Source organism: Ruegeria sp. BB6 (assembly GCF_056539385.1).
On sequence record NZ_JBQFUW010000006.1, the window covers coordinates 113,397 to 280,972 of the forward strand.

At 54.2% G+C, this 167,576-nt stretch carries 158 protein-coding genes and 3 tRNA genes (1 of these 161 only partly in view); 91 read left to right on the plus strand and 70 right to left on the minus strand.

Annotated features, from left to right (window positions below):
• The 3 genes from lptB to ACR0B7_RS14780 form a co-directional block, all read left to right on the plus strand.
• A protein-coding gene (gene lptB, locus ACR0B7_RS14770) for an LPS export ABC transporter ATP-binding protein (RefSeq protein WP_170486115.1) crosses the window boundary here: on the plus strand, window positions 1-415 show its 3' portion. It extends 344 nt beyond the left edge of the window; only the last 415 of its 759 coding nucleotides appear in the window; its start codon lies beyond the left edge, outside the window; its stop codon occupies window positions 413-415.
• A gap of 252 nt (window positions 416-667) precedes the next feature.
• Entirely contained in the window at window positions 668-1,231 is a 564-nt protein-coding gene (gene hpf / locus ACR0B7_RS14775) for a ribosome hibernation-promoting factor, HPF/YfiA family (RefSeq protein WP_170388706.1), read from the plus strand.
• Between the two features lie 60 nt (window positions 1,232-1,291).
• Complete coding sequence (locus ACR0B7_RS14780; RefSeq protein WP_170388707.1) at window positions 1,292-1,756, plus strand: PTS sugar transporter subunit IIA; 465 nt, start codon at window positions 1,292-1,294, stop codon at window positions 1,754-1,756.
• A 64-nt stretch (window positions 1,757-1,820) separates the two neighbouring features.
• Here ACR0B7_RS14780 and dalA read toward each other — a convergent pair whose 3' ends face one another.
• Entirely contained in the window at window positions 1,821-2,336 is a 516-nt protein-coding gene (gene dalA, locus ACR0B7_RS14785; RefSeq protein ID WP_170416258.1) for a divisome-associated lipoprotein DalA, read from the minus strand.
• A gap of 169 nt (window positions 2,337-2,505) precedes the next feature.
• Between dalA and ACR0B7_RS14790 the strand changes: the two genes are divergently transcribed.
• A complete protein-coding gene (locus ACR0B7_RS14790) occupies window positions 2,506-3,105 on the plus strand; it encodes a L,D-transpeptidase (protein ID WP_170388709.1) in 600 nt (199 codons plus the stop codon).
• Between the two features lie 139 nt (window positions 3,106-3,244).
• On the plus strand, window positions 3,245-3,427 hold the full coding sequence (locus ACR0B7_RS14795; protein WP_108861641.1) for a hypothetical protein: 183 nt from the start codon (window positions 3,245-3,247) through the stop codon (window positions 3,425-3,427).
• A gap of 74 nt (window positions 3,428-3,501) precedes the next feature.
• Here the strand turns inward: ACR0B7_RS14795 and hemH are convergent, their stop codons facing one another.
• Together hemH and ACR0B7_RS14805 are read right to left on the minus strand one after the other, a co-directional pair.
• Window positions 3,502-4,551: a ferrochelatase gene (gene hemH, locus ACR0B7_RS14800; RefSeq protein WP_170486114.1), complete on the minus strand. Its 1,050-nt coding sequence runs from the start codon at window positions 4,549-4,551 to the stop codon at window positions 3,502-3,504.
• A gap of 57 nt (window positions 4,552-4,608) precedes the next feature.
• Window positions 4,609-5,439, minus strand: a complete 831-nt coding sequence (locus ACR0B7_RS14805) for a methyltransferase domain-containing protein (protein ID WP_170486113.1) — start codon at window positions 5,437-5,439, stop codon at window positions 4,609-4,611.
• Between the two features lie 40 nt (window positions 5,440-5,479).
• Here ACR0B7_RS14805 and ACR0B7_RS14810 point away from each other — a divergent pair, with 40 nt between their 5' ends.
• Genes ACR0B7_RS14810 through ACR0B7_RS14825 form a run of 4 tightly spaced genes read left to right on the plus strand, consistent with a single transcriptional unit; the run spans window position 5,480 to window position 7,766 of the window.
• Window positions 5,480-6,184 (plus strand): double zinc ribbon domain-containing protein, encoded by a 705-nt coding sequence (locus ACR0B7_RS14810; RefSeq protein ID WP_480681829.1) that lies wholly within the window; start codon window positions 5,480-5,482, stop codon window positions 6,182-6,184.
• A gap of 37 nt (window positions 6,185-6,221) precedes the next feature.
• Window positions 6,222-6,479 carry a glutaredoxin 3 gene (grxC, locus tag ACR0B7_RS14815; RefSeq protein WP_170388712.1) on the plus strand — a complete coding sequence of 86 codons (258 nt, stop codon included), beginning with the start codon at window positions 6,222-6,224 and terminating at the stop codon, window positions 6,477-6,479.
• Window positions 6,479-7,309, plus strand: a complete 831-nt coding sequence (locus ACR0B7_RS14820; RefSeq protein WP_170576856.1) for a carbon-nitrogen hydrolase family protein — start codon at window positions 6,479-6,481, stop codon at window positions 7,307-7,309. Before grxC ends, ACR0B7_RS14820 begins: the two co-directional genes overlap by 1 nt.
• Before the next feature lie 16 nt (window positions 7,310-7,325).
• Entirely contained in the window at window positions 7,326-7,766 is a 441-nt protein-coding gene (locus ACR0B7_RS14825) for a MarR family winged helix-turn-helix transcriptional regulator (protein WP_170353764.1), read from the plus strand.
• 2 nt (window positions 7,767-7,768) lie between these two features.
• Here ACR0B7_RS14825 and ubiG read toward each other — a convergent pair whose 3' ends face one another.
• Window positions 7,769-8,515: a bifunctional 2-polyprenyl-6-hydroxyphenol methylase/3-demethylubiquinol 3-O-methyltransferase UbiG gene (ubiG, locus tag ACR0B7_RS14830; RefSeq protein ID WP_170388714.1), complete on the minus strand. Its 747-nt coding sequence runs from the start codon at window positions 8,513-8,515 to the stop codon at window positions 7,769-7,771.
• Between the two features lie 48 nt (window positions 8,516-8,563).
• On the opposite strand from ubiG, the gene pip reads away from it, so the two are divergent.
• The 6 genes from pip to infB all read left to right on the plus strand — a co-directional run bounded on the left by pip (window position 8,564) and on the right by infB (window position 15,844).
• Complete coding sequence (gene pip, locus ACR0B7_RS14835; protein WP_170567550.1) at window positions 8,564-9,541, plus strand: prolyl aminopeptidase; 978 nt, start codon at window positions 8,564-8,566, stop codon at window positions 9,539-9,541.
• A complete protein-coding gene (locus ACR0B7_RS14840; protein WP_170486110.1) occupies window positions 9,538-10,359 on the plus strand; it encodes an ABC transporter substrate-binding protein in 822 nt (273 codons plus the stop codon). The genes pip and ACR0B7_RS14840 overlap by 4 nt, the downstream gene beginning before the upstream one ends.
• Before the next feature lie 148 nt (window positions 10,360-10,507).
• Window positions 10,508-11,098: a ribosome maturation factor RimP gene (gene rimP, locus ACR0B7_RS14845; RefSeq protein WP_170486109.1), complete on the plus strand. Its 591-nt coding sequence runs from the start codon at window positions 10,508-10,510 to the stop codon at window positions 11,096-11,098.
• Window positions 11,098-12,714, plus strand: a complete 1,617-nt coding sequence (nusA, locus tag ACR0B7_RS14850) for a transcription termination factor NusA (protein WP_480681834.1) — start codon at window positions 11,098-11,100, stop codon at window positions 12,712-12,714. Before rimP ends, nusA begins: the two co-directional genes overlap by 1 nt.
• Window positions 12,715-12,737: 23 nt before the next feature.
• Window positions 12,738-13,361 (plus strand): RNA-binding protein, encoded by a 624-nt coding sequence (locus tag ACR0B7_RS14855; protein ID WP_170486108.1) that lies wholly within the window; start codon window positions 12,738-12,740, stop codon window positions 13,359-13,361.
• An 8-nt stretch (window positions 13,362-13,369) separates the two neighbouring features.
• Window positions 13,370-15,844, plus strand: coding sequence for a translation initiation factor IF-2 (infB, locus tag ACR0B7_RS14860; protein ID WP_170416240.1), 2,475 nt, complete (start codon window positions 13,370-13,372; stop codon window positions 15,842-15,844).
• A 60-nt stretch (window positions 15,845-15,904) separates the two neighbouring features.
• Here the strand turns inward: infB and ACR0B7_RS14865 are convergent, their stop codons facing one another.
• The 5 genes from ACR0B7_RS14865 to ACR0B7_RS14885 form a co-directional block, all read right to left on the minus strand.
• A complete protein-coding gene (locus ACR0B7_RS14865; RefSeq protein ID WP_170576855.1) occupies window positions 15,905-16,732 on the minus strand; it encodes an alpha/beta hydrolase in 828 nt (275 codons plus the stop codon).
• 3 nt (window positions 16,733-16,735) lie between these two features.
• Complete coding sequence (locus ACR0B7_RS14870) at window positions 16,736-17,617, minus strand: tryptophan 2,3-dioxygenase (protein ID WP_170486106.1); 882 nt, start codon at window positions 17,615-17,617, stop codon at window positions 16,736-16,738.
• Window positions 17,618-17,680: 63 nt separating this feature from the next.
• The gene (gene tdh, locus ACR0B7_RS14875; protein ID WP_170486179.1) at window positions 17,681-18,709 is read right to left on the minus strand and encodes an L-threonine 3-dehydrogenase; all 1,029 of its coding nucleotides are present in this window, start codon (window positions 18,707-18,709) and stop codon (window positions 17,681-17,683) included.
• A gap of 14 nt (window positions 18,710-18,723) precedes the next feature.
• On the minus strand, window positions 18,724-19,908 hold the full coding sequence (locus tag ACR0B7_RS14880) for a glycine C-acetyltransferase (RefSeq protein WP_170576854.1): 1,185 nt from the start codon (window positions 19,906-19,908) through the stop codon (window positions 18,724-18,726).
• Between the two features lie 108 nt (window positions 19,909-20,016).
• The gene (locus ACR0B7_RS14885; protein ID WP_170486104.1) at window positions 20,017-20,580 is read right to left on the minus strand and encodes an XRE family transcriptional regulator; all 564 of its coding nucleotides are present in this window, start codon (window positions 20,578-20,580) and stop codon (window positions 20,017-20,019) included.
• A gap of 118 nt (window positions 20,581-20,698) precedes the next feature.
• Here ACR0B7_RS14885 and ACR0B7_RS14890 point away from each other — a divergent pair, with 118 nt between their 5' ends.
• Window positions 20,699-21,874, plus strand: a complete 1,176-nt coding sequence (locus ACR0B7_RS14890; RefSeq protein WP_170486103.1) for an acetyl-CoA C-acyltransferase family protein — start codon at window positions 20,699-20,701, stop codon at window positions 21,872-21,874.
• Window positions 21,875-21,969: 95 nt separating this feature from the next.
• Here the strand turns inward: ACR0B7_RS14890 and ubiB are convergent, their stop codons facing one another.
• A complete protein-coding gene (gene ubiB, locus ACR0B7_RS14895; protein WP_170486102.1) occupies window positions 21,970-23,499 on the minus strand; it encodes a 2-polyprenylphenol 6-hydroxylase in 1,530 nt (509 codons plus the stop codon).
• Window positions 23,499-24,251 carry a bifunctional demethylmenaquinone methyltransferase/2-methoxy-6-polyprenyl-1,4-benzoquinol methylase UbiE gene (gene ubiE, locus ACR0B7_RS14900; RefSeq protein ID WP_170486101.1) on the minus strand — a complete coding sequence of 251 codons (753 nt, stop codon included), beginning with the start codon at window positions 24,249-24,251 and terminating at the stop codon, window positions 23,499-23,501. Before ubiE ends, ubiB begins: the two co-directional genes overlap by 1 nt.
• Window positions 24,252-24,337: 86 nt before the next feature.
• On the opposite strand from ubiE, the gene mutM reads away from it, so the two are divergent.
• The 6 genes from mutM to recF all read left to right on the plus strand — a co-directional run bounded on the left by mutM (window position 24,338) and on the right by recF (window position 30,965).
• On the plus strand, window positions 24,338-25,189 hold the full coding sequence (mutM, locus tag ACR0B7_RS14905; RefSeq protein WP_170486100.1) for a bifunctional DNA-formamidopyrimidine glycosylase/DNA-(apurinic or apyrimidinic site) lyase: 852 nt from the start codon (window positions 24,338-24,340) through the stop codon (window positions 25,187-25,189).
• A 66-nt stretch (window positions 25,190-25,255) separates the two neighbouring features.
• Window positions 25,256-26,032 carry an enoyl-CoA hydratase gene (locus ACR0B7_RS14910; protein ID WP_170388728.1) on the plus strand — a complete coding sequence of 259 codons (777 nt, stop codon included), beginning with the start codon at window positions 25,256-25,258 and terminating at the stop codon, window positions 26,030-26,032.
• Between the two features lie 233 nt (window positions 26,033-26,265).
• Window positions 26,266-26,529, plus strand: a complete 264-nt coding sequence (rpsT, locus tag ACR0B7_RS14915) for a 30S ribosomal protein S20 (RefSeq protein WP_170388729.1) — start codon at window positions 26,266-26,268, stop codon at window positions 26,527-26,529.
• Between the two features lie 549 nt (window positions 26,530-27,078).
• A complete protein-coding gene (dnaA, locus tag ACR0B7_RS14920) occupies window positions 27,079-28,464 on the plus strand; it encodes a chromosomal replication initiator protein DnaA (protein ID WP_170416223.1) in 1,386 nt (461 codons plus the stop codon).
• 222 nt (window positions 28,465-28,686) lie between these two features.
• Window positions 28,687-29,808 (plus strand): DNA polymerase III subunit beta, encoded by a 1,122-nt coding sequence (dnaN, locus tag ACR0B7_RS14925; RefSeq protein ID WP_170388731.1) that lies wholly within the window; start codon window positions 28,687-28,689, stop codon window positions 29,806-29,808.
• Between the two features lie 59 nt (window positions 29,809-29,867).
• The gene (gene recF / locus ACR0B7_RS14930) at window positions 29,868-30,965 is read left to right on the plus strand and encodes a DNA replication/repair protein RecF (RefSeq protein ID WP_170486099.1); all 1,098 of its coding nucleotides are present in this window, start codon (window positions 29,868-29,870) and stop codon (window positions 30,963-30,965) included.
• Here recF and ACR0B7_RS14935 read toward each other — a convergent pair.
• The gene (locus ACR0B7_RS14935) at window positions 30,962-31,528 is read right to left on the minus strand and encodes a carboxymuconolactone decarboxylase family protein (protein WP_170486098.1); all 567 of its coding nucleotides are present in this window, start codon (window positions 31,526-31,528) and stop codon (window positions 30,962-30,964) included. The two genes, recF and ACR0B7_RS14935, sit on opposite strands and share 4 nt — an antisense overlap.
• Window positions 31,529-31,628: 100 nt before the next feature.
• Between ACR0B7_RS14935 and ACR0B7_RS14940 the strand changes: the two genes are divergently transcribed.
• Window positions 31,629-32,201, plus strand: a complete 573-nt coding sequence (locus tag ACR0B7_RS14940; RefSeq protein ID WP_170486097.1) for a TetR/AcrR family transcriptional regulator — start codon at window positions 31,629-31,631, stop codon at window positions 32,199-32,201.
• Window positions 32,202-32,303: 102 nt separating this feature from the next.
• A complete protein-coding gene (gyrB, locus tag ACR0B7_RS14945) occupies window positions 32,304-34,721 on the plus strand; it encodes a DNA topoisomerase (ATP-hydrolyzing) subunit B (RefSeq protein ID WP_170576853.1) in 2,418 nt (805 codons plus the stop codon).
• 144 nt (window positions 34,722-34,865) lie between these two features.
• Here the strand turns inward: gyrB and ACR0B7_RS14950 are convergent, their stop codons facing one another.
• Genes ACR0B7_RS14950 through ACR0B7_RS14980 form a run of 7 tightly spaced genes read right to left on the minus strand, consistent with a single transcriptional unit; the run spans window position 34,866 to window position 48,792 of the window.
• Window positions 34,866-35,627, minus strand: a complete 762-nt coding sequence (locus ACR0B7_RS14950) for an HNH endonuclease (RefSeq protein WP_480681841.1) — start codon at window positions 35,625-35,627, stop codon at window positions 34,866-34,868.
• A 9-nt stretch (window positions 35,628-35,636) separates the two neighbouring features.
• Window positions 35,637-36,341: a hypothetical protein gene (locus ACR0B7_RS14955; RefSeq protein WP_480681842.1), complete on the minus strand. Its 705-nt coding sequence runs from the start codon at window positions 36,339-36,341 to the stop codon at window positions 35,637-35,639.
• A 3-nt stretch (window positions 36,342-36,344) separates the two neighbouring features.
• Complete coding sequence (locus ACR0B7_RS14960) at window positions 36,345-36,608, minus strand: hypothetical protein (RefSeq protein WP_480681844.1); 264 nt, start codon at window positions 36,606-36,608, stop codon at window positions 36,345-36,347.
• A 14-nt stretch (window positions 36,609-36,622) separates the two neighbouring features.
• The gene (locus ACR0B7_RS14965; protein ID WP_480681846.1) at window positions 36,623-39,976 is read right to left on the minus strand and encodes an Eco57I restriction-modification methylase domain-containing protein; all 3,354 of its coding nucleotides are present in this window, start codon (window positions 39,974-39,976) and stop codon (window positions 36,623-36,625) included.
• Complete coding sequence (locus tag ACR0B7_RS14970; protein ID WP_480681848.1) at window positions 39,976-42,747, minus strand: helicase-related protein; 2,772 nt, start codon at window positions 42,745-42,747, stop codon at window positions 39,976-39,978. Before ACR0B7_RS14970 ends, ACR0B7_RS14965 begins: the two co-directional genes overlap by 1 nt.
• Window positions 42,740-47,923, minus strand: a complete 5,184-nt coding sequence (locus tag ACR0B7_RS14975) for a DEAD/DEAH box helicase (protein ID WP_480681850.1) — start codon at window positions 47,921-47,923, stop codon at window positions 42,740-42,742. Before ACR0B7_RS14975 ends, ACR0B7_RS14970 begins: the two co-directional genes overlap by 8 nt.
• 26 nt (window positions 47,924-47,949) lie before the next feature.
• Entirely contained in the window at window positions 47,950-48,792 is an 843-nt protein-coding gene (locus ACR0B7_RS14980; RefSeq protein ID WP_480681852.1) for a hypothetical protein, read from the minus strand.
• Window positions 48,793-48,851: 59 nt separating this feature from the next.
• Here ACR0B7_RS14980 and ACR0B7_RS14985 point away from each other — a divergent pair, with 59 nt between their 5' ends.
• The 19 genes from ACR0B7_RS14985 to ACR0B7_RS15075 all read left to right on the plus strand — a co-directional run bounded on the left by ACR0B7_RS14985 (window position 48,852) and on the right by ACR0B7_RS15075 (window position 74,647).
• Window positions 48,852-49,562, plus strand: coding sequence for a hypothetical protein (locus ACR0B7_RS14985; RefSeq protein WP_480602615.1), 711 nt, complete (start codon window positions 48,852-48,854; stop codon window positions 49,560-49,562).
• On the plus strand, window positions 49,559-51,511 hold the full coding sequence (locus ACR0B7_RS14990) for a Mu transposase C-terminal domain-containing protein (protein WP_480681854.1): 1,953 nt from the start codon (window positions 49,559-49,561) through the stop codon (window positions 51,509-51,511). The genes ACR0B7_RS14985 and ACR0B7_RS14990 overlap by 4 nt, the downstream gene beginning before the upstream one ends.
• Before the next feature lie 47 nt (window positions 51,512-51,558).
• Window positions 51,559-52,482 carry a TniB family NTP-binding protein gene (locus ACR0B7_RS14995; RefSeq protein WP_480681941.1) on the plus strand — a complete coding sequence of 308 codons (924 nt, stop codon included), beginning with the start codon at window positions 51,559-51,561 and terminating at the stop codon, window positions 52,480-52,482.
• Window positions 52,482-54,344: a TniQ family protein gene (locus tag ACR0B7_RS15000; protein WP_480681856.1), complete on the plus strand. Its 1,863-nt coding sequence runs from the start codon at window positions 52,482-52,484 to the stop codon at window positions 54,342-54,344. The genes ACR0B7_RS14995 and ACR0B7_RS15000 overlap by 1 nt, the downstream gene beginning before the upstream one ends.
• 44 nt (window positions 54,345-54,388) lie before the next feature.
• Complete coding sequence (locus ACR0B7_RS15005; protein WP_480681858.1) at window positions 54,389-54,874, plus strand: hypothetical protein; 486 nt, start codon at window positions 54,389-54,391, stop codon at window positions 54,872-54,874.
• Between the two features lie 227 nt (window positions 54,875-55,101).
• Window positions 55,102-55,680 carry a hypothetical protein gene (locus tag ACR0B7_RS15010; RefSeq protein ID WP_170798966.1) on the plus strand — a complete coding sequence of 193 codons (579 nt, stop codon included), beginning with the start codon at window positions 55,102-55,104 and terminating at the stop codon, window positions 55,678-55,680.
• A 426-nt stretch (window positions 55,681-56,106) separates the two neighbouring features.
• Window positions 56,107-56,457, plus strand: a complete 351-nt coding sequence (locus ACR0B7_RS15015; protein ID WP_480681860.1) for a hypothetical protein — start codon at window positions 56,107-56,109, stop codon at window positions 56,455-56,457.
• Between the two features lie 180 nt (window positions 56,458-56,637).
• The gene (locus tag ACR0B7_RS15020) at window positions 56,638-59,781 is read left to right on the plus strand and encodes an AAA domain-containing protein (RefSeq protein ID WP_480681862.1); all 3,144 of its coding nucleotides are present in this window, start codon (window positions 56,638-56,640) and stop codon (window positions 59,779-59,781) included.
• Entirely contained in the window at window positions 59,750-61,288 is a 1,539-nt protein-coding gene (locus tag ACR0B7_RS15025) for a hypothetical protein (protein ID WP_480681864.1), read from the plus strand. Before ACR0B7_RS15020 ends, ACR0B7_RS15025 begins: the two co-directional genes overlap by 32 nt.
• Entirely contained in the window at window positions 61,288-63,288 is a 2,001-nt protein-coding gene (locus tag ACR0B7_RS15030; RefSeq protein ID WP_170486087.1) for a chromosome segregation ATPase-like protein, read from the plus strand. The genes ACR0B7_RS15025 and ACR0B7_RS15030 overlap by 1 nt, the downstream gene beginning before the upstream one ends.
• The gene (locus ACR0B7_RS15035; RefSeq protein ID WP_480681867.1) at window positions 63,285-64,784 is read left to right on the plus strand and encodes a DUF2357 domain-containing protein; all 1,500 of its coding nucleotides are present in this window, start codon (window positions 63,285-63,287) and stop codon (window positions 64,782-64,784) included. Before ACR0B7_RS15030 ends, ACR0B7_RS15035 begins: the two co-directional genes overlap by 4 nt.
• Window positions 64,781-67,135, plus strand: a complete 2,355-nt coding sequence (locus ACR0B7_RS15040) for a hypothetical protein (RefSeq protein WP_480681869.1) — start codon at window positions 64,781-64,783, stop codon at window positions 67,133-67,135. The genes ACR0B7_RS15035 and ACR0B7_RS15040 overlap by 4 nt, the downstream gene beginning before the upstream one ends.
• Window positions 67,136-67,479: 344 nt before the next feature.
• Window positions 67,480-67,878 carry a hypothetical protein gene (locus ACR0B7_RS15045; protein ID WP_170798958.1) on the plus strand — a complete coding sequence of 133 codons (399 nt, stop codon included), beginning with the start codon at window positions 67,480-67,482 and terminating at the stop codon, window positions 67,876-67,878.
• A 165-nt stretch (window positions 67,879-68,043) separates the two neighbouring features.
• Window positions 68,044-69,045 (plus strand): AraC family transcriptional regulator, encoded by a 1,002-nt coding sequence (locus ACR0B7_RS15050; RefSeq protein ID WP_170679166.1) that lies wholly within the window; start codon window positions 68,044-68,046, stop codon window positions 69,043-69,045.
• Window positions 69,046-69,457: 412 nt separating this feature from the next.
• Entirely contained in the window at window positions 69,458-69,850 is a 393-nt protein-coding gene (locus ACR0B7_RS15055; RefSeq protein WP_170494867.1) for a thermonuclease family protein, read from the plus strand.
• A gap of 92 nt (window positions 69,851-69,942) precedes the next feature.
• On the plus strand, window positions 69,943-71,460 hold the full coding sequence (locus ACR0B7_RS15060; RefSeq protein ID WP_480681871.1) for a hypothetical protein: 1,518 nt from the start codon (window positions 69,943-69,945) through the stop codon (window positions 71,458-71,460).
• Window positions 71,444-72,583: a Clp protease/crotonase-like domain-containing protein gene (locus ACR0B7_RS15065; protein ID WP_170679170.1), complete on the plus strand. Its 1,140-nt coding sequence runs from the start codon at window positions 71,444-71,446 to the stop codon at window positions 72,581-72,583. The genes ACR0B7_RS15060 and ACR0B7_RS15065 overlap by 17 nt, the downstream gene beginning before the upstream one ends.
• Window positions 72,580-73,332, plus strand: a complete 753-nt coding sequence (locus tag ACR0B7_RS15070; RefSeq protein WP_170679172.1) for a helix-turn-helix domain-containing protein — start codon at window positions 72,580-72,582, stop codon at window positions 73,330-73,332. The genes ACR0B7_RS15065 and ACR0B7_RS15070 overlap by 4 nt, the downstream gene beginning before the upstream one ends.
• Entirely contained in the window at window positions 73,325-74,647 is a 1,323-nt protein-coding gene (locus ACR0B7_RS15075) for a vWA domain-containing protein (RefSeq protein ID WP_170679174.1), read from the plus strand. Before ACR0B7_RS15070 ends, ACR0B7_RS15075 begins: the two co-directional genes overlap by 8 nt.
• 236 nt (window positions 74,648-74,883) lie before the next feature.
• On the opposite strand, the gene ACR0B7_RS15080 is transcribed toward ACR0B7_RS15075, so the two are convergent.
• The 9 genes from ACR0B7_RS15080 to ACR0B7_RS15120 all read right to left on the minus strand — a co-directional run bounded on the left by ACR0B7_RS15080 (window position 74,884) and on the right by ACR0B7_RS15120 (window position 78,149).
• The gene (locus ACR0B7_RS15080; RefSeq protein ID WP_170798955.1) at window positions 74,884-75,480 is read right to left on the minus strand and encodes a hypothetical protein; all 597 of its coding nucleotides are present in this window, start codon (window positions 75,478-75,480) and stop codon (window positions 74,884-74,886) included.
• Window positions 75,481-75,484: 4 nt separating this feature from the next.
• On the minus strand, window positions 75,485-75,673 hold the full coding sequence (locus ACR0B7_RS15085; RefSeq protein ID WP_480681874.1) for a hypothetical protein: 189 nt from the start codon (window positions 75,671-75,673) through the stop codon (window positions 75,485-75,487).
• Window positions 75,673-75,987, minus strand: a complete 315-nt coding sequence (locus tag ACR0B7_RS15090) for a hypothetical protein (RefSeq protein WP_170679181.1) — start codon at window positions 75,985-75,987, stop codon at window positions 75,673-75,675. Before ACR0B7_RS15090 ends, ACR0B7_RS15085 begins: the two co-directional genes overlap by 1 nt.
• On the minus strand, window positions 75,987-76,139 hold the full coding sequence (locus ACR0B7_RS15095; RefSeq protein ID WP_480681876.1) for a hypothetical protein: 153 nt from the start codon (window positions 76,137-76,139) through the stop codon (window positions 75,987-75,989). The genes ACR0B7_RS15090 and ACR0B7_RS15095 overlap by 1 nt, the downstream gene beginning before the upstream one ends.
• Window positions 76,132-76,296 carry a hypothetical protein gene (locus tag ACR0B7_RS15100; protein ID WP_170334772.1) on the minus strand — a complete coding sequence of 55 codons (165 nt, stop codon included), beginning with the start codon at window positions 76,294-76,296 and terminating at the stop codon, window positions 76,132-76,134. The genes ACR0B7_RS15095 and ACR0B7_RS15100 overlap by 8 nt, the downstream gene beginning before the upstream one ends.
• Window positions 76,289-77,347, minus strand: a complete 1,059-nt coding sequence (locus tag ACR0B7_RS15105) for a hypothetical protein (RefSeq protein WP_480681878.1) — start codon at window positions 77,345-77,347, stop codon at window positions 76,289-76,291. The genes ACR0B7_RS15100 and ACR0B7_RS15105 overlap by 8 nt, the downstream gene beginning before the upstream one ends.
• Before the next feature lie 3 nt (window positions 77,348-77,350).
• Window positions 77,351-77,530: a hypothetical protein gene (locus tag ACR0B7_RS15110; RefSeq protein WP_170428335.1), complete on the minus strand. Its 180-nt coding sequence runs from the start codon at window positions 77,528-77,530 to the stop codon at window positions 77,351-77,353.
• The gene (locus ACR0B7_RS15115; RefSeq protein WP_171649018.1) at window positions 77,530-78,036 is read right to left on the minus strand and encodes a hypothetical protein; all 507 of its coding nucleotides are present in this window, start codon (window positions 78,034-78,036) and stop codon (window positions 77,530-77,532) included. Before ACR0B7_RS15115 ends, ACR0B7_RS15110 begins: the two co-directional genes overlap by 1 nt.
• A 19-nt stretch (window positions 78,037-78,055) precedes the next feature.
• Window positions 78,056-78,149 (minus strand) — tRNA-OTHER (locus ACR0B7_RS15120).
• Between the two features lie 465 nt (window positions 78,150-78,614).
• Here ACR0B7_RS15120 and ACR0B7_RS15125 point away from each other — a divergent pair.
• Window positions 78,615-78,989: a nuclear transport factor 2 family protein gene (locus ACR0B7_RS15125; RefSeq protein ID WP_480681881.1), complete on the plus strand. Its 375-nt coding sequence runs from the start codon at window positions 78,615-78,617 to the stop codon at window positions 78,987-78,989.
• Between the two features lie 24 nt (window positions 78,990-79,013).
• The gene (locus ACR0B7_RS15130) at window positions 79,014-79,589 is read left to right on the plus strand and encodes an adenylate/guanylate cyclase domain-containing protein (RefSeq protein WP_480681883.1); all 576 of its coding nucleotides are present in this window, start codon (window positions 79,014-79,016) and stop codon (window positions 79,587-79,589) included.
• Between the two features lie 85 nt (window positions 79,590-79,674).
• Here ACR0B7_RS15130 and ACR0B7_RS15135 read toward each other — a convergent pair whose 3' ends face one another.
• Window positions 79,675-81,150, minus strand: coding sequence for a DUF2779 domain-containing protein (locus tag ACR0B7_RS15135; RefSeq protein ID WP_480681885.1), 1,476 nt, complete (start codon window positions 81,148-81,150; stop codon window positions 79,675-79,677).
• Window positions 81,151-81,342: 192 nt separating this feature from the next.
• On the opposite strand from ACR0B7_RS15135, the gene ACR0B7_RS15140 reads away from it, so the two are divergent.
• The 3 genes from ACR0B7_RS15140 to ACR0B7_RS15150 are packed head-to-tail and all read left to right on the plus strand — an operon-like array spanning window position 81,343 to window position 87,072.
• A complete protein-coding gene (locus ACR0B7_RS15140) occupies window positions 81,343-83,820 on the plus strand; it encodes a phospholipase D-like domain-containing protein (RefSeq protein ID WP_480681887.1) in 2,478 nt (825 codons plus the stop codon).
• Window positions 83,817-85,442, plus strand: a complete 1,626-nt coding sequence (locus ACR0B7_RS15145; RefSeq protein WP_480681889.1) for a hypothetical protein — start codon at window positions 83,817-83,819, stop codon at window positions 85,440-85,442. The genes ACR0B7_RS15140 and ACR0B7_RS15145 overlap by 4 nt, the downstream gene beginning before the upstream one ends.
• A gap of 52 nt (window positions 85,443-85,494) precedes the next feature.
• Window positions 85,495-87,072, plus strand: a complete 1,578-nt coding sequence (locus tag ACR0B7_RS15150) for a DUF2062 domain-containing protein (protein WP_480681891.1) — start codon at window positions 85,495-85,497, stop codon at window positions 87,070-87,072.
• 572 nt (window positions 87,073-87,644) lie between these two features.
• On the opposite strand, the gene ACR0B7_RS15155 is transcribed toward ACR0B7_RS15150, so the two are convergent.
• Entirely contained in the window at window positions 87,645-88,172 is a 528-nt protein-coding gene (locus ACR0B7_RS15155; protein ID WP_170576852.1) for a hypothetical protein, read from the minus strand.
• Between the two features lie 813 nt (window positions 88,173-88,985).
• Between ACR0B7_RS15155 and ACR0B7_RS15160 the strand changes: the two genes are divergently transcribed.
• From ACR0B7_RS15160 to ACR0B7_RS15170, 3 genes are all read left to right on the plus strand, one after another.
• Window positions 88,986-89,774, plus strand: a complete 789-nt coding sequence (locus ACR0B7_RS15160) for a hypothetical protein (protein ID WP_170486079.1) — start codon at window positions 88,986-88,988, stop codon at window positions 89,772-89,774.
• A gap of 183 nt (window positions 89,775-89,957) precedes the next feature.
• Window positions 89,958-90,647, plus strand: a complete 690-nt coding sequence (locus ACR0B7_RS15165; protein WP_170576851.1) for a hypothetical protein — start codon at window positions 89,958-89,960, stop codon at window positions 90,645-90,647.
• A 74-nt stretch (window positions 90,648-90,721) separates the two neighbouring features.
• Complete coding sequence (locus tag ACR0B7_RS15170) at window positions 90,722-90,970, plus strand: ParB N-terminal domain-containing protein (RefSeq protein WP_170353732.1); 249 nt, start codon at window positions 90,722-90,724, stop codon at window positions 90,968-90,970.
• Here the strand turns inward: ACR0B7_RS15170 and ACR0B7_RS15175 are convergent.
• The 3 genes from ACR0B7_RS15175 to ACR0B7_RS15185 form a co-directional block, all read right to left on the minus strand.
• The gene (locus ACR0B7_RS15175) at window positions 90,962-91,975 is read right to left on the minus strand and encodes a fatty acid desaturase (RefSeq protein ID WP_174819312.1); all 1,014 of its coding nucleotides are present in this window, start codon (window positions 91,973-91,975) and stop codon (window positions 90,962-90,964) included. The genes ACR0B7_RS15170 and ACR0B7_RS15175 overlap by 9 nt on opposite strands.
• Before the next feature lie 72 nt (window positions 91,976-92,047).
• Window positions 92,048-92,254, minus strand: a complete 207-nt coding sequence (locus ACR0B7_RS15180; RefSeq protein WP_480681895.1) for a cold-shock protein — start codon at window positions 92,252-92,254, stop codon at window positions 92,048-92,050.
• Window positions 92,255-92,680: 426 nt separating this feature from the next.
• Window positions 92,681-93,505, minus strand: coding sequence for a hypothetical protein (locus ACR0B7_RS15185; protein WP_170408651.1), 825 nt, complete (start codon window positions 93,503-93,505; stop codon window positions 92,681-92,683).
• A 121-nt stretch (window positions 93,506-93,626) separates the two neighbouring features.
• Here ACR0B7_RS15185 and ACR0B7_RS15190 point away from each other — a divergent pair, with 121 nt between their 5' ends.
• Entirely contained in the window at window positions 93,627-94,202 is a 576-nt protein-coding gene (locus tag ACR0B7_RS15190; protein WP_170576850.1) for a hypothetical protein, read from the plus strand.
• Window positions 94,203-94,355: 153 nt separating this feature from the next.
• On the opposite strand, the gene ACR0B7_RS15195 is transcribed toward ACR0B7_RS15190, so the two are convergent.
• Window positions 94,356-95,288 carry an SdiA-regulated domain-containing protein gene (locus tag ACR0B7_RS15195; RefSeq protein WP_170486450.1) on the minus strand — a complete coding sequence of 311 codons (933 nt, stop codon included), beginning with the start codon at window positions 95,286-95,288 and terminating at the stop codon, window positions 94,356-94,358.
• A gap of 181 nt (window positions 95,289-95,469) precedes the next feature.
• On the opposite strand from ACR0B7_RS15195, the gene ACR0B7_RS15200 reads away from it, so the two are divergent.
• Window positions 95,470-96,228 carry a hypothetical protein gene (locus ACR0B7_RS15200; protein WP_170486449.1) on the plus strand — a complete coding sequence of 253 codons (759 nt, stop codon included), beginning with the start codon at window positions 95,470-95,472 and terminating at the stop codon, window positions 96,226-96,228.
• Here the strand turns inward: ACR0B7_RS15200 and ACR0B7_RS15205 are convergent, their stop codons facing one another.
• The 9 genes from ACR0B7_RS15205 to ACR0B7_RS15245 all read right to left on the minus strand — a co-directional run bounded on the left by ACR0B7_RS15205 (window position 96,229) and on the right by ACR0B7_RS15245 (window position 101,587).
• Window positions 96,229-97,098, minus strand: a complete 870-nt coding sequence (locus ACR0B7_RS15205) for a metallophosphoesterase (protein ID WP_170576849.1) — start codon at window positions 97,096-97,098, stop codon at window positions 96,229-96,231.
• 61 nt (window positions 97,099-97,159) lie between these two features.
• Entirely contained in the window at window positions 97,160-98,593 is a 1,434-nt protein-coding gene (locus tag ACR0B7_RS15210) for a hypothetical protein (RefSeq protein ID WP_170576848.1), read from the minus strand.
• A 19-nt stretch (window positions 98,594-98,612) separates the two neighbouring features.
• Complete coding sequence (locus tag ACR0B7_RS15215) at window positions 98,613-99,257, minus strand: protein-tyrosine phosphatase family protein (RefSeq protein ID WP_170486446.1); 645 nt, start codon at window positions 99,255-99,257, stop codon at window positions 98,613-98,615.
• Between the two features lie 120 nt (window positions 99,258-99,377).
• Window positions 99,378-99,551 (minus strand): hypothetical protein, encoded by a 174-nt coding sequence (locus ACR0B7_RS15220; RefSeq protein WP_480681899.1) that lies wholly within the window; start codon window positions 99,549-99,551, stop codon window positions 99,378-99,380.
• A 42-nt stretch (window positions 99,552-99,593) separates the two neighbouring features.
• Window positions 99,594-99,899, minus strand: coding sequence for a hypothetical protein (locus ACR0B7_RS15225; protein ID WP_480681901.1), 306 nt, complete (start codon window positions 99,897-99,899; stop codon window positions 99,594-99,596).
• Between the two features lie 55 nt (window positions 99,900-99,954).
• Window positions 99,955-100,569 carry a hypothetical protein gene (locus ACR0B7_RS15230; protein ID WP_170576847.1) on the minus strand — a complete coding sequence of 205 codons (615 nt, stop codon included), beginning with the start codon at window positions 100,567-100,569 and terminating at the stop codon, window positions 99,955-99,957.
• A gap of 55 nt (window positions 100,570-100,624) precedes the next feature.
• Window positions 100,625-100,924, minus strand: coding sequence for a hypothetical protein (locus ACR0B7_RS15235; RefSeq protein WP_170481623.1), 300 nt, complete (start codon window positions 100,922-100,924; stop codon window positions 100,625-100,627).
• Entirely contained in the window at window positions 100,912-101,043 is a 132-nt protein-coding gene (locus tag ACR0B7_RS15240) for a hypothetical protein (protein WP_480681903.1), read from the minus strand. The genes ACR0B7_RS15235 and ACR0B7_RS15240 overlap by 13 nt, the downstream gene beginning before the upstream one ends.
• 244 nt (window positions 101,044-101,287) lie before the next feature.
• Entirely contained in the window at window positions 101,288-101,587 is a 300-nt protein-coding gene (locus tag ACR0B7_RS15245) for a hypothetical protein (RefSeq protein ID WP_170486443.1), read from the minus strand.
• A gap of 559 nt (window positions 101,588-102,146) precedes the next feature.
• Here ACR0B7_RS15245 and ACR0B7_RS15250 point away from each other — a divergent pair.
• From ACR0B7_RS15250 to ACR0B7_RS15260, 3 genes are all read left to right on the plus strand, one after another.
• The gene (locus ACR0B7_RS15250) at window positions 102,147-102,662 is read left to right on the plus strand and encodes a DUF805 domain-containing protein (RefSeq protein ID WP_170486442.1); all 516 of its coding nucleotides are present in this window, start codon (window positions 102,147-102,149) and stop codon (window positions 102,660-102,662) included.
• Window positions 102,663-102,734: 72 nt separating this feature from the next.
• The gene (locus ACR0B7_RS15255) at window positions 102,735-103,505 is read left to right on the plus strand and encodes a hypothetical protein (protein ID WP_170486441.1); all 771 of its coding nucleotides are present in this window, start codon (window positions 102,735-102,737) and stop codon (window positions 103,503-103,505) included.
• Between the two features lie 882 nt (window positions 103,506-104,387).
• Window positions 104,388-105,116 (plus strand): SDR family oxidoreductase, encoded by a 729-nt coding sequence (locus ACR0B7_RS15260; protein ID WP_170486440.1) that lies wholly within the window; start codon window positions 104,388-104,390, stop codon window positions 105,114-105,116.
• 48 nt (window positions 105,117-105,164) lie between these two features.
• Here ACR0B7_RS15260 and ACR0B7_RS15265 read toward each other — a convergent pair whose 3' ends face one another.
• Window positions 105,165-105,920: an N-acyl homoserine lactonase family protein gene (locus ACR0B7_RS15265; protein ID WP_170389738.1), complete on the minus strand. Its 756-nt coding sequence runs from the start codon at window positions 105,918-105,920 to the stop codon at window positions 105,165-105,167.
• Window positions 105,921-105,961: 41 nt separating this feature from the next.
• Between ACR0B7_RS15265 and ACR0B7_RS15270 the strand changes: the two genes are divergently transcribed.
• The 3 genes from ACR0B7_RS15270 (at window position 105,962) to ACR0B7_RS15280 (ending at window position 109,068) form a co-directional block, all read left to right on the plus strand.
• The gene (locus tag ACR0B7_RS15270) at window positions 105,962-107,080 is read left to right on the plus strand and encodes a pyridoxal phosphate-dependent aminotransferase (RefSeq protein ID WP_170576846.1); all 1,119 of its coding nucleotides are present in this window, start codon (window positions 105,962-105,964) and stop codon (window positions 107,078-107,080) included.
• Between the two features lie 188 nt (window positions 107,081-107,268).
• Complete coding sequence (locus ACR0B7_RS15275) at window positions 107,269-107,742, plus strand: DUF427 domain-containing protein (RefSeq protein ID WP_170418715.1); 474 nt, start codon at window positions 107,269-107,271, stop codon at window positions 107,740-107,742.
• Window positions 107,743-107,799: 57 nt separating this feature from the next.
• Entirely contained in the window at window positions 107,800-109,068 is a 1,269-nt protein-coding gene (locus ACR0B7_RS15280) for an ABC1 kinase family protein (protein ID WP_480681907.1), read from the plus strand.
• A gap of 174 nt (window positions 109,069-109,242) precedes the next feature.
• Here the strand turns inward: ACR0B7_RS15280 and ACR0B7_RS15285 are convergent, their stop codons facing one another.
• Window positions 109,243-109,689, minus strand: a complete 447-nt coding sequence (locus tag ACR0B7_RS15285) for a thiol-disulfide oxidoreductase DCC family protein (protein WP_170418709.1) — start codon at window positions 109,687-109,689, stop codon at window positions 109,243-109,245.
• A 722-nt stretch (window positions 109,690-110,411) separates the two neighbouring features.
• On the opposite strand from ACR0B7_RS15285, the gene ACR0B7_RS15290 reads away from it, so the two are divergent.
• From ACR0B7_RS15290 to ACR0B7_RS15320, 7 genes are all read left to right on the plus strand, one after another.
• Window positions 110,412-110,543 (plus strand): DUF2256 domain-containing protein, encoded by a 132-nt coding sequence (locus ACR0B7_RS15290; RefSeq protein WP_480681943.1) that lies wholly within the window; start codon window positions 110,412-110,414, stop codon window positions 110,541-110,543.
• Window positions 110,540-111,784: an FAD-binding domain-containing protein gene (locus ACR0B7_RS15295; RefSeq protein ID WP_170486437.1), complete on the plus strand. Its 1,245-nt coding sequence runs from the start codon at window positions 110,540-110,542 to the stop codon at window positions 111,782-111,784. The genes ACR0B7_RS15290 and ACR0B7_RS15295 overlap by 4 nt, the downstream gene beginning before the upstream one ends.
• A 3-nt stretch (window positions 111,785-111,787) precedes the next feature.
• Window positions 111,788-113,281 carry a cryptochrome/photolyase family protein gene (locus ACR0B7_RS15300; protein ID WP_170486436.1) on the plus strand — a complete coding sequence of 498 codons (1,494 nt, stop codon included), beginning with the start codon at window positions 111,788-111,790 and terminating at the stop codon, window positions 113,279-113,281.
• A 228-nt stretch (window positions 113,282-113,509) separates the two neighbouring features.
• Window positions 113,510-113,743 carry a nuclear transport factor 2 family protein gene (locus tag ACR0B7_RS15305; RefSeq protein ID WP_480681945.1) on the plus strand — a complete coding sequence of 78 codons (234 nt, stop codon included), beginning with the start codon at window positions 113,510-113,512 and terminating at the stop codon, window positions 113,741-113,743.
• A gap of 61 nt (window positions 113,744-113,804) precedes the next feature.
• Window positions 113,805-114,383, plus strand: a complete 579-nt coding sequence (locus ACR0B7_RS15310) for an aggregation factor core (RefSeq protein WP_480681909.1) — start codon at window positions 113,805-113,807, stop codon at window positions 114,381-114,383.
• A gap of 13 nt (window positions 114,384-114,396) precedes the next feature.
• Window positions 114,397-114,849 carry a TspO/MBR family protein gene (locus ACR0B7_RS15315; protein ID WP_170389757.1) on the plus strand — a complete coding sequence of 151 codons (453 nt, stop codon included), beginning with the start codon at window positions 114,397-114,399 and terminating at the stop codon, window positions 114,847-114,849.
• Window positions 114,850-114,914: 65 nt separating this feature from the next.
• Entirely contained in the window at window positions 114,915-115,415 is a 501-nt protein-coding gene (locus tag ACR0B7_RS15320) for a CIA30 family protein (protein ID WP_480681912.1), read from the plus strand.
• Between the two features lie 195 nt (window positions 115,416-115,610).
• Here ACR0B7_RS15320 and ACR0B7_RS15325 read toward each other — a convergent pair.
• Window positions 115,611-115,704 (minus strand) — tRNA-OTHER (locus ACR0B7_RS15325).
• 465 nt (window positions 115,705-116,169) lie between these two features.
• Between ACR0B7_RS15325 and ACR0B7_RS15330 the strand changes: the two genes are divergently transcribed.
• From ACR0B7_RS15330 to ACR0B7_RS15340, 3 genes are all read left to right on the plus strand, one after another.
• Window positions 116,170-117,144, plus strand: a complete 975-nt coding sequence (locus ACR0B7_RS15330) for an adenylate/guanylate cyclase domain-containing protein (RefSeq protein WP_170571465.1) — start codon at window positions 116,170-116,172, stop codon at window positions 117,142-117,144.
• A 264-nt stretch (window positions 117,145-117,408) separates the two neighbouring features.
• Window positions 117,409-118,644, plus strand: a complete 1,236-nt coding sequence (locus ACR0B7_RS15335) for an adenylate/guanylate cyclase domain-containing protein (RefSeq protein WP_170571468.1) — start codon at window positions 117,409-117,411, stop codon at window positions 118,642-118,644.
• A 437-nt stretch (window positions 118,645-119,081) separates the two neighbouring features.
• Window positions 119,082-119,531, plus strand: coding sequence for a DUF411 domain-containing protein (locus tag ACR0B7_RS15340; protein ID WP_170576844.1), 450 nt, complete (start codon window positions 119,082-119,084; stop codon window positions 119,529-119,531).
• A gap of 72 nt (window positions 119,532-119,603) precedes the next feature.
• Here ACR0B7_RS15340 and ACR0B7_RS15345 read toward each other — a convergent pair whose 3' ends face one another.
• Window positions 119,604-119,978, minus strand: a complete 375-nt coding sequence (locus ACR0B7_RS15345) for a hypothetical protein (RefSeq protein ID WP_480681915.1) — start codon at window positions 119,976-119,978, stop codon at window positions 119,604-119,606.
• Between the two features lie 280 nt (window positions 119,979-120,258).
• On the minus strand, window positions 120,259-120,900 hold the full coding sequence (locus tag ACR0B7_RS15350; RefSeq protein WP_170576843.1) for a TetR family transcriptional regulator C-terminal domain-containing protein: 642 nt from the start codon (window positions 120,898-120,900) through the stop codon (window positions 120,259-120,261).
• A 191-nt stretch (window positions 120,901-121,091) separates the two neighbouring features.
• Between ACR0B7_RS15350 and ACR0B7_RS15355 the strand changes: the two genes are divergently transcribed.
• The 7 genes from ACR0B7_RS15355 (at window position 121,092) to ACR0B7_RS15385 (ending at window position 129,897) form a co-directional block, all read left to right on the plus strand.
• Window positions 121,092-121,955 (plus strand): ABC transporter permease, encoded by an 864-nt coding sequence (locus tag ACR0B7_RS15355; protein ID WP_170576842.1) that lies wholly within the window; start codon window positions 121,092-121,094, stop codon window positions 121,953-121,955.
• On the plus strand, window positions 121,952-122,746 hold the full coding sequence (locus ACR0B7_RS15360) for an ABC transporter permease (RefSeq protein WP_170568088.1): 795 nt from the start codon (window positions 121,952-121,954) through the stop codon (window positions 122,744-122,746). The genes ACR0B7_RS15355 and ACR0B7_RS15360 overlap by 4 nt, the downstream gene beginning before the upstream one ends.
• Window positions 122,747-122,766: 20 nt before the next feature.
• On the plus strand, window positions 122,767-123,882 hold the full coding sequence (locus ACR0B7_RS15365; RefSeq protein ID WP_170576841.1) for an ABC transporter ATP-binding protein: 1,116 nt from the start codon (window positions 122,767-122,769) through the stop codon (window positions 123,880-123,882).
• Entirely contained in the window at window positions 123,879-124,934 is a 1,056-nt protein-coding gene (locus tag ACR0B7_RS15370; protein WP_170576840.1) for an extracellular solute-binding protein, read from the plus strand. The genes ACR0B7_RS15365 and ACR0B7_RS15370 overlap by 4 nt, the downstream gene beginning before the upstream one ends.
• A 94-nt stretch (window positions 124,935-125,028) precedes the next feature.
• Entirely contained in the window at window positions 125,029-127,095 is a 2,067-nt protein-coding gene (locus ACR0B7_RS15375; protein ID WP_170576839.1) for an oxidoreductase, read from the plus strand.
• Window positions 127,096-127,103: 8 nt separating this feature from the next.
• On the plus strand, window positions 127,104-128,303 hold the full coding sequence (locus ACR0B7_RS15380; protein WP_170576838.1) for an aromatic ring-hydroxylating dioxygenase subunit alpha: 1,200 nt from the start codon (window positions 127,104-127,106) through the stop codon (window positions 128,301-128,303).
• 25 nt (window positions 128,304-128,328) lie between these two features.
• Window positions 128,329-129,897, plus strand: a complete 1,569-nt coding sequence (locus ACR0B7_RS15385; protein WP_170576837.1) for a trimethylamine methyltransferase family protein — start codon at window positions 128,329-128,331, stop codon at window positions 129,895-129,897.
• A gap of 64 nt (window positions 129,898-129,961) precedes the next feature.
• Here the strand turns inward: ACR0B7_RS15385 and ACR0B7_RS15390 are convergent, their stop codons facing one another.
• Complete coding sequence (locus ACR0B7_RS15390) at window positions 129,962-131,356, minus strand: aminotransferase (RefSeq protein WP_170570777.1); 1,395 nt, start codon at window positions 131,354-131,356, stop codon at window positions 129,962-129,964.
• A gap of 171 nt (window positions 131,357-131,527) precedes the next feature.
• On the opposite strand from ACR0B7_RS15390, the gene ACR0B7_RS15395 reads away from it, so the two are divergent.
• Window positions 131,528-132,148 carry a TetR/AcrR family transcriptional regulator gene (locus ACR0B7_RS15395; RefSeq protein ID WP_170570780.1) on the plus strand — a complete coding sequence of 207 codons (621 nt, stop codon included), beginning with the start codon at window positions 131,528-131,530 and terminating at the stop codon, window positions 132,146-132,148.
• A gap of 259 nt (window positions 132,149-132,407) precedes the next feature.
• Here ACR0B7_RS15395 and ACR0B7_RS15400 read toward each other — a convergent pair whose 3' ends face one another.
• Entirely contained in the window at window positions 132,408-133,259 is an 852-nt protein-coding gene (locus ACR0B7_RS15400; RefSeq protein ID WP_170570783.1) for an SDR family oxidoreductase, read from the minus strand.
• 581 nt (window positions 133,260-133,840) lie between these two features.
• On the minus strand, window positions 133,841-135,193 hold the full coding sequence (locus ACR0B7_RS15405; RefSeq protein ID WP_170576836.1) for an amidohydrolase family protein: 1,353 nt from the start codon (window positions 135,191-135,193) through the stop codon (window positions 133,841-133,843).
• A gap of 324 nt (window positions 135,194-135,517) precedes the next feature.
• Here ACR0B7_RS15405 and ACR0B7_RS15410 point away from each other — a divergent pair, with 324 nt between their 5' ends.
• Complete coding sequence (locus tag ACR0B7_RS15410; RefSeq protein WP_480681920.1) at window positions 135,518-135,982, plus strand: phosphate-starvation-inducible PsiE family protein; 465 nt, start codon at window positions 135,518-135,520, stop codon at window positions 135,980-135,982.
• Window positions 135,983-136,187: 205 nt separating this feature from the next.
• On the opposite strand, the gene ACR0B7_RS15415 is transcribed toward ACR0B7_RS15410, so the two are convergent.
• Both ACR0B7_RS15415 and ACR0B7_RS15420 read right to left on the minus strand, forming a co-directional pair.
• Entirely contained in the window at window positions 136,188-136,952 is a 765-nt protein-coding gene (locus ACR0B7_RS15415; RefSeq protein WP_170576835.1) for a hypothetical protein, read from the minus strand.
• 280 nt (window positions 136,953-137,232) lie between these two features.
• The gene (locus ACR0B7_RS15420; RefSeq protein ID WP_170486431.1) at window positions 137,233-138,561 is read right to left on the minus strand and encodes a hypothetical protein; all 1,329 of its coding nucleotides are present in this window, start codon (window positions 138,559-138,561) and stop codon (window positions 137,233-137,235) included.
• Window positions 138,562-138,904: 343 nt separating this feature from the next.
• Here ACR0B7_RS15420 and gntH point away from each other — a divergent pair, with 343 nt between their 5' ends.
• From gntH to ACR0B7_RS15435, 3 genes are all read left to right on the plus strand, one after another.
• Window positions 138,905-140,377: a guanitoxin biosynthesis MBL fold metallo-hydrolase GntH gene (gene gntH, locus ACR0B7_RS15425; protein WP_170486430.1), complete on the plus strand. Its 1,473-nt coding sequence runs from the start codon at window positions 138,905-138,907 to the stop codon at window positions 140,375-140,377.
• A 4-nt stretch (window positions 140,378-140,381) separates the two neighbouring features.
• The gene (locus tag ACR0B7_RS15430; RefSeq protein WP_170486429.1) at window positions 140,382-141,362 is read left to right on the plus strand and encodes a CobW family GTP-binding protein; all 981 of its coding nucleotides are present in this window, start codon (window positions 140,382-140,384) and stop codon (window positions 141,360-141,362) included.
• Between the two features lie 61 nt (window positions 141,363-141,423).
• Entirely contained in the window at window positions 141,424-142,320 is an 897-nt protein-coding gene (locus ACR0B7_RS15435) for a hypothetical protein (protein ID WP_170576834.1), read from the plus strand.
• A gap of 87 nt (window positions 142,321-142,407) precedes the next feature.
• Here the strand turns inward: ACR0B7_RS15435 and ACR0B7_RS15440 are convergent, their stop codons facing one another.
• The 3 genes from ACR0B7_RS15440 to ACR0B7_RS15450 are packed head-to-tail and all read right to left on the minus strand — an operon-like array spanning window position 142,408 to window position 144,416.
• A complete protein-coding gene (locus ACR0B7_RS15440; RefSeq protein ID WP_170486427.1) occupies window positions 142,408-143,466 on the minus strand; it encodes an adenylate/guanylate cyclase domain-containing protein in 1,059 nt (352 codons plus the stop codon).
• On the minus strand, window positions 143,463-143,852 hold the full coding sequence (locus ACR0B7_RS15445; protein ID WP_170486426.1) for a DUF1987 domain-containing protein: 390 nt from the start codon (window positions 143,850-143,852) through the stop codon (window positions 143,463-143,465). The genes ACR0B7_RS15440 and ACR0B7_RS15445 overlap by 4 nt, the downstream gene beginning before the upstream one ends.
• A 9-nt stretch (window positions 143,853-143,861) precedes the next feature.
• Window positions 143,862-144,416 carry a SiaB family protein kinase gene (locus ACR0B7_RS15450; RefSeq protein WP_170570795.1) on the minus strand — a complete coding sequence of 185 codons (555 nt, stop codon included), beginning with the start codon at window positions 144,414-144,416 and terminating at the stop codon, window positions 143,862-143,864.
• A gap of 117 nt (window positions 144,417-144,533) precedes the next feature.
• Between ACR0B7_RS15450 and ACR0B7_RS15455 the strand changes: the two genes are divergently transcribed.
• The 3 genes from ACR0B7_RS15455 (at window position 144,534) to ACR0B7_RS15465 (ending at window position 147,422) form a co-directional block, all read left to right on the plus strand.
• Window positions 144,534-144,911 carry a hypothetical protein gene (locus tag ACR0B7_RS15455; protein ID WP_170486424.1) on the plus strand — a complete coding sequence of 126 codons (378 nt, stop codon included), beginning with the start codon at window positions 144,534-144,536 and terminating at the stop codon, window positions 144,909-144,911.
• Between the two features lie 88 nt (window positions 144,912-144,999).
• Window positions 145,000-146,391, plus strand: coding sequence for a SpoIIE family protein phosphatase (locus ACR0B7_RS15460; RefSeq protein WP_170576833.1), 1,392 nt, complete (start codon window positions 145,000-145,002; stop codon window positions 146,389-146,391).
• 44 nt (window positions 146,392-146,435) lie between these two features.
• Entirely contained in the window at window positions 146,436-147,422 is a 987-nt protein-coding gene (locus ACR0B7_RS15465; protein ID WP_170576832.1) for a DMT family transporter, read from the plus strand.
• 133 nt (window positions 147,423-147,555) lie between these two features.
• Here the strand turns inward: ACR0B7_RS15465 and ACR0B7_RS15470 are convergent, their stop codons facing one another.
• Window positions 147,556-148,065, minus strand: coding sequence for a winged helix-turn-helix transcriptional regulator (locus ACR0B7_RS15470; protein ID WP_170486421.1), 510 nt, complete (start codon window positions 148,063-148,065; stop codon window positions 147,556-147,558).
• 122 nt (window positions 148,066-148,187) lie between these two features.
• Here ACR0B7_RS15470 and ACR0B7_RS15475 point away from each other — a divergent pair, with 122 nt between their 5' ends.
• A complete protein-coding gene (locus ACR0B7_RS15475; RefSeq protein ID WP_170486420.1) occupies window positions 148,188-148,826 on the plus strand; it encodes a cysteine hydrolase family protein in 639 nt (212 codons plus the stop codon).
• A gap of 44 nt (window positions 148,827-148,870) precedes the next feature.
• On the opposite strand, the gene ACR0B7_RS15480 is transcribed toward ACR0B7_RS15475, so the two are convergent.
• The 7 genes from ACR0B7_RS15480 to ACR0B7_RS15510 form a co-directional block, all read right to left on the minus strand.
• Window positions 148,871-150,712, minus strand: coding sequence for an amidohydrolase (locus ACR0B7_RS15480; RefSeq protein WP_170570804.1), 1,842 nt, complete (start codon window positions 150,710-150,712; stop codon window positions 148,871-148,873).
• Between the two features lie 135 nt (window positions 150,713-150,847).
• Window positions 150,848-151,279 carry a hypothetical protein gene (locus tag ACR0B7_RS15485; RefSeq protein WP_170486418.1) on the minus strand — a complete coding sequence of 144 codons (432 nt, stop codon included), beginning with the start codon at window positions 151,277-151,279 and terminating at the stop codon, window positions 150,848-150,850.
• A gap of 178 nt (window positions 151,280-151,457) precedes the next feature.
• Complete coding sequence (locus ACR0B7_RS15490) at window positions 151,458-152,870, minus strand: alpha/beta fold hydrolase (protein WP_170486417.1); 1,413 nt, start codon at window positions 152,868-152,870, stop codon at window positions 151,458-151,460.
• A gap of 192 nt (window positions 152,871-153,062) precedes the next feature.
• Window positions 153,063-154,595, minus strand: coding sequence for a phospholipase D family protein (locus ACR0B7_RS15495; protein WP_170486416.1), 1,533 nt, complete (start codon window positions 154,593-154,595; stop codon window positions 153,063-153,065).
• Between the two features lie 186 nt (window positions 154,596-154,781).
• The gene (locus ACR0B7_RS15500; protein WP_170486415.1) at window positions 154,782-155,300 is read right to left on the minus strand and encodes a GNAT family N-acetyltransferase; all 519 of its coding nucleotides are present in this window, start codon (window positions 155,298-155,300) and stop codon (window positions 154,782-154,784) included.
• A complete protein-coding gene (locus ACR0B7_RS15505; RefSeq protein ID WP_170486414.1) occupies window positions 155,297-155,851 on the minus strand; it encodes a helix-turn-helix transcriptional regulator in 555 nt (184 codons plus the stop codon). Before ACR0B7_RS15505 ends, ACR0B7_RS15500 begins: the two co-directional genes overlap by 4 nt.
• A gap of 116 nt (window positions 155,852-155,967) precedes the next feature.
• On the minus strand, window positions 155,968-156,984 hold the full coding sequence (locus ACR0B7_RS15510; RefSeq protein WP_170576831.1) for an extracellular solute-binding protein: 1,017 nt from the start codon (window positions 156,982-156,984) through the stop codon (window positions 155,968-155,970).
• A 247-nt stretch (window positions 156,985-157,231) separates the two neighbouring features.
• Between ACR0B7_RS15510 and ACR0B7_RS15515 the strand changes: the two genes are divergently transcribed.
• Window positions 157,232-157,555 carry a SemiSWEET transporter gene (locus tag ACR0B7_RS15515; protein ID WP_170390074.1) on the plus strand — a complete coding sequence of 108 codons (324 nt, stop codon included), beginning with the start codon at window positions 157,232-157,234 and terminating at the stop codon, window positions 157,553-157,555.
• Window positions 157,556-157,611: 56 nt separating this feature from the next.
• Here the strand turns inward: ACR0B7_RS15515 and ykgO are convergent, their stop codons facing one another.
• Complete coding sequence (gene ykgO, locus ACR0B7_RS15520) at window positions 157,612-157,737, minus strand: type B 50S ribosomal protein L36 (RefSeq protein WP_008755722.1); 126 nt, start codon at window positions 157,735-157,737, stop codon at window positions 157,612-157,614.
• Between the two features lie 90 nt (window positions 157,738-157,827).
• A tRNA-Val gene (locus tag ACR0B7_RS15525) sits at window positions 157,828-157,902 on the minus strand.
• Between the two features lie 147 nt (window positions 157,903-158,049).
• Here ACR0B7_RS15525 and ACR0B7_RS15530 point away from each other — a divergent pair.
• Window positions 158,050-158,910 (plus strand): N-formylglutamate amidohydrolase, encoded by an 861-nt coding sequence (locus ACR0B7_RS15530; protein ID WP_170486412.1) that lies wholly within the window; start codon window positions 158,050-158,052, stop codon window positions 158,908-158,910.
• Between the two features lie 2 nt (window positions 158,911-158,912).
• Here ACR0B7_RS15530 and ACR0B7_RS15535 read toward each other — a convergent pair whose 3' ends face one another.
• Entirely contained in the window at window positions 158,913-160,166 is a 1,254-nt protein-coding gene (locus ACR0B7_RS15535) for a DNA polymerase IV (RefSeq protein WP_170486411.1), read from the minus strand.
• Window positions 160,167-160,525: 359 nt separating this feature from the next.
• Window positions 160,526-161,230, minus strand: a complete 705-nt coding sequence (gene pyrF / locus ACR0B7_RS15540; RefSeq protein WP_170568058.1) for an orotidine-5'-phosphate decarboxylase — start codon at window positions 161,228-161,230, stop codon at window positions 160,526-160,528.
• Between the two features lie 141 nt (window positions 161,231-161,371).
• Here pyrF and ACR0B7_RS15545 point away from each other — a divergent pair, with 141 nt between their 5' ends.
• Window positions 161,372-161,704 carry a hypothetical protein gene (locus tag ACR0B7_RS15545; protein ID WP_480681929.1) on the plus strand — a complete coding sequence of 111 codons (333 nt, stop codon included), beginning with the start codon at window positions 161,372-161,374 and terminating at the stop codon, window positions 161,702-161,704.
• Window positions 161,705-161,831: 127 nt separating this feature from the next.
• Window positions 161,832-164,450 (plus strand): ATP-dependent chaperone ClpB, encoded by a 2,619-nt coding sequence (clpB, locus tag ACR0B7_RS15550; protein ID WP_170486409.1) that lies wholly within the window; start codon window positions 161,832-161,834, stop codon window positions 164,448-164,450.
• Window positions 164,451-164,492: 42 nt separating this feature from the next.
• Here clpB and ACR0B7_RS15555 read toward each other — a convergent pair whose 3' ends face one another.
• On the minus strand, window positions 164,493-165,026 hold the full coding sequence (locus ACR0B7_RS15555; protein WP_170486408.1) for a hypothetical protein: 534 nt from the start codon (window positions 165,024-165,026) through the stop codon (window positions 164,493-164,495).
• 288 nt (window positions 165,027-165,314) lie between these two features.
• Complete coding sequence (locus ACR0B7_RS15560) at window positions 165,315-165,506, minus strand: hypothetical protein (protein WP_170390062.1); 192 nt, start codon at window positions 165,504-165,506, stop codon at window positions 165,315-165,317.
• A 305-nt stretch (window positions 165,507-165,811) separates the two neighbouring features.
• On the opposite strand from ACR0B7_RS15560, the gene msrP reads away from it, so the two are divergent.
• The gene (gene msrP / locus ACR0B7_RS15565) at window positions 165,812-166,714 is read left to right on the plus strand and encodes a protein-methionine-sulfoxide reductase catalytic subunit MsrP (protein ID WP_170570812.1); all 903 of its coding nucleotides are present in this window, start codon (window positions 165,812-165,814) and stop codon (window positions 166,712-166,714) included.
• Window positions 166,715-166,718: 4 nt separating this feature from the next.
• Window positions 166,719-167,333 carry a protein-methionine-sulfoxide reductase heme-binding subunit MsrQ gene (gene msrQ / locus ACR0B7_RS15570; RefSeq protein WP_170486406.1) on the plus strand — a complete coding sequence of 205 codons (615 nt, stop codon included), beginning with the start codon at window positions 166,719-166,721 and terminating at the stop codon, window positions 167,331-167,333.
• Window positions 167,334-167,576: the final 243 nt, after the last annotated feature.

A 167,576-nucleotide genomic window follows, 5' to 3' on the forward strand; every position in this document is an offset into this window, starting at 1 on the left:
CATCACCGTTGATCATGCGCACCGCCGCAAGGAACGTCTGGAAGAACTGCTGTCCGATTTCTCGATCGAACATCTGCGCCGTGCGCCCGCGCTGGCCTTGTCGGGTGGTGAGCGTCGTCGTGTCGAAATTGCCCGCTGTCTTGCGGCGGACCCCAAATATCTGCTGCTGGATGAACCTTTTGCCGGTGTGGACCCAATCAGCGTGGGGGATATCCGCCATCTGGTCGCTGACCTGAAGAAACGCGGAATCGGCGTGTTGATTACCGATCACAACGTCCGCGAAACGCTCGAGATCGTGGATCGGGCCTATATTCTGCATGACGGTCAGGTGCTTATGTCCGGCACGCCGGACGAGGTGGTCGAAAACGAAAACGTTCGCCGGGTCTATTTGGGCGAAAACTTCCGAATTTCATAGGTTTGCGCTGTTTTGCGCCGAAGGCCTGGCGGAAATCGCGTATATACACACCTGTTTTGATTGACTCTTACGACTTCTCTTGCCTCAATTGGCACATGGCATTTCTAGGGTTCCAGTCTGGATCACGGTGCCCCTTCCCTGAAGGGCGCTCGGTTCGATTAATGCCCGAAGTGCCGATATCCACCACCCGATAAAAACAAGCACGCTGCGATTTGCGGCGTTAGAAAGGGTGTGAATTGTGAAGGAGATCACATGCGTTACCAAATCAGCGGAAAACAGATCGACATCGGTGAAGCACTTCAAACTCACGTGCAGACCGAGCTTGGCGACGTTGTTGGGAAATATGCTCAGCGACCCACTGACGCCAATGTTGTCTTTTCGCGTTCTGCGCATGAATATGTATGCGAAACCACGGTACATCTTTCCACCGGCCTGACGGCGCAGGCCAAAGCCCATGCAACGGAAATCTACGCAGCATTCGAGGCATGTTGCGACAAGATGGAAACACAGTTGCGCCGGTATAAGCGCCGTCTCAAAGACCACCACAAGGATCGGGCTGAGCCGGTTGAACTCTTTGGGGCATCCTCTTATATCCTCGCCTCTGACGAATCGGATTCGGCGAGTGAGCCTGAGTCTCTGCAGCCGATGATCGTGGCTGAGATGGAAACCAAGATCCCATCGCTGAGTGTTGGTGAAGCCGTTATGCAGATGGAACTTGCCGGTGCCCCGGTGCTGGTGTTCCGGAATGAAAACAAGGACGGATTGAATGTCGTGTACCGTAGGGATGACGGTAATATTGGCTGGATTGATCCGTAACAGGCAAGAATAGCAAGGCAGGTCCCTGCATAGGCGGGGACATTGCCATGGAGCATGATCATGGAGCTTTCGAGCATACTGAAGCCCGAAGCGGTGCGTGTTTTTTCCGCCGCTTCCAGCAAGAAGCGGCTGTTTCAAGAGATCGGCGATATTGCTGCGGGGACTTTGGGTCTGGACGCGCAGGTCGTTGTGGACAGTCTGCTGGAGCGCGAAAGCCTCGGGCCTACGGGTGTCGGCCACGGCGTGGCTCTGCCGCACGCGCGTCTCGCCGACGTCGAAGATGTGTCCGGCGCGTTTGTTCTGCTGGAAAAGCCGATTGATTTCGGGTCTGTCGATCGGCAGCCGGTAGACATCGCCTTCGCACTTTTCGCGCCGGAAGAAGCTGGCGTCGATCACCTGAAAGCTCTTGCGCTAGTGTCGCGGACTTTGCGCGATACCTCGGTCTGCGCCAAGCTGCGTGCCAATCCTGATCCGGTCAAGCTATACGCAATATTGACCGAGGCCCAGTCCATGCAGGCGGCATAACCAACTGTCAGGAAAGAAAAAAGCCCCCGGATTCAGGGGGCTTTTGTTTTGGTGCGGTGGCCTGTTAGCCGCCCGCCCCCATTTCCAGCGTCCACCAGATTTTGCCGCCATTTTCCTGATGCCAGGCAAAACCCATCTGAGTGGCCTTCGGGTCCATGATCACAGAGCGCGGACCCGGTTCCTGCATCCACGCGGCCAGTGTCTCGGTTTCGGTTTCGTAAGTCTCCGAGATCGCTTCGCCAAGGAAAGTTCCAAAATACCCAACGCGCGCAGCGCGGTCGATTGGCGACGAACCGTCTGATCCGAAATGCCACGGCCGGTTTTGGCGCGCCATGTCCTTGGAATGAGTCGCCGCAGCAGCATTGAGCTGTGAATTCAACTGTACCGCCTGTAGTCCCGACGCCTGACGCAGCGCGTTCACCGAATCAAGCATACGGAATTGCAGCTTTTCGGGATTGCCGCGAATCTTGTAAACAGTGGGCAGAGGGCGGCCATCCGACCCGTATGTCGGGGTGCTGCTTGGGGTACACGCTGCCAGTGCAACGAGGCAAACGAACAATAAGGAAATAATACGCGTCATGACCGACCTGATGTTTATGGTGCTCTAGGGCATAACGCGCCCGGCTGATTTCGGCAAACCTGCAAAAGCTGATTTTCGCGTGATTCTGCCGGTTTGATTTGCGAATGAGGTATTCTGGCAATAAAATGCCTCTGATTTTCATCTTTGGTTTAGCAAAGGACCGCCTGCGATGGTCAAGAAACTCATTACGCCTACGACACGCCGCGGATTTCTGGCCAGCGCTTCGGCATTTCTGGCCTCGCCCGCGATTGCTCAGTACATCCCCGGTGATCCGCTCCGCCCTGCGCCGGAACCAGAGCCAGAGGTCAGACGGAACATCTCGGGTTTTCGTGCGCTGGACTGGCAGCCCTATTTTTCCAACACGCGAAATGGCGCCATTCTGGTGGATACCGTCTCGCGCGCGTTGCATTACTGGTCAGATGATCAGCGCATATACAAACTCTATCCGTCTTCGGTGCCGCTGACCGAAGAACTCACCCGCCGGGGTCGGACAAGCGTGATCCGCAAGGTCGAAGGACCAAGCTGGTCGCCGACGCCGTCCATGAAGAAAAGAAACCCAGAGTGGCCGGATTATATCCCTCCGGGGCCGGATAACCCGTTGGGAACCCACGCTTTGTACCTGAGCTGGAAGTATTATCGCATTCACGGCACGCACGACACGCGCAAAATAGGGCGCAGATCGTCCAACGGGTGCATTGGCCTGTTCAACGAAGATATCGCCGAGTTGTTTTCGATGGCCAAGGTCGGCACGCAAGTGTTGCTAATTTGACGACATTTTCGCAGCCGAACTTGATTAAAACGCAAGTTCCATTTGCATTCCAGTTGGATAGCTGGTTAGAAAAAAACACGAGGTAAGTCTTGGGTGTGCGGTTTCAGTATTTGAAACCGTACCTATTCTGGAGGTTAATATGAAGAAACTCGTTCTCGCCGCTGCACTGACCGCTGCTGCATCGACCGCTTATGCTGGCAACCTGGAAGAGCCGGTTGTTGAAGCACCTGTTGTTGTCGAAGAAACTCAGGGTTCGTCGCAGGGCATCATCCTGCCGCTGGTCCTGCTGGTTGTGGTTGCCGCAGCTGTTGCAGCAAGCTAATTCGACGAGCGTAATACAAAGAAAAGGCGGTGGAGCTTTCCACCGCCTTTTTTTGTGCCTGATGGCTGGGGGGACTAGTCCAGCCAGCCTTTGAGATTGTCCTCGATCACCTTGCCCAGAGCCGCGATGTGCGAATCGTCATCGTTCAGGCAGGGGATGTAGGTAAAGCTTTCGCCACCGGCATCCTCAAAGCTTTCCTTGATCTCTTCGTTGATCTCTTCCAGCGTTTCGATGCAATCGGCGGAAAATGCCGGGGCGATGACGGCAATATTCTTCTTACCCTGCCGCGCCAGCTCAGCCACATGCTCAACGGTGTAGGGTTTCAGCCATTCTTCCGGCCCGAACCGGGATTGGAAGGTCGAGACAAGCTGATCATCCTGCCATCCCAGCCGTTCTTTCAAAAGCCGGGTCGTTTTCGCGCATTGGCAGTGATACGGATCGCCCTGCTGCAAATAGCGTTCCGGCATCCCGTGGTAGGAACAGACCAGAATGTCCGGTTTGGTCTCCATCGCGGCATAGGCGGCTTCGACGGATCCGGCCAATGCGTCGATATAGGCGGGTTCGTCGAAATAGGCCGGGACGGTGCGCGACGCAGGCTGCCACGCTTCTTCCATCAGCGCGCGAAAGAACTGATCGTTTGCCGTGGCGGTCGTCGCGCCCGCGTATTGCGGGTAGAGCGGGAAGAACAGGATGCGGTCACACCCTGCCGCTACCATCTCGCGCACTTTCGATTTGGTCGAGGGGTTGCCGTAGCGCATGCAGAACTCCACCATCACCTGATCGCCATAGCGTTCCTGCATCGCATCGCGCAGCTTGGCGGTTTGATCCTTGGTGATCGTCATCAGCGGGCTCTCGCCCTTGTCGTGGTTCCAGATCGACTTATACGCCTCGCCCGAGCTGAAAGGCCGTTTGGTCAGTATGATGCCTTGCAGGATCGGCTGCCATTTCCACTTGGGATAGTCGATGACGCGCTGATCCGACAGGAACTCGTTCAGATAACGGCGCATCGGCCAATAACTGTAGTCATCTGGCGTGCCCAGATTGGCCACAAGAATACCGACTCGGCCCATTTTGACCTTGGGATGGTCTGCGGGTGCGTGCGATGGGCGCGTGGCGTCAAACATGGATGTGTTCCTGAGCTTCTAGTGTTCCGGGCTGAGATAAATGGAATTGGCTCTGCGTCAATCGGGCAGTTTACCTTCCTTGGTTCCCAATGCGTCGGCAAGGCGTATTTGTGCTGACCCCGGGCGTAGAGGTTTTTGCTGACTTTCGTCCGGTGACCAGCCGGTCAGACAGATCAGTTCAAACGTCGCCTTGAGCCGGCCCGCACCTGTCGCGAAATGATCGGTGTAAATCTGTTGAGCCATTTCAAAAACGGACCGACGGGTTGGCTGTTTCATGCGATTCGCAAGGCTGTTGGTTTCACCCATTGCGCGCAAGTCATGCATCAGGTGCGACAGGTCGCGGTATTCTGCGGTTAGACGAGCCGTATCTGCCACAGGAAGGGCAAAACCCGCGCGTTGCAGCAATCCGCCCAGATCGCGCAGTTCTGCCATTGGCGAGATGCGGGGGCTGAGGCCACCGGTCACCTCAATCTCGGCCTGCCCCAGCGCCGCGCGCAATTCGTGCAGGGTTTCACCGCCCAGGCAAATGACCAGCAACAGCCCGTCGGGATTCAGCGCACGACGGCATTGGATCAGTTGTCCAACCGGATCGTTTGCCCAATGCAGCGCCATTGCGTGCACGATCAGATCATGCGTGCCCGGTGTCAGCCGAAGAACATCGTCATCGGTAACAATATGCGCTTTGGGCAGCACACCCCTCCAAATATGCGCAAAGGGCGTCACGATCGCCGGGGCAGTAAAGCTTTTGTTAACCATGGTGAGCCGATCCTGCACTTCGTCCACAGCGGCGCGGTGCAGAAATAGCGCTTCGTCGCGTGCGCGGGCGCGATGCCTGGCAAGGGCAGGCTGGTCAAACAAAGAGGGTGCATTGGAGTCAGGCAGCTTCATAAGGCGCAATTATCGCATCTGGCCGCGGATTCAAACCGCCGTGCAGTTGATCTATCCGCCCCGCTGCATGGGGTGCGGAAACCTGACCGACTCGGACTTTGCCCTGTGCGGACGTTGCTGGAGCGACACGCCATTTGTCGGAGGTGTGGTCTGCGAAAGCTGTGGAGTTCCCCTGCCCGGAGAGGCAGATGGACACCGAATCGAATGTGACGATTGCATGAGGACACCCCGACCGTGGCGCGATGGGCGCGCGGCGCTTTTGTACGATGGTCGAGCGCGTTCCCTGATTCTGGGTCTGAAACATGGAGACCGGCCAGAGCTTGCGCGTCCTGCCGCGCGTTGGATGGCTCGGGCCGGGCGTGACCTGTTTCGTGAGGATATGCTGATTGCACCCGTGCCGTTGCATTGGTCGCGATTGCTAAAACGGCGGTATAATCAATCCGCATTGTTGGCGCAGCATCTCGGGCGGGAAACCGGGTTGGAAAGTTGCCCTGACCTGCTGACCCGGCGGGTTCGCACCCCGGTTCTGGATGGGAAAACTGCGGCAGAACGCGCTCAGGTGTTGGAAAATGCGATCACCGCGCATCCCAAACGGGCCTGCAGGATGCAAGGGCGCGATATCTTGTTGGTGGACGACGTGATGACCTCGGGCGCGACACTGGCGGCCTGTGCGCGTGTCTGCATTGCATCCGGTGCAAATCATATTTTCGTGTTGACCCTAGCGCGCGTTGCCAAGGATGCCTAATTCGCCCAAGAATACGCGAAACCCCAAGGGACGAATTATGAAACCGGTAGAAATCTACACTTCGCCGCTATGCGGCTTTTGCCACGCGGCCAAACGTCTGCTGAAACAGAAAGGCGTCGAATTCAGTGAGGTCGACGTGCTGATGCATCCCAAGCGCAAACCCGAAATGATCGAGCGCGCCGGCGGCAAACGCACTGTACCGCAGATATTTATCGGATCGCAGCATGTAGGCGGCTGCGACGATCTTTATGAGCTGGAGCGTCAGGGCAAGCTGGACCGCCTGCTGGCAGCGTAATGAAGACTGCTCTGCTGCAGATCACTTCGTCGGACGATCCGGCCGCGAATCTGGGTATGGTGCGCGCCCTAATGACCGAGGCGGCGGAACGGGGCGCGCAGTTCATCCTCACCCCCGAGGTGACGAACTGCGTGTCGACCTCGACAACGCGGCAGCGCGAAGTTTTGCAGCATGAAGAAGAAGACCTGACGCTTGCCGGGCTGCGCAATCACGCGAAAGCGTTGAATGTGTGGCTGCTGATCGGCTCGCTGGCGATCAAAACCCAAGACGCGGACGGTCGTTTTGCCAATCGCTCGTTCATGATCGACCCGCAAGGACAGATCGTGACGCGGTATGACAAGATTCATATGTTTGACGTGCAGGTCACGGAAGCCGAGTCCTTTCGGGAATCCAAGAATTACCGCCCCGGCGACCGGGCCGTGATTGCCGAGACAGAATTCGGCAAAGTTGGCCTGACCGTGTGTTATGATGTCCGCTTTCCCCATCTCTATGCAGCGCTGGCTCAGGCCGGTGCGCGTATCCTGACGGTTCCGGCGGCGTTTTCCCCGGTTACCGGGGCTGCGCACTGGGAATCGCTGTTGCGTGCCCGGGCGATTGAGAACGGCGCTTGGGTGCTGGCTCCGGCGCAAACCGGAGAACACCCCACAACCCGTGGCAGAACGCGGTACACCTACGGTCACAGCATGGTCGTGGCCCCGTGGGGAGAGGTCGTCATCGACGCAGGCACCGATCCGGGCATTCACATTTTCGATCTGGATGATAGTTCTGTGTCAGAGGCGCGCCGCCGCGTGCCCTCATTGACGCACCTGCGGGCTTTTGACGGCCCCTGATCCAGAGCCGGACCCAATGACGGACGATACCAATGCCCTTGCGGTCACGCTGTTCAGCGAGATCCTGACCGCCGACCAGCTATTGCGCAACCGGCTCAGCCGGGTGCTGCCCAAGGGCATGGAAATCTCACACTTCTCGGTTCTGAATCATCTGGTGTTCGTGGGGGATGAACGCACGCCAGCGCAACTGGCCAGCACTTTTCACGTGACCCGAGGCGCAATGACCAACACGTTGGCCAAGCTGGAATGGGCCGGATACATCCACATCCGACCCGACTGGGACGACGCCCGCCGCAAGATGGTCGCCATCAGCCCCGCTGGACGCCGCGCGCGCGATCAGGCGATTTCCTCGATTGCCCCGCTGATCAACCGCGTTGTCGGAGAGTTGGGTTTGGAGCGCGTCCGCAGCACGCTGCCCGTACTGCGGGATTTGCGCTTGCAGTTGGAGGGGGAGTAGCCTCACCCCGGCTTCACACTCGCCGTCACGTAATTCACGCTCAGGTCTCGGTCTGAGATCGACCAGCTCCACAGCACGGGGTTGAACACAAATCCCTTCCGGTCCACGGGGTCCAGCCCGGCCTGGCGCAGCAGGTCGAACAGTTCGTCGGGGGTGATGAACTTGTTCCACTCATGCGTGCCGCGTGGCAGCCAGCGCATGACGACCTCGGCCCCGAAAATGGCCATCGCATAGGACTTAGGGTTGCGGTTGATGGTCGAGCAGATCAGCAACCCGCCCGGTTTCAGCAGTTGTTGCGAGGCGGTCAGGAACCCCAACGGGTCGGCCACGTGTTCGACCACCTCCATGTTCAGCACCACGTCGAATTGTTCGCCCGCGGCGGCCATGGCCTCGGCTGTGGTGTGGCGGTAGTCGATGTCCAGCCCCGATTGCTCGGCATGGATGCGGGCGACGGGCAGGTTGCCCTCGGCGGCGTCGGCCCCCACGACCGTCGCGCCCAATCGCGCCATCGGTTCGCTCAGTAGTCCGCCGCCGCAGCCGATATCCAGCAGGCGCAGGCCGTCGAACGGTTTTGCAGCCTTCAGATCGCGGTCGAATTCGCCCGCGATCTGCTGTGTGATATAGTCCAGACGGCACGGATTCAGCATGTGCAGGGGTTTGAATTTCCCATGGGGATCCCACCATTCCGCAGCCATCGCCTCGAATTTTGCGATCTCTGACGGGTCCACCGTGTTCGGATGCGCTTGCATTCCTGTCTCCGTGTGCTCTTTTACGTTTAAAGACTATATAGGGCCCTAATGGATAAGTACCCGGACCAAAAGCGCGCAGTTCAATATCTGTACCCGCCGATTGACCCGTTCGATCAGCGCATGGTCGATGTGGGTGACGGGCACCGTATTTACATGGAACAATGCGGTAATCCCGACGGGTTGCCTGTTGTGGTTCTGCATGGCGGCCCGGGCGGAGGATGCAGCCCGGCCATGCGGCGTTATTTCGATCCGCGTGTATTCCGGGTGATTCTGTTTGATCAGCGCGGGTGTGGGCGGTCGCGGCCTCATGCCTCGGTGGTGGATAACACGACGTGGGATCTGGTGGACGACATCGAACGCCTGCGGACCCTGCTGGATATCGACGACTGGACGGTGTTTGGCGGTAGCTGGGGCGCGACCTTGGCGCTGGTCTATGCGCAGGCGCATCCCGATCGGGTGAACCGGCTGGTGCTGCGCGGCGTGTTTCTGGCGACGCAGGCCGAGCTGGACTGGTTCTATGGCGGCGGCGCGGGCAAGTTCTGGCCCGAGCAATGGGCGAAGTTTACGGCACTGCTGGCTGAGGACGAGCTGTCGGACACGATCGGCGCCTATCACAAACGCCTTTTCTCGGGTGATCGGGCGACGGAAATCCTGTATGCCCGCGCTTGGTCCAGTTGGGAGAACGCTCTGGCGTCTATACATTCGCATGGTTCCACGGGCGAAAGCCCCGGCGAATATGCACGTGCGTTTGCGCGGCTTGAGAATCACTATTTTTCCCACGGTGCGTTTCTTGAAAAGGACGGGCAGATTCTGGACCAGATGGAGCGGATTGCCCATATCCCCGGCCATATCGTGCAGGGGCGCTATGACATGATCTGCCCGCCGCAGGCCGCGTGGTCTTTGGCCGAACGCTGGCCAAACGCCGAGTTGAAGATGGTCCGGCAGGCCGGGCACGCCTTGTCCGAGCCGGGCATCAGCGCCGAGCTGGTCCGTATCATGGACCGCGTCGCGGAGGGTGTGGCATGACCCGGCTCGACCGTCGTGCTTTGTTCGCTTCGGGTGCCGCCGCCGCATTGCTGGCGGCCACGGGCGCATCATTGGCCAACACGCCAAAAACCGGTGGAACGCTGCGGTTGGCCGTGCCTCGGGACGAAAGCCTTGAACAGGTGGCGCGTGGTGCGGTGTTCGACACGCTGACCGAGATTGCGCCGGATGGCACGTTGCGCCCCGAGTTGGCGACAGGCTGGAAAACCGATGCGGACGCGCGGGTCTGGCATTTCGATCTGCGCCCCGGTGTTCTGTTCCATGATGAGGCTCCGTTGGACGTTACCGACGTTCTTGCTGTGCTGGAGCAGGCTGGGCGCGTTGAGGCCACCTCGCCCTCGTCCTTGCGGCTGGAGCTGGCAGACGCCAATCCGGGCCTGCCGTTTCTGCTGGCAGACAGTCGATTTGTCATTACGCGCAATGGTCAGGACGTAACGCCATTGCACGCGGCCAACGGCACCGGATGTTATCGGGTCGAACGCGCCGAAGATGGGCGTCATTTTTTGGGACGCAAAGTCGTGGGTCACTACAAAAGCGGCCAGGCGGGTTGGGTTGATGCGCTGGAGGTCATCGTGATCCCCGACGCGCGCGTCCGGGCTGAGGCTTTGCGAGACGGCTATGTGGACGTTGCCGCACTGCCCGCGCAAGACGATCTGCGGGGGCAACGCGGTTTGCGCTTTTTCCCAAGTGAGACGGATATGGCGCTGGCCGTGGCCGCTCGTGTCGGAATGCCGGTTCAGGTCGGACAAGCGCGTGCGCTGGACGATGGCCGCATCGCCGAACGGTGGTGGCTGGCTTAATTCCTGCTGGGGGTTGCAGACTCGGGAAACCCTGCGTATATGCATCTCCAACAGCGGCGCGTTGGACTTCTGGTTCAAAGCTCCACCGGAAAATTCGACGGGCCGCGCGCCCGTTTTTTTGTGCCCGGATGAAGGGTAGAGAACCTAAATGACAAACGACCTGATAGCCAAGGCAGCCATTGACCGGCGACTGGCCGAGATCATTACCCCCGTGATCGAGGATCTGGGGTATGAGCTGGTCCGCATTCGCCTGATGAGCGGCAAGCAGACCACGCTGCAGATCATGGCAGACAAGCCCGATGGCGGCATCGAAGTGGATGACTGCGCCGAGATTTCCAACGCGGTCAGCGCAACGCTGGATGTCGAGGATCCGATCCTTGACGCCTATACGCTTGAGGTTTCCAGCCCCGGCATCGACCGCCCTCTGACCCGTCTCAAGGACTTTGAGGCCTTTGAAGGGTATGAGGCCAAGATCGAGACCGCCGAACTGATCGACGGTCGCCGCCGCTTTAAGGGTGAGCTGGCGGGGATCGAAGGGGACGAGGTTCTGATCAACATCCCCGAAGGGTCCGAGACGATCACCATCGGTCTGCAATTCGATTGGCTGAGCGATGCCAAGCTGGTTCTGACCGACGACCTGATCAAGGAAATGCTGCGCCAGCGTAAAGACGCCGGTGCCCTGAACGAAAACGCTTTCGACGAGATTGAGACCGAAGGGTCCGAAGAGGAGACGAACTGATGGCAATCACCTCAGCCAACCAGCTGGAGCTGCTGCAGACCGCCGAGGCCGTGGCCCGCGAAAAGATGATCGACCCCGGTCTGGTTGTCGAAGCGATGGAAGAATCGCTCGCCCGTGCCGCCAAGAGCCGCTACGGAGCCGAGATGGACATTCGTGTTTCCATCGACCGCAAGACTGGTAAGGCGACCTTTACCCGCGTGCGCACCGTGGTCGAGGATGAGGAGCTTGAGAACTATCAGGCTGAGTTCACCGTCGAGCAGGCCAAGCAGTATATGGAAAACCCTGAGGTCGGCGACGTCTTCGTTGAAGAAGTCCCGCCGGTTGAAATGGGTCGTATTGCTGCACAATCGGCCAAGCAGGTGATCCTGCAGAAGGTCCGCGAGGCCGAGCGCGATCGTCAGTACGAAGAATTCAAGGATCGCGCAGGCACCATCATCAACGGTGCGGTCAAGCGCGAGGAATTCGGCAATGTCATCGTCGACCTGGGCGGTGCCGAAGCCGTTCTGCGCCGCAACGACAAGATCGGCCGCGAAAGCTATCGCCCGAATGACCGTGTGCGTGCGTACATCAAGGAAGTCCGCCGCGAGGTTCGTGGTCACCAGATTTTCCTGTCGCGCACCGCGCCGGAATTCATGGCCGAACTGTTCAAGATGGAAGTGCCGGAAATCTATGACGGCATCATCGAGGTCAAGGCTGTGGCCCGCGACCCCGGTTCGCGCGCCAAGATCGCTGTAATCTCGTATGACGGCTCGATTGATCCGGTCGGTGCCTGTGTTGGTATGCGCGGCAGCCGCGTGCAGGCCGTTGTGAACGAGCTGCAGGGCGAGAAAATCGACATCATCCCGTGGAACGAAGATCAGCCGACCTTCCTTGTGAACGCCTTGCAACCTGCCGAGGTCTCCAAGGTGGTTCTGGACGAAGAAGCTGGCAAGATCGAAGTGGTTGTGCCCGAGGAGCAGTTGAGCCTCGCCATCGGTCGCCGCGGTCAGAACGTGCGTCTGGCCAGCCAGCTGACCGGTCTGGACATCGACATCATGACCGAAGCCGAAGAATCGGCGCGTCGTCAGAAAGAATTTGAAGCCCGTACCCAGCTGTTCATGGACAGCTTGGATCTGGACGAATTCTTTGCACAGTTGCTGGTGTCCGAAGGATTCACCAACCTCGAAGAAGTCGCCTATGTCGAGATCGACGAGCTGCTGGTGATCGACGGTGTTGACGAAGGCACTGCGCAAGAGTTGCAAACCCGTGCGCGTGAATTCCTGGAAGCACAGGCCAAGGCTGCGCTGGATAGTGCCCGTGCCCTGGGTGCCGAGGACAGCCTTATTGAATTCGAGGGTCTGACACACCAGATGGTAGAGGCGCTGGCCAAGGATGACGTGAAGACTCTGGAAGACTTCGCCACCTGCGCCGACTGGGAACTGGCCGGTGGCTGGACCACGGTCGACGGCGAGCGCATCAAGGATGACGGTGTGCTTGAGCCTTTCGGCGTGTCTCTGGAAGAGGCGCAGGATCTGGTCATGACCGCCCGCATCATGTTGGGCTGGGTTGATCCGGCAGAACTTGAGCAGGCCGAAGAAGAGATCGAAGGCGAAACTGATGAGGAGGCCGAGGCCTGATCTCAGGGCCTCGGGAGACTTGAATGGGTCGCGGTGGCGTCCATAAGGATCGGTCGGACGGACCCGAACGCAAGTGCATCGCCACGGGCGAGGTTCAGCCCAAATACGGGCTGATCCGCTTTGTGATGGGGCCGGACGCTCAGGTCTTTCCCGATGTTGCGGCGAAATTGCCGGGGCGCGGGGTCTATGTGGCGGCGGATCGGGCCGCGCTGAATAAGGCCGTTGGCAAAAAGCTGTTCTCGCGCGGGTTCAAGGCGCAAGTAACGGCGCAGGCGGACCTGGCCGATGAGGTCGAAAAGCAAGTCGCGCGGCGGGTGATCGAGCTGATCAGCCTGGCGCGCAAGTCCGGCGACGCAGTCGCGGGATATGAAAAGGTCAAGACGTGGCTGGACCGGGAAGAGGCTCAGGTGCTGATTCAGGCCTCTGATGGATCGGGGCGCGGCAAGTCGAAACTCAGCACGCCGCACTTCGGAAAATACATCGGTTGGCTGACTGCAGATGAGTTGGGGGCGGCATTTGGGCGCCAAACCGTGATTCATGCGGCGCTGGCCTCTGGCGGACTCGCCAAACGTGTTGTAGAGGAAGCGCAGCGCCTGCGTGGCTTGCGCGAAACGGATGACGGCGGCAAGGGCCGCTCGGAAGGGTAAGAAGCTTTATGAGCGATAGTGACGGCAAAAAGACATTGGGTCTTCGTGGCGGGGCACGCCCCGGAAATGTGAAACAAAGTTTCAGCCACGGACGCACCAAGAATGTCGTGGTGGAAACCAAACGCAAACGCGTGGTGGTCCCCAAGCCGGGTGCCGGAAAGCCGGGTGGCGGTGCAACGCCTTCGGGTGATCCATCGCGTCGCCCTGCCGGGATTTCCGACGCGGAAATGGCACGCCGGATGAAGGCGCTGCAGGCAGCCAAGGCACGTGAGGCCGAAGAAGCCGCTGCCCGTGAAGCACAGGAAAAGGCGCGTGAAGAAGAACGCGCCCGCCGCCGTGCCGAGCAGGAAGCCAAGGAACGCGAACAGCGTGAGGCCGAAGAACGCGCCCGCGCCAAGGCCGAGGCTGAAGAACGCAAGCGCAAAGAGGCTGAAGAAGCTGCCAAACGCGCTGCTGCTGCCCCCGCGCCCGAAGAACCCAAAGCCGCGCGCAGCCCGGCCAGCAAGCCCGCGCCTGCTGCCGCTCCGCGCAAGCAGGACCGCGAGCGCGAACAGCGTGGTCGCGGCAAGGGTCGTGATGACAACCGTCGCTCTGGCAAGCTGACACTGGGTCAGGCCACAGGCGGTGAAGGCAACCGTCAACGCTCGATGGCGTCGATGAAGCGCAAGCAGGAGCGGGCGCGCCAGAAAGCCATGGGTGCACCGGTCGAGCGGGAAAAGGTGATCCGCGACGTACAGTTGCCCGAGGCGATCATGGTCTCGGAATTGGCCAACCGTATGGCCGAGCGTGTGGCAGATGTTGTCAAATCGCTGATGCAGATGGGCATGATGGTCACGCAGAACCAGACCATCGACGCCGACACTGCCGAGCTGATCATCGAAGAATTTGGCCACAAGGTCACCCGTGTCTCTGATTCGGATGTTGAAGACGTCATCAAAGAGGTCGAAGACAGCGATGACGATCTGCAGCCGCGTCCGCCGGTCATCACCATCATGGGTCACGTTGACCACGGTAAAACCTCGCTGCTGGATGCGATTCGCGATGCGCGCGTTGTCGCGGGTGAGGCCGGTGGCATCACGCAGCATATCGGTGCCTATCAGGTGAAAACCGATGGCGGTACCACGCTGACTTTCCTGGATACACCGGGCCACGCGGCCTTTACCTCGATGCGTTCGCGCGGGGCTCAGGTCACGGATATCGTGGTTCTGGTTGTGGCCGCTGACGACGCGGTGATGCCGCAGACGATCGAAGCCATCAACCACGCCAAGGCCGCCGAAGTGCCGATGATCGTGGCGATCAACAAGATCGACAAGCCCGAAGCCAACCCCGACAAGGTGCGCACCGACCTGCTGCAGCATGAAGTGATCGTCGAGAAGATGTCGGGTGAGGTTCAGGACGTTGAGGTCTCGGCCGTCACTGGTCAGGGTCTGGACGAACTGCTGGAAGCCATCGCGCTGCAGGCCGAGATTCTGGAACTGAAAGCTAACCCCGACCGCGCCGCCCAAGGTGCCGTGATCGAGGCGCAGCTGGACGTGGGCCGCGGTCCCGTGGCCACCGTTCTGGTTCAGAACGGCACGCTGCGCCAAGGTGATATCTTCGTTGTGGGTGAGCAATACGGTAAGGTCCGTGCGCTGATCAACGACAAGGGCGACCGCGTCAAAGAGGCTGGACCCTCGGTTCCGGTCGAGGTTCTTGGTCTGAATGGCACGCCCGAAGCGGGTGACGTTCTGAACGTGACCGAGACCGAAGCGCAAGCCCGTGAGATCGCCGCCTATCGTGAGCAAGCCGCCAAGGATAAACGCGCCGCCGCCGGTGCCGCGACCACCCTTGAGCAGTTGATGCAGAAGGCCAAGGAAGACGAGAACGTGGCTGAGCTGCCGATCCTCGTCAAAGCCGACGTGCAGGGGTCTGCCGAAGCTATCGTTCAGGCGATGGAAAAGATCGGCAACGACGAAGTGCGCGTGCGCGTGCTGCACTCGGGCGTGGGCGCGATCACCGAGACGGATATCGGCCTTGCCGAAGCCTCAGGCGCACCGGTCATGGGCTTTAACGTCCGTGCCAACGCATCGGCGCGGAACACCGCGAACCAGAAGGGTGTCGAGATCCGCTATTACTCGGTGATCTATGACCTCGTGGATGACGTGAAAGCCGCCGCATCCGGCCTGCTGAGCGCCGAGATCCGCGAGAAGTTCATCGGTTACGCCGAGATCCGCGAAGTCTTTAAGGTCACAGGCGTCGGCAAGGTTGCGGGCTGTCTGGTCACCGAAGGCGTGGCGCGTCGTTCCGCAGGTGTCCGCCTGCTGCGCGACAACGTGGTGATCCACGAAGGCACGCTGAAGACGCTGAAGCGCTTCAAGGACGAAGTGGCCGAGGTTCAATCGGGTCAGGAATGCGGTATGGCGTTCGAGAACTACGACGATATCCGCGCGGGCGACGTGATCGAAATCTTCGAGCGCGAGGAAGTCACCCGCACGCTGGATTGATCCGGTATTGCATTGAATCAGAAAACGGCGGCCCTTTGGGTCGCCGTTTTTCATTGAGGGCTAGTGCCCGGCGGGAAAGAACGTCCCGGGGTGCATGACGATGTCGAAATGATGCACCCCCTTCTGCAGATCGAAACTTACCGAATGCCCACCCTTGCGCAATAACTCCGCGTAGTCGCGGCTCTGACGGATGAACTCGGGCGTGTCGCGCTCACCTACGGTCACGCGATAGCGCGGGCCGGGGGCGGGCAGATGCAGGATCGGCGACAGGTCATGCACTTCGACCGGAGTCAGTTGCAGCGGATCGTTCACCGGCGTCAGGCTGATCGGTTCCATATCAAAAATCCCGCTGATCAGGATGACGTCTCGAACACGCAGCCCCGCACGGGCCAACGCATCCGCCGAAGTCGCCATGACCATACTGGCCAGATGCCCCCCCGCGCTGTGCCCGGACAGCGTTATGCGCGACGGATCAAAACCAAGCTCGGACGCCTGAGACGCGAGCCAGAGCAAGGCGTTTCGGCACTCGGCGATCATGTCGCCAATCCGCGCGTCCGGCGCCAGCGTGTAGTTCAGGGTCGCGAAAGAGTGCTCGGCCTCGATCATCGCCGGGGCCATCATCGCAGATTCGCGCTGACTGATGGCCTGCCAATAACCGCCGTGAATGAACACATGCAGCGGTGCGCCAGCCCCTTTCGACGGAAAGAAATCAAGAACCTGCGTCGGGCTGTCACCGTATGAGAGGTTCTCATGGCATTCCATCCGCGCCCGGTTCTGCGCGCTGAGCGCGGCCCAGCTTTGGACATAGGGCGTAAGATCGCCGCCGATCATCGACCGGGGAGAGTATTCCTGATCCAGTTCTTCCTGAGTGAAACCTCGGTACAGCATTATCTACTCCTGCTCGGAATACATCAGTTCGGTTCGCAGATCGTAAAGATCATGAAAAAACCGTAAATCCAAGGCTTTGCGCAGGAACGACACGCCGCTGGAGCCTCCGGTGCCGGGTTGGTTGCCGATCACTCGCTCCACCGCCGTGACGTGATCGAACCGCCAGCGCTGGAACAGCGATTCCACGTCCATCAGCTTTTCCGCCAGGGCATAGAGATCCCAATACCTGTCTGTGTCGCGATAAACCTGCGCCCAGACTTTCACCACGCGCGCATCGCCGGAATAGGGCTGCGCAAAGTCCCGTTCCAGCAGGTCCTGCGGTACGTCGAACCCCTGACGCGCCAGCATGAACAGCACCTCGTCATAGAGCGAAGGCTTTGTCAGCGCGGCGTTCAGCATCTCCATGACCTTTGGGTCATGTTCATGAACTTTCAGGGTCGAGGCATCCTTATTGCCCAGAATGAACTCGACTTGGCGGTAGCCATAGCTTTGAAACCCCGACGAGCTGCCCAGAGCCTGCCGAAAGGTCATGTAGTCGGCGGGTGTCATGGTCAGCAATGTTTCCCACGCCGCTATCAGCTGCCGCTGGATCGCTTTCACCCGGTCGAGGTTCTTCATTGCCGGGCCGAAGTCGTCCTGTTGCAGAAACCGCCGCACCTCGACCAGTTGGTGGTGCATCAGCTTCAGCCACAACTCACTGACCTGATGGATGATAATGAACAGCATCTCATCGGGTTGGGCGGGGTCCTGAAAGGTTTTCTGAAGGTTCAGAAGGGTATTGAGCTGTAGGAAATCGCCGTAGCTCTTGCGATGCGTTTCGGCAAAATCGGTAACCAGCGAGTCTTCGATACCCCGCTCTAGAAACCTGCCGTCCTTGTCACCCATTTGCCCCTCCAAACGCCTGATTCTGACCCTGTTTAGGGGCTAAACCCGCTCAGTTCCAGAGCGTTAGGTCCAATCCAGAACAACCTTTCCTGACAGGCCGGATTTCATCGCGGTAAATCCCTTGGCGAATTCGTCAACGCCAAACCGATGCGTAATGACCCTGGAAACGTCCAGCCCGTTTTGCAGCATTGCGATCATCTTGTACCACGTCTCGAACATTTCGCGGCCATAGACCCCTTTGATGGTGATGGCTTTGAACACGATGCGGGACCAGTCAACCGGAGATTTCCCCGGGGGAATTCCCAGCAGGGCAATCTTGCCACCCATGACCAGAGCTTCAACCATCTGGTCCAGCGCGGCCTGCGAGCCGGACATCTCCAACCCGACGTCGAACCCTTCTTTCATACCGAGTTCCGCTGTCACGTCCTGCAAGTCTTCCTTGCTGACATCGACAGGACGTACCGTCGGCACGACATATTCGGCCAGTTTCAGACGGTCAGGGTTAATGTCGGTGACAACGACATGTCGTGCCCCCGCATGGCGAGCGACCGCCGCAGCCATAATGCCGATGGGACCAGCGCCGGTGATCAATACGTCCTCACCCAACAGGTCAAAGCTGAGTGCGGTGTGCACGGCGTTGCCCAGCGGATCGAGGATGGCCCCGATCTCGTCCGGGACATCATCGGGCAGGGGGACAACGTTGAAGGCGGGCAATTTCAGATATTCGGCAAACGCGCCCTGTTCATTCACCCCGATCCCGCGCGTGCCGGGGTCCAGATGGAACTTACCGGCGCGGCTCTGACGGCTGTCGGTGGTGATCAGGTGACCTTCGCCCGAGCAGCGCTGACCAACTTTCAACCCGGTCACATTGCGCCCCAGCTCGACAATTTCTCCGGCAAATTCATGGCCGGTGATCATGGGCACCGGAACAGTATGCGAGGCCCATTCATCCCAATTCCAGATGTGAATGTCGGTCCCGCAGATGCCGGTCTTGTGAATACGGATCAAAACCTCGTCCGGGCCGATTTCCGGCACCGGAGCCCGTACCATCCAAAGACCTTCCTCGGGTCGGGATTTTTCAAGCGCCTTCATCGTATTGGGTCGCATCAGATCACTCCCAGCTCTTTGCCAACCTTGCCAAAAGCCGCCAGAGCGCGATCCAGTTCTTCCCGTGTTAGGGCCGCATTCATCTGCGTTCTGATCCGTGCTTGTCCACGCGGGACGACCGGGAAGAAAAAGCCCGAGACGTAAACGCTCTCATCAAACAGCCGCGCTGCCATTTCCTGCGCCAGCGTCGCCTCGCCCAGCATCACAGGGATGATCGGGTGTTCGCCGGGAAGAAGGTCGAAGCCCAACTTCTCTAACCCTGCACGCCAGTATTTTGCGTTTCCGAACAGTTGGGCGCGCAGCATGTCCCCTTCTTCGACCAGACGGATCGCTTCGAGACCAGCAGCAACAATGGAAGGCGGCAGCGAGTTCGAGAACAGATAGGGCCGCGCCCGCTGCCGCAGCAGGTCGATCACTGGCTGCGGCCCGGCGATATAACCGCCGATTGCCCCCCCAAGTGCCTTGCCCAAAGTTCCCGTCAAAATGTCTACGTCTACGCCGAAGTGATCCGGCGTACCTGCCCCGTTCGGTCCCATGAAGCCGGTGGCATGGCAGTCATCGACCATGACAATGGCGTCGTATTTGTCAGCCAGTTCGCGGATTTTCGGCAGGTTCGCCAGATATCCATCCATCGAGAACACGCCATCGGTTGCGATCATGATATGCCGCGCCCCGTCCTCGCGCGCCTGTTTCAGCCAGGCTTCAAGGTCGGCCATGTCGTTGTTCAGATACCGGTAACGCTTGGCCTTGCACAGCCGCACCCCGTCGATGATCGAAGCGTGGTTCAAGCTGTCCGAGATAATGGCGTCCTCTGGCCCTAATAAGGGTTCAAACAGCCCTCCGTTGGCATCAAAGCAGGCCGCGAACAGGATCGCGTCGTCCTTGTTCAGAAACTGCGCCAGCCTTTGTTCCAACTCGCGGTGTATGTCCTGTGTGCCACAGATGAAACGCACAGAGGCCATGCCAAAGCCCTTGGGTTCCATCGCGTCCTTGGCCGCTTTGATCAGCGCAGGGTGATCGGCCAGGCCAAGATAGTTGTTGGCGCACAGGTTTATGACCTGTTTGCCGCCTACCGTGATCTCTCCGCCCTGAGGCGAGGTGATCATGCGCTCGCGCTTATACAGACCTTCCGCTTCGATCTGCGCGAGGGTGTCCGTGATGTGGGACAGGAACGTATCAGCCATGGCGATCTCCTTGCTCTGAGTCGCGCTTCTAACATAGCGGAATAAATTCCCAAATAGGGGATTTTCAAAATGACGGAAAAAATTCCGTGAAGGCGGATTTTTGCCGGCTCAGGCGTTTTTGACGATCAGAAAAACCCTTGCAGCGCCTTCGGCCGTGATCGAATGGGCAACGTCAGCGGCGTATCGCGCCGTATCACCCTGTTTCAGATCGCGGATGGCGGAACCGGATGTCACGCGAACAGAGCCTTCGAGCACGGTCAGTTGTTCACGCGCGCCCCGCGCGTGGGGTGGGCTGGTCAATCCGCCGTTTTGCTCAAAGTGGATGTCATAGACTTCGTGACCGCCTGCTTCTTCGGGCGGGGAAAGAATCCGAATTCGGCAGTTCTGGCCCATATTGTCGATGCTGGGCACTTCTGCGCTGCGTAGAACCTCGATCTGATCAGCGCTGTCGGCTTCCTCTAGAAGACCTGCAAAATCCACTTGAAGGGCGCGGGTCAGGTTCCACAGGGTCGAGATGGTGGGGCTGCTTTCGCCCCGCTCGATCTGGCTGACCATGGACCGGGACACACCGCTGAGATTGGCCACGGCTTCGAGGGACAGCCCCTTGGCGCGGCGCGCTTCTTTCAGGCGGGCGGGCAGGCGTGTCAGGATATCGTCTGATCTTTCCGTCATGACGGAATCTCATGCGCCTTTCGGGATGTGATGTCAATTCCGCTTGTGACGGTACGTCCCATGGGACAGCTTAACCTGACGAATGCATAGTGCCGCCAAATCCAAGAGGAGAAGAGACATGAAAGATATCGTCATTCTTGATGGCGCCCGCACTGCGGTTGGAACCTTTGGCGGGGCATTGGCCTCGACCGCGCCGATTGATCTGGCGACTGTTGTGACCGAGGCCGCGATGGAAAGATCCGGGGTCGAGGCCGCGCAGATCGGCAACGTGGTTTTTGGGCATGTGATCAACACCGAACCGCGCGATATGTACCTGTCTCGTGCCGCCGCAAAACAAGCGGGTATTCCGGTTGAAACACCTGCGATGAACGTGAACCGCCTGTGCGGGTCCGGTGCCCAGGCGATTGTGTCGGCAGTGCAGTCGCTGATGTTGGGGGATGCAGAATTTGCCGTCGCCGGTGGTGCAGAGAGCATGTCGCGCAGCCCGTACATCGTTCCGCAGGCGCGTTGGGGCGCGAAAATGGGCGACGTCACATCGCTGGACATGATGCTGGGCGCGCTGAACTGCCCCTTTGGAACCGGGCACATGGGTGTTACGGCCGAAAACGTCGCCGACGAACATCAGGTGACGCGCGAACAGATGGATGCGTTTGCACTGACCAGCCAGACCCGTGCCGCTGCTGCGATTGAGGCCGGGTATTTCCAAAGCCAGATCACGCCGGTTCAGGTCAAGGTCAAGCGCGACATGGTGGATTTTATGGTCGACGAACACCCGAAACAGACCTCGGCAGAGGCGCTGGCAGGGTTGCGTCCAGCGTTCAAGAAAGATGGCCGGGTGACGGCGGGGAATGCCTCGGGCATTAATGACGGTGCGGCTGCGATGGTTCTGGCGACGGCGGACGCGGCTGAGAAAGCGGGCCTGAAGCCGAAAGCGCGAATTCTGGGCTATGGCCACGCGGGTGTGCGGCCCGAAGTGATGGGAATCGGTCCGGTGCCTGCGGTACAGAACCTGCTGGCGCGCACCGGTTTGTCGGTTGAGGACTTCGACGTAATCGAAAGCAACGAAGCCTTCGCGTCGCAGGCAATCGCCGTCAATAACAAACTGGGGCTGGACACCGCCAAGGTCAACCCGAATGGCGGTGCGATTGCGTTGGGTCACCCTGTGGGGGCGACCGGTGCGATCATCACGCTGAAAGCACTGTATGAGCTGGAGCGGATCGGTGGGTCCAAAGGTCTGGTGACGATGTGCATCGGCGGCGGTCAGGGGATCGCCATTGCCTTTGAGCTGCTCTGATTTGAGATGTTGCTGGGGGGCTGTCTGCCCCCCATCGCGCCGTGGCGCGATTCCCCCCGAGGATATTTTTGGCCAGATGAAGGGACGGATCGATTTTAGCTGAGCGCCGTCACGATCAGAACAAGAGCTGCGCCTGCGGCTGCGCCGATGGTTGCGGGAAGGGCCGTTGACCAGAAGCGGGTGTTTTTGGGCTCGTCCTTCTGGGTTTGTGCGATCAGCGCGTTTTCCACCAGAGCGGGCAGGCGAGGGCCGAAGCGGGCCAGAACCATGGCCGTTTTTCCGAAGTCGCGCACTGCCGCGCGCGGGCCGATAGATTGCTTGATGTAATCCTCGACCACGGGCCGGGCGACTTCCCAGATGTTGATATGTGGGTCCAGTGAGCGTGCAACACCTTCGACCACAACCATTGTGCGTTGCAGCAGGATCAGCTCGGTCCGGGTTTCCATGCCGAAGCGTTCGGTGACTTCAAACAGGTAATTCAGCAGGCGGCCCATCGAGATGTGGGTGGCGTCCATCCCGAAGATCGGTTCACCCACAGCGCGCAGGGCGCGGGCGAATTCGTCGACGTCCTGATTGGCGGGGACGTAGCCGGCCTCGAAATGGACCTCGGCCACGCGTTTGTAGTCGCGACGGATGAAGCCAAAGAGGATTTCCGCGTAAACCCGGCGAGTGTATTCATCGATATGGCCCATGATGCCGTAGTCATAGGCGATGATATCGCCATTGGCGGCGACCTTGAGGTTGCCCTGGTGCATATCGGCGTGGAAATAGCCGTCGCGCAGGGCGTGCATGAGGAACAGGCGTAGGACACGTTCGCCCAGATCGCGGCGATTGTGATTGGCGGCATCCAGCGCGTCATTGTCGCCCAGCGGGATGCCGTCTGCCCAACTGAGGGTCATGACGCGGCGAGCCGATAGGGACCAAACCACTGGGGGCAGCCAGAAGCCGGTGTCGTTCTTGGTGTTGGCGGCATATTCCGAGGCGGCGGCACTTTCGAGTCGCAGATCCAGCTCACCGCGCACGACGCCGTCGAAATGTTCGATTACTTCCATCGGGCGCAGTCTCCGCGCACCGGGGGCAAATAGTTGCACGATACGCGCGGCGAAGTAGAAGGCGTCGACATCCTTGCGGAAGGCGCGCTCGATTCCGGGGCGCAGGACTTTGACGGCGACATCCTCGCCCGTGCTGGACAGTTTCGCCTTGTGGACTTGGGCAATCGACGCCGCGGCGATCGGTTCACTGAACTCGTCGAATATGTCGGCCACGGGTTGGCCAAGTTCTTTTTCGACCTCGGCCATAGCCTCGGCCTTGGAAAAGGGGGGCAGCTTGTCCTGCAGGACGCGCAGTTGTTCTGCCAGTTCGTTGCCCACGACATCGGGCCGCGTCGAGAGAACCTGACCAAACTTGATATACGCCGGACCCAGTGCCGTGAGTGCTCGGGTGGCGGGGGGCATCGACGGGTCGCCCTTATACCCCAGCCATTGGAACGGTTTCCCCAATGTATGAGCGAGGACGCGTAGCGCTTTTGGTGCCTCGAATGCGTCAAGCACCACGTTCATGGCGCCTGTGCGCTCGAATGTGGCGCCTGTGCGGATCAGGCGGATGATATTGTGTGGACCGCGCATCAGATTTTCCAGCCGGAATGCAAGGCGGCAATGCCCATACTCAGATTGCGGTACTTGGCGTTATCAAACCCGGCGGCGCAGACCATGTCGAGGAAGGTTTCCTGATCGGGGAATTTGCGGATCGATTCAACCAGATACTGATAGCTGTCATAGTCATTGGCGATCAGCTTGCCCATGCGTGGGATGACGTTGAAACTGTAGAGATCATAGAGCTTTTGCAGCCCGTCATTGGGCAACTGGCTGAATTCCAGCACCATCAGGCGGCCGCCGGGCTTCAGCACGCGGTAAGCTTCGTTCAGCGCCTCTTGCGGGCGCGTCACGTTCCGGATGCCGAAGGAAATGGTGTAGACGTCGAACGTGTTGTCCTCGAACGGCAGGGACATGGCGTCGCCCACCACCCAGTTCAGGCTGTCCGACATCTGATCGGCTTCGGCGCGTTGGCGGCCTTCGACCAGCATCGGCTCGGTCAGGTCCAGAACGGTGGCGTGACCATGGCCCGCGCGTTTGAGGAAGCGGAAGGAAATGTCTCCGGTCCCGCCTGCCACGTCCAGCAGTCGCTGACCGGGGCGCGGGGCCAGCCAGTCCATCATCGCGTCTTTCCAGACCCGGTGGATACCCATCGACATGACATCGTTCATCACGTCATATTTCGAGGCGACCGAGTTGAACACACCCTGCACACGCCCGGCCTTTTCAGCCTCGCGCACGGTTTCAAACCCGAAATGAGTGGTCTTGTCGTTGCTGTCGGACATTTGCCTTGCCGTTTGTCGAATTTCGTCTCTGTTATAGGGCCATTGGTATCGGGCACAATGCGGCCCTTTGGATTAGGAGCCATGTAATGCCCGAATTGCCCGAGGTCGAGACAGTAAGACGCGGCTTGTCCCCGGCGATGGAGGGCGTGGTGATCGAACGCGCTGATGTGAATCGGCCTGACCTGCGCTGGCCATTCCCCGAGCGGATGGCGGAACGGTTGACCGGGCAAAGGGTGGATCGGCTGCGACGACGCTCGAAATACATACTGGCTGACCTCAGCAGCGGAGAGACTTTGCTGATTCATCTGGGTATGTCGGGGCGGATGACAGTGTCGGGTGACCCGTTGGGGCAGTTCGTGCATGACCACCCGATGCCGGAAAAACATGATCATGTTGTGTTCCATATGGCCAATGGCGCACGTGTCACATTCAACGACCCACGCCGGTTCGGAGCGATGGATTTGCTGCCGACAAAGACGGCAGAGACGCACAAGCTGCTATCGGTCCTTGGACCCGAACCCCTGGGCAATGATTTTCATGAACAACACCTGATCGAAGCTTTCCGAGGAAAGAACACTCCGGTCAAGTCTGCACTTTTGGATCAGGGAATCGTTGCCGGATTGGGAAATATCTACGTCTGTGAAGCGCTTTATCGCGCCAGAGTGTCGCCACGTCGCAAAGCCGGACAGATTTCTGCTCAGCGCGTCGCGGCCATGGTTCCGATCATCCGGCAGGTGCTTGCGGATGCTATCGAAGCCGGCGGTTCTTCGCTGCGGGATTTCCGCCAAGCCGATGGAGAACTTGGATATTTTCAGCATCGCTTTGATGTTTACGGGCGCGAGGGGGAACCCTGCCGAACGGACGGTTGTGGAAGTGCCATAAAAAGAGTCACGCAGTCCGGTCGTTCATCCTTCTATTGCGGCAAATGCCAAAGATAACTTGATCCAGCTTTTTCGCGTGATAAGGAATCGTATCTGAACGGAACAACCGGAAGCTTACACCTCATGGCTTTTGAGACGATCATCGTCGAAATCGAAGACCACGTCGCTCTTATCAAACTTGATAGACCAGACGCGCTGAATGCACTGAACTCGCAACTGACGCAGGAACTGTGTACCGCGCTGGAAGAAGCGGATCAAAACGACAAGGTGCGCTGCATCATCATCACAGGCTCAGACAAGGCTTTTGCCGCCGGCGCGGATATCAAAGAGATGTCCGAGATGAACTTTGTCGACGTTTATACAAAGAACCTGTTTGCCGATGTGAATGATCGGATCAGCGCAATTCGCAAACCTGTAATTGCGGCTGTTGCCGGCTATGCGCTGGGCGGTGGATGTGAACTGGCGATGTTGTGCGATTTCATTATTGCGGCGGACACGGCCAAGTTCGGGCAGCCAGAAATTAACCTCGGCGTTATTGCAGGTCTGGGCGGAAGCCAGCGCCTGACGCGGTTTGTCGGCAAATCTAAATCCATGGACATGAACCTGACCGGTCGCTTCATGGATGCCGAAGAAGCGGAACGCGCAGGGCTGGTCAGCCGAGTTGTTCCCGCCAAGAAACTTCTGGAAGAAGCGACGAGCGCGGCGCAGAAGATTGCAGAAAAGTCCCAGTTGAGCACGATGGCCGCGAAAGAAGCCGTCAATCGCAGCTATGAGCTGCCGCTGAGCGAGGGGATGCTGTTCGAGCGTCGGGTATTCCATTCGATGTTCGCGACCGAAGATCAAAAGGAAGGCATGGCCGCCTTTCTGGAAAAGCGCGCTGCGCAGTTCCGCGACAAATAATCGGCGCCTCTGCTGGATCGGAACAGGCGGGCGATGTCCCGCCTTTTTCATGTCCGAATATGGCCACGCAGAATCTGCTTGGCAAACCCCTGCAACTTGGATAGTAAACGCCGCTATACATGCGCGTGCGGCCCGCTTTGGCCAGAATCACACTCGTGATCCCTGATCCGGTGCGGAGATTTCCGTGACGCGCGACCCCAGATAACCGCACCGTACAAAGGTCAGAGATACACATGGCTAATTCGCCCCAGGCAAAAAAGCGCGCTCGTCAGAACGAGAAGCGTTTCGCAATCAACAAAGCACGTCGTTCGCGCATCCGCACCTACCTGCGTAAAGTAGAAGAAGCGATCGCATCCGGCGACAAAGACGCTGCAACCGCAGCTCTGCGCGCAGCTCAGCCCGAGCTGATGCGCGGCGTCACCAAAGGCGTTTATCACAAGAACACAGCTTCGCGGAAAATGTCGCGTCTGTCGGCTCGCGTCAAAGCGCTGGGCTGAGTCTTTCGCTGACTTTAGGTCACGTAAGAAAGGCTGAACTAATTTGAAGGGCGTCGCGCAGTGCGGCGCCCTTTTTGCTGTTGCCAGAATACCGCGCTTGGCGAAGCCAAGAGATTCTTTCGCGCTCAGACACGAGTCAATATCAGAGTTTCGTTGCCGGGAACCTCACCCTCTTGTTACCACTGATTCATCGATTCACTCGCTTGGGGGGACAGGCTGTTCCAGCGATCAAACTGACGGGCATCAGGATGATCAGGAACGAATGTTGGCAACCGGTAAAGTCGGTTTGCTGATCTGCTGTGGGACTTGGTACATCCAGGCGTCCCAGCCCTGTCTAAAAAAGAGATTGCGACGCGCAACCCGGATGTTGGGGTGTGCCCTTTAGGGACGCCAGAACGCCGGCAAGTGCCGACTTTCTATGGAGTAATCGCCAGATCATTACGATTTGGCGGATGGGTGCTCTGTTGCGTGTGAACACGTCAACCGGGCAACCGGAACATAGTAATAAGGCCGACAGGCCAATAAAGAATGGGATGCGTGAGGCGCTTAATGACACAAGAAAAATGGGGACTACTGCGTAACAAACTGCTCAAGGCGATCGGAAAGAACAACTACACAACCTGGATTGAACCTCTTGAATTCCAAGAGCTGCAGGATGGCGTGGCTGTATTTTCGGTGCCGACCAATTTTATGGGCAATTATGTTAGCCAGAACTTTGCAGATCTCATCTTGTATGAGTTGAATACGGCGGGCGAGCCTGTTCAGCGTCTGGCGTTCCGGGTCGCGGCAAATTCTCCGGCCCGACCGTCCGTCGAAGCGGAAACCGCGCCGGTTGCGTTGCATGAGGCACCCGCGCCGCAGGTGGCCGAGGTTGCCAATGATGCGCTCGAATCGCTGCAGGCGGCGCCTTTGGATGCACGCTTTACCTTTGACACTTTTGTTGTCGGCAAACCAAACGAACTGGCCCACGCCGCTGCGCGTCGCGTCTCTGAAGGTGGTCCCGTGACCTTCAATCCGCTTGTTCTTTATGGTGGCGTCGGCTTGGGTAAGACCCACCTGATGCACGCCATCGCGTGGGAGCTGAAAACAAAACGCCCCGATCTGAACGTGCTTTACCTGTCGGCGGAACAGTTCATGTATCGCTTTGTGCAGGCTCTGCGCGAACGCCGCATGATGGACTTCAAGCACCTGTTCCGTTCGGTCGATGTCCTGATGGTGGACGATGTGCAGTTCATCGCCGGCAAGGATTCGACGCAAGAGGAGTTCTTTCACACCTTCAACGCGCTGGTGGACCAGAACAAACAGATCATCATCTCAGCCGACCGCGCGCCCGGCGAGATCAAGGATCTGGAAGACCGCGTGAAGTCGCGTTTGCAATGTGGCTTGGTGGTCGATCTTCACCCGACCGACTATGAACTGCGGCTGGGAATCCTGCAAAACAAGGTGCAGCAATACAGCAGCACCTATCCCGACCTGACCATAACGGATGGTGTTCTGGAGTTTCTGGCCCATCGCATCTCGACCAATGTGCGTGTTCTCGAAGGTGCGTTGACTCGACTGTTCGCTTTTGCGTCGCTGGTGGGTCGTGAAATCGATATGGAGCTGACGCAGGACTGCTTGGCCGATGTGCTGCGCGCGTCCGAGCGCAAGATCACCGTCGAGGAAATCCAGCGAAAAGTTTCGGAATACTACAACATCCGCCTGTCCGACATCATCGGCCCCAAGCGTTTGCGGTCTTATGCGCGCCCACGTCAGGTGGCGATGTATCTGTGCAAGCAACTCACCAGCCGGTCCCTGCCCGAGATTGGCCGTCGTTTTGGCGGGCGCGACCACACCACGGTCATGCACGGTGTCAAACGGATTGAAGAACTGAAGACGACCGACGGCCAGATCGCCGAAGACGTAGAGATGCTGCGCCGCTCTCTGGAAGCCTGAATTCGGTTCATCCAGAAAACGCCCCGGCCCCTCACGCGCGGGGCGTTTTCTTGTGCGCTATAATCCACGGTCGCGCAGGAACTGTGCCCGCTTGGTCACGCGCCTCTTGACCCTTTGGGCAATCCGACTCAGTAATCCATAAAAAATCCTTGTGCCTCAGGGTGGAAACGGTAACGTGCCAGTCCCGCCCATTTCGGCACGCAAGTCAAAGGAATTGAGGGTATGAAGATCAGCATCGAACGCGGCACCCTTCTCAAGGCCGTTTCACAGGCCCAATCTGTTGTCGAACGGCGTAACACCATTCCCATACTTGCGAACGTGCTGATCGAGGCCGAAGGCGATCAGGCCATGTTCCGCGCCACCGATCTGGATATCGAGGTTGTCGACAAGGCGTCTGCGCAGGTGGAAAAGGCCGGTGCGACAACTGTCGCGGCCACGACCCTGCATGAGATCGTGCGAAAACTGCCGGATGGGGCGTTGGTGACGCTCACGGCCGACAGCGCGGCCGGGCGTCTGACGGTTGAGGCTGGACGGTCCAACTTCTCGCTGGCGACCCTGCCGAAAGAAGACTTCCCGGTCATGGCATCGTCTGAGTACCAATCGAATTTCACGGCGTCGGCGGCGTTGCTGCGGCGGTTATTCGATAAATCGAAATTTGCCATCTCGACGGAAGAAACACGCTACTACCTGAATGGTGTGTACATGCACGTTGCCGATGGCTCAGAAGGCGGCAAGGTTCTGCGCTGTGTCGCCACCGACGGTCACCGCCTTGCGCGTATTGATGCAGACCTGCCGGATGGTGCTGCGAACATGCCGGGCGTCATCGTGCCGCGTAAGACCGTGGGTGAGCTGCGTAAGCTGCTGGATGATGATGAGATGGATATCGCGGTCTCGGTCAGCGAAACCAAGGTTCGATTTGCCACACCCGACATCACCCTGACATCCAAGGTGATCGACGGTACTTTCCCCGATTACACGCGCGTCATCCCGCAGGGCAACACGCGCCAACTGGAAGTCGATGCAGCTGAATTCGCGCAGGCCGTGGATCGCGTTGCGACCGTTTCATCCGAGCGGTCACGCGCTGTGAAGTTGCAACTGGACGCAGACAAGCTGGTTCTGTCGGTCAATGCGCCTGACAGCGGTGCCGCCGAGGAAGAGCTGGCAGTGGCCTATGGTGACGAACGGCTTGAGATTGGGTTCAACGCGAAATACCTGCTCGAGATTGCCTCTCAGGTCGATCGTGAGAATGCGGTGTTCCTGTTCAACTCGGCTGGTGACCCGACCCTGATGCGCGAAGGCAATGACCAGAGCGCGGTCTATGTGGTCATGCCGATGCGTGTCTGATCGCGCTGGCGCGCGATGCCTCCGGCGGAAGTATTTTTGAACAGAAGAAGGGTGGGGTCATGGGATTGGCCCTGACCGAGCTTACGGTCTCGCATTTTCGGTCGCACAAGCTGGCGCGGTTGTCGCTGGACGGGCGACCGGTTGCGATCCATGGTCCCAACGGGGCCGGTAAAACCAACATCCTTGAAGCGGTTTCGTTGTTCTCACCCGGTCGTGGGATGCGGCGGGCGAGTGCGGCTGAGATGACCCGGCGGCCCGAGGCGCTGGGGTGGAAGCTGTCCGGGCTGTTGGAGGCGCAGGGGCAGAACTACGAGATCGAGACATGGTCCGAAGGTGGCGCTGCGCGGCAGGTTCGGATTGATGGCAAGGCGGCCAGTCAGGTTGACTTGGGAAAGCTGGCGCGGGTTGTCTGGCTGATCCCCTCAATGGACCGGCTGTGGATCGAAGGGGCCGAGGGGCGGCGGCGGTTTCTGGATCGTATCGCGCTGAGTTTTGATCCCTCTCACGCCGAGGCTTCGTTGACTTATGAGAAATCCATGCGCGAAAGGAACCGCTTGCTGAAAGAGCAGGTGCGCGATGCCCATTGGTATGCTGCGCTAGAAGGGCAAATGGCCGAGACCGGGTATCGTATCCACTCCGCGCGTCTGGCTGCGCTGGATCATCTGCGCGCGGCGCAGGGCCAGGCGGAAACTGCTTTTCCTTCGGCTGATCTGGAGCTGGTGCAATCCGAAGGTGCAATGCCGGAAACGGTGGAGGACCTGCGCGAAGCGCTGAACGAAAGCCGGTTCCGCGATCTGGCGGCAGGGCGAACTTTGGTGGGGCCGCACCGGTCGGATCTGTATGGTGTGTTCGCGGCCAAGGGCGTTCCGGCCAAGGATTGTTCAACCGGGGAACAAAAAGCGCTGTTGGTCTCGCTGATTCTGTCCAATGCGCGGGCATTGGCGGGGATGGTGGGCGCGCCTCCGATCGTATTGCTGGATGAGGTTGCCGCCCATCTGGATGCGGGGCGGCGGGCGGCGCTGTATGATGAGATTTGCGCACTGGGTGCTCAGGCCTGGATGACGGGCACCGGGCCTGAGCTGTTTGCTGAATTGGCGGACCGGGCCCAGACGCTGATCGTGAACGAAGGCGACGAGGGCTCGGTCGTTAGCGGTTAGGCGGGCTCGGCGACTTTGCGTTCCCACAGGAAGCCGCGCATGACCTGATCAACAGGTGTTTGGGCCATGTGGTTGACGTAGTTCGACATGGTTTTCTGCGCCAGACCCAGAACAACATCCAGAATTGCTCGGTGCGAATAACCTGCGTCAAAGAACGCCTGAAGCTGTGCCTCGGACGGGTTGCCACGGGTTTCCATCATTTGCAGCGTAAAGGTCCGCAGCGCCTCGAGCTTGGCGGACGGCAGCGGAGTCTCGTTGCGCAGGGCTTCGATGATCTCGTCCGAGACCTTCATCATCTTGGCAATACCGGTATGGGCTGGCACGCAGTAGTGGCATTCGTTTTCGACATTGATGGTCTGCCAGACAACGGTTTTCTCGTCATTGTCAAAATCGGTCTGCAGGAACAGGTGGTGCAGAACCTGATAGCCTTCCAGGTGCTGGGGGCTTTCGGCCATCACTTTATGCAGGCCGGGCAGGCGGCCAAACGCGGCCTGCGATTTCTCAAGCAGCGGTTTGGACCCTTCTGGGGCGGTTTCAAGGTCATGAGAGGGGAAGTTTGCCATGTCAAAGCTCCTGTTTCTGGTGCGGTGAGTCGTATTTAGGCTTTCTTGAGTGATCACTCAAGTATATATTTGAGTGAACGTTCAAGAATTGGTGAAGTCAATGCCGCGCAAACCTTCATATGACCGTGACGCGCTGATTGCGCAGGCAAGGGATATCTTTTGGCGGCAGGGGTGGGCTGGAACATCCCTGAAGGATCTTGAGCGTGAACTGAATCTCAAGCCCGGCAGTTTCTACGCTGCGTTCGGGTCGAAGGATGCGCTCTACGCTCTGAGTCTGGAGCGTTACGCGCAGGATGGCGTGTCGCGGTTGATGGCGATGGCGGATGAAATGGGGCCATTGCAGGCGTTAAAAGCGCAGCCGCAAGTCGTGATAGACGCAAGTGAAATGCCTGCGCGTGCTTGTATGTTGGCCAAGACCTTTGCCGAGCTACAGGCCAGAGGGCACGATCTGGCAGATCAGGCCAGCAGCCACATGTCGGCGATGAAGGACTGTTTTGCGACTCTGTTTCGGCGCGCGCAAGAGGCCGGAGAAATCGGTGCGCATCATAACCCTGACCGGTTGGCCGCGCGGTATCAATCCGATCTTTTGGGCTTACGTTTGTCGGCCGAAAGACAGGACGTGAACGCAGCGGAAATTGCCTCGGATATCGCGGCGGACCTGGATCAGCTTTGATCTGCCGAAAAAGCCACTCGGCAACACAAAATCTGGTGGGATCGCGTGACATTCCCCACCAGAAAACGTATAAGTTACCAAAATAATATAGGTACTAACGGCATGTCCGAAGACGCACAGGCACCGCAAGAATACGGCGCGGATTCCATTAAAGTTCTCAAGGGCTTGGAGGCGGTCCGCAAGCGCCCCGGTATGTATATCGGGGACACGGATGACGGTTCCGGTCTGCACCATATGGTGTATGAGGTCGTGGACAACGGAATTGACGAAGCTCTGGCAGGTCACGCAGACCATGTGACGGTGAAAATTCACGCCGATTCCAGTGTCTCGGTCAGCGACAATGGTCGTGGAATTCCGGTGGATATTCACCCCGAAGAAGGCGTGTCAGCCGCCGAGGTCATCATGACCCAGCTACACGCGGGCGGTAAGTTCGACAGCAACTCGTACAAGGTGTCGGGCGGTCTGCACGGCGTGGGTGTTTCGGTTGTGAACGCCTTGTCCGACTGGCTGGAGCTGCGCATCTGGCGTAACGGTAAAGAACACGTGGCGCGGTTTGAAGGCGGCGAGACGGCGGAACACCTGAAGGTCGTTGGCGAATGTGGCGACCGGACGGGAACCGAGGTGCGGTTTCTGGCCTCGACCAATACATTCTCGAACCTCGAATATTCATTTGAGACGCTTGAAAAGCGCCTGCGCGAGCTGGCCTTCTTGAATTCCGGTGTGCGGATTATCCTGATCGACGAACGCCCCGCTGAAAGGCTTGAGACCGAGCTGTTCTATGAGGGCGGCGTTAAAGAGTTCGTCAAATATCTCGATCGGTCCAAGACACCTGCGATGCCCGAGCCGATCTATATCACGGGCGAGCGCGACGATATCGGGGTCGAGATCGCGATGTGGTGGAATGACAGCTATCACGAGACGGTGCTGCCTTTTACCAACAACATCCCGCAGCGCGATGGCGGGACGCATGTGGCCGGTTTCAGGGGCGCCCTGACCCGGACGATCAACAACTATGCGCAGTCCAGCGGGATCGCGAAGAAGGAAAAGGTCAGCTTTACCGGTGATGACGCGCGCGAAGGTCTGACCTGTGTGCTGTCGGTGAAAGTGCCGGACCCGAAATTCTCATCCCAGACCAAGGATAAACTGGTCAGCTCCGAGGTGCGCCCGGCAGTCGAAGGTCTGATGAATGAAAAGCTGGCCGAGTGGTTCGAGGAAAACCCGAATGAGGCCAAGGGGATTGTCGGCAAGATCATCGAGGCGGCGCTGGCCCGTGAAGCTGCGCGCAAGGCGCGCGAACTGACCCGCCGTAAAACGGCGATGGATGTGAACTATCTGGCCGGGAAGTTGAAGGACTGTTCTGAAAAAGACCCGTCCAAGACCGAAGTCTTTCTGGTTGAGGGTGACTCGGCCGGTGGTTCAGCCCAGACGGGCCGGGACCGTTTGACACAGGCTGTGCTGCCCCTGCGCGGGAAAATCCTGAACGTGGAACGTGCGCGGTTTGACCGGATGTTGTCATCTCAGGAAATCGGCAATCTGGTCATGGCGCTGGGCACCGGTATTGGCCGCGATGAGTTCAACATCGAAAAGCTGCGCTACCACAAGATTGTCATCATGACCGATGCGGATGTGGACGGCGCGCATATTCGGACGCTGTTGCTGACCTTCTTCTACCGGCAAATGCCCGAGCTGATCGAGGGTGGATACCTTTATATCGCGCAGCCGCCGCTTTATAAGGTTTCGCGTGGCAAGTCAGAGGTTTACCTGAAAGATCAGGCCGCTCTGGACGATTACCTGATCAATCAGGGCGTCGAGGGCGCGGTGCTGAAACTTGGCTCGGGCGAGGAGATTGTCGGGCAGGACTTGACCCGCGTTGTGGACGAAGCGCGTCAGTTGAAACGTGTACTGGACGCCTTTCCGACGCACTATCCACGTCACATTCTGGAACAGGCCGCCGTCGCCGGAGCCTTTGTTCCCGGCGCGGTGGATGCTGACCTGCAGGGTGTGGCCGACAAAGTTGCGGTCCGTCTGGACCTGATCGCGCTGGAATACGAACGTGGCTGGCAGGGCCGTATCACCCAGGATCACGGCATCCGTCTGGCCCGCATCCTGCGCGGCGTTGAGGAGGTGCGTACGCTGGACGGCCCGATGCTGCGCTCGGGCGAGGCGCGCAAGACCGGCAGCTTTACCCAAAGCCTGCAAGAGGTTTACAACACCCCGGCCACTCTGATCCGCCGCGATCGGATGCAAGCCATCCACGGCCCGCTGGACCTGCTGCGCGCCATTCTGGAAGAAGGCGAAAAGGGTCTGTCGCTACAACGCTACAAGGGTCTGGGTGAGATGAACCCCGATCAGCTATGGGAAACCACGCTGGACCCGGATGCCCGCACGCTGTTGCAGGTGCGCGTGGATGACATGGTCGAGGCCGACGACCTGTTTACCAAGCTGATGGGCGATGTGGTGGAGCCCCGCCGTGAGTTCATCCAGAAAAACGCACTGAGCGTTGAGAACTTGGATTTCTGATCTGATGTAGGGACGCGCACAAACCTTCATGCACCCCATAAGTTTGCAAGATTTGCCCATAAGTTTGCATTGTTTCGCGATAATGGTGCAGAGAAGAGCAAGTAAATCGCCTTATGCGGGTGCCGATGGATATATTTCAGTTTCTCAAGGATTGAACACCTGATCGCGATGCCAGATCAGGTTCTCCTTGTGCCCAGCAGTTAGACCAGAGATCCGCTTGGAATGTCCGGACAACGAGCTCATTGCCGGCGCGGACAGTTTACTCGAAAACCAAGGTGTCCCGTCGTCTTTGAAAGTCACCAGACCCTTGTCGAATGCTGCGTCCCATAATGCTGACAGCAAAATTCCGTTGTGGACGTCCAACCGTTCAGCATCAGTTTCGCAGTCTTTCCATGGCTTAATGTGTGAAGCTCTAAGGAGCTCAGTGTCACAAATGTCCGAAATCGGGCAGCGACCCTGCCAATAGGAGATCAAACGATTTCTGAAAATATCCTGACCAATGCGCTGCTTGACCAACCGCTCTGCTTCGGTTTTCTCCGGCAAACCATCGGTTGCAGCCTGAAACTCCTCCAGAGGGCCGTCTGGTAGGCTCACGGACAGCTCGTAGATGCGTGTTAGCACCGGATACAGCTCAGACATCTGTGCGGCGCTGTAGGCGGCGATTCCGGGGTGTGTGACGTAAGCTTTTGGAAACGGAAGCTCCGCGGCAACACCTGGGTGGTCGATTGCGACATACCAAGATCCGTTAATACTGTCCGACGCCAGAAAAATAGTTCCTTTCGCCGTTGTCGATCTGAAAGCCGCCCACCCATCTTCTTGGCCGAGTTTCTTGCGGAAGCCGTTCTGCCACGCCGCTTGTTCGCTGGCGGAATAAGTTACAAAGGATTGGGGAAACTCAATTGCCATAACTATTCTTCACCAGTAACGCCGTGGAGGGTGGCGCTGCAACAATCCGGCCAGTTCGCGGTACTCGCGCAGAAACCAGTCACGGTCTTCTTCCCAATCTGCGACAGCAAACCTTTGGTTGTTTCGACCGCGCCGCAAGTCTGCCAGCATCTTTAAATGCTTCTCGATTGATCGGAACCGCTGGTACGTCGCGGGTGCGCCCCATCCCTGGTATTTAGGATCAAGGTCCGATGGGATCTCGATCCGGAAACAGACATCCAGCCGCCTTTGCCTTTCACGACTGGCGAGACCTCGGGTCTTTCCGACCCTGTATCCGACATAGGCCAAGGGCGAGCGGTCTTCACCGACGAACGAGCCATCCAGAAAGGCGCGCATATCTCGCTTGATATCCGGGGGGATTGGCCGTTCGACCAGCGCATCATGTTTCTTTTGGGCCTTGTCGCGCTCTGCACGCGCGCGGGCTTCGGCCTCGGCTTCTTTGCGTTGCGCTTCCTCCTCGCGCCGTTCCCGTTCGACCTTTCTTTCGGCATAGAACCGCAGGATCGGTGAAAGGCCTGGCACATTGCTCTGCCCGATGAAGCGTCCTGCGCGATCAAACGAGATATTGGTGTCCCAACCGACCAGGCGCCCCCCACGGAGGATTAGCGCCAGTAAGAGCCAGAGCAAAAAGACCAACAAAGCGAGGACGAACAACGCGGCCAGCAAGAATTCCATCCTCTAAATCCCCATCGCGTTGAAATCGCCGTTGGCCTCGATCCGGCCCCAGGCTTCTAGCACCAGGCGGCTGGTGCGGTATTTGCCGTGTTGCCGGATTTTCTTTTCCTCAAAAAGCAAAACGCGAAAAGTCTCTGGGGGGTTATCCATGTGGGACGGGTGAGGGTAATTGCGTTGGTTGCAGTAGAGTAACTGCAAGCCGAATTCGTCTGTAACCACGGATTTGAGCGGATCAATTTCCGTTCTAGAAACCAGAAGCACCTTCACTGGAAGTCTAGGTTTCATGTACTCAATACATTCTCAACAAGTTGATCCAGAGATGCTTTGCAATCCTCACCACTGTTTAATCGATCATAGGCGCGTACCACGTCAACATGATGTTTGTTGTCGGGATCAAACTTCGGAACGGGCCAATCCCGAATCTGTGGACTCTGGTATTGAAGATAGCCCCCGCTCATCGCCAGAGCGCCAAACAGCTGGCGATAAACCCAGGATCCAACATCTGAGTTGACGTATGAAGTAAGGAATTTTCCCTCATCTTCACTTACGAAGGCGAAATTGATGTTGAGACCCGCGTATTCACCGAATTCGTCGAAGAAGGCTTCTGTCATATTTCCGATCTTGGCAAAAACGATCTTCGGACTACTGTACTGAGACTTTCTTCTATCTGAAATAATCATACTGGATTTAGGAAAAACTGGGTGCAAGAATTCTTTCTTAGCGTGCCTCATTGCACGGGTTCCCCAAAGAGGCTCAAAAGGATCGATTGTGCCAGTATTTACGACCTTCCAGTAATCGCTATCAACTTCGCCCAGTTCAAATAGATTACTAGTGTATTCATCGGCCTCCGCAGCCGTGGTCGATGCATTCACCTCCGCGACTTTGGAAAAAGGAACGCACTTCTCAATAATCGAGAACAGCCGGTCTATTTCATCTGAGAGCAACGGACCAAGGTTATGACTCGGAAGCGAATTTGCGAGCTTTGCCTGTACCTCAAATCTCTGCACCTCGCCGTCGATGTGCCGACGTATGGCGATTGTGCGATCTGTCGCGACTTCGCTTCGTTTTAGTGTGGTTACTACCGGATACACGCTTGCGTCTGAAAAATGCGTACCTCTTGAGAAATCGTCCACAGAGCAAAGAAGGTTTGCGGTAGAAATATACTTTCTGAGGGCCTCACCATATGGAGCGGACAAAAACTTATTTGGTGTCAGAAGGCAAGAAACACCGCCTGGTGCCAGCTTTGTTCCTCTCTCAATAAAGGGAACATAAATGTCGAACGCCCCTTTTGCGCTGACAAAATGCTCTTGAACGAAGATACGGCTACGTGGGTCTTCTGTTTTTTTTTGTTCGATAGCACTTAAGTATGGGGGGTTGCCGAAGACGACATCGAAACCGCCACGTTGCATTACGTCTGGGAATTCCAGTGGCCAATGAAATGCCTTTGCTCGTCGCGCAGCTTTCGGCGCATCCACCAGTGACTGACGCTCCTTACCCTGATTCAAAGCCATCCAGAGCTCTTCGGTGGTCGGCACTAAGCGGGTCGACGCCCCCGCCGGGGCGCCGCCCACCTTGGGCAGCAGGAACGCTGCAACATACATGTCCGACGCCGCCTTGGCGCGGATGAAGGTCTGCCCTTTGCGCAGCTGCTTGAATCGTTTGGCCTTTGCGCCAATCTGTTCGACGGTATCTTCTGGCAGGTCACGGAAACCGGAGAAATCCAATGCCAGTGGCTTAACTTCAGGCATTGCGAACGTTCCGGTCCCAAAATCGAAACCGCTCGCCCCCGCTTTTGTATCGCGATTGGCCTTTAAGTAACTCTTTGCTGTATCCTTGTCGTCGCTGGCCAGTGGTTTGTAAGCAGCATCGGGGATGCCGTCCTCCAGGACCTTCAGGTCGAGTATCCCGAGCAGCGCATCGCCACAGCGGATCTGCGCGTCGAAGAAGCCGAGGGGAAGGCCCGGGTCCACCGTCTCGATCCAGAGCGCGACCTTTGTCAGCTCCACCGCCATCGGGTTGCGGTCCACCCCGTGGATGCAACAACGCGCGACATCGCGCAGCGCATGGCGGAAATCAGCGAGTGAGGGCGTGCCCTCGGCCCGGATGCGCGCCAGCCGCGTGGCGATGCGGCGGGCGGCGGCCAGCAGGAAGTGGCCCGAGCCACAGGCGGGGTCAATGACCGAAAGCTTCAGCAGCGCTTTGGCTGGGTCGTCCGCTTCGGCCTCTGTCATGTCGAGCACGGGATCGAGCGCGGTGTCCAGGAGCGCCTGAACGAGGCTGTCAGGCGTGTAGTAGGAGCCGGTGGTCTTGCGCTGGTTGCCCTTCTGTTCGGCGGCTTCCGACGCAAAACGCAGCTCTCTGCCGTCATCGGATAATTGAGGCTGGAGTTCCAAGAGAGACTCGTAAACGGACCCCAGTTCTTCGGTCTCCATAGCACGCCAGTTCACTGGTACTATGCCGGATTTATCGCTGAGCCACGCAAGTCGGTACAGAGCTTCCATAAAGGCCTTGTTGCAGAGTTTCGCGGTGTCGAGGCGAGAAATCTTATTCTGTGCGAACAGGCCACCTAGTGCTGGTAGAGCCAGCTTGGGCTCACCTTGCGTCAAGGCGCCGAAAACCACCTTGAGACCTTCGTAGCGGTCGTGATGCCGATCCCAACTGGAACGTCGAACGCACTGTGACCGCAGATGTCCCAGGCTATAGCCGTCCACGTAGAGTTTACGTGCGTCCTTCTTGGCATCGGGCGCATGAAGCAAGCTGCGGTCTTCAGCCACCATCAGGAAAATAAGCCGATAAACCAGTCGGAGCAGTTCGTTGAACCAGTCGGTCAGAGGCACCTCGCCGGATTTCAGCTGGTTCTGGAGATCCGGGTTTGCTTCCAGAAACCCTGACCCTAGTGATTTCAGAGCCAACTGAACTTGGTCCGCCAATCGGTCTCGAGCAGCTTCACCCTCTTTTGACCCGGCTTCGCGCCACCGCTCCAATGCGCAATCCGTCGCCGGGGTCTCAGCTTTACCAAAGCGGGATCTATGGATGAGCAGCCAGAGTACCGCGAAGGAGGCTATGTCCTCGTTTGAAAAGATCTGCTCCAGATTTGCTTCTACGTAAGCAGGACGAGTCAGAGAAGCATTGTCGCGCATAAGCCTTAGCGACTTACCGTTCGTGACGAGACCCCAAAGGGCGTCTTCATGTTGGTTAAGGTAGTCTTGCAGCGCAAACGCAGGTGAGAGAGACCGTTCGACTGAAAGCGTCGGGCTCCGCTTATCGAGTTCTTCTTCTGGCGGAACGATCACGACTGGAGCGCGCCCTCCAGCGATCTGCGAAACTGGCGCCAGCGCCGCAGCCATGTCGTCAAATCCGAAGGCTTCTTTCAACAAACCCTGCACAAACCGACGCGTTGCTTCAGTTGATGGAGTTTCAGATTTTTGGAAATCGTCGAAATGCGATTGCCCCACTCGGAAAGCCAATGAAATCTCTTCCCGAATGCTCAGACCTTTTCTGACGCCATAGTCTTCTTCGGCTTGCTCAGAGGCTCCGCGCTGGTCGACCTTGGCGACCATTGCTGGTGCAATGATGTTGCCTTCCAGAGTGAGGGATGGCCAAGACGAAAGATCAACAACCTGTTTTCTAGCCATTATTCTTCCTCGCTTGGCATCAAAACAAACAGTCCGATGACATCAGGCGGGAGCAGCGGCTCCACTGTAACTTTCGATCCGGAACCGGTTGCAGCACGGATTCTTGCATGGTCGCCGACAAGCTCATCTGCGCGCTCGGCAACGTATTTCGCGATTGGACCCTCTAGCAATCCGGGCAGTTGCGCTTGTGCCTGTTTGACGAATCTCTCACGCGCAACCGGGGCAAGGTTTCCGGAAGCTGTTGCGCTCAAAAGCTGGCGCGCATCATCCCCGCTGCAAACCAACTGTTCGCCTTCTAGGGCCACCAGGGCGGCCTCTTCGGCAAGCAGTAACCGCTCTCTTCGTGCGTGAACCCGAAGTTTGTAGCGAATTCTCAATAAGGCGAGTCTTGTGACCTTTTCGACCTTGTTAGTAGGCCAAGCGCCCAGTCTGCCAATGCCGAGGTCGTGCAATGAGGCTGGATCCAGTGACGCCTCGACCAATGTTTCCGCAAGCGTTGCAGTAAGCGGGTGCGTTCGCGTCAATAGAGCTGTACCAGATGGAGCCGGTTCAGACAGGGCCAGCTTTATTGTTCCAGTCAGAGCCTTTTGTTCCAAACGCTCCTTCAGTGGAAGATCAAGCGCATGAACGTGAGCGCGTACGAGCGATTTCTTTTCTTCGAGCGGTACACCAAACCGAGACATGGAGCGTTCGAGAAAGGTTTTCGCGTCTTCTGGAGATCCAAGCAGGTTTGCGACTTTTTCCCATTCCGGAGCCACTTCGTTTGGTTTCATTGCATTTTGGGCGAAGCGTGCACGTGACGCCTTTTCTTTCTCGGACGCATCTCTCCAAACTGCTTCCATTATTTGGGTTCCGTCATCGAGGCGCAGATCAAAAGCTAGTTGTCGGGTTCCACCCTTTTTGAGCATCATCGCGGCCATGAGCGCGTCGGTAACGGGAGCCCGGTCGTCGGGCAGTGGAACAGTTACCCCGGTCGCTTTACGGATATCTTCCGCTTTTCGGAGAATTACGTCTAGCACGGCGCCATCAATGGCGCTGTCGGGAGAGAACATCATGATGGACCGCACCAATTCGGCCGGCTGGCCAAAACGATCTACACGACCTTCTCGTTGTTGATGTCGAGTTGGGTTCCAACTGAGATCGTAGTGAACAACCGCATCAAAAATTTGCTGGAGGTTGATCCCCTCAGAGAGGCAGTCCGTCGCAACTAGAATGCGTTGAGGTGGATTTTCCTCGTCATCGTCAGGGGCCATGTCTGCAACCCGATCACGCCGTTCATCAGGGGTCAGCACTCCGGTGACAGCCTCAACCGTCAATTTGGGGAAGGCTTTTCTCAATCCATCCCTGACATGTTCCGCCGTTGCCAGGTATCGACAGAACACAACTGGATTGGCTCCATCCTTTATCATCGGTTTCAGAATGCCAATTAGCGCTTCTAGCTTTGGGTCTTTGGCCGCCACCAAGTCTTCCGCGCTCTGAATGAGATCGGCTAATGCTTCATCCACGGAGAAAGATGCGCTGGGCTCAACATCCACCGCGTCTTCATCATCGCCGTCCTCATCAAAAACCTGTGGTTCCAACCGATCTGCCTCGGTGGACATCCGGTTTCTCAGAGCGCTTAATGCCGCCGCTGGAGACGAGCCGACACAACGCATCAGCGCAAGCGTGCCCCAAAATGCCAATCGCCTGTCTCGTTGGGCTTCTCCAGCTCTTTCGACAACACCGAGGCAATAGTCCAAGACCTGTTCTTGGAAGTCCAAATGCTCTTGGGTCAGCCGATAGGGTGCTTCCGTCGTTTCATGTTTTGGAAACGCGCGATCTTCTCCCCAGTCCTTTGAAACAAGATCGATTCTGCGGCGTTGAACAAAGTGGCGTGCCAGTCTTTCACGATATCGAGCATCATCAAATGCCAACGAGGCAAAGGCAGGATCGATGAGTGAAAGCAACCGTGAGAACGCTTCCTCGTCTCCCGAATGCGGGGTTGCAGTCAGCATAATGATCCGTCGCTCAGGATCCTTTGCGAGACCAGACAATAGTTCAAAGCGCTGCTGCTTGCCTTTGTGCGTCCCAACACATGCGTGCGCTTCATCAACAATCACGAAATCCGGGCAAGCCTTGGCAAATCCGTCTCGGCGTTTGTCGGCTTTGATATAGTCCAAGCTGACGACCGTGAACGGATATGCGTCGAAGAGAGATTGCGCTAGCGGCAGACCACGTTCAAGCCGCGCGGCAGAGCTAGATGTGACGGCGACGGCTTCGATCCCAAACCTGGAGTTCAATTCCATGATCCATTGATCAACTAGATGGGGAGGGCATAGGACCGAAAAAGTGTCAACTTCTCCACGATCCATCAGTTCCCGAAGAATAAGTCCGGCTTCGACCGTCTTTCCGATACCAACATCATCAGCAATCAATAGCCTTGGCACTGGCATGCGCATTGCCATGAGCAGAGGAACTAGCTGATAAATCCGGGGTTCGAAGGCGAGATTTGCCGCTGAACGAAAGGGTCCAGCGCCGCGCCTCAGAGTAAGCCGAAGTGCGTCCGACAACAGAGCGGCTTTCGATTGTACCGTTAGAGCAGCGTCATCAGGCAAATCAAAGCGCGCGGCTTCAACGCTTTCCAACTCCAGGGTTGGATCAAGAACGACAGTATCTTTCTCGTTTCCAGTGAGTGGTCTGAGCGCGAGAAGACCTTCTTTTGGGGGAGGTAATGCGACCCATTCACGACCGCGGGCCCGTACCAAGTCTCCGGGTGAGAATGCTTCAGTCATGATATGCTCCGCCAAGTAATTCGATCAGTTCCGCGGGAACACCTTCATTCGGCTCAGCAGGCAGTGACACAATTGTCCAACCTTTCTCGGCGGCAATATCATTTGCTTGCTCTGAAGCTTGCCCGATTGCTGCTGCAACGTAGTGATCCCGCCAGGCGAATTGCACCTGCTGCTCGCCAAACATGATCGGTTTTGCATCTGGAGATGGCAATTCTGCTTGAGTAAATGCACTAATCCAAGCTTCGGCAGAAGAATTTGTCTCTGAAGCCGTGGAAGTGGTCAGTTCACCCCTAGCAAGGTCCACCAAGAGTTGCTTGGCCTCGTCGCTTACTCTGTCAATCAACTCATGATCTGGCTGGTTAAAGTAAGACAGCAAGCATCGGTAACAGCCGCGGACACATGCATCTTCTGCATCTTTTAGTAACGATGCGTCACCGTCCGCGACAGCCGCATCTACTTCCTTGAAGTGCATCAGATTCAGAGCTGCTAGCGCAACTCGGCGCAGCGCGTTCTCGTCTTCAACAAGGCGGCTTAGGACACCGGCGCCCCCTTCTGTTGCTTCATACGCCAGAATCGTGCGCCGATCATCGCGTTTTGGTAACGGCTCACCAAGTATCTCCCCTTCTTCAAGCTGAAACACGACTTCGATGCCTCGCATTAGTGCATGTTGAACGGTCGCCAAGGTCTCTGGTTCATAGAGATCTGGGCGATGAAACCTGAACAGGAGAGCGTTCTTATGATCGCGTACGATTGGCACGATCCGGACTGGTTGCACAGCGTCTGGTGGGGGATCTGTATCCGCATCTTCGTCTGGTGTTTTCGCCCAGTACCCCGTCCGCGGGTCGATCAGGAAGCCAAGAACAGTCTGGTCCCTACGACGTCGTAACCCTTTGTTAATTCGACTGATCTCCGCGCTGTTCGCGTATTGAAGGTCGAGCAGGCGCTTACCTCCGGCAAGGTACTGCACTTCAGTGATGTTGGATTTTCCAGCCTTTTGCGGCCATGAGAAAACGGTTTGAATTTCGAAACCTTGCCGGACACGCTCTTCGTCATTTGCGGTGATGCGCTCCGCAGGGGCCGCCTCAACGTTGTCGATTCTGAGGGTTCTCTTTACGGGCAGCTCACCAGCCATCGAGTGATCGCAGGCATGGCAACGTTCGACTTCCTCTTCATGCGAGGCGCCACAGTTAGGGCAGATCGTGATTTCTTTCGTTGCCAGTTCTTGTCCATCGGCAGTCCGTGTTTCCGGCGGCAGTTTTGCTTTCATTACCCGGAACGCGCGGCCCTCATGGTATATGAGGCTTCTTGGTCCAAACTCTGCGATTGCAAGAAATCTTGCGCGCTGTAAGTAAGCCCCGCTTTTCCCCTCACCGGGCACAAATGCATAGAGAGGAAGACGCGGGAAATTGTATCCCGGCAGGAAACCTTCCGTGGCAAGATAGCGGTAAGAATAAAAGTCGGAGCCGTTTGACGCCTTTCCTTGCTCAAGGATTGTGATTTGGTCGTTTGCTTGGGCTTGCGCGGCCCTGATTTTACGCCGGTCAGACGCGGATAAGCCAGCCTGCTGGGACTTCTTGTTGGCTTCAATCAGTTGTGTTCTCGCAGAATTGTAGAGTTCTCTCCAGCGGTTGAATGCTTTGTCGAACTCGCGCGGTGCTTCCGCTGCAACCTCTGCCACAAACTCTTCTGGGGACGTCAGCCATTTCGGCATTTCCCCACCCAGAGAATGGAGAATTTGTGCTAGCACACGACCCATCGGCACCTTGGACCGCTCCACGAGGCTTGATGCCTGAACAACGGTTAAGATCTCTGGTTTGAGTGGATAGTCTTCATTCTCAAGATCCAGGATCAGCGGAATATCCGGTGATAGTGCGAGTTTCGCTTCTGCTAACCACACAGCGTGTAGGTGGGAAGTGACCAAATCACGATTGGTGATATCGAGTGCCGGTGGTTTGACGATACCAGAGACCATGTCGTTCCGACGTTCGAAGAAGTACTGATCATGTGGTGATTGCGCTGCACAATAAGTGAAGACGACAGCTGCCTGACCTGAACGACCGGCACGTCCAGCGCGTTGTGCGTAGTTTGCAGGCGTCGGGGGTACGTTTCTCAGATAAACCGCGTTCAGTGCAGATATATCGACGCCCAACTCCATTGTAGGTGAGCAGAACATTGCTGGCAAAAACTGGACTGACTCACCGCTTTCTTTGATTTGGAGAGCATTCTCCTCGAGTTTGGCAATATCATCATCCTCAAACCGGAAACGCCATTCTCTCCATTCTCGCTGTAGCTGGGTCACCTGTGCCGTATGTTCGCGGCTCTCGAGACCCCAATAACTGCTGTGTCCGCCTTTGAGATCTGCTGCGATGCTGGTGTAAAGATCATGAAAGTAGGCGTTTCCACGGAATTGGGCGTCATTCACCGCAGCGCCAGGCACCAATCGCACAGCCGACGGTGAAAGTTGCCAACCCTGATGGTCGTCATCCAGGCTCACTGGGGTCAGCAGCCCTTCTTCGCTCAGGTACGAAAGGACTTCTTCCATCACCCTCAGGTAATCGTCCTTGCCTAGTTTGACGCCGAGCATGCTGCGCTTATTGATTAGCTTGGCAATTCTAGAGTTATGGCCAGCACGTAGAATTGTTTTTTCTTCCCTAAGGCCGATGTTGCCGCGCCTCGGAGGCTGTAAGTACAAAATTGACTGCCCTTGAAGACTTTCCTTCTGATCAATCGACCAAGGAGATCGCAGCAGGCTTCTCGAATTCTGGGCGGTCGTGTCGAGTATGGGCAGTTCGAGTGCCTCTGTCCGGACGGCCAAACCTTCGATCATGGCTTCGAGGAACGTGCGCAGAACCTCGCGTCTGTCTTGCGTAGGTAAAGCACCGAACTCCGGAAGAATTGCAGTAAAGCGTTCCTGGTCTCCTGCAATTTCATCGAGGCCAACAAAGTCCAAAGCGACGAGATTCAAGATCGACAGACTTGGATTTGTAAAACGCCAACCGCGTCGAAGATCTGTCCAAACGCGATGTGCCATGACCTTCGCGAGTGCGCGCTCTGCTTCTCCTCTGATGACCGTACCCGCCGTCGGATCCAGCATCCAGTGAACGCGTGCATCTTTGTTGTTAGCTGTGAACCCGAGAGCACGAACGACGCGCAGTCCAAACTCTTCCTCGCGCAACCCATAGGACCCTTCGTCCAACACAGACCGAAGAATTGCTCCACGCAGTAAGCTGACAAACAGGAAATCGTTGAAATGCCCAGCTTGTAGCGCTGCGTCCTGCCGATTGTCCGTAAAGCCAAGAAGCTTGCGTTTGTCTTTCGGGACATTGCTGCTTGGAGCGTTCAACCATTCAAGCGCGGTTGAGACCAGCAACGTGGTCGCAGAGCTTCTGCCTTCGCCTGAAAGGCCGGCTAATTTGCTTCTTTCGCGCATGCCAGTTGGCGGCTCATGCAGGCAGCAGGTGCAGAAACCGAATTTTCCCGGCAAGAACCAAAAGTCCATTCCGCTTGAACCTAGACGACCGTCAGCGCCAACCGTCACGGGCTGAGGGGCGCGTGCGCGTCTATAAGAACGCAATCGTTCGACACCGCGGTGCTCTTCAACCCAGGTTTCAGGATAGCTCTCGATGTCCCCAGTAAAGCGGTATTCTGCGTCGCCTTCACCAGTAGGGGTCAGGTATCCGGCAATGTCTTCTTCTTCATCGTCGTCGATAGGGGTGTCATCAATGTTTCGAGGAATGAAACTGGTTAGGCCGTCTCGTTCCACTTTTGTGACGACGTGATATTCTTGACCGCACTCGCGACAAAAGCGCGTCGGGTACATTCTGTGGCCAGGGTTGTTCGGATCCTCCAGTTGGCCATCTAAAAGAACAGTTCTCGGTTGATCGGTTAGGGTGGTGAAAAACTCGCCAGCACCGGAAACAAACCGATGCAGCTTGAATGCGAGAAATGCAGCATCACCTGATCCGCCTCTGTCCTTTTCGGGCAGACTGACGAGCGTGAGAAAGGTTTCCAACACCTGCTGACACTGATCTTCGCTCTCTCCGGAGGCTTTCTTTAACTCTTGAACAGCTTCACCAAATGGAATTGGCCGCTTGCGCTTAAGGTCTTTGCCATCGTCCAAACCGAGTGCCAGCTCACACCAAACAGCTAAAGGATGTTTCTTAAGCTGGTCGTCAGTGAGTTCTGATGGGATGCCTTGGCTTATTGTTTCTCCAAGAGCGGGGACAACATCCGCAAGCTCTAGAGAATCGTCAGTTGAACGCCGAAGCGCCTCGTCAATAACGGCGTCGGGACCGATGCTGGCACCGAACAGTCGCGAAGCAACTTGTGAGACGGCCAGAGCCCGCCCATCGTCGCTTCCTTCGCTAGCCATAGTTGCCGACGTGCCGATACAAATAGGTGCCTTTTCGCCTGCGCACCGATCTCTCAATCTCCGAACCAGAATAGCTACATCAGCACCTTGTCGTCCGCGGTAGGTGTGAAGTTCATCAAGAACGATAAACTCCAGACCCTTTGTGTTCTCAATGACACGGGTGTCCTGATCGTCTTGGCGGGTTAGCAAAAGCTCCGCCATCATGAAGTTTGTTAGCAAGATGTCGGGGGGATTGGCCGCGATGCGTTGTCGCTCCTCCTGACCTTCCTGACCGGTGTAGCGGGCGACAGTCGGTAGGAGCTCCTTAGGTAGGCCAGACTGAGAAATAAACTTTTCGATTTCTTTGATTTGGCTATTTGCGAGAGCGTTCATCGGATAGACAATGATGGCTCTTGTTCGCCGAGATTTATCCGCTTTTTTTGCCCTTACGATAGCGTCGACGATTGGAACAAAGAAGCAGAGAGACTTACCAGATCCCGTGCCTGTCGTGACGACAAAACTTTGACCTGCACGCGCTTTAGCGATGGCTTGAGCTTGATGCCGGTGGAACCGAAGTGGCTCGGCTCCGAACCGGAAAATTTCACCGGTAGCTTTATCCAAATCTCCAGTAGAAATGAGTTCGGCAGTTGTCGGGCCTTCTTCATAGCGTGGGTTCAATGACAAGAGCGGGTCCGGCCAGAAATGGCCGTCTTGATAGAGTGCTTCGACCTGCGACTTTAGATCTGTCGCACGTAAGGCGCTGAACGATTGCGAAAAGTGCGCGTAGTTCTCAATGAGACTGCTGTCGAATTCGAATGCTTTCATTTCAATTTTACTGCCTGCAAATAGCTTTATTCGGTTACCCTAAGGTCTGTAGCTCGTTCAGCTCTCTTTTCGGGCAATGTCGCAAAGCGAATACCCTTTAAGGAGAGTTTGTCGCGCAAATCATTCATCCTACGCAAGTCATATGCGCTTCCTTCGGGCACAATCATGAGAATTTCTGGCACAAGTTTTTGAATTAGTGCCAAATACCCAAGTGTTGTTATGAACTGATGCCGGTCTACCCGGTTTCGGTAAGATTTTACTTCTACCGCAACACGCTCTCCAGAACTCAGGTTCACAACAAGGTCCGGGCTTATAGGATCGATAATTCTTCCGGGTTGGATAGATACGCTGTCCGATTCAAAGAATTCAGCCCCAAAGCGATTAAGGTAGTCGTCAACAAAGTCGTAAAATCGTTGTGCTCTTTGAGGCGCGGAAAGCTCTATACTTCCGGTCGTTATGGAAGGATCGCTTTTTCTTTCTCTAAGGTCGTCGAAGATAGCCTTGAGCTCGATCTGCTTCATCTGACCTTCAAAAACTTTAGGCGTTATCTTTTTCGCTTCTGCGGCATCCAACTCTTCTATTTTCATCAAATACATAACCAGCGTCATACCCAGCCAGGCCGGTTTGGCTTCGTAAACCTCAGGATGTTTCTCTTTTAACCATCTGCTTACATAGAGTGGGTTCTTGAGGCTGTGAGGTCTTCTTCCGGTTAAATCTGAAATGTTTTTAAGGACTTCGTTGGATGTTCGAAGTCCATAGGCGCTCGGGTTGTCCATGGCGTCGGACAAAGCACCTCCAAATTCTATCCAGTTTTCTCTTTTTGCCACGCTCTCGAGGCTGTTGCCTTGTTGCACCATAAATTTATCCATTATTGGCAGTGCCAATATTATATTGATATTGGAGATGCCAATATTGTAGACATCTATTCATGAAAAAAGACCCCAAATCACACCCAACATCCCGCATCGTAAGAAAAGCGGGGCAAAAAAAGAGAGCAAATTACGTCAGCGCTCCGAAATGTGCTGGATACATCCAATTGGAGAGCACATTGGAGGCCACGACTGCTTTTGCGTTGGCGTTGGATCCGCGTGTAGCCAGTTTCCGGCCCCAACCTTGCACATATGATCTTCTATCGGGAAGGTCTTTTGCGAAAAAAGAGAATCTTATCGATGAGTTTGTCGGAAAGCGCTATCGCCCCAAGCCTTACACTCCCGACTTCCTCGTCAGAATGCGGGATGGTCGAACAGCTTTCGTTGAAACTAAAGCTGAAAGGTGGCTCAACGAGGACCTCCATCGGGATTTTTTGCCAAAGTTTTTCAAATCTGTTGGCCATCATTGGACGCTGATTACAGACGAAACGCTGACGGAAATCGTGGCTCACAACGTCCGCACGCTAAAGGCGGTTATTGATAGGCCACCAACGAAGAAAACTCTAGAAGTCCTTGCTGAAGTGCCAACCGAAAGTGTCCGTCTTGGTCAGCTGATCTCCGAGTTTGATCTTGGTTCGGACGAACTCCTTTGCGCTATCCTTTCCGGGTTTCTTGCAGTGGATCTTTTTAGTCGACGTCTTGGGCCGGCTTCGTTTGCGTCTTTGAACCCAACTCCCAAAACAAATCATCTGGAGATCATCGAGCTGTGACCCACGTTCAGCGACAGTATATTGGCTGGCATGTTCTGATCGAAGAACAGACCTTCACCGTAGTAGAAATTGGAGTGCGCGAAGGTTCAGTCTCCTTGACTGACAAGGACGGTGTTTATTCGCACATCAGCTTTGAGAGATTCAGAGAACTCATTCATTCCGAGATGGCGTTCGATCCGAACGCAGATGCCAGGTCACTGCGCCGAATGCTCAACGCTTCTGAGCAGAAAGAACTAAGCTTCAAAAAACGTGTTATCACAGCGATCAGAGTGCATAGAGGAGGTGGTCTCACTTGGCAGGCAGCCTACAATCGACTTGTACTAGACTTCTTGGATGACAAATACACGTCTTTCCGAGCCAATGGTTTTCCCTCACTAAGGACTGTTCAATCTTGGGATAAGCTGGACCGTTCAAAAGGCGATGCAGGGCTTCGACCCAAACACACGAACAAAGGCAACCGAGCGCCCAGATACGACTTCTTGTTTGAAGAAGTCACTTACGATCTGCTCGAAGAACGGTTTCTGACTTCGGATCGCATGACGGTTACGTCTCTCGCAAGGCTTGCCAAAGCAAAGTATCAGAAAAAATGTGAAGAACTGAATCTCAAGCCCGGACCATGCGGTAGCAAATGTGTAAACGCAATTATTCAGCTATTGCCACATGCAGATGTTGTGAAACTTAGGCTCGGCAGTGCGGAAGCAAGAAAACAATACTTGCTCGCGATGAATCTCCAGAAAGTTGAAGTTCCGTTCGCACGTCTCGAGGCGGACTCCACCACTTTGGACATGTGGTGCGTAGATGATGACGGAGATCCAGTAGGACGTCCAACAGTGTGTGCGGTAATCGATTGCGCAACGGGCCTCATTCTGGGCCTTCAAGTGTCTTGGGGCGCTCCATCATCCAGTCTGACCGCGAGAACCATGAAGGAGGTTTTCGTACCCAAAACGGATGCGTTCTTTGATCGCTACAAAATCCAAAACAGGTTTCAGGCCGTCGGTACGCCACAATTGACGGTATCAGACCAAGGCTCAGAAAACTCTGGCGATATTATTGGGTCAGTCCTGTCGGCCTCGGCACAAGACTGGTTGAAGTGCGTTCCAGGCCAGCCAGATAAGAAGCCATTCATTGAGAGGTTTTTCCGAGAACTAAGTCGATTTATTACCCAGTTTCAGGGGGCCTCCCAAACTTCAGAAATTGGCGCGAAAAAACGCACAAAAATCGCGGAAGCAGAAGCTGTCTATACCATTCGCGAAGTCGAAGAAATGCTTCAAAGGTGGCGTTATGACATTTACGCTCAAAAGCAAAGACGGCGAGTGCAAAACATCCTACGGACCAATGAGTCTCCTGTTGCCGCATGGAACAGACTGAGTAGACGCCACTTACTTCCCCCCGCGCCATCTGCGGTTCAAGTAAGAGAAATGTTTATGGTTGAAGAGGCAGTTCGTGTCGCCGAACGAGATGGCATCATGTTCAAGAACATTCGGTACGCCTCGTGCGAGCTGAAGAACTATCTTGAGCGCGTTGGAGTAAGAAACAAGGTTCAGATCCGGTACGACCCAAATGACATTCGAGAAATCGCTGTCTGGGACGAACTGGCTCACGAACACTTTTTTGTCCCTACAAAGAGAGAAAACTGCCCCGCGTTGTCATTTGCCCAGTTGGATGCCGCACGAAAAGCGTTGCGCACGCCTGATGTGGAGGAAATCGAAACGCAGGCAATTCTAGCCGAACTTCAAATTTACGAAGACTTCAAAGACAAGGCTGACAAACTTACGTCGAAGAAACGCCGGGCAAAGCAGATCGCAGCGACCCGCAACAAAGAGCTAATTGAACGTTCGGATCGCCTACCCGGTCAAGATCCCACCAACTCAGCCAAACGCAAACGGATCAAGCCGACAGTTAGCTTGCCCGGGAACATGCCGAAGAAATCAACCCGGAGGCACAGTTGAGTCACCAGAACTACAGTCACGTCCTGAAACAAGCCGTCTATCACGCCTTGTATCAACAAACGCGCAGTGAACTGATTGAAGCCATTAGCCTTGCACAGCGGCTCGGTGGGTCAATCGTGCCCTTCCTCGGTCCAACAAGATGCGGAAAAAGTCGGATGCTCGAGGATCTGCGGGATACTATCGGTAAGCCAACAACTGAATACCAAGGATGGGTCTATGACAGCGATTTTGTCATTGGATCCATCCCCAATAAGCCAAATGATAAAATGCTTGTTCGATCCATGCTGGCTTCGCTGGAACTGAGCGGTAAGAGAGGGTCATCTGCGTCAGAGATCGAGGCACAGCTATACAAAGAAATCACGAGCAAGGGCATTCGTGTCATTGCGATGGACGAGTGCAATCACTGCGCCGAACGTGGTGAACGGCTGTCAAAGCGGGGCGTTACCGACCATTTCAAACGCCTCGTGGACAACACAGGTGTGACGCTGGTCCTTTGCGGGCTGCCCAAGTTTCAGAGAATTTTGGATGAGAACGAACAGTGCCGTGATCGGGCAATGAAATCCACTTACATGTTGCCCTACTCCTGGTCCGTTGAAGAGGAAAAGACCAACTTCGCTGGCGCTATCGCAACGCCACTCAACAGCTTGCAAGAAGCCGGCCTAGAGTTTGACTTTGACCCTCATGACATTGTGGTGCGCCTTTACGGAGTGTCTGGCGGCCGCGTTGGGATCGTCATGCGCGTCTTGCACGGGGCAATCGCCTACATCGAGAATGACGTGTTGAGCTACGCCAGCCTCGCCAAGGCCGCGAACTCCGTTCTTCAAGCCCAACACCGTCCAGATTTTTTCTTTGAATCTGATGATATCGAAGAACTGGATTTGGTCCGTTCGTTCGTAAACGTCATGAAGGAAGCCGACCTTGAGCTTGCACCTTCCACGACGGAAGAATTTTCAGTGTTGGAACACTATTGATGCTGGCCAGAACAACAAATCCAAAACCAAATGAAAGCTTGCTCGGATTTCTTCGCCGATTGTCTGCTTTCAACGCGTTCATCGACACCGGGGATTTTTTCTCGGAGCTTGGTATCAAGTACGGGCGCCGTCTGATCGAGAGCATTGATGACTTGGAGCGCAAATGCGGATTACCTGCGGGTGAACTCGCGGCAATCGCACCGGAAGCCAAACCGAAAGACGCACGCCGCGAGTGGCAATATGACCGGCATTGGTCTGACCCAGTGTGCCCAATGTGTATCGCGGACGGTAATGTCTATCACCAAAGCTGGCGTCACGCGTTGGTAACTGCGTGCCCTGAGCACAAGTGCAGATTGGAAGACACCTGCCCGCGATGCTCAGAGTCTCTTACGCCCGTAATTGGTGGGCACGGAAAATGTTCTTGCGGAACGGATCTGTCGAGACTTCCAGTTCAGACAGCGCCGCGACATGAGGTTCTAATCTCGCAGTTGATTTCGGGCATTCCATCAAGGGAAGCCTCAGGTCTTCCGACGCAGCTAGTGTCCAGTCCTCCGGCAGATATCAACCGTTTTTTTCATTTCTTAGCCTCGTCCTTCTCAACAAATCGAACGGGTAAGGCTCTTAAAACCAAAATGCCGAAAACAGTAGAGGAGGCTGTTGTGCTGCTTGAGCCGGTTGCTTCGCTATTAGAAAACTGGCCAAAAGGTTTTGAAGATCACGTTCGCGAACGTCTGTTAAAAGCTGACCCGGCATTGAACTCCGCGCCTGCAAGATTGGGCAATTGGTATCAGCGGTTCATGCAATTCAAAGATCCTGCATATGAACCATTTCACAAGGCTTTGGGTGGAGTTGTTTCAAAAGAGTTCAGCGGAACCTATCTCGGTTCATTGCAAGTCGATGAATCAAGAGAATGGGTGTCTGCCAAGGAAGCTGCTCAAGAGATTGGGATCACGTCACAGAGACTGGTTGAGGCGGTTCAAAAGAAACAGATTGCCGGCAAACAAAACCAGAGCGGATATGGGCACACTCATACTGTTATTCCTCGGCTGGAAGTTCATAACATCCTCGCTGATCGAGAAAGATACTGCGACGGCACTACAATTCGAAACCTACTAGGAGTTTCACGGAAGCAGCTTGAGCTTTTGCGTGAAGCTGCTGTGGTCAGCGAAATTGCTTTGGAAGATCGTCCCCCGTTGATTGACGGTGGCTTTGACAAAATTGCCCTTGCAGACCGGCTGGCTCGCATCAGAACCTCCGCGGTCCAACGGGATGGTGAGACGATCAGTTTTGCGGATCTAAATCTTCGCAGAACAACGGATCGTTCGGTGCTTATCCAAATTTTTCAGCGCATCTTTGAATGTGAAATCGTGCCTGTAAACACCAATAGCGAAGTCTTGTTAGGTAAGTTCCAGTATCTGAAAAGCGATGTGGAAAGAGAGCTGAGTAAAGGGCGGTTTTCAAAAGACTGGACAGCTCAGGATGTTGCCAGGATCACTGGTTGGAAACCTCAATCAGTCGTGCACTGGTGTAGGCTTGGTCTGCTCGAAGCTCGCGAAGTTTCGCATGGTCCGAACAAGGGTTATTTGATCTCGCCGGAACAGCTAGCGCGGTTCCAATCTACTTTCGTGCCTCTCGCAGTACTTGCTGGGTCACGCCGCACAACTTCGCGCCGCTTGCTCGGCCTTCTCGCGAAAAGCCAGATCGAGACTTTTGGCGCACAAAAGGAAGCCCAAACAAGCAGAGGCCATCTAGTACGCCTGTCAGACCTCATGACTTTAGCCAATTCCGGAGGACTTCCATCTCTGGATGCCGAAAGCTGTACGGCAAGTCTGAGAAGCGATGAGGCGAAGATGTGCTCGTAGCCGAGTCCACCCCAACTAACCTCACTATCAAAAAGGAACATCTGATGAGTAAACATCTCAGACATAACGAACTCTTCACTGGAGATACGCGCAACCAAGGGTGCCAAGACCGTTTTTCTTTCACGCTTTTCAATAAATCGGAGCGTGTAGTCCTCGATGTCTTTGCCGCAAAATACTCAGGAGAGGTTATCGCGTCGATTTCTCCGTCTTCGAGCTTTCGCTCTGCTAGTTCTTTCCTGGAGAACTGTGTTCTTCCAGTTTACGCGGGTAGGAACATCAGGCTTCAGTCAATTCATACTGACCTTGGGAAGGAATTCGCGGCGCAGGAATATAGGGACTTGTTGAACCGCGAGAAGATTACTCAAGCACATGTTCTTTGGAACGGGGTCAATGAGTGTGAAGATTTTGCTGACGCGTTCCATTCGGAATTCTGCAAGATGGGTACGATCAATTCCTTTTATCGCTCCGCGATGGATCTTAAAGGAGACTTTGCTACTTGGCTCAACTTGTACAATCATCAGCTTCGGTAGCGTTCAGGGCGATGTCATTGATAATCGATACGGCACAGTTATCTCCAAGATACTGAATGCACGCCCATTTTTTTCACCCGCGCGTTCCGTACGTGCGTAAGAGTCATGATGCGAGTTCGACACGGCATATCCGCTGTTTCGGGCAACGGGAGAGAGCGTCATTTGTATAAATTGCCAAAACTGCTATTGGCGTACTAATTCAAGATGATTTAGGAAATGTTCGAAAAATGGCGTTTCGAAATTACTACGATCCGAATTACAAACCTGACCGTACCGCCGCCAAGTACAGGGCCGACAAAACCAAAGACGCAGCGTCCGCTCGCGAGACGGAAGATTTCGTGCAGAAATTTCTTGAGCGATGGCGGCGTGAACCGCTCGCAAATGAAGATCCCGCCGCGACTTTTCAAGCATTGCGCACTGAAATGCGTAGTCTCAGACGACAACGCAAAAACTCACCCAAATCCCAGAAGTTCGACAAAAAACCAATAAACAAGCGACGAAAAAAACGAGGTGTTTACAAAACACACCCAGATGTTTTGTCGTCCGCAAAGCGACGTGATCCACCTGTACCGCGCCTGCCGCGGCTAAAACGGCAGAGTAGCCAAAAATATTGGAAGTCGGAAGATGAACAGCTTCTGATAGACTATGTTCTGTGCGAAAATAAAATTGACGCTTGGCGAGCGGAGCGTATGGAAACTGTCGATGCGCGCCGCAAAGCCGTACTTGCGGACCAAATTCAAGTCCAATTGGACATTAGGCAAGATCTTCTCACAGTGCTGCATGAAAGAGCATTGTCATGGATGTGAGTAGCGAAACAGAGACCGACACCGTATTGATCCCGCCCTACGCGATGCAGGCTGGAACGTGGTGCCGAGGTAAGGATTTCGAATGTAGGTAAGTTCCTTGGGCAACTGCGGTCGGAATATTACAAATGGGTTGCGGGTTTTCCGCACGCGCCTGAACAAGGCACCTAGTTTAATTGGGATACTGCGTACATCTTCCTTCAAGACATCACCGGAAGAAACATTCGGTTTCCTGAAACTGTCGGAAATTCGCAGCGGCCTTGTGGCAGAAAGCCGGGATTTCGAGATTTAACATAAGTCTCGATTATGTGCCGCTGATACGCGCACTTGCCTCTATTGGCTGAGACTCACAAATCTGTGGCGTCGTCGCACAAGTGGTATCAGCAATACTTCTATATCTCTCTGACGAACATTGGATTGGAAAGAAAGATGACGGAAGCGAGTGAAATCGGGCGTGTCCAACTCCGGAACGAATACAAGGTAGACAAGGTTCCAAGTGGGTTCGTTGTATCGTCGGTGGATAAAAAGGGTCAGATCTACTCTCAATTATTCCAGGAATGCGTCGTTGACAGCTGTATCTCCGTTCTTCGTGAACGAGAGTGGAAAGTGGACGAAGCGACCTTTGAGCTGGCAGGTGTGGCAGAAGAAGAAGGTTGGCCATTTAGCTACGGCTACAAATTGAAGTTTTTCGTTCAAGGATTGCTGGTCATTCTGGTCGCCTTGGGTCGAGCGGATTACGAAAAAGTCGGTAGGGCATTTATCTACCGAGTGCACGCTTAGGGTTCCTTAAGGTAAACTTCCTTGCTGCATGGGTTGTGCTTGCCTGACGTAGATGTCAAACCGAGACACGAAGAAACCTTCGTTTCGCATATGGCTGAAAATAAAAAGTTTTCGGCATATTCGCAAAAGTTTCGATCATAAAAAGTGCATATGTCCTTCTCAGTTAAGGAGTTGAAATCTTTGGGCATTGTCAAAAATACACTTGAGGCATTTCCAAGAGGTCGCACGACGAACGAACTCTTCGCATTGCTTGATGTTGACTTCAAAGCAAGCCGCAGAGAGGAAATTCGTGCGGAACTTTTGGCATTGCAACAACAAGGTGCCGTTGTCCTTGGGCGCGATAAAAAGTGGCGCGCAATTAGTCGAGTTGGTGTTGCTCGGAATACAGCAGCACAGCACGCACCGGCAGGTACTCCGTTCATCGACTCAAATAAGCTTGTCGCGGCGCCAGGGACATTTCTGAAGGAAGAAAGTCCAATCCTCGAGGTGGAGCAGGACTCAAGTTCCGATCAGGCAATAGACCCAATTGCTCTCCTAAAGTATTACCGCGCCGCTTTGCAAAGCGATCCTCGCGGTGCTTTAACGCAAGCTGACGACCGTCATGGAACTGCTTTCCAACTCGTTAGTGGCAATGGTGATCTCGTTCCTGGTGAGAACGAAATTGGAGTCGTCCGAATAAGTTTGGAGAACCTTCCGGATAGCTTCCGCGAAGCTCTTTCTCGGCGAGACGCCAACGAAAAAACAATGGCAGTTGGCTGGCCGATTGCAGTTTCGAAGAAAAATGGCGCACCTTCTATCCAACCGGTAGGTTTAATCGCGGCAACTTGGGATAGAGATGATCTGTCATTGCGAGTACGCATCGACACTGACGACGTCATGGTCAACCCGGATTGGGTGAAGGCACTTGCTCGGAGTTCTGCCTGGTCAGAAGCCAAACTGTTCGAAACTTTCACGGGGCAAGCGGGAACTGGGCTATCGAAAGACGCCTTTCTTGCGAAGGTAAAAGAAGCGGCGGCACGACTAGTTGTTGGAAAAATAACAGGACGAAATTTTGCAGCGACCCTCGATCCGAACGATGAGGGAATTTTCGATGCGATGGGTTTTTTTCTGCCTACCGAGACCTCATTCACGTCAGGTGCAGTCAGAGACCTAGATGTGATTGCGACTTGGGACAGCCAAAAAATATCTAGAACGGCGCTTGGCCAAGTTCTGGGTTTGCCTTACACGGGTGAGTTAAGATCGGCGGCACCGATAAATGTTGGGCCTCTGAATCATGAACAGATTCAAGCCACGGCAAACTCCTTAAGCACACCGTTTTCTGTTGTGACTGGTCCACCCGGAACAGGTAAAAGCCAGGCAATCGTTGCGATGGTTGCTTCTGAAATTCTCCAAGGCGGGTCCGTCGTTGTCGCGTCAAAAAACCACCAAGCGTTAGATGCTGTTGAGGAACGGCTTTCGGAAATCGCGCCGAGCGTGAATTTCTGCGTACGGACTTTGGATCCTTCCCGCGACATCGATCAAGGAATGGTTGAAACAGTTGCAGAGCTTGTTCGTGAACCAAGCAGGGGAACGGGGGAGGTCGATCCAAGTGTTGTTGCTAGTCTCGCTTCAGTATCGGAAAGGCGACAAGCGGCTCTGGAGCAAATTGGTCTTATTCGAACCCTGAACACCCGCCTCGCCGACACGGTCGAAAAAATTGATCTCTTGGAAAAAGAGAGCCCCGAAGAAGCCGATGCCGTTTCTGCGGAGCACAAATCCAGCTTATGGGCGCGTATTCTGGGATGGTTGTTCGGACGGGCAAAACCTGCTGCTCATTCAACCGGTTTGGACAATATTAGTGAGCTCAAACAGGATGTTTTAAGTTGCCGCAAGCAGCTGATGGAGATCGGCACTCCAGGAGACCCTGTCGTATTGACAGAAGAGACTGAGAGCTTGGCCAAAACGGTGATGCGCCGGCTATTGGAAAAACGCGCTGCTCTCACAGAAGATCAACGTATTTCGCTCTCAAATCAGCACGATGATCTGACTTTGCATGGCGGAGAGACTATGTCCCGCACAATCGCGCAAAGTGTTTTGGAACACCGTCCGCTTTGGTTGGCCTCCGTGCTTGGAGTGCCGCGTCGCATACCGCTATATGAAGGTTTGTTTGATCTCGTTGTCTTTGACGAAGCAAGTCAGTGCGATATTGCATCAGCGTTGCCACTTCTGGCGAGAGCAAAGCGCGCCGTGGTAGTCGGTGATGATCGGCAGCTTGCTTTCATACCTCAAATCGGTCTCAAACAAGACCGCAATTTGATGGCTTCGTACGGTCTTCCGCCACGGGGAACGGGTAGGTTTTCTCAAGGTCGAAAAAGCCTGTTCGATCTTTCTCGGAGTACGCCCAAAGTTCCCGCCGTCATGCTTCGCGACCAATATCGTTCCGCAGAAGACATCGTCGGTTACATAAACGATGCGTTCTACGGCGGAAAACTCAGAGTTTCTGCTGATTTAAGTCGGTTGAAACTGCCTAAGGGGCAAAAACCTGGCCTAGCTTGGACGGATGTTTCAGGTCCCGCCGTCGTATCGCATGGCTCACAAAATGTGAACATGAAGGAGGTTTCGGCGATTGTAAGTCATGTCGAGGCTTTGCTTACGAAAAACAGCTACGGGGGAAGCATCGGAGTTATCTCTCCGTTTAGATCGCAGGTTCAGGAATTGGATAAGGCTCTACGGGAAAGGATACCCGCTGACCTCTTGCAGGCCTCGGACCTGCGGGTTGGAACAGTCGATGGTTTCCAAGGACAGGAACGAGACTTGATTCTGTTTTCGCCCACAGTTCATTCCAGGATTAGAAGCAGCGCTGTAACGTTTATTCAGAGAGACTGGCGCAGGTTGAACGTCGCGATTAGTAGAGCCCGGGCTGTTGCGCACGTGTTTGGTGATCTCAACTTCGCGCAATCTGGGAAAATCAAGCAGCTTAGAACCTTGGCGGCACGGGCGACCAGCCCAACGCGTCAAGGTGGCGAAGGTGTTTTTGACAGTGAGTGGGAACGGGTTGTTTTTCACGCTTTGAAAGCACGAGGGCTCGATCCTAAACCCCAATACCAGATTATGGGCCGCCGCCTCGACTTTGCTCTGTTTGGCGAAGGGGACATAAAGCTTGACCTCGAAATAGATGGGCGTCGCTGGCACCAGGATGCCGACGGCAATCGCAAACTGGATGACCATTGGCGCGATCACTTGATGCGCTCTGCCGGCTGGAAAATTCAGCGGTTTTGGGTCGATGAATTGAAACAAGATATGGAGGCGTGCCTTGACCTCGTCGAACGTGAACTCAGCAAGTGAAACCTGGCGAAAGTCGCGAACATTCACCCTTATCGCAGCGGGAACTGGTTTGTTGTCCGCCGCTGCCTTCGGTTTCTTGTTGTTTAAAATTAACACTCTAGAAACTGAGTATGGCGAGATCCGCGGCAACAAAGAGCGGATTCTGCGCGCGGTCGAAGATGCCCAGGAACAACATGCCGATCTGGCAGGCAAAATCAGCAACAGTCAAAGCGAACTTTCGAATTTGAAAGCAGAAGTAGCGCTGGCTGCTGCTGCTCAGCAAGATCTTGATAATCTTAATGCCGCAGTGAATGAAGCCAAAGAAGCCTTGGCGGCACTATCGCAAGAGAAAACAGAAGCGGAGCGCTTGATTGCTGACCGAAACGCGGCAGAAACAGCCCTGAAGAAAGCCAAGTCATCTGAGCAAGAGCTCTCAAGAAAGGTCGAAAAACTTCGTGATGAATTGATCAAAGCAGAGGACCAAGCGCGAGACGCACAGCAAAGAAGAGACGTTTTAAAAGACGAAGTCGCCAATTTTGAACAGCGCAAAGATGATCTGGATGCGATCAATGCAAAGTTAAATTCGAAACGAGCAGACTTGGGTTCTTTAGAAGCAGATCTTCAAGACACGAAAAAGAATTTGAGCGAGCGTGAAGCTGAAGCTGAGCAAGCTGAGCGCCGACTATCCAACGCGCAAGACACACTTGCTTCACTTCGGCCAAGATTGGAAAAGCTCGAAGACAAGTTGTCTTCTGTACAAAATGAAAGGAACAAACAAGTTGCTCTGCTTGAAGGCTTAAATGCGGAAAGAACCGGCCTTGAAGAAAAGGTTCAGTCTTTACGCACTGAAGAAAGTAGGCTCCAAGAAATTTCAAAGCAATTAGTGGCCAGTCAAGATCAACTCGCACAGAGGCGCTTGGATCTTGAAACGGCCGAAAACAACAAAGATGATCTCGAAGCCCAAATTGCGTCTGTTCGATCCAATCTAAATACCGAGAGCACCGATTTAACACGAGTGACCGGTGAATTGGCCGCCCTAAGGCAAAGCGTAAGCCTTTTGTCTGCGCAGGAAACGGAAGCAAAGCAACGGCTAACTGCTATCGAAACAGAACGGGATGGCGCAGCTCTCGCTCTCGAGGCGACTCGGAAAGACTTAGAAGGCAAGAAGGCTGAAGTCGTCGCCGAACTAGAACTACTTAGACAACGGCAAAGCGAACGCCTTGGCGAAGAAGCACGATTGAGCCACCTCAAAGTTCAAAGCCAAGCACTGTCTGAGATCCAAAAGGAACTTAGTCAACTTCTCAGCCAAAAAGAGAGTATCTTGAAAGAGAACAGCGAGTTGGAGGTCCAGAACAACCAACTGGGAGTTCAAAAACGCGAATTAGAAAGTGAAATTGCCCGACTAAAATCTGAGGCAGAGAATTTTAAACCTGCGTCTACCAGTGCAGTTCAGCCCGAGTTGCCAAATAACCAACTCGAGCAGTCACAATCCGATGAAATCGAAACGCCAGCCGAAGGAGTTAACTGATGGGTTCTCTATTACTTACTGTTATGGTTATTGGCTTTGGATTGCTCGCGCTGACCATAGTAATGGTAGTCGTTTCGGCGCGAGCTGATCAGGCCATCACGATAAAAGGCCCACTCGCGACCCTGGGTGAGCTAGAAGCGCAAATTCGCGGAAAGTCGACGACCTTAGACGACCTAGAAGCGGAGTTGGAAAAACGCCGAGGTGCAATATCCAGCATTTCAGATATCCAAGCTGAAGTGGACAGTCTTTTACGTCAAAAGGACGAACTTCTTGCGGAATGGCAGCAGCTCGAAGAGCGACGCCAGGAAGTGCTCGCGATGCGGCAGGAAACTGAGGACGCCCAGTCTGCACTTGCAGAAGTGACTCGAGATTTATCCGAAAAGTCCAGTGAGCTTGAAAAGGTCGAGGCTAGGCTAAAACGAGCGGAAGAGCTGGTTGGTCAAATTTCGCAACTAGAAGAAGATCACAATCGCTTGGAGCAAACAGTTTCGAAGCTGCGAGAAGAGCTGGCCAATCTCCAAACACTCAAGGCCCGTGAAGAAGAGCTACGCGACAAAATTGAGAAATTGGAGCGAGATATTACACGCGTCGAGGCGGAAATTGAGGGCTTTGATCGGCGACGGGAAGAGGCTGAAGAGGCCGCTCGTATTGCAGAGTCGAGATTGGAAGAACTTAAAGCAGACTATACGGACGAGGCAGCTCGAGTTGCGTCGACTCAAACCGAATTGTCGCGAATGGAAGCGCAGCGTGCTGAACTTCTGGCACAAATTGAAACATACAAAGACAAAGCGGGAATTTCCGGAAGCAAAAAGGCTGCTGATCCGCTTTCTGAACTTAACGCACTGCCTCCTGTTCTGAAGGACTTGAATACTTGGGAAACGCATGCCCAAGAGCAAGAGAACGAAGCTCTGCATCGGGTTTCAAACCACATGAAAGCGCATGGGCTGGATTACCATACAAGGGTCATTCGGGCCTTCCACACAGCGATGAAAGTCAACGAGACTACGCAAATGGCAGTTTTGGCTGGGATTTCCGGGACCGGTAAAAGCCAATTGCCTCGTCGATATGCCCAAGCAATGGGCATTGGGTTTTTGCAAGTGCCAGTCCAACCGCGTTGGGATAGTCCGCAGGATCTAATGGGCTTCTACAACTACATCGAAGGTCAATTCCGACCTACCGATTTGGCGCGCGCTTTGTACCATCTGGATGCGTTTAACGGTCCAGCGGAGAGCAGTGACTTACAAGATCGGATGATGCTCGTTCTTTTGGATGAAATGAACCTAGCAAGGGTCGAGTACTACTTCTCAGACTTTTTGAGCCGGCTGGAAAGCCGACCCGGCATTGATGAGACATATAAGTCAGAGGCCCGGAAGGATGCCGAGCTTGAGCTAGACATTCCAATGCCCGAAGGTCAAACGACCCCAAGAATATTCCCTGGTTATAATGTTCTGTTTGCCGGAACGATGAACGAAGACGAGAGTACACAATCTCTGTCCGACAAAGTCGTGGACCGAGCAAATGTCATGCGATTTGCGGCCCCTAAATCGATTAAAGCAGGAACACCTCAGGGAAAACCGGCTGACTCTAAAGCTCTCACACGCACACAGTGGCGAAAGTGGGTGCGTGGTATCAACGCCCTTGCGGAGGACCAATCGCGGGTTGAAATGCATGTAGAGAAAATGGTCGAATACATGACTAAACTTGGTCGTCCGTTTGGCCATCGTCTGGGCCGCTCAATTATGGCTTATGCGGCGAATTACCCGGAGGACAACGGTAGAAGAGACATCCAAACAGCGCTGGCCGATCAGGTCGAAATGCGCCTTCTGCCCAAGTTGCGCGGCATAGAGATGGAAAATGCCAGCACAGAACTTCAAGAGCTATCCAACTATGTTGAGAGAGAACTAAGCGACCCAGTTTTGGCAGATGCAATCCGTCACTCGGCGGAAGTCGCAGAAGATGGGACGGGTCAGTTTACTTGGCGTGGGGTAACACGAGGATGAACCTTCTTCGCCGACCATGGTCATTGAAAGCAACTGATGCGCAAGAGGCTGTCCTCGGGCCGAGCGACTGTTTGCTTGGCGACGCAAAGGTCGGCGAAGGCGGACGTTCCCTACACGCTCCCTTGTTAAGTTGGGATGATAGAGAGCTTCGTCTATTTCCCTATCCAAAATCCGGAACAGCTGAAAATCCGGTGAAAGTCACCGGATTACCAGCCCGGCCAAAGATTGGGCTTGAGCCAAAAACACCGGCGGAGGAAATCTCCGTTGCTGCGTCAGAACGCATGCACAGGGTGCTAGCAAGGATTGAAGAATTAGAGGCGGCGCTCGATGATCCCGAAAACCTGTGGACCCGTTTGCAAGAAGCCTGGAATCGCGCGGAAGACGAAAGTGACCCTAGGATGGCCGAGATCGTCCGGCAATCCATCGGGGTGAAGCCTTACTTGCTGGAACTAGAAAAGAAGATACGGCGAGTACTGAGACGAAATCGTGAGTTGACTCCGTTGGACCGCGTCCAAGAGATGGATCGAGCTTCAATGCTCTGGATGGTTAGGCAGCCCGGAACAACGACCGCAGAAAGAGCGGGCGCAGATCAACGCATTCTGGCTATTGCACGCCACGAAAACTTCGACACTCTGGAAAATCGCGTTTTGCACGCGTACCTGCGTTTGGCTTCCCACTTTGCGAGGCAATGGATGCGGGAGCATCGTCGCGCCGAAAATAGTAAACGCTATAGGGATGTTGAAGCATACTCGAGGTTGTGCCGGCGTTTGTCGCGCGAATTAAACCAGCTTGGTGTCAGTGTCGCAGAACCAGGCGCTACGGCGAATTATGTTTTGCTGGAAAATCGAGCCTACAGAGCAGTGAACGAGGCGTGGCTTCGACTTCTCAGGCAAGACAAAGCCGAAGATGAACTGTGGGCCTGGCAAGCGCAAAGCTGGACAGACTTCTGTGTTCTTGCCGTGACACTGGCGCTGCACGGATTGAAGGAAACTAAGCTTCTCGCTCAAGCGCCCCTTGTGTGGTTGGATGAAGCAATACAGGGTCGTCGATTTCTACACGACAGACCTTTGGCGGTTTTCTGGCTGCAAGAAAGCGGGTTGATCGTGGAGGTCCAAGCCCGGCCCGAGGCTGTAACATCCATTCAATTTGGAGCGAAGGCGCACGTTTGGTTGAGAATTACCGATCTTAAATCAGATGAATTCGAGCGGCGCGTCCCCGTTTGGACGCCAAACCCATTTGAACGGATGTCACCAGGCGACGAGGCGAGGAATGCTGCAATTTTGATTGAAGCACTTCGAAAGAAAGCCAGCCAGGAGGTCATCCGGGAAGGCTTAATTTTGATGCCAGCCCATGGAGAGTTTGAGAACTCAGAAATCTCAATTGGTGCAAGCAGGGTCTGCGCGATTGCTCTCGACGCCCGTGGTGAAACACTGAAGGAAGGAAAAGCGGCTCTTGCTGACTTTGTCCGCTCGTGTTTTCAGGAGTCGCCAAATTGAGAAAGTTAGTCGGATATGACCTCAATGGGTGGAATGACTTCGGTGCTAAAAACTGGTTGGAAGTGCCGGGTCAAGAGACGATTGTAAACACAGAACAACTGGTTCGCGGCGGCATCGGTGGTGTCGTCGTCAGGGTCGATGATGCATCACCTGGAGCAGAAATTATCGGTGGTATGCAGGCTCTCAGATCGCCTCATGGACGTGGACCTGGTTGGGGAAAAGTCGGAAGTGCGGATCGGCGCCTCTCAGTAAGATCCATGATCGACAATGCACCAGAATTTGAGCTTGAATTGGCTGGGTCTTTGTCGGCCATGGCTTCCGCTCGAAAAGCTACGGTAGTTCTCGCAATTCCCGACCTGCCAAATCTCGACGAAGAAAAACAAGAAGCGCTTTTGTCCAGCCTTCGGAAGTTGAGACCGGGGCGCAGACTGTTGGTTTGGCGATCTGTCCTGGCCGTAATTGCTGGCTTAAGCGATGAGACGTCTCAAAGATGGACAGAAGGGCAAACCATTGGAGTGATTGGGCACCATGCAAAGGGCCTGTCAGTGCAAGTTTTAAAGTTAAGACGAGAGGAAAAATTTGCGCCAGAGCGTAAACGCGTTGGTGAGCTAATCGAGTGTGACTTAGGATTGGACTCACTGCTGGATCAAGCTTCCGCGTCCTTAACGGAAAAATGTGAGAACCCTCGCCGCTCGGATCATGTCGTTGCGTCCAACTTGCCATGTCAGCTTGCTGTTGAGGGAACTTGCGACGTTGAGCCCTTGAGGCTTTGGAACGGAAGATGGGAAATCATTGAACCTCCAAAGAGCTTTTTGCCAGCTACGGGAGACGTTCCTTCAAAACTGGTCCAAGCGCTGGCTGGATGCGATCACTTGTTGTTCGAAACTCCAACAACAGGACAAATTCGCAATCTTATTATTGGCAAAATACAAGACGCGTTAGGGCGCGAAGTCCAAGCTTTGAAACCCGAAGCGGTGGCTTTGGGAGCATTGGAAGCTGCCCGACGGTTGTCGGAAAACGACCCGGTTTATTACGACTTCCTGCCTCAGATTTCCACCATTGTTCAAAACGCGGATGGCGCAGCGAATTATGATCTCATTCCTCCGGATGCTCTGTTGCCGGCGGGGCAGTCATACCAAAGCGACAGGCCAGCTCGCCTTGGCTTAGTTGCAGGCACCGACGAGATCAAAGTACATTTGAAGAAACAAACGGATTCAACACCTCGTAGAGCCGTTGTTCCTCTTGCGATTCCACCACAGACAAACACACCTGTTGAGCTTCATTTGCAGCAAACGCCCGCTGCTGGTCGCGCAAGACTCACATTGGTCTCCGAGGCGTTTGCAAGCCCCTTGGTTGTTGACTGGGCGCATGCTCAGCAGCTTGATCAAACATGGGAGGAGGTTATCGAAAGCTTGGAGCCAGAGAAACCGTCGGTGCCCAACCGGCTGGTCCTACCGTGCGGTTCTGACAATTGGTTTGAGACTGAGCGTAGCTACGGCTTGATTGAGCTCCTTGAAGACAATTTGGATAAACGAATACCTGACTGGGAAACGCTAGCCAACAAAGTGTCGATGCGACCTTTCGGAAAGTATTCTGTTTCAAGCGACGGTGACCTTCCAAAGGGCATCCCCGACACAGCTCCAACTCTTCTCGACAAGGCTATAGAGCGTGCGGAACAAGATGTGCGTGCGCGTCTAAATGGCGGCGGAACCGACGAAAACCAATCTCTGCGCTTTCTGACTTGGCTGTTCAAAAGATGCCCAGATTGGGTTGTTCCAAACCTGCTGGAAGCTTTGGATTCTCCAGTTAGGCAGCACCCATTTATTCTTGCTCCGGGAAGCAGATCGCTGATGCTTCAAGGAATTGGGCGAACGGCTACTGACTCTTTACATCAGCGGCAGGCTTTTGATTTTTTGCTATCACTTCCCAAGGAACGCTGGAAAAAAGACCAAATGGCCTGCGCTGCATTTTTGCTGTCGAGAAATGACAACGCACCCATGCTTCTTGATCGCAAAGAAGTGGACTTCATCGCCTCGGTTGCTGAGGCCAAGGTTCGTGAGGCCGTTGGTAAAGACTTTTCAACGGCTTATTCTTATGGTCCATTCCTGTTGGTTGGCCTGTTAAGATGGCGTCTGAAAGATCCATGGGCTTTGGTAGCAGGACGTGATCCTGTGGCAGATAACCTTCTTGCCGCAACTGAATTGCTCGCAGCGCATCTTAGCCAGCTAATGAAAAGTGATCCGCGCTTGGAAAAATATTACGTAATTCTCACTCAAGTCTGTGAAGAGCTGGAAGGTAAAGGTAGCAACCCAGACATTCTCGTTGATTTGCAGAGTTTCTCAGGAAGCTAGTTCGCAACAGTCAATGGTTCTCGTCCAATTCTTCTTCTGACTAAGACCAAAATAGCTGGATATCTGCTCTCTTCTTTTGAGGCGTGATCCGTGAAGTAAACCACATAAGCAACCAAGTCACCTGGACACTTCGCTCACTTAGCAAATCAGGCATTGGTACGAATTAGGGTTCGACACAAAAACGGGGCAAATAGTCTTCGAGAATGGTGAAAGCAGGAAAGAGTTACGTTCAGGAAGCGAGTTACATTTTGACGCCTGGAGTTAACTTTTTGGCAGAACTTGTAAAGAAATCTTTTTCTCAAATCTTCATTTTATCAGAGGGTTAAAGAGAAAGGGTAATTGAAATGAGTTATGAAACTCACATGGCGATTTCGAATTCTGTGCAAGGAGCAATGCTCCTGACATGGCTGGGATTTTTGATTTATGGCATGACACGGAAAGCGTACGCACCAATTGATGGTTTGACGTTCTTTGGTTTCACTTTTGGTGTTCCACTTGTCTGGAAGGTGCTTATTTCGTACGGAATACCGTCGACCTTCGAAACATGGACCGAGGTGCATGCGGTCAACGCTCTGATGTTGATTGGGCAGGGCTATCTAGCCTACTTCGTCGGAACAGTCTTGGCGCGACGCGCTTCGATGCTAAACCGTGATTGGACCTGGGGCTTGTGGATTTTTTTGCCCTTCGCGGTGTTCATGCTGCCGTTCGTTGGTCCCAAGACACCAAACGTCAAATTTGCCTAATTCAAATTGGCCGGTTTGCTTTTCCAAGAGGGCGTGTTGATCAGCGTCCTCTGTTGCCTATACGCCAGTGCAAACCTGTAAATTCTGGACGCAGCCGACTAACATTTTGAAATCTGATCCCTCAGCAATAGGATTTTGGAAAATCGAATTCAAACTGGTGTGTTCATGGAAGTCGATGCCTCTAGGCTCACGCATTTAATCGGCGAGTTAGAAAAACTTTCTGGTGACAAAGGAATAGCTGAACGAGTGCTCAAGAAGAGTGGTTTGACGCGCAAGGACGCAGCGCCAAACGCCAAGCACTATGAGTACAAAAAAGAAGCTTTGTTTGTGAGGGAGGCCTGCGACGCTTTAGGCGACGTAACATTTGGAGCTCGGGCGGGTGCGACCTGGCGAGTTTCAAATAGCTTAACAGGCTACATCAGTAAGTATTCTAAGGACCTGCGAGCTGCTGTAGAAAACACCGCAAGGTTTCATGAGATCATCGATCCGGCTGTCCAATACATTCTGAAAGTATCCGGAAACGCTGCGTCTTTCGAAGTGACATGGAAAGATCCAAGCTACTCTAAATTCCATAGGCATACTGAATTTTTGTTGTTTGGAGTGTTGTCCAGAATGCGGGCGATTACGCAAACCAATTTCTTTCCGATAGAAATGCGGTTCGACCACGAGGTTAGAAAATCAGCTGAGAAGTTTCAAAAATTGGCGGGTTTCCCCGTCGTCTTTGGGTCGGAAAGTCTTGAAATCATTTTGCCGCTTTCCGCGCTAGACTTGGCGATACCGACCTATGATTTGAGACTGAGAGAGCATCTTTCTGAATATGGAGAGCGCCTACTGCGAGAGCAGGTTAACGGACATCAAACACTTCGATCCCGAATAGAAGGTTTGTTGACGACCTCACTCCCGGCGCGAATTCTGTCGGCAGATGAGGTTGCAGCCAGCCTCGGAATGAGCCCTAGGACTTTTGCGCGTCGTCTCAAAGAGGAGAGGCTCACATTCCGTTTAATTGTGGACGAACTTAGGTTTGATCTCGCAAAGACTTTTATGAAAGATGATATGGCGTTTTCTGAGATCGCATTTGCGCTCGGCTATGCCGACCAAGCCGCATTCTCCACAGCTTTCAAACGTTGGACCGGCGTTGCACCAAGGGGCTACTCACTGCTCAACTGATCCAGCTCTTTGATTGCGAGCTTAAATGGCGCGCGCAGGGGATGCTCGTTAGCACATCCTAAGAAGCCGAGTGCATCAACAGGCAAATTAGCCGATTGTGTTTCTGAAAACCCTTCTGTTGATTTCCTGTCTGAAGTCGTTGATGGCGCAGAAGTTCCTAGCTTTCAGTGAAAGTAGGAATTTGCCCGGAACTGGCATGACAAAAAAAGCTTTTGGCCGCATCTCGCAATTAATTCGGGAGAGAGTGGGTCAAATGCAGACCAGTTCCGCTGTATCGTCGAACAGGCGAAGCTCGACGGCGAGGAGTGCGGCGGGATCAGGGGGCGTGGCACGCAACAGAACACAAATATCTGCGTAGCCCCCCCGCCGATCACCTGTGGTGTGCATTGTTCAACAAATGGAGAAGAAATAGATGCTGCGATTGGCATTCATAATTTGCTTCTTTTCGGCGAGTTCGCTTTCTGCGGGGAGCTTACAGGTTCGCGACGCTGATACCATCGTAGTGAACGGTACACCTGTCCGACTACAAGGTGTCGATGCACCCGAACTCGGCAGCGTCGCTGGTAGGGATGCGAAACGTTGGATGGTGATGTTTTTGAATGGCAAGACTGTTGAGTGCAAACTCAACGGAGAACGAACGTACGACCGGTATGTGGGCGTCTGTTATGCGGATGGGCAAGACGTTGGCGCCGCGGTTATATCTGCCGGCCATGCATTGGATTGCGCACGATACTCTGGTGGTCGCTACCGTCATCTGGAAACATCCGCGGCAAAATCTCGACTAAGACGCGCAAAGTACTGTTGAACGGCACAATTCCTCAAGCCTCTGGCAGGAAGTAAAAAGTCAATTTCTAGAGCGGACTTATGTAAATCAAAGGTTTACGTGAGGTCGCTGTTATGAAGGAAGAAGTAGAAAACTCTGGAACCGAAAACGTAGGCGGGCTCGCCTCGGATTTCGTGGGTCAATCTGACGTCAAAAGTCAAAACCTCGGGTACGCGCGGAAGCTCATCCGGCTTGCCTGGGGAATTGAGCTTATTCTAGTGTCTGTCGGTTTGGGAATTGCATTCGCACAGGCTTCAAGCATGCCAGAGGGCAGTGGATTTGCGCAGACGTTTCCAGTCTTCGGCGTTTTTGTTGTTCTTGCTGCCGTAGAGTTGGCGAAGATTCCGGCAGCGACTGTTATTTTTCATTCAAGACGCTGGGCGCGTTTGTTCGCATCCGTTGGGCTATTGGTGGCTGCACTGATTTCTTTCGAGACAATTTTCAACGGATTCGAGAGGTTTGTTCACGTCACAACCACGCCAGTAGCAGAAGCCAAAGCGGAACTAAGGGAAATCAAAGGCGAAATCAAAGCTTTGTCGGAAGCCGCCTTGCAGGATGAACTTGATGGAACAAAGATCAAGGAAGCTGATGCTGAACAATTGGAGAGTCTTCGCACCTCGTTGGCCCTGCGAGAAGAGGCACTTCAGCGTGCAAAGCAAAGTCTTGAGAGCTTAGAGACAAGAGAACTTCGTTCTCAGCTAGAGCGCGTGATCCAACAGCAAACAGAAGCTGGCGATGCGGCCGCAGACGCATGGCAAAGCGAACAAGACAGCATCATGTCTCGCCTTAACGGATCAGCAATCGACCAGCAAACTCGGGCTCAATTGAATGCCCGTATGAGAAGCATGCCGGCCAAGCAGACAGTTATCGCAGAAGCCCGCGCACCATTTGATGCCGAGATCCAAAAGCTAAACACGGAAATCGAAGCGTCTATTACAGAACCTGATCCGCAGGCGCTGGCAGCGTTGAATGATGCTCAGACCGCAAGGAACCAAGCAGCCGAGCGGTTGTCAGAGCACGAAGCCGAAAGTGCAGTGCGGGCTGCGGAGCGAGTTGAAGCGCTTGCGAAAACTCAGATGCATGCTGCCGAACGTGGTGCCAAAATTGAGGTGTTGGAGGAAAAAGCGGTTACGAAATCCGCCGATGTCGAGCAGCTCTCCAACCAGTCTCAAATGCACCGTTGGGCGTCGTTTGTCTTTGGTGTTGAGCCGTACGAAGTTTCCGAAGACCAGGCCAAACAGATTGGTGCCGCGTTTGGGGTATTGCTTGGGGTCGTGGGCGCTTTGACCGGAGCAAGTGTTGCCCTCTATGCCGAGTGGTTTCGCGTACGTGGCGTGAAACCTGTCGTGCAACGCGTCGAGGTGCCGGTTGAAGTCACTGTGGAAAAAGAAATTGAAAAGCCAGTCGAAATCGAGGTGCCCGTAACGAAGTTTACCTACGTACCTGTTCCTGTCGGAGAAAACGTACAGGGCGCCTTGGATGCCATCCTCGAAGCCCTTCCTGAAGAAGCCGCAAACGAACTAAAAACTCAGCTCGCGGCTTCCCAAAAAGATTCTGATAGTGAGGAGATTAGCTATGCGCACGCTGCATGATACGCAGATGCTGGAATCCGTTGTTCGGTCCATGTCAGACAAGATCGCTGAACCAGCAAGACAAGTTCGCGAAGCATCTGCTCGTCTCACCAGAACAGTTGAAGCCGAAGCTCAAGTTAAAATCGAGCACGCCGCCGCACAGTCCAAGCGTCGTGTCCTTATTGCAGAGGGAATTCGGTCCTCACTGATTATGATTGCTGCCGCAGTTTTAGTTTTGGCGATTGGTTTTGCTGTCAGTTGGATAATGCAGTCAGAGTCCGAAGTCCAAGTAACAGAGGCCTCCGATGCGACTGCCACTGAAGTCAGCCCTTGGCCCGCTGTTGGAACTAATGAGAAGTCCGTTGATGGAGGAGTAATCACAACCGACTTTACTATTTTCAGGGAAACATCAGTCATGTTGGGAGGTACAGAATTTCCTGTGACCGCCGGGCATTCCTTCAAGCACGAAGAAGACAAGAACTTCGATACAGCCTGGTGCTATTCGAACATCTATGCGGACGGGTTGAATCTAAAAATTAGCCTCGGGAATCTCGATCCAGGTGGAACGCCGCAACAAGCTTTTGTGTCGAATGCTACCCTGTCAAAAGCCGGGATTTCCAAAGGTGAAGCAGAAAAGCTCTTCCGAAATTGTCCTTGGCTGAACGGCAATCCTAATACGGCTCAAATACCTGAAAGGGGTAAGAAATACAGTTTTTCCGGAGAGGTCACTGCGGAAAGCGTGGACGCTTTGATCAATGCAATTGGTCAAGGCGCGAACGTCATAGAGTTCTCATCTCCTGGAGGTTTAGTCGACGAGGCTATCCGCGGACATACGGTTCTTCGCGACGCAGACGTAAAAACCATTGCGACTGGTCCGTGTGCTAGCTCGTGCACTTTGCTTTTTCTGGGAGGCGCAGAAAGGGATGTGGTTGGAAGCGGTTCAATTGAAGTTCACCAATGGCGGACAGAAGTTGGTGTGTCGGATGAGGCCGACTCCCAACTAACCTCAGCCATTCTCGTTCACCTGTTTTCAGCGGCAGGGGTTTCAGAGGAGTTTTTTGTGGCTGGAGCGTCTACACCGGCCGACCAACTTTACAGGTTATCCCGAGCTGAGCTGGTAAATTGGGGCGTCGTGACACAGTGATCAACAGTAAAACGCAAGAAGTCGTCAACTTGACATGTCGAGATGTCAATATTATTCAGCTCGTCATGACAAATGGAATCACACTTGAAGAACTGAGCGAAAGAACTGGGGTGGAACCTCGAACATTGCGCTCATGGATAAGCGAAGGACTACTTTCCTCGCCAAGCAAATCGGGGAGAGGGGCAACCTACCCTGCAACAAATGTAGAGCGAGCCAAGGCAGTTTTGACGTTAAAAAACTTATACGGCATGACGCTGGCAGACATTGGACTCCGGTTCATGACGGCAACGGAAGAACAGATAGAAGAATGGGCCGAGGAGTTGCCGACCGCAACCAGATCGCGAGGTTCGGCGCGGGAATATCTCAGGAACATTGAGACACAAAAGGAGGTTCCGCTCGCGTACAAAATGGCACCGATGCCGCGCGCAAGATCTGATGGCCAGCACAGCGAAGAAAGCCGCGATCTGTTCGGTGACAAGAAACCGCGTTTCAGTGAACGGCGGGAAGCAAAGCGCCTTGAGAGAGAAGAGAGCCTTGCCAGTATCGAGCAACTGATCGTCAGTTTGGAAGAGCTTTTCGAGGGCCCAGCACCTCGGCGTGCCCGAGGCATGATCTGGAACCGGATCTCCATCACTCCAGACCTGGAGCTTTCGATCAGAGGAAAGCTTGAACCAAGAGAGCGCGCATTATTCGAACAACTCGCGGACCATCTCCGCGCAATACTAATAGGAGGCAAGAAACGTGACTGATAATAATATTGAACTGAAGTGCCAATTTGACCGTGAGCAGTTTTGGGAACGCGGCGACTCCGTTCGCTACTTGGTGGCCAAGGTAAGAGCCTCGGATTGCAACTCGTCTTCTAGACGCGAACGGGAACCCATGAACATTGCTTTGGCAATTGACGTCAGTGGCTCGATGTCAGGTGGAAAGCTTGAGGCAGCAAAACAGGCAGCGTTGGGCCTTGTGCCGAAGCTGTCAAGCCAAGATCGTTTGACGCTTGTTTCCTTTGGTTCGGACGTTGTTACTCACCTGGATGCTGTTTCGGTCGACAACAAAAATTTGCCAGAAATCGAGTTTGAGATTTCGCGCTTGCGGACGCGTGGATGTACAAACTTGAGCGGTGGGTGGTTCCAAGCTGTTGACCGTGCCGCCACCGTTTACGAGGCGGACTCCAGACTGCCGCCACGGGTCATTATCCTAAGCGATGGGCACGCCAACGAAGGCGTTACGGATCCTTTTGAACTCCGCCGGCATGCGAGCGAACTGCGCAAAAGAGGCGTAACAACTTCAGCACTCGGTATTGGAAATGGATACGATGAACAACTGCTGCGGGGCATCTCTGAAAATGGAGGTGGAAGACTGCATGATGCCGAATTTGACACCGAGATTTCATCGGTTTTGCTCGGGGAGCTAGAAGACATCTTCTCTACCGTGGCCGACAACGTCGAAGTTTCAATTCAGTATCCAGCTGGGTTTCACGTAGAAATCCTCGGCAAATCCTCATCTCTTGGACACGCGGGACGCTTGAATGTCGATTTGGGGCCCCTTCAAAACGAAGTAGAACGCGCGGTGGTAGCAAAAGTAACTTGTCCGACGTCTGCTCATAAACAGCGATTTGAATTCACAGCGAGCGTTTCTGCCAGATCAGTGGGAGGCGGCGAGCCATTTCAACCGCAATTCAGTACAGCCCTACTTATGGCTGCGGACAGAGGAGAAAACGCAAGGTGTCCAAAATCATCGGAAATTGCGTCGATAGTCGCAACACATTGGCAGGCTCACGTATTGAACCGCGCGGGGCAAATGAACCGAGATCGAGCGTTTCGGGAGGCGGCCAACTACGTTGAAAGAGAGTTACGGTATTTTGAGGCATATGTTCGCGAATTGCCGGGAAGCCGGGAACTGGTGCGTGGCCTAAAAGTACTCGCACGGCACGTAGACCGTGATATTTCTCCAAGAATGCACAAAGAAATGACGCTCAGTTCAGAGCTTGCGTTTCATCGCCGTGCAGACCACCGTGGAACCGCAAAAAAATCCTGGGTGGATCGCATGGTCGGTGGTGATTAAAAAACTCTCTGAAAACCAGATATTCCGAGCTTTTTGCGCGTTGTTTATTGGCGCGCAAACTCGGCAGCATCGACGGCGAAATCCAAATGTGTGGCTTGCCATCGGTCACCCTCAAAACCTCGATCTCAATATAGAAAAATTGCCTTGGAAGGCGACGTTCCTCAGGTCGCAGATTAGGAAGTTGACGATGGGTTTCGGTAACTTGACGTATTCAAAAACGTCGACGGTAAGCTGTACTAATAGTCTGGGTCTGTATCGAGTTTGCCCCAGAGATCATCAACCAGATCTGAGAATCCATCATTCGAGGCCTCCTTGGGCAGTAGACCAGCTCTTCGCCGGCATTCGACCTCGGCCATTAGTTCCTCCTCTGTTGCTGTCTCAACCACATCACATCGAAGAGCTCCAATCTCGTCCGCTGTCCACGACTCAAATTTGTCAGCGTAGAAGCCCAGGGAATACGGTTCGTCATCAGATATCTGCTTGATCACAGCATTCCAATCTTCGCTCTGGTTCGATTCCTTTTCGACCCTCTCATCTAGTTCGCGGACAGACTTGCGGATCATCAGCGGCAGCTCTGCCTCAACGCCTTCTTCGCCCGCGCCAGTCCCCGCAAGCCAAAGGTCTGCGATCTTGCGGACGAGCGCCCAGGCCGTCTGATTTCGAGGGTGGCCTTTAATCCGGCCGCCAAGGCCTTTTTCCTGAATGCCCAGCTGTTCAGCGGCCCGTTCGCTCATTCGAATATTGTAATCAGACACGTCCGCGAGCTCTGAATCGTTCTCAGCTACAGCTCGAGCGACTTCTTGATCAGCGACGTAAACAACCACCTTCAACATCCCGCTAGCCCTTCCTTCGCAGGTTCATCACCCGGTCCAGGTGGCTGTAGTCCAGATCTCGCATGATCTTCTTCACTCGCTCTGGATCGACTTCGCGATCTTTTCCAGCAGTGTGGACGATGTGTCTGACGTAGATCGTCAAAGCGACAATGATCACGGCGGATAAGATCAAGCTGAAATGGTCGGCCCCCATCACCAAGTCTTCTTCCTTGGGTCTTCGATCCCGAGGTCGTCGAACACGTTGCCGCTACCATCAGTGATCTCGACATCATGGTCGTCAGTCACTAGATCCCAGGTGTTCTCTTTGACCCATTCATCCCGCCATTTGGGCGCATCGGCCGGACGCTGTGCAAAATCGGCGATTTGCTCGAAAATCATTTTGCGCAATGCAAGCCAGACCTCCGGACCCTCTCTGCGACGAGCTTGCAACTCTGCGATCAAGGCATCCAGAGGAACATCCTGTAACGGGCGCCCGAAGATCTCTTCTTCTGAAAAATCATCTGTCATCACTCAACATCCTCGACACTGATCGCCAAGACTAAGATCTTGTTTGGTTTTACAGTGATTTCTTTTCCTTCAATCGCTCGGAGTTGGCCGTTCACCAAAGTCTCGCAGATTACGAAAATTGGGATTTCCTCTCCTGAAGTCTCGTCACTCATCTGGCTTACCCTTCGGATCAGGCACCTTTCGCGACCGGATCTCATCCGAGGTAATCGGCTTGGTAAGTTTTGCTCGACCGGCCGCAATTTCAGCCTCCCGAAGCCTAAGCAAACGCAAGGTTTGTTCATCCAGCTCAACGTCGTCATCATCACCCATCAGACTTCTCCCGAGTACAGTAACAGTGAGAACAGAGCACTTGAGACCTGTCGGCTGTCCGAACGATGTCACCAACGTGGCCACACTCTTCACACGTCACACCGCATCGAAATTCCATCCAGTCAGCGTACTCCTGAATGAGATCGTGGTATCGACTGAAACCGATGGAAATCTGGCCATCCTGGCCTTTCTTAATATCCGAGATCTGAATAGTTCCAGGGTCCAGTGCCCTGAATTCCTGACTGAAGGAAAGCTTGTGGAGTGCTTGCGAAATCATGACGAGCCAGCCCTTTCCGACAGCAGGAACAAGAGATGCGCAATCCGGGGAAACGAGGTCCGGATAGTTTTCCACAACGTCCAGCCTCAGGCTGTCGGGCCAGGATTCTTCGGCGCCCTCAAAACGCCGCCTCAGAGCATCATTGTAGCACCAGCTGCAAAGCGTCGTCACAAACCCAACGATGTTCTGGCGTTGAGCAGAATTAGAACAACCTTCACAGGTTTGCTCAATCTGATCGACACGCCATTGAATCTCTTCACTCGTAGCCTGGTTGCAGCCCGGGCCCTCATAGACGCGCAAGCCTCCCCATTTCTGTTTGATCTGAACGATGGGCGGGTGTTCATCACCAAACAGGTCGGGCTGCTCGTCGATCAACCTCTTCACTTTCTCAAGTGCAAGCGTAAGCTGCTCCGCCCACCCGGCACGATACTCACCAAGCTGCTTGAAGACGCTTCCATGAATATCATTCCAGTCGACAACACTGCTCATCACTGACCTCCGGGCGCGCGCCTCTTTGAGATCGTGTGAAACCTGCGCCATAGCAGTCATCATATGGTCGACCACTTCGCGGTCATCACACTCGACATGCAGACCCTCGGTCGACCATGTGACGTCAAGGACGTGCGGAGCTGGGTAGTTGTGCGCCATCACCAAACGCATCTCTTCGGCGTACCAGGCGTCAAATGAGCGGAGATCAGCCGGCGCTCCATGGTCCTCGATCACACCTCGGACCTTTTCCCGGAATTCCTTCCAGCTCTTTTCGACATCACCCATCAGTTACACTCTCCAGAACTTGGTCTTGTTGAGATGGAAGACCCCTCTCGAGATCTGGCAAAGGGCAATCGGCGGGACATGACCGGTGGCCAGCGAGCTCGTATTCATGAGCTTCCGGGCGTAGTCCTCATCATCGTAGTCTTCCATAATCTTATTGAAGATCACTTGTTGTTCGGCGGTCATCACCAGTCCTTCTTCACGCACGCGGGGCACCGATTACGGTCATCCGTTCGGTCAATCTGGCCGTAATATCCGCAGACACCGCAGGTCATTCGATCTCGAACACGCTTTTTTCGAACGCCAAATAGCCGGTGCCGTTTCGGATGGCGCTTGGTCGCGACATCATGCGCGCACCAACAACACAGTGTCGTGTACCAGCCGTCCAACAGCTGGGTCTCGGCAGCGTTTGAGCAGCGCTCACAGGTACGATTTGCTCGTGCAATCGTGGCGATGATCATCGACTGGATGTGTCGATCATCACACCTGTGGTAGATGCGGAGCTCTCCCAGCTTCCCCTTGATCTGGAGGACAAAAGGGTAGGTGGCACCCTTCAGATCGCAGTATTTCTTAACCTCTGTGAAGAGCTTTGTGGTCAAGCCGGACCAGCCTTCGGGTGTTCGTCCGAGGCTCTCCTCGACCGATTGCTTGATATCGTTGAAGTCAATTGTGTTCTTCGCGTCGTCCGCCATGTCGGACTCCTCCTGAGAATGGTAGGAGGCGTCGGAATCGAACCGACTCGTGCACTCTAATCTGGAGCAATTACAAGGATATAAGCCTCGCCCGCATACCAATGCTGCCTCCCGCGGATTTCGCGTGGGTTATCGACTTCAGGCCGATATTCGATGGCAGTGGATGCGTGTGAACGTCATGACCGCAAGCTGAACCAGTTCGCATAACCATGTCAAGACGGAGCGTGCTGCACTTCGAAATTCACCGCGTAGTTCTGGGAACCTTCTAGCTTAGCGTGTGCCAAAAAGAATGAAGCATCCTATTTTGCGGGCCAGTACAGCGTCGAGTAGTTCTCAGACAGCGAAGCGATTCGATGCCCTGTGATCCAGACTCGAGCTCAGAAACTCCGTCGATAGTTCGCTCTGAACCGACGCGCGTCTTTTGATCTGCGTCTGACGCGCTGTGTTCTGGAGAAATACAAAAGTCTTGATCTGACCAAACGTCAGCGGCAGCATTGACCTGCATCTTTCGAAAAATGGAGATCCCGGTTGCAAGACCTTGTAAGCCTCATTCCATTTAGCGTCTCGAGTCATTTGTGATGATACGTTCCTCACCTGAGCTGCTGGCGGTTTCGAGGCGTTGGTATGAAATACTCAGAACCAAAAAGAATACTGACGAGTTGCAGGATTTTCTGTCGCAAGCAGATGAACTAAGGTTCGTTGGCACAGGCGAAGGTGAGTTTTGGAGCGGGCAAGCAGTTCGCGATGGGGTTAGCGGATTTTTTGCGGAGATCCCGGCACCCGTCGTTTTCGAAGAAGTTGAAGCTGAGGCCTTCGAAAACGGAGAAACGGGATGGTCATCCTTCGTCCATAAGATTCAGTTTGTCGGCTTTGATGAAGCCGTCTTTTACCGCACCGTTCTGATTTTTGTCTTGGAGGGTGCGGCCTGGAAGATCATCAATCGCCACGCTTAAGTACCCACTCCAAATATTGAACTCGTGGGTAAAGAACAGCTGGCCATCCAAAAACTGGTGGATGCTGCGCGTGAAGATGGACCCGAGCTGGTCCAAACCGAAGGTTTGGCTTCGGTACTTTTCACTGATGTGGAGGGCAGCACAACGTTGGCGGAGGCGTTGGGCGATCAGCGTTGGTCGGTGCTGATCGAAAACCACTTCCAAGTCTTGGCGGCGATCATCGAAAAGTATCATGGCCAGTTCGTGAAATCCCTTGGAGACGGAACGTTGTCCGTCTTTCCGTCCGCGAAAGAAGCACTAACGGCCGCTATCAAGATTCAGGGGGCCATTGCATCGGCTTCCGAGGAGCCATCTTTCGGTGTCCGGATTGGGATTCATACTGGTGATGTCGTGCAATCTCGTGGAGATTTTTTTGGCACTGTGGTCAACAAAGCGTCACGCATAACGACCGTTGGTGCGGCGGGCGAGATACTCGTTTCAGATGCGACTCGTGCCATGGTCGGAGGACGAACCGATTTCTCTTTTTCTGAAATAGAACCCAGACTCCTGAAAGGTCTACGCGGTCACCACGTCTTGTATCGGTTGGAGTGGCAAGATTAAGTCTTGGGGGCGCCGTAACTCCGGCAAATCGCCTAGTCTCGTAGGGGAGCAGTACCGCCAGTTGTTTTGAGGTTCGCGGGACACCTCACATCGCCAGCAATTCCCGATGAATTGCGACCATCGCCCAGGTGTCGCGCGTGCAATACGCCACAAGACCAGAATAGACCTTCTCGCGCGCTGGATCATCCGGTTCGGTCAGTGTTACGTCCTTCCAAAGGCGAGACGCGCTCGCCCCCTCTTTGATGTCCAGATCATCGTATGAAAGTTCTGGCAAAAACGCTGGAAGAACGGCCTTGATAGAGGCGCTTCCCTTGAACGCGGGATCGTTGATCACTTCATCTGCAAACGGCTTCATAAGATCTACAACGCGGGCGTTTAGGCCTTCCAGGAACTCTGCATGCTCTGGATAAGTTTCCGCCATTTCCGTATTGCGCGATTTCTCGAACGGAGCATACCAAACCACTACAGAGCCAACGTTTCCTATGTCCTCACGAAGCCTGTTCAGCAAGGCTGGCATTGGGTTACTGGCGTCTCGGTGGAGATACTCCCTGTGCTCAATTTCTCCGCCAGGCTCATGCTGGATATGCAAGGAATACTGGAAAGCCACTTGCTGATAGGGACGCGTTCCGTCCCAGGGTGGCAGCAAACTCTGAGATGTCTCGTAGTCAAAATAGTGAACCGGATAGACAATCTCGCTCAGAAACCTGCTTAACTCCTGATGATCGATTGTGCGTTCACCGTTCGCCACTGCTCTCAAGTAGCGCTGTGTCGACTTGCCCAACACAGATGGATCACTGATCTCGTCAATCTTTGTGATCCCATTTGCGATGAGTTCCGAGGCTTTTTCCGCATTCATGAACGGAAGGCGGTGGATACTGTCATGCGCGAGAGGTGGGTCGAGTTTTTCGCGGATCTCCAGCCATTCACCATAGGATTTAAGGCGCGCACGTTCGGGGGACGGATCAGGCATCGTACCGCTGGCAACGACGCTCAATGCCTGATCGATACGCGTGCGTGTTTTTTCGAGCTGCTCAGTCACCGCATCCGTGATGTCAGTGATGCCGACAAGCTCTTGCGGATTGATTTCGCCGTTTCTGACGTAATCACGGTTCAAATGTGCCACTTCGCAGCGCGCAATGGGGAACCCGGCCGCCTCAAGCACGACACGCTGGAATGCGAGATCAAAAGTGTGCTCGGGCTTTGCAGAAGTCCCGCTCTTGATCTCTGTCAGAACGTACCCATCATCACTGCGGCTCACGATGTCGGAGATGCAAGTTATGGTTCCATCTTCATAGCGTCCCTGCGCCACTGCGTTTGCACCGTTTCTCCAAGCCTCCAAAGTACGCGCGGGCAGAGCCTGGTATTCTGAAAAATCTGAAAAACCGAGGCGAACGAGATCACCAAAAAGCTCCTCTGCATAAGGCTCAAACGCGTGCCCCTCGTCAAAGCGTGCTTGCAACGAAGGGTCAATTGGCGGCAACAGATGCCTGGCATGCTTTTTGATCCAAAGCCAGGCAGGGTGCCTGAGAAAAATCATGTAATCTGATTTGGACAGCATCATACAGTGTTCATTCCAGAACTGATGCGATCAGTAAACAGTTTCAGCCGACACGGTGGTAAGTTGATTTTCTGAGCCCCAGTCTTCGTTGGTACAACCTCTGGCGATATTCTTGCCAGGTCTTGGATTTTCTTTGACCGACTGCGGTCAAGATTGTAGCCATACTCAGGAACACACCCATAGGTGGTGGAAAGTTTGAAAACACAAAACACTGACAGTCTGCGCATTGTTGACTACCTGGGATCTGAGCGGTGGAAGCACGCGTTGTTTACCACCTACGCATTGAGTCTGAGTTACTTTGAATCGGAAGTTCTGAGACAATTATTGCAACAAGGATGCGATGATACTTGGCTGGTCTGTGACGCCCAAGGGTATCGTTCTTCACTTCTCGAGCGAAGATCAATGCGTGTTGGTCAAGAGTACCGCATTGTTCCGGTGGCGCTTCCAAACGGCATATTCCATCCCAAAGCAATCTACCTTGCCAATGACGAAGAGCATTTGCTGCTCGTTGGAAGCGGCAATATCACTTTCGGGGGACATGGAAAAAATGCCGAAGTCTTTGAAGCCCTGACGCCCCGAAAAAACCCAGAGGTGTTTAGGGATTTTGCCGAGTTTTTGGAAGCTCTCGGAAGCAACCCGCTTGCCAGAATCCCGAATAGAGCTTGGCTAGATGACTTCGCCCAAAGGGCTCGTCAGGCGGCAAGCATGAGTGTGGGCGACCAAGCTGTGCCGTTACAACTGATTCATCCAATGGAACGGACGGCAATTGAGCAGTTGTCCGAAGCAACTTCAGAGCTCGGCGGCTGTGCGGAGGTGAGAATTGTCTCACCCTACCATGATCCAGATGGAGAATCAGTTCAAAGCTTGCTGAATTCCGTTGGTGCCACTCGTGGAGGTATCGCGGTAACGGGCGATGTGGAGTCTCCTTTTCCATTTGAAGATGCTGAATCATGGCCGACGCCTGTCGCACCAACGAAACCGGAAATTGAAGGCAATCGCTTCGTGCACGCGAAATGGATGGAGTTCGACTGCTCAGCTGGCAGCCTTGTGTTTACTGGGAGCTTCAATGCAACGCGAAAAGCCCTGACCACAAATGACAATGTCGAACTGGGAGTTCTTCGCCGCGTAGAATCTGACGACCAACTACTGAACTGGTCATCTTGTGAGCCACCTGCCTTTGCGCCCAACAAGCGATATCCATCAGGACTCGGAAGTAACGAAATTGTTCATGCCAGTTTCGACAGGCACGACCCACAAAAACTGGTCGGACAGTTGATAACCCTCCGAGACTTGAACGGAAACTGGCGATTTCGCTTAACTCAGGCGGACGGGCTAGGTCATGAGGGCGAAGTAGAGCTCGCGCCGGATGGAACCTTCGAGATAATTGATCCCAAACTTGAGCCCTTTTCCGAACTTCCCGCATTGCAAATCGCGCTGCTTTGTGATGACCGCGAGGCTCGCGGGTGGGTCCACAACGAACTACTTCTAAACGTCGGAGCCAGGCGACGCCTGACAGCCGGTGCCCTCAGCCGTTTGATGCGTCGTGACGGAAACGACGACGATATTCAAGCTCTACTGGATTACCTAAGTATTTCTGCCGAAAAGCATTTACGCCTCTTCAGCTTGCCGATAGTTGCAACAAACAGTGACGCCAAGGGTGCATCCGATCCGCTAGACGCAGATCTGGTGCGCGTTCATCTTGATGCACTTTCTCCCACATCTGAATTGAACGAGGATCACATAGGGGTATCCGGACACGAGTTCGGAATGGGTGATCAGTTTGACGACGCTCTGGCGCGAGTCAGACGCATGATACTTGGGCACGGCAGGTCCAAATCAACCGCATCAAACGAGGGTTTGGCATCGTCAATTTTGGCCGAAGACGAAACGTCAGAATCTGACAAACAGACATCGGAGAAACTTGCCTACACGCTGGGTTTGAGGGACTTTGAAGCTGCTGTGGATCAGATGGTCGAAGAGTGCAACAAGCAACCTGAAAAGCTCCCAGGTCTATGCATCCTGAAGCTCGAGGTCGGCATGTGGATGAGGCTGCACCGTCTGGACGATAGTGACGATGCGCTGGAATTTTTAGGAGATTGGCTGCACCGCACAAGCTATATGTCCGTTCCCGGTTGGTTAGACGACAGAATGCTTGCCCAACATTTTGTTACCGGGACCGCAATATGTGCAGCGCTGGACAAATCATCAGAAGATACAGCCCAACTTGTCAGGTTACATGATGACTTGGAAAGATTTGCCAAGGGCTCGGTAAGTTTGGAGCAAGCTCGGACAAACCTAGTGGACGACATAACAATTGGCTTTGCTGGAGCCCTTGCGCAAGGGGAGCCAGAACTAGATTTGGAGGCGTCTCTCATAGATGTACTTGCTACGCGCACCCGCCGCCAGCAGTTGGCGGAAGCACTGGAGCTGCGTTATCTGGAGGAGACCGTACCCGATAACTGGCCGGTGTTTTCTTCGGCCTCCGGACAAGCGTTGTACAAATCGCTACTCAGAGCTGGTTGGGAGAAACGTGTAAAACAGGCGATTCAAAACTTCGCTGCATGCTCATTTTGCTACGCCAAGTTTCCAAGGCAGGAAGAAGCCGTGTTTTCCAGTGAACGTATTGGTCATTGTGTCCAGTGCAAGAAATTTTCTCTGGACTTGAACCCATGACTCTCACACTACCGAATGGACCGTTCTTTTTGCCGCCCAGAGATGGCGAGAACAGCGGTGTCGATTTCCTTGGTCTGCGGCAAACGAATTTGGATATGATGGCGGAAATGATTCCGTCCTTAAATAATGTGACAGACTACATACGCCCATTCGCGCTGTTGTCTTGGGTGTTTTGGAAATTTCCTCAGCTGTGCCGCGACGCCGGCATTGACGCGCCATCCCGCAAGGACATCGATCAGTTCAGAGAAAAGATCGAAATTTTGTTCTCATGGGGCGCAAGCTTGCATGAGACATCCGGGAGAATTCCTGGAACAGGGGCAACACCACCTCCTAGCCTACGCGATGGGAAGGTTGAACTTAGTTTTAGTGCTTGGAACCGTATCCCAAGTAGCACCAGTCTTATCGCGGCCCTTTGGTACGGTCCTGCGTCTAAGGCTGTAACAGGACTTGGCTTTCTTGCCCCGATTCCAGGGCGTCTGGGGTTTTTCCGTGTGACACCTTCCGGGAAACGTTTGGCAGAGGCTTTTGATGAGATCGTTCGCCAGGATGCGGACAGATACATGCGGATATTGGCCACACTCGACCAGACGGTGGCAACAGAACAGGACGCAACTGCTCTTTGGAGGATCTGGGCGCCGGAGGCTGTTTCTAGTACTGAAAGTAAAGTATTCTCAACCGCCCTCTACTCCGAAAACGATGTCGGCAACGATAGCCGGCTAGTCGACAAGAGAAGCACAACACTTGCGCTTATCATGCATCATTTAGGCCTTTCGTCGAGCGCATTGTCACCGCGTGAAATCCGACAAGGCATGGCCCTTTCGGTGCTGCCCAATGGTGAGCCGTATCTTCCGCCAGGACACTTGATCAAAGCTCGAGACAGTTGGTTGTCATTGCAACTCAGGCAACTCCAGCGCCTTTCAATGGAAAGCCTTCTTTCTTGGTGCGAAAGTCAGATTTTGGAGGCTCACGATAGCGATACCGACCAAATGGCAACGCAGTTTGCCGACGGGTGGCAATCAAAAGACAACGAGTTGAGTGCTCAAAACAGTGTTTCTGCGGCCTTGGAGCTACTGGGAGAACAGATCTCGAATGCCGGTGGCTTCTTAGGGGCAGTGCACGATTCCGCTATCCCTAACCCCTTTGTTCTAATAGATGAAATCCAAGAAAAGCTTCGTACTATTGATCGCGACATGGCAGTCTCGGCCTTTACGGGAGTTTTGCTTTGCGCTGCGTTCGCCGACGCTCCAAACCAAAATGAGAAAATGCTCTCTTTGGGCGGCCCTCAGCGGCTTTCGCTGTCCAGCTTGAGGCATCGTTTGGTCGCTATGGGCGATGCGCCGATAGAGGCGGCATTCAAGTATGTCATCGAAGCGCTAGTAATCAGCCAACACTTTGCGACCGCTGTAAATCGTTTCGACGGTCAAAGTCAGAGGCTTCGCCTAACCATAGAGGAGAATGGCCTCTCAACTTTGGTGAGTAGGCCGTGGCGACCAAACGTTACGGAGGATCGATTGCCAACGCTTTTGTCGTTGGCAGCACAAGCTGGATATCTGATGCAGGTGGATGGCAGTAAATTCACGCTTTCCAGTCGAGGTCAGGGCGGCTCAGCTTCATCAGACTAACTGAGGTAGCTTTTCTTTCACCACTTCGAGCAAGCGATCAGGAGCGTGTGGCTTGAACCAGAAAACTAAAAAAAAGCCATCATTTTCAATGAGGGCTGCGAATGCAACCGGACGTTCAACGCTGTTCTTAGCAAAAGTTGTCGGGAAAGCCGGTTGGACAATCGCCAAACCTGTGGGGCGCCATACAGGTAAGCTCGCTGTGAGAGGTGGTATGGTGGTTAAGGATCACGCCTCCGCAAAATTAGCTGAATTTGAGCTGCGACATACCAAGTTCACCCCAGAAAACTTCTTTGAGAAGGCAACAATCACGCTAGAAGATCTCGTTGATGCGCTTTTGAATGAGAAACGTGGAACCTCGGCAAGGATTGTAAGAGCGCTTTCAGTAAAATTAGGGGCTGCGGGGACAACAGCAGGTTTGTTTTCTATCGCGTCCGTTCTTGGCACGGCTAGTACAGGCACAGCAATTTCGTCTCTCTCTGGCGCGGCTTTCAACAACGCAGCGTTAGCGTGGATAGGCGGAAGCGTCGCAGCTGGCGGGTGGGTCGTTTTTGGTGCGGCCTTCTCCGGAGGTGCACTCGCGTACTTTGGTTCACGTCGGCTTGTCAGAAAATGGACAGGAAAGAGGCGTAAGAAAACGTCTCTGGATCCGCAAGAAATGCAGTTTGTCGAAACGTGTTTGATGTTGGCAACTGCTCTTCGTGAGCGAGCGTTGCAAGACGCTAAATTGGATCCACTTACGGCTCGAGCCCTGCATCTGAATCTTAAGCAAGATTTGCTCGAACAGCTGGACGTGTGCATCTCGAAAGTTGGAGATTGGCCAGACATTCCGCTTAGGCGGCTTGAAGGTCGTAAGACCGAAGTGGTTGATTTGTTCGACGCCTTGCCGACGATGCATCAACAATATCCGCCGAGACGAAAATCGTCGGCAGCGGCTCCAATAGTTGCCGGAATTGTTTCCGCTACAGTTTTGAAACTGATGTCTGAAACCATGTCTTCGTTTTCGGATGACGAGGAATTGGTACTCGAGGCGCTTCGTCGGTCGAATAGAAGTCTCGCTGAAGCTAGTGAAGTTGAACTGTCTGAATACGTGCGGGGGCTTTCCGTTGAGCAACTTGCCGGTCTCAAGAACAATGTGAAGGGAATTTACCACGAACTGGCGTTTCAGCGGCGGGAAAATCTCGACGGCGATGAGTACATTGTCGAGCTGTTCAACGACACCAACCATGCTGGAGCTGACGCCCGAATAGAAAATGTTTTAACCGGTGATGTATCCGAAGTTCAACTCAAGGCAACCAGCTATGCTTCATACGTGCGAGAACACAATGAGAGGTACGGCGACATCGAAGTGTTGGTGACCAGAGAAGTCGCTAAAACGTCGCCAGATTGGCGGTCGTCCGGGTTCAGCGATGCTGAGCTCACAGCTGACACCTCTTCAACTCTCAACAAGCTCTCGGATCGAGTCGAAGCTGGCATTGTTGACAGCATGGGGGTGGCTGCAATGGTGGCACTTGCTGCCAATGCAAAATCAATGTTGAAAGGCGAAGCTCTTTCGACAGAGGCCAAACAGAAAATCATCCAAGATGGGGTTGTCGCGGCAAGCGCTGCCGGGCTGGTGCAGCTGGTCATCTAGCATCTGAGTACTTTTCTGATCCACTGGCTTTTGAGACCTCGAGCTAGAGGTCCGATAGGGGAGAGGCGAATGAAGACTTGGTGCAACTCTTTCTTACATCTTGCGAATCCAGACGCACTTAATAATGGCCAGCCGCATCCCAGAGTTGATTCCTTTCAGGGCGGTGGTATGACAAGAGTCTGATTTGGGCGGGCGTGCAACTTTTTGGGCAAGTCTTGCAAAGTTATGCGCAAATGTCGCGTAAAGTTATGGGCGAAGACACCCGAATTTTCTAAACAAAATCAATGATGGCGATGCAGCGTTATGAGCGCACCTACATCTGATTGTAGGTGCGCCCATAGCTTTGCATTTCGCCCAAAGAGTTGCATTTTTAGCCCAAAACTTTGGGCGCATTAACCTTCAACTTTCTTGGTTCGAGGCTCCATATCTTCGGGTCTCATTCTTTGCTTGTTTCGCGCCATCGCCGTATTGCCGGGGAAGGTTTTCGGATGGCCGCTTCCAGCCCAAAGCGGACCTTCGCAACCAAGCTTTGCAAATTCCGAAATGCCAACCGAACAGACCTTTGTCCGAGGCTACACCCGATACCAGTTTTCAACTTCTCGGGCGGCTGCATCGACTGTAAAGGTAGTCTCTACCTCTGCGATTGCGTACTTTACTTCGTCTGAGCTAGCACTGAGTTCTAAGACGTTCGCATCCAGATCATGGGCTGATCCGGCATTTGAATAAATCGTATCGACCCCAATTCTAATGGCGTTTCGATGTTGCAGTAGGTGCTCAAAAAACCGCAAATAAATCATCTCCTCGTACGGAGAATGACTGTCCGCTTCAGAGATCAAACCCAATTCTGCGGCCTTGGTACACGTCAAACGCCAAGCCAGTTCCATTGTCGATGGAGGCGCATCTCTGGCCTCATCAGGGTGTTTTGGGTTCGCAAACGTAGACCTTCGGATGGCTTCGAGATTGGCGCGCAAACTCTTTGTAGGAACAGGATAGATGAAGGTGGTTGCCTCGGATGCTAAGGCTGGTTCAACCTGATCCGGCTGCGCCTGGATGAACTCGGAAAACCTGTTTCCGATGATAGGGACTTCACCGACAATCATGTCAGTGGGATCGGTAGTCTCTGTCAGCCATCGCGCTAGGGCTCTCCGGCCCCACAATCCGGCTGCCTTTCGGATCAACGGATGAGTTCCATCTGAAACATCTGGGTACTTTGCGAGTATGTCTTCGGTCTGAAACGCCGCGAGTCCTGTATCCCACCGCATGATATGTACGCGTCGTCCCAACGAGACCGAAATGGATATTTGCTGGCGCAACAGAAATGACTTTCCAGACGCTGGTAATCCAGTGAAGAAAACCATACGGCAACGACGTGCAGCGTCGGCGAGGTGTTTTCCAATCTCAGTGTCCGCAAAACTGTCGATAGAAATTGCGAATCTCCTAGTTCGGTGTCGGCAATAGGCTGGCGCGGCGAGCGTTCACCACCTCCAAGATTGTTGCCCAAGAAATCCGGCGATTTCACAGACGAATTGTCAACCTAAATTGCCCCAAAGTGAATTTTGCCTCTCAGTTATTCTCTTAACCACCTAATAACTCGCCGGTCTCAAAAATTGACCATTCCGCAGCACACGCTTCTTGACGAGCGTGCGTCCTTGACTCTTCACAGACTAGGAACGACAAGAGTGCATTGGTAAAAAATTACTCGCCGCCGCGATGCTGCCGGTTACGATAATCCAATGGCCTTCAGACTAATTGTAGCATGTGCCTCAGCATAGGAACGGGTTCCGCTGGGGTCTTCGCTATGAGCTCGTTCCTCGCAAGCATTTGCAACTGTCACCTGACGTGCTCCAGTCATCGCGTGACCCATGAAAGAAGGCGCAGTATGAACAACACATGGCTCTTAAATTGCGTGCTTGATGCCCGATAGATCAGGTCTCAGGCTCCGTGTCGACCATTCATTCATCGTGTTTGCTCGCTGCATTCTTTGTTTGATCCCGATACTTTTGGTGTTTCTCTCAGGAACGCAGCTTCCTGCTCAGGTCGCGGGCAATGCCGATGGGTCTGTTTGTGACGAAGGTTTCGAAAACAAGAACGGATCCTGCCAAAGAACAGACTTACCAGAAAACGCATTTTTGACGGGTAGCACCTATGGCAGCGGTTGGGAATGCAATCACGGTTTTCAGAATGTCGGAGAACTCTGTGAGGAAATAAGAGTTCCTGAAAATGCCTATCTTACATCAACAGGAGATCAGTGGGAGTGCAATCGGCTGTTCCAGCGTGTCGGAGAACTCTGTGAAGAAGTGATGGCACCTCAAAATGGATACGTCGAAACCCGGTTTGGCGTGCAGGAAATACACTGCAACTGGGGATTTCGTAAAGAGAACCAGGATTGTGTTGCGATAGATGTCCCGCGCAACGGCCGCCTGACTGACAAAAACAGCGCGGATGGTTGGGTGTGCATCAGAGGTTACAGGGCAGCGGATAGCGGCTGTGAGCCTGTGGCAGTTCCACAGCATGCATACCTCGCGCCTGAAACTTATTCCGGATGGAAATGCGAACGTGGTTTTCGCGCAAACCGGGACAAGTGCGTTGCGATCCTTGTCCCTTCAAACGCTCATTTGAATCGAAGAGGTGATGGTTGGGAATGTAACCGGCCGTTCACGAGACAGAACGACCAGTGCACCGAAAATGCGCCGCGACAATAAGTTAGCGGAAACCAAAGTCGCCTGACAAATCCGGAAGGACTAAGCCGTGAACTATAACTCGATTAACGAAAACCTGAGTAAAAGTCTCAAAGCCGAAAAGGCGCGTCGCCGGTCCTATGGGATTAAGTTATCTATTGCGTCAGCAGTGTGCGTTGCAGCGATAATTACCGTGGTGTTTCTCTGATGCGTAAAAATGCCCCTAAAGTAACTCTTACCAGTTCAAAGATGTCAGCTCATGGTCTGGAACAAAGAGCGTTTCAGGACCGCAGTGTTCGTAAGTCGCGGAACGCTGACGTATCAGGAGTGATTGAGGAAGAATTTGGAAAGTACTTGATTAAGGCTGGCGTTCTGAGCGGCAATAGTGTTGCACGGGCATTTCCCAAGCCGCCGGCTAAAACGCAGGCAATGATTGCCGACGCAGTTGGAGAAACACCAGCATTGGCCATTGAGGCCTTAAAAGAAATTCTCGAAGAACGAGACAGAAAGCGTAGCGGTCAACGCCGTTTGGAGGGAAACTCCGGCACCTTCGTTCCTAGTGAAAGAGAATATGCAGAGGCATTACGCCAGATCAGGCTCACCGCCGCGCAGGTCACATTGCTCAAAGCACTTACAATCGCAGGCAAGGACGGTCTGACCATTGGTCACTTGTCTCAGGCGGCCGGTTACAAATCGCGCGAGGCCTCAATCAAGGTCTTTAAGAAAATCGGTCTATTGATTGCGGAGTATCTAGAGCTCGAACTTCCCGAAGGCGGATCGGTACAGAATGATGGCGCCGCTCAGGTCCTGGCATTTTCTCACATCGAAAGTGACGACGAGCCAGCAACTTGGATTATGCATCAGGAACTGCGCGACGCTGTTCGTTCGGTTCTATGACGTACGTTACAGCCCCAGCTCCTGTAGCGAACTTCGAACCGGAACAAATGCACGAAAGGTTGCTCACGTAGCTTATGTTGGAGAAAAGACCATATCCGCTCGACCTGATCTATGTACCTGTGAAACGGGCGAAAACGCTTGATCAACAAAAAGTTCTGACGCTGGCCGAAGATATCCTGAAGAATGGCCAGAAGACCCCGATCCAGATACGCGCTGACAACAAAAGGTTCGTGCTGATTGAAGGTCTTCACCGACTAGAGGCTATCCGCGCCCTCGGCGGTGATACTATTGAAGCCTATTTGGTCCGCGCCAGACTACACTAAGCTCTTTTTGGGATTGGCGTTTGACAAGGCCTCTGAAAAGGTCATCAGGCGCTGACTTTTTTCATCCCAAAGATGCAATCGCGCACAATGAAGGCTCTGATATAGAGTAATACGCTGGCAGTTTTCCAACTCAGAATGGTCACGCAAAACTTCGTTTAGCCGATAGAACGGTATGCGGCTGGCGAGGTGGTGAACATGGTGCACACCAATGTTGCCAGAGAACCACCGCAAGATGCCAGGCAAGGCATAGTGAGAACTACCATAGAACGCGGCGTTCTGAAGGTTCCAGCCCTCTTCCCGGTCCCAGGTCGTGTGTTCGAACTGGTGTTGAATGTAGAAAAGCCAAATACCAATCGATGATGCGACAATCACGGTTGGCAGGAAAACACACGCCACCACCTCAAAGCCTCCGGCCCATAAAATCAGAGCCAAGAACCCTGCAATTGCGGCGTTTGTTCCCATCGCACTTGCCCAATACAGCCAGCCCGACCGCATGAAGCCAACAGGTAAGCGGTATTGAATAAAGAACGTATAGATCGGCGCAACACCGAACAGGAAGACGGGGTTCCGGGTCAGACGATACGCGGCACGCCCGAACCAATTCCGTTTCAGGTATTCCTCAATGGTCAATGTAGGGATGTCACCCATACCACGCCGATCAAGGTTACCGGTTGAGGCATGGTGAATCGCATGGCTTTGCCGCCAAACGTCATAAGGTGTAACGGTAAGAGCACCCAGAACCCGGCCAGTCCAATTGCATGCGCTGCGGCTTCTAAAGAAAGATCCATGACCACAATCATGCATGATGATGAAGATACGGACCAGAAATGCGGCATTCAGGATGGCCAGCAATATTGCGATCCAGACGCTAAATGACAACGCAAACCACGCTAGGGCCCATAGCGCGAATAAGGGGAAAACAGTGATCGCAAGTTCAAAAACACTGCGCTTCGCATCGGGCACACGGTATTGCGCGAGCACCCGCGTCCAGTCTTTAGGTTGCAACTTACTTGGTCTCCGACGGCCTATTGTCGCCCATTGTTCAAACGGGCACCCTTATGGGGTGCCCGCAAAAGGTCAGGCGAGTGTCAGATTGGCGGCGCTTTCGCGTCCGTCACGGCCAGCCTCGACGTCAAAAGTAACCTTTTGGCCGTCTTTCAATTCGCTAAGGCCGGAACGTTCAACTGCTGAGATATGCACGAACACGTCGCGCTTGCCATCTTCAGGCTCGATAAAGCCAAAACCTTTGGTTGAGTTGAACCATTTTACTGTGCCATTTGCCATGGTGGAAGTCTCCTAATACGTGCCGCCCGCATCATTGCGGCGACTCGGCGTGGTCGGTCTGAATCGAAAGACTGAACGCCGAATTGGGGAGACAGCAGGTCGAAAAAGAAAAACGTAAGCCTCGTGTATATGGACTTCGACTACGCACGATACAAGCCTTGATGCTTTGGCGGACAACAGAGAATTTGAGCCTGTCTGGCTTAGAACTAGGCAAGTCGAGGTGAAACCGTTGCTCTTCGATCCAAACTTGAAGGTGGCTTGGGTCAGCGGCACAGAAGACTAACGATCATTTTTGGGATATTAACCTGCTGCATACGAGACAGCGATAAGCGTCCGTTTTGGTGCCTTAGCGAGACTTTGCAAAGTCCGCTTTCTGCGCATTGCAGACCTTCGCGCACGGCATAACACCCAACATTAGAGAGTGCATCATCCCAGAACTTTTAGATCTTTTGGTGCGAGCCGACTTTTCTCCGGCAATGTCCCAAATTTAATTCCTTCGATTTCGAGTTTGTCTCGTATCGCTACAAGTTCACCCAGTTTGTACTCAGATTGCTCAGGAACAACGTATAGTACTTGAGGAACCTTTCTCAAAAGAAGTGCTGCTCTTGCCAGTTGGTCAATCAAGTAGCCAGGATCAATTCTATTCCTCGGGCCTTTGATCTCAATCGCCGCAAAAGGCTCCGAGCCTTTGTATACGATTAAGTCTGTGGCAAGAGGCTCGAACGTTCTGCCTTCTCGAACAGTCAAATTTTCCACATTGAAGATGTCACTAGTGTTCTGTTTGAAAAGCATTTTTGCGTTTACTTCGAAGTCTCGGGCTCTTCGCTGGCCGCCAAAACCACCTCTAGCAATCACGACCGCAGGCTTCTCCGCCAATCGAACTTCATCAAGAATAGACTTAGTTTCCGCCTGAGATAACTCCCCTGAAAGAACGGCATCAGCTATCTCTTTGGATTTCCTAGGGTCATACCGATCTATCCTTGAAAGCAAAATAACTTGCATCATGGCCAGCCAGTCGGGCTTTGATTCAAAAAGATCGGGTCGGTTCTGTTCTAACCATTTCGCCGCGGACATCGGATTGCGAAGGCTTGCAGGCTTTGTGCCTCTAATAGCGGCAACGCTTTGGAGTGCATCGTCCGGAAACGCGTACCCGCAGGCTTGGCTGTCTTGGACAACGCGATTCAGCCACGCTCCGAGGGCAATCCAGTTTTCAGTTTTGGCCAAATCTTGAAATTCGTCTTCAGTCATCATCGGTCGCAATCATTTTATTCGCATCGAGCCCATTGCCAATGCGAATGGATGCATGTATAGAGCCCGTATGAGGATAGATCGACACGCACCCCCGACGGCCCGACGCGTTCACAAGCGCGGAATGAAAAAACGCGCTGGCAAAATGTCTGGCGTCAAGTTCCCAGGCGTCATTCAGCTCGAAAGCCAAATGGAAGCAGCACTGGTTCGTTGCATGCAGGTCGACCCTCGTGTGGTCTCGCTTAAGCCACAGCCTTGCACAATCGACATGGGAACCGGAAGAGCATTTGCAAACAAAGAAGCGGCGCTAGAGGCTTATGAAGGGCGTCGGTACAGGCCTAAGCTTTATACACCAGACCTAGAAGTCACACTTGTCGACGGCCGTTTGTTCTACTTGGACGCCAAGCACAGCGCTCACATAGATAAGAAACCTGAGTACCTGGACTATCCTTCACTTCTTGCCGAAGTCGGAATCTCGCTTGTCATTGTAACTGAGTCCTTATTGCAGGGGCCGATTGATCGAAATGCTTGGCTGCTATTGCAAGGACAAGCCGAAGAGACCGCCCCTAAACTTGCAAGCAAAATAGCGTGTCTCAAACAGCAACGTGTGACGTTCAAAGAACTAAGAGAGAACATTGGCATCCCCCAAGCGAAGATTCTTCGCCTTATTCTTGATGGCTATTGTGGTTCGCATGTGTGAACCTGACTCTACTCGAATATATTGATGGGTGATGTTTTTAAGAAACACAGTGAACAGAACGCAGATTTACTTAATATGCCGCACATACGACGGCGCTCAATTACACAACCCTGCTTTTCAACAAGTTAGAGTAGAGAACTAGTAGAACAGTCCTCACAATTCCGGTTGCTCAAAAACATAAAGCCGCGATTTCTTGGCATCGTCTGTCAGGATATAGAGAAGCCCTCTGGTTTCATCGAGGGCGATCCCTTCGGGATGTTTAACTTCTTTTTGTTTTCCATCTTCTGTGAACGTCAAACTGATAGACTTTACGGACTTGGACTCTGGATTGTAGACGAAGATCTGACGGCTTTTGTCACTCACAATCCAAAGAGAACGCGAGGACCGGGACCATGCCAGGCCACTCAAATCCAGTTCATCATCATCTACACGCTCGGAGATAAAACCTGCATCGCGGGCTAAAGGAATGATCTCAATAATTTCGTCTAGCTCTGGCGATAACACCATTAACAACCTTGGTTGTCCCTCAATGCCAACGAAGACCCGCCCGGATTCCGGGTCAACGGCGATGCCTTCGGGTCCCTTGTTCAATGGGTTGCCGACGAGTAATGCAGCGGCGGTCGGGTAACCTTTAAGAGATGCGAGAGGTATTGTCGTCAGTTGAATGGGGTCAGTTGGGTGAACGACTAGGATTGATCGGTCAGTTTCTTGAAGCACCAAAACAGACCCATCTTTTCGAGGTGCAACACCCTCCAAATCTGATCCTGCCAATGCTGGTAACTTGAAAGAGTTTCCTAATACCCCGTCGACTCCGAGTAGGTGCAGTTTAGGTTCGGCATCACTTACAGACCACAAGAAGCCTTCAGCGTTAGACATTGCCAAACCGGAAGGCTCTGAAAATCCCTCTGATTTGTCTGCCACCTTGAATTTATCGACCAGAACCAAACCAGCACTTTCAGCGTAGGCAAAATCGGTCCAAGGCAAGAAGGCTGCCGCAACCAAGCTGGCCGTAAAAGCGAGTCGTCTAAGTTTGCAGAAACACCGTGAAATTTCAGCTTTTGACGAAAACACTCTGTTTTCTGTCATTGGATTCTCTCGCGCTTGGACCACATCCCTGTATCAGCGTTCGTATCACAGTCCGGATACGATGTCCGAAGAATGCACTGTAATCTCTTTACCTGATCCCGCCTGTTGCGATTGAATTGAATAGGGCACGATGTGCTTTTGTTAAGCTTAAGCCTTTGGCTTGAGCAGGAAGGAAGACAAGTTGAATACGACCCTCACACTTGTGACCGTGTTGTTGATGCTGCTGTTGCCAGGTGCTGCGGTGTCACAAGTCGACCCTGCGACGATGCTGGCCGGGGCTTCGGGGTCAGAAATCGTTATCGAACGCCGGTGGACGCAGTTTCGTGGCAAACAGGAACTGTATTTCTTTACTCTCGATGTGATCGTCACGATCATTCTGGCTGGCTTGATCGTTTATCACCCTGTGAGGCGGAGAGCCCGTAGAAGTGTCAGCGATATCGTCATGCCAAGGCTTTTCTTTCTGTATGCGCTTATCGGCATGGCGGTTGGTTTTCTGGTAGTTCAGCACGGGTCAATGATTGGTTTCGTTATCTTTGGCATCGGCGCGTTGCTCAGGTTCCGCTCCAATCTGGATGATCCGGTCGATACAGTCGAAATGATAATCGTAACGGTTCTTGGTCTTGCGGTTGGTTTGGGCTTGCCGCTGATGGCCACACTGGTGGCGATTGTGTGTTGGTGTTTCATTTGGCTCGGAGGGCGAAACAAGGGCGTGGAAATTTCGCTCAAGGCCACAGACGAAGAGCACTCGTTGAAAGTCAGCGGAGACATTGAAGCCATGGCCGCAGACGCTGGCTGGAAGCTTGTCAGAAAACACCACGTTCCCGGCAAATCTCGCGTTTCATTGCTTTTCATCACCTCGGGTGGACTTTCGGAAGCCCGGATAGAAGAGATGATAAACGACATGGTTCCTGAAAAAGTTGAACTGAAGCTCAACCTCTAGTCATTTGACAAGGTCCAAACGTTTCAACACCGCGTTCGGGGATCTGATCTCTTTCGGAAGCGACTTGAAGTTTACCGACCTTTCGAAATCAGGTCCTCGATATACTGCTATCCCAAATTCTCCGTTTGGCTGGAATGTAACATGAGTGAAGCTATGAGGTGATCTGGCGTTATCGCCAATAAGCCGCCGCGGGCCACCGCCCAAGCAAGCCTGGGAGACATAAGCCACGCCGTCTTTCCAGCCTGGGTAGAAGGCATGATGGTGGCCTGAAAGGTGCAGAACGACACCGCTTTCCAGGTAGATCTTTTCAAGTGTTGGGTCACCGATGATTTCGCGTTCGCGCTGAATCGCGAAGGGCCAGAGTGGGAGGTGACTGAAAGTGACAATCGGGTCTCCATTTGCGCCCAGTTCCTCAAGTCTGTCCTGCTGGTCGCCGGATAGAGGTCCCAAGGTCGTAGCGTCCAAAGACGCAAACGTTACGCCCTGCATCTCAAAAGCGTAGAAGAACGGGTAGTCATCCGAAACCAGAAAATCGACGTCTGGTTTTCTCGGAGTCCATTCCTCTGCGTATATTTTTCTTTCACGCTCGAACCCACTGTAGGCGGAGGCATCATGGTTTCCAGGCGTGACCGCAAATGGAATTCCGGCAGCCGCTAGAGGATCTGATACGGCCACGTGAAACGCATTCCACATCTCCCTGACCTGTTTGTCGGACAAGTTGGGAATGCGCTGTCCCGCAACCATATCTCCGGTCGAAATAACCAGATCTGGATCAATCTCGACTATCCGCTCAATCGCTTTGTCGACGCGGGCATCGTATCTTACCGAACCATAGCTTCCGTTCAGATCCGATATGACGATAACATCCAATGCCACCGCTTTGCAGGCGATCAGAGCGGTCCAAATGAACGCCGCAAAAAGGGTGGAAAGCTTACGGGGCATTACAGTCCACAGCCTCTACCTCGGTGTCGTTTCTCAAAAAGAATGCGACAGGATCCAAGTCGAACATCAAATCGCCATTTGAACAATTGCTCTGGAGGATGCCCGTTGCCAGCGCAGTATTTTTGACAACTTGTGCAATCTGACTGTCTGACAACCCAAAGCTTTGCGATAGCCAGTCATAGACTGGGCCTTGGGTTTGAAGGTCACTATTCAATGCAACCAAGCGCCGATATGTGCTTGGAGAGAAGTGGCGAATTTTCTCCAGCATTTGAGTAGATTTCGCGAAGTTGGCATACTCGACACGCCCGCCAGCATCGTTGTCGTTTAGATTGCTGCGACGGATCAATAACGCGTCCGCGGGAACGTCTCCATCGTTTGGCTCATGGTGCTTGGCTTTCTTATGCTTCAGTTCTCCGTCTTCGACCCAATACCAATAGGGTGTGAAGTCAATGTTTCCCACGCGGTCCTGCTGGCTAAAGATGAAATCGAGGAGCACGATCTCTGTAAGTTCTTGCATCCAAAATCCCATCTGTTGGTCGCTGACATCGGGGCCGAGATCCTTGTTGATCATTCGGTCTTTTCGGCCTTCTTTAACGCCCTCTGCAATGGCTTCTGACAAGGGTTTCGAAGACCGCAAGGCCAAGAAAGCAGGAGTTTCCTGAAAATCGCGGTTTTGACCTTTTCCCCACCCAGATTTGCGTGTGCCGTTGATTTCCGAACCGTATCGATGCCCAGGACTATCAAGCAGTACACCGTATATTTGCATTCGATCTGCGGTGAATAGATCATCGGTCGGTTGGTATGAGTTCGGGTCAGCATCCGCAGCTGCAAAGACCCGCCAGCCTTCATGGTTCATGCGCCCGCCGCGAGAGCCACCAGAAATCGCAAGGCCAGGCTCTGCGACCTCTGAAAAATGCGCCTGGGCGTCCATGCTGCGCCAAACGGCGACAGGAACTTTGACAGTAGTGTCGAAATATCGGGAGAAATGATAGTAAAGCAGCGACGAGGTGGAAAAGGTTCCACTGGTGCCCTTTTGGTTCATGGTGGATTTGAATTTGGCCACCCTGTCCTTGGCCAGATCTTTTGCTGCCTTCCCCTCTTTGCAAGCGTTTCTCTCGAATTCAGAACGGTTCCCCACGTAGGGTCCTTCCGAAATATCGTAGACGGCCATTCCTGGACTGGTGCTCCAGGTTTTAGGACAAATAGCAATTTCGGAGGCATAGAAATCGATCTCGCAATAGGTAGTTTCTTCCTCAAGATCGCTTTTCTTATACTCGCCCGTTGGAACTTTTTCGATCCGAATACAGCGTTCAGTAACGCCGTTGGGACTATCAAATGTCGTGGCTTCACCGATAACATCGTCGTTCGCCCACAAGACAGTGGGCGCAATGAGAGCAAGTGACCACAGAAGATTGAACTTCATTTGGATAGTCCTCCCAAAATCATTTAGGGCAAATCGCTGCCTGTTGTTCGGTGGAGATCTTCAATTTGGGGTCGACGCTGAAGTTGGAGAACTTTGAATCAATCCACTGGTCGCATCCGCCTGAACATGGGGCCCCGTTTCGGGCATCATTCCAATATTCCTTGGCCCTTTCCTCCGTCCAACCGCAAAACTGAACGAGCGCCATTGCCGACAATGCACCCGAGGAATGAACGCCCCACATGCAGTGCACCAGGACAGGACCCTTTCCAGGGTTTTTAATCACCTCGTGTATGGACGCCATGACAGCATCGGGTCGGGAGGATCTGGCGCCTTGATAGTCAAAGGATCCGTTTCCGCAACTGGTGCGACCGTATTCAGTGTTTTTGCCGAAGTCCGCATAAAACCCGGTTGAAAACCCCTCATCACACAAAGCTTCGCGTTGTCCTTCACTCAGGCCCGTTCGCCCCTTGTCGCCGCCTTTGAAACCAGAGCGATACAACACTCCGCTCAATACGGGTCGAAAGAAAGCGACGCCATCAACACCTCCATCGCCGCCCTTTGATAGCATTTGACTGTTGCTTGGACCGCCGTTTCGGCTTGTTACGTCGGAATTCGCAGCGGTTGCGAGAACACCAATGAATATGAGGGACGTCAAAAACCGCATGTCAGTTCCTTTCTTTTCTCACGCGCCATATTCTCACACGCTTCACACTTGGTGGTCTGTTGGAGAGGCTCATTCTCGGCAGCTATATCGAGTGGAGGATAATCTTTCTGCCGTGAAGCTTTAAATCGGCCACACCAGATTGACGATAAAGACGACCACGAAGTAGGCCAGAAAAACTTTCCAGTTCAATTGGTGTTTGTTTTCTTCGTTGATCACGCCGGCCGATTTCATTGCCAGGTTTGTGATAACTAGAGCGGCAATAATGACCGCCGCATGTGCCAGGTCGAAATGCAAACTAGAGCTCCCTTATGCAGATGTTAGTTAGATGAAAATGTGTCAGCAGTCACCTGATGGCAGCATAGCGACATCTGAGTACCTTCCATCAGATGTCGTGATCCGAGCACATGCACCAGTATCCTTGTTAAACCAGTACGAGGTCAGCCCTTCGCTTCGGATGAGTTCAAATCCGAGACTTTGGATGCCCATTTCAGCTTGGCCCGCTCTTGCCCCTTCAAATGACGAAAGATCGCTAGAGCTGCCCACAGTTGGTGCACTTGCATCCACTGATCCACCACTGCCGTCGCATGCTGCAAGCGCAGTAATACACGCCGTGCCGATCACCAATAGGACCTTGGGTTTCATCTGTTTTTCCCTCGCTTTTTTTTGGACTTGCGTTCCAGGGTTTCTGATTGATCACCTATTCAATTCCGAAAATGACGTTGTAGTCGATTGAAGAGTTGCTGGGATTGATAACCTCCACAACATGATCACCGGATTGCCAAAGCTGTCCGCGATACTCCTTGTCCGCTGACATCAACCCCAACAGTTCAGATCCATCGGGGTTACGAATGACGTAGTCCAAGGAGCCATTTCGCGGCGCAACGCGAACGTAAAGGAACTGTTCGTTTTTGGCACCGAGAACATATTTCTGCGACGCTCCGGGCGCGAGTTGGCCGACAAGTTCAGCGCCAGTGGAACCGGCATCGAATTTGACACGTTGGCTGCCAGTAGACCCGGCCGCGCCTGCCATGGCTCCTCCGCCATCATCCATCGCTTCGACAACCGACATCTCGCCGATGCTTCCATCCTGGTGCGCGATGCAGCGCCAAAGTGTTCCGCCTGCGTCACGTAGCATGACGAGCGTGCCCGCTTCTGAGAACTCTGAGCTTTCAATCGTACCTGATTGACCGTCTGGTCCTCCAACCTGTCGCAAATGATCGATACACGCGTCGTCTGCTTCAGACATTGCAAACGAAGCCGTGCCTGCGATTGCGAACATCGGTGCGAGTAATTTGAGTACAGCGAATTTCATCAGATGGTCCCTTGCTGGCTAATCCTTGGAGTTTTGTTCCGTGCAAATCGGAACCTCACTTGGCTTCTCGTAACTTTGACAGAAATTCATCGCATGCCTGCGCGCTGCCGACGATCTCGTCCGTAGTTTCAATTCCTTGCAGTGACGCCATTTCAGAATTTACGCGGTTGAGGATCTGATCCGCTTGCTCCGCGGTGATAAGGTTCTCAGCTTGTGCTCCTTTCAATGTGGTGCAGACACCGGCGGACAAGCCTGTCGCAACGCCGACACCCACCGCGGCCCCGCCACCCAAGGTCATCGCCCCAACCACGCCGAGGACGAGCCCGATCACAATTCCCAAGATCACTTTTCCCATGTTTTTTCCCCTTTGGTGAGAAAGAGTTCCACCTTCAATTCTGGCGCAAACTGCGTGCCCATCTGCAAATCAAAACCAGCGCTAACAAGTTGAGCACCGGTGCAATCACCGCGAACCATGGCTTGGAGGACTCCGGAACTAAGTCCGCTACAAGTATCCAAGGCAGTCCCAACGGCAAAAGGAACACCCCGGACAAAGGGTCTTTTTCTTGTCCCAACCAGCCAAATGTACCCGTCAAGAACGCAAACAACGCCAACAGGTAAAGGATCGCGAATACGATGGTAGTTATTCTACAAACCAAGTCGAATTCTCCGAAGAGCGAGCCAGTGCTGCGCAGCCGTTATCGGCTACGCAGCAGACTGCTCACAATGCGCCTTCGTCGCCCAGGAACTCGATACCAGCTGTCGCGCCATCACTGTAAGCAATGCAATTCCAAGGAGCACGATCCTCGCCAACGCCGACTGTGACCTGTGTTCCTGCCTCGCTAAACGCGGATGAGAGCACCACGACTTGCGAATTATTCGTCGTGTTAGCTACATCTCGCAAACACGCCTGCTGAGCCGGCGTGAGCTCGGCGGACGCGCTTGATGAACTCGTATCGTCGCAGGCCGCAAGAATTGCGCAACTTGTCGCGCCTGCAATCATCATCATCTTGCTAGACATTTTCTTCTCCCTCTGGTTCCCTTGAAGTTAGTGAAATTGGATGCGCTTGTTTAAAGCTCTCGCGTCTGTGCAGCCAATTGAACATACCTTGATCCTGTGACTACCTTTCCCAAAATTTGCCGCGGGGAGCTTGGTCGGCGGGTCGATATTTCGCTGACTATCGGGGCCGACATTAACATGTGAAGGCCGAATGAAGTCGCTAGCAAATGCTAGAGCAAACTCTGGAAAGAGAGCGAGTACCTTAGGTCTGAGCATCGCGTCCTCCCAGCGCTCAATCATTGTAAAGTGCCTTCCGACCGCTAGTACTCACTCCAGCAGTCGAAAGGGCTCGGCACAGCGAGCAGCAACGACAACAACGGAGGTAAAATAAAGTTGTGTCGAATTCGCATGTTTGAATCTAATTTTTTATAAATCAATATTTTTTCCGCGCGTAAATTTCCCTACGCTCTCGTACGATAGGCCTCTGCGTTCAAAAAAAAAGTAAGTGGGAGCTACGAGTGTGTTCCCCTGAGTGGCGAAGCGATTTGAGGCCGCACAAAAACAATGAAGGGATTGAAAGATGGGATTTGGTGAAGCCGTTAAGACGTGTTTCTCGAAATACTTCCAGTTTTCCGGGCGGGCGATACGTTCAGAGTACTGGTGGTTCTTCTTGTTTGTAGTTCTCGTGAGTGCCGCTTTAGCCGTGCTGGATACAATCATATTCGGGACTGACCCTGAAACAGGGCAAGGATCTCGGGTCCTGTCCTCTGTTTTCCAACTGACTGTTCTCATACCTATGCTGGCCGCCGGCTGGCGGAGGCTGCACGATACAGGACGACCTGGCTGGTATTTGCTGCTACCGATGGCGCTCAGCATTACAACGCTTTTTGTTATGTTGGGTGGGGTAGCGTTCTTTTCGGTATTGGAGCAAGGGACGGAAAACCCAGATGCATTGCGAGGACCTGCGGCAGTTTTGGGTGTGACCGGTATCGTTGTTGTCTCAATCCTTCAGTTCATTCTGTCCATTCTGATGATCTGGTGGCTGACACGACCTTCCCAAGAAGGCGCAAACGAATATGGCGAATCTGTTTCCTGACCTTGTTTTCCGGGAAACAAGCCGGGAACCCTGCTGGGTGAAAGTCCGAACCGCAACACCATGGAGATAGAAATGAGTTTCAAAACGATTTCCATTGGAGCGTTGATGATGGCAATGGCGACCACTGCATCGGCGGAGTGGTCGTTCAGTTCCGGGCCTAATCCCAATGCATTTATTCAAACCGGAAACATGACGCTAGAACTTCAGTGTGACCGTATCCGCTTTGCTCCGGCTGGATACGAGGACAGCCAGGACATTGTGCAGAAGCAAGGGCTTTCCATTCGGTTTTTTAAGAGCGGCACCACCGAAGTTGGGGCTTTTCAGGTTGGCGCAGAAAACGCTGCTTTGCAGATCGTCGACAACTATCCCGTCGAGGCCAGTTTCAACAGTCAGCAGGATTATGATTTTGTACTGGACCAGCTTGCAGCAAATGCATCGGTTAATCTGTCCATGATTGATCAAGACGTCAGCTATGGAATCTTTGACTTGAAGGGTTCCAGCGCGGCAATTCGATCCCTTCGTTCTGCGTGCAACTCGAATGTTAGCCAGGAGGCCTCCTACGAAGCACCCGAAGGCATCGTCTATTGTGGTGGCGGAGCGATAAAACGCGTGATCGAACCCGTAATTTTGGACAACCCGGACGGAGAGTGGGACGCGCGAGTAACGGTTAACGGCGAGACGATCAGAGCCATGACGGCCTACAGTTACTTCGGAAACTCTGAGCCGCCGGCCGGATTTGTCGTTGCCCTGCTTGGGGAAGACAGGTCCGAATTTCTGATTTTTAAAGAAGGCTCGGCAAACTGGATGGAATACGGGGATTACAGGTATGATAAGTGCAATTGATACCTCCTTCCAACCAGCTTCCCAGATAGTGTGTCAGATGAAATGTTTGGCTTCCGGTATTGTGCTTGTTTCGGGTCTAGTATGGACCTCAACAGCTTTTGCGGCTGACGTTTCGCAGCTTCCAACCGGTTTGCGGACAAAGGTTGATCTGGCGGCACAGGCCTGCGCGGAGTTCAACGACGGTCTGTTTAACTTGGATTGGGGTGCGGTTGAGAGGGTCGATCTCGACGGAGATTTACAACGCGACTGGGTTCTGAATGAGTCTGGTTTCGCGTGTTCAAGCGCCGCATCTCTTTATTGCGGAACTGGCGGATGCATGTCGCACTTTTGGGTTAGTGAAGAGGTGCACTCGTTGCTCAACCAAGGCTGGACGGTCGTTGATTTTGGGCGCCAACGTGTTGTCGTCGCAGATATTCATGGATCCAATTGCGACGGAATAAACCCAACGCCTTGCGTCACGGCCAGTGTTTGGGATCGGGACACTAAGACTTGGCGCTCGTCTGCTGGCGATTGGGAGTAAATTACATATGGTGACCCCAGATAAGCCTGAGAGCCCTTACGATTGCACTGTTTCGTGATAAAGGCGCAAAAATCAGTATTCAAATCACCTTAAGAGTCCGTCGATCCCCATATATACCGCAGTAACCGTCCTGTAAGTGAAGGTGCGCATTCACGAAATGAGGACAAGGTCTCTAGTACCGCAGAGCGCCCAAGTGTCGGCAATGCGCAGAAATCGGATTTTGCACAGTCTAGCTTGAGCCCACGACGGACGTGGGTTGAATTCAAGCAGAATTGACTTTCGCCGCTTTCGGATAAAAGGGTTGCGAGTTTTTTTCCTTAATTCGAAGTACCCCAAATTTGGCCAAGGTTGGAGGAGTGACTATGAAAACAGCGGTTGTGACCGGCGCTGCGGGAGGGATGGGTCAGGCCATCTGCCGCCAATTGCAGACAAACGGGTTGCATGTGATTGGTCTGGACCTCAAAGAAGAGCGTCTGAACGAACTGGCATCAGAATTTAGTTCGGACTTCACACCTATTTACGTTGACTTAACTGATCCTTTGGCCGTGGCTCAAACGTTTGAGCGCATTAGGACAGCCCATGGCGGTCTGGATGCTTTGGTAAACAACGCTGGCACCTGCTTCATGTCCGACTTCCCGCACATTCCTCCCGAGGAACTCGAAAAGCAGATGGCAATCAACTTTAACTCTGCGTTCCATTGTTGCCAGCAGGCGGTCCAATTGATGTTGGAACGCGAAGGCATCAAAAAGATCGTAAATATCTCATCGAACGGTGCTTACAATTTCGATGTGTTCGACCCTCCGCACTACCGCGCGTCGAAAGCAGCGATGGATACCCTAACAAAAGACCTCGCCCGTCGATACGCAAAGGATAAAATCTGTATAAATTCTCTGGCACCTGCCATGACTGAGACACCGTTGTTCAATGTCTTGACCGAGGAAGTCTTGAAGAAAGCCGTTAGTGCCATGCCACATGGTCATGCGATGCTACCTGAGCAAATCGCCTCTTGGGTTGGTTTTCTCATTTCACCGGCAGGGGATGTTTCCAGTGGGAATGTGATTATTCTGAACCAAGGGCGCGACGTCAGATAATTCTTTGGTGCGACATCACTTTCCGGAAAAATGGTCCAAGGGGTGGGATCAGCTGTAGACTTCTGGTGCTTTCTTCAGAACGGGCCACTGCTTTGGACAATGCCCGTAGATTACAAATGCATCTCGTTCGGATGCTATACGCATCAATCTGTCTGCGCTGGCAATCGCTGCATCTTCGTCCCAAGACCCCGCAAACTTCTCATCGATTTCAGCTGGTCGAGAAATCGCATCACTTGTCAGTAAAAACGCACCCGAAGGAAGATCTAACATAACGGCGATCTGACCAGGCGCATGACCGGGTGCCATCAAAACGAAGATACCTGGCCCAATCTCTACGTCGTTATCAATAACCAGGTAATCCTGCTCGGGCCATTCCATCGGCCGCATATCGCCCCAATACAATGGGCGAGGTAAGGCTCGCTCGGCAGAGGAGATGAGAATGGGACTGTTTGGAAAGTTGCCCAATGCACCGATATGGTCGATATGGGAGTGCGTACAAATCTGTAATGTAATGTCTGACGGAATAAGCCCGAGTTTTGCCAGCTGTGCGCGTGGCAGATTATCTGGTTCGCACTTCAGGACCTCACCAAACTCATACAATCGATCTTCATTGACTGCGGCGTCGGTATCGGTCGCATATTTTTCAGGAAACCCAGTATCGATGAGTATTGTTTCTTGTAAATCTGTCCGGATCAGAAACCCGCAGATACCTATAATGCGGCCACTGGAATGGACCTTGAACAGCCCGTAGTCCAAAACTGCAAGGTCAATCGGTCGCCCTTTGACAAATCCCTCTGCTTGCACAGACTCTCTCCCTGTTAGACTACAAAGATTTTGAGTAGAGCATGAAAGTCAAGATACACACCCTTTTTCAGTACCTACTGGATACCACCGAAGCGGATCCAGAAGCTTTCGTGGGGTTTTCCTTGTCCGAGTCGCCGCCTTTGGGTGAATTTATGGATGCGCTGGACCCAGCGCTGCCGTTGGATTGGAACCAAAAGAGTTTTCGGGGCCTGCCTGCTTTACGACGACATGTCTTGGACCGCGCCGGCTTGTCTGATGTTTGCAAACCAGACGATGTTTTGATCACCGCAGGTGCTGCGGAAGCCAATTATCTTGCATTCATGCAATTGGTCCAACCAGGCGACGAAGTCGTAACCGAACGCCCGGGCTGGCCACAAGCGGACGTGTTGGCAGAAGCGGTTGGCGCGACGCTCAAAGTTGTCGACCGAGAAGAAAGTGCTGGTTGGTTATTGCCGCTCGACAAAGTTGAGACCGCAGTAACAGAACGCACGCGGCTCATCTTCATAACCAACCCTAACAACCCCACCGGGCAGCTGATGACCCAAGCAGAGCTGGAAAGGCTTGTTCAAATTGCAGATCGAGTCGGCGCTTGGCTGGTTGTTGACGAGGTTTACGCGGGATTGGAGTGGGACGGGTCCCGTGCCCCTTCGATTGCTGGTTTGTATCCAAGGGGTATCACGACGGGCAGCGTTTCCAAGGCACTGGGGCTCCAGGGGCTACGCACCGGCTGGATGATATGCCGTGATTCAGATTTCATTTGGGACGCTATTATTCTGCGGGAAAACTCGAGCGAAATTATGAATATTCTTGGCGAAGTCATCGCCGAAATCGCCTTGAGGTCTGACCGATATAATCAGGCTTTGAAAACTGCACGGGCAGCTGGGATGAAAACGCTGGAACGCCTGGATAGGTTTGTTGCCGATCAGCCCAACCTCGATTGGGTCAAACCTCAGGCTGGATTAATTGGTTTGGCACGGCTCGATGGGATTGATGGCGACGTGTTCGCCAAACGCTTGCTCGCCGATCCCTATCGGACATTTCTACTACCGGGTTCGTCTTACGGGATGCAGAACCACATCCGACTGGGTGTGGGGGGAGGTGCTGCTGCCAACCTCGACCTTGGCCTAGAGCGCATGGGCGAACTATTGGCAAACTGGTAGATTTAGGACACTCATTTCGACGGTTCGGGCTGCAAAGTCGGTCAAATAACGTTGTCCGTCCCAAGCTGACACTAAGCCCAATTTTGATGCAAGTTCACCTGCCATACTCTGAAAGCTCTATCGCTAGAATAACGCTGTCGGCGCGCTAGTTCGAAGATGGAACAACTGATTCATAACCAAGGTTCGAAATGACAGGTTGGACAACTGAAAACGTCCAAGACTATCCGCGACCACCTGCGCTGCGGGCAGTTCCTCATCGAGTGCGGATCGAGCTCGGCGGTCAAACAATCGTGGAAACCGATCAGGCGTTTCAGGTTCTCGAAACCCACCACGCCCCCACGTATTATTTTCCGCCGCAAGACATTGATGCCGTTCTGACAAAGGCCTCGTGTAGATCATTCTGCGAGTGGAAGGGTGTAGCGAGCTACTGGGACGTTCAGAGCGGGGCAGCTGCGGCTACGAACGCTGCGTGGAGTTATGCTGCACCAACCATCAAATTTGAACGGATTAAGGGCTATCTCGCCTTTTACGCCGGACTTATGGACGCTTGTTTTGTTGGTGAGTACCGGGTGATCCCGCAACCCGGGGACTTCTATGGCGGTTGGGTCACCGAAAACTTGAAGGGTCGCATAAAAGGCGCTCCGGGCACGGAATTTTGGTGAGTATTGATGACCGACCCTAAATCCTCACCAACCCCTTTGGCAGTTCCTACAAGCCGTTTGGTCCGTGTTGCCGGTTTAAGCAGCATGACGGCAGGCATTGCGGGGAATATGGCAGCACGCGCCCTAAGAGAGATCGGTCGCGGCGCGCGACCCGATATGCGTGGTTTGTTGATGACACCCGGCAACGTGACACGATTCGCGGATCAACTTGCTCGCATGCGAGGCGCCGCGATGAAGGTGGGTCAGTTGATTTCGATGGATGCAGGTGAGGTCTTGCCGCCTGAACTGGCTGACATCATGGCGCGTTTACGAGATCAGGCGCATTTCATGCCACCGAAACAATTGCGTGACGTCCTGAACCGAGCTTGGGGTGCAGATTGGCGAAAATCCTTCAAAGATTTTAAAGTTAGGCCCATAGCGGCAGCGAGCATTGGGCAAGTACATCGTGCGACATTGAAAGACGGGCGCGACGTGGCGATCAAAGTGCAATATCCCGGTATCGCGCGCAGTATCGACAGCGACGTGGCCAACGTTGCCACTCTGGTTCGAATGTCTGGTTTGCTTCCCAAAAACTTTGATTTGGATCCGTACATCCAAGAAGCGCGCAGTCAACTACATGAAGAAACAGATTATGAACGCGAGGGGCAATTTCTGCGCTGTTTTGCTGACCTATTGCAGGGCGATGAAGCGATTAAAATCCCAGAGTTCTATGCAGATTGGAGCACGCCAGAAGTTCTGACGATGTCCTTTCTGGAAGGTCGCCCTATCGAGGCCGTGAGTGATGCGACAAGCGAGGAACGCAATCGAGTCTCAGAGGTCTTGGTAAATCTCACGCTGCGCGAGGTTTTTGAGTTCGGTATGATGCAGAGCGATCCAAACTTTGCCAACTACCGATACAACCCATCCAATGGAAAAATCGGTCTCTTGGATTTTGGCGCGGCACGCGCACTGCAACCATCTGCAATAGATGGATACGTGGATCTGTTGCGCGCCGGTTTGCTTGAAGACGGCGCGGCGCTTCGAAAGGCTGCCATACAACTGAAGCTTATTGAAGGTGATGGCCCATTTGACGACCGGATCCTCGGAATGATCCGCGGCGTTTTCGAAGCAATTCTATCTGCGAATGAATTTGATTTCTCCGACCGAACGCTTTCCCACCGCCTGAACAAAGAGAGTATGGCCCTGGTCGAGGTCGGCTATATCCCACCCCAGGTGCCAATGGACGTTCTTTACCTTCAGCGAAAGATTGGAGGAATGTTTCTGTTGGCTACTCGATTGAATGCCTCGCTGCCCGTGAAGATGCTGCTTGAAAAGTACGTCATCTGAACTATCCCAATTCACTCAAAACCAACAAGCCGAACAAATACAAACCTGCGTCACTGATCAGCGTGACCAACCCAAGACGAAGTGTGAATACGGCGCGAATGTTGCCAAACGCGGATTCGAGAACGCCTTTGAAGAGCCAATCCAGCCATTAGAAATGCCCATCGTTTAGGTTGATCATGTCGACGAATTTGTCCTGTTAACCGGCTTCGCTCCGAACCAAGAGGCGATCTTCGAAAGCTTCGGTCTTAAGGGCAGGAAAACTTGGTATGCAAGTTCTAGCAGGGACGTTACCCCGGGTAAGCCTGCCAGACGCGCCAGCCAACGCCATTTGGGTAAAGTGCCCCAGAGTTCCGTGAACCCGCGCGCACCGGACACAAGTTCTCCATCTGGTCGGCGCACAGTGAATCGATCCATTGCTTCTTGCCGCGTTAGATTTGCACCAACACGAGCATTGGATTTTGAGACGTCGACAAACCGCAGGCGCTCAGCGCCCTTGCAAGAAGCATAATGCCCCATCTCAACTGAGCAAAGCGGGCATGATCCATCGTAGTACACCGTAGTGTGCGGTTGATCGGCGTCATCGGATGTGAGTGCAAACTCAGCATTGTCCGTTTTGTGCATTTTGTTTGACCTTGCCCATTGGGTTTCGCCGGTACGCCCGTGAGAGTTAGCGCGAAAACCAAAGAAACAATGGGGTAGTCGTGGAACTCAGATGCGCTATGAAGCCGCAACTTGGGATGCCGCAAGTCATAGTTAACGGCAGCTTTGCTTAAATTGCAGGCGTATAGGCAAAATTTTTGCATAGTGCGCGAGGTTTGTAGTTATCTCGCTGTTTGCCGAATAGTACTGAAAAGTTGCCGTCACTGGAGATCGACTAGGACAATCAAACAAGTTCAGTGCTTTCGGGGTGGATGTTCTGGAGTTCGCTGCCATGCCCGCCGACAGAACTTGCTGACGTATAGATCGTCGAGTTTGCCTCGCTATCGTTTTTTAGAAATCAGAAATTCGAACAAAATTAAGTTAGGCTAACCCATTTTTTGATTGGTGTTTTAGGGCCCGGCTCTCGTCAGTGAGTTCGCGGAAACTTCCGACCTTCAAGTGCCGAAGGCAGATGGCGCCTGCGCAAAAGCCACGTTGATAGCGAAATGCGGAGGAGAGTGGAACAAAGATCCATTTTTTGTGGCCATACGTACAATACTCGAAAAAAGAAGGTATCGTGCAGCTCGTTTGGTTCAAACGGGATTTACGGGTAGCCGAAAGATCCAGCGGAATGCTCGCGAAGTCGCGCGGGCGTCTCAAGATCAAAAGCAACTCGACCTGCTTTTGGGGGACCAGTGATGAAAATGCGGAAAAAAGCCGATTTACCCCAAAAAAACTGCCCGGTCCGCCGGCGCCCTTTCACCTGGCGCAAGAAATGGGAAAACGTTTGGGATGAAGTAAAATACTGCTCGAAAAAATGCAGGTCTGCCGCATGACCGAGAAATTTCAAGAACTTGTGGAAGCGAAAGAGACGATCAGTTTCAAACCCACACGTACCGATGGTCTCGAAAGGCTGAAGCAGTTCGTGGGCCGCACTGGTCGGCACTATGGAAGTACGCGGAACTACGATTTTGGGACCGAGCGACGCAGCAATGTATCGGGTTTGTCACCTTGGCTGCGCCACCGTTTGATAACGGAGAAAGAGGTGCTGACAACGGTATTAGCGTCGCATAAATTCAACGCGGCAGAAAAGTTCGTGCAAGAAGTGTTTTGGCGCACTTATTTTAAGGGCTGGCTGGAACAAAGGCCAAGCGTCTGGGCACTGTATAAGCGGGACTTATTGAGCGCTTGTAAGCGACTTGCAAATGACGAGGGCCTAAAGATCCGTTTCAACGATGCAGTAAACGGCAATACAGGCATCGACTGTTTTGATCATTGGGCGCGGGAACTTGCGGCGACTGGCTACCTTCATAATCATGCGCGCATGTGGTTTGCATCAATCTGGATTTTTACACTCCGCTTACCGTGGCAGCTTGGGGCGGATTTCTTTTTACGATATTTGCTGGATGGCGATCCCGCATCGAACACGCTGAGTTGGCGGTGGGTTGGAGGTTTGCACACGAAAGGCAAAAACTACCTCGCGCGCGCTGACAATATTGCCAAATACACCGAAGGACGGTTTCAGCCGAGAGGATTGGTCAGATTTGCAGAACCGCTGACCGAGTCGGTAGATCACCCGCTCATCCCACTTTCAAGCCCTCACTTGCCCATAGACAGCCCTTATCTTTTGCTGTTGACGGAGGATGACCTTTCAGGTGACTGCGTAATGCCGACATCGCCTGCTGCCGCGATTGGACTTTTGGCGACGAATGGTCGGTCCCCAAACCCGATAGGGGGTGCCGTACAGGATTTTGCCAAGGGCGCGATGAGCAGCGCCCTAGAACACCACGGAAAGCTCGCGGAGTCAGCCGACGATTGGTGTGGTCCCCTGATCGAGGCAGCACGAAATGCGGGGGTCACGACCATTGCAACAGCCTATGCGCCTGTCGGTCCCACTCGGTCAAGGCTGGATCATGCGGAGCCTTTGTTGAGAGACGCAGGCCTAGCATTGAACAGGATAATGCGGCCGTACGACGCTATGACATGGCTTCATGCAAGGGCCGGATTCTTCGGCCTTCGAAAGAAGATCCCATCGCTTTTAAGCCAATTGAACCTGGCCACCCAACCAAGGCCATAGCCGTTGTCCACTGCCGCGCTTCTACTTCCCAACCAATTGTTTGCCCAGCACCCCGGTGTGGCCGCCCGACCTGAAATTGTTGTACTTTTCGAAGACCCTCTGTTCTTTGGCGATGCGTATTATCCCGCCACGATGCACAAGCAAAAGCTTTGGCTGCACCGCGCCTCTATGGCGCGCTATCGCAATGGCTTGACCGCCAAGGGCTTTGATGCCGCGATATGGCCGTTTGAGCGGCAGTCGAGCGCATGCCTGAGACTTTTTCAAAGTCTGCGTGATCGCGGCGTCAGCCGAGTTATCATAGCTGATCCAGTAGACTTCATTGCAGAAAGACGTTTGCGGTTGGCGGCTAGCACTACCGAAATCGCGCTCGATATCCAGCCCTCGCCTGGCTTTCTGAATACGCGAGCCGACAATCTAAATTGGTCTGCCGGTCGAAAACGTTGGCTCATGGCGGAGTTCTACAAAAGCCAGCGCCGCCGCTTGAATGTGTTGATGGACAGCGGTCAACCGACCGGGGGACAATGGAGCTTTGACGAAGAAAACCGCAAAAAAGTACCCAAGGCGCTGTTGGGCAGCCTGCCGTGGATCGACTGGCCTGACCATGACGCAGTTGATGAAGCCGCAAAAGCAAGCGTTCTGGCTGATTTTCCAGATGCACTAGGCAGCCTGGAAACGTTGTATTATCCGACATCACATAAAACTGCGTCCGACTGGTTGGCGCAGTTTCTGGAACGGCGGTTCGAACGTTTTGGCGACTATGAAGATGCTATTGTTGAGGGCGAAAACTGGCTATGGCATGCCGTTCTCACGCCTGCATTGAACATTGGATTGTTGACTCCGAAACAAGTTTTAGACGCTGCCTTGGCGCATGCTGATCGCAAGGGCATTCCCTTGAATTCGGTAGAAGGTTTCATCCGCCAGATCACCGGCTGGCGCGAGTTTATGCGCGCGACCTATGAGAACTTTGGTGTGCCGATGCGCACGACAAATCATTGGGGCCATCACCGCCCCATACCCCGCTCTTTCTACAACGGAACCACTGGTATTGATCCGCTGGACGACACGATCAAAAGGGTGCTCAACACCGGGTATTGCCACCACATTGAACGCCTTATGGTACTGGGCGGATTCATGTTTCTGTGTGAGATTGATCCGGACCATGTCTATCGTTGGTTCATGGAAATGTTCGTCGACAGCTACGATTGGGTGATGGTTCCAAATGCCTACGCTATGAGCCAGCATGCCGATGGCGGGTTGATCACCACCAAACCGTACTTTTCCGGTTCAAATTATGTTCGCAAAATGAGCCATTGGGGCAAAGGGCCTTGGTCGGACATATGGGACGGGCTTTACTGGCGCTTTATCCTGAAACACACCGATAGACTTGCTGGCAATCCCCGATGGGCAATGATGTGCCGTACAGCTGAGCGCATGTCGCTAGAGGTCAAAAACAAGCATGTCACGACAGCCGAAGCCTTTTTGCGACGGATGGCATGAGCGTGGGCTTTGTGGCAGCGCATAACTGAGATTGAGGCCATTGGAAGAAATACTGGCATAATGTCAGATCCAGTATCGTAAACCCGAAGTCTCGGTATTCCGAATGATCGAAATCCATGTGGCTGGTCCAGGCGGAAATCATGTTCATATCGACTTCGAGCAAGCCGAGTAAGTAGCCAAACCTATACGCAGCACAACCCACACGTTGGCGACGGTAAGCAAGCCTTTATCGAATATTTTGAGCGCATGGCTGCCGATTACCCGGGGAAGCGAGTAGACATCAAACGCGCGTTTGCTGAAGACGACCACGTTGTTCTGCATTGCCACCAAATCTGGCCCGATGGTCTCGAGTACGCAGGGATAGATATTTTTCGCTTGGATGCTGAAGGTAAGGTTGTCGAACACTGGGATGTTCTTCAGGAAGTTCCAGCAATCAGCGCGAATGACAATGGCATGTTTTAACTTAACCGTTCTGACTGCGGCGCAAGGAACTTTGAAAACTCCCGCCGGCTGAACCACGATAGTGAAAAGGCTTAAGTCTGATCCAAGAAACCCGCCGAAACGTATTCATCAAGAACCTTTTAGAAAGGAGATACATATGCTCCCGAAGAGTATTCTTGCGGCGACTCTCGGACTTTTCACAGCCACCTCGCTTCAAGCCGGCGTTCAAATCCGCTTTATAGAAGGCGCGCCCAAGGACCGTTTTGTTTTGACCAATGTCGGAACGTGCGAAGTAGAAGCCTCGACCCTCAAAATTGACCTGTCCCGATCTGCCGGCCGTCTGGTTTTCGACGTTACCGAAAAAGGCGCGGGTGTGGAGGTTTTTCAACCGCTCGAATTCGTAGAGGGTACTGACGCACTGCGCCGGGTTCCATCGGTTGTGGACGGGCAAGATACAATTGAGCTTGAGATTGCCTCCCTCGCCGCAGGGGACAGGCTAGCTTTTACCATCGATGTAGATGACACCATCGGGCAACGCGAAATCACTGTAACAGGATCGGAGATCGAAGGCGCCACCGTGTCATATTCTGATGCGGAAGAAACCAGTACTGCGACTTTCTCTTCCGAAGCACTTGTCAACGTGACGACCAAGGACTGCTGAAAGCTGTCTCACAATGTCGAATTTGTTCATCCGCATAGCATTTCTTGCGTTGACGTTGGTGGGCGGCATCCTAATCGGGACACTGACCGCACCTGGCGATTGGTATGCGCAGCTTTCCAAACCTGCTTTCAATCCACCAAACTGGATATTTGGTCCGGTCTGGACTGTGCTCTATGTCTTGATCGCCATGGTCGGTTGGCGTCAGTTTGAAACAGACCGAAGCTCGACCACCATGAAGTTGTGGTGGACGCAGTTGGGCTTGAACTTTTTGTGGTCACCGACCTTTTTCGTACTGCAAATGCCGTGGGTGGCCCTTGTGGTCATTTTCGCGTTGCTGATCGTGATCGTCATGTTCATCGCTCAGGTCAGGCACACTGATCGTGTCTCTGCACTCGCCTTCTTGCCTTACTTAGCCTGGGTGGTTTTTGCGACGGCCTTGAACTTGTCTTTTGCGATACTGAACTGAGAAAGAACGATATGCGTGGAAACTTCGTTGGGCTTGTTTCAGGTCTTGTAATTTTCGGATCTACAATGGCAGAGGCTGATGGAAATCTCGCGGAAGACTTCTCGAAGTCTCCGGAGACGCGTTGGGACTTCGTTGCTGACACTGTCATGGGAGGAGTTTCTTCAGGGCAGGTGCAGTTTAGTTCCGACGGTGGTGTTGCATTCGCGCGGTTGACCGGAGCAGTCAGTACAGAAAACAACGGCGGCTTCATCCAGTTCCGACGCAAGTTGCCTGATCGGCCAGATGCAGGTGTATCGGGCGTCAAGCTATTAGTGCGGGGCAATGGCGAACAGTACTTTGTTCACCTCAGGACGCGCGGCACAGTGCTTCCGTGGCAATACTATCAGGCCGAGTTCGCAACATTTGATGAATGGACCGAAGTTTATTTACCTCTGTCGGGCTTCAAGGCTTCAGGCGCCATGTTACGCGCTATTCCCGTTGCTGATGAAATTACCTCGGTTGGAGTTGTAGCCTACGGACGCGATCACGAGGCTCGCGTGGATGTCAGCGAGATTGGTTTCTACTGAGGATCTCACAAAAGAGGTCTGCGATCTGCAAAAGAGTCGTTCCGACACCGTATGAGATCGAAACGTGCCTAGTCTCGCTCGTTGTCTAGAGTTTCACGTATGAGCGTCAAATTGGGCGAGGCTCTCCTCGACCGATTGCTTGATATCGTTGAAATCAATTGTGTTCGTGACGTCATGTCGGACACCTCCTGAGGATGGTAGGAGGCGTCGGAATCGAACCGACTCGTGCACTCTAATCTGGAGCAATTACAAGGATATAAGCCTCGCCCGCATACCAATGCTGCCTCCCACGGATTTCGCGTGGGTTATCGACCTCAGGCCGATATTCGATGGCAGTGGATGCGTGTGAACGTCATGACCGCAGGCTGAACCAGTTCGCATAACCATGTCAAGACAGAGCGTGCTGCACTTCGAAACTCACCGCGTAGTTCTGGGAGCCTTCTAACTTAGCGTGTGTCCGATACACTGATGCATCATATTTTGCGGGTCAGTACAGCGTCGAGTAGCTCTCAGACAGCGAAACGATTCGATACCCTGTGATCCGGACTCGAACTCAGAAACTCCGTCGATAGTTCGCTCTGAACCGGCGCGCGTCTTTTGATCTGCGTCTGATGCGCTCTGTTCTGGAGAAATACAAAAGTCTTGATCTGACCAAACCTCAGCGGCAGCATTGACCTGCATCTTTCGAAAAATGGAGATCCCGGTTGCAAGACCTTGTAAGTCTCATTCCATTTAGCGTTTCGAGTCATTTGTGATGATACGTTCCTCACCTGAACTGCTGGCAGTTTCCAGGCGTTGGTATGAAATACTCAGAACCAAGAAGAATACTGACGAGTTGCGGGATTTTCTGTCGAAAGCAGATGAACTACGGTTCGTTGGGACAGGCGAAGGTGAGTTTTGGAGCGGGCAAGCGGTTCGCGATGGGGTTAGCGGTTTTTTCGCAGAAATTCCGGCGCCCGTCGTTTTTGAAGAAATTGAAGCGGAAGCTTTCGAAAACGGAGAAACGGGATGGTCGTCTTTTGTCCATAAGATTCAGTTTGTCGGCTTTGATGAAGCCGTCTTTTACCGCACCGTCCTGATTTTTGTCTTGGAGGGAGCGGGCTGGAAGATCATCAATCGCCACGCTTCAGTGCCCACTCCAAATATTGAACTCGTGGGTAAAGAGCAGCTGGCCATCCAAAAACTGGTTGATGCTGCGCGTGAAGATGGACCCGAGCTGATCCAAACCGAAGGTTTGGCTTCGGTACTTTTCACTGATGTGGAGGGCAGTACAACCTTGGCGGAGGCGTTGGGCGATCAGCGTTGGTCGGTGCTGATCGAAAACCACTTCCAAGTCTTGGCGGCGATCATTGAAAAGCATCATGGCCAGTTCGTGAAATCCCTTGGAGACGGAACGTTGTCCGTCTTTCCGTCCGCGAAAGAAGCACTAACGGCCGCTATCAAGATTCAGGGGGCCATTGCATCGGCAACCGCGGAGCCATCTTTCGGTGTTCGGATTGGGATTCATACTGGTGATGTCGTGCAATCTCGTGGAGATTTTTTCGGTACTGTGGTCAACAAAGCGTCACGCATTACGACCGTTGGTGCGGCAGGCGAGATACTCGTTTCAGATGCGACTCGTGCCATGGTCGGAGCGCGCACCGATTTCTCATTTTCTGAAATAGAACCCAGACTCCTGAAAGGTCTACGCGGTCACCACGTCTTGTATCGGTTGGAGTGGCAAGATTGAGTTTGCGGCTGCTCTAACACCGAAAACCCACAAAGATATCCAGTAGAGCAAAGTCGTAAAACGTCTTTTGGTTCGCAGCACACCTCATATCGCCAGCAGTTCCCGATGAATTGCGACCATCGCCCAGGTGTCGCGCGTACAATACGCAACAAGATCAGCATATACCTTAGGGCTGCAAGCGCAGTGGGAGAATTGAATTTGATGTGTCCTTGAAGTGAATTAGACTAAGAACCAACTGTTCAGATAGCTCATTAAGAGGACATCATGGCAGCTCCTTTAGTCCAAAACTGGGAACTGACCGCCGCCGTTAAGGACATAGCCGATTGGCTGGTTCAACAGGGCTTGGAGAATGCGCCAGTGGAACTCTGGCTTGAGGCATTCTGCCACCGTCTTGTTTCAGCAGGAATTCCACTTCAAAGAGCAAACATCACTGTTCGCGCTCATCATCCCGAGATTGGGACTGTCGCTTTTCGCTGGCACAGGGATGGCGGTCATCAGCGAGAGAACTTTGTCCGAAGAACGGATGCGCCTGAGGAATACGTTCTAAGCCCGATTTACTATCTTTTGGCAAACAACGTTGAAGAGATCAGACAAGATCTGACAGTCGAAGAACCCGCGCTCAACTTTCCGATTTTCGACGAACTTCGCGAGCGCGGTGCAACTGACTACTTCGCTGTTAAACGGTTTTTCCTTATTCAGGACAATACTACGCCAATCGATCCAATGCAGGCCTATGAAGGTGCTATAATCTCGTTGACAACCGACGCGAGCGGGGGCTTCACAAGCGAGCAACTTGATGGTTTGCGTCAACTGATTTCTCCACTTTGCCTGACGCTGAAATGTGGGGCGAACCGATTGATGGCTGAAGACATTACAGCCGCGTATCTGGGCAAAGACGCCAGTAGGCGCGTTCTTTCCGGGGACATCACCCGAGGTTCATCGGAAACTATCTCAGCGGTGATTTGGTATTTTGACCTGCAAGGATTTACCAAATTGTCAGAAGCGCTTCCGGGGGACTCAATCATAGAATTGCTAAACGACTACTTCGCGGAAGCTGTTGACGTAGTCGAACGCAATGGCGGTAATGTTCTTAAATTCATGGGGGATGGAATGCTTGCCATCTTCGATATTAATCAAGTTCCGGACGCTCGCCGCGTCGCAATTCACGCGGCAACAGAGTTGCGAGATACCTTTGAGGAACTCAACCAACGACGGCAAGCTGATGGTTTGCCAACGACCGGCTTCACTCTCTCGTTGCACGCAGGCGATGTTCTTTACGGTAATATTGGCGGTAGGTCTCGCTTGGATTTCACAGTGGTCGGCCCAGCGGTAAATACAACTTCGCGCATTTTAGGTATGTGCAGCGCGCTTGATCAGAACATTGTGGTTTCCGACAAGGTGGCGGGCGATTTGGTGGGCTCCGTTCCAAGTCTTGTTTCCCTGGGGCAATACAGATTGCGCGGTGTTGCTGAAAGACAGGAGCTGTTCACGATAGACTAACTGCCGCTACTTGGAAGCTGCCGCAATGGGGTGTTGACCTGCGTCAAAGCAAAGGTAGCCGGATTGCTACTAGGTTGGTTTGCACATGGAACAGAACTGTTGGATCAAGCACCCGCGCAGAGCGGCATTCTTGGTTATAGTGATTGCATTGTCAGGGTGCACGGGCAGGCACCACCAAGGCAATTGGCATGGCCACGGCTTAGAAGGTTGCTATGGACCTCACCACGACGTTGATCGCGAGGTCCATTGCCGAGCGCTCGAGTGAACGTGAGCCTTACGCGACGCAACTCACAAAACGTTTGGCGACCAGTGTTATTTGGATTGAGATTCAGATCTTGTATCGAAACTGCCCGTTTGATGCTCAGTCCGGTAACATTGAAAAGTTTGGCCTTGGCACAATATCTTTGTAGTCCCATGAGGAAGCGGAGAAGAGACCAATGAAACGACGCGAATTTTTGCTAGCGGGTGCAGCAGCAGTGTTAGCCACTCCTTCCGTCGGACAAGAAGCCCCACTCATCAAAGTGTACAAGACGCCAACCTGCGGCTGTTGTGCCGCATGGGTAGATCACCTGATTTCCGCAGGATTTCGCGCCGATATGCTAGACGTGGGGCAGGAGCAGCTGTGGTCGCTTAAAGAACAAATGAAAATCTCAGATGAGCTTTCCAGTTGCCACACTGCAATTGTTGGGGACTATTTTGTCGAAGGTCATGTCCCGGCAGAAGATATCTATCGACTTTTGTCCGAACATCCTGAAGGTCTCGGCCTGACAGTTCCGGGCATGCCGATGGGTTCACCGGGGATGGATTTTTCAGACGAGCGAGAGCCCTATGAAACCTTGCTTGTTGGTCTGGATGGGACGACGAGTGTGTTTGCTCGACACAGCTGAGCGATTGGATGAAGGACGATCAGACTTACTGGATCCGTGCCCAGCATTTGTTTGCTCTGATCTCAAACGGATTCAGCTGCACCCGTTGTGTTTTTTCCACATGGCTGGGTCGTGGCCTTCAGGCACTGTGGAGCACGGGTCGTTCGCATACCCTCTTAGAATCCTGTACTGTTGGATTTGATCTGCGCTCAACAGTGGTGTTGTTTGCAGGTGCCGGGACAGATGAACCATTCGCAATTTGGCCCTGACAGCTTCGGTCGCTTCAACAAGTTTGTATAGCTCGGCTAAGTCTAGCTGGTCGCCGGCTAACGCTTCGCTCAACGCCGCTTCGGCCTCAATAAACCGTTCGCCTGCGACGATTGCCTGTTCGCGCATTTCAGAATGGATCGCCTCAATTGTTTTCACCTGATCTTTCGAGAGTCCAAGTTCATCTTGCAATTCGAGCAAGTGTGCTGGGCCTGGTTTGCCATTCAGCTCCGCAGGTAAGGCAAAACCCCAACCTCCGCCGCGCCGCCTTCCACATTGTATTTTAGCCCGGATACTGAACTTCGCACCGTCCCCTTATGGATTTATCGCAGATTTTTTAAGGCACCATTCATCAATTTTGATTTGCGGATAGCGCCTGTTTGATTGGTTTTTTGCGTTCGTACCGTGCTTCCATCATGATGGCTGAAAGATGTGGATTCTCCGGTCCCTTGGTGACTAGGTGGGAAACCTGTCTCAAGCTCTACTCAGACAACAAAGCGCCGCTCAGGTCAAAATGCTTCGGGAACATCGCCCGCAGAAAACGAAAAACAATTCTCATCGCTTCGTCGCGGTCAAATGAATCCGGGTGGAGTAGGTAATCGGTCCACATGCCTTCCAGCATTGCGAGTGTGCCGTGTGTAGCGTCCCTAGCAACTTGATTAGGGTGTTCGGTTCCGGCTTCTTTCGCAATTCGAGCGAAAGCGTTGAAAACCAGATTACGAAGCTTAGCGTCGCGGGTATCTGAAAACGCAGCGATTGCTGCTCTATTTCGGGCCTCGCCTCGAAATGCGTACCAAATGGAAACGTTTTTCTTATTGAGAATAGTTTCACTCAGGTCGCCCCGAACAATCATCTCAATATGTTCCTGTCCGGTTTGCCCGGTCGTTTCCAACAAGTCATAAATTCCATTGTAGTATTGTTCGGATGAGTAGCGGGCGGCTTCGTCAACCAAGTTGTCCTTGCCGCCGAAATGAAGGTGAATCATGCCACGGGACAGCTCGGCCCGTTGAATGATTTCGCTGACTGAGGTCTCGGAAATCCCTTTCTCTGCGACCGAGTCGAGTACTGCCTCGATCAGGGAAAGGCGGTTTCGCTCGCGTATTTCTTGTCGTCTTCCAGTCATTGGTTCAGGCGGCTCTGTTTGTTTTCAGTCTCTTGCGGTGCCTTCTAGCGGCCAGTGTGAAATTGGCCATCCCCGGTTGCGAAATTATCAGTTGACACAACTAGTCCAAAAATTCCAGATTTAAATGGACGATTGTCCATTTTGTGATCGACATGGTCGCGCCACCAAAAAGCAAAGTTCAGCAGGGAAGAATGGCCGGAGTACTACGAAGTGAAACGGGCAAGGGCCTCGCACTGAGCGCACCTGCGACGCTCTACGTCGGTCTGCTTGTCGCCGTGCCGCTTTGCATTCTCGTCGCTTACAGTTTTTGGACCCAGACCTATGTTGAGATCGACCGGACCTTGACTTGGGCAAACTACCAAGAGGCGTTTACCGACCCATTGGTTCGACACCTAATGATCCGTTCGGTCGCAATTGCAGGCGCGGTGACATTGGCAACGGTTTGTCTTGCCTATCCGATTGCATACTTCATCGCGTTTCGGACACAGAAGAAGACCCTCTGGCTGTTGCTGATCACTATTCCCTTTTGGAGCAGCTACCTTCTGCGCGTGTTCAGCTGGAAACTAATTCTTGGCTTCAATGGGGTGTTGAACTCTGCGCTGATTTCACTTGGTTTGATACAAGAGCCGCTGACATTCTTGCTCTACAACGAATTCGCTGTTGTCCTTACGCTCGCCCACGCCTGGGCACCGTTTGCTATCCTGCCGATCTATGTATCGCTGCAAAAGATCGACCGCAGCCTATTGGAGGCTGCAACCGACCTTGGCTGCAACAAGCTTGAAAGGTTCGTTCGCGTGACACTGCCTCTGACGGTGCCGGGGGTCATTGCGGCCTGCCTGATCATTTTCATCCCAACGGTGGGCGATTACGTCACTCCGGCCTTAGTCGGTGGATCGCAGGGCAAAATGGTGGCGAACTTGATCCAAGTGCAGTTTGGTGCCGCCAATAACTGGCCGTTGGGTGCAACCCTGTCTCTTCTTGCCATGCTTGCGGTCGGCTGCGTTGCAATCCTGTTCGTGGTGGTCGTCACCGCATTGGGCCGGAGGATCAGATGACCAAGGCATTTCGTTTCTCATGGTTGCTGGTTTACGCGATTGCCTATCTGGTGTTTCTCTACCTGCCGGTTTTGCTATTGCCACTGTTTTCGTTCAACGACGGAACTATCGTAGCCTTCCCACTAAAGGGATTCACGTTGAAGTGGTACGCACAGTTGGGGCAGCAGGACACGCTGCTACAGGCTATGGTGAACTCGTTGATCGTCGGCAGTGTGACTGCGCTGATGGCAACATCTCTGGGTCTTTTCGCGGCTCGCGCCTACGTTCGGTATCGTTTCACGGGGCGTGAGTTGTCTGAGGGACTGGTCATGCTTCCACTGGTCATTCCCGGCATCATCGTGGCCAGTTCGATGCTGGTTCTGTTCATCAGCATCGGCTTGAAACCATCGCTGACCACCGTGATCCTTGGGCATGTGTTCGTAGCGTTGCCATTTTCCGTGTCGATCATGAAATCTGCATTTGACGATTTCGACCAGTCCTTGGAGGAGGCCGCGTTCGATCTTGGTGAAAGCGTCGTGGGAACGTTTCGGCGTGTTACCCTCCCAATCGTAGCGCCGGGTATTGTCGCCAGCCTTTTGGTCACGTTTACGGTGTCGTTTGACGAGTTCGTCCTGGCCTTTTTCTTATCCGGGAACAGCCCGACATTGCCGGTCTATATCTGGAGCCAGATCCGCTTCCCGGCAAAATTGCCCAACACGTTGGCCCTAGGATCGCTGCTTTTGCTGTCCTCGGTGCTGCTGTTGTTGATCGCCGAATATTTCCGCCGCCGTTCCATCCAATCGTCAGATTGAAGCCAAAGGAAACAAGCAAGATGAGCGAACAGAACATCATCGAAATCAAGGGCGTTGAGAAGCGCTTTGGAGGTTTTGTTGCTGTGTCCGATCTGAACCTGACCTTGAAAGAGGGTGAGTTCTTTTCGCTTCTTGGCCCTTCGGGCTGCGGCAAGACGACGGCTTTGCGCATCATCGCGGGTTTCCAGGATCACGAAGAGGGCGAGATTCGGATCGATGGTCGAACGATGGGAGAGGTGCCTGCGAACAAGCGTCCTACCAATATGGTGTTCCAAAGTTATGCGATCTTTCCGCACCTGAATGTCGGCGACAATGTTGGCTTTGGATTACGCAAGACCAAGCTTTCGCGGAAGGAAATCAAAGAACGCGTTGCCGAGGCGCTTGAGATGGTTGAACTGGGCGGCCTGCAGGACCGTAAGGCCAACGAGTTGTCGGGAGGTCAGCGGCAACGAGTGGCGCTCGCCCGCGCACTCGTCATGCGACCCAAGGTTTTACTGCTAGATGAGCCTTTATCTGCGTTGGACAAAAATCTGCGCGAAGCGATGCAATTGGAAATGCGCCGTCTTCAGCAGAAGCTTGGAATAACTTTCGTGATGGTCACGCATGACCAATACGAGGCGATGACCATGTCCGACCGTATAGGCGTCATGTTTGCGGGGCAGCTCAAGCAGGTGGATAAGCCAGAGGTCCTGTATTCCCAACCGTGTAACCGGGAAGTGGCTTCTTTCATCGGTGGAATGAACTTTCTGGATGCCGAAGTGACTGCAGAGAATGCTGAAACGCTTGAAGTCAACGTTAAGGGCTTTGGGAAGATGGAAATCGGGGTGAACCCCAACGTCCAGGTGCATGACAAGGAACTTCTTGTCGGCGTTCGTCCTGAGCAATTGGAAATCAGTGCGGAAAAGCCGGATGGGTACGATGCTCTTGTTCAGGGCGAGGTTTCGGACGTCGCCTTTTATGGAGAGAGTGTCCACTACTATGTGCGCGTCGATGGTCTGAAAGGCAGTATCGCCGTCGCAGTACCAAACTACTTTCACACGGTCGATCACACGCGCGGCGATACCGTCTGGCTTGGCGTTCAAAGCGCCTCGGTAATTGACTTGGGTAAACGTGAATCTTTGGGAGGAGACAAATGAGTAAAACAGCACCACTTATGGCAGCAGTAGTTGCCACCTTTGCCGCCAGCCAAGCTCTGGCGAACGCCGCTGATCTGACCGTTTTTGACTGGTCTGGATATGAGGATCAGGGTTTCTACGGCGACTATGTCGAAAAGTACGGCGGCGCGCCCAGCTACACCTATTTTGGCAGCGTGGAAGAAGCGTTCACAAAGCTTCAGTCCGGTTTTGAAGCTGATTTGGCCCATCCCTGCACGGATGCCCTGAGAAAGTGGGTAGCGGCAGACATGATCAAGCCGATTGACACCAGCAAGCTGGAAAACTGGGACAAGCTGATGCCCAAGATCAAAGAGGTCGATGGCATCACCATTGATGGGCAGACCTACATGGTTCCGTTCGAATGGGGCAATACTGGTCTTATCTATCGAACAGATATGATTTCGGCAGATGATGTTTCGCTGCAATTGCTTGCCGATCCTGCATATCAGGGCAAGGTCGCCATTCCGGACGCCGCTTCCAGTGCCTTTGCAATGGCGGCATTGGCAACCGGTGCCTCCAGCTATACCGATATGAGTGACGAGGAATTCCAAAAAGCGGCGGACTACTTGCGCGCGATTCATCCAAACGTGCGCTTTTATTGGTCTGACGCTGGCCAACTGGATCAGGCAATTGCCAGCGGTGAGGTCACGCTGGGTTGGGGATGGAACCAATCGGAACTGAACCTGATCTGGAACGAAACGCCAGCGGTCATGATGCGTGATGTAGACAAAGGTATCGCGACCTGGGTCTGCGGTTATGTGCATCTGAAATCTGCCAAGCAGTCGGATGAGCAAGTCTATGACATGCTGAACGCGCTCAGCTCTGCGGCAAGCGGTAAATACATCATTGAAAGCTGGGGTTACGCCCACGCCAATGAAGACGCTTTTGCACAGGCCGACCCAGAGCTGATCGAAACCTACGGGTTTTCGGATGTGGACAGCTTCTTTGAAGGCAGCCTGTTCTTTGACGCTGTTAACCCCGAGCTGGAGGCCAAGATGTTGAAGGAATTCGAGCGCATCAAAGCTGGCTTCTAAGGGCACTCTTACAACACAGCCGGGAATGGTGGGGGCGTAGAAATCCTTCCATTCCCACGAACCAATTTCCAATTTCCTTGGAGGAAGCGCGGCAATGTCAGGCGCTGACGAATATTCTGTTCTCTTCGAACCGGTCAAGATCGGGCCAGTAACGGCTCGAAACCGGTTCTACCAGGTGCCCCACTGCAATGGTTTGGGTCATTTGCGACCTCAGGCCGAAGCTGCCATGCGGGCGATGAAAGCCGAGGGCGGTTGGGCGGTGGTGTCCACTCAGGAGGCCGAGATTCATCCGACTTCGGATTTGTCTCCTTATTCTGAGAACCGAATTTGGGACGATCAGGATATTCCCGCACTGCGTCTGATAACCAACTCAATTCATGAGAAGGGCTCGCTCGCGGCAATCCAATTGGCGCATAACGGGCACCATGCCCAAAACCACCTGACCCGCGCGCCTCTGCTGGCCCCATCAGAACTTGTCTTGCAGACTCCATACCCGAAACAGGCAAGGGCAATGGACAAGGCTGACATTCGAGAATTTCGCAAGTGGCATCGCGCGGCGGCTCGTCGCTCGCGCGAAGCCGGGTTCGACATTGTGTACGTCTATGCGGGGCATCACATGACATTGCCTCATCATTTTCTGCTGCCACAGTTCAATGATCGGACGGATGAATATGGAGGTTCGTTGGAGAACCGGGTGCGACTGACCCGCGAGCTTCTGGAAGAAACCAAGGAAGAGGTCGGAGATGATTGCGCCATTGCCCTTCGGTTTGCGGTTGATGAAATGCTCGGGTCAGAGGGGATGCAAGCGCAGGAAGAAGGCCATGCAGTAGTCGAATTGCTGGCCGAGCTTCCAGACCTTTGGGATGTTAATGTAGCGGATTGGAGCAACGACTCTGCGACGACCCGGTTCGAGCCCCGCGACGGCTTTCAAACCTCATATATCGAGTTCGTAAAACAGGTAACTTCTAAGCCTGTTGTGGGCGTTGGGCGTCTTACGTCGCCGGACTTGATGGCGTCACTGGTCAGGAAGGGCATCCTTGATTTTATCGGCGCGGCGCGACCATCCATCGCTGATCCGTTTCTGCCCAACAAAATTAGGGAAGATCGCATCGAAGAAATACGTGAGTGTATCGGTTGCAATATCTGTGTTTCATCCGACTCTCTCGGCGTCCCAATACGCTGCACCCAAAACCCGACTATGGGTGAAGAGTGGCGGAGGAAATGGCATCCCGAGATCATTCAGCGTCGGGTAAAAGAGGAAGCTGCGCTTGTTGTCGGCAGCGGACCAGCCGGACTTGAATGCGCCATGCAATTGGCGCGGCGGGGCTACGAGGTAACTCTGGCGGAAGCAAAGCAAGAGTTCGGCGGCCGTGTGATGCAGGAAGCTGCCCTGACCGGGCTATCCGCTTGGAAGCGCGTGACAGATCACAGAATCTACGACCTGCAACAACGCGGGAACGTTCAACTGTTCACCGACAGCCGTTTGTCAGTCAGTGAGGTTATCGAGTTGGGTATACCGAACGTCTTTGTTGCAACCGGCGCAAAATGGCGGCGAGACGGACGCGGGAAATCTGCATTTCACGGTGCACCAATCGGTTTAGGTTCTCAGGTTTTCACTCCGGATGACATAGTGGCCGGAGTCATGCCGCAGGACGGCCCGATTGTGGTCTACGATGATGATCAAGCCTATCTCGGTGGAGTCTTGGCTGATCATTTGGCTCAGGTTGGGCGAGAGGTTGTCTTTGTAACGCCGGCCTCAATAGTTTCGCCGTTTACCGAATTGACGTTGGAGCAGACTAAAGTGCAACGCAGTCTGTTGGAAAAAGGCGTTCGTCTGAACCTGTCCCAGACCTTGGCCGGTGTCGCGCCCGGCCAGGCGACATTGCAGTGCGTCTACACGGGGCGAGAGAACTCCATTGAATGCAGCTCCGTGGTACTGGTGACGCAGCGAATGCGAGAAACCACTCTTTACGACGAGCTTTGCGGTTTGACAGCAAGTCCGCTGAAAACGTTGGAATTAATCGGAGATGCCGCAAACCCCGGCTTGATCGCGGATGCTGTATATTCGGGTCACATGGCTGCCCGAAATTTCGAACGTAACGCGGGCGACATCGACCGTGAATTCTTCCGCCGGGAAGTCATTTCCCTTGAATCTGCATGAGGTGCGCAATGCCAAAAGATGACCTGCAAGTAATGCGCGATTTGATGGACGCGCAACAGGAAGGGTTCGCCCTGCCTCGTCACTTCTATACGTCTCAAGCAGTATACGAGAACGATATCGGCGCGTTCTGGAACCGTAACTGGATCTGGGTCGGCCATGTTAGTCAGGTCGCAGAACCGGGGGATTATTTCCTGTTCGACTATGGGCCCGAGTCCATCATCATCGTTCGGGATCGCGAAGGCGAGGTACGCGCGCATCTGAACGTTTGCCGCCACCGGGGATCGCGGGTTTGCATAGAACGGAAAGGCAAGGCACGCAATTTCATCTGCCCCTATCATGCGTGGACTTTTGATCTGAACGGCAAGCTACGAAACGGACGTTCAATGGGGTCGAATTTCGACCCGGGCCAATACGGATTGTTCCCGGTTCAGGTGAAGATATTCCAAGGTCTGATTTTTGTCTGCGTAGCTGAAGACGCCCCGCCGCTAGATGCTGCGTTGGAGCGGTTGGCCCCACTGTCAAAACCGTTCGACTTTGAAAACCTGAAGGTCGCTCATGAAGCCTCATACCCGGTTCAAGCAAATTGGAAACTGGCTTTGGAGAATTACCTGGAATGCTATCACTGCGCGCCGTCTCATCAGGACTATTCGCGCAGCCATTCGCTGAAAGACCCCGCTCAGGTTCTGGAGTTCAGCGGCGCACTTCATGAGCGGATGAAAGAAGCCGGAGTGCCCGTTGAGGAGCTGGACCTGACCGGAGATAACGCGCTCGCCCCGGGTGCAGATGTCTATTGGCGCCGCTACCCGCTGTTTCCCGGCTATTTGACCGGTAGTAAGGATGGCGCTTCGCTGGCGCCGCCTTTGGGTGAACTGAAAGGTCACGATGGCGGTGCCACCGATCTGGGGATCGGGACGGTCAACTACTTCCTTGTTTATGCAGATCACGTAGTTGGCTACCGGTTCGTCCCGCGCGCGCTGCAGGAAACGGATATTCAGATCGTCTGGTATGTGCGCGGCGACGCAGAAGAGGGTCGTGACTACGATAAGGACGCGTTGACATGGCTCTGGCATGTCACGTCTCTCGATGATGAGCGGATCATCCGTCACAACCAAGAGGGCGTGAACTCCCACCATTTCGTGCCGGGACCGCTGTCCGAGATGGAATGGAGCATTCCAGGCTTCTACCGCAATTATTTCAGCATGATCTGACACGCTCAGAATTCGGAGAAATACTATGACAGAATTAACGAAGCGCAGATCAAGACGGCGCGGGGGTGGGCGCGAAGCACGTGCAGCCGTGCGAACCAGCAACGTCGCTTCGCAAGCGATCTGGCCGGGCATTTCGGGTGGGCGCTACAAGCCCCTTTCCGACGCTGACATGTCAAATATTCACGAAGCCGCCCTTAGCATTCTGGAGCGTACGGGCGTCGGTGATCCAACGCGGGAAGTTCTCGATCTCGTGCTGCCTAAAGGGGCGACGGTGAACGAGCATGGTAGGCTGTGCTTTCCTCGCGCGTTGATGGAAGACATTCTGGCTAAGGCGGCCAGTGAGTTCTATGTCCATGCACGCGGATCGCGGGCCGGTAAGGATGACATGCACTGCACCAAAGACAAGGTGTACTATGCGAACTCCGGCACCGCTGTGACAACGTTTGATGCGGAAACTCGCAGTTACCGGCCGTCGACGCTCAAAGACATTTACGACTTTACCCGATTGGTTGACCGGCTCGACAACATCCACATGACCGGTGATACAGTTCTGGCAACGGATGTGCCGCAGGACTACGAGCACGACATGAGCATGCTCTACGCTATTCTGGCGGGTAGCGAAAAACCATCTTGTCTGACGTTCCGCACTCGAGAGCATATTCAGGACGCAATCCATCTTTTCGATCTGGCATCAGGCGGCGAGGGTAAATTCCTCGAGAAACCCTCGGTCATTTTTGGCGGTTGTCCCATAGTATCCCCGCTCCGGTTTGGGCGGGAAAACTTGGAGATCCTGATTGATACAGCGAAGATGGGGCTTGTCTGCGATTTGGCTGTTCCGCCACAAGCTGGGGCGACGTCGCCTGCGCCTCTGGCCGGGACTTTGGCGCAAGCCGTAGCCGAGACCCTATCTTGCGTCGCAATTGCCAACCTGATTAACCCGGGTACCCCCGTCGTCTTTGCAGCTTGGCCGTTTATTACTGATCTGCGAACTGGTTCATTCACGGGTGGCAGTGGTGAGCAGGCGTTGATATCCGCGGCAGCTATCCAAATGGGCAATTTCTACAACCTCCCGACCAGCGTCGGTTGCGGCATGACGGATTCTAAAATCCCTGACGCACAATATGGTCTGGAAAAGGCGTTAACTTTCGCATTGGCGGCCCATGCCGGGGCCAACAGGCTCTGCGAATTTGGTGGTATGCTTGGCAGCCTGATGGGTTGCAGCTTTGAGTCTATGGTCATCGACAACGAGGCAGCGGGCATGATCTCACGAACCCTGCGTGGTATCGAGGTGAGCGACGACACGCTGTCGGTCGACGTCATCCACGAATGTGCAATTGATCCCGGTCATTTCCTCGGCAACACGCAGACCTTGCAATACATGGAGACTGAGTATGTCTATCCAACCCTAATGGATCGGGAGCTAACCGATACTTGGGAAAAAGCCGGTCGTCAGGATATGTTTGAACGGAGCCGGTCAGTCGTGAACGATATTCTGTCCAATCACTATCCAAACTATTTTGGCAGCAAGGCGGATGCGGAGGTTCGGTCCAAGTTCCCGATCAAATTGCCACCAGAGGTGATGCGGGCAGGGTAAACGCAGCGCACTTAAGCGAAGGCATCGCAACCATGAAAATTGCGATGGCGCGCCGAGGCAGTTCCTAAGGTTTAAACATACCCTGCTGCTTTAGGTCTTCGGTTGCCAGCCGGATACCTTTTTCAAGGATGTCGAACATCTGGCTCAACTCGCCTTCCGTAATGATCAGAGGTGGGGAAAACACGCACATGTTGATAATCGGCCGCAGGATCAACCCGTTCTCCTGACAATGATGATCAATCAGGGCGCCGACAGATTTATCTAGGTCCAGTGCATTATCTGCTTGTGCGTCTGCAACACATTCGACGCAGCCAACCAGCCCCATGCCGCGCGCATCACCGACGAGCGGCAAATCTGCCAGAGCCTGGAGGCGCTCTTCGAAGAGCGGCGTGATTGCACGGACATGTTCCAGAACGCCGTCGCGCTCCATGATTTCAATCGTCTTCAGGCCTGCCGCCGCGCTTACTGGATGGCCTGAATAAGTGAAGCCGTTTGAAAACGTAGCGTTTTGCGCATTGTCTCCGCTTAGATCTGCAATCAGCCGGTCAGAGATGATACAAGCCCCCATGGGGACGTACCCAGACGTCATGCCTTTGGCGCAGGTTATGATGTCGGGCTTAATCCCAAAGACGTCTTCGGAAGCAAACCAATGCCCAAGTCGCCCGAACCCGGTGACGACCTCGTCTGAAATGTAAAGGACATCGTACTTCCGGCAGATTTCAAGACAGCGCTGATGATACCCCCGCGGCGGCACGATGACGCCTCCAGAGCACAGGATCGGTTCTGCGATGAAAGCGGCGACTTTGTCTGCTCCAGTCTGCAGGATCATGTTTTCCAGATCCGCTATTTTTTCGTCCAGAAAATCGTCGACCGTCTGATCGGAGCGACGTGTATACGGGTTCACATTCGGTAGGAAACGCGTCAGGTGACTTGCCTGGTCCAGCCAACCTTTGTCGCGCTCTTTTCCGGACACTGACGCCGCCAGATAAGTCGATCCGTGATAAGCTTTCTGTCGCGATATCACGATTTTCTTTTGAGGTTTTCCCAGCAGGTTATTGCGGAACTGTACAAACCGCAGCGCACTATCCACGGCCGTTGAACCACCTGTCGTGAAGAATACATGGTTCAAATCTCCCGGCGTTCTCTTGGCGATTTCATGTGCCAAACGGGCCGGAGTTGAGTTGGCGTTGTTGAAGGGCGAAAAATACGCCATCTCTTTCGCCTGCTGAGCCATCGCATCGGCAATCTCGGTGTTTCCATATCCCAATTGAACGCACCACATGCCAGCAGGGCCGTCTATCAGGCGCTTTCCGTCCTCAGTGACGACATGAACGCCAAGTCCGCTTTCGGCAAAGGTTCGTTCATTTTCGCCAAGGTGTGACATACCTTCCCACGGGTGCAGGAAGTGTTCGTTGTCCCATTCTCGTATGGACCGAAAGTCGGAGTTGAAAAGGGTCATGCAGCACCTTAGTGTAATATAAATCACAAAATGAACAAGCATTCATTCAATGTCAATCCTTGAACTGTCGTATTGCTAAATGCGAGAAGACAAAGGCGACTACCCCAGCGAAGGAGAAATAAGATTACTCTCGAGCGTGATACCCCAACCAATGCCCGAGATCTGGGTAAATTGCAGAACCGAAAACAGCTGATCCAATCGGCTGCGGACGCCATTTATAGATACGGAATACGCGGAACAACTTCGGCAAGAATCCAAGAGTTGTCGGGATTATCGCAAGGGATGGTCAACCTACACTTTGGTTCCAAGGAAAAGCTGCTGCTTGCGGTGGCTGAGGAACTATCAGTCCGCTACGCGGAGCAGTGGACGGCCATTGCAGTCCATCCAGAGTTAGACCCGGCAGACAAGCTAGTCTCTATCATAAAGGCAGATTTCGACCCCTTGGTCCTTAATGCGCGGGACGTCGCGATCTGGTTTTCCTTTCGGGCTGAAGCGCTCTCAAACCCTCACATATTTCCTTTTATCGACTCGCGAGACAAAGGTTTCCGCGCGGTGATCCTGGAGTTGTTGGAACAAATAAAGCGCGAAGGCGAGTACGAGGATGTAAGCGCCAAACTTGCAACAGACGCGTTGGTTGCTTTGCTGGAAGGGCTTTGGACCGACTACCATTTGCACTCAGATATTTTCAAACCCTCGGAGGCTTTGAAGATCTGCCTGTTTGTGCTGCAGTCGATGTTTCCTAAACACTTTAAGCCGTCAGAGATTGACGAGAGGTGTCGTAACACTGGTTAGGGTCGCCGTTGCAAACAGGATCAGGACAACGGCCAACAATTCTACCGAAGTTAACCGCCGGAAAATAATTGACACGCCACGCTTCTCAGCCCTGAGAGCCGGAACAAGTCGCAGCTTATTCAGCGCCGCCAGGCCAAGACGCATTCTGAAAACCTTTTGTTTCGTCATATCGAACTTTTTGGCTGTTCAGAACTCAGGCTGCCGACAACCGGTAAAGCTGCCGGCAGTCTTCAATCGTCAACTTGCCATAATTGTTGGACTACAGCGTTGATTGGCCAGACTTCGCCATGAAATCCGCGAATGCTTCCTTATAGTCTGGATGCCATCGGCTGAGAGGTGGGCGATTTTCAATGATGTCTCCAGCGCTCCAAGCGATGCGTTTCTCATCAGTGTCGCGCGAAACGTCATTGTCGGGGCAGAGGATGTAGAAATCCCCGCGGTTCACGCTTTCGACAAAGAAGTCGACAGTCTGCTCAGCGGTCCAGGCAGAGGCAGGCTTCTCGGGCACGGAGATCATGCCGGTATAGACGAATCCAGGGATCAGTAGATGCGCGGTAATCTGATGACCTGGACCCGTTCTGAGCTCGTGTGACAGTGCCTCGGTAAAGGCTTTGAGAGCCGCCTTTGAGACATTGTAAGCCGGGTTACCTGGCGGGGTCGTGATGCCTTGTTTGGACCCTGTATTGATAATTGCGCCTGGTCTGCCACGGGCGATCATGTTTGGCGCGAAGACCTGGGTGCCGTGGATCGGACCCCACAGGTTTACACCCAGTATATTTTCCCAAGCCGCGGTGTCCCCAATGGTCGATGAATTGCCTCCGACACCGGCATTGTTCATCAGGATATCTGTCCCTCCGTAGCGGTCTGCCACCATCCGCTCCAACGCCTCTAACTGCGAACGATCACTGACATCTGTCTGAGACGTCATGACATCGGCCGCGCCAGCGGCAGACACTATGTTTGCCGCGGCCGCCAGTTTCTCGGTGTCTCGATCAATAATAGCAATGCGCATTCCCATTTGCGCGAACTTCACTGCGGCGGCGAGGCCAATGCCGGAAGCACCCCCGGTGATCACGGCCACAGAGTCTGAGGTAAATGCGGGGTGTGTCATCGGCCAAGCTCCTCCTAAGCCTGTCTTGGATCGAAAGGTCCGTAAAATCCAAACCTGCCTGATGGTATTAGGCAGCGTTGGCAACGTTAGTTTTCAGCTTCATCATACCTTCCATATCGTAGGCGGTGAATAGCACCTCGGTTGCCTTTTCCGTTTGCAAGCTTGTCGGAAAGACAGGGTCTGCCATACCTCTCTTGGCCACTTCATTTTGGAATTTTTACTACCTAGGTGTGGTATGGGTTGAGTCTAGCCAATTAGAATACACTTTTGATTGAGATTTGGCGTGTTTAAGTTGATAGAGTCGCGCTACAACAGTCCCCGATTTAGTGTGTGTGTCGCGAAACGCGCAAACTTTTGGGTAAATCGTGCAAAGTTATGCGCAAATGCTGTGCAATATCATGGGCAAAGACACCCATATTTTCTGAACAAAATTAATGGTAGGTATGCAACGTTATGCGCGCACCTACACTGATATAGGCGCGCCTTGCGCCTATATTCTTTCTGTTTGGGTTCAACGACACCGGGTCATCTTTTCCCAGTGCCATAGCGAAGGTATGAGAGGCAGCCGTAGACCGAGCTATTTAGTTCTCAAGCGTGTTTTTATAGATAACGCCATCTTTCATAATGATCAGAAAGTTAGCTTCGGGTTCGACCAGCAGGTTGATGTCCTCAACCGGATCTCCGTCAACGAGTATCAAATCGGCATATGCCCCTGCCTCAATCACCCCCAGCGGGCCTTGCTGATAGGGATTTCGTGGACCTGACATCTCGACGAGTTTTGCTGTGTTGTATGTGGCCTGTTGCAAGACTTCTGCCCCCGACCACCAACGACCACGACGCTCGAACTCAAGGTTCTGCATGGCCATAAGTTCGGGCGCGCCAAACAGGTCCACGCCGAAGGCAATCGGAAGGTCGTACTTTTTGATCAAAGCAACATAGTTTTCAACATTTTCGCGCAGCGGTGCGCCCTTTTCGATGGTAGCGGGATCACCCACGGCCAACATCTCTTCATCCGGCGTGAAAATAAGAAACTGCGGGTTGAGGATGGCACCAGCATCTCGAATGGCGCGAATGGTTTCCTCGTCGAAAATCATGTTGCCGTGATCGATGCTCTTTACGCCACCCCTTAGCGCCCGAATGACTGATTCATCAGTGTAGGCATGAACAATGACGTAGGTGTTCCAATCCTCAGCAGCTTCCACCGCGGCGCGGATTTCTTCTGGGCTGTAATGGGTCGTATCCAGGGGATCATACGGGGTCTGGTTGCCCCCACCCAAGCTGATTTTTACCTGAGTGGCCCCAAGGCGCAGCACCTCGCGCGTCGCCGCCCGCACTTCGGACACTCCGTCGGCGATGAACGACCATTCTCGCTCAAAGGCGGTGCGATCAGTGCGCTGCCGGTGATGTGTGTCATTGTAGAGGCGGAAATCAAAGTGACCCGATGTCTGGCCGATCCAGTGACCCGAGGTAAAAATCCGGGGTCCGGGAACGATACCGTCGTCGATGGCCTTGGCGATGCCATAGGATGGCCCGCCCGCATCCCGCAACGTGGTGAAGCCTCGCATCAACATTCGTTCGGCCTCACGCGTGACAAGGGCTCCGGTGTATGACCAGTGGAGGTTATACGCCAATGCCAGCGGTGAAGTCGGCAGCATGATATGGTTGTGGCCGTCTATCAGCCCTGGGATCAAAGTCCGCCCTTGGCCGTCTATGACGGCAGCACCATTCGTTTCTATTGGGTCGGTCGAAACCCTGGAAATCAAATTTCCTTCGACAAGGACGTTGGCGTTTTCGATGACAGCAGCGTTTTTGCTGTCAAAGACGTCAACATTAACAAACAAAACCCGAGACAGGTTTTCTTGCGCGGTCGCTTCGACAACAAATAGGACCGTGAGTGCAGCAGAGAGAATTGCCCGTATTGAGGCGGCAGTCATTGATTGAATCCATCCGTATTTGTTCGACCACGATCAAGAATTGCTTTCGAGTGCCTTTAAGTCAATGTCGCCGCGTCCTTCGGGGGTGCCCCTCACGTCCGCGTATTCGTAAACATCCATCAATCTTCGCAAGAAGTTGAGACCAACGGTCGATGCAAACTGCTGAAAAGCCGACAGAAGGTTCATCAGCGGGTTCGTGCGAACAGCAGAACGGCCTAGAAAACTGTATCCAATTTATGTGAGAGTTCCCTCATGGCCGCAGCGGGTGATGCATCTGGATGAAATCTCTCAGGCTGGCGAATGAATTCGGAATTGGAGTTTATAGTGAGTGGCGAAGATAACAAACCGATCCCAGCACATGTGGAGCTAGACCCCGATCACGAAGACGCCATCGTTCGATGGTGCAACCGCATGATCCGCCACGGGGTTAGGGCGCTGTCCGTGCTCATGCTCGGCATCATTCTGTTGGCGATTATCGATGCGGGTTTCACAACATACCAAAAGTTGCTGGAGCCGCCTGTTTACATCTTGGAGGTCAGCGACCTTCTCGCGGTTTTCAGCGCCGTTCTGGTTGTTCTTATCGCAATCGAAATCTACACAAATATCACTCTTTATCTGACCGCTGATGTCATCCACATCAAGCTGGTTGTCGCGACAGCATTGATGGCGGTTGCGCGAAAAATCATCACCCTCGACGACAAAAGTTTAGACCCGGAGTACTTTCTGGGCTATGCAGCAATCGGTCTGGCGCTGGGCTTAACATACTGGCTTATAGCGAGAAAACCCTGAGGGCCTCGGCCAACACCACGAAAGACAGCTCTGTCGCGCGCCTCGCGTATGGAACCTGCTTTAGGTTTCGCCCAAGACGCTAAGGGCAACGGTTCGATCTGTGACCGCAACAATCGAGGTATTGGGTCGGGGTCAGCCGTGGGCGGTTTGTGCGGCGACAGCCCTAACCTCGCAGGGAATGTCAAAGAAACCCGAATGAACTGCGTCACTTGGTCAGGCGATCTTCCCCGTAAATTTCAGGATCGATCAGGGCGATAATGTCCTGTCCGCTGTCGACTAGCCCCAGTCCTTCGCAAAGCCGCGCTGAAGGGGCGTTTCCCGGCGCGATACCGGTCTTGAATCCGGTTGCGCCGAGAACTTCGTGGGAATGAATCAATGCCCTTGCTCCCAGCACTTTGGCAATCCCCTGACCCAGACGGTCCGGTCTGGTCGACAACTGTCCCCATTGTGCGCGGCGGTGGAGCGGGCTGCTTGGGGGATGGCAAAGGACCGACCCGGCGGTGGCGACCGGAGAGCCCGAGCTGTCAAAGGCGACCATCGCAAAGCCCGGGCGGGAAATGCCGCGCATCACCGGGCCTATTGGAGGCAAAACCCCGTGGATCAAAGCAATTTCAGCAAAGGCTTCAAGCCATTCAGTCGGGGATTCGCGATCAATTATGCGAACCGTCAGATCGTTAGGCAGCGACCGAGTGGCCAAAATTTCACGCGCGCGGTCGACGCTGCCAAGGTCGCCCAGATAGCAAGAGATGACGTCTGATTTCAGGCCATGTCGCTCAATTTCGGTCCGGGTTTCATCCACCTTGGCGCGCTGTACGGACTCGATCGCTGTGATGCCGAGAACGCGGGCCATTGCGATCGCATCTGTCAGTGCGCCGTCGTATTCGTTGGCCACTTGAATACCGCGCCCGTGGCTGCAAAACCTTGGATCGTTACCGATCAGATTGATCAGGTGCTCGCCAGCGACTGCCATACGTTTTTGCGTGTCGGTTCCAAAGGCTTCCAATGTTACTTGTTCTCACTCTGTCGATCGCTGGATGATCATGACTTTAGCCGATCCGAAATACAACTGCAGTGCCCCGATCAAGCGGATTGCGAACGGCGGCTAGGTCCAAAAACCCAGAGTGGCCAAACTTGCCTGCCAATCAGTTGAAAGCGGTCCATCAGATTAGACCTCTCAGAATGGGCTGGTCTACTCTACAGACAGGCTAAATTGGAACAGCGAATTTGCGGCTTTGCCTGTGGCGGTTGCGTCAGTATTTCCTCAGGGTTTCACGGATCAGATCCCGTGTTGTGTTGTCGTTATGAAATATCCTGTCCACAAGAAATTCCGAAGGAAATTCGGGCCAAGTATTGCGCAATTCTGTCACGAGCAATTCTGCCTCAGCAGAGTTGCCTAACTTATCATGCGCGACCGCTTGGAATATGAGAGATGGCGCACTTACCGGCGCACCTGCGGCTGGTGCCCCTTGAAAGGCTTCGACAACATTTTCGTAGTTTCCCAGCATCAACTGTGAAACCCCCCAAATATTCCTCGCTCCAAATCGGCCGGATCCGGTTCTGGGTCTCTCAGGATTGCTGGCTTCTGCGGCGAGGTCAGGGGCATTGGCAACAATGGCCGTAATGCCAACAAGGTCCAGAACATGACCATCCACAGGCGCAAGTTCGGCAGACATCCTTGCGAATTTCAGGGCTTCGCCTGGTTGATCCGAAATGGCCGATACCCAACCATTTGCGGCGTTTGCCCAGGCATCTGCCGGAGACAAATCAAGCGCCTTGCCGGACATTGCCAACGCTTGAGCCAGGAACTCATCTCTTTGTGTTTCATCCGGGGACAACATGGCCAGGGTCGCCAAGACTTGCGCAGACCCGGCATACCCATCTGGCAGCGCTGGGTCGAGCTCTGTCGCATGCTGAAACATTCCCAAAGCCATTTGCTGACGTTTGACATCGAAAACGGGGAAAAACATGCCGCGCGCCTGGTCCGCAAGGTTGGCTGCCTGCAATCTTGTCAACGACTGCTTGCCAAGTGCGGTCCGTTCTGCCTGCGCGCTGGAATGAGGGGCTGGAAGGCGCTCGGCGCTTTCGCGCGTTATCAAGAAACCAAGGAAAGTGACGCTTACGAGGACCCCCAAACCAGCCAATAGCAAGCGCCGCGACGGTGTATAGGGCACGCTATGACCCGGTTTGCCTGAGATGCCCTCTTTTTGCGAGGGGTCGTATGAGAAACGGGGCTTGTATCCGCCGGGATCGACAAAGATGCGAACACCTGTTCCGTCCCAGTGATCCTCGTAAAACTCGCGTAGCAAACGGCGCAGTCGCCGGGCTTCGACGCGAACGAGATTTTGACCGCCGGTCCCGTCAATGCGCCGGCCATAGACTTCGACGGCGATAGCCTTGCCTCGTATCTGCGCCCCTCGACCCGCCAGCGTTTCCTCAACGACGTAAGTGAGGAACTGCTGAAGCCGAGGTGATGCTTGAAACTCGTCGCTGGAAACCACGCGACCAAGCGCCTGTCGGACCAGATCCGGCGAAGGCTGTTCAACATCTTGATCTATCAACAAATCACTGGCTTGGTTCAAAGCAAACTCACCCCCAACTCACGGTGACTCACTTGGCCTTGGTGGTCAACCGAACTCAACTCAATGCGAGAATAGATAGTGGGAACCGGGAATTTTCCAGTGTCGGTAGAGCTGAGTGTAGAGATTCCAGAACTTTCTGATGCGCTGTCAGGGCGTGTCAAAGCGGATGCATTTCTAAGCGAGGCCATTGAAGACTTCAGGAAAGTCTCAGCGCTGCTGGATGACGCATCAATCACGGCCGCTGAGCGGGCGGAATGGACCCACATCAGATCTGAACTCGTGAATGAACTTCGTCGGATGGCGAAGCGAAATCTCCGTAACACTTCCGATTGAGGGCATCGCAATGACGACAGAAGATAATGGCAAAGATCACGAATCTGAACAGAACCAGCAGGCTGAGGAAGTTCAAAACCCTTCGCGCCGAAAAGTGATACAGGGTCTGGCAGCGGGCGCGGTGGCAACAGGTGCGGTCAGCTATGGTTCGGGACCGGCACAGGCGCATCCCGGCAACGGTCCGCTGGGGGAAAACCTGGCCAATCCATATGGTGGCCGACCGGCTGGCGGCATTACGCTGCCAGAGTATTTTCGACCTACAAAATACATGACCGGTTCAAACGCGAACTACTTCCCGCTGTCTGAGGAGATCGGGCCAGATGAAATGCGGATTTCGTTCTGCGGGTCAACGCCGTTTCCGCCGCGTGAAGATCAGGCCGGCACCTGCATCATGGTCGAGCTGGGGAACGGCAAGCGGTTCTTCTTTGATTTCGGGTCCGGATGCGTTCGCAATATCATCGGGATGCAGGTACCCGGTCAGTTGATCAACGACATATTCATCACGCACCTGCATATCGATCATTACGCGGATATCCCGTACATTTATCCGTTCCGGGCGTGGTCCGGTGGTTATACTCCGTTGCGTATTCACGGCCCTTCGGGCCGAACGCCCGAGCTTGGAACAGCGGGAATGGTCAAGGGGATGCAGCAGATGCTCAAATGGCATCTCGAGGCTTTCGACGTGTTCCCGATCGGAGACGGCTACGAGATCGACGTCAACGAATTCGATTTCCGGCAGGAGGGTGGCATTGTCTATGACGAAGACGGCGTCACGGTTCGGTCCTGGCCCCGCAGCCACGCCAAAGATGGCGCCGTGGGGTATCGGCTAGATTGGAACGGGCTGAGTTTCGTTTGGACCGGCGATGGTCGCCCGGACGAGCTAAGCCTTGAATACGGCAAAGGCGTCGACGTGTTCGTGACCGAAATGTCCGGTCAGGATATCGGCCAGCTCATGACGTACAAATACGGCCTGCCGCAAGAGTTGTTCAACTACACAATCGACACCCATCACACGTCGCACTACGCGGTCGGCAAGATGATGGCCGAGGCACGCCCGCGCCTGGCCATGGTGACTCATTATACGCAGGACGAAGATATCGACGCCGAGATGCTGGCAGGTATCCGGGCGCATTACGACGGGTTGTTCGCCTGGGGTCTGGACGTTGCCGTGGTCAACGTCACCAAGGATTCAATTTGGTATCGCAAGGCCACGCTTCCGGGGAAATCGGGATCGGTCGCGCCGTTCCGCGAATTGGGCAAGATGGAGGCCGAAGGCCGCATTTCGCTGCCGGATGAAATCAAACCGCCTGCGCCCCGGTCCTCGCGTGCCGAACAGCAGGATCAGAAATACCGGGACATGGAGATTGATCCCAAGGAATACTATCCGACCGATGTGTTCCGCGCGCCCAATCCCGAATGGCCAAGCGACTTTGTCATCAAAACTGACGATGTCATCCCCAACCGCAAGAAAAAGGCAGAGTGATGGTATGATTGAATTCGGTTCGACTTCGGCGATCCCCGTCACGATTCTGACCGGCTTTCTTGGGGCCGGTAAGACCACTCTTCTGAACCGTATCCTGACCGGAAATCACGGTTTGCGGGTGGCGGTGCTGGTCAATGATTTTGGATCAATCAACGTGGATGCCGACCTTGTGGTCGGTCTTGAAGACGATGTGCTGAGTTTGGCGAATGGTTGCGTTTGCTGTTCCATCCGGGATGATCTGATCGAAACGGTCGAGGCGGTTCTCGCCCGGCCCGAGAAACCGGAATATATCGTCCTTGAGGCCAGCGGTGTCTCGGACCCGTCCTCAATCGCGATGACCTTCACCGATCAGAGGTTTCGGGACATGATCCGTCTGGACAGCCTCATGTGTCTGGTTGACGCCGAGCAACTGTTCGCTGCGCCAGAGCAGATGGAACTGAAGCTGCGCCAGATCGCGTTCTCAGACATGGTTATTCTGAACAAGGTCGATCTTGTGGACCGGGCCACCGTTCAAAAGGTGCATGACTGGCTGGGGTCTCGTTTTCGTCGGTATCGTCTGGTCGAGGCGGTCAATGCCGACGTTCCGCTGGACATATTGCTTTCCGTAGGTCGGTTCGCCGCCGAGCAGCTCGAAGCGGAAATACCCGACCATCACGAGCATGGGCCGGATTGCGGGTGTCACCATGGCGATCATTCTGACAGCTTTTCAACGACCATGATGAAGGCCGAACGCCCGATAAGCCTTTCATCGCTTCGCAGCGCAATTCGGAATCTGCCGGGCGAGGTTTATCGCCTCAAGGGTTTCGTCTTCAGTGAGGAAGATCCCGAACATCGCATACTCGTTCAGGTCGTGGGCAAACGTATGGACATCGCGCGGGACGGAGCTTGGGGAGATGTAAAACCTGAAACAAGACTTGTCGCAATCGGCGCGCCGGGGGCCCTTTCAGAACACGCTCTTTCCGATACGCTGTTGGCAACAGCATAGCGGCCAGAGCGACAACACTTTGGCCCAAGTGAGGAGGGGTGTCTGATTGCCTGAACGTACAATGAGAATTGGTAAAGCGCGTGCATTATTCTTGACCGCCGCTGTTTTTCTATTGTCTGGCACAGTGGCGTCTGCTCAGCAGGTCTCTAGCCGGGAACTGATGGATACGACGCCAGACGCGAACCTGCCAAGCTCGGCAGGAGGGCAAACCGCCGAGTTATTGTCGGCTTTCCACGGGTTAGAGGCGCTTCCCCTAGTATCCAACCTTATTTGCAGGGGGTCGAGAGGCAAGCACGGGATGCCGGTGATATTCTCGACCGAGGTAGACTTGGAAACCGTGCAGGCCGGAGACTTCCAGGTTGTAACAGTGTCAGGCCAGATCGGTACAATGCACTGCGTATCAGTGTTGCCCGCTACCGATCCGGGGGAATTGCGTACCGTGCTTCTTATCGGTGATTTTGGAGACGCGGCCAAAGACCCGCCTGTTGAGGTCAGGGTTGTGGGGCACTTGTATTCCATAGACCGGGCACTCGACTTCAAGGGGGCCAATGTAGAAGTAACTCCGCTTGAGGACGGGCCGTCGATTGTTCTGGCTCAAGAGGTTGAGGATTGGACGTTGGTCGGAAACCTGGGGCCCCGCCGCACAAGAGGTAGCCTCTGTCCGAGCAAGGACATCGTTCAAGCTGTCAGGGTAACTTGGGCAGGTGGTGTCACGCTGGCCAACGGCAAGGAGCCTGGCGCAAAGGAACGTGACTTATACAGGGTCACCGTAGAGGCCAAAGATGGATCTCGCCGGAACATCGCGCCTTCGGCGCTTGCTGATCTGGGCGACAGAGACAACAACCATATGCTCTGTCTTGATACAGAGGATCGGCCTGTCTCGGTGTCCTTTCCATCCGGCGTTCTGACGGACCCGAACGGCGATCTGAACCCTGCAACCAGTAAGACTATCGATTAAGTTCCGTGACTGGCGAATGGCCAGGGCAGCCTTTTCTTGCGGGCAGATTGAAGGAAAGTCCGCACGCCAGCGCGGTATTTTCTATGCCTATGGGTCAAACTTGCGAAGTGACGAGAGGGCTGATTTCAGGACTTCAAAACTTTCGGCGCGTTCTTCGGGCGTCATGGATGTCGCGTCAAACGACAAATGAAAGTTCGGCGTGTCGCATGTCACGCGTCCTGTGTGGGTCCTTGATCCCTTTGGGCCCAGAACGCGATAAGTGATCACGGGCTGGTTTACGCCCTTGACTTGAATGGGGCCAACTTCTTCGGTCTCTATTTCGTCGTTTACGTGCGCCCAGGTTTCATACGAGATGAAAATCTCACCTTCATCGGCCTGATGCTCGAGCCGAGAGGCGATGTTCACGGCCCCGCCAATAATGGTGTAGTCCATGCGATCGTCACTGCCAAAGTTCCCGACTGTGCAGAAACCCGTGTTGATTCCTATCCGGCATTGCAGTTGTTGTCTAAGTCCCTGACGCCGCCAATCGGCCTGCAAATCTGCCAGCTTGTCCCGCATCGCAATCGCCATGCGCACGCAGGCCAACGCATCTTCCCTTACGCCGTTCGTTTCGGGATCACCAAAAAAGACGAGTATCGCGTCGCCTATGAACTTATCTATGGTCGCACCGTGTTGCAGGGCGACCTGCGCCATCTCGGTTAGATAGCTGTTTAGAAGTTGCGTCAGGTCTTCCGACTCCATCTGATCGGTAAGCTCTGTGAACCCTGCCACATCCGAAAAAAACACGGTCAGCTTCTTTCGCTGACTGGCGAGCTTCACTTCCTGGCGGCCAGAAAAGATTGAGCTGTAGACCTGTGGCGAGAGGTATTTCGCGAGCTTGCCCGACAATGCCTCAAGCTCTTGGTTCTTTCGGGTAACTTCCTCGGCCGCGACCCTCTGTTGTTCGGCCAACGCGTTCAGTTCGCGCTCGTTACGGTCGCTCAACCGCATCATGCGACGCGTGGTTTTCAGCAACTTTCTGTATTCCCGGATCAGGTTTCTTATTGAACTGCGCGTTGCGTCATCTGGCAACTTGTCACTGTCCAACGTCGCTTCGGCGGTCTCGAGCACCTCTTTCTCACGAGAAAAAAGATCGTCGATTGTCATCGGTCCGACAACTTTTCCAGCGAGAATTTTGCGTGTTCCAGGTCTTCCCCGAATTCTTCGCCAAGCTCCTCCATGGTTTCGTCTTCGGGGTCGTGGAACCAGTAAACTTCGATGCTTTTGCCCATCTCAGCGGCGGAATCCAGAAGCTCCATGATCATCATGATGGCCTTGGCGCTGGAGGAGTTGAAATAGATGAGCTTGAAATCAAACCGGCAGTATGAATTCGCGTCGTTTGACAGCCATTCTTTCAGAGCATCGAACAACGGATTGTAGAAGGTGGTCACATCTTCTGGATAGGACTCGCCCATCAGTCTGAGATGCCCGGTATCGAATTCAAACTCTACGGTTGGGGTGCGATTTGTCGGAGGGATTTCAATATTCTGCATGCGTCCCTCTCAGACCGTGGCTTTGAGCGCAAAGAACGCGTGTTGATCGTCAACTCGCATGAAATCGAACTCGATTGGCTTTGAGGCTCGGCGTGCGATCTCGATCAACCCGATACCGGCACTGTTGCCAACGCTTTGAGCGTTGGACCGAAGTTGGTCCTTGTAGGCAGCCTTGAGTTCTTCGCGGCTCATGTTCTGCAAGGCCGACAGGCGGCTTTGCATAGTGTCGACATCATTCAAAAGAACCAGATTTCCAGCGTGCACGACGTACCTGTCCGCTTCGTTTCCAATCGTCAGGATGCCATAGCTAATATCCAGAACTTCTGCTTCGCCGTCCGTGGGCAACCGTTCGGCCGAATACCGGATGATATTTTGCATTTGCTCAACAAAGACCGCAAAGACGCTGCGAAGGGTCTTGGTGTCTGCATCTTCGGAAACCAGTTTTTGCTTGAGCGCGTCACCGACGCCGCTGAGGATGCCTTCGGTTACATACCCGCTATAGGCAAAAACGACGCCTTGCTTACGCAGGTTTGCGCGCAGTTCATAGACTTCGCTGGCAAGCATCTGTTCCCCTTGTCTGGACTGGAGCGGGCCAAGTTTGTCTATGCTTAATATCATAATATACACATTTGTGCAGGTTTAGTGTATCACTTGAGCAGGGTTTTCAGATGGGAGGTCAGTATGAAAAAGCTACTATGCGTCGTTGCTTTGCTGCTATTTTCCGGCCCGGTGATGGCGTCCGATATACCGACGGAAGTGAAGGCAAAGCTACAATCTGCCATGATATCGCATGTCGATGGGGTCATGGTTGACGGGGCTTACACATATCTGGACACAACCACCAACGCGTTCGAGACCGTATACCCTGCAAACGTTCATCCGATGGTCATTCCGGCAGGACGTGACTACTTCGTCTGTTCTGAAATGATTACCGAGGACGGCGATACCGTGACGGCGGACTTTCTGGTCCGAGAAGTCTCGGGGGACTACAAGGTGGTCCAAATGATCGTCAACAACCGCGGTGCGCTGCAGGCTGCGATGAAGAAAATCGGAAACTAGATATCTATTGGGTTTGGGGCGTTTATTGCTTGGAATTGGGACATTTCTAAAACGCCGAATTTTCCTAAAGCACATTCTGGCCACCCTTATGATTGGGGGTGTTTTGAATGCGGTTGTCCTGCTGTTTTACTATGAATTCAAAAAGCAGGCCCAGACAGATCAGGTTGCGGCTGAAATGGCCACGATCGCCAATCGCATCGCGCGGCCACTTGCCGAGCTTGTTGAAACTGAAAACCTCTCTCAGGCCACAAGTCTGTTGGCGGTGTATTCCGGGTTCCCCTATGTGATCTGCGCAGAACAAAAGCTCGAGCAAGGCTCGGAGGTTCTAGTCGCCTGGCCTGCCATAGGGTGCGACAAGATCAAAAAGACGGGCTTGGACATCGTCGTTTCCGTACCAACCAGCGCTGGCCCGACGACGATGCTGGCGCGGATTGATCAAGAGATCCTCAACCGAGAGCTGCGGACAGAAGTTGGGGTCGTCGTGCTGCTGGGCTTTATCGGTGGGCTTGCCCTGATTTTGGCTGGTGCTGCCGCGTTTCTATGGTTGATCAACCGGCCCCTTGGTCAATTGTTGAACGCCATTGAGCGGTTTGAACTGCACGACGATCCCAAGAAGGTGGCATATCGGTCAGAAGATGAGATCGGTAAAGTCGTGCAAAGCTATAACTCGATGCTCGATCGTGAGGTCGAGCGCGTGACTGCGATCCGCGATGCCCACCAGCAGATCGTGGAAAGCGTCAACTATGCCACGCGTATTCAACGCGGGCTATTGCCACCCGCAAGGCAATGTGAAGCCGCCTTTGCCGAGTTCGCGGTCAAGTGGGAGCCACGCGATCTGGTCGGCGGAGATATCTATTGGCTTAGAACGGCAGGGCCGGTTTCGACGCTTGCGGTCATTGATTGTACTGGGCACGGCGTTCCCGGAGGGTTCATGACAATGCTGGCCATCGCGACCCTTGAGCGACTTTACTTTGAAAACGAGAGCCTGAACCCTTCGTCAGCTTTGTCCAAGTTGAGCGACCTGACCCGCGCCCTGCTGAATCAGGATGCATCCAACGCAAGCTCTAATGACGGTATGGATACCGCAATTTGCCAGATTGATTCAGAGAAAAGAACAGCGACATTTGCAGGCGCGCGCATGTCCTTGTTGGTCAAGACGGGCGAGGGGGTCAAACGGATCAAGGGTGACAAATTAAGCCTTGGCTATGCGGATACTCCAAGCTCTCCAGAATTTTCTGAACACGTAATCGCTGTGGACGACGATGTGACCATGTTGATTTCAACGGATGGTCTGATCGATCAACTGGGCGGGGCAAAACGTTTGGCGTTTGGCTATCAAAGAGTAATTTCCGTACTCGAGCGGGGCAACTGGTCGAGTTTGACAGAGCTTTTGCAGACCATCGACAGCGCCTTTCAAGCCCATAGGAACACGGAAGACCGGCTGGATGATGTGACGGTGATCGCCTTCCGTCCGGCGTGACCGGTTGAACGGCCCATGATATTGGCCGGATGAAAGGTCGCCAAATGGAAACGCACCAAAAACTGCAGAACCCAACCGCCGGCATCACGTTTATCCTGATCGGAATATTGGCGATTTCCGTCAACGATATGCTGATCAAATTCCTGTCGGGCGGGTATCCGTTGCATCAGATGGTATTCACAAGGTCTCTGATCGGAATCGGGTTTGGCCTTGCATTGGTGCAGATCGAAGGCGGCTGGCGCATCCTGAAGACGGATCGGTCGGGGCTGCATCTATTGCGCGGGTTGCTCATAGTTGCGGCCAACCTGACTTTCTTTACCGCTTTGGCCGTAATGCCTCTGGCCGAAGCTACAGCCGTCTTTTTCGTTGCTCCTTTGATGATCACCTTGCTGAGTATCCCGCTTCTTGGCGAAAAGGTCGGCCCGATGAGGTTGGGCGCTGTTGTCGTCGGCTTTTTAGGCGTGATCGTGATGACTCGACCCTGGCAGACCGGGGTTGGAAGAGACGTTGGGCTGCTGATGTATGTTCTGCCCGTCGTCGCGGCCTTTACCTATGCTCTCAACAGCGTGCTGACTCGGTTTCTGGGCGCAAAGTCCAAGGCGTCGGCGATGGCGGTCTATATTCAGACGTGTTTCATCATTGTCAGTTTTCTGTTTTGGCTGGTTGCCGGGGATGGTCGATATGCCAGCGCTTTTGAAAACGAAAGCGTGATTTTCTTGTTGCGTGCGTGGGTTTGGCCCGATGATGGCGACCGCTGGTTGTTCGTTGGCCTTGGGTTAAATTCTGCAATCGTCGGGTATTGTCTGGGGCAGGCGTATCGGCTGGCAGATGCGGCAACAGTGGCGCCGTTTGAGTATGTTGGTCTGCCTCTGGCGATTTTTTGGGGGTGGGTGATCTGGGGTGATCTGCCAGACCTGCCTGTCGCAATCGGGATCACACTGATCCTGGGGTCAGGTCTGTTTGTCTTTCTGCGCGAACGCCAGAAGGACGGGCAGGCCATCAGCCGAAAGAGGGTGCACCGTCGCTACTAGATCCAAATCTGGCGATTGCGTCCAGACAGTTCGCCGAAGTCGTTTCGGCGTAACAATTCGACCCGCTCGCCCTACGCATACCACAGGGTGACGAAAACCCGGCGCGCGCGAGGAACACACGCCAAGCCTTATTCTATTCGACTTTTCCAGGCTTCCGGCTTCCCTTGAAACGTGCCATGTGGCGGTGCTCGCGCAGCGCCTTCCATTCCGGGCTCGGGGTAACTATTAGGTCTTCGCGTTTCAACAGCTCGCGGCAGGTCGGACAGATTGGCGAGACCCCGGGATCGGTCCCGCAGGGTTTGTGAACATGACGCACGGCCAGAGGCTCATCAGCCTCTTTCTGCCAGGTTTCCCCCCATTCCCGCAGCGCCATCAATACCGGATACAAAGCCCGGCCACGTTCGGTCAGGACATATTCGTACCGCGTCTTACTGCCTTCAAGAGAACGCCGCTCCACCAGATTTGTTTCGACCATTTTCTTCAGCCGGGTCGATGCCATTTGCGGGGTTATGTCCGCTTGGGCCTGAATTTCCTCAAATCTGCTGTTTCCTGAAAACAACTCGCGCAGAATTCGCATGATGTATCGGTCTCCGATGATCGGGTCAGACCGCTCGATCGGGCAAGGAGAGGGGTTTTGGCTCATTTGACCTCCGGTGCAGCAGGTGAATTTCACCCTACTTGACTTTAGGTATGAAAACCATAGTGTATCATTAGATATGAAAATCATACTGAAATTTCGACCCCTAACATCACTGGAGGCCCACCATGACCAGCCCAAACTATTCCCCTGCCGATACCGGTTACTTGCTGGTGGATCCCTATAACGACTTCATCTCTGAGGGTGGCAAGCTGTGGGGGCTGATCAAGGAAACAGCGGAAGAAGCAAACCTGCTGCCAAATCTCAGGGCGCTGGATACCGCAGTGCGGAGCGCCGGAGTTCAGGTCTTCTATGTCCCCCATCACCGCTCTGAACCCGGTGACGTTGAAAAGTGGCAAAATCCCAGCCCGTCCCAGGCGCGGGTTGCTGAACACCAGATGTTTGCCCGGGGTGAGTGGGGCGGTGAATGGCATCCTGATTTTGTCCCAAAGCCCGGCGATATCATCGCGCAGGAGCATTGGGGGCAGAGTGGATTTGCGAATACCGACCTCGATTTCCTGCTTAAGCAGTGTGGAATCAAGAAAGTGATTGTTGTCGGTCTGGTCGCGAACACCTGCATTGAGTCCACGGCACGCTACGCGATGGAATTGGGCTATCACGTTACATTGGTCAAAGACGCAACCGCGGCGTTTTCAAAGGAAGGGATGCACACGGCGCACGAGGTGAACGGACCAGCCTACGCCCATGAAATTCTAACCACGGCTGAGCTGATTCAGGCGCTGCCGGTTCTGGAAGCCGCTGAATAGGTAGGCTCTGGCAAGGATCGTCCAACTGTTCCCTGCGCCAACTTTTATCGAAGACCGGGTAGCGCCTTTTGTAGCCAAGGCGCTTCCACTCCGGCCCCTTGATACATGGCATGAAGAAACCGATGCGCCGTAACCGGGTCGCTCATGAAAGGAGAAACCCGCAGGTTGCCCTCCTTGGTCTCAGCCGTGGCTTCAAAGATTATCGTGTCTTCCTTGATGGTCGCCACGACGCGGTTCTCATCCAGCTTTTCGGGGTCAATAGCGGTCGGGTCCTGCGCCAGCAGTACAAAGTCTGCAAGTTTTCCGATTTCGATCGATCCCTTTTGATCTTCTTCAAAATGCTGCCACGCGGGCCATATGGTCAACGCCTTCAGCGCGGTCATCACATCGACGCGTTGGTGCGGACCGAGGATGTCGCCAGAGCGGGTCCGGCGAGTAACCGTCGCGTCGAGTATGCGCATACTGTCCGGGAAGGCGACGGGTGCATCATGATGTGACCCGAACATCATCCCTCGTTCAACCAGCCAGCCAGTGGGTGAAATGTTCTCGGCATTTATTGGGCCAACCGTGTGGTCGCGATGCCAGTCTCCCCAATAGAATGTGTGCATTGGAAAGACCGAGGGGAACACGCCCAGACGCTTGTACGCTGCAACCTGATCTTCGCGCAGGAACTGACCGTGGACCAGCACCGGGCGGTTTCCGGGGTCTCCGTAAGTCATCTGAGCGACTTCCAAGGCAGCGATCAACATATCCGAAGCGCCTTCCCCGTTGGCGTGGGTGATGATTTGCAGACCTTTTTCAAAACACCAGTTCACGGCGTCCTGTACCTGCTCCATCGAAACCGCGGAATAACCGGCATACCCTGCCGGGTATTCGCCAACGGGATCGTAGTATGGGCGATCTCTGAGTGCGGTGAAGCCCTGAGGCGATCCGTCTATTGTCAGTTTGCAGCCGCCAACGCGGATTCCGTCCACGTAGTTGGACGAGGCATTTTCAGCAATATAATCCCTTGCTTCCAGAACATCCGGAAAGGACACCACATCAACCGGTATCTTGCCGTCGGCGGCCGCCGACTTGAGCGCCTCGACAACGTCTGCGGATGATCGCCCGTCCTGCGCGGTCGTATAGCCGAATCTGGCCCACAGATTTGAACCTGCCTCGGCAAAGGCCAGCAAAGCCTCGGGACCAAGCTGTGCAAGGACCGGAACCAGAGCCGCAAAGAACGCATATTCCTCCAATACGCCGTTTGGCTCTCCGTTTGCGTCCCTTTGAATGACGCCGCCTGCGGGGTTTTCCGTTGACGCGTCAAACCCGATAACCTCCAGCGCTTTCGAGTTTGCAACGCCCAGATGCCCGGATTGGTGAACGATGATGACGGGCAGGTCAGTCGACACCGCGTCGAGGTCTTCGCGGGTCGGGTGACGCAGTTCGGCAAGTTGAGCGTTGTCGTAGCCAAAGCCTATGATCACTCCGGTTTTTTGAACCGCATCTGCGTTGTCCTTGACCCACGCGCGCAGTGTGTTCTGCAGGCTTGCGATATCCGTCACCGCGCCGTCCGGAGGTGCCAGCAGATTGGCAGAAAGCGCTTGTAGTCCGCCAAACACAACGTGGCCGTGACTGTCCACAAAGCCCGGGAGCATAGTACGGCCGTCAAGGTCGAAAAGTTCAGTCGTGTCACCCTTGCTTGTCATGACCTCGTCAAGGTCGCCAACGGCCAGAATTCGCCCGTCCTTGACAGCGACAGCCTCGGCGGTCGGCTGATCATCGTCGATGGTCAGGATCGGCCCTCCGGTGTAGATCGTGTCGGCAACCTCCTGCGCCGAGGCGTGCCCAGCAACAATCACAAAACTGGAAAGAAGTATCGCTTTGAAAGACTTAAAATACATTCCGGGAACCTCTCGGTTAAAACAACGACCCTTTTCCTGAACATAGTGCGTCTATGAACCCCGTCAGCCGAAAAGGTATCGGCTGAGTGGTGCAGTGCTGGCGCTAGGTCTGATTGAAGGAAGAAACCGGATACTTCAGGAATGTGGAGGTAAATCCCGAACAACGCCCGCCCGGCCTGCCGCATCGACCACGCGCTCGTCACCAGCTTGGATGCAATCAACCGGGAACTCGCCGCCCAATTCCTTGCGTGGGGTCGTTATCCAGAAGGCGCGCTGCCAAGGGGTCATTTCGCATGGCAACGCCCTGAGCACTTTTTCCATCAGGGGCAAAGGGGTGCCGTCCTCGGCAAACTGGAAGGACGGAAAAGCATTGGCGCCTTCGTGCGGAACCGACAGGACTTTGCCAGTTCTTTTCCAGATGTCCCCTATACGGGTGATCTGCCAAGAGCCGTTTTTCCATTGTGCATGAACCGAGGCGTCATCCAGCAAAGGGTACTTTCGGGCAAATTCGTTTCTTTTAATGTCATTTGCGGCGCTGCAATGCGCGCCGATATTCGATGCATACATCTATCCACTCACAAAAACTCGTCAAACATTGGACGAGCATATTGCCTGAAAACGATTCTGGGCAAAATGAAACGCTTCACACATCCACGTCGTCGCCGCAGCGTGGCCAATATGCCCCTGCAGGAGACAGCGTTTCCAAAGAATGTAAGTCTGGCTGTTCGCTTTTGTTCGGTTTGCCCTAGGCTGCCCCAAGCGGATCACGATCTGCGTGTTGCTTCAGGAACGGTTCGATTTCCTGAAAAAACTCATCAAAGCCTGCATGCCCTCGTATCATGCAATGATTGGCCCCCGGCAGTTCAACAAACTCCGCCGTTGGAATTTCGCGCGCGGTGTCCCGGCCCTCGCTGATCGGGGCGGCCATGTCGCCCTGTGCATGTAGAACCAGCGTCGGAACTCTCAGGCTCTGCGCATCGGCGCGGGCGTCGACATGGGCGTTCATCTCCATGATACGAAGCGCTGTTTTCGGACTGACGGAAATCCGTTGCATTTCATCGAAGCTGGCACCTTCTTCCGGGGTTGCATCCGGCATGTAGCAAGACGTGAAAAAGTGGCGATAGACAGGATTGGGTGAACCCCATCCGGCGGACACCATCGCGCGGGCCGCTTGATAGAATTGTTCGGCTTCGGGATCCCCTCGCACCATGCGCCCCCTGACATAACCCCCGAGAAGAATAAGAAACTTCACACGCTCTGGGTGCCTCGCGGCAAATCGAACGGAAAAGGCAGAGCCCTGACTGATGCCGAACAGCCCGAAACGGTCCAGCCCCGCCGCGTCAGCCACTGCGATCATGTCGTCGATCATCCTTTCTTCCGAAATATCCTCGACATCCCAATCGGATAGCCCATTACCGCGCTGATCAAATCGGACCAGTTTGCACAGTTTGGACATCTCGGACAGGAAATCCCCCCAGACCGGACTGGTCCATTCGTATTCAATATGATTGAGCCAGTTGGGACTCTTTAGCACGGGTGTCCCCTGGCCGGTGCTCGCCCAAGCAAGGTTGACGCCATCGGCTGACCGGCAAAATCGCACGCGCTGCTGATGGGAGATGTCGGGCGCTTTTCGTTCCGGTGCAGCCTGTGGCGACCAATGCCAGACGCGGATCGGGCGGCTTATGTTCTTGACGCGCTGTCCGCCCATGTCGCGAAACGCTGCTTCGACCCTGTCCTGAACGGCCTGATGCACAACATCCGAAACGCAGACTCCGCCCGGTTCTGCCAGACCCTCCAGCCGCGCGGCTACGTTTACCCCATCGCCGAATATGTCTCCGTCATCGAAAATGACATCGCCAAGGTTGATGCCGACGCGGAAGCGGATCCTCTGATCGTCATCCAGTTCGGTTTCGTTCCGGTTCATGGCTGTCTGGATGTTGACGGCACATTTGACCGCGTCCTGCACGGATTCAAACGTGGCCAGCATGCCGTCGCCGGTGGTTTTCACGATACTACCACGGCTGCGTGCGATCTCGGGGTCGATCAGTTCGCGGCGGTATTTCTTTTGGCGGGTCAAGACGCCCAGCTCGTCGATTTCCATCAGGCGCGAATAGCCCACCATGTCGGCTGCAAGAATAGCCGATAGCCGCTGTTCCATAACCGTTTCCTCCACCCGGCCTGTTGTCCCTGGCTTGAATGACGGTCGCCGCGTGACCGCGCACAGGCGCAACATTTCGGTGGAGTATACCCGAAAATCGGCCTGGATGCGGCGCTGAATGAATATCGACGCCACACGAGGTGAATGCCGGCGATCTGGAATTTATCTCGGCTTTAGGCTGAAGGCTCCTGCCTATAGCTGTGATCCGATGGGCAGCAGGGCAAGAAAACCGGCGAGGATATGGTCCCATGCCGATCCTGTCGGTTCCGCGTCGTATTCTAAAACAGTGCCGTCCTCGTTCCGGGTCTTCCACTTTAACTGGCCCGCTCTTTCAAGCGTGACGCTATATGTGTAGGCGGGCAGGGCATTGTCCAAAGCAGCCATTGTCTGAACTGTAAGTGCGGGTGAGTCGATCAGGATGCCCATTTCTGTGTTGATGTTCACGGATCTCGGATCCCAGTTGAACGATCCTACGAACAAGTAGCGATCGTCGATCGCAAACGCCTTGGAGTGCAGCCCCGAGCGGGACTGTGCCCAGTTTATTCCGCGCCTTTGAACCTGATACGCGTCGGGGCGCAATTCATACAGCTCGACCCCTCCGCGCAGCAAAGCACGGCGTTTCTTGGCATAGTGCGCATAAACCGGCGCGACATCGTTGGATGCAAGCGAATTGGTTACGACCTTCACCTCGACACCACGGTTTTCCAATTCGGTCATCCACCTGACGCCATTGGTTCGCGGCACAAAGTAAGCCGAGACGATATTCACCTCGCGCGATGCATCTTCAAAATAAGGCAGCAACTGCGACGCGAGGATTGGGTCAGAGCTTTCGGCTCCGGCGGCTTTGGACGGTGGATCGGCGTACAGTCGCGCTGGGACCCAATCCAGTTTCAGCGCGCCGTCCGCGAAATTTTCTTCGGCCGACCGGCGCAGTGCCGACCCATAGCGCGTTTGTTTTGCGTCTTCGACGAACTCGGTCAAGCGAAGCCGGGCCTCTGTAAGAGAGATGGCTTGTGGCTCGTCGATAACAACGCGGGCAGGGACGGCAAACGCGCTGTTCCAATAGGCATCAAAGCTGTCCGAGACCTGACGAACGACCGGGCCAGCGGCCAAGACATCCAAATCCGCATAGTTCATTTCCTTCCGCGCCAGGAAGTACTCGGCCCCGATATTGCGGCCGCCAACAATGGTGAACGCGTTATCTGCGGTCATTGACTTGTTGTGCATGCGGCGGTTGATGCGTTTGAAGTCGGTCAGACCGGCGACCAGCAGGCTTTGATCGCGCCAGAATGGGTTGAACAGTCGGATTTCGATATTCTCGTGCTTGTCCAATGCGGCCGTCATCGCATCATAGCTGGACGTATCCATGTCATCCAGCAGCAGGCGAACGCGGACACCTCGGTCGGCCGCCTGCAATAGGCTGGCGGCAAACAGGTGGCCCGTGGGATCGTTGTGCAAAAGGTAGTACTGCGCATCGATTGTTTGCTGGGCGGCGGCGGCCAGCACTAGACGCGAAACAAGCGCCTCTTCTCCGTCGCTGATGAGTTTGACGCCCGATCGTCCGTCTTTCGGGTCTCCTAATCTGTTTGCGGCCTGAGACAGGGCGGTGTTCGGTCCGGTCGCGACAGAGGTCGTTACGGTCTTTTCATAGGTTCGTGTTTTCGGCGCACAGGCGGCCAGAACTGCGGCGCAAATGACCAGACCCACTCTTGACCACGCCTTCATGCCTCTCCTCCAACCGACATCTTCATAGTGGCATGGCAAACGGGTGGTGATGCAAGGTTCTTCTTGGGGCGCTGCGGCGTTTCAAGCTGCACTGTCGCTTGTTCGCTATGCGGCGGGCGGGCAATTAGAGGATTGGGAAACGCAGGACCAATCCAGCCAGGCGATCGGCACGCGCGGAACCTTAGTTCAGGACAAGTGTTTGAACATGTAGGTGGTAGGCTCTAGCCGGTCTTCAAAGGGATTCCGGCAATAGTTCGGAATTTCCCCCGCGATCTGAAACCCGAGAGTTTGGTAGAGGATACGCGACGGGTCCGAGCTGCGTGTGTCCAGCACCAGCATTGTTCGGCCCACAGCTTTTGCCCGTTGCTCGAGTGCTGCCATCAGCGCACGCGCCAGACCCTTGCGTCGTGCGTTGGGGTGAACCAGCAATTTGGCTACGTCCGCACGATGAGGTTGATTTGGCATGGATGCAGGGATTAGCTGTACTGTTCCGGCAACACGGCCTGCGTCATAGGCGGCAAATAGGTCCAAAGCACCCGATTCCGCATCGGGCCAAACCCGGTTCTGCCAATACCCTCGGGCCTGACTGGGCGAGAAGGGCAGAATGAACCCGACGCTGGCGCCGTCATGAACGCAAGCGTGCAGGATGTCGGTTAGATCATCCAGCGCATCGTCGAGCTGGGTTTTGGCTAGCCGTGAGATCATATCAGAACCAACATGTAACGCGCGCCTCGGGTTGGAGGCGTTTCAAACCGGGTGGGGCCAGAGAGGTGATAGCGCAGGCAGTCGCCTCCGGTCAGATCATGGGCGACGCCGTCTACTGTCAGAGTCATTGCGCCGTCCAGAAGGATCACGTGGTGTTCCTGACCCGGTTTCGGAGGCGCATCGTAAGAGATCACCGTATCCGGCGGCAGGTGACCTTCAAGAACCTCGCCGCTGAGACCAATGGCCGGGGGCGAGACGGATCGGCGTGTAAAACCGGTTTCGGGATCGCGCCATTCGGGTTGACGTTCAAATGGCACGCGCGGGTCAAAGCTGTCTTCAACCATCATCAGCAATCGGGACATCGGCAGACCATAGGCGGCGCATAGCCGCCCCAGCGTTTCTGCGGTCGGGCTGACATCGCCTTTCTCCATACGGGACAGAGTCGCCCGGCTGATCCCGCTTTGATCTGCCAACTGGTCCAGCGACAACCCGCGTGACCGGCGAAGCTCGTTCAGGCGGCTGGCAAGACGGTTCGAGAGATCATCAAGCATGAGTCTGAAATAAGAAAAATTCTCGCATACGAGAATAGTAATACAAAAATATAGAAATACAACGAAAACGGGCGCGGAATCACCCGCGCCCGATCTCTGTTCATGAGTTGGAGGAATTACTTCCAACCAACCTCGTTAAAGATTTTCTGAGCTTCCGGGATGTTCTTGGCGACCTCTGAAAGGTTTACCTCATCCGCCTTGAACTCACCCAAAGCTGCGACGTTGTCCGCCAAGGCTACGCCTTCCACTGCCGGGAACTCGTCATTTCCGTTCGAGAAATAGACCTGCGCCTGATCGCTCGCCAAGTATTCCAGGAACTTGATCGCGTTTTCCTTGTTCGGTGCATGCACAGCAACCCCGGCGCCCGACAGGTTCATATGCGCGCCCTCGGCGTCTTGTGCGGGGAACTGCACGCCAATCATGTCGATATCGGCGCTCAGACCCTTCACGTCCTTACGCAGCGCGCGGGCGAAGTAGTACGAGTTTGAAACGGCGATCTCACATTCACCCGAGACGATCCCGCGCAATTGGTCGGTGTCACCGCCCTGCGGGTCGCGTGCCATGTTCGCGACAACGCCTTCGGCCCAGGTTTTGGCCGCTTCACGACCATGGTTTGTGATGATCGAGGCCAGAAGGGTCTGGTTGTAGGTGTTGCTGGACGACCGGATGCAAACCAGACCTTTGTATTCCGGTTTGGCGAGATCAAGATAGCTTGCGGGCGGGGTGGCGACGTCGGCCTTGTCAAAAAAGATGATGCGCGCGCGTTGCGAAAAACCGTACCACTGGTTGTCTTCATCTTGCAGGTTGGCGGGAATGCGGTCTTCCAGAACCGCGCTGTCAATCGCCTGTAGGATGCCGGCGTTCTTGGCGCGGGCCAGGCGTGAGGTATCCACGGTCAGCAGCACATCAGCGGGCGAGTTCGCACCTTCGGCTTCCATGCGGGCGATCAGTTCGTCAGCTTTGCCTTCGATACGGTTGATGGTGATTCCGGTTGCTTCTTCAAAATCGGAATACAGGCGCTCGTCGGTGTCATAGTGGCGCGACGAGTAAAGGTTCAGCTCGCCTTCGGCAGCGGCAGAAGTTGCGATCAGGGCCGTCAGAGCGGCGGCAGCGCAGGTAGAGGATTTCAGCATCATATGTCCCAAAATTGAAAAATCGCGGCGGGGATAACCCGACTGATTTAGTCAATTAAACGATTCTGAGGGGGATGCAAGGAAATCTGACAAAATTACTTGGGAAAATGGTGGCGGGTTAAGACCTGAGCCATCCTGATTTGCGTTTTTCTTGGTGGACGAGGCCGAAACGGTTAAATTGTCAGATAGCTTCCGGGCAATGACTGCGGATTATTTGTATTGATCGCCACGCGAAAGGACACATTCGATGACGGAAACGCTGGCTGAAAAGCTTGAGAAGTCCAACCTCGGTCATTGGATGGCGCGGTTCGAGGGGTTCATGGTTTTCATCGGAGTGGTCGGTCCGTTTGCAACGCTGCCGCAGCTCATGAAGCTGTATTTCACACATTCCCAACACGCGAGCGGCCAGTCCCTGCTGTCATGGTCACTTTATGCGGGGCTTTCGATGCTGTGGTTTATCTACGGGTTGGTCGTCGGAAAGTTGCCGATTTATGTGGGCAACGGAATCTCGATGATTCTGAACATCTTGATGGTCATCGGTATTCTGATCCATGCCGGGATCACGTTCTGACCAACAAAAAAACCGCGCTCTGAGGCGCGGTTCTTTCTATTCGTATTGAGCGGTTCTTAGCCCTGGCGAGCTTTGAACTTGCGCTGCGTCTTGTTGATCACGTAGACGCGGCCTTTGCGACGCACAATCCGGCAATCACGGTGCCGGTTCTTGAGCGAGCGGAGCGAGTTCTTGACCTTCATGGGTCTGTCTCCAATCTGCGGCGCCTTCATCAAAGACGTGGCCAGCGCCTGGGTTAGCGGGTGCCCCGGTTGCCCGGAACAGTGAAACGATGGTGGGCGGTACAAGGATCGAACTTGTGACCCCTTCGATGTCAACGAAGTGCTCTACCGCTGAGCTAACCGCCCACTTACCTTTGCGTGCCCTGCCCCATAACGAAATGGGGCGCGGAACCCCGCGCCGGTAGCGGGGTCTATAAAAGGAGTCGCAAAGGGGTTCAAGGGGTTTGGAAGAACTATTTTCCGGTCTATGTTGGACGCGAACAAGGAGTCGTTATGCAGAACACCGCCTATGTATTGGATTTGCCCGCCAAGCGCACGTCTTGTGTTGTGTATTCCTCTCCTCATAGCGGTCGGAATTACCCGCAATCGTTGCTGCAACGAACTGTTCTGAGCCGCGATGTGATTCGATCTTCGGAAGATGCCTTTGTGGATCAGTTGTTTTCGCCTGCTGCCGAATATGGCGCGCCGCTGATTTCAGCGACGAAACCCCGCGCCTATCTGGACCTCAACCGCAGTGCCGAGGAACTGGACCCGGCTTTGATCGAAGGCGCGCGCCGTCAGGGTCACAACCCTCGGGTGGCGTCGGGGTTGGGAGTGATTCCGCGGGTCGTTGCCAATGGCCGTGCGATTTATCGCGGTAAGCTGACGATGGACGAAGCGCGTCTGCGTATCGACACCTGCTGGCGGCCTTATCACGCGCGTCTGAAGTCCTTGTTAAAGGAATCGTTGGATTCGTTCGGGCAGGCGATTCTGGTTGATTGTCATTCGATGCCGCATGAGGCGGTTGCAATGGCCGGATCAAGTGGCACCCGGCGACCACAGATTGTGTTGGGCGACCGGTTTGGAGCCTCAGCCTCGCCCGAGATCGTAGATCGGATCGAGGCGGCGTTTGTCGCTGCCGGGTTGACGGTCGCTCGGAACGCGCCATTTGCGGGGGCTTATGTGACGCAGACATATGGGCGGCCCGGACGCAATCAGCATGCAGTCCAGATTGAGATCGACCGTTCGCTTTATATGGACGAAACCCGGATCGCGCCAAATGCCAATTTCGCCCCGTTCCGGGACACCCTGCGGCAGGTCATCATGGATATCTCACAGATCGGCGATGAGTCTTTGCGGCTGGCCGCAGAGTAACGTCACCGCAAGGCACGACCCTTGACGATGGCGTCGGTTCCGAAACGGCGTCGGATTTCATCCGTGGCGCGTTCCGCTTGCGACCGCTGGGTGGCGTTGGGGTCCAGCAAGTCCCCCGAAATGTCGGCCTGATCTTCTGAACAAAGATCGGAGATGCCACAACCCAACAGGCGGTATGGGCCCTGATCCCCTACCTGATCGAACAACCCACGAGCCGTGCGGTAAATACGATCCGCGATCTGGGTTGCATCTCGCAGCGACACGCGCCGGGTTAGTACTTTGTGGTCGGCTTTTTTCAGCTTCAGGGTCACGACTCGCCCCGCCAAACCTTTGGCCTTGGCCCGGTCAGCCACTTTTTCCGCCATGCGCCACAGGTGGCCATCGAGGATGTCCAAGTTGGCTGTATCTTCAAAGAACGTGGTTTCGTTGCTGATGGATTTCATCGGCTCGTGCGCGGAAACGCGGCGCTTGTCCTGTCCGCGCGCCAGATGCCAAAGCCGATAGCCCATTGATCCGAACCGCGCGGTCAGAGCCTCTTGATCCCAGCGCAACAGGTCGGAAAATGTGCGGATACCGGCACGATCCAGCGACTCCTGTGCGGCAGGGCCGATGCCCCAGATCAGGCGGACGGGCTTTTCATGTAGGAAAGATGCCGTTTCTGCCTGTCCGATCACCGAAAACCCGCGTGGTTTATCCAAGTCCGACGCAACCTTCGCCAGGAACTTGTTATGCGACAGCCCGATCGAGCCTGTGACGCCCAGCTCGTCCTTCATACGCTTTACAAGTCCGGCCAGCATGACAGCGGGCGGCGCACCGTGCAGGCGTTCGGTGCCAGACAGGTCCATGAACGCCTCGTCCAGAGACAGGGGTTCGATCACGGGGGTCAGTTCATCCATCATGGCGCGTATCTCGCGCGAGACCTCGGCATAAACTGACATGCGTGGTTTGATCACGACGGCGTCCGGGCAGAGTTGCAGCGCCTTGAACATCGGCATCGCTGACCGCACCCCTCGGATGCGGGCAACATAGCACGCGGTTGAGACGACGCCACGTTTGCCTCCGCCAATGATCACCGGCTTATCCGCGAGTTCCGGGTTGTCCCTTTTTTCGACCGAGGCATAAAACGCGTCGCAATCCATATGCGCGATCGACAGGTCAAACAGTTCGGGATGCGACTTGATCCGGGGGCTGCCACAGTCACCGCATCGGCGTGCATCCGAGGATATGGACAGGCAATCGCGGCAAAAGCCGGGCATCAGAACGGTTCCGTACTGCGGGTGTTTGTTTCGGGAAGCCCCTTATACCACGCTGCCAAGCCGGGCAAAGTACCGACGATTGCGTTCGGGCCATTCAGTCCAAAAGAAGACCCCCCGCAAGTGGGCGGGGGGAGGTGACGGACCTCAGGAAGATACGGTCCGCGGGGAGTATCACGACCTTAGAATCGCTCAAAACCCCGCATTTCGATAGGACCTAGGTCACATAGCCAAATCTCGTATTTTTCATGTGTGTTTTCGGGCACAGGGACGATTTGGCGCGGATTTTGGAAAAAGCGACGTGAGGTCAACCGGTTGGCCTGTGTTTTGTGGTGATTTCCAACCGATTCCCGATACCGCGACTAATGCTGAGCCAAAGAATTTAACTCAGCAAGAACTGCCTCGGCGGCCGCTTTCGGATCTTCTGCCTGATAGATTGGGCGTCCGACTACGATGTGATCGGCGCCGTCTCCGATTGCGCTGGCAGGGGTCGCGACACGCTTTTGATCGCCCAAAGCGGCCCCGGTCGGGCGAACGCCGGGGGTGACGATCAGGCGACCTTCGGCCTGTGGCAAAGCACGGATCAGCGCGGCCTCTTGCGGGCTGGCAATGACGCCATCTGCCCCGGCCTCAAGTGCGCGGGCGGCACGCTCAACAACCAGTTCCTGCACGTCGCCCTCTTTCAGCAGGCTTGCATCCAGATCATCGCGGTTCAGCGACGTTAGGATCGTGACCGCAAGGATTTTCAAGTCTTTGCCCGAAGCACCTTCTTTCGCGGCGCGCACCACATGTGGATCGCCATGCACTGTCAGGAAATCCAGATCGAACTGCGCCAGCCCTCGCACAGCGTTTTCGACCGTATTGCCGATGTCGAACAGTTTCATGTCCAGAAAGATGCGTTTGCCGTGATCTTGTTTGAGTTCATTGGCCAAAGCCAGCCCGCCGCCGGTCAGCATACCCAGACCGATCTTGTAGAAGGAGACGCTGTCGCCAAGCCGCTCGGCCATGGCCAGCCCCTGCAGGGCATTGGGGACATCTAGGGCTACGATCAGGCGGTCGTCGGACATTGGGCGCTCCTTTTTGGCAAACGTCTGCGTGGTAACGGGTTTGGGTGTCTGTGTCCATGCAGGACTGCCGTGTGATTCAGATCACGGCGCTGGGCGCTCATCGTGTTATCATGCGCGTGGATTGCACGGATGGAATTTGAAATGGGACAGATGGTAAGGACTGTATTTGTGTGTGGTCTGGCGCTGGCAGCGGCAGGGTGTCAGGATATGCCGCTGGAAACCGAAGCCGCCGACACGGTCGTCAGATCACCGACCAACGACAACCTGCGGCTTGTGCGGGGATATCGCTCGACCGACGACGACTGTCAGGTCACCGGCGAAACGGCCTTTACGGTCAATTTTCTGGACGATTCAGCAGACCTTGTATCTTGCCCGACAGGGAGCGACGCGGCGCAATCTCTGGTCGAGATGTATGGCGCACGAGAGGTGGCGAAAACCGGAGGCTATACGGTTTATACGGTGCCGCGCAGATAGGGCCGGAATCTGCAGCTCGGCCTCTTGAACCGGGTAAGATATTTCCCAGATTGAATGTGAGGCTCTGACCGACGCGTGCCGCAAAGCGGGCGCATCAAAACAGGGCGCTTGAGAAAAGGAGAATAACATGGACTTGAACAAGTTCACCGAGCGGGCACGGGGTTTCGTGCAGGCAGCGCAGACAATCGCAATGCGCGAAGAGCATCAAAGACTGACGCCCGAGCATTTACTCAAAGCATTAATGGATGACGATCAGGGGCTGGCCAGCAACCTGATTTCACGCGCAGGCGGTGCGCCCAGCCGCGTTGTCAACGCGCTGGATGCTTCAATGGCCAAGATTCCGAAAGTCAGCGGGGATGCGGGTCAGGTCTATCTGGACGGGCAAACCGCCAAGGTTCTGGATGAGGCTGAGAAGATCGCGACCAAAGCTGGCGATAGCTTCGTGCCGGTTGAACGCATTCTAATGGCGTTGTGCATGGTAAAATCCAAAGCCAAGGACGCTTTGGAAGATGGCGCTGTGACTGCACAGAAGCTGAATGAGGCGATCAACGACATCCGAAAGGGGCGCACGGCTGATACTGCGTCGGCCGAGGAAGGTTATGACGCGCTCAAGAAATACGCGCGCGACCTGACCGAAGCCGCGGCTGAAGGCAAGATTGACCCGATTATCGGACGCGACGAGGAAATCCGCCGCTCGATGCAGGTTCTGTCGCGCCGGACCAAGAACAACCCGGTTCTGATCGGGGAACCCGGCGTCGGTAAAACCGCGATTGCCGAGGGCATGGCCCTGCGCATCGTAAATGGCGACGTGCCGGAATCGTTGAAGGACAAGAAGCTGCTTGCGCTGGACATGGGTGCGCTGATTGCCGGTGCGAAATACCGTGGCGAGTTCGAGGAACGCCTCAAAGCGGTTTTGACCGAAGTAACCGAGGCCGCCGGTGAGATCATCCTGTTCATCGATGAAATGCACACGCTGGTCGGCGCGGGTAAGTCCGATGGCGCGATGGATGCGGCAAACCTGATCAAGCCTGCGCTTGCACGGGGTGAGTTGCATTGTATCGGTGCGACCACGCTGGACGAGTACCGCAAATATGTCGAAAAAGACGCGGCTCTTGCACGCCGGTTCCAGCCCGTGATGGTCACTGAACCAACGGTCGAGGACACGATCAGCATCCTGCGTGGCATCAAGGAAAAGTACGAACTGCACCACGGCGTGCGCATCTCGGATTCGGCACTGGTCTCGGCGGCGACCCTGTCGCATCGCTATATCACCGACCGTTTCCTGCCCGACAAAGCCATCGACCTTGTTGATGAAGCCGCGTCGCGGTTGCGGATGGAGGTGGACAGCAAGCCCGAGGAACTTGATCAGTTGGATCGCCAGATCCTGCAGATGCAGATCGAGGAAGAGGCGCTGAAGCTGGAAGATGACGCGGCCTCCAAGGATCGACTGGAGACCTTGCAAAAAGATCTGGCCGATCTGCAGGAGAAATCCGCCGAGATGACCGCTCAGTGGCAGGCTGAACGCGACAAGCTGGCCGGTGCGCGTGATCTGAAAGAACAGCTCGACAAGGCGCGGGCTGATCTTGAGATCGCCAAGCGCGAAGGCAATCTGGCAAAGGCGGGTGAGCTGTCCTATGGCGTCATCCCCGAGCTGGAGAAAAAGCTGACCGAGGCAGAAAACGCCGAAAGCAACGCCATGATGGCCGAGGAAACGGTGCGCCCGGAACAGATCGCCAGCGTTGTCGAGCGTTGGACGGGTATCCCGACCTCGAAAATGCTGGAAGGCGAGCGTGAGAAGCTGCTGCGGATGGAAGACGATCTGCACTCCCGCGTGATTGGTCAGGATGCGGCAGTGACCGCCGTCGCCAACGCCGTGCGCCGCGCGCGTGCCGGGCTGAATGACGAGAATCGGCCATTGGGCTCGTTCCTGTTCCTCGGGCCAACTGGCGTGGGTAAGACCGAACTGACCAAGGCTGTGGCGAACTTTCTGTTCGACGACGACAACGCGATGGTGCGCATCGACATGTCCGAGTTCATGGAGAAACACGCGGTCGCCCGTCTGATCGGTGCCCCTCCGGGCTATGTCGGATATGACGAAGGCGGTGTGCTAACCGAAGCCGTGCGCCGCAGACCCTATCAGGTCGTGCTGTTTGACGAGGTCGAAAAGGCGCACCCGGACGTGTTTAACGTGCTGTTGCAGGTTCTGGACGATGGTGTGCTGACCGATGGTCAGGGTCGCACGGTGGACTTCAAGCAGACGCTGATCATCCTGACGTCGAACCTTGGTTCACAGGCGCTGAGCCAACTGCCCGAAGGTGCCGACAGTGCGCAGGCGCGGCGGGATGTGATGGACGCGGTCCGGGCGCATTTCCGGCCCGAATTCCTGAACCGTCTGGACGAGACCATCATCTTTGATCGGCTCAAGCGGGGCGACATGGATGGCATCGTCGATATCCAGATGGCGCGTCTGCAAAAACGTCTGGCTGCCCGCAAGATCGAGCTGGCCCTGGACGATGGTGCCAAGGAATGGCTGGCCAACGAAGGCTATGACCCGGTCTTTGGTGCGCGCCCGTTGAAGCGTGTGATCCAACGCGCGTTGCAGAACCCGCTGGCCGAAGCTCTGTTGGCTGGTGAGATCAAGGATGGTGAGACCGTGCCTGTATCTGCCGGTGCCGAAGGGTTGATCATCGGTGACCGATTGGGCACGTCCGATCGCCCGCGCCCGGATGATGCCGTAGTGCATTGATCCACGTATAGTGAACGGGAAACCCGCCAAATGGCGGGTTTCTCATGCCGGGTTGACGAAGCCTTCGTTCAAATAGCCGGTGACAACGTCCATCAGGCCTTTGGCTTTTTCTATTTCAAACTCGGTCGTGAACCTCAGCTTTATAATGCAGTTGTCCACGACCCCGATCGCCAGAAGTTCAGAAAACCCATCAGATGTCCGCGCTTCGGCCCGCAGCGGTAATTGCTGCGCAGTGTCTTGTATCTGATAGGCGCTGATCTCGCCCAGTTCGACCCCTCGGTTATTGGTAGACGCGGTGATGTCCCCAAGGGCTTGGTGAAAACTGTCCAGTGCCATTTCCGGCGGGATGACCTGTTGCTCATGGTCATAGAGGAAGATGGTCAGCTGGGATGTCGTGTCCGCAAATGTTATCGAGTATCCGAGGCCGGGAAAATCGTCTTCGTAACTGTAGGAATCGACCAGGTTCAGATCGCTCAGGATCAGAGGCGTTTGAGCATACAGGTTCTGGCAGGACTGGAGGTCCGCCAGCGCAGGGCTACCCAGCAGCGTGCTGCAAAGGGCGAGAATTCTAAGCATAGGGTGATGACTCTTATTTAGGGTACAAATCTTCGCGTTCATACCTGCCGACCATGTAAGGCAGAAATTTGACGAAAGACGCAGTGTGCCCGTTCTGTCCCGCTGGCCAAGCGTGTTTTCGGCGAAGGTCTGACTACTGCAACCAGCCTGACGCCCTGCCAGATGTCCAAAGGCGAATGCGCCGTGCTTTTTTAAAAGGAGCGAACGGAAAACCCGCCAGACTCTGGCGGGTTCGTTCTTGAATGACGCCGGAGTCTTCGCAGCCCCAGCGCATTTGATCACAAGACGTCAAGCGCCGGTCGGCAACGCGTTCAGGTCTTGCGCGTTGTTTTGATCCAGATCGGTGTCTTCACCGATTTCTTCGCAGGTCACCGGAAAGGTCTCGTCCGCGTCACAACCCGTGATTGGGTAGGTTTCTTTCTCGGCGCACGCCGCGATAAACAGAACCAACGACAGGCCCGCAGCCAGTTTCGATTTCATAATTCGTCCTTTCCGATCATATTGTCGTCTTTTTCCTCGGCGCTATCCACGCGGCCAAAAACCATTGGCCGTATTCTCCGTCCCTTGCGCCTTTGAAAACTTAACCTCGGGAACTGTGCGCTGCCTAGCGCCAATATCAAGGGTGACGCAGGGTCCACTTTGTTAGGAGGCGTCGGTTACAGGGAAATATCGTCGGGTGCGTGTTTCGTTACAGTCTCTTCTCCCAATCGTGACGCAAGTTGCTTTGGTCCTGTGGTAAGAGCGAACTATCTGAACCCCAAGGCTGACCAAGTACGGAGACATTGATGGCGCACCGGTGGACCAACACATTGACACAGGCTGATGTCACGCCGCGGAGCGCGTTCTTGAACCGCCGTCAGGTTATGGCGGGGCTGGCAGGGATCGGGCTGGCAGGGATGTCGCGCGCGGCTGCGGCCGAAGGTGCGCTTGATCCGAATACGTGGGAAGAGATCACCTCGTACAACAACTATTATGAGTTCGGAACGCGAAAGGACGATCCGGCCAAATACGCTCATATGCTGGTGACCGAACCCTGGAGCATCAAAATCGACGGTCTGGTGGACAGACCGGGCGAGTATGATTTCAAGGACGTGATGTCCGAGATGACCGTGGAGGAGCGCATCTACCGGTTTCGCTGTGTCGAGGCCTGGTCGATGGTCATACCGTGGAACGGGTTCGAGCTGGCGGACTTGTTGAACATGGCGGGTGTTCAGGAAGGCGCCAAGTACGTCGCGTTTGAAACGGCCTATCGGCCCGACGAAATGCCGGGTGTTCAATACCCGGTTCTGGAGTGGCCGTATCGCGAAGGTCTGCGGTTGGACGAAGCCATGCACCCGCTGACAATAATGGCGACCGGGATTTACGATCGCCCGATCCCGAACCAGAATGGGGCTCCGCTGCGTTTGGTTGTTCCGTGGAAATACGGTTTCAAGTCCATCAAGTCGATCGTCCGCATCACTCTGACGGATGTGGAACCCCCGACCAGTTGGAATATGGCCAGCCCGCGTGAATATGGCTTTTACAGCAATGTGAATCCAACCGTTGATCATCCACGTTGGTCGCAGGCTTCGGAACGCCAGATCGGCGGAGGGCTATTCGCCAAGCGCGTCCCCACATTGATGTTCAATGGTTATGAGTCCGAAGTCGCGAGCCTTTACGACGGCATGGACCTGTCGTCATACTATTGAGCGCATGCAAACCTTGAACTCGATACTTCGCCGGATCCCAGTATGGGCCATCTACCTTTTGGGTGGGCTTCCTGCGCCCTGGCTGTTCTATCAGGGTTTGACCGGCGGCTTGGGCGTTGACCCCATTGAGGCGTTAGAGCACAGATACGGAGAGTTGGCGCTGCAGCTATTGATTGTTGTATTGGCGATTTCTCCTGCTCGACGACTTCTTGGGTTGAATCTGCTGAAATTCCGGCGCGCCCTTGGTGTGCTGACGTTTGCCTATGTCAGTATGCACCTGTTGGTTTGGCTGGTTCTGGATGTTCAGGTGCCCAGCCAGATCTGGGCCGATATTGTAAAGCGTCCTTATATAACGGTGGGTATGGCGGCTTTCGTCTTGATGCTGCCACTGGCGGTGACGTCGAACAATCTGTCTGTGCGGCGACTAGGTGCACGTTGGCGAAGTCTCCAGCGTCTGGTTTATCCGGCGGCGATCTTGGGGGGGCTGCATTATGTCATGCTGGCGAAGGGCTTTCAGATCGAGCCGGTGATATACCTGTCCCTGATTGTAGGTCTGCTCGTGTTGCGCCTGTCCGTTTCAAACCCCCTGAATCGATTCCGAGGTGCCGATTCCGCCTGACTCGCGCCTGAGTCTGTGGGGAACCCTGTGCAAAAGCCGATTCCTTGGCTCTGCTGCCGTGGCGATCTAGGGGAATTGACATTTAGTTTTTAGCCAGCTCGTTGTTTTTATTCAATAAAGTGGAATTATTTAGTTTTTTATCGGTTTCTCGAATTTTCCACTTGCGGTGCAATGTTGTTATCCTTAGAACCCCCTTCACCGGCGCTGGTGAGGCGCTGGGACGCGGCGGAAGCGGCGGAGACG

Coding starts and splice junctions, on each gene's coding strand:
- pip (WP_170567550.1), top strand. CDS start 8,564: ATGGATAAGTACCCGGACCAAAAGCGCGCAGTTCAATATCTGTACCCG.
- ACR0B7_RS15260 (WP_170486440.1), top strand. CDS start 104,388: ATGAAAACAGCGGTTGTGACCGGCGCTGCGGGAGGGATGGGTCAGGCC.
- ACR0B7_RS15155 (WP_170576852.1), bottom strand. CDS start 88,172: ATGATTGTCGGTGAAGTCCCTATCATCGGAAACAGGTTTTCCGAGTTC.
- ACR0B7_RS15490 (WP_170486417.1), bottom strand. CDS start 152,870: ATGGAACAGCGGCTATCGGCTATTCTTGCAGCCGACATGGTGGGCTAT.
- ACR0B7_RS15105 (WP_480681878.1), bottom strand. CDS start 77,347: ATGGGTGATGTCGAAAAGAGCTGGAAGGAATTCCGGGAAAAGGTCCGA.
- ACR0B7_RS15385 (WP_170576837.1), top strand. CDS start 128,329: ATGACAGAATTAACGAAGCGCAGATCAAGACGGCGCGGGGGTGGGCGC.
- ACR0B7_RS15290 (WP_480681943.1), top strand. CDS start 110,412: ATGCGGAAAAAAGCCGATTTACCCCAAAAAAACTGCCCGGTCCGCCGG.
- ACR0B7_RS15295 (WP_170486437.1), top strand. CDS start 110,540: ATGACCGAGAAATTTCAAGAACTTGTGGAAGCGAAAGAGACGATCAGT.
- ACR0B7_RS15185 (WP_170408651.1), bottom strand. CDS start 93,505: ATGATGACTGAAGACGAATTTCAAGATTTGGCCAAAACTGAAAACTGG.
- recF (WP_170486099.1), top strand. CDS start 29,868: ATGGGATTGGCCCTGACCGAGCTTACGGTCTCGCATTTTCGGTCGCAC.
- ACR0B7_RS15080 (WP_170798955.1), bottom strand. CDS start 75,480: ATGTTGAAGGTGGTTGTTTACGTCGCTGATCAAGAAGTCGCTCGAGCT.
- dnaA (WP_170416223.1), top strand. CDS start 27,079: ATGACACAAGAAAAATGGGGACTACTGCGTAACAAACTGCTCAAGGCG.
- rimP (WP_170486109.1), top strand. CDS start 10,508: ATGACAAACGACCTGATAGCCAAGGCAGCCATTGACCGGCGACTGGCC.
- ACR0B7_RS14855 (WP_170486108.1), top strand. CDS start 12,738: ATGGGTCGCGGTGGCGTCCATAAGGATCGGTCGGACGGACCCGAACGC.
- ACR0B7_RS15250 (WP_170486442.1), top strand. CDS start 102,147: ATGGGATTTGGTGAAGCCGTTAAGACGTGTTTCTCGAAATACTTCCAG.
- ACR0B7_RS15390 (WP_170570777.1), bottom strand. CDS start 131,356: ATGACCCTTTTCAACTCCGACTTTCGGTCCATACGAGAATGGGACAAC.
- nusA (WP_480681834.1), top strand. CDS start 11,098: ATGGCAATCACCTCAGCCAACCAGCTGGAGCTGCTGCAGACCGCCGAG.
- ACR0B7_RS15160 (WP_170486079.1), top strand. CDS start 88,986: ATGCCCGATAGATCAGGTCTCAGGCTCCGTGTCGACCATTCATTCATC.
- ACR0B7_RS15535 (WP_170486411.1), bottom strand. CDS start 160,166: ATGCCCGGCTTTTGCCGCGATTGCCTGTCCATATCCTCGGATGCACGC.
- ACR0B7_RS14825 (WP_170353764.1), top strand. CDS start 7,326: ATGACGGACGATACCAATGCCCTTGCGGTCACGCTGTTCAGCGAGATC.
- ACR0B7_RS15035 (WP_480681867.1), top strand. CDS start 63,285: ATGAACCTTCTTCGCCGACCATGGTCATTGAAAGCAACTGATGCGCAA.
- ACR0B7_RS15215 (WP_170486446.1), bottom strand. CDS start 99,257: ATGCGGTTTTTGACGTCCCTCATATTCATTGGTGTTCTCGCAACCGCT.
- ACR0B7_RS15245 (WP_170486443.1), bottom strand. CDS start 101,587: ATGTCTAGCAAGATGATGATGATTGCAGGCGCGACAAGTTGCGCAATT.
- ACR0B7_RS15170 (WP_170353732.1), top strand. CDS start 90,722: ATGTTGGAGAAAAGACCATATCCGCTCGACCTGATCTATGTACCTGTG.
- ACR0B7_RS15095 (WP_480681876.1), bottom strand. CDS start 76,139: ATGAGTGACGAGACTTCAGGAGAGGAAATCCCAATTTTCGTAATCTGC.
- ACR0B7_RS15440 (WP_170486427.1), bottom strand. CDS start 143,466: ATGACAATCGACGATCTTTTTTCTCGTGAGAAAGAGGTGCTCGAGACC.
- ACR0B7_RS14795 (WP_108861641.1), top strand. CDS start 3,245: ATGAAGAAACTCGTTCTCGCCGCTGCACTGACCGCTGCTGCATCGACC.
- ACR0B7_RS15530 (WP_170486412.1), top strand. CDS start 158,050: ATGCAGAACACCGCCTATGTATTGGATTTGCCCGCCAAGCGCACGTCT.
- ACR0B7_RS15255 (WP_170486441.1), top strand. CDS start 102,735: ATGAGTTTCAAAACGATTTCCATTGGAGCGTTGATGATGGCAATGGCG.
- ACR0B7_RS15060 (WP_480681871.1), top strand. CDS start 69,943: ATGAAGGAAGAAGTAGAAAACTCTGGAACCGAAAACGTAGGCGGGCTC.
- ACR0B7_RS15015 (WP_480681860.1), top strand. CDS start 56,107: ATGACGGAAGCGAGTGAAATCGGGCGTGTCCAACTCCGGAACGAATAC.
- ACR0B7_RS14940 (WP_170486097.1), top strand. CDS start 31,629: ATGCCGCGCAAACCTTCATATGACCGTGACGCGCTGATTGCGCAGGCA.
- ACR0B7_RS15115 (WP_171649018.1), bottom strand. CDS start 78,036: ATGGCGGACGACGCGAAGAACACAATTGACTTCAACGATATCAAGCAA.
- ACR0B7_RS15405 (WP_170576836.1), bottom strand. CDS start 135,193: ATGACTGCCGCCTCAATACGGGCAATTCTCTCTGCTGCACTCACGGTC.
- ACR0B7_RS15400 (WP_170570783.1), bottom strand. CDS start 133,259: ATGACACACCCCGCATTTACCTCAGACTCTGTGGCCGTGATCACCGGG.
- ACR0B7_RS15195 (WP_170486450.1), bottom strand. CDS start 95,288: ATGACAGAAAACAGAGTGTTTTCGTCAAAAGCTGAAATTTCACGGTGT.
- ykgO (WP_008755722.1), bottom strand. CDS start 157,737: ATGAAGGTCAAGAACTCGCTCCGCTCGCTCAAGAACCGGCACCGTGAT.
- ACR0B7_RS15470 (WP_170486421.1), bottom strand. CDS start 148,065: ATGAGCCAAAACCCCTCTCCTTGCCCGATCGAGCGGTCTGACCCGATC.
- ACR0B7_RS15210 (WP_170576848.1), bottom strand. CDS start 98,593: ATGAAGTTCAATCTTCTGTGGTCACTTGCTCTCATTGCGCCCACTGTC.
- ubiB (WP_170486102.1), bottom strand. CDS start 23,499: ATGCGCGGTCCACACAATATCATCCGCCTGATCCGCACAGGCGCCACA.
- msrP (WP_170570812.1), top strand. CDS start 165,812: ATGGCGCACCGGTGGACCAACACATTGACACAGGCTGATGTCACGCCG.
- ACR0B7_RS15415 (WP_170576835.1), bottom strand. CDS start 136,952: ATGGCAGTCGCTGGCGAGCACCTGATCAATCTGATCGGTAACGATCCA.
- ACR0B7_RS15065 (WP_170679170.1), top strand. CDS start 71,444: ATGCGCACGCTGCATGATACGCAGATGCTGGAATCCGTTGTTCGGTCC.
- ACR0B7_RS15135 (WP_480681885.1), bottom strand. CDS start 81,150: ATGATGCTGTCCAAATCAGATTACATGATTTTTCTCAGGCACCCTGCC.
- ACR0B7_RS15480 (WP_170570804.1), bottom strand. CDS start 150,712: ATGTATTTTAAGTCTTTCAAAGCGATACTTCTTTCCAGTTTTGTGATT.
- ACR0B7_RS14985 (WP_480602615.1), top strand. CDS start 48,852: ATGAAAAAAGACCCCAAATCACACCCAACATCCCGCATCGTAAGAAAA.
- ACR0B7_RS15230 (WP_170576847.1), bottom strand. CDS start 100,569: ATGAAATTCGCTGTACTCAAATTACTCGCACCGATGTTCGCAATCGCA.
- tdh (WP_170486179.1), bottom strand. CDS start 18,709: ATGAAGGCGCTTGAAAAATCCCGACCCGAGGAAGGTCTTTGGATGGTA.
- ACR0B7_RS15270 (WP_170576846.1), top strand. CDS start 105,962: ATGAAAGTCAAGATACACACCCTTTTTCAGTACCTACTGGATACCACC.
- ACR0B7_RS15370 (WP_170576840.1), top strand. CDS start 123,879: ATGAGTAAAACAGCACCACTTATGGCAGCAGTAGTTGCCACCTTTGCC.
- ACR0B7_RS14870 (WP_170486106.1), bottom strand. CDS start 17,617: ATGGGTGACAAGGACGGCAGGTTTCTAGAGCGGGGTATCGAAGACTCG.
- ACR0B7_RS15090 (WP_170679181.1), bottom strand. CDS start 75,987: ATGACAGATGATTTTTCAGAAGAAGAGATCTTCGGGCGCCCGTTACAG.
- msrQ (WP_170486406.1), top strand. CDS start 166,719: ATGCAAACCTTGAACTCGATACTTCGCCGGATCCCAGTATGGGCCATC.
- ACR0B7_RS15000 (WP_480681856.1), top strand. CDS start 52,482: ATGCTGGCCAGAACAACAAATCCAAAACCAAATGAAAGCTTGCTCGGA.
- ACR0B7_RS15380 (WP_170576838.1), top strand. CDS start 127,104: ATGCCAAAAGATGACCTGCAAGTAATGCGCGATTTGATGGACGCGCAA.
- dnaN (WP_170388731.1), top strand. CDS start 28,687: ATGAAGATCAGCATCGAACGCGGCACCCTTCTCAAGGCCGTTTCACAG.
- ACR0B7_RS15555 (WP_170486408.1), bottom strand. CDS start 165,026: ATGCTTAGAATTCTCGCCCTTTGCAGCACGCTGCTGGGTAGCCCTGCG.
- ubiE (WP_170486101.1), bottom strand. CDS start 24,251: ATGTCCGACAGCAACGACAAGACCACTCATTTCGGGTTTGAAACCGTG.
- ACR0B7_RS15315 (WP_170389757.1), top strand. CDS start 114,397: ATGTCGAATTTGTTCATCCGCATAGCATTTCTTGCGTTGACGTTGGTG.
- ACR0B7_RS14975 (WP_480681850.1), bottom strand. CDS start 47,923: ATGAAAGCATTCGAATTCGACAGCAGTCTCATTGAGAACTACGCGCAC.
- ACR0B7_RS14865 (WP_170576855.1), bottom strand. CDS start 16,732: ATGCTGTACCGAGGTTTCACTCAGGAAGAACTGGATCAGGAATACTCT.
- ACR0B7_RS14790 (WP_170388709.1), top strand. CDS start 2,506: ATGGTCAAGAAACTCATTACGCCTACGACACGCCGCGGATTTCTGGCC.
- ACR0B7_RS15100 (WP_170334772.1), bottom strand. CDS start 76,296: ATGGGTGATGATGACGACGTTGAGCTGGATGAACAAACCTTGCGTTTG.
- ACR0B7_RS15330 (WP_170571465.1), top strand. CDS start 116,170: ATGATACGTTCCTCACCTGAACTGCTGGCAGTTTCCAGGCGTTGGTAT.
- ACR0B7_RS14965 (WP_480681846.1), bottom strand. CDS start 39,976: ATGGCTAGAAAACAGGTTGTTGATCTTTCGTCTTGGCCATCCCTCACT.
- ACR0B7_RS14780 (WP_170388707.1), top strand. CDS start 1,292: ATGGAGCTTTCGAGCATACTGAAGCCCGAAGCGGTGCGTGTTTTTTCC.
- ACR0B7_RS15475 (WP_170486420.1), top strand. CDS start 148,188: ATGACCAGCCCAAACTATTCCCCTGCCGATACCGGTTACTTGCTGGTG.
- ACR0B7_RS15435 (WP_170576834.1), top strand. CDS start 141,424: ATGAGAATTGGTAAAGCGCGTGCATTATTCTTGACCGCCGCTGTTTTT.
- ACR0B7_RS15085 (WP_480681874.1), bottom strand. CDS start 75,673: ATGGGGGCCGACCATTTCAGCTTGATCTTATCCGCCGTGATCATTGTC.
- ACR0B7_RS15375 (WP_170576839.1), top strand. CDS start 125,029: ATGTCAGGCGCTGACGAATATTCTGTTCTCTTCGAACCGGTCAAGATC.
- ACR0B7_RS15165 (WP_170576851.1), top strand. CDS start 89,958: ATGCGTAAAAATGCCCCTAAAGTAACTCTTACCAGTTCAAAGATGTCA.
- ACR0B7_RS14820 (WP_170576856.1), top strand. CDS start 6,479: ATGAAGACTGCTCTGCTGCAGATCACTTCGTCGGACGATCCGGCCGCG.
- ACR0B7_RS15125 (WP_480681881.1), top strand. CDS start 78,615: ATGATACGTTCCTCACCTGAGCTGCTGGCGGTTTCGAGGCGTTGGTAT.
- clpB (WP_170486409.1), top strand. CDS start 161,832: ATGGACTTGAACAAGTTCACCGAGCGGGCACGGGGTTTCGTGCAGGCA.
- ACR0B7_RS15010 (WP_170798966.1), top strand. CDS start 55,102: ATGGCGTTTCGAAATTACTACGATCCGAATTACAAACCTGACCGTACC.
- ACR0B7_RS15320 (WP_480681912.1), top strand. CDS start 114,915: ATGGCAGAGGCTGATGGAAATCTCGCGGAAGACTTCTCGAAGTCTCCG.
- ACR0B7_RS15445 (WP_170486426.1), bottom strand. CDS start 143,852: ATGCAGAATATTGAAATCCCTCCGACAAATCGCACCCCAACCGTAGAG.
- dalA (WP_170416258.1), bottom strand. CDS start 2,336: ATGACGCGTATTATTTCCTTATTGTTCGTTTGCCTCGTTGCACTGGCA.
- ACR0B7_RS15275 (WP_170418715.1), top strand. CDS start 107,269: ATGACAGGTTGGACAACTGAAAACGTCCAAGACTATCCGCGACCACCT.
- ACR0B7_RS15145 (WP_480681889.1), top strand. CDS start 83,817: ATGACTCTCACACTACCGAATGGACCGTTCTTTTTGCCGCCCAGAGAT.
- ACR0B7_RS15355 (WP_170576842.1), top strand. CDS start 121,092: ATGGCCGGAGTACTACGAAGTGAAACGGGCAAGGGCCTCGCACTGAGC.
- ACR0B7_RS15455 (WP_170486424.1), top strand. CDS start 144,534: ATGAAAAAGCTACTATGCGTCGTTGCTTTGCTGCTATTTTCCGGCCCG.
- infB (WP_170416240.1), top strand. CDS start 13,370: ATGAGCGATAGTGACGGCAAAAAGACATTGGGTCTTCGTGGCGGGGCA.
- ACR0B7_RS15235 (WP_170481623.1), bottom strand. CDS start 100,924: ATGGGAAAAGTGATCTTGGGAATTGTGATCGGGCTCGTCCTCGGCGTG.
- ACR0B7_RS15340 (WP_170576844.1), top strand. CDS start 119,082: ATGAAACGACGCGAATTTTTGCTAGCGGGTGCAGCAGCAGTGTTAGCC.
- ACR0B7_RS15285 (WP_170418709.1), bottom strand. CDS start 109,689: ATGCACAAAACGGACAATGCTGAGTTTGCACTCACATCCGATGACGCC.
- ACR0B7_RS15030 (WP_170486087.1), top strand. CDS start 61,288: ATGGGTTCTCTATTACTTACTGTTATGGTTATTGGCTTTGGATTGCTC.
- ACR0B7_RS15510 (WP_170576831.1), bottom strand. CDS start 156,984: ATGCTGAAATCCTCTACCTGCGCTGCCGCCGCTCTGACGGCCCTGATC.
- ACR0B7_RS15190 (WP_170576850.1), top strand. CDS start 93,627: ATGAAAAAACGCGCTGGCAAAATGTCTGGCGTCAAGTTCCCAGGCGTC.
- mutM (WP_170486100.1), top strand. CDS start 24,338: ATGCCCGAATTGCCCGAGGTCGAGACAGTAAGACGCGGCTTGTCCCCG.
- ACR0B7_RS14955 (WP_480681842.1), bottom strand. CDS start 36,341: ATGGAATTCTTGCTGGCCGCGTTGTTCGTCCTCGCTTTGTTGGTCTTT.
- ubiG (WP_170388714.1), bottom strand. CDS start 8,515: ATGCAAGCGCATCCGAACACGGTGGACCCGTCAGAGATCGCAAAATTC.
- grxC (WP_170388712.1), top strand. CDS start 6,222: ATGAAACCGGTAGAAATCTACACTTCGCCGCTATGCGGCTTTTGCCAC.
- ACR0B7_RS15545 (WP_480681929.1), top strand. CDS start 161,372: ATGGGACAGATGGTAAGGACTGTATTTGTGTGTGGTCTGGCGCTGGCA.
- ACR0B7_RS14880 (WP_170576854.1), bottom strand. CDS start 19,908: ATGGCTGATACGTTCCTGTCCCACATCACGGACACCCTCGCGCAGATC.
- ACR0B7_RS15005 (WP_480681858.1), top strand. CDS start 54,389: ATGAGTAAACATCTCAGACATAACGAACTCTTCACTGGAGATACGCGC.
- ACR0B7_RS15045 (WP_170798958.1), top strand. CDS start 67,480: ATGAGTTATGAAACTCACATGGCGATTTCGAATTCTGTGCAAGGAGCA.
- ACR0B7_RS15055 (WP_170494867.1), top strand. CDS start 69,458: ATGCTGCGATTGGCATTCATAATTTGCTTCTTTTCGGCGAGTTCGCTT.
- ACR0B7_RS14980 (WP_480681852.1), bottom strand. CDS start 48,792: ATGGATAAATTTATGGTGCAACAAGGCAACAGCCTCGAGAGCGTGGCA.
- hemH (WP_170486114.1), bottom strand. CDS start 4,551: ATGTTTGACGCCACGCGCCCATCGCACGCACCCGCAGACCATCCCAAG.
- ACR0B7_RS15350 (WP_170576843.1), bottom strand. CDS start 120,900: ATGACTGGAAGACGACAAGAAATACGCGAGCGAAACCGCCTTTCCCTG.
- ACR0B7_RS14970 (WP_480681848.1), bottom strand. CDS start 42,747: ATGACTGAAGCATTCTCACCCGGAGACTTGGTACGGGCCCGCGGTCGT.
- ACR0B7_RS15050 (WP_170679166.1), top strand. CDS start 68,044: ATGGAAGTCGATGCCTCTAGGCTCACGCATTTAATCGGCGAGTTAGAA.
- ACR0B7_RS15450 (WP_170570795.1), bottom strand. CDS start 144,416: ATGCTTGCCAGCGAAGTCTATGAACTGCGCGCAAACCTGCGTAAGCAA.
- ACR0B7_RS15465 (WP_170576832.1), top strand. CDS start 146,436: ATGGAAACGCACCAAAAACTGCAGAACCCAACCGCCGGCATCACGTTT.
- pyrF (WP_170568058.1), bottom strand. CDS start 161,230: ATGTCCGACGACCGCCTGATCGTAGCCCTAGATGTCCCCAATGCCCTG.
- ACR0B7_RS15560 (WP_170390062.1), bottom strand. CDS start 165,506: ATGAAATCGAAACTGGCTGCGGGCCTGTCGTTGGTTCTGTTTATCGCG.
- ACR0B7_RS14910 (WP_170388728.1), top strand. CDS start 25,256: ATGGCTTTTGAGACGATCATCGTCGAAATCGAAGACCACGTCGCTCTT.
- ACR0B7_RS14885 (WP_170486104.1), bottom strand. CDS start 20,580: ATGACGGAAAGATCAGACGATATCCTGACACGCCTGCCCGCCCGCCTG.
- ACR0B7_RS14890 (WP_170486103.1), top strand. CDS start 20,699: ATGAAAGATATCGTCATTCTTGATGGCGCCCGCACTGCGGTTGGAACC.
- ACR0B7_RS15515 (WP_170390074.1), top strand. CDS start 157,232: ATGACGGAAACGCTGGCTGAAAAGCTTGAGAAGTCCAACCTCGGTCAT.
- rpsT (WP_170388729.1), top strand. CDS start 26,266: ATGGCTAATTCGCCCCAGGCAAAAAAGCGCGCTCGTCAGAACGAGAAG.
- ACR0B7_RS15225 (WP_480681901.1), bottom strand. CDS start 99,899: ATGAAACCCAAGGTCCTATTGGTGATCGGCACGGCGTGTATTACTGCG.
- ACR0B7_RS15240 (WP_480681903.1), bottom strand. CDS start 101,043: ATGGTTCGCGGTGATTGCACCGGTGCTCAACTTGTTAGCGCTGGTTTT.
- hpf (WP_170388706.1), top strand. CDS start 668: ATGCGTTACCAAATCAGCGGAAAACAGATCGACATCGGTGAAGCACTT.
- ACR0B7_RS14805 (WP_170486113.1), bottom strand. CDS start 5,439: ATGAAGCTGCCTGACTCCAATGCACCCTCTTTGTTTGACCAGCCTGCC.
- ACR0B7_RS15180 (WP_480681895.1), bottom strand. CDS start 92,254: ATGGCAAATGGCACAGTAAAATGGTTCAACTCAACCAAAGGTTTTGGC.
- ACR0B7_RS15365 (WP_170576841.1), top strand. CDS start 122,767: ATGAGCGAACAGAACATCATCGAAATCAAGGGCGTTGAGAAGCGCTTT.
- ACR0B7_RS15335 (WP_170571468.1), top strand. CDS start 117,409: ATGGCAGCTCCTTTAGTCCAAAACTGGGAACTGACCGCCGCCGTTAAG.
- ACR0B7_RS14935 (WP_170486098.1), bottom strand. CDS start 31,528: ATGGCAAACTTCCCCTCTCATGACCTTGAAACCGCCCCAGAAGGGTCC.
- ACR0B7_RS14950 (WP_480681841.1), bottom strand. CDS start 35,627: ATGGCAATTGAGTTTCCCCAATCCTTTGTAACTTATTCCGCCAGCGAA.
- ACR0B7_RS15495 (WP_170486416.1), bottom strand. CDS start 154,595: ATGAAGGCGTGGTCAAGAGTGGGTCTGGTCATTTGCGCCGCAGTTCTG.
- ACR0B7_RS15485 (WP_170486418.1), bottom strand. CDS start 151,279: ATGTATGCATCGAATATCGGCGCGCATTGCAGCGCCGCAAATGACATT.
- ACR0B7_RS15430 (WP_170486429.1), top strand. CDS start 140,382: ATGATTGAATTCGGTTCGACTTCGGCGATCCCCGTCACGATTCTGACC.
- ACR0B7_RS15360 (WP_170568088.1), top strand. CDS start 121,952: ATGACCAAGGCATTTCGTTTCTCATGGTTGCTGGTTTACGCGATTGCC.
- ACR0B7_RS15110 (WP_170428335.1), bottom strand. CDS start 77,530: ATGACCGCCGAACAACAAGTGATCTTCAATAAGATTATGGAAGACTAC.
- gntH (WP_170486430.1), top strand. CDS start 138,905: ATGACGACAGAAGATAATGGCAAAGATCACGAATCTGAACAGAACCAG.
- gyrB (WP_170576853.1), top strand. CDS start 32,304: ATGTCCGAAGACGCACAGGCACCGCAAGAATACGGCGCGGATTCCATT.
- ACR0B7_RS15505 (WP_170486414.1), bottom strand. CDS start 155,851: ATGCTTGATGATCTCTCGAACCGTCTTGCCAGCCGCCTGAACGAGCTT.
- ACR0B7_RS14840 (WP_170486110.1), top strand. CDS start 9,538: ATGACCCGGCTCGACCGTCGTGCTTTGTTCGCTTCGGGTGCCGCCGCC.
- ACR0B7_RS15460 (WP_170576833.1), top strand. CDS start 145,000: ATGATTGGGGGTGTTTTGAATGCGGTTGTCCTGCTGTTTTACTATGAA.
- ACR0B7_RS15500 (WP_170486415.1), bottom strand. CDS start 155,300: ATGATCTCACGGCTAGCCAAAACCCAGCTCGACGATGCGCTGGATGAT.